This window comes from Flavobacterium frigidimaris (assembly GCF_002217275.1).
In the GTDB taxonomy this organism is placed as follows: Bacteria; Bacteroidota; Bacteroidia; order Flavobacteriales; family Flavobacteriaceae; genus Flavobacterium; species Flavobacterium aquidurense.
Genome location: NZ_MUGV01000007.1, coordinates 1 through 230,686 on the forward strand (window position 1 = coordinate 1; position 230,686 = coordinate 230,686).

At 34.4% G+C, this 230,686-nt stretch carries 186 protein-coding genes and 1 tRNA gene (1 of these 187 cut by a window edge); 142 read left to right on the forward strand and 45 right to left on the reverse strand.

The annotated features are described in order from the left end of the window. The first annotated feature begins 387 nt into the window (after positions 1-387). The 34 genes from B0A65_RS03095 (at position 388) to B0A65_RS03260 (ending at position 72,864) form a co-directional block, all read left to right on the forward strand. A complete protein-coding gene (locus B0A65_RS03095) occupies positions 388-2,895 on the forward strand; it encodes an L-rhamnose mutarotase (RefSeq protein WP_074659248.1) in 2,508 nt (835 codons plus the stop codon). A 148-nt stretch (positions 2,896-3,043) separates the two neighbouring features. After that, positions 3,044-4,108 (forward strand): Gfo/Idh/MocA family protein, encoded by a 1,065-nt coding sequence (locus B0A65_RS03100; protein ID WP_074659249.1) that lies wholly within the window; start codon positions 3,044-3,046, stop codon positions 4,106-4,108. Continuing rightward, positions 4,105-5,685: a sodium:solute symporter gene (locus B0A65_RS03105; protein ID WP_074659250.1), complete on the forward strand. Its 1,581-nt coding sequence runs from the start codon at positions 4,105-4,107 to the stop codon at positions 5,683-5,685. Before B0A65_RS03100 ends, B0A65_RS03105 begins: the two co-directional genes overlap by 4 nt. Positions 5,686-5,893: 208 nt before the next feature. After that, complete coding sequence (locus B0A65_RS03110; RefSeq protein WP_074659251.1) at positions 5,894-6,235, forward strand: type II toxin-antitoxin system HigB family toxin; 342 nt, start codon at positions 5,894-5,896, stop codon at positions 6,233-6,235. Beyond that, a complete protein-coding gene (locus B0A65_RS03115) occupies positions 6,235-6,795 on the forward strand; it encodes a transcriptional regulator (RefSeq protein WP_074659668.1) in 561 nt (186 codons plus the stop codon). The genes B0A65_RS03110 and B0A65_RS03115 overlap by 1 nt, the downstream gene beginning before the upstream one ends. 295 nt (positions 6,796-7,090) lie before the next feature. Next, a complete protein-coding gene (locus tag B0A65_RS03120; protein WP_074659252.1) occupies positions 7,091-9,274 on the forward strand; it encodes an alpha-L-rhamnosidase-related protein in 2,184 nt (727 codons plus the stop codon). A 192-nt stretch (positions 9,275-9,466) separates the two neighbouring features. Then, the gene (locus B0A65_RS03125) at positions 9,467-11,146 is read left to right on the forward strand and encodes a glycoside hydrolase family protein (RefSeq protein ID WP_074659253.1); all 1,680 of its coding nucleotides are present in this window, start codon (positions 9,467-9,469) and stop codon (positions 11,144-11,146) included. Positions 11,147-11,314: 168 nt separating this feature from the next. Further along, positions 11,315-12,436, forward strand: coding sequence for a glycoside hydrolase family protein (locus B0A65_RS03130; protein ID WP_074659254.1), 1,122 nt, complete (start codon positions 11,315-11,317; stop codon positions 12,434-12,436). Positions 12,437-13,025: 589 nt separating this feature from the next. Continuing rightward, complete coding sequence (locus B0A65_RS03135) at positions 13,026-16,352, forward strand: glycoside hydrolase family 2 TIM barrel-domain containing protein (protein ID WP_074659669.1); 3,327 nt, start codon at positions 13,026-13,028, stop codon at positions 16,350-16,352. A 115-nt stretch (positions 16,353-16,467) separates the two neighbouring features. Then, on the forward strand, positions 16,468-19,920 hold the full coding sequence (locus B0A65_RS03140) for a glycosyl hydrolase (protein ID WP_242670212.1): 3,453 nt from the start codon (positions 16,468-16,470) through the stop codon (positions 19,918-19,920). An 88-nt stretch (positions 19,921-20,008) separates the two neighbouring features. After that, positions 20,009-21,442, forward strand: coding sequence for a sialate O-acetylesterase (locus B0A65_RS03145; protein WP_242670214.1), 1,434 nt, complete (start codon positions 20,009-20,011; stop codon positions 21,440-21,442). Positions 21,443-21,637: 195 nt separating this feature from the next. Continuing rightward, entirely contained in the window at positions 21,638-23,968 is a 2,331-nt protein-coding gene (locus B0A65_RS03150) for a DUF5703 domain-containing protein (protein WP_242670215.1), read from the forward strand. Positions 23,969-23,987: 19 nt separating this feature from the next. After that, on the forward strand, positions 23,988-26,447 hold the full coding sequence (locus B0A65_RS03155; protein ID WP_074659258.1) for a pectate lyase family protein: 2,460 nt from the start codon (positions 23,988-23,990) through the stop codon (positions 26,445-26,447). 240 nt (positions 26,448-26,687) lie between these two features. Next, entirely contained in the window at positions 26,688-28,709 is a 2,022-nt protein-coding gene (locus B0A65_RS03160; RefSeq protein ID WP_074659259.1) for an aceric acid hydrolase, read from the forward strand. 581 nt (positions 28,710-29,290) lie between these two features. Then, positions 29,291-32,644, forward strand: coding sequence for a SusC/RagA family TonB-linked outer membrane protein (locus tag B0A65_RS03165; RefSeq protein ID WP_074659670.1), 3,354 nt, complete (start codon positions 29,291-29,293; stop codon positions 32,642-32,644). A 19-nt stretch (positions 32,645-32,663) separates the two neighbouring features. Further along, a complete protein-coding gene (locus tag B0A65_RS03170; protein WP_074659260.1) occupies positions 32,664-34,646 on the forward strand; it encodes a RagB/SusD family nutrient uptake outer membrane protein in 1,983 nt (660 codons plus the stop codon). Between the two features lie 102 nt (positions 34,647-34,748). Beyond that, complete coding sequence (locus B0A65_RS03175) at positions 34,749-36,452, forward strand: polysaccharide lyase (protein ID WP_074659261.1); 1,704 nt, start codon at positions 34,749-34,751, stop codon at positions 36,450-36,452. An 82-nt stretch (positions 36,453-36,534) separates the two neighbouring features. Beyond that, positions 36,535-37,209 carry a DUF3826 domain-containing protein gene (locus B0A65_RS03180; RefSeq protein WP_074659262.1) on the forward strand — a complete coding sequence of 225 codons (675 nt, stop codon included), beginning with the start codon at positions 36,535-36,537 and terminating at the stop codon, positions 37,207-37,209. Between the two features lie 100 nt (positions 37,210-37,309). Further along, entirely contained in the window at positions 37,310-39,010 is a 1,701-nt protein-coding gene (locus tag B0A65_RS03185) for a pectate lyase family protein (RefSeq protein WP_074659263.1), read from the forward strand. 239 nt (positions 39,011-39,249) lie between these two features. Next, the gene (locus B0A65_RS03190; RefSeq protein ID WP_083370419.1) at positions 39,250-42,330 is read left to right on the forward strand and encodes a DUF6298 domain-containing protein; all 3,081 of its coding nucleotides are present in this window, start codon (positions 39,250-39,252) and stop codon (positions 42,328-42,330) included. A gap of 110 nt (positions 42,331-42,440) precedes the next feature. Continuing rightward, entirely contained in the window at positions 42,441-43,859 is a 1,419-nt protein-coding gene (locus B0A65_RS03195; RefSeq protein ID WP_074659671.1) for a glycoside hydrolase family 140 protein, read from the forward strand. A 165-nt stretch (positions 43,860-44,024) separates the two neighbouring features. After that, positions 44,025-45,593, forward strand: coding sequence for a glycoside hydrolase family 28 protein (locus tag B0A65_RS03200; protein ID WP_074659265.1), 1,569 nt, complete (start codon positions 44,025-44,027; stop codon positions 45,591-45,593). Positions 45,594-45,676: 83 nt separating this feature from the next. Continuing rightward, positions 45,677-46,594: a glycoside hydrolase family 43 protein gene (locus tag B0A65_RS03205; protein WP_074659266.1), complete on the forward strand. Its 918-nt coding sequence runs from the start codon at positions 45,677-45,679 to the stop codon at positions 46,592-46,594. A gap of 290 nt (positions 46,595-46,884) precedes the next feature. Continuing rightward, positions 46,885-48,753, forward strand: a complete 1,869-nt coding sequence (locus tag B0A65_RS03210; protein WP_074659672.1) for a six-hairpin glycosidase — start codon at positions 46,885-46,887, stop codon at positions 48,751-48,753. A gap of 152 nt (positions 48,754-48,905) precedes the next feature. Beyond that, complete coding sequence (locus B0A65_RS03215) at positions 48,906-51,656, forward strand: glycoside hydrolase family 78 protein (RefSeq protein ID WP_074659267.1); 2,751 nt, start codon at positions 48,906-48,908, stop codon at positions 51,654-51,656. A gap of 532 nt (positions 51,657-52,188) precedes the next feature. After that, positions 52,189-53,604 carry an alpha/beta hydrolase family protein gene (locus B0A65_RS03220; protein ID WP_074659268.1) on the forward strand — a complete coding sequence of 472 codons (1,416 nt, stop codon included), beginning with the start codon at positions 52,189-52,191 and terminating at the stop codon, positions 53,602-53,604. A 125-nt stretch (positions 53,605-53,729) separates the two neighbouring features. Further along, the gene (locus B0A65_RS03225) at positions 53,730-56,195 is read left to right on the forward strand and encodes a glycoside hydrolase family 95 protein (protein ID WP_074659269.1); all 2,466 of its coding nucleotides are present in this window, start codon (positions 53,730-53,732) and stop codon (positions 56,193-56,195) included. 232 nt (positions 56,196-56,427) lie between these two features. Beyond that, a complete protein-coding gene (locus B0A65_RS03230) occupies positions 56,428-57,990 on the forward strand; it encodes an MGH1-like glycoside hydrolase domain-containing protein (protein ID WP_074659270.1) in 1,563 nt (520 codons plus the stop codon). A 172-nt stretch (positions 57,991-58,162) separates the two neighbouring features. After that, entirely contained in the window at positions 58,163-60,910 is a 2,748-nt protein-coding gene (locus tag B0A65_RS03235; protein WP_074659673.1) for a glycoside hydrolase family 78 protein, read from the forward strand. A gap of 137 nt (positions 60,911-61,047) precedes the next feature. After that, positions 61,048-62,193: a sialidase family protein gene (locus tag B0A65_RS03240; protein WP_074659271.1), complete on the forward strand. Its 1,146-nt coding sequence runs from the start codon at positions 61,048-61,050 to the stop codon at positions 62,191-62,193. A gap of 158 nt (positions 62,194-62,351) precedes the next feature. Continuing rightward, entirely contained in the window at positions 62,352-63,242 is an 891-nt protein-coding gene (locus B0A65_RS03245) for a sugar phosphate isomerase/epimerase family protein (RefSeq protein ID WP_083370420.1), read from the forward strand. A 258-nt stretch (positions 63,243-63,500) separates the two neighbouring features. Continuing rightward, positions 63,501-66,233, forward strand: a complete 2,733-nt coding sequence (locus tag B0A65_RS03250) for an alpha-d-galacturonidase (protein WP_074659273.1) — start codon at positions 63,501-63,503, stop codon at positions 66,231-66,233. 351 nt (positions 66,234-66,584) lie between these two features. Next, on the forward strand, positions 66,585-70,118 hold the full coding sequence (locus tag B0A65_RS03255; RefSeq protein ID WP_074659274.1) for a malectin domain-containing carbohydrate-binding protein: 3,534 nt from the start codon (positions 66,585-66,587) through the stop codon (positions 70,116-70,118). A gap of 319 nt (positions 70,119-70,437) precedes the next feature. Next, positions 70,438-72,864 carry a sugar-binding domain-containing protein gene (locus B0A65_RS03260; RefSeq protein ID WP_074659674.1) on the forward strand — a complete coding sequence of 809 codons (2,427 nt, stop codon included), beginning with the start codon at positions 70,438-70,440 and terminating at the stop codon, positions 72,862-72,864. A gap of 308 nt (positions 72,865-73,172) precedes the next feature. Here B0A65_RS03260 and B0A65_RS03265 read toward each other — a convergent pair whose 3' ends face one another. Beyond that, positions 73,173-73,784, reverse strand: coding sequence for a hypothetical protein (locus B0A65_RS03265; protein WP_074659275.1), 612 nt, complete (start codon positions 73,782-73,784; stop codon positions 73,173-73,175). 287 nt (positions 73,785-74,071) lie between these two features. Beyond that, positions 74,072-75,334, reverse strand: coding sequence for an MFS transporter (locus B0A65_RS03270; protein ID WP_074659276.1), 1,263 nt, complete (start codon positions 75,332-75,334; stop codon positions 74,072-74,074). 224 nt (positions 75,335-75,558) lie between these two features. On the opposite strand from B0A65_RS03270, the gene B0A65_RS03275 reads away from it, so the two are divergent. Next, the gene (locus tag B0A65_RS03275; protein ID WP_074659277.1) at positions 75,559-75,921 is read left to right on the forward strand and encodes a DUF2200 domain-containing protein; all 363 of its coding nucleotides are present in this window, start codon (positions 75,559-75,561) and stop codon (positions 75,919-75,921) included. 114 nt (positions 75,922-76,035) lie between these two features. On the opposite strand, the gene B0A65_RS03280 is transcribed toward B0A65_RS03275, so the two are convergent. From B0A65_RS03280 to B0A65_RS03295, 4 genes are read right to left on the reverse strand one after another with little or no spacing between them, the layout of a single operon-like run. Next, positions 76,036-78,453, reverse strand: a complete 2,418-nt coding sequence (locus B0A65_RS03280) for an ABC transporter permease (protein WP_074659278.1) — start codon at positions 78,451-78,453, stop codon at positions 76,036-76,038. 42 nt (positions 78,454-78,495) lie between these two features. Further along, on the reverse strand, positions 78,496-80,919 hold the full coding sequence (locus B0A65_RS03285) for an ABC transporter permease (protein ID WP_074659279.1): 2,424 nt from the start codon (positions 80,917-80,919) through the stop codon (positions 78,496-78,498). Between the two features lies 1 nt (position 80,920). Continuing rightward, on the reverse strand, positions 80,921-83,332 hold the full coding sequence (locus tag B0A65_RS03290; protein WP_074659280.1) for an ABC transporter permease: 2,412 nt from the start codon (positions 83,330-83,332) through the stop codon (positions 80,921-80,923). Between the two features lie 4 nt (positions 83,333-83,336). Beyond that, positions 83,337-84,050 carry an ABC transporter ATP-binding protein gene (locus B0A65_RS03295; RefSeq protein WP_083370421.1) on the reverse strand — a complete coding sequence of 238 codons (714 nt, stop codon included), beginning with the start codon at positions 84,048-84,050 and terminating at the stop codon, positions 83,337-83,339. A 276-nt stretch (positions 84,051-84,326) separates the two neighbouring features. Here B0A65_RS03295 and B0A65_RS03300 point away from each other — a divergent pair, with 276 nt between their 5' ends. Together B0A65_RS03300 and B0A65_RS03305 are read left to right on the forward strand one after the other, a co-directional pair. Continuing rightward, on the forward strand, positions 84,327-85,691 hold the full coding sequence (locus tag B0A65_RS03300) for a sigma-54-dependent transcriptional regulator (RefSeq protein ID WP_074659282.1): 1,365 nt from the start codon (positions 84,327-84,329) through the stop codon (positions 85,689-85,691). A gap of 49 nt (positions 85,692-85,740) precedes the next feature. Then, positions 85,741-87,075: a sensor histidine kinase gene (locus tag B0A65_RS03305; protein WP_074659283.1), complete on the forward strand. Its 1,335-nt coding sequence runs from the start codon at positions 85,741-85,743 to the stop codon at positions 87,073-87,075. A gap of 17 nt (positions 87,076-87,092) precedes the next feature. Here B0A65_RS03305 and B0A65_RS03310 read toward each other — a convergent pair whose 3' ends face one another. Continuing rightward, complete coding sequence (locus tag B0A65_RS03310; RefSeq protein WP_207556404.1) at positions 87,093-87,554, reverse strand: response regulator; 462 nt, start codon at positions 87,552-87,554, stop codon at positions 87,093-87,095. A 396-nt stretch (positions 87,555-87,950) separates the two neighbouring features. Between B0A65_RS03310 and B0A65_RS03315 the strand changes: the two genes are divergently transcribed. From B0A65_RS03315 to B0A65_RS03325, 3 genes are all read left to right on the forward strand, one after another. Beyond that, positions 87,951-88,826, forward strand: a complete 876-nt coding sequence (locus B0A65_RS03315; protein WP_242670216.1) for a helix-turn-helix domain-containing protein — start codon at positions 87,951-87,953, stop codon at positions 88,824-88,826. A 77-nt stretch (positions 88,827-88,903) separates the two neighbouring features. Further along, positions 88,904-90,088 carry an FAD-dependent oxidoreductase gene (locus B0A65_RS03320; RefSeq protein WP_074659286.1) on the forward strand — a complete coding sequence of 395 codons (1,185 nt, stop codon included), beginning with the start codon at positions 88,904-88,906 and terminating at the stop codon, positions 90,086-90,088. A 114-nt stretch (positions 90,089-90,202) separates the two neighbouring features. Continuing rightward, the gene (locus B0A65_RS03325) at positions 90,203-90,619 is read left to right on the forward strand and encodes a VOC family protein (RefSeq protein ID WP_074659287.1); all 417 of its coding nucleotides are present in this window, start codon (positions 90,203-90,205) and stop codon (positions 90,617-90,619) included. Between the two features lie 71 nt (positions 90,620-90,690). On the opposite strand, the gene B0A65_RS03330 is transcribed toward B0A65_RS03325, so the two are convergent. Continuing rightward, a complete protein-coding gene (locus B0A65_RS03330; RefSeq protein ID WP_074659288.1) occupies positions 90,691-91,233 on the reverse strand; it encodes a DUF3575 domain-containing protein in 543 nt (180 codons plus the stop codon). A 255-nt stretch (positions 91,234-91,488) separates the two neighbouring features. On the opposite strand from B0A65_RS03330, the gene B0A65_RS03335 reads away from it, so the two are divergent. From B0A65_RS03335 to B0A65_RS03350, 4 genes are all read left to right on the forward strand, one after another. Next, positions 91,489-92,859 carry a hypothetical protein gene (locus tag B0A65_RS03335; protein ID WP_074659289.1) on the forward strand — a complete coding sequence of 457 codons (1,371 nt, stop codon included), beginning with the start codon at positions 91,489-91,491 and terminating at the stop codon, positions 92,857-92,859. 116 nt (positions 92,860-92,975) lie between these two features. Beyond that, positions 92,976-94,112, forward strand: coding sequence for a helix-turn-helix domain-containing protein (locus tag B0A65_RS03340; protein WP_074659290.1), 1,137 nt, complete (start codon positions 92,976-92,978; stop codon positions 94,110-94,112). Positions 94,113-94,265: 153 nt separating this feature from the next. Continuing rightward, positions 94,266-95,351, forward strand: a complete 1,086-nt coding sequence (locus B0A65_RS03345) for a serine hydrolase domain-containing protein (protein ID WP_074659291.1) — start codon at positions 94,266-94,268, stop codon at positions 95,349-95,351. Positions 95,352-95,672: 321 nt separating this feature from the next. Then, positions 95,673-96,518, forward strand: a complete 846-nt coding sequence (locus tag B0A65_RS03350; RefSeq protein ID WP_074659292.1) for a class I SAM-dependent methyltransferase — start codon at positions 95,673-95,675, stop codon at positions 96,516-96,518. Between the two features lie 76 nt (positions 96,519-96,594). Here B0A65_RS03350 and lepB read toward each other — a convergent pair whose 3' ends face one another. Continuing rightward, positions 96,595-98,202, reverse strand: coding sequence for a signal peptidase I (lepB, locus tag B0A65_RS03355; protein WP_074659293.1), 1,608 nt, complete (start codon positions 98,200-98,202; stop codon positions 96,595-96,597). A 309-nt stretch (positions 98,203-98,511) separates the two neighbouring features. Here lepB and B0A65_RS03360 point away from each other — a divergent pair, with 309 nt between their 5' ends. Both B0A65_RS03360 and B0A65_RS03365 read left to right on the forward strand, forming a co-directional pair. Then, a complete protein-coding gene (locus B0A65_RS03360; protein ID WP_074659294.1) occupies positions 98,512-98,763 on the forward strand; it encodes a hypothetical protein in 252 nt (83 codons plus the stop codon). 284 nt (positions 98,764-99,047) lie between these two features. After that, positions 99,048-99,611, forward strand: coding sequence for an adenylate kinase family protein (locus B0A65_RS03365; protein WP_074659295.1), 564 nt, complete (start codon positions 99,048-99,050; stop codon positions 99,609-99,611). Positions 99,612-99,704: 93 nt separating this feature from the next. On the opposite strand, the gene B0A65_RS03370 is transcribed toward B0A65_RS03365, so the two are convergent. Next, positions 99,705-100,898 (reverse strand): PQQ-binding-like beta-propeller repeat protein, encoded by a 1,194-nt coding sequence (locus B0A65_RS03370; RefSeq protein WP_074659296.1) that lies wholly within the window; start codon positions 100,896-100,898, stop codon positions 99,705-99,707. A gap of 296 nt (positions 100,899-101,194) precedes the next feature. Here B0A65_RS03370 and B0A65_RS03375 point away from each other — a divergent pair, with 296 nt between their 5' ends. The 8 genes from B0A65_RS03375 (at position 101,195) to B0A65_RS03410 (ending at position 110,942) form a co-directional block, all read left to right on the forward strand. Then, complete coding sequence (locus B0A65_RS03375) at positions 101,195-101,860, forward strand: TlpA family protein disulfide reductase (protein ID WP_074659297.1); 666 nt, start codon at positions 101,195-101,197, stop codon at positions 101,858-101,860. A gap of 219 nt (positions 101,861-102,079) precedes the next feature. Then, positions 102,080-103,489, forward strand: a complete 1,410-nt coding sequence (locus tag B0A65_RS03380; RefSeq protein WP_083370422.1) for a serine hydrolase domain-containing protein — start codon at positions 102,080-102,082, stop codon at positions 103,487-103,489. A gap of 278 nt (positions 103,490-103,767) precedes the next feature. Then, positions 103,768-104,910 (forward strand): helix-turn-helix domain-containing protein, encoded by a 1,143-nt coding sequence (locus tag B0A65_RS03385; RefSeq protein WP_074659299.1) that lies wholly within the window; start codon positions 103,768-103,770, stop codon positions 104,908-104,910. Between the two features lie 152 nt (positions 104,911-105,062). After that, a complete protein-coding gene (locus tag B0A65_RS03390) occupies positions 105,063-106,535 on the forward strand; it encodes a serine hydrolase domain-containing protein (protein WP_074659300.1) in 1,473 nt (490 codons plus the stop codon). Between the two features lie 413 nt (positions 106,536-106,948). Next, entirely contained in the window at positions 106,949-107,899 is a 951-nt protein-coding gene (locus B0A65_RS03395; RefSeq protein ID WP_089069605.1) for a serine hydrolase domain-containing protein, read from the forward strand. 35 nt (positions 107,900-107,934) lie between these two features. Further along, on the forward strand, positions 107,935-108,474 hold the full coding sequence (locus B0A65_RS03400) for a GNAT family N-acetyltransferase (protein WP_074659302.1): 540 nt from the start codon (positions 107,935-107,937) through the stop codon (positions 108,472-108,474). Positions 108,475-109,236: 762 nt separating this feature from the next. Continuing rightward, on the forward strand, positions 109,237-109,989 hold the full coding sequence (locus B0A65_RS23440) for a helix-turn-helix domain-containing protein (RefSeq protein ID WP_242670217.1): 753 nt from the start codon (positions 109,237-109,239) through the stop codon (positions 109,987-109,989). Between the two features lie 245 nt (positions 109,990-110,234). Beyond that, positions 110,235-110,942: an aspartyl protease family protein gene (locus tag B0A65_RS03410; RefSeq protein WP_207556405.1), complete on the forward strand. Its 708-nt coding sequence runs from the start codon at positions 110,235-110,237 to the stop codon at positions 110,940-110,942. A gap of 141 nt (positions 110,943-111,083) precedes the next feature. Here B0A65_RS03410 and B0A65_RS03415 read toward each other — a convergent pair. The 3 genes from B0A65_RS03415 to B0A65_RS03425 form a co-directional block, all read right to left on the reverse strand. Continuing rightward, a tRNA-Val gene (locus tag B0A65_RS03415) sits at positions 111,084-111,161 on the reverse strand. Between the two features lie 161 nt (positions 111,162-111,322). After that, positions 111,323-112,129 carry a hypothetical protein gene (locus tag B0A65_RS03420; RefSeq protein ID WP_074659305.1) on the reverse strand — a complete coding sequence of 269 codons (807 nt, stop codon included), beginning with the start codon at positions 112,127-112,129 and terminating at the stop codon, positions 111,323-111,325. Between the two features lie 116 nt (positions 112,130-112,245). Next, complete coding sequence (locus B0A65_RS03425) at positions 112,246-113,472, reverse strand: bifunctional folylpolyglutamate synthase/dihydrofolate synthase (RefSeq protein ID WP_074659306.1); 1,227 nt, start codon at positions 113,470-113,472, stop codon at positions 112,246-112,248. Positions 113,473-113,603: 131 nt separating this feature from the next. Here B0A65_RS03425 and B0A65_RS03430 point away from each other — a divergent pair, with 131 nt between their 5' ends. Together B0A65_RS03430 and B0A65_RS03435 are read left to right on the forward strand one after the other, a co-directional pair. Beyond that, positions 113,604-114,299, forward strand: coding sequence for a MotA/TolQ/ExbB proton channel family protein (locus tag B0A65_RS03430; RefSeq protein WP_074659307.1), 696 nt, complete (start codon positions 113,604-113,606; stop codon positions 114,297-114,299). 3 nt (positions 114,300-114,302) lie between these two features. After that, a complete protein-coding gene (locus B0A65_RS03435) occupies positions 114,303-114,698 on the forward strand; it encodes an ExbD/TolR family protein (RefSeq protein ID WP_056189070.1) in 396 nt (131 codons plus the stop codon). Positions 114,699-115,716: 1,018 nt separating this feature from the next. Here the strand turns inward: B0A65_RS03435 and B0A65_RS03440 are convergent. From B0A65_RS03440 to B0A65_RS03450, 3 genes are all read right to left on the reverse strand, one after another. Further along, positions 115,717-116,619: an energy transducer TonB family protein gene (locus tag B0A65_RS03440; protein WP_074659308.1), complete on the reverse strand. Its 903-nt coding sequence runs from the start codon at positions 116,617-116,619 to the stop codon at positions 115,717-115,719. 293 nt (positions 116,620-116,912) lie between these two features. Continuing rightward, a complete protein-coding gene (locus tag B0A65_RS03445; protein WP_074659309.1) occupies positions 116,913-118,139 on the reverse strand; it encodes a Glu/Leu/Phe/Val dehydrogenase dimerization domain-containing protein in 1,227 nt (408 codons plus the stop codon). Between the two features lie 142 nt (positions 118,140-118,281). Continuing rightward, positions 118,282-118,857 carry a chalcone isomerase family protein gene (locus B0A65_RS03450; protein ID WP_074659310.1) on the reverse strand — a complete coding sequence of 192 codons (576 nt, stop codon included), beginning with the start codon at positions 118,855-118,857 and terminating at the stop codon, positions 118,282-118,284. A gap of 486 nt (positions 118,858-119,343) precedes the next feature. Between B0A65_RS03450 and B0A65_RS03455 the strand changes: the two genes are divergently transcribed. The 13 genes from B0A65_RS03455 (at position 119,344) to B0A65_RS03515 (ending at position 129,142) form a co-directional block, all read left to right on the forward strand. After that, the gene (locus B0A65_RS03455; RefSeq protein ID WP_074659311.1) at positions 119,344-120,486 is read left to right on the forward strand and encodes an acyl-CoA dehydrogenase; all 1,143 of its coding nucleotides are present in this window, start codon (positions 119,344-119,346) and stop codon (positions 120,484-120,486) included. A 110-nt stretch (positions 120,487-120,596) separates the two neighbouring features. Further along, the gene (locus B0A65_RS03460; RefSeq protein WP_074659312.1) at positions 120,597-121,274 is read left to right on the forward strand and encodes a Crp/Fnr family transcriptional regulator; all 678 of its coding nucleotides are present in this window, start codon (positions 120,597-120,599) and stop codon (positions 121,272-121,274) included. Between the two features lie 89 nt (positions 121,275-121,363). Then, positions 121,364-121,960, forward strand: coding sequence for a peroxiredoxin-like family protein (locus B0A65_RS03465; protein ID WP_074659313.1), 597 nt, complete (start codon positions 121,364-121,366; stop codon positions 121,958-121,960). Between the two features lie 6 nt (positions 121,961-121,966). Continuing rightward, a complete protein-coding gene (locus tag B0A65_RS03470) occupies positions 121,967-122,425 on the forward strand; it encodes a YHS domain-containing (seleno)protein (RefSeq protein ID WP_074659314.1) in 459 nt (152 codons plus the stop codon). A 6-nt stretch (positions 122,426-122,431) separates the two neighbouring features. Beyond that, entirely contained in the window at positions 122,432-122,818 is a 387-nt protein-coding gene (locus B0A65_RS03475) for a DoxX family protein (RefSeq protein ID WP_074659315.1), read from the forward strand. 2 nt (positions 122,819-122,820) lie between these two features. Next, on the forward strand, positions 122,821-123,309 hold the full coding sequence (locus tag B0A65_RS03480) for a hypothetical protein (RefSeq protein WP_074659316.1): 489 nt from the start codon (positions 122,821-122,823) through the stop codon (positions 123,307-123,309). After that, complete coding sequence (locus B0A65_RS03485) at positions 123,297-124,007, forward strand: NRDE family protein (protein WP_074659317.1); 711 nt, start codon at positions 123,297-123,299, stop codon at positions 124,005-124,007. Before B0A65_RS03480 ends, B0A65_RS03485 begins: the two co-directional genes overlap by 13 nt. Positions 124,008-124,017: 10 nt before the next feature. Beyond that, entirely contained in the window at positions 124,018-125,052 is a 1,035-nt protein-coding gene (locus tag B0A65_RS03490; RefSeq protein ID WP_074659318.1) for an ATP-grasp domain-containing protein, read from the forward strand. Further along, entirely contained in the window at positions 125,053-125,709 is a 657-nt protein-coding gene (locus B0A65_RS03495; protein ID WP_074659319.1) for a hypothetical protein, read from the forward strand. Positions 125,710-125,735: 26 nt separating this feature from the next. After that, positions 125,736-126,713 (forward strand): M28 family peptidase, encoded by a 978-nt coding sequence (locus tag B0A65_RS03500; protein WP_074659320.1) that lies wholly within the window; start codon positions 125,736-125,738, stop codon positions 126,711-126,713. A gap of 122 nt (positions 126,714-126,835) precedes the next feature. Continuing rightward, positions 126,836-127,513, forward strand: a complete 678-nt coding sequence (locus tag B0A65_RS03505) for an SDR family NAD(P)-dependent oxidoreductase (protein ID WP_074659321.1) — start codon at positions 126,836-126,838, stop codon at positions 127,511-127,513. A gap of 70 nt (positions 127,514-127,583) precedes the next feature. Further along, positions 127,584-128,195: a SprT-like domain-containing protein gene (locus B0A65_RS03510; protein WP_074659322.1), complete on the forward strand. Its 612-nt coding sequence runs from the start codon at positions 127,584-127,586 to the stop codon at positions 128,193-128,195. Positions 128,196-128,422: 227 nt separating this feature from the next. Further along, positions 128,423-129,142, forward strand: a complete 720-nt coding sequence (locus B0A65_RS03515; RefSeq protein WP_123890270.1) for a peptidase associated/transthyretin-like domain-containing protein — start codon at positions 128,423-128,425, stop codon at positions 129,140-129,142. A 132-nt stretch (positions 129,143-129,274) separates the two neighbouring features. Here B0A65_RS03515 and B0A65_RS03520 read toward each other — a convergent pair whose 3' ends face one another. The 6 genes from B0A65_RS03520 to gcvP all read right to left on the reverse strand — a co-directional run bounded on the left by B0A65_RS03520 (position 129,275) and on the right by gcvP (position 137,314). Next, positions 129,275-130,036, reverse strand: a complete 762-nt coding sequence (locus B0A65_RS03520; RefSeq protein WP_074659324.1) for an ABC transporter ATP-binding protein — start codon at positions 130,034-130,036, stop codon at positions 129,275-129,277. Next, positions 130,036-130,782: an MlaE family ABC transporter permease gene (locus B0A65_RS03525; RefSeq protein ID WP_074659325.1), complete on the reverse strand. Its 747-nt coding sequence runs from the start codon at positions 130,780-130,782 to the stop codon at positions 130,036-130,038. The genes B0A65_RS03520 and B0A65_RS03525 overlap by 1 nt, the downstream gene beginning before the upstream one ends. Before the next feature lie 80 nt (positions 130,783-130,862). Continuing rightward, complete coding sequence (locus B0A65_RS03530) at positions 130,863-131,711, reverse strand: glycosyltransferase (protein WP_074659326.1); 849 nt, start codon at positions 131,709-131,711, stop codon at positions 130,863-130,865. Between the two features lie 100 nt (positions 131,712-131,811). Beyond that, a complete protein-coding gene (locus B0A65_RS03535; protein WP_074659327.1) occupies positions 131,812-132,333 on the reverse strand; it encodes a methyltransferase in 522 nt (173 codons plus the stop codon). Positions 132,334-132,513: 180 nt separating this feature from the next. After that, positions 132,514-133,572, reverse strand: coding sequence for a 3-oxoacyl-ACP synthase III family protein (locus B0A65_RS03540; RefSeq protein WP_074659328.1), 1,059 nt, complete (start codon positions 133,570-133,572; stop codon positions 132,514-132,516). Positions 133,573-134,464: 892 nt separating this feature from the next. After that, complete coding sequence (gene gcvP / locus B0A65_RS03545; protein ID WP_074659329.1) at positions 134,465-137,314, reverse strand: aminomethyl-transferring glycine dehydrogenase; 2,850 nt, start codon at positions 137,312-137,314, stop codon at positions 134,465-134,467. 218 nt (positions 137,315-137,532) lie between these two features. Between gcvP and B0A65_RS03550 the strand changes: the two genes are divergently transcribed. Then, a complete protein-coding gene (locus B0A65_RS03550) occupies positions 137,533-138,339 on the forward strand; it encodes a UbiA prenyltransferase family protein (RefSeq protein ID WP_074659330.1) in 807 nt (268 codons plus the stop codon). A gap of 160 nt (positions 138,340-138,499) precedes the next feature. Here B0A65_RS03550 and B0A65_RS03555 read toward each other — a convergent pair whose 3' ends face one another. From B0A65_RS03555 to B0A65_RS03580, 5 genes are all read right to left on the reverse strand, one after another. Next, positions 138,500-138,958 carry an SRPBCC family protein gene (locus B0A65_RS03555; RefSeq protein ID WP_074659331.1) on the reverse strand — a complete coding sequence of 153 codons (459 nt, stop codon included), beginning with the start codon at positions 138,956-138,958 and terminating at the stop codon, positions 138,500-138,502. Positions 138,959-139,151: 193 nt separating this feature from the next. Continuing rightward, on the reverse strand, positions 139,152-140,087 hold the full coding sequence (locus B0A65_RS03560) for a TIGR01777 family oxidoreductase (protein WP_074659332.1): 936 nt from the start codon (positions 140,085-140,087) through the stop codon (positions 139,152-139,154). Positions 140,088-140,187: 100 nt separating this feature from the next. Then, positions 140,188-141,009, reverse strand: coding sequence for a thiol-disulfide oxidoreductase DCC family protein (locus tag B0A65_RS03565; RefSeq protein WP_074659333.1), 822 nt, complete (start codon positions 141,007-141,009; stop codon positions 140,188-140,190). 32 nt (positions 141,010-141,041) lie between these two features. Beyond that, positions 141,042-141,782 carry a YqjF family protein gene (locus B0A65_RS03570; protein WP_074659334.1) on the reverse strand — a complete coding sequence of 247 codons (741 nt, stop codon included), beginning with the start codon at positions 141,780-141,782 and terminating at the stop codon, positions 141,042-141,044. A gap of 411 nt (positions 141,783-142,193) precedes the next feature. Continuing rightward, the gene (locus tag B0A65_RS03580) at positions 142,194-142,700 is read right to left on the reverse strand and encodes a GbsR/MarR family transcriptional regulator (RefSeq protein ID WP_074659336.1); all 507 of its coding nucleotides are present in this window, start codon (positions 142,698-142,700) and stop codon (positions 142,194-142,196) included. Between the two features lie 173 nt (positions 142,701-142,873). Between B0A65_RS03580 and B0A65_RS03585 the strand changes: the two genes are divergently transcribed. Continuing rightward, positions 142,874-143,056: a hypothetical protein gene (locus B0A65_RS03585; RefSeq protein WP_074659337.1), complete on the forward strand. Its 183-nt coding sequence runs from the start codon at positions 142,874-142,876 to the stop codon at positions 143,054-143,056. A gap of 35 nt (positions 143,057-143,091) precedes the next feature. Here the strand turns inward: B0A65_RS03585 and B0A65_RS03590 are convergent, their stop codons facing one another. Both B0A65_RS03590 and B0A65_RS03595 read right to left on the reverse strand, forming a co-directional pair. Then, the gene (locus B0A65_RS03590; protein ID WP_074659675.1) at positions 143,092-143,751 is read right to left on the reverse strand and encodes a SanA/YdcF family protein; all 660 of its coding nucleotides are present in this window, start codon (positions 143,749-143,751) and stop codon (positions 143,092-143,094) included. Between the two features lie 147 nt (positions 143,752-143,898). Beyond that, a complete protein-coding gene (locus tag B0A65_RS03595) occupies positions 143,899-145,926 on the reverse strand; it encodes a M3 family metallopeptidase (RefSeq protein WP_074659338.1) in 2,028 nt (675 codons plus the stop codon). A 219-nt stretch (positions 145,927-146,145) separates the two neighbouring features. Here B0A65_RS03595 and B0A65_RS03600 point away from each other — a divergent pair, with 219 nt between their 5' ends. Continuing rightward, positions 146,146-146,814, forward strand: coding sequence for a hypothetical protein (locus B0A65_RS03600; RefSeq protein WP_074659339.1), 669 nt, complete (start codon positions 146,146-146,148; stop codon positions 146,812-146,814). 65 nt (positions 146,815-146,879) lie between these two features. Here B0A65_RS03600 and purE read toward each other — a convergent pair whose 3' ends face one another. From purE to B0A65_RS03635, 7 genes are all read right to left on the reverse strand, one after another. Then, entirely contained in the window at positions 146,880-147,362 is a 483-nt protein-coding gene (purE, locus tag B0A65_RS03605) for a 5-(carboxyamino)imidazole ribonucleotide mutase (protein WP_074659340.1), read from the reverse strand. 121 nt (positions 147,363-147,483) lie between these two features. After that, the gene (locus B0A65_RS03610; RefSeq protein WP_074659341.1) at positions 147,484-148,635 is read right to left on the reverse strand and encodes a 5-(carboxyamino)imidazole ribonucleotide synthase; all 1,152 of its coding nucleotides are present in this window, start codon (positions 148,633-148,635) and stop codon (positions 147,484-147,486) included. A 41-nt stretch (positions 148,636-148,676) separates the two neighbouring features. Beyond that, the gene (locus B0A65_RS03615) at positions 148,677-149,093 is read right to left on the reverse strand and encodes a type II toxin-antitoxin system VapC family toxin (RefSeq protein ID WP_074659342.1); all 417 of its coding nucleotides are present in this window, start codon (positions 149,091-149,093) and stop codon (positions 148,677-148,679) included. After that, on the reverse strand, positions 149,090-149,338 hold the full coding sequence (locus B0A65_RS03620; RefSeq protein WP_074659676.1) for a DUF6364 family protein: 249 nt from the start codon (positions 149,336-149,338) through the stop codon (positions 149,090-149,092). The genes B0A65_RS03615 and B0A65_RS03620 overlap by 4 nt, the downstream gene beginning before the upstream one ends. A gap of 163 nt (positions 149,339-149,501) precedes the next feature. Beyond that, positions 149,502-150,053, reverse strand: a complete 552-nt coding sequence (locus B0A65_RS03625) for a hypothetical protein (RefSeq protein ID WP_074659343.1) — start codon at positions 150,051-150,053, stop codon at positions 149,502-149,504. Positions 150,054-150,076: 23 nt separating this feature from the next. Continuing rightward, positions 150,077-152,173 carry a TonB-dependent receptor gene (locus B0A65_RS03630; RefSeq protein ID WP_074659344.1) on the reverse strand — a complete coding sequence of 699 codons (2,097 nt, stop codon included), beginning with the start codon at positions 152,171-152,173 and terminating at the stop codon, positions 150,077-150,079. Positions 152,174-152,408: 235 nt separating this feature from the next. Then, positions 152,409-153,683 carry a PQQ-dependent sugar dehydrogenase gene (locus B0A65_RS03635; protein WP_074659345.1) on the reverse strand — a complete coding sequence of 425 codons (1,275 nt, stop codon included), beginning with the start codon at positions 153,681-153,683 and terminating at the stop codon, positions 152,409-152,411. Between the two features lie 185 nt (positions 153,684-153,868). Between B0A65_RS03635 and hpt the strand changes: the two genes are divergently transcribed. From hpt to B0A65_RS03665, 5 genes are all read left to right on the forward strand, one after another. Next, the gene (gene hpt / locus B0A65_RS03640; protein ID WP_074659346.1) at positions 153,869-154,399 is read left to right on the forward strand and encodes a hypoxanthine phosphoribosyltransferase; all 531 of its coding nucleotides are present in this window, start codon (positions 153,869-153,871) and stop codon (positions 154,397-154,399) included. Positions 154,400-154,530: 131 nt separating this feature from the next. Beyond that, positions 154,531-155,103, forward strand: a complete 573-nt coding sequence (locus B0A65_RS03645; RefSeq protein WP_074659347.1) for an adenylate kinase — start codon at positions 154,531-154,533, stop codon at positions 155,101-155,103. A 95-nt stretch (positions 155,104-155,198) separates the two neighbouring features. Continuing rightward, the gene (locus tag B0A65_RS03650) at positions 155,199-156,473 is read left to right on the forward strand and encodes a hemolysin family protein (RefSeq protein ID WP_074659348.1); all 1,275 of its coding nucleotides are present in this window, start codon (positions 155,199-155,201) and stop codon (positions 156,471-156,473) included. Positions 156,474-156,623: 150 nt separating this feature from the next. Next, a complete protein-coding gene (obgE, locus tag B0A65_RS03655; protein ID WP_074659349.1) occupies positions 156,624-157,625 on the forward strand; it encodes a GTPase ObgE in 1,002 nt (333 codons plus the stop codon). Between the two features lie 175 nt (positions 157,626-157,800). Next, positions 157,801-159,945 (forward strand): S46 family peptidase, encoded by a 2,145-nt coding sequence (locus B0A65_RS03665; RefSeq protein WP_074659351.1) that lies wholly within the window; start codon positions 157,801-157,803, stop codon positions 159,943-159,945. 141 nt (positions 159,946-160,086) lie between these two features. Here B0A65_RS03665 and B0A65_RS03670 read toward each other — a convergent pair whose 3' ends face one another. Next, complete coding sequence (locus B0A65_RS03670; RefSeq protein WP_074659352.1) at positions 160,087-166,377, reverse strand: alpha-2-macroglobulin family protein; 6,291 nt, start codon at positions 166,375-166,377, stop codon at positions 160,087-160,089. 130 nt (positions 166,378-166,507) lie between these two features. On the opposite strand from B0A65_RS03670, the gene B0A65_RS03675 reads away from it, so the two are divergent. Beyond that, positions 166,508-167,194: a tetratricopeptide repeat protein gene (locus B0A65_RS03675; RefSeq protein ID WP_074659353.1), complete on the forward strand. Its 687-nt coding sequence runs from the start codon at positions 166,508-166,510 to the stop codon at positions 167,192-167,194. A 66-nt stretch (positions 167,195-167,260) separates the two neighbouring features. Next, positions 167,261-168,616 carry a UDP-N-acetylmuramate--L-alanine ligase gene (locus B0A65_RS03680; protein ID WP_074659354.1) on the forward strand — a complete coding sequence of 452 codons (1,356 nt, stop codon included), beginning with the start codon at positions 167,261-167,263 and terminating at the stop codon, positions 168,614-168,616. 135 nt (positions 168,617-168,751) lie between these two features. On the opposite strand, the gene B0A65_RS03685 is transcribed toward B0A65_RS03680, so the two are convergent. Then, positions 168,752-169,378, reverse strand: coding sequence for a DUF1287 domain-containing protein (locus tag B0A65_RS03685; RefSeq protein ID WP_074659355.1), 627 nt, complete (start codon positions 169,376-169,378; stop codon positions 168,752-168,754). Between the two features lie 111 nt (positions 169,379-169,489). Here B0A65_RS03685 and B0A65_RS03690 point away from each other — a divergent pair, with 111 nt between their 5' ends. From B0A65_RS03690 to B0A65_RS03705, 4 genes are read left to right on the forward strand one after another with little or no spacing between them, the layout of a single operon-like run. Further along, on the forward strand, positions 169,490-169,951 hold the full coding sequence (locus tag B0A65_RS03690) for a GNAT family N-acetyltransferase (protein WP_074659356.1): 462 nt from the start codon (positions 169,490-169,492) through the stop codon (positions 169,949-169,951). Next, entirely contained in the window at positions 169,951-170,640 is a 690-nt protein-coding gene (gene radC, locus B0A65_RS03695; RefSeq protein WP_074659357.1) for a RadC family protein, read from the forward strand. Before B0A65_RS03690 ends, radC begins: the two co-directional genes overlap by 1 nt. Positions 170,641-170,643: 3 nt before the next feature. After that, positions 170,644-171,330 carry a YjjG family noncanonical pyrimidine nucleotidase gene (locus B0A65_RS03700; protein WP_074659358.1) on the forward strand — a complete coding sequence of 229 codons (687 nt, stop codon included), beginning with the start codon at positions 170,644-170,646 and terminating at the stop codon, positions 171,328-171,330. Between the two features lie 2 nt (positions 171,331-171,332). Continuing rightward, on the forward strand, positions 171,333-172,115 hold the full coding sequence (locus B0A65_RS03705; RefSeq protein WP_074659359.1) for a hypothetical protein: 783 nt from the start codon (positions 171,333-171,335) through the stop codon (positions 172,113-172,115). Between the two features lie 16 nt (positions 172,116-172,131). Here B0A65_RS03705 and B0A65_RS03710 read toward each other — a convergent pair whose 3' ends face one another. Beyond that, positions 172,132-173,409 carry a replication-associated recombination protein A gene (locus tag B0A65_RS03710; protein WP_074659360.1) on the reverse strand — a complete coding sequence of 426 codons (1,278 nt, stop codon included), beginning with the start codon at positions 173,407-173,409 and terminating at the stop codon, positions 172,132-172,134. A 158-nt stretch (positions 173,410-173,567) separates the two neighbouring features. Between B0A65_RS03710 and B0A65_RS03715 the strand changes: the two genes are divergently transcribed. Both B0A65_RS03715 and B0A65_RS03720 read left to right on the forward strand, forming a co-directional pair. Further along, positions 173,568-174,332 carry a rhomboid family intramembrane serine protease gene (locus tag B0A65_RS03715; protein ID WP_074659361.1) on the forward strand — a complete coding sequence of 255 codons (765 nt, stop codon included), beginning with the start codon at positions 173,568-173,570 and terminating at the stop codon, positions 174,330-174,332. 65 nt (positions 174,333-174,397) lie between these two features. After that, positions 174,398-174,904 (forward strand): hypothetical protein, encoded by a 507-nt coding sequence (locus tag B0A65_RS03720; protein ID WP_074659362.1) that lies wholly within the window; start codon positions 174,398-174,400, stop codon positions 174,902-174,904. A 4-nt stretch (positions 174,905-174,908) separates the two neighbouring features. On the opposite strand, the gene B0A65_RS03725 is transcribed toward B0A65_RS03720, so the two are convergent. The 5 genes from B0A65_RS03725 to B0A65_RS03745 all read right to left on the reverse strand — a co-directional run bounded on the left by B0A65_RS03725 (position 174,909) and on the right by B0A65_RS03745 (position 183,063). Then, a complete protein-coding gene (locus B0A65_RS03725; RefSeq protein ID WP_074659363.1) occupies positions 174,909-175,715 on the reverse strand; it encodes a DUF2490 domain-containing protein in 807 nt (268 codons plus the stop codon). A 41-nt stretch (positions 175,716-175,756) separates the two neighbouring features. Further along, on the reverse strand, positions 175,757-176,491 hold the full coding sequence (rlmB, locus tag B0A65_RS03730; RefSeq protein WP_074659364.1) for a 23S rRNA (guanosine(2251)-2'-O)-methyltransferase RlmB: 735 nt from the start codon (positions 176,489-176,491) through the stop codon (positions 175,757-175,759). A gap of 85 nt (positions 176,492-176,576) precedes the next feature. Next, positions 176,577-178,022: a SusD/RagB family nutrient-binding outer membrane lipoprotein gene (locus B0A65_RS03735; RefSeq protein WP_074659365.1), complete on the reverse strand. Its 1,446-nt coding sequence runs from the start codon at positions 178,020-178,022 to the stop codon at positions 176,577-176,579. Positions 178,023-178,028: 6 nt separating this feature from the next. Beyond that, a complete protein-coding gene (locus B0A65_RS03740; protein ID WP_074659366.1) occupies positions 178,029-181,277 on the reverse strand; it encodes a SusC/RagA family TonB-linked outer membrane protein in 3,249 nt (1,082 codons plus the stop codon). 85 nt (positions 181,278-181,362) lie between these two features. Continuing rightward, on the reverse strand, positions 181,363-183,063 hold the full coding sequence (locus B0A65_RS03745; protein WP_242670218.1) for a BamA/TamA family outer membrane protein: 1,701 nt from the start codon (positions 183,061-183,063) through the stop codon (positions 181,363-181,365). Positions 183,064-183,246: 183 nt separating this feature from the next. Here B0A65_RS03745 and rpsL point away from each other — a divergent pair, with 183 nt between their 5' ends. The 37 genes from rpsL (at position 183,247) to ctlX (ending at position 206,969) form a co-directional block, all read left to right on the forward strand. Continuing rightward, complete coding sequence (rpsL, locus tag B0A65_RS03750) at positions 183,247-183,630, forward strand: 30S ribosomal protein S12 (RefSeq protein WP_007136570.1); 384 nt, start codon at positions 183,247-183,249, stop codon at positions 183,628-183,630. Positions 183,631-183,744: 114 nt separating this feature from the next. Continuing rightward, positions 183,745-184,221, forward strand: a complete 477-nt coding sequence (rpsG, locus tag B0A65_RS03755) for a 30S ribosomal protein S7 (RefSeq protein ID WP_007803600.1) — start codon at positions 183,745-183,747, stop codon at positions 184,219-184,221. 10 nt (positions 184,222-184,231) lie between these two features. Next, complete coding sequence (gene fusA / locus B0A65_RS03760; RefSeq protein ID WP_074659368.1) at positions 184,232-186,388, forward strand: elongation factor G; 2,157 nt, start codon at positions 184,232-184,234, stop codon at positions 186,386-186,388. An 11-nt stretch (positions 186,389-186,399) separates the two neighbouring features. Continuing rightward, positions 186,400-186,705: a 30S ribosomal protein S10 gene (gene rpsJ, locus B0A65_RS03765; protein WP_007803605.1), complete on the forward strand. Its 306-nt coding sequence runs from the start codon at positions 186,400-186,402 to the stop codon at positions 186,703-186,705. Between the two features lie 402 nt (positions 186,706-187,107). After that, positions 187,108-187,725, forward strand: coding sequence for a 50S ribosomal protein L3 (gene rplC / locus B0A65_RS03770; protein WP_007803612.1), 618 nt, complete (start codon positions 187,108-187,110; stop codon positions 187,723-187,725). Continuing rightward, positions 187,725-188,354 (forward strand): 50S ribosomal protein L4, encoded by a 630-nt coding sequence (rplD, locus tag B0A65_RS03775; RefSeq protein ID WP_026982957.1) that lies wholly within the window; start codon positions 187,725-187,727, stop codon positions 188,352-188,354. The genes rplC and rplD overlap by 1 nt, the downstream gene beginning before the upstream one ends. Before the next feature lie 7 nt (positions 188,355-188,361). Beyond that, entirely contained in the window at positions 188,362-188,652 is a 291-nt protein-coding gene (gene rplW / locus B0A65_RS03780) for a 50S ribosomal protein L23 (protein ID WP_017495018.1), read from the forward strand. A gap of 9 nt (positions 188,653-188,661) precedes the next feature. Next, positions 188,662-189,486, forward strand: coding sequence for a 50S ribosomal protein L2 (gene rplB / locus B0A65_RS03785; RefSeq protein ID WP_007803623.1), 825 nt, complete (start codon positions 188,662-188,664; stop codon positions 189,484-189,486). 6 nt (positions 189,487-189,492) lie between these two features. Next, the gene (gene rpsS, locus B0A65_RS03790; protein WP_012022488.1) at positions 189,493-189,771 is read left to right on the forward strand and encodes a 30S ribosomal protein S19; all 279 of its coding nucleotides are present in this window, start codon (positions 189,493-189,495) and stop codon (positions 189,769-189,771) included. 6 nt (positions 189,772-189,777) lie between these two features. Further along, positions 189,778-190,191 carry a 50S ribosomal protein L22 gene (gene rplV / locus B0A65_RS03795; protein ID WP_007803631.1) on the forward strand — a complete coding sequence of 138 codons (414 nt, stop codon included), beginning with the start codon at positions 189,778-189,780 and terminating at the stop codon, positions 190,189-190,191. A gap of 5 nt (positions 190,192-190,196) precedes the next feature. Beyond that, a complete protein-coding gene (rpsC, locus tag B0A65_RS03800) occupies positions 190,197-190,958 on the forward strand; it encodes a 30S ribosomal protein S3 (RefSeq protein ID WP_007803635.1) in 762 nt (253 codons plus the stop codon). Positions 190,959-190,977: 19 nt separating this feature from the next. Next, complete coding sequence (gene rplP, locus B0A65_RS03805; protein WP_007803637.1) at positions 190,978-191,403, forward strand: 50S ribosomal protein L16; 426 nt, start codon at positions 190,978-190,980, stop codon at positions 191,401-191,403. A gap of 13 nt (positions 191,404-191,416) precedes the next feature. After that, positions 191,417-191,608: a 50S ribosomal protein L29 gene (rpmC, locus tag B0A65_RS03810; protein WP_007803639.1), complete on the forward strand. Its 192-nt coding sequence runs from the start codon at positions 191,417-191,419 to the stop codon at positions 191,606-191,608. A 17-nt stretch (positions 191,609-191,625) separates the two neighbouring features. Then, entirely contained in the window at positions 191,626-191,886 is a 261-nt protein-coding gene (gene rpsQ / locus B0A65_RS03815; protein ID WP_007803646.1) for a 30S ribosomal protein S17, read from the forward strand. A gap of 2 nt (positions 191,887-191,888) precedes the next feature. Continuing rightward, a complete protein-coding gene (rplN, locus tag B0A65_RS03820; RefSeq protein ID WP_007803649.1) occupies positions 191,889-192,257 on the forward strand; it encodes a 50S ribosomal protein L14 in 369 nt (122 codons plus the stop codon). A gap of 11 nt (positions 192,258-192,268) precedes the next feature. Continuing rightward, positions 192,269-192,583 (forward strand): 50S ribosomal protein L24, encoded by a 315-nt coding sequence (gene rplX, locus B0A65_RS03825; protein ID WP_007803650.1) that lies wholly within the window; start codon positions 192,269-192,271, stop codon positions 192,581-192,583. Between the two features lie 2 nt (positions 192,584-192,585). Next, the gene (gene rplE, locus B0A65_RS03830) at positions 192,586-193,137 is read left to right on the forward strand and encodes a 50S ribosomal protein L5 (RefSeq protein ID WP_007803652.1); all 552 of its coding nucleotides are present in this window, start codon (positions 192,586-192,588) and stop codon (positions 193,135-193,137) included. Positions 193,138-193,140: 3 nt separating this feature from the next. Next, positions 193,141-193,410, forward strand: coding sequence for a 30S ribosomal protein S14 (gene rpsN / locus B0A65_RS03835; protein WP_007803655.1), 270 nt, complete (start codon positions 193,141-193,143; stop codon positions 193,408-193,410). A 104-nt stretch (positions 193,411-193,514) separates the two neighbouring features. Further along, positions 193,515-193,913 (forward strand): 30S ribosomal protein S8, encoded by a 399-nt coding sequence (gene rpsH, locus B0A65_RS03840; RefSeq protein ID WP_017495014.1) that lies wholly within the window; start codon positions 193,515-193,517, stop codon positions 193,911-193,913. A gap of 18 nt (positions 193,914-193,931) precedes the next feature. Then, positions 193,932-194,474 (forward strand): 50S ribosomal protein L6, encoded by a 543-nt coding sequence (rplF, locus tag B0A65_RS03845; protein ID WP_055093060.1) that lies wholly within the window; start codon positions 193,932-193,934, stop codon positions 194,472-194,474. An 11-nt stretch (positions 194,475-194,485) separates the two neighbouring features. Next, positions 194,486-194,836 (forward strand): 50S ribosomal protein L18, encoded by a 351-nt coding sequence (gene rplR / locus B0A65_RS03850; protein ID WP_074659369.1) that lies wholly within the window; start codon positions 194,486-194,488, stop codon positions 194,834-194,836. A 3-nt stretch (positions 194,837-194,839) separates the two neighbouring features. Continuing rightward, positions 194,840-195,364, forward strand: a complete 525-nt coding sequence (rpsE, locus tag B0A65_RS03855) for a 30S ribosomal protein S5 (RefSeq protein WP_085950926.1) — start codon at positions 194,840-194,842, stop codon at positions 195,362-195,364. Positions 195,365-195,376: 12 nt separating this feature from the next. Continuing rightward, on the forward strand, positions 195,377-195,559 hold the full coding sequence (gene rpmD, locus B0A65_RS03860) for a 50S ribosomal protein L30 (RefSeq protein WP_017495010.1): 183 nt from the start codon (positions 195,377-195,379) through the stop codon (positions 195,557-195,559). 11 nt (positions 195,560-195,570) lie between these two features. Beyond that, a complete protein-coding gene (gene rplO, locus B0A65_RS03865; protein WP_026982954.1) occupies positions 195,571-196,023 on the forward strand; it encodes a 50S ribosomal protein L15 in 453 nt (150 codons plus the stop codon). A gap of 13 nt (positions 196,024-196,036) precedes the next feature. Next, positions 196,037-197,383, forward strand: coding sequence for a preprotein translocase subunit SecY (gene secY, locus B0A65_RS03870; RefSeq protein ID WP_017495008.1), 1,347 nt, complete (start codon positions 196,037-196,039; stop codon positions 197,381-197,383). Positions 197,384-197,390: 7 nt separating this feature from the next. Next, positions 197,391-197,606, forward strand: coding sequence for a translation initiation factor IF-1 (infA, locus tag B0A65_RS03875; protein ID WP_007136545.1), 216 nt, complete (start codon positions 197,391-197,393; stop codon positions 197,604-197,606). A gap of 12 nt (positions 197,607-197,618) precedes the next feature. Continuing rightward, entirely contained in the window at positions 197,619-197,735 is a 117-nt protein-coding gene (ykgO, locus tag B0A65_RS03880; protein WP_072945378.1) for a type B 50S ribosomal protein L36, read from the forward strand. Between the two features lie 2 nt (positions 197,736-197,737). Next, a complete protein-coding gene (gene rpsM / locus B0A65_RS03885) occupies positions 197,738-198,112 on the forward strand; it encodes a 30S ribosomal protein S13 (RefSeq protein ID WP_007803675.1) in 375 nt (124 codons plus the stop codon). Positions 198,113-198,120: 8 nt separating this feature from the next. Further along, complete coding sequence (rpsK, locus tag B0A65_RS03890) at positions 198,121-198,504, forward strand: 30S ribosomal protein S11 (protein ID WP_007803677.1); 384 nt, start codon at positions 198,121-198,123, stop codon at positions 198,502-198,504. Positions 198,505-198,599: 95 nt separating this feature from the next. After that, on the forward strand, positions 198,600-199,205 hold the full coding sequence (rpsD, locus tag B0A65_RS03895) for a 30S ribosomal protein S4 (protein ID WP_026982953.1): 606 nt from the start codon (positions 198,600-198,602) through the stop codon (positions 199,203-199,205). 21 nt (positions 199,206-199,226) lie between these two features. Then, entirely contained in the window at positions 199,227-200,219 is a 993-nt protein-coding gene (locus B0A65_RS03900; protein WP_026109818.1) for a DNA-directed RNA polymerase subunit alpha, read from the forward strand. Between the two features lie 36 nt (positions 200,220-200,255). Then, entirely contained in the window at positions 200,256-200,744 is a 489-nt protein-coding gene (gene rplQ / locus B0A65_RS03905) for a 50S ribosomal protein L17 (protein WP_074659370.1), read from the forward strand. 247 nt (positions 200,745-200,991) lie between these two features. Next, positions 200,992-202,110, forward strand: coding sequence for a glutamine-hydrolyzing carbamoyl-phosphate synthase small subunit (gene carA, locus B0A65_RS03910; protein WP_074659371.1), 1,119 nt, complete (start codon positions 200,992-200,994; stop codon positions 202,108-202,110). Positions 202,111-202,212: 102 nt separating this feature from the next. Next, on the forward strand, positions 202,213-203,505 hold the full coding sequence (gene eno / locus B0A65_RS03915) for a phosphopyruvate hydratase (protein WP_074659372.1): 1,293 nt from the start codon (positions 202,213-202,215) through the stop codon (positions 203,503-203,505). Positions 203,506-203,659: 154 nt separating this feature from the next. Next, positions 203,660-204,937 (forward strand): citrate synthase, encoded by a 1,278-nt coding sequence (locus tag B0A65_RS03920; protein ID WP_074659373.1) that lies wholly within the window; start codon positions 203,660-203,662, stop codon positions 204,935-204,937. Positions 204,938-205,002: 65 nt separating this feature from the next. Further along, the gene (locus B0A65_RS03925; RefSeq protein WP_074659374.1) at positions 205,003-205,917 is read left to right on the forward strand and encodes a dimethylarginine dimethylaminohydrolase family protein; all 915 of its coding nucleotides are present in this window, start codon (positions 205,003-205,005) and stop codon (positions 205,915-205,917) included. A gap of 116 nt (positions 205,918-206,033) precedes the next feature. Further along, positions 206,034-206,969 carry a citrulline utilization hydrolase CtlX gene (gene ctlX / locus B0A65_RS03930; RefSeq protein WP_074659375.1) on the forward strand — a complete coding sequence of 312 codons (936 nt, stop codon included), beginning with the start codon at positions 206,034-206,036 and terminating at the stop codon, positions 206,967-206,969. 76 nt (positions 206,970-207,045) lie between these two features. Here the strand turns inward: ctlX and B0A65_RS03935 are convergent, their stop codons facing one another. Then, complete coding sequence (locus B0A65_RS03935; RefSeq protein WP_074659376.1) at positions 207,046-207,675, reverse strand: MarC family NAAT transporter; 630 nt, start codon at positions 207,673-207,675, stop codon at positions 207,046-207,048. 403 nt (positions 207,676-208,078) lie between these two features. On the opposite strand from B0A65_RS03935, the gene B0A65_RS03940 reads away from it, so the two are divergent. From B0A65_RS03940 to B0A65_RS04035, 20 genes are all read left to right on the forward strand, one after another. Beyond that, positions 208,079-208,444 carry a CoA-binding protein gene (locus B0A65_RS03940; protein WP_074659377.1) on the forward strand — a complete coding sequence of 122 codons (366 nt, stop codon included), beginning with the start codon at positions 208,079-208,081 and terminating at the stop codon, positions 208,442-208,444. 177 nt (positions 208,445-208,621) lie between these two features. Continuing rightward, complete coding sequence (gene recR / locus B0A65_RS03945; RefSeq protein ID WP_074659378.1) at positions 208,622-209,242, forward strand: recombination mediator RecR; 621 nt, start codon at positions 208,622-208,624, stop codon at positions 209,240-209,242. Positions 209,243-209,312: 70 nt separating this feature from the next. Beyond that, complete coding sequence (locus B0A65_RS03950) at positions 209,313-210,101, forward strand: polysaccharide biosynthesis/export family protein (RefSeq protein ID WP_074659379.1); 789 nt, start codon at positions 209,313-209,315, stop codon at positions 210,099-210,101. A 9-nt stretch (positions 210,102-210,110) separates the two neighbouring features. After that, complete coding sequence (locus B0A65_RS03955; RefSeq protein WP_074659380.1) at positions 210,111-212,552, forward strand: polysaccharide biosynthesis tyrosine autokinase; 2,442 nt, start codon at positions 210,111-210,113, stop codon at positions 212,550-212,552. Positions 212,553-212,562: 10 nt separating this feature from the next. Beyond that, entirely contained in the window at positions 212,563-213,546 is a 984-nt protein-coding gene (locus tag B0A65_RS03960; protein ID WP_074659381.1) for an SDR family oxidoreductase, read from the forward strand. A 29-nt stretch (positions 213,547-213,575) separates the two neighbouring features. Beyond that, positions 213,576-214,967 carry a UDP-glucose 6-dehydrogenase gene (locus tag B0A65_RS03965; protein WP_074659382.1) on the forward strand — a complete coding sequence of 464 codons (1,392 nt, stop codon included), beginning with the start codon at positions 213,576-213,578 and terminating at the stop codon, positions 214,965-214,967. 85 nt (positions 214,968-215,052) lie between these two features. Further along, positions 215,053-215,517 carry a UpxY family transcription antiterminator gene (locus B0A65_RS03970; RefSeq protein ID WP_074659383.1) on the forward strand — a complete coding sequence of 155 codons (465 nt, stop codon included), beginning with the start codon at positions 215,053-215,055 and terminating at the stop codon, positions 215,515-215,517. A gap of 296 nt (positions 215,518-215,813) precedes the next feature. Continuing rightward, complete coding sequence (locus tag B0A65_RS03975; protein WP_074659384.1) at positions 215,814-217,097, forward strand: nucleotide sugar dehydrogenase; 1,284 nt, start codon at positions 215,814-215,816, stop codon at positions 217,095-217,097. A 36-nt stretch (positions 217,098-217,133) separates the two neighbouring features. Continuing rightward, positions 217,134-218,141 carry a mannose-1-phosphate guanylyltransferase gene (locus tag B0A65_RS03980; protein WP_074659385.1) on the forward strand — a complete coding sequence of 336 codons (1,008 nt, stop codon included), beginning with the start codon at positions 217,134-217,136 and terminating at the stop codon, positions 218,139-218,141. Between the two features lie 9 nt (positions 218,142-218,150). Then, a complete protein-coding gene (gene rfbB / locus B0A65_RS03985) occupies positions 218,151-219,200 on the forward strand; it encodes a dTDP-glucose 4,6-dehydratase (protein ID WP_074659386.1) in 1,050 nt (349 codons plus the stop codon). A 46-nt stretch (positions 219,201-219,246) separates the two neighbouring features. Then, positions 219,247-221,682: an SLBB domain-containing protein gene (locus tag B0A65_RS03990; protein WP_074659677.1), complete on the forward strand. Its 2,436-nt coding sequence runs from the start codon at positions 219,247-219,249 to the stop codon at positions 221,680-221,682. A gap of 9 nt (positions 221,683-221,691) precedes the next feature. Then, positions 221,692-222,762: a Wzz/FepE/Etk N-terminal domain-containing protein gene (locus tag B0A65_RS03995; RefSeq protein WP_074659387.1), complete on the forward strand. Its 1,071-nt coding sequence runs from the start codon at positions 221,692-221,694 to the stop codon at positions 222,760-222,762. A 27-nt stretch (positions 222,763-222,789) separates the two neighbouring features. Further along, positions 222,790-223,818 (forward strand): ferredoxin--NADP reductase, encoded by a 1,029-nt coding sequence (locus B0A65_RS04000; RefSeq protein ID WP_074659388.1) that lies wholly within the window; start codon positions 222,790-222,792, stop codon positions 223,816-223,818. Positions 223,819-223,843: 25 nt separating this feature from the next. Further along, positions 223,844-224,620, forward strand: coding sequence for a glucose-1-phosphate cytidylyltransferase (gene rfbF, locus B0A65_RS04005; RefSeq protein ID WP_074659389.1), 777 nt, complete (start codon positions 223,844-223,846; stop codon positions 224,618-224,620). Next, complete coding sequence (rfbG, locus tag B0A65_RS04010; RefSeq protein ID WP_083370437.1) at positions 224,614-225,705, forward strand: CDP-glucose 4,6-dehydratase; 1,092 nt, start codon at positions 224,614-224,616, stop codon at positions 225,703-225,705. The genes rfbF and rfbG overlap by 7 nt, the downstream gene beginning before the upstream one ends. Before the next feature lie 3 nt (positions 225,706-225,708). After that, positions 225,709-226,764, forward strand: a complete 1,056-nt coding sequence (locus tag B0A65_RS04015) for an NAD-dependent epimerase/dehydratase family protein (RefSeq protein WP_074659391.1) — start codon at positions 225,709-225,711, stop codon at positions 226,762-226,764. Positions 226,765-226,768: 4 nt separating this feature from the next. Beyond that, the gene (locus tag B0A65_RS04020; protein WP_074659392.1) at positions 226,769-228,598 is read left to right on the forward strand and encodes a thiamine pyrophosphate-binding protein; all 1,830 of its coding nucleotides are present in this window, start codon (positions 226,769-226,771) and stop codon (positions 228,596-228,598) included. Positions 228,599-228,601: 3 nt separating this feature from the next. Continuing rightward, positions 228,602-229,477 carry an acetaldehyde dehydrogenase (acetylating) gene (locus B0A65_RS04025; RefSeq protein WP_074659393.1) on the forward strand — a complete coding sequence of 292 codons (876 nt, stop codon included), beginning with the start codon at positions 228,602-228,604 and terminating at the stop codon, positions 229,475-229,477. 6 nt (positions 229,478-229,483) lie between these two features. Beyond that, complete coding sequence (dmpG, locus tag B0A65_RS04030; protein WP_074659394.1) at positions 229,484-230,494, forward strand: 4-hydroxy-2-oxovalerate aldolase; 1,011 nt, start codon at positions 229,484-229,486, stop codon at positions 230,492-230,494. Next, a protein-coding gene (locus B0A65_RS04035; protein ID WP_074659395.1) for an NAD-dependent epimerase/dehydratase family protein crosses the window boundary here: on the forward strand, positions 230,494-230,686 show its 5' portion. Its footprint extends 860 nt past the window's final position; 193 of the gene's 1,053 nt are visible here — the first part of the coding sequence; it begins with the start codon at positions 230,494-230,496; the stop codon falls past the right edge of the window. The genes dmpG and B0A65_RS04035 overlap by 1 nt, the downstream gene beginning before the upstream one ends.

A 230,686-nucleotide genomic window follows, 5' to 3' on the forward strand; every position in this document is an offset into this window, starting at 1 on the left:
TTGTGAAATTAACGTCCGACAGCCCTCGGACGTTATTTTTTTGTAATTATTTACCACAGAGAGCACAAAGATTTTTTTCTTCTTAACTTAAAAAAAACACTGAGTTCACAAAGCTAAATCAAACATAGCTTTGTGAACTTTGTGTTTTTTACAAGTAATCCTAGATAAAAATCCTTGTGCTCGCTGTGGTAAAAAACTATAATGTGTAAAAAATACACTTATTTTAACAGATAACAGGAGGGTACAGGATACTTATATTTTAGGGTTACTTTAAATTGGTGCCTAATATTTCGATAAAATGTTAAAATTATTTAGAATATCAGTTTTTTACTGATAAAATTTACATTCTAAATTATATTTAAGCATTATTAAAATTAAAAATATAAAATGCGTTTACACACTGTCAATAAGCTACTTGTCCTTTTTTTAATCATCTGTTCTGTTTTTTCAGCAACTGCAGCTGAGATTTGGGTTTCAACTTCTGGAAAAGATACTAATCCCGGAACAAAAGAAAGTCCGTTAGCGACTGTACAAATGGCAATGCGAAAAGCCAGAGAATTGCGTCGTCTAAAAGATTCCTCCATTAAAGACGGAATTCATATTATAGTTTCAGATGGAACGTATTACTTAAACGAACCTTTATTCGTAAGACCTGAAGATTCAGGAACTCCTGAAAGTCCAACCACAATTGAAGCTGCTGTAAATGCAAAACCAATTATAAGCGGCGGACTGGAAATTAAGAATTGGAAAAAAGGCGCAACGATAAACGGAGTAAAAAAAGCAAACATATGGGTAGCCGATGCACCTCAAAAAGCAGGTGAAATAATCAATTACCGACAACTTTGGGTGAACGGAAAAAAAGCCGTTAGGGCAAAAAGTACTTCCGGAAACCAAATGGATCGCATATTATCATGGGATGCAAAAACAGAAACGTGCTGGATTCCTTTTAAAGATAAATCCATAAAGTACGAGCCTGGAATGGAAATGTTTATCATTCAATGGTGGTCAACGGCTAATCTTCGTATCAAAAATATTGAAGTACAAAAAGACAGCGCCCGACTTTCTTTTGAACAACCTGAAAGTCGCATTGAAAGCGAGCATCCGTGGCCAGCGCCGTGGATTTCAAAAAATAATGGAAATTCAGCATTTTATCTGAGCAACGGAATCGCTATGCTGAACGAACCTGGAGAATGGTTTTTGGATAAAAAAAATGCTAAGATCTATTATATTCCGAGAACAGGTGAGGATTTAACTTCGGCTAAAATCACTGTTCCCGTTCTGGAAAATTTAGTGGAGATGAAAGGAACAATTGATTCACCGGTTCATAATTTTAATTTCAAAGGAATCTCCTTTCAATACAGCAACTGGCTTCGTCCTTCGCAACAAGGTCACGTTCCGTTGCAGGCTGGGATGTATTTATTGGATGCTTATAAACTGCAAATTCCCGGAACTCCAAATCAGGCGAATCTGGAAAATCAGGGTTGGGTTGGGAGACCGAGAGCAGCTGTTGAGGTGAATTATGCGCATCATAATCAATTCGAATCTTGTCGTTTTGAACATTTATCTTCAACCGGATTAGATTTTAATAAAGGCACAAATCACAATACCATCAAAGGAAATTTATTCAAAGATATTGGCGGAAATGCTATGAGTATTGGTGTTTTTTCTGAAGAAGCTTTTGAAGCACATTTGCCTTTAGTTATAAAAGATGAAAGAGAAATTTGTTCAGATGAAGTAATTGCAGACAATTTAATTACCAATGTTGCCAACGAAGATTGGGGATGTTTGGGAATTGCAGCTGGTTTTGTAAAAAACCTTACCATTGAACACAACGAAATTTCGGATGTGGCCTATAGCGGAATTTCAATGGGCTGGGGTTGGACACACACTAAAAATGTGATGGAAAATAATAAAATTTTAGCCAATAAAATTCATCATTATGCCAAACATCTTCATGATGTTTCCGGAATTTACACACTTTCATCACAGCCCAATAGCCGGATTGAGGAAAATTATATCGACAAAGTGTATTTCAGTCCCTACGCACACGATCCTTTTTTATGGTTGTACTTGTATACCGATGAAGGAAGTCAGGGATTTACCATAAAAAACAACTGGATTGCAACAGAGAAAATCTTAAAAAATAATAACGGTCCGGAAGGAAATGTTTGGGAAAATAATAATCCATACGTAAGCACAAAAATAAAAGAGGCGGCCGGAATCAGAGCACCTTATACTGCTTTAACAAAAGAAGTACTTGTTGATGAAGCTTCAAGTTTACAAGAATTACCAAAATCGGTAGCGATCGAAATGGTAGGTTCTGATTTTGATATTGAAAAAGTAAAATCAACTATAAAAGGTTTCCGAATTGTGGGTGAATCTTTGTACCAATGGAAAAATCATTTGGTGATTTACGGAAAAATGAATCAGCCGGAAAGAACGAAAAAGAAGTTGGCGCTCGCATATCCATCGGCAGAAATAAAAATTTACGAAAAGCCTATTTACGATTTTCAGAATTTTGAAAGATGTAAAGATTCTAAACCGGCATCAGAATGGGAAAATATCGTTCTAACAGCGAATTTGGTAAATGACGAAAAATTGCAAAAAGAGTATGTCGATTATCACACCACTCAATTTGAAAAATGGCCGGAAATCGCAAAAGGATTCTGCAACGCCGATTTTCAGCAATTGCAGGTTTTCAAAAACGGAAGACAATTAATGTTGGTCATCAGTATTCCGAAAGGCGAAAGTCTGGATAAACTGAATCCAAAAACAACAGAAAATAATCCACGTGTAGACGATTGGAACGCCCTAATGAAAAAATACCAAACCGGTATAGAAGGCGCAAAACCTGATGAAACTTGGATTTTCTTAAACAAAGTAGAAACAAAATAAGAGATAGCCACGAATTCACGAATTATTCTTTTACTAATCTAACTAATTATTAATTCGAATTATTCGAAAAATATAAAAAGTAGTATTAAAATAATAATTCGTGAATTCGTGGCTATAAAAATAACTATCAAAAACTAAAATAAAACCAATGTTAAAAATCGCCATTTTAGGACTTGGAGAAGGTCGCAGCACAATGTCGGCAGCTTTAAAAAGCGCGAAATTGGAGCTCGTAAAAGTATGTGACCGAAATGAAGAATTGTGTAAACAAAGAGCAAAGGAATTTGATTTTCATTCGTACACCACAAATTATGATGATTTATTAAATGATTCTGCAATTGATATTATTGCTATTTATACACCGGATCATCTTCATGCCGATCATGTTAAACAAGCTTTATTGCACGGAAAACACGTCGTTTGTACCAAGCCTTTTATTGATAATCTAGCCGATGCAAAAGAATTATTAGCCTTGAGCGAGAAAACCGGAAAGAAAGTTTTCATAGGTCAAAGTTCAAGATTTTTTGAACCTGCAAAAAGACAAAGAAATGATTTTGAAGCGGGATTAATTGGTGATTTAATTACAATCGAAGCGCATTATCACGCCGATCACAGATGGTTTTTAGAAAAAGAATGGTCGTTATTGCAATCTTTCAAATGGCTTTATGGAGGCTTAAGTCACCCTGTCGATTTCATCAGATGGTATTTACCCAATATTGAAGAAGTAATGGGTTACGGAATGATCAGCAGTAATGGAAGTGTGGCAGGTTTAAAAAATGAAGATACGATGCACTTCATCTTCAAAGCAACTGACGGAAGAATTGCCAGAGTTAGCGGAGTTTACACTTCACCTACACAACCGGCCCAAAGAGATAGCGGAATGAGTACCATTCTAAGAGCGACCGAAGGTGCAAGCCAGGCCGATTATCACGAATTGCGTTATGCTATTACAGACAAAACTGGTGAAGAAAAAGTAATAACCTGGGGCGATGCGACTTTAAAACATTATTTCCGTTTTGAAGGCCAAAGCCATCATGCGGGAGAATATCAAAATTATCTGGAGTATTTTGTAGACAGTATCGAGCTAAATTTTACAGCTTATCCGGACATGAAAGAAGGTATCGGAACCGTGGCTTTATTACAGGCGATGGACAAATCTTTACAAACCGGAATGCCAGTTAAAATAGCTGATGTTTTAAAAGAATATGAGCTATGAACAGTATCTACGATAAGTTAACCACCTTAGATTTTATCATTGTTGCCGTTTATTTAGTAGCCTTATTAATTATTGGTTACGTAGTAAGTGTGAAACAAAGCAAGAAAAACGAAACACTTTTTCTGGCCGGAAATTCACTAAAATGGTACAGCATCGGGTTTAATATGTGGGGTACCAATGTTGGTCCATCCTCCTTATTGGCTTTTGCGAGTATTGGTTATGCAACCGGAATTGTAGCCGGAAATTTTGAGTGGTACGCCTTTGTTTTTTTACTGCTTTTGGCCATGGTTTTTGCACCGCGTTATATTGCGAGCAAAGTCAGTACGATGCCGGAATATATGGGAAAACGTTACGGCGACAGCACACAAAATATTTTGGCCTGGTACGCTTTGGTGAAAATTTTGGTAAGTTGGTTATCGTTAGGATTATTTAGTGGAGGAGTTTTGGTACGTCAGATTCTCGGAATTCCGATGTGGCAGAGTGTTACTGTTTTAGTTATTTTTTCCGGAATTTTTACTTTCGCAGGAGGATTGAAAGCCATTGCAAAAGTGAATGTTTTTCAGATGATTTTATTAATTGTCGTTTCCTTGACCTTATCTTATTTAGGATTGCAAAAAGTGGGAGGCATCAGTGCTTTAATAGCTAAAACACCTTCTAATTTTTGGAATTTAGTGCAGCCTGCAAGCGACGCACATTATCCGTGGCCGGCTATTTTGTTGGGATATCCGGTTGCGGCGGTTGCTTTTTTCTGTACCGATCAATCGATGGTGCAGAGTGTTTTGGGCGCAAAGAATTTAGAGCACGGACAATTGGGCGTAAATTTCATTGGCTGGCTAAAAGTATTGGCGTTGCCTTTGTTTATTTTACCCGGAATTCTGTGTTATGTTTTATATCCGGAATTGGGCAAAAATTCTGATTTGGCCTATATGACCATGGTGACTAATTTATTCCCAAGTGGAATGAACGGTTTGGTGATTTGTGTGATGATTGCGGTTTTGGTAGGAACAATTGGTTCATCCTTAAACGCCTTAAGCACCGTTTTTACCAATGATATTTATGTAAAGAAAATCAACCCGACGGCTACTATTAAAGAACAAATTAAAATTGGTCGTATCACAATTGCAGCCGGATGTTTATTCGCCATTTTGATTGCCGTTGCCATTGACAATATAAAAGGACAAAATTTATTTAATATTTTTCAGGCCGTTTTAGGATTTTTAGCACCTTCCTTATCTGTTGTTTTCCTGTTGAGTATCTTCTGGAAACGCACTACAAAGAAAGCAGTAAACGCAACATTATCCTGGGGATCTGCTTTTAGTTTATTTGTTGGAGTTTTATATTTATGGATTTTTCCTGCGGATAAATATCCTGTTTGGCCTCACTTTTTATTGATCTCTTTTTACATTTTCGCGACATTATTAGTATCGGCAATTATTATTTCGTTAGCAGATAAAACTCCGGAAACTAATTTTGTGAGTGAAACTGATGTTCCTAAAACTAGTAAAAAAGTCAAGTTATTGTTTGCGCTTCTTGGGGTTGTAATTTTGAGTTTGTATTTTATTTTTAATGGGAATTAGATTTTTTCTTTAGTATATCATATGCCAAGAACGCTTTCTTTTTTAGGGAAGCGTTTTTTATTTACTACTAAATTGAAAAGGGAAACTATTTTTAATTTGTAAGTTAATTTTTATAAATCTGGCTATTAAGTTTTGAGTTGATGGAAGATCGAAATAATTAAAGTTCGGTTTTTATCAGAACTTTAATTATATTTGCAAAGTCATTGTTATGAGAATTATTGGGAAGAAGACCATTTTAAAGATTAAAAAGAAAAACATCGGGAATAAAAAATTATGTACTGAAATTGATAAACTAATTACAGATTTAGAAAACTTTGATTCTCGCGAAGAAAGTATTAATAATATTAGAAACGATGCCGACTGTGTTCATTGTGATGGTTTCTATTTCTTTGATATTAATATCCATAGAACGCTAATTTTGATTGAGTTTGATGATGATGGACAAGCTACAATTGTTTGGGCTGGCACTCATCAGGAATATGAATCAACATTTAAAAATAATAAATTAACTATTGAGAAGTGGTTAAGAAAAAACAGTTATATAGAATAATGAAAACACAATTTGACATAGAAAAAGTAATAGAAAAGGGAGTAATTACAAATGAATTAGATTATGAAAGAGCCCTTATTTCTGATAGGAAACTCAGACTTCTTGCAAAGGAAAATATTCATTTTAAAAACCTAAGAGTCAAATTACGTGATATAATTGAAAAATATGAAAATTCTGAATGGAGTGATGTTGACGAAATTGACGACTATAAACTTATAGAAAACGACAAAGCTGAACAGATAGCAGAATTGGAAAGATTGTTTCTGGAGAATAGAAAACAAACAATAAGAAAAAAACTGAAAGAATTTGAATTAACCCAGGAAAATTTGGGTTCTATCTTGGGACATAAAAGCAAGACCCACATGTCAGAGCTTATGAATGGTATTAAACCATTTACTTTAAAAGATTTAGTAATTATAAATCGGTTATTAAAAATTGAGATAGGACAATTGATACCTTTATTCCTTTCTAAAGAAGATCAAACTAAGATAAAGGAAGCTGTGATTAAATTGGGGAAGCCAAAAATTAAGTTAACAAGTAGTGATTTGGTTGTATGCTAATCATGAAAGTAGATACTAGAGTTCTCTCTTATAATTATTTATAAAAATTCGAATGCTTCAAATTTTTTTGAGGCATTTTTTTATGCGCAGACTTTCCCAAACCAATGAATGATAAATCTGACAACAAATTACGACTTCAATCAAAAATCAATTAAAATTTAATAAATTGTATAAAAAAATACGCATTAAATTATCTTCAATACAGATTTTAAGTTAAATCAGGTTGTTAAACATGACACTACAGGTTGTGAAATGTAAAAATAACACTTATCTTTAGTCCCAAAATAAACTAACTATGCTAAACCGCTTTTTAACTTTTAAAATTTTCCTTGTCTTTAGTGTTTTATTTTCTTCTTTTCTATTTGCACAAGAAAAACCAAAGGAAGCGACATGGATCTGGTATCCAGGTGATTTTGAAGTTTGGTTAAGCAATAAAATGCAGGTAAGGCGTACAGAACGCGAAGCAGTATTTCCACCGCTTTGGCAATATTACAGTCCTTATGCCCTTGTAACTTTTCAAACAGATGTAGATATTCCGGAACCAGATGAGGTAAAAATCTACTCAGAAGGACCTTTTCAATTACTCTTAGATGGCGTACAGGTTTACGGTCAGCCAAAATCATTAAAAGTTCCTGCCGGGAAACACAAAATTTCATTTAAAGTATACAATCAGGAAGTGTTGCCAGCCATTTATATAGATGGTAAATATGTTAAATCGGATCCATCCTGGAAGGTGACCAATGAAGATAAACTTTGGATTGATGAAAATGGAAAAGCACAGCAGTCAGGCACACCATGGGTACCTGTTGGTACCTGGAATTTTTATTCACCAGAGAATAAACCTTCGGGATTTAAACTAACAACCAAATCTTTAAGCGCAAAAAAAACAGAAAAAACAGGAGCAGGTGAGTTAGTAGATTTTGGTAAAGAAACTTTTGGTTATATTAAAATTCACGGTTTAAAAGGAAAAGGCAAAGTAGCGCTTTATTATGGTGAATCTCGTGAGGAAGCGCTGGATACTGCCAAATGTGAAACACTGGACCATTTATCTTTTGATGGAAAACAATCTGAAACCTATACTCATAATGGATCAAAAGCATTTCGCTATGTTCAGGTACAAGCAGATGCAACAGTAAAATACGATTCTATTTCGATGCTTTATGAATATTTGCCATTGGATTATCGTGGTGCATTCAAATCTTCAGATCAGGAATTGAATCAAATTTGGGATGTGTCGGCTTACACAATGCATTTAACAACCCGCGAATTTTTTATAGACGGGATAAAGCGCGACCGTTGGGTTTGGTCCGGCGACGCTTATCAAAGTTATTTGATGAATTATTATCTATTCTTTGATTCGGCTTCGGTAGAGCGAACGCTGTTGGCGCTGCGTGGTAAAGAACCGGTGACGGCTCATATTAATATCATCATGGATTATTCGCTGTATTGGTTTGTGGGAGTTTACGATTACTACTTACACACGGGCGATACGAAATTCATCAAGACTTTTTATCCAAGAATGAAATCACTTATGGAATTCTGTTTAAAAAGAAGAAACGCAAACGGATTCCTGGAACCCTTAGAAGGCGATTGGGTTTTTATTGACTGGGCGAACGGATTACCAAAAACCGGTGAGGTTAGTTTTGAGCAAATGCTTTTAGCAAGAAGTTTAGAAGCCATGGCGGTTAGTGCTAAAATTGCAGGTGAAAAGGAGGACCAAAAACAATATGAAACATTAGCAGATGATTTAAAAACAAAATTATTTGATGTGTTTTGGGATAAGAAAGAAAACGTAATGAAGCACCAGCGTATTGATGGTAAAATGCAGGATATTGTAACCAGATACGCTAATATGTTCGGTATTTTTTTCAATTATTTTAATGAAGAACAAAAACAAAGTATAAAAAAGAAGGTGTTGCTGAATGATAATGTTCTTAAAATCACAACACCCTACATGCGTTTTTACGAGTTAGAAGCACTGTGTGCGATGGGCGAACAAGATTATGTGTTGAAAGAAATGAAAAATTATTGGGGCGGAATGCTAAAAGAAGGCGCAACTTCTTTTTGGGAAGAATACAATCCAAGCAAAAAAGGAACAGAACATTTAGCGATGTACGGACGCCCTTATGGAAAAAGTCTTTGCCATGCCTGGGGTTCTAGTCCAATTTATCTGCTAGGAAAATATTATTTGGGTGTAAAACCAACTGCTCCGGGTTATACTGAATATGAAATTAAACCCAATCTAGGCGGATTACAATGGATGCAGGGAAAAGTGCCAACACCAAATGGTGAAGTAGAATTGTACTGCAGCACCAAAGAAATTAAAGTAAAAGCAGCGGAAGGCGAAGGAAAATTGATTTTCGAAAGTGCGAGCAAACCAAAAACAAATTCAGGAACGATTACGACTTTGGCTAAAAATAAATATCAATTGATTGTGAAGCCGAATGTGGAATATAAAGTGAGTTATAAGGCGATTTGAGTTTTAGTTCTTAGTGATTAGCTCTTAGTGATTAGTCCTTAGTAATGAGCACATAGTTTGTAACGTCCAGTTTGTCATTTCGAGGAACGAAGCAACCTCACTAATAATAAGCAAAGTTTGATATTGTAAATGTGATTACTTCGTTCCTCGCAATGACAAGATTGAGTTTAAGTTTAAAAAAAAGAAAAAATAATGTTTTCAAAAAATACAAAATACAATTTCAAAGTAAAAACAGTTTTTCTACTAATGTTTTTAGTATGCTTTCAATTTTCAGTAATTGCACAAAACCCAACCTGGAAACCAGCCTCTTTTGAAGTAGTAAACAAATACAAAACTTTCAAAACTACTCAATACGCACACGTATTCTCAGGAAGCAAACATAATATTGTCAGATTAGCACCTGATTTACAAGGATTAACAGGCGTAGAACTTCCTTTAGATCAATATAAAAAAGGATCAAACGCTCCACTGCAATTAAAATTCAAAGAAAATGTTCAGGTATTAATTGGCGTTTTCCAGGAAAAAGAAAACCCAGAATATCTTCAATTTAATAATTCGGCGAAAGCCAAATTAATCTTAGAAAATGGAATAACAATAACAGGTTTGCCTCCCGTAAATGTGTATGCGATTTCCTATTCAAAAGGAACTCAAACTATAAATCCCGGAAAAGGTTTATTTGCCGTTTTAGGAGTTGTAAAAGAGAATCAGCAATTGACTTTTAGAAACGCAGAACTTCCAGACGGAAAACTATGGAATCCAACTTTTATAATCGAAGGATTTTCAGATGAAAAACCACTTTTCGAAATCATCGGCGGAGAAAATAAACCCGTTGTGGATGAAGGAATGTCCGGAACAGGAGGAATTCAGGGAGGTTTTGAAGGTGGTCGCGTCGTAAAAGTGGGCGATACCTATCATATGTTTCCAACAGAAAGAGCGGGAGAAAAAGGAGTGGATTATTATTACGACCGTGTAAAAACCAAAATCGGACATTGGACCAGTAAAGACGCCATTCACTGGAAAAGAGAATCAACGATTTATCAGGCAAGCGGAACCTACGCCATAACCGAAGATGATAACCCAATGAATGATCGCCGTGCTGCCATTTGGTCGTATATGCCGGTTTTTAACGAAAAGGCAAACAAATGGTACGGCTATTATTTAGCATACACAGTTAGTAAAACTATAGAGCCAAATCATTCTTTCGGAAGAATCTGGAGATGTGAATCAACCGTAGAAGGAATCGACGGAATTGGCGGCCCATACAAAGATATGGGAATCATCATGGAACCGGGATTAGACTCAGAACCGTGGGAAGGACGTCAGGGTGTGGCTTCATTTTTTCCATATAAAGTAGGTGATAAATATTTTGGTTTTTACAGCGGCGCTTACCCTTTTAATTCATGGGCAGATTATCCGAAGAAAACCGGAAAAGGCTGGTCTGTGGCTTTGGCCGAATCGAATAGTTTAGAAGGTCCATGGAGTAGGATAAAAGATGGCAGCAATCCAATTAAAACCATGCATCCGTTTTTTGTAGAAAATCCAATTGTGAGTCAGTTACCAAACGGTTTATACATCGCTTTTTTTGATGGAGGTCCGGACGGTTGGGGACATCATTTACCTAATATGATGGCGTATTCATTATCAAAAGATGGGAAAAACTGGTCAGAAGCAAGATATCTTCCAATTGAAACAAAAGTCGATAAATGGTGGGACATTATGAGAACGCCACTTTGCTTAATTCCAGAAGGAAACGACGTTTATACAATCGTATACAACGCCATCGATCTGAAAAGAAGATTTCACCCAACAGGAATGGTAAAAGTAAAACTGAACAAAGAAGTAATGGAATCCAGATTGAAAGAACTAAAATAAATTTCACGCAGATTTGGCAGATTAAAGCAGATTGACGCAGATTTTTAAATTAAATAATCTGCGTCAATCTGCCAAAATCCTTTTAAATCTGCGTGAAACAAAAAAATAAAACCCGCGAAAATCGGCTTAAATCCGTGTCATACGCTTGCCATAAATTACATATAGAAAATGAAAATCAAATACCTACTTATTGCCATTACAGCACTTTTCGTCGCCAGCTGTGCAACGACAAAATACAAGAAAAGAGAAATCAACGAAACCGTAATGCAGGAGATTTACAACGAAATCAAAACGCCTTATAAATATGGTTTGGTGATGGTGCCAACAGACAACTCCTATAAAATGGATTGTCCGAGTGTGTTTAGAAAAGACGGAAAATGGTTTATGACCTATTTGATTTACGATGGAAGAGGTTACGAAACCTGGCTTGCTGAAAGCAATGATTTATTACACTGGAAACATTTAGGAAAAGTAATGTCTTTTTCAGAAAACGAGCAACATTGGGATGTTAACCAAAAAGCGGGATATATTTCGTTACAAGACCCAACATGGGGCGGAAGCTACGAATGGGAAAAATATGATGACAAATATTGGATGAGTTATTTTGGCGGAAATACTAAAGGTTACGAAGCCGGAGTATTGTCAATTGGTATGGCTTATACGAAAGAATCGCCAACAAAACCGCACGAATTCGAAAGATTAGAAAATCCGGTTTTAACTCCAAAAGACAGAGATGCCAGATGGTGGGATAATAGTACGATGTATAAAAATAGTGTGATTCGTGATAAGGACAAAGTTACAGGACACGATTTTATCATGTATTACAATGCGCGAGGTGATAGCTTAAATCCTGCGAAAGGCGCAGAGCGTATTGCTATGGCTGTGTCAAACGATATGAAACATTGGGAACGTTATGGCAATAAACCATTAATCAATCATCATAAAGGAATTTCAGGAGATGCCTATATTCAGCGCATTAATGATACGTGGGTGATGTTCTATTTTGGCGCTTTTTGGACAGGTTGGAATCAAGGTGCATTTAACCGCTTTGCCGTTTCAAATGATTTAGTAAACTGGACCGACTGGAAAGGCGAAGATCTTGTCAAATCATCTGAACCTTATGATAATATGTTTGCGCACAAATCATTTGTAGTAAAATACAATGGAGTAGTGTATCATTTTTATTGCGCTGTAAATAAAGCAGAACAAAGAGGAATTGCCATCGCAACTTCGAAGGATTTAGGTAAAAGTGAAATGAATTTTGTGGCGCCGCCGGAGAAGAAGAAATAGTTTTCAGTCGCAGTCGCAGTTTGAATTGTCAATAGGTATAGTCCCTATGGGACATTTAGATAGACGGTTGCTTTTTGTTACCAACATTTAATCTCTACGAGATATTGTGTTAGGAGCTAAATTTCGGTAGGTACCAATATTTAATATCTGCGAAATATTCCGTTAGGAATTAAATGTGGGTAGCAAAAATAATATTCGCAAAATGAATTTTGTCCCGTAGGGACTACATATACAATCAGGCAATAATGAATAATATAAAATCAATGTCAATTCAGATTCATCAATTTTTGAGGTTTCGATTTTCGAATCTCATTTTACTTTCAGTCGCAGTCGCAGTTTTCAGTGGTGGTGATTAAAGATGTAGTCCCTACGGGACATTTTGCATGGTGTGTTGATATTGTTACCAACATTTAATCTCTGCGAAATATTCCGTTACGAGTTAATATAGGTATGAGTAACCATTTAATCTCTGCGAAATATTCCGTTAGGAATTAAATGTTGGTAGCAAAGAATAATATCCACAAATGATTTTTGTCCCGTAGGGACTACACAATATAAGTAGGCAATAATGAATCATAATATAAAAATAATGTCAATTCATACAAGTAGATTTTTTAAACTTCGACTTTCAACTTTCAACTTTTTGATTGTAATTTTCTTTTTTGGAATTTGCGTTGCTAAGGCACAATCCGTTACCGGCGAACCAGCCGGAATTCCTGAAGTCCCAAAAAAATACGAATTTGCTCCGTGGGAAGATCCAACGGTAACGAGCATTAACAGACAGCCTTCAAGAGCAACGGCCTATTCGTATGCAAATGTTGAAGATGCCTTAAAAGGAGACAGAACCAAAAGCCGAATGAAAATGCTTACCGGCGATTGGGATTTTAAATATGCATCGAACTTAAAAGAAGCTTCAAAAGATTTTTATAAAGGAAGAGTTGCCGGTTGGGACAAAATCGAAGTGCCTTCCAACTGGGAATTAAAAGGCTATGATATCCCGATTTACAAAAGTGCCGTTTATCCTTTCAGACCCATAAATCCACCTTTTATTCCTAAAGATTATAATGGAGTGGGTTCGTATCAACGCACTTTTACGGTTCCGGACAACTGGAAAGACATGACAGTTACTTTGCACTTTGGTGGGGTAAGTTCTGGTTTTCAGGTTTGGCTGAACGGAGAGTTTTTGGGTTATGGAGAAGATAGCTGTCTGCCATCAGAATTTGATATTACACCTTATTTGAAAGAAGGAGAAAATGTGGTTTCGGTACAGGTAATTCGCTGGACAGACGGTTCGTATCTGGAAGATCAGGATCACTGGCGCGTAAGCGGAATCCAGCGTGAAGTTTTCATCATGGCGGAACCAAAACTGCGTATTCAGGATTTCTTTTATCAAACCAAATTAGACAAAGAATATAAAGACGCTTCTTTTCAACTGAGACCAAAAGTTGAAAATCTTACTGGAGAAAAAATAAAAGATTATACTTTTCAGGCACAATTATATGATGCCAATAATGTGGCTTTATTTAAAGAACCGCTTCAAAAACCGGTGATCGATATGATCAACGAAAGTTATCCTCGTCTGGATAATGTGCGTTTCGGAATGTTTAAGGAAAACATCACTAATCCAAAAAAATGGAGTTCTGAGGAACCGAATTTGTACACTTTGGTAATGTCTATAAAAGATGCTAATGGAAATATTACAGAAGCGAAAAGCTGTAAAGTTGGTTTCCGATCCATTGAATTTTCCAAAGAGAATGGTAAGATGCTTATCAACGGAAAAGAAACTTATGTGTATGGCGTAAACCGTCACGACCAGCACCCTACAAAAGGAAAAGCCGTAAATCGGGACGATATTAAACAAGATATTACGACGATTAAAAAATTCAATTTCAATTTTATCAGAACCAGTCATTATCCAAATGATCCTTATTTCTATGAATTATGCGATCAGTACGGAATCATGGTAATGGACGAAGCGAATCAGGAAACTCATGGTATAGGCGGAAAATTAGCCAATGATCCAAAATGGACGAATGCCTATTTAGAGCGCATGACCAGAATGGTAGAAAGAGATAAAAATCATCCATCAGTAGTTTTCTGGAGTTTAGGAAACGAAGGCGGAAAAGGACCAAACCATGCAGCAATGTCGGGTTGGGTTCATGATTTTGATATTACACGCCCGGTGCATTACGAACCAGCACAGGGAAATCCGAGATTAGACGGCTATATCGATCCGCTTGATCCGAGATATCCTAAAACAATCGATCACGCATATCGATTCGAAAATCCACAGGATGAACCGTATGTTGATATGGTGAGCCGTTTTTATCCAGGCGTTTTCACACCTAAATTTTTGGTAGATCAAAAGAAGGATACACGACCAATTATTTTTGTGGAATATTCTCATGCCATGGGAAATTCGGTTGGAAATTTAAAAGAATTATGGGATGAATTCCGTTCGCTTCCAAGAGTTATTGGTGGTTGTATTTGGGAATTTAAAGATCAGGGATTGGTGAAAAAAGATCCGGCAACGGGTCAGGAATTTTTTGCTCACGGAGGAGATTTTGGTGAAAAATACCACGATGGAAATTTCAATACAAAAGGAATTGTGGATTCTAACGGAAAACCAAAAGGTTCGATTTATGAAAATAAATGGATTTATCAGCCAGCAACAAGCACGTTAAAAGACAATTTTCAATTAGAAATAAAAAACCGTCAGGCGGTAAAATCTTTGGGAGATTATATTCCGGTTTTAAAAATATTAGAAAACGGAAATATTATCAAAACTCAAATTTTAAAACCATTCAATTTAGAGGCAGGACAATCTACCGTTTTAGATGTAAAACAATATTTACCAAAATTGAAAAAGGATACCGAATATTTTCTGAATATCGAATTCCAACTTTCAAAGGATGAATTGTGGGCTTTTAAAGGTTACGCTGTCGCGGAAGATCAATTTCTGTTGAAAAAATCAGATGTTGTATTGGATTTTAAAAATGAAAAAGATTCAAAATTTAAAACCACCGAAACCGATTCAGATTTTAAAATCAAAGGAAAAAATTTCGACATCAACATCAGTAAAACAAACGGCGCTTTGAATTCGTATGTTTTCAATGGCGAAGAACAGGTTTTTGCTCCGTTGTTGCCTAATTTTGTCAGACCACTTACGGATAATGACAAAAGAGGATGGAAATCGAATAAGGTTTTAAAACCGTGGTACCAGGCAAAACCGAAATTGGTCAATACAAAAATGGCGATCGCAATTGATGGAACGATCATTACAAGTGATTATGAAGTTATAAAAGATAGCGCGCAAGTTCAGGTCGTTTATAAAATAAATGAAAACGGAATTATAAAAGTAGACTACAGTTTGAAAGCGACGAATAAATTGCCAAACATTCCAAAAATCGGAATGCAAATGGGAGTTCTGAGAAAGTTTGATCAGATTTCGTGGTATGGAAAAGGTGAATTGGAAAACTATATCGACAGAAGTTTTGGATCTTTTGTTGGGAAATATTCTTTGCCAATAAATGATTTTCTGGAGCATTACCCAAAACCTCAGGAAAATGCCAACAGAACCGAAGTAAGATGGATGGCATTTACAACACCTCAAAAAAATAAAGGTTTACTGGTTGTTGATGATGCAAAAGTGTTAAGCATGAGTGCATGGCCGTATACACAAGAAAATTTAAGTGCCGCCAAACATACTTTCGATTTAAAAGATCCGGGATTTTTGACGGTAAATATCGATTTGATTCAGATGGGAGTAGGAGGAAATGACAGCTGGACAGCAGTTGCGCAACCTCTGGAGAAATATCAAATTAAATCAGGAGATTATCAATATAGTTTTTATCTGGTTCCTTTTTCAGCAACAAAAAATGGATTGGAAGAAAGTTTGAAGAGATTTAAATATTAATTTATGGCATATCCTAACAGGTTTCCAAAACCTGTTAGGTATTTTGCTTTAAAGATTAAAGATATAGTTTGTCATTCCGACGGAATGACAAAACAACCGAATAAAAACAGTAAGCATGTTTCAAAAAAAACAATTTTTTCTTTTTAAAATGGACTTTCGACCTTCGGCTCTCCGACTTTCGACTGCCTTTTTGTTACTCTTTGTGGGATTCCTTTCCGCACAGGAAGTTCATAAAAAAGAAACAACAGAATTTCAGCCCACCATCGAGTCCTCAAAACCCTGGGTGTATTGGTATTGGATGAAATCGGCCTATTCTAAAGCCGGAATCACAGCCGATTTAGAAGCCATGAAACAAGCCGGAATTGCGGGCGCGTATTTAATGACAATTAAAGGACCGGCAAATCCGCCATTAATTGATCCGCCGGTTTTGCAGTTAACACCGGAATTTTGGGACATGATCCATTGGGCTTTTCAAGAAGCAAATAGGTTAGGATTAAAAATGGCTTTTCATGGCGCTGATGGTTTTGCCGTTGCTGGTGGCCCATGGATTACACCGGAAATGTCCATGCAAAAAATCGTTTGGTCGACAACTGAAATTGCCGGAGGAAAAACGATTACGGCAAAATTATCCGTTCCGGAACATTACAAAGACTATTACAAAGACATTGCGACTTTTGCAATTCCCGTAAAAGAATATCAAACCAATTCGCAATTACAATTACCAAAAGTTACGACTTCAAATAATACCGATGCTTCCTTTTTGGCAGATCCTAAAAAAGATGAGAATTTTAAATTTGCTGAAAAAGGATGGATTCAATATGAATTTGAAAAACCGTTCACCTGCAAATCTATTGTAATTGAAACCAAAGGAAGAGATTTTCAACCACAACGTTTAATTGTTGCCGTAAGCGATGACGGAGTAAATTTTAAATTCCACGAAAGATTGATCGCGCCTCGTCACGGCTGGCAGGATATGGACTATGCGCACACGCATGTTATTAGGCCGGTAACGGCAAAATATTTCAGATTCGTTTATGATCCTGTTGGTACAGAGCCAGGTGCTGAAGATTTGGATTTTGCTAAATGGAAACAGAATTTAAAAGTGAGTAAAATTACGCTTTCGAATCAGGCCTTAATTGATAATTACGAAGGAAAATCGGGAGCGATCTGGCGTTTGAGTCCGGAAACTTCTTCAAAACAAATTCCGAATTCAGAGTCTTTCAAAAAATCTGAAATCATTACTATTTCGAATTTAGTAGATGCCAATGGAAATTTAAACTGGAAAGTACCCAAAGGAAAATGGAAAATTATCCGAATGGGACATACTTCGACCGGACATGAAAATGCAACAGGCGGAGCAGGAAAAGGCTTAGAAGTCGACAAATTTAATCCCGAATTAATTCGCTTTCAGCTTGATCATTGGTTTGGTGAAATGGTTCGCACTATCGGACCTGATTTGGCTGCAAAAACGTTGGAAATTTTACATTTTGATAGTTGGGAATGCGGAAGTCAAAACTGGTCTTCGGTTTTTCAGGCTGAATTTCAAAAAAGACGCGGTTATAATTTGGTTGATTATTTGCCCGTAATGGCCGGAATTCCAATAGAAAGTGCTGATGTCTCAGAGAAAGTTTTATACGATGTTCGAAAAACGATTGCCGAATTAGTGGCCGATAATTTCTACGGAACCGTTGCTCAAATTGCAAAAGAAAATAACGTAAAATTAAGTTCAGAAAACGTTGCACCAGTAGTAACGAGTGATGCCTTATTGCATTTTAAATATGTAGATTATCCAAGTGGGGAGTTTTGGTTAAAAAGTCCAACGCACGATAAACCTTTTGATATGATGGATGCCATTTCAGGTGGACATATTTATGGAAAAGATATTATTCAGGCCGAATCTTTCACGGCTTTAAGAATGGATTGGGACGAGCATCCGGGAAATTTAAAAACAACCGCTGATCGTAATTACGCTTTAGGAATCAACCGATTATTTTACCATGTTTTTGTACATAATCCCTGGACGAATAGAAAACCCGGAATGACTCTGGATGATATCGGAAGTTTTTTCCAAAGAGACCAAACCTGGTGGAAACCAGGAAAAGCATGGTTTGATTATTGCCAAAGAGTACAATTGCAATTGCAAAAAGGAAAACCGGTTATTGATCTGGCAGTTTTTATTGGCGAAGATTTTCCATCACGTTCTTTTGTTCCGGATCGTTTAGTGCCATTTATTCCGAATGTATTTGGAAAGGAAAGACTGGAAAGCGAGAAAATACGTTTGGAAAATGAGGGACAGCCAACGACAAAAATGCCAAAGGAAGTTACCTATTCTAAAAACAATACCGATTTATCGCAATGGATAAATGCATTAAACGGTTATCAATACGATTCATTTAATGCTGATGTTTTAATCAACAATGCCAAAGTTGAAAACGGAAAAATATCCTTTGGTGGCGGAATTGAATACGGCGCTTTATTGTTTCCGGGAAGTCATAAAATGGCTCCGAATAAAATGATTTCTTTGGCTGCAGCCGAAAAAATACTGCAATTGGTAAAAGACGGAGCAACTATTTTTGTGGATGAAAAACCAGATTTACAACCGGGAATGCAATCAGAAGCAGATCATACAAAATGGCAGAATGTGATTGATGAAATCTGGAGTTATAATGCTACTTCATCTACCTGGAAAATCGGAAAAGGAACTATTATTAAATTGCCGTATTTAGGAAATGATTTTGCTTCAATTGGAATTGAACAAGATGTTTATTTTCCGAAATTAAAGAGAACCGATTCAGAAACAATTGCGTGGACACACAGAAAATCGAATGAAGAAGAAATCTATTTTTTATCCAATCAAAAAGAAGAAAAAAGAAATTTTGAAGCTTCCTTTCGCGTAAGCGGAAAAATACCAGAATTGTATAATCCGGTAACGGATAAAACAATTGTTCTGTCAGACTGGAAAATAGAAAACGGAAGAACAATTATTCCAATTGTATTAGATGCAAATGAATCTTGTTTTGTCATTTTCAAAGAAAGTACAAAAGAAACACTTTCTAATAAAAAGCAAAATTATGCTGTTTTAGAAACAGTTCAAACGTTAGATGAAAACTGGGAAATACAATTCGATCCAGAATTTCACGGACCAAAAGAAATTGTAAAAACAAATAAACTATTTGACTGGAGTACTTCAACAAAGGATGAAATTAAATATTATTCGGGAACAGCTGTTTATAAAAAAGAGTTTGTCTGGAAAGGAAACAATAAAGAAAAATTCTGGCTTGATTTAGGAACAATTGCCAACATTGCCGAGGTAACCGTAAACGGAATCAACTGCGGAACAATCTGGACATTTCCGTACAAAGCAGATATTTCTGAAGCTTTGAAAAAAGGAAAAAACACGATAGAAATTAAAATCACCAACACTTGGGCAAACCGATTAATTGGTGATGAAAAATTACCCAAAGAAGAAAGACTAACCTGGACAACGGCGCCTTTTAGATTACAAGAAGGAATATTATTAAAAGCGGGATTGTTAGGGCCGGTTACGATTGAAAAAGAAAAAAAATAAAAGAAAAAAATAGCCACGAATTCACGAATTATTTTAATAATTATTCACAATCATTCGTGAATTCGTGGCGGAAAAAAAATATTAAAAAATGAAGAATATTAAATGCACATTTATAATAATTGTAATGCTTTTTTGCAATTTCCAAATCAATGCAAAAATCAAATTACCTGCCTTATTTTCAGACAATATGATGCTGCAGCAAAAGTCGAATGCGCCAATGTGGGGCTGGGCAGAAAAAAACGGAAATCTGACTATAAAAACGTCATGGAATTCTAAGATCTATAAAGCAAAAGCCGACAATCAGGGAAAATGGAAAGTAGATTTACAAACTCCGGTTGCCGGAGGACCATTCACTATTGAAGTTACGGAAGGAACTGAAAAAGTAACGGTAAAAAATGTTTTAATTGGTGAAGTTTGGTTGTGTTCAGGGCAATCTAATATGGAAATGCCTTTGAAAGGTTTTCAGGGACAACCCGTAACAAATGGTAATGATATTATTGTAAGATCAACCAATAAAAACATTCGTTTAATTACAGTTCCGAGAGCTACGGTTTTAGAACCTTTAACTGATTTTGAAGGAAAATGGGAAGTTGCTTCTCCAAAGTCGACTTCAAACTTTAGTGCGACAGCCTGGTACTTCGGATCACTTTTGCAGCAAGTTTTAGATGTTCCGGTGGGATTAATTCATGTTTCCTACGGAGGTTCAAGCATGGAAGCGTGGATGAATCAGGAAATGCTGAAAGATTTTAAAAGTGCTAAAATTCCAACTACAAAAGAAGAATTGGCAAAAGATCCCAATCGTGTACCGACCACTTTATTTAACGGAATGTTGTCACCGGTTATTGGTTACGGAATTAAGGGTTGTATTTGGTACCAGGGAGAATCAAATTACGAAAGAGCTGCCGAATACAAGGACTTAATGAAAAAAATGGTAAGCAGCTGGAGAACGTTATGGAAACAAGGAGATTTCCCTTTTTATTACGCGCAGATCGCCCCATTTAATTACGCCTCATTTCATCCACAAGATTATGTAGACAAATACAATTCTGCTTATTTGAGAGAAGCACAATTGAAGGCTTCAAAAGAAATTCCGAATTCGGCAATGGTGGTTTTAATGGATATTGGAGAAGAAAATAGTATTCATCCAATGGATAAAGAAAAGGGTGGAAGCCGTCTGGCGTATCAGGCTTTGGCAAGAACGTATGGTATTGAAGGTTTCGAATTCGAGAGCCCGAAATATAAATCAATGGAAATAAAAGATAATTCGGTAACCGTTTCTTTTGATGATGTTGCAAACGGAATTACGTCTTATGAGAAAGAAGTAACTGGTTTTGAATTGGCCGGAGAAGATAAAGTTTTTTATCCTGCAAAAACGGTAGTTCGCAGAAAATCAGTAGTTTTGACTTCAGTTAAAGTGGCGAAACCAGTAGCGGTTCGTTACTTGTTTAAAGACTTTGCAAAATCAGAATTATTTAGTGCCGGAGGTTTGCCGGTTTCGTCTTTTCGAACAGATGAGTGGTAGTCGATTAAACCTTTTATAATTTATAAAGTCTAATCAATTCATTTAAGTTATTACTTGATTAGTTACTGATTATTTAAACCTAACAGGTTTTTAAAACTTGTTAGGTTTGTTTTAAAACAAAAGAGAAATAGTTTAAAAATAACAATATAAAATGGCGTTCCATTTTTAAGTAATTTTACGTCTAAAAAAATAAGTGTGAAAAATACAATAATTCTATTTTTTCTCTTTTCAATGCTTTTAGCTAAGGCACAAACTCCTGTGCTCGAAAATTACAATCCGGTTTGGAATACGCAAAGTACTAATTCGGCAGAATCGATGCCTTTAGGTGGAGGTGATATTGGTTTGAATGTTTGGGTAGAAAAAGGAGATTTATATTTCTACTTTTCACGCAGCGGTACTTTTGACGAACATAATACATTATTGAAATTAGGTCGTGTAAAAGTTACTTTAACACCAAATCCGTTTAAGGATAATGAAGGTTTTAAACAGGAACTAGTTTTAAAAGAAGGTTATATTTCAATTGCTCAAAATAATACTAAAATCAAGCTTTGGGTTGATGTTTTTAAACCCGTAATTCATTTAGATTTAGAAAGTAAAACGCCATTGAAAATGACAGCTTCTTATGAAACCTGGCGTCATTTTAATCGTCCATCCAAAGGAAAAGCAAATAATGCCAATTCTTATAAATGGGCTCCTCAGGGAGAAATTTTCACCTTTAAAGATTCCGTTTCAGTTGAAAATAGTGGCATCCAATTTTATCATAGAAACAGAGAACAAACCGTTTTTGATGTTGCCGTAAAACAACAAAAAATGGAATCGGTAAAAGAGCAGATGCTAAATCCTTTGGCGAACCTTACTTTTGGTGGATTCATGTCGGGATCCAACTTACAATCAGACGGAACCTATCTAGGAAAATATCAGGATACCGATTTTAAAGGTTATGCACTTTCAAGTATAAAACCATCCAAAAAACAGGAACTTCAAATTCATTTATATACCAGTCAATCTGCTCAACAATCTTCTTGGAAAAACGGTTTGAAGAATCAAATTTCAGATTATAAAATCAATTCTAAAAAGGCAGAAAAAAATACCATGAAGTGGTGGAATAATTTCTGGAACCGTAGTTTTATTTATACTCAAAAAAATAATTCTGAAACAGATTCTGTTTATCAAATCGGAAAAAATTATCAATTGTTCCGATACATGTTGGGCTGCAATGCTTACGGAAAATATCCAACAAAATTCAACGGCGGATTGTTTACGGTTGATCCTGTTTTTACCAATCCCGATTTAAATTTTACTCCTGATTTTAGAAATTGGGGCGGAGGAACCATGACCGCTCAAAATCAGCGATTGGTTTATTTTCCGATGTTTAAAAGTGGCGATTTTGATATGATGAAATCGCAATTGGATTATTATCTGAGTTTGCAAAAGAATGCCGAATTGCGTTCTCAGGTCTATTGGAAACACGGCGGTGCAGCATTTACAGAACAATTGGAAAATTTCGGTTTACCAAATCCGGCCGAATACGAATGGAAACGTCCTGCAGATTACGATCCGGGAATGGAATATAACGCGTGGCTGGAATATGAGTGGGACACTGTTTTTGAATTCTGCCAAATGATGTTACAGCAAAAGGAATTTGCAAAAGAAGACATTCAGAAGTACAATTCATTCATTATAAGTTGTCTTCGTTTTTTTGATGAACATTATCAATATTTGGCCAAACAAAGAGGCAGAAAAGCATTGGACGGAAATGGAAAATTAATTTTATTTCCGGGTTCAGGTGCCGAAACCTATAAAATGGCCAATAATTCTAATAGCACGATTGCCGCTTTGCAGGTAATTACAGAAAAACTATTAAATCTTTCTTCGGAACAATTGTCTAAAGATGAAATAGACTATTTAAAAGGTTTTCAAACCCGAATTCCGCCTTTAAATTTTGGAACAATCGAAAGTCATAAAGTACTGGTTCCGGCAAAATCGTGGGAAAGAGTGAATAATTCTGAAGTGCCACAATTGTATCCGGTTTATCCCTGGGGAATTTACGGCATTGGAAAGCCAGATTTAGAAACCGCTTTGAATACCTGGAACTACGATCCGGATGCCATTAAATTCAGAAGTCATGTTGGCTGGAAACAAGATAATATTTTTGCCGCAAGATTAGGTTTAACCGAAGAAGCTGCAAAATACAATTTATTAAAAATGAGTGATTCCGGAAGGCGATTTCCGGCATTTTGGGGACCAGGTTTTGACTGGGTTCCGGATCATAATTGGGGAGGTACCGGGATGATTGGCATGCAGGAAATGCTGCTACAGGAAGCAAACGGGAAAATTTATCTTTTTCCTGCCTGGCCAAAAGACTGGAACGTTCATTTTAAATTGCATGCAACTCAAAATACTACTATAGAAGCCGAGCTTCAAAACGGGATTACGAAAATTATAAAAGTAGTTCCTCAGGAAAGAGAAAAAGACATTATAAATCTGCTAGGGATTTCAATAGAAGAAAAGAAAAAATTAGACTAACTAACTATTACCAATTACAATGATAAAGAAATTATTAAGTGCTGCTGTCTTGTCAATGCTTTTGACAACAAACGGACACGCACAATCCGCAGGAAAAACAGCTGAAAAACAAATCGTAAAAGTCGATTTCGATTTTTCGGGAAGAAGAGCAGAAGAAGTAAGTGACCCAAATTATAGTTCATGGCCGATTACGGAGCAAACGGAAGCGGAAAAATCTTTTAATGGTGCAAGCTTTAAATTAAAAGGAAATTTTTCATCTAAATGGTTTAAAACGGGAATGAGTGCGCCATTTTACAGCCGATTGACAAGTGATGGTTTGGTTACCGATAAAAATTTAGAACTTACCATTAGCGGATTAAAAACAGGAAAGCATTCCCTGCTTACTTTTCATAATACTTTTGATAAGATCGAGGGAAAATCATTTGCTCCGGTAAAAATATATGTCAACAATAAATTGGTTGAGACCGTGACTTCAAGCAATAGAGCGACTTCGACAATTGAAACAGCTACGGCTTACATTGAATTTAATGCGCAGGCTGGTAAAAATGTTGTTATACGTTTTGAATTAGATGCGAAAAATGCCAATTTAATTCAGCAACTAGTCCTTAACGGATTTGAAATCGATACACCAAATCTTAAAAAACAATCACATACTCCAAAACCAGAAAACGGAGATGAACATGTTGTTTTGGGAGATAAATTTATAATGAATTGGGAAGCTTCAAAAGATGCTGTAGCCCATAAATTGTACTTCGGAACAGATAAAAATGCGGTTACCGCTGCGACTGATAAAGCACCGGAATTCAAAGGAAAACAAACCGATACTAAATTTGCAGTTTCTGATTTATACAGCCTGACAACGTATTACTGGCGTGTTGATGAAATTGATGCAAAAGGAAATACCACTTTAGGTACTGTTTGGTCGTTTAGACCGGCACAATTGGCTTTTCCGGGAGCTGAAGGATACGGACGTTTTGCCGTAGGAGGAAGAGGCGGAAGAGTAGTGGAAGTTACGAATTTGGATGACAACGGTCCGGGAAGTTTTCGTGCTGCTGTAAACGATGGGCCAGGTCCTAAAACCATTGTTTTCAATGTTTCAGGAAATATAAAATTAACAGATCGTTTGGTCGTTAATAATCCATACATCACGATTGCAGGTCAGACTGCCCCAGGTGAAGGAATAACGATTAGCAGAGCGCCAGTTGGGTTAACAGGAAATGATGGTGTTATCCGATTTTTAAAAGTGAGAATTGGCGGTGGAAAAACTTATGATGGTATGGGTTTAACGGGTGCTAATCATAGTATTATTGATCACTGTTCTATCAGTTGGACCATTGATGAATCTTTTAGTTCACGTGGCGCGCACAATATTACTTTACAGCGAACTTTAATTTCTGAAGCTTTAAATGTAGCAGGACATGATAAATATCCGGCTGGAAAAATGCACGGTTATGCAGCTACTATTGGCGGTGATGTTGGAAGTTTTCATCATAATTTATTAGCACATAATGAAGGGCGAAACTGGAGTATTGGTGGCGGATTAAATGGTGATGGTTATTATGGCGGAAAAATAGATATCAGAAATAATGTGGTTTACAATTGGGGAAATCGTGCTACAGATGGTGGAGCCAGTGAAGTGAATTTCGTAAATAATTATTACAAGCCAGGCGTTTCTACTTCAATATTTGTGGCGCTGAATGCTCAAATTGAGGGTGTTGGTAAAGGAAAACAACAATACTATTTTGATGGAAATATAATGCCGGGTTATTTTGATGAAAAAAATCAGGATAAAGGAAGAAAATTTACAATATCTAATAAGGCAATTGTAGATTATGACGTGTTTTTACCAAAACCATTTTTTGAATCTTTCGTAAATACACAATCGGCGGGAGCAGCTTATAAAAATGTCCTTTCAGATGTGGGAGCAAATGAGCCATTTTTTGATAAACATGATAATCGAATTATTGGTGAAACGCTTAAAGGAACTTTTACTTTCAAAGGTAGTAAAAGCGGTTTAGGTGGATTAATAGATAATGAGCAAGACACTGGAGGATGGCCCAATTTTGTTACTGAGGCTCGTCCTGCAGATTGGGATACAGATCACGATGGATTACCAAATTGGTGGGAAGCCGCAAGAGGATTGAATGAAAATTCGAAGGCAGGAGATTTTGCCGATACTAATTTAGATGCTGACAAAGATGGTTTCACGCAATTGGACGAATATTTAGACTGGATGGCACAGCCCCACTTTTTTATTAATTCTGGTGAAACGGCAGCACTTTCGGCTGCGGATTATTTTAAAGGATATGAAAAAACACCTGTTTACACTTTCTCAGATCTTAAAAATGGAAAAGTGGTTTTAAAAGGAAAAGACATTCAGTTTACAGCTATCGAAAAAGGATTTGCAGCTGTGGTTATCACAGTAAAAGATGCGGACGGAGATTCTATGAGCCGTACCATCAATTTCTTTGTAAAATAAGATTTCACGCAGATTTGGCAGATTTTAGCAGATCCACGCAGATTTTTTTTTAATTTAAAATAAATCTGCTAAAATCTTTTTAAATCTGCATGGAAAAATAGTTCGCCCGCAGATTTGCTTCGCCTGTTCGCTGTCGCTCGGGTTGCAGATAAAGCAGATAAAAAATCCGTGATAATCCGCGTTTTGCTTTAGCAATCCGTTTCACCCGCGTTCAAATCATCACAATACAAACTTATTATAATGAAAAAGAGCATCACCATAGTATCAACTTTTTTAATTTCAATATCATTTTTTGCCCAGAATAAAGGTTTAGTGGCAAATTCAAACAGCCCCTATTCTAAATTACAAAGCGTAAGTTTAGAAGATGTAAAATGGACAGACGGTTTTTGGAAAGAGCAATTTGATGTTGAAACCAAAAGTACATTACCTTATATGTGGGATTTGTATCATAACGATTCGATTTCGCATGCTTATAAAAACTTTGAAATAGCAGCTGGAGAAAGCAAAGGAACTTTTAAAGGACCTTCATTTCATGATGGTGATTTTTATAAAATTTTTGAAGGAATGGCCGCAACTTATGCGGTAACAAAAGACAAAAAGTTAGATGCAGAAATGGATCAGGCTATTGCCTTGTTTGCAAAAGTGCAACGCAAAGACGGTTACATTCATACTCCGGTTTTAATTGATGAACGCTGGGGAACTTTAGGCCCGGAGGAAGTTAAAAAACAGTTGGGTTTTGAAAAATACAATATGGGGCATTTGATGACGGCCGCCTGTGTACATTACCGCGCCACCGGAAAAACCAATTTTCTGGATATTGCAAAAGGTGTAGCGGATTATTTATATGATTTCTACAAAAAAGCTTCACCTGAATTGGCCCGAAATGCTATTTGCCCATCACATTATATGGGAATTGTAGAGATGTATCGTACGACTAAAAATCCGAAATATTTAGAATTGGCGAATAATCTTATTGACATCAGAGGAACCACAAATGACGGGACCGATGATAATCAGGACCGTATTCCGTTTAGGCAACAAACCACTGCAATGGGTCACGCTGTAAGAGCTAATTATCTTTATGCCGGAGTAGCCGATTTATATGCAGAAACCGGAGAAAAGAAATTATTAGACAATCTGGAATCGATTTGGAATGATGTAACGTATCGTAAAATGTACATTACCGGTGCTTGCGGCGCTTTGTACGATGGAGTTTCTCCAGACGGAACTTCTTATAATCCGACAGATGTACAAAAAATTCATCAGGCTTACGGAAGGCCTTTTCAATTACCAAATGCTACTGCTCACACCGAAACCTGCGCCAATATTGGAAATGTTTTGTGGAATTGGCGAATGTTGCAAATTACGGGCGATGCCAAATATGCTGATATTGTGGAATTAGCACTTTATAACAGCGTTTTGTCCGGAATGAGTTTAGAAGGAACGAAATTCTGCTATAATAATCCGTTGAATGTTTCAAAAGATTTGCCTTTCAAACAAAGATGGAGCAAACAGCGCGAAGGTTATATTGCATTATCCAATTGCTGTGCACCGAATGTAACTCGTACAATTGCTGAGGTTAATAATTATGCTTACAGTATTTCGAAAGAAGGTTTGTATGTTAATTTATATGGAAGTAATTCTTTAAAAACGATCCTGCCTAATGGTGAGAAAATTGAAATTGAACAACAAACCAATTATCCATGGGACGGAAAAATTACACTAAAAATTGTAAAAGCGCCAAAAGAAGCGCAATCTTTTTTATTGCGAATTCCGGGATGGAGCCAGGGTGCTACAATTTCAGTTAATGGTAAAAAATCAGGTGTTGAGGTTACTTCAGGAACGTATTCAAAAGTAATTCAGAAATGGAAAAAAGGAGATGTTGTAGAATTGAATATTCCGATGCCGGTCGAATTAATGGAGGCAAATCCGTTGGTCGAAGAAGTTAAAAATCAGGTTGCCGTTAAACGAGGACCAATCGTTTATTGTTTAGAATCAGATCAGCTACCTGCAAATACGAATATTAATGAAGTTCTGTTAAACGCCAATTCGACTTTTACAACCAGTTTTGATGAAATAAACCATAGAAAATTACTTACTATAAATGCAACTTCATTCTTGAATCAGGACGGATCATGGGACAAAAAACTGTATCAGCCTTTAGCTGCTAGAAAAGGCGCAGCATATAACTTAAAACTAATTCCATACTTCGCCTGGGGAAATCATGGTGCAGAAGAAATGACGGTTTGGATGTCGCACTAAGGATTTTTTAGGTGGCTGCAAATAAAAAAACTTTGTAGGATTTCACTTTGATTGGTCAGAAAAAATGTTAAATTTTTATGCGTATTTAACAGCTAAATTCAAAAAAAAATCCTTTTTAGTCTGTAAGTTTTTTATTCGGATAAACGTTGTTTTTTAATTTTTACAAGAATTATATTTGTAAAAAATAAGGCTAAACGCTTCAAATACAGAACTAAATCCTGTTGCATTTTGCGAATTAATCACGTTATAAATGTTTTTATTATAAATTTTTCGGCTTTTTCCTCAAAAGTGGTTAAGTTATTCCCGAATATTCAAACTATTTCCTTATTTTTTGATTTCCGTATATTTTTTCTTTCTTTTTTTTGCCGATATGGTTTTTTTTATAACCTTTTTTTAGAATAATAGAATTAATACAGGATAGTGCAGGACGGTTGAACTCCGCAATCGTTTTATTTTTGGATCACAAATAAATAAATGTATTTTTAACATTTAAAAAAAACAAGTGTTAATTTAAAGTTGAACTTCATTTTTTTATAAAAAAAACTAACTAACTAATAATGACTAACCAAAACAAAACATTTATGAAACAAACGTTTATAAAGAGATGTAGTTTTCTTTTGTTTATGCTAATGAGTATTGTGGCTTCAGCTCAAAGCTCAAGTGATGTAACAATTACAGGAACTGTAACAGATGATCTAGGAGGCTTGCTTCCGGGAGTTAACGTAACCGAAAAATCATCAAAGAATACTGTTACCACAGGTTTTGACGGACAGTATAAAATAAAAGTAAAAGCTGGTGCAACATTAGTTTTCTCTTACATTGGAATGAAGAAAGCTGAAATTCCTTTGGGAGGACGAACTAAAGTTGATTTTAGAATGGAATCAGATTCTAATCAATTAGAAAACATAGTAGTTGTAGGTTATGGTACGCAGAGAAAAAAAGAACTTACTGGTGCTATTGCAACGATTAAGACGGATGATTTAATGGATTTGCCTGTGCCTAACTTATCTGACGCTTTAAAAGGATTAGTTCCTGGTGTTAGTGTTTCGAGTGGTTCACGCCCGGGAGACGCTTCAAGTATTCAGATTCGTCAGTCATTTGGTTTCTCAAAAGATGGAAATTCAACTATACCATTAGTAATTATCGATGATATGATTCAGGTTGATCCACTTACAGGTAAACCTACATTAGATACCTTTAACAGACTAGACGCTTCAGAGGTTGAAAGTATTACAGTTTTAAAAGATGCATCTGCTGCAATTTATGGAGCTCGTGCTTCGCAAGGTGCAATTGTTGTGAAAACGAAAAGAGGAAAGATTGGTAAAGCTAAATTTACTTACAACAGCCAGTTTGCAGTTAACGACGCTATCAGCCATAGTAAAGTAATGAACGCTTATGAGTTTGGTGTTTATAATAACAGATACTTAACTTCTTCAGGAAATGTTAGTGGTGCAACGGTTAATTCTAATCTTTTTTCTCCAGCAGAATTAGAGCAAATGAAAGGTTTGGATTATGACTGGTTAAAAGAAGCATGGAAACCGGCAATTCAACAAAAACATTCCTTCAATGTAAGCGGAGGTAGTGAAGATATTACGTATTTCGCGGGAGCAACTTATTTCACGCAAGATGCTAATATGGGGTATCAAAAATATGACAAATGGAATTTCCGTACAGGGATTAATGCAAAAATTGCCAAGAACTTAGATTTCTCTGCGTCCGTTTCAGGAAATACAGGAAGTATTGATAAAACGTTTACTAAAGCATCGGCTAATATTAGTGACGGAAGTTTTGCTTCTGCTGCTGGTGGCGAACAAGCTGATTACGGATTCTTATTGCACATGCCGAAATATGTGCCATGGCAAACGACGGTTGGTGGTCAACAATATTATATGTCTCCATTTCCACGTACAGACAGAAACTTAGGAAGTGCAAATGCTAATACGACAATTGCAGGTTGGAATTATTTTGCAAATTTAGATAACGGTTCACACCAATTAAGTGATGATTACTCTTATAATGTGAATGCATCGTTGAATTACAAAATGGAAGCTGTAAAAGGTTTGTCTTTCAAAGGAACTTTTTCAAGAACACAAAGTTCTAATTATACAGAACAAATTCAATTGCCATACGATCTTGCGAGAATTAAAAGTTATACTTTGCAAGACCACCACTTAGCCAGCGAAGCGCCTGATAGCGACTACGTAATTGAAACAAATGTTAGAAACTCAAGAGTTTATTATAATAATAGTGATAGTAAAAGTACTCAGGGCGACTTCCTGATCAATTACGACAGAACTTTTGGAGATCACCAGATTGGTGCGATGATCGGTGGTGAAGCATCAGAGCAATATACTACAAGTACCCGTTTGGCTTATGAGAGTACTGGTAAGGATTATTTAGGAACTTATGCAACAGCGGGAAAATTAAGTGAGTCTAATAGTACGGCAACGAAGGTAGAGGGAGGAACACTTTCTTACTTTGGACGTATTAATTATAGTTACAAACAAAAATATTTGGCGCAATTTCTTTTCCGTAGCGATGCTTCTACGAAGTTTGCGCCGGAACACTATTGGGGATATTTTCCATCAATGCAAGTGGGTTGGGTAATCTCTAAAGAAGATTGGTTTTCACAAAATGTATCATGGGTTGATTTCTTCAAGGTTCGTTATTCAATTGGTAAAACAGGAAAAGATAACCTTCAAGCTTGGAAATGGGTTCAATTATATGACGTGATTGTTGATAAAGGAACTCAATTTGGTCAAGCAAATGGAGGAAATAATGCGACAGGTTTAACACCTAGAGTAAATCCAAACAGAGATGCAGTATGGGATACAACAATCAAAAATAACCTTGGTTTTGATATCAATGTTTTGAAAAACAGATTGCAGTTTACAGCAGATTTCTACTATGACAAAACCAGCAATATGTTAACTGATATGAGTAGTGCTGCAGGAGTGCCAATTTCAGTTGGAGGTGCCTTTGCCGAACAAAACTACGGCGCTGTTGACGCTTGGGGATCTGAGTTTAGTCTTAACTGGCATGATAAAATAAAAGACAATGTTAGTTATGATATTGGAGTGAACTTTAGCTATGCGAATAATGAAGTTAAAAAATATCCTGACCAGGGAAATGTACTTCCGTCTAATAACGCAACAAGAGAAGGACAATCTGTTGGATTCAACCCAGTTTGGGGATTCAAAACATGGAAAGGAACTTCTACAGGTGACGGTATTTTACGTACAGATGAAGATATTGCAAATTACTGGCAATATTTAACAGATCACGCAACTGCAGTTGGAGGTGCTCCAAACTATTTGGGAATAAATTCTGTTACAGGAATGAGAAAAGGTTCATTGGCTTATCAGGATTTTGCAGGACAACTTAATCCTGATGGAACATTAGCTCCTGCTGACGGTCAGATTGCGACAGGTAATGATTATGTGAAATTGGCGAACAGCAGCAGAACATACGGATTTACTACAAATTTAGGATTGAAAGCAAAAGGATTTTATTTCAGAACTCAAATCTCAACTTCATGGGGAGGTGCTACTTTTGTAGATCTTGTAAATCAGGGAACTTCATCAGCTGCTAACATGTGGGCGCACGAAAGTTTCTGGAATGACATGTACGGAGCAGATAACCCGAACGGAAAATATCCTAATATGGCACAATGGGCTTATATGTCAAGTCCATCAGATTTTTGGCAACTAAACACTTTCCGTTGTTTTGTTAGAAACTTATCTGTAGGGTATGATATTCCTAAACAAGTTTTTGCTAACACTAAAATTCAAAATATAACTTTAGGAATAACTGGTAATAATCTTTGGGATTTATACAACCCTTATCCGGATCATTATCGTAATATGTATGATAATTCTTCTGTGGGCTATCCTACACTTAGAACATGGACATTAAATTTCAACATATCATTCTAATTTAAATTTGATAGCAATTATGAAAACAAAATTCAATATATATATAACTTTATCACTTGTACTTGCTTTGAGCAGTTCATGTAGTGATAGTTTTCTGGAAGACAAGAAACAATACGGTGCTTATGACGATAGTTTTTACCAAAGTCAGGAGCGTGTACAAAACTACGTAGACAACCAATACTACGATTTTTATAACGCATACAAATCTCCTACAGCTGCTGTAGTTGGATCTTTTACGGATACGTATACCAAAATGACGGAAGAGTTGGGAGGTACACAGGATCTTATTAATCCAAACAAAACGTTCTTTAACTCGGTAGATGCTAGTGGATATTACGGTCTTAAAATTGGTACTGGTATTAACAACACTCCCTATAACAGAATCAGAGAATGTAATAATTTACTGGAAGATATTGATGTAAAAGGAGCTCAACTTGATAAAACATTTCGTGATCAGGCAAAGGGACAAATGTATTATATGCGCGCTATGCAATATTACGACCTAATGCGTACTTACGGTCCCGTGCCTTTGGCAATCACTGTTCAGGATGCTGCAGCAGATAATCCTGCAATTCAGCTTCCAAGAGCAAAAGTTTCTGAAGTAGTGGCTCAAATCGTAAAAGATTTAGATTTGGCGGCAAGTTTATTGCCTGCAAACTGGAATGCAACATCAAGCTACGGACGTTTTACAAGAGGTGCTGCTTTGGCACAAAAATCTCGTGTACTATTAACCTATGCAAGTCCTTTGTTTAATAAAAACTGGGATGGTTCTAACGAGCGTTGGGATGCTGCTTTGAAAGCCGGATTGGCAGCAGAAGCGCAGTTAACAGCAGATGGTTACGGATTGTACGGAGCTTCAATTAAAGATTGGGATGCTATGTTCTTAATTGATAATGCACCTTGCAGAGAAGCCATCGCAGTACAGCTTTGTGGAAATGGTACTTTAGCGACAGCAGTAAACAATTCCTGGGAAAAAGGAATGCGTTTAGCAAGTCAGGGTGGAGTTGGCGGAGGTACAACGGCTCCTAAAGAAATGATTGATTTGTTTCCAATGGCAAATGGTTCAAGACCTACAACAGCAAATGGATATAATGATTTTACTTTCTTTTTGAACAGAGACCCAAGATTTTACAGAACATTTGCTTTTTCTGGAGTAAAATGGGGTTACAAAGAAAGTGCTAATGCGGCTGTTTGGGCATACCGTTGGGTAGATGCTGCTAAAAAAGTTGGTTTTGCCGATGGAAATAGTGCTGTATCAAGTCCTGCGTTTATTAGAAAAATGTCAAATCAAACTGCTAGTAATGCGACCAATTACCAATACTCAGGAACTGATATTTTTGAATATCGTTATGCTGAATTATTGTTGAATATTGCGGAATGTTATGCAGCTCTTGGGCAAACAAGTAATACTGTTGCTTATTTAGGAAGAATTAGAGCCCGCGTTGGTATTCCGTCTGCAAATAATTACGGAATTGGAACATTGGCAGATAAATATGCCGGGATCGAAGCTTGTTTATACGAGCGTAGAGTGGAGTTAGCATACGAAGGAAAACGTTACTGGGATGTTCAACGCTGGATGTTGTATGACAATGCTGCACTTCCTGGAGTTACAGCTGGTACAGTTAGTAAATTAGGTTTAGCGCCTCTTAACGGAACACAACGTACTGGAAATTATTTACAGTTCAAAAATACTGCTGCATCTTCAACAACAGATCCAATTACTACGGCTGCACGTGCTGCTGTTGTAGCTGATCCGGATGCTGCGAATTTCCAAACACAATTAACAGCTTTGGCTAATTTCTATAACACAAACTTTGTCCGTACAGACTTAGTTACGCCTTTAGATAATTTTAATGGAGTTGCGGTTAAAATCAAATTTAACCCAAATTATTACATAATGGGGCTTAATACTACAGCATTAACGCAAAACCCTTGGTTGTTACAAACTTTAGGTTGGAATGATGTGTCTGGTGCTCCTGGAACTTTAAATTTCCAAGAATAATTTTTGCCCAATAAAAATTATTAAAAACATAAAAACGATCACCTGTATTCTAAAAAATACAGGTGATTTGTTTAAAAATGATTACCATAATTAAAAATTAGTATGAAAAATTTCACTTTATCGGCTGCTTTCTTATTGTTTTTAGGAAGTTTCCAATGTTTCGCACAGTATCCCAAAATCAGTCCGGAAGTTCAGGCACAATCCAAAGTTATTATGGATGAAGCTGAAAAACGTTCTGACGAAGCCTGGGAAAAAGCACTTGTAGTAATCGAGGAAGAAGCCAAACATGGCAAACCTTACATTCCGTGGGCATCAAGACCAAATGATTTACCTCAGGCAGAAATTCCTTCTTTCCCTGGTGCGGAAGGTGGAGGAATGTACACTTTTGGTGGACGTGGCGGAAATGTTTATACGGTTACAAGTTTAGAAGACAGCGGACCTGGAACTTTACGTGAAGCGTGCGAAAAAGGTGGAGCAAGAACTATTGTTTTTAATGTTTCTGGTATTATCAGAATCAAAAGTCCATTGATTATTCGTGCACCTTACATCACGATTGCAGGACAAACTGCTCCCGGAGATGGTATTTGCGTAGCAGGAGAATCAGTTTGGATCAATACACATGACGTAATTATCAGACACATGCGTTTCCGTAGAGGAGAAACTTTCGTGGGTCGTCGTGACGATGCTATTGGAGGAAATCCTGTTGGAAATATTATGATTGACCACGTTTCTGCAACTTGGGGATTAGATGAAAACATGTCTATGTACAGACATATTTACAGCCCGGGTCCAGGTTATCCGGATGTAAAAGTGGGTACTGTCAATATTACAATTCAAAACAGTTTATTCGGAGAAGCATTAGATACTTACAACCATGCTTTCGGAAGTACTTTAGGTGGAGAAAACTGCGCTTTTATCAGAAATATGTGGGCGAACAATGCAGGAAGAAACCCTTCTATTGGATGGAATGGTATTTTCAATTTTGCAAACAATGTAGTTTTCAACTGGTACAACAGATCTACAGACGGTGGTGATTATACCGCTATCTACAACATTATGAACAACTATTACAAACCAGGACCAGTAACAGATTTGAATGAGCCAATTAGCTATAGAATCTTAAAACCGGAAGCGGGAAGAAGCAAATTACCTTATATGGTTTTTGGTAGAGCTTTTGTAAGCGGAAATATAGTTGCTGGTAACGATAAAGTTTCAAAAGACAACTGGGATGGTGGCGTACAGATTGAAAATAAAAAAGGAGAATTGATGGCTTATGATGAGGCCAAAACTTATTTCGATAAAATGAAAGCAGACAAACCTTTTCCAATGCCTTGGTTTCATCCATTATTGAAAGCTGAAGATGCTTATGAATTTGTCTTGAAAAATGTTGGAGCTACTTTACCTTTAAGAGATAAAGTAGACGAAAGAATCGTAAGAACGGTTAAAACCGGAGTGCCTGAATATGCAAAAGGATTGGAGAAAAAACAATTCTATCAATTTGAGCACAGACGTTTACCAATGGACTCTTATAAACAAGGTATCATTACTGATATTTCGCAAGTAGGCGGATATCCTGAATACAAAGGAAAACCTTATGTAGATACAGACAAAGATGGTATTCCCGACAAATGGGAGAAAAAACATGGTTTAAATCCTAATGATCCTGCTGATGCTAAATTGGATTCAAACAACGACGGTTATACTAATATAGAAAAATATATCAACGGTATCGATCCGACGAAAAAAGTAGACTGGAAAGATTTAAGTAACAATCAGGAAACTTTAGTTAAACCATTACAAGAATAGTTTTAAATGACATTCTTATTTCACAATTAAAGCTGTGAAATAAGAATGTTTTTTTCAAACACAAATTTCAAATTTTAAAATCATGTCAAAGAGTAAATTAAATATAAGTATTCTGATGTTGCTATTGGTATTCTTCAACGGAATCGCACAACAACATTTAGATCCGGAATATATCAAAGTGACCAACGAAAGAGCGACTAAAATTGTAGCGAAATTAGAGTTGGCAAATCCTGCAAAAGAAAAAGCAGTAACTGATATTATTGCGCAACAATTTAGAGATTTAAGCGAAATTCAGGATGGAAGAGATGCTGAGATCAAAAAAATAAAGGAAGACACTACTTTAGCAAAAGAAAAGCAAAACGAGAAAATTGATAAGTTAAAATCAAAAGCAGATACTGCTATTGAAAAACTACACAAATCGTATTTGAAGAAGTTAGGAACGCAATTGTCAGAAGATAAGATTGTTGAAGTAAAAGACGGAATGACCTATGGTGTTTTGCCAATTACCTATGCCGGATATCAGGACATGCTGCCAGCTTTAACCGCAGCACAAAAAGATTATATTTATAAGGCTTTAGTTGAAGCCAGAGAACATGCAATGGACGGAGGATCCTCTAAAGAAAAACACGCCTGGTTTGGTAAATACAAAGGAAGAATCAACAATTATTTATCAAAACAAGGTTACGATTTAAACAAAGAAAGTGCTGACTGGCACAAACGTGTTGAAGAAAGAGAAAAAGCCAAATCAGGTAAATAATTTATTAGTCCTTAGTGATGAGTCCTTAGTGATTAGTTTTTACAAACTCACTATTCTAAGGACTAATTACTAGGTACTAAGAACTAAAATAAAGATTCTCATGAAGAATAATTTCCAAAAGACCACCTTGAAAAGAGCCATGATGATGCTATCATTTTGTTCTTTCTTTTCCTCTGCCTATGCGCAATATCCAGAAATTCCAAAACCTCTTCAAGATAAAACCGATGCAGTTTTAGCAGATGAAGAAAAAAGACTGGCCGAAATCTGGACAGCTAATTACAGTACGATCCAGGCGGAAACCAAATTAGGCCGCCCGTATTTACCGTGGGCTTCTTATCCTAAAGATTTTGTTCATGCCGATATTCCTGCTTTTCCGGGAGCGGAAGGTGGTGGAGCGTTTACGCCAGGAGGAAGAGGCGGAAAAATATTCGTTGTAACCAGTTTGGAAGACAGCGGAAAGGGAACTTTCAGAGAGGGTTGTGAAGCGGTTGGAGCAAGAACAATTGTATTCAACGTTTCCGGAATTATCCGTTTAAAAAAGCGCATCAGCATGCGTGCGCCTTACGTAACCATTGCCGGACAAACTGCTCCTGGTGACGGAATTTGTATTGCCGGAGAAACGTTGGAAATCGATACACACGACGTAATCATCAGACACATGCGTTTCCGCAGAGGTGAAACGGATGTTACCCGCAGAGATGATGCATTGGGTGGAAACCCAATTGGTAATATTATTGTAGATCACTGTTCTGTAAGCTGGGGATTAGATGAAAACATCTCCTTGTACCGACACCAATTTGCGGCAAATGATAAATCAAAACTGGAAAAATTGCCTGCTTGTAATATTACAATTCAAAATACGATCTCTTCTGAAGGTTTAGATACTTACAATCATGCTTTCGGAAGTACGATTGGTGGATTAAATAGTACTTTTATGCGTAACTTATGGGCCGATAATATTTCAAGAAATGCTTCTATCGGAATGTATGGTGATTTTAATTTTGTGAATAATGTGATTTTCAACTGGTGGAATCGTTCGTTGGATGGAGGTGATTATCGTTCGATGTTCAACATCATCAATAATTATTTCAAACCGGGACCAATAACACCAACAGATCAGCCAATTCGTTACAGAATTCTAAAACCGGAATCAGGTTATATGAAGCCTAAAACATACGGAAGAGCTTATGTTGACGGAAATTATATAGTGGGTTCTCCAGAAGTTACAGCTGATAACTGGAATGGTGGTATTCAATTAGAAGATCAGTCAGAAGCAGAAACTAAAGAATATTTAGAATTAATTAAACAGCCAAAACCGTTTTCAATGCCAAACATAACCATTATGAAGGCTGAAGAAGCCTATGAATTTGTATTGAAAAATGTTGGAGCAAATCTCCCAAAAAGAGATGCTGTTGATGAAAGAATATTGAAACAGGTTCGTACTGGAAAAATTGAAGTTAAAGACGGTTTAGAAAATTCTATTGGTAAGGAATTTATTAAAAGAAGATTGCCTGCTGACTCTTATAAAAAAGGAATTATCACGAATCCAAATCAGGTGGGCGGATATCCGGAGTACAAAGGAAAGGCTTATAAAGATTCTGATAATGACGGAATTCCGGATGCCTGGGAAAAGAAATTTGGTCTAAATACAAACGATGCTTCAGATGCAAATAAGGATTCAAATGGCGATGGTTATACCAATCTTGAAAAATATTTTAACGGAATCGATCCGACTAAAAAAGTAGATTGGACAAAATTTGAAAATAATACGGATACATTGTCGAAAGTATTATTGCAGTAAATTTAGAGAATAGAATAAAGAGAATAGAATAAAGAGAATAGAATAAAGAGAATAGAATAAAGAGAATAGAATAAAGAGGAAAGAAGAAAGATTCTTAAAAATGAGAAATTAGCTTCAAAAAAATCTAAAATCTAAATTCAGAAATCTAAAATAAAATTAAAGTGAATTTTATCCAACTAAAAAATATAATTTCTCTTCAAAAGAACAAGCTGTTTTTGCTGTGTTCCGCATTGTTTTTAATGACAAACAGCGCAATAGCACAAACCACTTTCCCTGACATTGTAAAAACAAAAGAAGGAAAGCTTTCTTTTACTGCGGATGCTAAAGGAAATCAAATTCCTGACTTTTCGTATGCGGGGTATAGGACTTCTGAAAAAGCAATTCCGAATGTAGAGAATAAAATTTTTGTTCCAAAACAAGAAGAAGATGCTACTGAAAGAATTCAGGCTGCAATTGATTACGTGAGTAATTTGAAACCCAATAAGTCAGGTTTTCGTGGTGCTGTTCTTTTAGATAAAGGAACTTTCAAAATTGGTGGAACTTTATTCATTAAAAAATCAGGCGTGGTTTTACGCGGAAGCGGAAATACAGAAGGAGGAACCATTTTATTAGGAACCGGATTAAAGCGTGAAGCTGTAATTAGAATTTTAGGAGTTGATGATAAAAAATTAGGAGATACTTTTGAATTCAATACTGCTTATACACCTCTTGGAACAAAAACAATTCAATTAAAAAATGTTTCTAAATTAAAACCAACTGACGAAATCATCATTAGCAAACCTTTAACTGATAATTGGATTAAAGAGTTAAAAATGGATGATTTTGGAGCAGAAACCGGTTGGGTGGGATGGAAAAAAAATGATTGGGATATTAGCTGGAACAGAGTTGTAACTAAAATCAATGGCAATGAAGTGACACTAAACGCTCCGTTGACCATGACTTTAGATGATACTTTCGGAACTGCAAAAGTAACAGCGTATAGCTGGTCAGGAAGAATTGAGCATATCGGAATCGAAAATATTTTGGTGAAATCAACTTATGATCAGTCAAAACCAAAAGACGAAGAACACAGATGGTTAGGAATTAGCATTGAAAATACAAGAAATGCCTGGGTGAAACAAGTAAGTTTTAAACATTTTGCTGGTGGTGCTGTAGCTTTACTAAAATCGGCTCAACAAATTACCGTTGAAGATTGTATCGCAACTGAACCCGTTTCTGAAATCGGTGGTTTTAGACGCCATACTTTTTATACTGAAGGACAACAAACCTTGTTTCAACGTTGTTACTCTGAATACGGTTACCATGATTTTGCTGTGGGCGGATTTGGAACAACGGGTCCAAATGTATTTATACAATGTGAATCTCATTTACCTTTCAACAATAGCGGAGCCATCGGCAGTTGGGCAACCGGAGTATTATTTGACATTGCTTACGTAGACGGACATGCTTTAAGTTATAACAACAGAGAACAAAATGGCAGAGGTGCAGGATGGACTGCTGCGAACAGTGTAATCTGGGAAACTTCAGCTTCTAAAATAGAATGTTATAGTCCGCCAACAGCGCAAAACTGGGCTTTTGGAACCTGGGGCGGAATTATGGCTGGTGATGGACATTGGAAAGATGTAAACGGTCATATCAGTCCGAGAAGTTTGTTTTATGCACAATTAGAAACTCGTTTGGGTCAACTTCCTGTAAAATCCTTTATTTATGATTTAGGTTCAGAACCTTCATCAAGTCCAGAGGTTGCAGTGGCTCAGGAATTAACTAAAAATTCAGTTGAGCGAAAAGAGAATTTAGTAGAATGGATTGCTGAAGTTTCAAAAGCAAATCCAATTGATACCAATACTTCAGGTCTTAAAAATGCCAATGATTTAAAAATTAATTCGGCACAAAATAATAGTTCTGCTACTAAAGTAGTAGTACAAAACGGCTGGCTGACGTATGACGGAAAAGTAATTGCCGGAAACAGATTAAGCGTGCCATGGTGGAGAGGAAGTTTGAGAGATAGTGATATTTCAAAATCATTGCCGGATGTTACCAGATTTGTTCCGGGAAGAACAGGAACCGGATTTACAGATAACATTAATGATGTTTCAGATTATTTAAGCAGCAATAATATGGTTGCTTTAGAACATAATTACGGATTATGGTACGAGCGCAGAATGGACGATCACGAAAGAGTTCGTCGTTTTGATGCTGATGTTTGGCCACCATTTTACGAACAGCCTTTTGCAAGAAGCGGTCAGGATTATGCCTGGGATCAATTAAGTAAATACGATTTGACAAAATTCAATGATTGGTATTGGGATCGTTTATCACTTTTTGCTGATTTGGCAGAAACCAAAGGACAATTGCTAGTCAATCAACAATATTTTCAACATAATATTATTGAGGCTGGTGCGCACTGGGCGAGTTCTCCGTGGCGTTCAGCAAACAATATTAATAGTACCGGTTTTCCGGAACCGCCACCGTATGCAGGTGACAAACGTATTTTCATGGCAGAACAGTTTTATGATATTACCAATCCTGTTAGAAGAAAATTACACCAGGGATTTATTCGTAAATCATTAGAAAATTTTCAGGACAACAGTAACGTAATTCAGTTGACCAGTGCCGAATATACAGGACCGCTTCATTTTATGCAATTTTGGATGGATGAAGTTCAAAAATGGAAAGACGAAACCGGTAAAAAAGGAATCATTGGTTTAAGTGCTACAAAAGATGTTCAGGATGCCATTTTGAATGATGCCCAAAGAGCCAAAACAGTAGATGCAATTGACATTCGGTATTGGTATTACAAAGAAGACGGATCTGCGTATGCGCCACAAGGAGGTTTAAATTTAGCACCAAGACAACATGCCAGAAAATTAAAAGTCGGAAAAGAAACAGACGATCAGGTGTATCGTGCCGTTCGTGAATACCGTGAAAAATATCGGGATAAAGTAATTTTATATTCTACGGATGGTTCATCAAGATTTGGTTGGCCAGCATTAATGGCAGGAGCTTCATTACCTAACATTCCGAAAATAGCACTTCCGGAATTTTATTCGGCTTTAAGCCAAATGAAATTAGTTGAAGGAAATACGTTCTCAGACAACATCTGGACATTAGAAAATAAAGGAAACAGTTATCTTTTTTACATCAAAAATGAAAAAGAAGTTTCAATTGATCTGTCAGCTTACAAAGGAGATTTTCAAGTATACGCGATCAACGCTGTAACCGGAGCTTTCACTAAAAAAGCAAACATTAAAGGAGGAAAAAATGTTACCATTCCAGCTTCTGAAATAAAAGAAAAAGTACTTTTTGTAGTAAAAAAATAAAATAGTGGTTCGCCACGAATTCACGAATTATTTCTAATCATACTGAAATTAAAAAATTCGTGAATTCGTGGCGAACAAACACCAAAAAACGCAATAAAAAACTAACCAAAATGAATCTGAAAATTAAATATCTATATGCCCTCGGTCTAAGCTTGGTGTTAACTGCACAAAGCGGATATTCTCAATCTGCCGAAAAAGGCGCTTTGCCAAAAATTAAAGTTTCAAAAAACCAGCATTATTTCGTAACCGAAAACGAGAAACCATTTTTCTGGTTAGGCGATACCGGTTGGCTGACATTCGGGAAATTAGACAGAGCAGGAGTAGATAAATATTTTAAAGACAGAAAAGCAAAAGGATTTAATGTGGTTCAGGTGATGGTTTTGCATAACCTGAATGCAGTAAATGTTTATGGAAGTGCCGCTTTGATTAACGAAGATGTTTCTAAACCTTTCATTACGGCCGGAAATAATTTCAATAGCAAAAAAGAATACGACTATTGGGATCACGTAGATTATACTTTAGAGGTAGCCCGCAAAAACGGAATCTATTTAGCAATGGTCCCAGTTTGGGGAACAAATGTTTCAAAAGGAAATAAAGTAAGCAAGGAACAGGCAATTGAATATGCAACGTTTTTAGCCAACCGTTATAAAAACAAAACCAATGTAATCTGGTTAAATGGTGGAGACACGCACGGAAATGAATTTAAAGATATCTGGAACGCTATCGGAAGTACATTAAAAACTAATAATCCAGAGCAATTGGTGACTTTTCACCCTTTCGGAAGAACCGATTCTTCTGATGATTACCATACGGCAACCTGGTTAGATTTCAATATGTTCCAGTCAGGACATAGAAGATATGATCAGGATTCAATAAAAACGAATTTCAAAGAAGACAATTACAAATTCGTTCTAAGAGATTTCGAATTAAAACCAACAAAACCTACTCTTGATGGAGAACCATCTTACGAAGGAATTCCACATGGTTTGCATGATACTTTACAACCAAAATGGAAAGCAAGTGACGTACGCCGTTATGGATATTGGTCGGTTCTCTCTGGTGCTGCAGGTTATACTTATGGTCATAATGCAGTAATGCAAATGTTCAGAAAAGGCGATAAACCAGCGTACGGAAACAAAGAATTATGGACGTCAGCAATTAATGCGGAAGGTGCCGGACAAATGGTTTATATTAAGAAACTGATGGAAGAAGTTCCATTTTTAGAAGGAATTCCAGATGCTTCTTTAGTTGTTAATCAAGGAGAAAAATACGATTATATTCCAGCAATAAGAGGAGAAAAATACGCTTTACTATACACCTACAACGGAAGAATAATAGAAGTAAAATCAGGAAAAATTTCCGGTGATAAATTCGAAGCAATTTGGTACAATCCAAGAAATGGAAAGAAAACTAAAATTGGGACATTTGATAATAAAGGAACTCAAAATTTTCAACCAGCAGGAAAAAAAGAAGAAGGTAATGACTGGGTTTTGATTTTGAAATCGAATAAAGTTATTAGTGAAAAGTAAAAAGTAAAATGTTAGTGCAATAACCACAATCTTGCCATCCCGAGGAACGAGGGATCACACTAGTAATTCGACAACGATTAGCGACAATGTAATAACCACAATCTTGTCATTTCGACGGAGGAGNNTCCTCCGTCGAAATGACAAAAATGACCAAAAACAAAAAGTATGAAAAATATATTATTTATTCTCTTCTTCATCACAGGATTCAACACCGCTTTCGCAAACGACGGCTGGCTGAATATCCTAAATGAAGGAGGAAATAACAAAGGAATAAAATGTACCGAAGCCATTCAGAATGCCATTGAAAAAGCTTCTAAAAACGGTGGCGGAACAATTTTTTTCCCTGCCGGGGAATATTTAACCGGTGCTTTAAAACTCAAAAGTAACATCACGATTCATTTGGATTCAGGTGCACTTTTGAAATTTTCAGACAATTTTGACGATTACTTGCCCTATGTAGAAATGCGTTACGAAGGTTTGGTGATGAAAAGTTTCTCTCCATTATTTTATGCCAAAGATGCCGAAAATATTACCATTACCGGAAGAGGTGTAATCGACGGTCAGGGAAAAGCATGGTGGAATGAAGTGTACCGAATTGAAACCGCAAAAGGACCAATTCCTGAAACCAAATACCAAAAAATGTGGACCGAGCAAAACAAAGGAATTGTGTATGAGCCTTACTATAAAAGAACGATTGACAAACACTTTTTCCGTCCTTCTTTCTTCCAGGCTTATGGCTGTAAAAATATTTTAATTGAAGGCGTAACGTTTCAAAACTCACCTTTCTGGACGATCAATCCTGAATTTTGTGATAATGTAACGGTTACCGGAATTTCAATTTTTAATCCACATTCACCAAATACAGACGGAATCAATCCTTCATCGTGTACCAATGTTCATATTTCGAATTGTCACATTAGTGTTGGAGACGATTGTATTACCATTAAATCAGGCAGAGATGCGGATGGCCGTAAATACGGAAAAGCTACGGAAAATGTAACCATCACCAATTGTACGATGTTAAGTGGTCACGGTGGCGTTGTTATTGGAAGCGAAATGTCGGGCGGAATCAAGAAAGTTACCATTTCAAATTGTGTTTTTGACGGAACAGATCGCGGAATCCGTATTAAATCGGCGCGTGGTCGTGGCGGTGTTGTAGAAGATATTCGCGTAGATAATATTGTGATGAAAAACATCAAAGAAGAAGCCATTATTTTGGACTTGTTCTATGATAAAGATAATGCTGCAGAACCGGTTACAGAACGTACGCCAACTTTTAGAAACATTCACATCAGTAATGTTACGGGTGGAAATGTAAACAAAGCAGGAGTTGTCCGCGGAATTTCTGAAATGCCAATTCAAAACATTTCTTTCTCCAATATTAATATGGATGGCAAAGAAGGTTTCACGGTAATTACAGCAACCGATATTGAATTCCATGATGTAAAAGTAAACGCATCAGTAGGTTCTTCTTTCAAAATAGCAGATGCTAAAAACCTTATTTTAGATAATGTGGGTTCATCAACACCAATAAAAGGAGTTCCAGTTATCAAGATTGATAATGCGTCGAATATTATGATCAACAATAATTTTCCATTTAATGCAACCGATGTTTTCATCGAAGCAGACGGAAAAGAAACAAAAAATATTTTCCTAAAAAACAATGTATTTAATAATGTAAATACGGTTTTGAAAAAAGGAAAAGACCTGGATAAAAAAGCAATTACAGAATAGCATAATAATAGAACACTAATTTCACAGATTTACACCAATTCAATTTGTGTTAATTAGTGAAATTAGTGTTTAATTTCAAAAGCATGAAGAAAATATTCATCATAATAATCCTGTTCCTTTCTACGATAAGTTATTCGCAGAAAAAGAAAGAAATTTATCTTTTTACGTCGTTTCGGGAACCGGCTATAGAAGGTTTGTACTTAGCCTACAGCGAAGACGGTTACAACTGGAAAGGTCTTGAAGGATCGTTTTTAAAACCGGATATCGGAGCCAGCAAAATCATGCGTGATCCCTCGATTACAAAAGGGGCTGACGGAACCTATCATTTAGTGTGGACAACTGACTGGAAAGGCGGAAACGGTTTTGGATATGCCAGTTCAAAAGATTTGATTCATTGGTCCAAACAAGAATACATTCCGGTAATGAAAAACGAACCGGAAGTGGTAAACGTTTGGGCTCCGGAAATTTTTTATGATGATGTCAAAAAAGAATATATCATTATTTGGGCGTCTACAATTCCGTTTAGATTTGAAAAAGGACAGGAAGAAGAAAAGAATAATCATAGAATGTATTACGTAACAACGAAAGATTTCAAAACTTTCTCTGATGCGAAATTATATTACGAACCAGGCTTTAGCGTGATCGATTGTGTGATTGTCAAAAAAGCTAAGAAAGATTATGTTTTGGTTTTGAAAGACAACACCAGACCCATGCGAAATATAAAAGTGGCTTTCGGAAAATCACCTTTAGGACCTTTCGGAAAAAGTTCTGAACCTTTTACAGCACATTTATCAGAAGGACCAACGGTGGTGAAAGTTGGCAAAGAATGGCTGATTTATTATGACAACTATGGTGAGAAAAACTATAAAGCTTCAAGTACAAAAGATTTTGTTCATTTTGAAGATGTGTCTTCAAAAATAAGTCTTCCGGAAGGACATAAACACGGAACGATTACGACAATTTCTGGAGAAGTTTTAAAAGGATTAAAAGAAAAGAAATAAATTATATAGCCACAGATTTCACAGATTCTCACAGATTAAAATTTTAAAAAAAAATCATTTAAATCTGTGTAATCTGTGGCAAAAAGTAAAAATAAAAAATCTGCTTGATCTGCTAAATCTGCGAGAGTAATTTTTTCACGCAGATTTGGCAGATTAAGCAGATAAAAGAAATAGTTAGAAAAATTTCACGCAGATTTAAATTGATTGAAGCAGATCAAAGCAGATTTTTAATATTATCTGCAAAATCAGCTAAAATCTGCCAAATCTGCGTGAAACAAAAAACATATACAATGATTACTTTCCAAAACATAAAAACCAACATCATAACTACAGCTGCAATTCTATTGAGTTGTACAGCTGTAAATGCTCAAAACGATACAATACGTTATGTTGGCAAAACACTTTCAAATGTCGATTATCATCACGGGCAATTGAGTCCGGCGGTGGGCGTTCATGCAACGCAGATCATGCGTGCCAGCAGAGAACATCCTGAAAAAGCAGATGGTTTTGGCTGGACGTACAACCACCAACCAATGATGGCGTATTGGAATAATACTTTCTATTTACATTATTTAAGCGATCCATCCGGAGAACATATTCCGCCAGGGCAGACCTTTATGATGACTTCCAAAGACGGAGTGACATGGACAAAACCTCAGATTCTTTTCCCGATTTACCATGTTCCTGACGGATTTAAAAAAGAAGGTGTTGAAGGTGTGGCTAAAAATTTAGATGCAGTAATGCACCAGCGTATGGGCTTTTATGTTTCATCAGATAACCGATTGCTTGCGGTGGGTTATTATGGAGTGGCACTAGACAAAAAAGACGATCCAAATGACGGAAAAGGAATTGGTCGTGTAGTAAGAGAAATTTACAAAGACGGAAGTTATGGTCCGGTTTATTTTGTTCGTTATAATAAAAACGGAAATCCGTTGCCGACAACATTTCCATTTTATACCAAAAGCAAAGACAAGAAATTTATCAAAGCTTGCGATGAAATGATGTCTAAACCTTTATTAATGCAACAATGGGTGGAAGAAGCGGACAGAGATGACGCTTTGATTCCGTTAAAAAAACAATACAAAGCCTTCAATTATTACCATTTACCAAACGGAAACGTAGTTGGTTTATGGAAATTTGCCCTGACTTCGATCAGTGAAGACGATGGAAAAACATGGCAGTATACGCCAACAAGAGCGCCGGGCTTTGTAAACAGCAATGCTAAAATATGGGGACAAAAAACATCTGATAATCGTTATGCAACCGTTTATAATCCATCAGAATATCGTTGGCCATTGGCAATTTCTACCAGCGATGACGGACTGAATTACAAAGATTTATTGTTGGTTCACGGAGAAATTACACCAATGCGTTATGGTGGAAACTATAAATCTGCGGGTCCGCAATACGTTCGTGGAATTTTGGAAGGAAATGGAACTCCGCCTGACGGAAAACTTTGGGTAGGTTATAGTGTAAACAAAGAAGATATTTGGGTGGCTTCGATTCCGGTTCCGGTAACCAGCGAAGTGAAAGAAAATGTGAATGATGTTTTTAATGATTTACCTAATGGTGAAGAATTGAAATTATGGAATACTTATGATTTATCATGGGCCTCTACGAAAATAGAAAAGAAAACAGATGGCGTAAAATGGTTAACGTTAAGGGATCAGGATTATTTTGATTATTCGCGTGCCGAGCGTGTAATTCCGTTTGCACAAAAAATGGAAGCAACTTTTACAGTTAAGCCGGAACAAAATAATCATGGTTTACTGCAAATCGAATTTCAAAACAAACAGGGTTTACCGGCAATTCGTTTGGAGTTTGATTCGGATGGAGAATTAAAAGCGAAAAATGGTGCCCGTTTTGGCGGACTTACAAAATACGAAGCTGGAAAAGAGTATACGATAACAGTTAAATTAGATGTTACTTCTCGTTCGTATACGGTAAAAGTAAATGACGGTAAAGAAACCAATAAAATATTTTATGCGCCGGTTGATGGTATTTCGCGCATTATGTTTCGCACAGGAGATCAGCGTTACACACCAAATGCCGATACAGAACCAGATACGCCAGATTTTACTGATTTACCGGATACAGGAAAATTAATTCCGGAAGCGGTATTTAATATTAAATCATTGGTGACAAAAAGTTATAAATAGAACACGGATGACACGGATTTACTTCGTAAAAACGCGGATAAAAACCGATTTTTTAAATATTAATTAGCAAAGTGAATAAAAAATCCGCGTTAATCTGCGTCTTCGCGAAAGCGAATCCGTTTCATCCGCGTTCTAATTCTCAACAATAATAAATGAAGAATTTAAAAAACATATTATTCCTCTTTTCTCTTCTAGTGACGTTCATTTCAAATGGACAAATTGCTACTGTACATTTGACTTGTGAAATGACAGAAAACCCATTGGCTGTTATTCAAAAACAACCCAGATTAAGCTGGCAATTGGTTTCAAAAGAATATAGTTCATCACAAATCGGGTATCAGATTTTAGTGGCTTCTTCTGAAGAAAAACTGAAAAATGACTATGGTGATATCTGGAACAGCGGAAGAGTAAATTCCAGCAAAAATTTGCAGATTGCTTATGGCGGAAGTCCTTTAAAAACCGAAACCAAATATTTCTGGAAAGTGAAAGTATGGAATCAAACAGGTAAACTTTCTAAATGGAGTAAAACTGCTTTTTTCAGAATTGCACCAGATGAATCCGACTTAAATCCAACCTGGATTGGGGCGATTACAAAAGCCGATAGTCATTTGCCAGAAGGCAGAAATTTTCATTCTGCAACGTATAAAAGAGAGAAAAAAGATGCCATAATCAATGCCTCAGATTCACTTTCACGCAGAAGTATCATGCTTCGAAAATCATTTACTGTTGCTAAAGAAATTAAGGAAGCTATAGTTTATATTTCGGGATTAGGGCATTATGAATTGACGCTTAACGGAAAGAAAATCGGCAATAGTGAATTTGCTCCTTTATGGACAGATTACGACAAAACCGTAAATTATAATACCTACGAATTATCGGCAGCCGAATTGCAAAAGGACGAAAATGTAATTGGCGTGCTGCTAGGAAACGGAATGTACAACACACTGGCAGAAAGATATACCAAGTTTTTTGTAAGTTTTGGTCCACCGACTTTATTCTTCAAAATGAAAGTGACGTATAAAGACGGTTCCGAAGAAATCATCAAATCAGATCAAAGCTGGAAATACAGCAAAAGTCCGATTACATACAACAGTATTTTTGGAGGTGAAGATTACAACGCCAACTTAGAACAAAAAGGCTGGAATTTGAAAGGATTTAACGATGCAAACTGGAAACCAATTATGGTTCAGGAAGCGCCAAAGGGAGTTTTAAGAGCACAGACTGCACCGCCAATTACGATTCAGAAACGCTATGACATAAAAGAAGTAAAAGAGTTGAAACCTAACTTTTATGTTTTTAATATGGGACAAAATCTATCCGGATTTCCAACCATAAAAGTAAAAGGAAAAAAAGGGCAAACCGTTCGCGTTTGGGTCGGTGAAGGATTGAACGACGACGGAACAATTGGTCAGGGAAGATCCGGCAAACCATACTATTACGATTATACTTTAAAAGGCAAAGGCGTAGAAGAATGGCAGCCGAAATTCAGTTATTACGGTTTTCAATATGTTCAGATTGAAAATATCAATTATGAGAAAAGCGAAGATAAAAATCTGCCGACGCTGGTAGATTTAAAATCGAATTTTATTTACAATTCGGCAGGAGAAGCGGGAACTTTTGAGTCTTCAAACGTAATTTTCAATAAAGCACACGAACTGATTAATAACTCCATAAAAAGTAATTTTCAGAGTGTTTTTACTGATTGTCCGCAACGCGAAAAATTAGGTTGGTTAGAAGAAATTCACTTAAACGGACCCGGATTAATGTTCAATTATAATCTGGAAAGTTATATTCCGGCGATCATGCAAAACATCGCAGATGGACAAAGAGAGGATGGTTTAATTCCGACTATAGTTCCTGAGTATGTAGTTTTTGGAGGCGATTTTACCGATTCTCCGGAATGGGGCGTAACCGGAGTAATTTTGCCATGGATGTATTATGAATATTACGGCGATGCTTCCTTATTAGAGAAATATTATCCGGTAATGAAAAAGTATGTTGATTATTTAGGGACAAAAGCGACGAATCATATTTTGTCGTACGGTTTAGGAGACTGGTACGATTACGGGACGCACGCAGCAGGATATTCAAAAAATAGTCCGATTGCACTTTCAGCCACTTCGCATTATTTTTATGGAGCGAGTTTGGTGGCAAAAGCAGCAAAGTTGTTGAGTAAAACAGAAGATATTTCGAAATATGAAACTTTAACTTCTGATATAAAAACGGCTTTCAACGCGGCATTCTTCAATCCGGAAACAAAACAATATGGCACCAACAGCCAGTTTAGTAATGCTGTTCCGGTTTATATGGATATTGTAGAACCGCAGTATAAAGCGGCTGTAATGCAAAATTTAATGGCAGATATAAAAGCAAAAGGCGACCGATTAACCACAGGTGATGTTGGAAATCGTTATTTGTTTCAGGCTTTGGCTCAAAATGGCGAAAACGAAATGATGTACAAAATGAACAATCATTACGATGCGCCGGGTTATGGTTTTCAGATAAAATTTGGATTAACGACTCTAACGGAACAATGGGATCCGCGAAAAGGAAATTCATGGAATCATTTTATGATGGGACAAATTGAAGAATGGTTTTATCAAAGTTTGGCCGGAATTGTTCCGGACAATAAAAAACCAGGTTTCAAACATTTCTTTATTCAACCGGAAGTGGTGGGTGATATGACTTTTGTGAAAGCAACTTACCAATCGATTTATGGAGATATTGCTTCGGCATGGGAAAAGAAAGAGGGAAAATTGATTTTGAAAGTGGAGATCCCGGTGAATACATCAGCCACAATAAAATTGCCTGTTTCGAAAAATACAGAAATAAAAATCAACGGAAAAGTTGCTAAAAATTTAGAATTAGGTTCTGGGAAATATACAATTGAATGTAAAATATAGAACGCTGATGACACGGATTTACTTCGTAAAAATGCGGATTTAAACGGATTTTTAAATTTTTTATCCCGTAGGGATTTAATGTTGGTAGAGAAAAATTGTCTGAGTTATTTTGTCCCGTTAGGGACTTAACAAAAGATCGAAATTTATATAGTCCCTAACGGGACAAATGAAAGGTAGGGGTTATTGGTCTACCGATATAAGATCCCTACGGGATAAAAAACGGATTTTTAAATTTTAGTACCCCGTAGGGATTTAATGTTGGTAGAAAAAAAGTTGTCGGAGTTATTTTGTCCCGTTAGGGACTTAACAAAAGATCGAAATTTATATAGTCCCTAACGGGACAAATGAAAGGTAGGGAATTATTAGTACTACCAATATGAAATCCCTACGGGATAAAAAAAATGCTTTTAGAATAATAGAATAAAGTAATAATACATTTAAAAAAATAAAAAAAATCCGCGCAAATCCGCGTCTTCGCTTTAGCGAATCCGTGTTATCCGCGTTCAATCTAAGCTTGTTAATACACAATAAAATGATGAAAATTAAAATATACCTATTATTATTCTTTACTGCGACATTTGCAAATGCGCAGGTAACATCTGATGAAAACTTTAGAAAACCAGTTTCAGAAACCCTGAAAAAGATCGAAACTATTTTTCATGTTACCATTAATGACGACAGAGGTTTATTAAAAGGAAAAGAATTAGATTATGCAGATTGGAGAATTGAGCCGGGTAATTTGGCGATTTCCTTAACGAACATTTTAGCGCCTTTTGAGTTGATGTATTTCAAACAACCCGACGGAACTTATATTATCAGAAAATATGAAAACCATAAAGTTTCGGTTGATAAGGGAAGAGAGCGTTTAGATTATTTGACTACTTTATATTCGAATGTATCCGAATGGGAAAAGCGTAAAAAAGAAATTAAAGCGTGTATGATTACGTCTTTTGGTTTGGATAAAGCACCACCAATGCCGAAATCAAAACCAACTTTAACACCAAAAAGAATTTACAAAGATTACAGTGTCGAAAATATAGGTTTGGAAATTTTGCCAGGCGTTTATGCAACGGGTTCGATTTACAAACCCTATCCTTTAAATAAAAAAGCGCCGGTAATCTTAACGCCTGACGGACATTTTGGAGACGGAAGATATAGAAAAGACGAACAATACCGTTGTGCGATGATGGCCAAAATGGGAGCAATTGTAGTGAGTTATGACTTATTTGCCTGGGGAGAATCATTATTGCAATTCCCGGAACAAACTCACAGAAATAGTATTGCATCGACGGTTCAGGTTCTAACCGGAATCCGTTTATTGGATTATTTGTCAACTCAAAAAAATGTTGACATGACGCGCGTTGGTGTAACCGGAGGTTCTGGCGGAGGATCGCACACGATGTTTTTAGCCGCTTTGGATGATAGGATTACAGTTTCTGCTCCGGTGGTAATGGTTTCTTCTCATTTTTCGGGAGGTTGTCCTTGCGAGAGCGGTCGTGGAATTCATCTGTGTGGAAACGGAACCAACAATGCTGAAATCTCAGCGATGATGGCGCCAAAACCACAATTAATTGTTTCGGATGGAAAAGACTGGACATTGGCAGTTCCGGAATTGGAATTCCCTTTTATTCAAAGAACCTATGAATTGTATGGTAAAAAAGATATGGTAGAAAATGCTCATTTTGCTAATGAAGGGCATGATTTTGGAGTTTCAAAACGTATGGCTTTGTATCCGTTTATGGCGAAATATTTAGGTTTGGATTTGAACAAAGTTAAAAATGCAAAAGGCGAAATCGACGAATCGACTTGTGTGATTGAACCGTATGACAAATTATATGTTTTTGGAAATAAAACCGAAAATTTACCTAAAAATGCTTTGAAAGATATCGACAAATTATATGAAATGTTTGGCGAGAAGAATAACAAGATTTATGAAGTTAAAAAGTAAGATAAAAAAAGATAGCCACGAATTCACGAATTATTTTTTAATCTGTGGCTATAGTAATTTGAGAAATTAAACGCAAAGAATAATTAGAGTCAATTCGTGAATTCGTGGCGAAAGAAAAATATATTATGAAGTTAAGAAATAAAATAACTGCGATTTGTTTTGGAATTTTTTCGTTTGCAGCAACGGCGCAAACCAACAACGAATTAAAACTTTGGTACGATAAACCTGCTGCGATCTGGAATGAAGCATTGCCTTTGGGAAATGGTCGTTTGGGAGCAATGGTTTTTGGAGATCCTGCGGTGGAGCGTTTGCAATTGAACGAAGAAACCATTTGGGCGGGTTCACCAAACAGCAATGCGCACAATAAATCCATAAAAGCTTTGCCCATTGTTCGTCAGTTGATTTTTGATGGAAAATTTGATGAAGCACAGGAATTGGCGACGCAGGATATTATGTCGCAAACCAATGACGGAATGCCGTATCAAACTTTTGGGAGCGTTTATATTTCGTTTCCGGGACATCAAAAATATACCAATTATTACAGAGATTTAGATATTTCAAATGCTACGGCAAAAGTAAAATACAGCGTAAATGGCGTTGAATTTACAAGAGAAATTTTGACTGCGTTTTCAGACCAAGTCATTGCGGTGAAATTATCAGCCAATAAACCGGGACAAATTACATGTAACGTTTTCATGAACAGTCCTATTGATAAAACCGTTTCTGCGTCAGAGGGAGATCAAATTTTGCTTTCGGGAATCGGAACTAATTTCGAGAATCAAAAGGGTAAAGTTAAGTTTCAGGGAAGATTAGTTGCGAAAAATAAAGGTGGAGAAGTTTCTTCAAGCAACGGAGTTTTAAGCATTAATAAAGCGGATGAAGTAACACTTTATATTTCGATCGCGACCAATTTCAAAAATTATCAGGATATTTCAGAAGATGAAGTGGCGAAGAGCCAAGGGTATTTGGCGAAAGCCGAAACCAAAGATTTTGAAACCATCAAAAAAGATCATATTGCCTATTATCAAAAATTCTTCAACAGAGTTTCTTTTGATTTAGGAACAAACGATGCGGCGAAGAAACCAACAAACGAAAGAATCAGGGATTTCTCAAAACAATTCGATCCGCAATTGGCTTCGTTATATTTTCAATTTGGACGTTATCTTTTAATTTCAAGTTCACAACCGGGTGGTCAGCCTGCGAATTTACAGGGAATTTGGAACGATATGGTAACGCCGCCGTGGGACAGTAAATACACCACAAATATTAATGCCGAGATGAATTATTGGCCGGCAGAAGTAACCAATCTTTCAGAAATGCACGAGCCTTTTATTCAAATGGCAAAAGAGTTGAGCGTTACCGGTCATGAAACAGCAAAAATGATGTACAATGCAAACGGTTGGGTTTTGCATCACAACACTGATATTTGGCGTGTAACCGCTCCGGTAGATTCTGCCGCGTCTGGAATGTGGCCAACTGGTGGCGCCTGGGTGAGTCAGGATTTATGGGAAAGATATTTATACTCAGGAGATAAAAAATATCTGGAAGAAATCTATCCGATCATGAAAGGTGCAGCCGAGTTCTTTTTAGATTTTATGATTATCGATCCGAATACAGGATATTTGGTGGTTGTTCCTTCAAGTTCTCCGGAAAATACACATGCGGGTGGAACTGGAAAAGCAACCATTGCTTCGGGAACAACCATGGACAATCAACTGGTTTTTGATTTGTTTACGCATGTAATCGAAGCTTCAAAATTGGTTGCTCCGGATGAGAATTTCAATAAAAAGCTAACAGAAGCTTTGGCAAAAATGCCACCAATGAAAATTGGAAAATACAGTCAGTTGCAGGAATGGCAAACCGATTGGGATAATCCGGAAGACAAACACAGACACGTTTCACATTTATACGGTTTGTTTCCGAGTAACCAGATTTCGGCAACCAAAACACCTGAATTATTTGAAGCTGCCAAGAACTCATTAAATTACAGAGGTGACGAATCTACAGGTTGGTCAATGGGTTGGAAAGTGTGTTGGTGGTCGAGATTATTAGACGGAAATCACGCGTATAAATTGTTACAGGACCAAATGCATTTGGTTACAGCAGAACAAAGAAAAGGAGGAGGAACGTATCCGAATATGTTAGATGCGCACCAACCGTTTCAGATTGATGGAAATTTTGGATGTACGGCCGGAATTGCCGAAATGTTGATGCAAAGTCAGGAAGATGCGATTCATTTATTGCCTGCTTTACCAAGTGTATGGAAAGATGGAAGCATTAAAGGCTTAATATCACGAGGTGGTTTTGTAATTGATATGACCTGGAAAAACAATAAAGTTTCTGAGCTAAAAATTTATTCTAAAATAGGAGGAAACTGTCGCTTGAAAGTAGAAAATACTTTAACTGCCGGAAAAGGAACATCCATTAAAAAAGCAAAAGGGAAAAATCCGAATCCGTTGTTTTATGATGTAGAAGTGAAAAAACCGATTATTTCAGATAAAGCAAATTTGAAGAAAGTGGTGTTGCCAAATTATAATGAATATGATGTTCAGATGAAGGCGGGACAGACTTATATTTTTAAAGGGAATTAGAGAGGTTTCCTGCAAGGTTTTCAAAACCTTGTAGGTATCTCTATAGATAAAGAATGTCTGAATTGCCTCCTGCTTTAGCTGGAGGAATAAAATTTAGACAAAAGTTTTTGGCTTTAGCCGAACTACGCATTTTGGCTAAAGCCATTTAAGATCATTTATTTTGACCTCCAGCTAAAGCAGGAGGCAATTCAAAACAGAGTAGAAAAATAAAATTTGAATAATAATTCAGAATATGTTACAAAATTTCAAATACAAAATAATAGCTTTCGTAATCCTGATTGCAACTTTAAGCAGTTGCAAGTCCGGAGCAGGCCATTCAAAAAGCACTGCTGCAATTTTAAAACAGGAAAACTTCAAACATTATGTTGATTATTTCAACACGATGGAAGATGAAAATTTAAAATTTGCTATTCCGAATGATTCTGCGTGGACGTGGATAGAAAAGAATATTCCGTTGTTTGAATGTCCGCAGCAAAATTTTGAGGAAATTTATTATTTCCGTTGGTGGAGCGCGAGAAAACACATCAAAAAAACACCACAGGGATATGCGATCACAGAATTTTTGGTAGACCGTTCTTATGCTGATAAATACAATATGATCAGTTGTGCTTTGGGACATCACATTAATGAATTTCGATGGTTACACAATCCGCAATATTTAGAAGAAGATGTTCATTTATGGTTCAGAGGAAATGATGGCAAACCAATGAAAAAGCTTCGTACTTTTAGTAGTTGGACGGCTGATGCTTTGTACAATAGCTATTTGGTAAATAAAGATGATAAATTTTTATTAGACATGTATCCGGATTTAGTGGCAGAATATGCAGCATGGGAAGGTGACAGAAAACGCAAGGATGGTTTGTTCTGGCAGTTTGATGTAAAAGACGGAATGGAAGAATCCTTAAGCGGGGCCAGGAAATTCAGAAATGCTCGCCCAACGATCAACAGTTATATGTTTGGAAACGCAACCGCTTTGGCTAAAATAGCAAAGTTGAAAGGTGACACCAAACAGGAAAGTTATTTTGAAGCGAAAGCCGATACACTCCAGAGATTGGTTGAAACAAAATTATGGAATCCTAAAAGTGAATTCTTTGAAACGTTTACAGAGAAAGATACTTTAGCGCAAGTAAGAGAAGCGATTGGATTTATTCCGTGGTATTTTAATCTTCCTGAAAAAGGAAAAGGTTTTGAAAAAGCGTGGGAGCAAATTAAGGATGAAAAAGGATTTTCAGCGCCATTCGGATTAACAACGGCAGAAAGAAGAAGTCCGCGTTTTAGAACACACGGATCCGGAACCTGTGAATGGGACGGTGCAATTTGGCCGTTTGCGAGTTCACAAACCTTAACCGCTTTGGCCAATGTATTGAATAATTACGATCAAAATTTTGTGGGTAAACCAGATTATTTCAAACAAATGAATTTGTATGTAGAATCACAATATTTCCACGGAAGACCTTATTTGGGAGAATATCTGGATGAGACGACAGGATATTGGTTAATGGGCGAAAGAGAACGCAGCCGTTATTATAATCATTCGACTTTTAATGATTTAATGATTACGGGATTGGTAGGTCTACGACCAAGAGCAGATGAAAAGATAGAAGTGAATCCGTTAATTCCACAAGAAAAATGGGATTGGTTTTGTCTGGATAATGTTTTGTATCACGGCAATATCATCACGATTCTTTGGGATAAAACCGGAGAAAAATATCATAAAGGAAAAGGATTTAGAATTTTGAAAAACGGTAAGGAAATTGCGGTTTCTGAGAAATTGGAGAAGTTGGTTTCGGAGTAAATCTTAAATTATTTCACGCAGATTTTGCAGATTTCGGCAGATTTAATTTGATTTTTTTAATCTTGAATTCTATCGAAATGACAAAAGAAAAATTAAATCTGCGTTTATCTGCTCAAATCTTTTTTAAATCTGCGTGAAACAAAAATCACCGCAAAGCATTAAAAATAAAATTATGAAAAAGTTTCTTTTACATCTAACAATAATCATTTCACTTTTCACACTTTCGGCGAAAGCCCAAAATAAAATCAGCGTTACCAATTTGCAAAGCGAAATGCTGAACAATCCGGAAGGAATCGATGTTTTGCAACCAAGATTGAGCTGGCAAATTAATGCAGAGGTGAACGATGTAAAACAAACCGCTTATCAAATTTTAGTGGCTTCCACCTTAGAAAAATTAAATGCTAATAACGCCGATTTATGGGATAGCGGAAAAGTAGAAAGTAATGAAGCGGTCAATATTATTTATAAAGGAAAAAAATTAGAAAACAGACAAGATGTTTTTTGGAAAGTAGCGATCTGGACCAATAAAGGCGAGGTAAAATCAAATAATAACGCCCATTTCAGCATCGGAATTTTAACTTATGCGGACTGGAAATCGACCCGTTGGATTGGATATGAAAAATTATCGAAGGATGACAGCGTTTCTCAGTACGCGAGATTATCTGCCCGTTATTTAAGAAAAGAAATAAACCTTAAAAAACAGGTTAAAAATGCCAAGGTTTATATCATGGGAATGGGTTTGTATGAGCTGTACATTAACGGAAATAAAATTGGCGATCAGGTTTTGGCGCCCGTTCCTACAGATTATACAAAAAACGTAAAATACAATGTTTTTGATGTGACTTCGCAATTGAAAGAAGGCAAAAATATGTTGGGAACCATTTTAGGAAACGGACGTTTTTTCGCCATGCGTCAGGACTATAAACCGTATAAAATAAAATCATTTGGCTTGCCAAAAATGGCGTTGCAATTGTTTGTTGAATATACAGATGGCAGCACAGTCATAATTAGAACAGATGACAGCTGGAAAGTAACGACTGACGGACCTATTTTGTCCAACAATGAATATGATGGTGAAGAATATGATGCCCGTAAGGAAATGAAAGGCTGGAATACAACCAACTTTGATGATAAAAGCTGGGTAAATGCGAGATATGTGCAGGAACCAGGTGGTTTTTATGAAGGGCAAATGACGCCGAACATGAAAATTATGGGCGAGGTAAAACCAATTTCTATAAAAGCGACTGCGAAAGGAACTTATATTTTAGACATGGGTCAGAACATGGTAGGCTGGCTGCAACTGAGAGTCAAAGGAAAAAGCGGTGATCAGGTTACGATGAAATTTGCAGAATCTTTACAAGCTGATGGCGCTTTGTATATTGCCAATTTGCGTGATGCAAAAACCACCGATGTTTATACTTTAAAAGGAGAGGGCGAAGAAATCTGGGAGCCTCGATTTATATTTCACGGATTCCGTTTTGTTGAGGTTTCGGGATTTCCAACAAAACCAACTGTAGATAATTTTGTCGGAAAAGTGGTTTACGATGACATTAAAACAACCGGAACTTTCGAATCGTCGGATGCTATAATGAACCAGATTTTCAAAAATGCCTATTGGGGAATCAGAGGAAATTACAAAGGAATGCCAATCGATTGCCCGCAACGTAACGAGCGTCAGCCTTGGTTGGGAGACAGAACAACGGGTGCTTATGGCGAAAGTTTTCTATTCGATAATCAGACTCTATATGCTAAATGGCTGGATGATATAAAAAATGCTCAAACCCAGGATGGAGGCTTACCTGATGTTGCGCCGGCATTTTGGCGTTATTACGGTGATAATGTGACATGGCCTGGAACTTATATTACGGTTGCTGATATGTTGTACCAACAATTTGCAGATCAGGAAGTGATTAAAAAACAATATCCATACATGAAAAAATGGATGTTGTACATGGAAGAAAATTATCTGTTAAACGATTTAATGGATAAGGATAAATATGGCGATTGGTGTGTGCCGCCGGAATCCTTAGAATTAATTCGTTCAAAAGATCCGGCTCGTTTAACAGATGGCGGATTAATATCGAGCGCGTTTTATTATCAGTTGTTGGGAATCATGAAAAAGTTTGCCAAAATCTCAAACGCAGATGCGGATATTGAATATTACAATAATTTATCAGAAAGAATTAGTAAAGCATTCAATGCAAAATATTTGAATGCAGCAACGAATACCTATGCCAATAATACGGTTACAGCAAATGTATTGCCTTTGGCTTTCGGACTGGTTCCTGAAAATATAAAAGAGAAGGTTTTTCAAAATATGGTGCACGAAGTTGAGGTAACGAAAATGGGTCACATTAGTACGGGCGTAATCGGAACGCAATTTTTGATGCGAACTTTGACCAATTTTGGAAGAGGAGATTTGGCTTTCAAACTAGCCTCTAATAAAACCTACCCAAGTTGGGGATTTATGGTAGAAAATGGTGCAACAACCATTTGGGAATTATGGAACGGAAACACTGCAGATCCTAGTATGAATTCTCAAAATCATGTGATGTTGTTGGGCGATTTACTGATTTGGTATTACGAAAATATGGCCGGAATCAAGAGTAATCCTGAAACTCCGGGTTTCAAACAAATTATCATGAAACCTGATTTTGCTGCGGGACTGACTTATGTAAACGCTTCGTACGAATCCATTCACGGACTGATAAAAAGCAACTGGAAGAAAAGCAAAAACAATTTACAGTGGGATATTACTGTTCCTGCGAACACTTCAGCTTTGGTTTATTTACCAACAACAACTAGTTCAAATGTTATTTTGAATGGTAAAAAGATAATTGCTGAAACGTATAAAATCGACGGTAATAATTTGATGTTAACATTACCTTCAGGTACCTATAATGTGAGTGTCAAGCGTTAATTTTACTAATTCGGGACAGTACAGGATACATCTCTAATTTTTTAGTGTCATTTTTACACTTAATAAATATTTTTGCACGAAAAATTATGAGTAGTGCATAAAAAATCAAAAAAATTAATTCAAAAATAAAATTAAGAATGAAGATTATAAAGATAACTTTTGTCTTATTTGGTTTATTGCTTTTAGGAAGTTGTAAATCTGCATTGGAAAAAAAGACCTGGAAAGAAGGAATTTTAGTTGATGAATTTATCTATGATAAAGCGCCGTATCCATCTTGCCACGCAGTTACAATTGTCGAAGCAACAAACGGCGATTTAGTTTCATCCTGGTTTGGAGGAACGCACGAAAGACATCCTGATGTTTGTATCTATGTAAGCATCAAGCCGAAAGGAAGTGATAAATGGGGTGAAGGCGTTAAAGTTGCCGATGGCGTTATGAAAGAAGGTCCGAGATTACCAACATGGAATCCGGTTCTGTATCAAATTCCGGGTGGCGATTTAATGCTTTTCTACAAAATTGGACCAAAACCATCGGAATGGTGGGGCGTAATCAGAACTTCATCTGATGGCGGAAAAACATGGTCTGAGGCTAAAAAAATGCCAGATGGTTTCTTAGGACCAATCAAAAATAAACCTGTTTTATTAAGCAACGGAACTTTATTATGTCCGTCAAGTATCGAAGGTGATGGATGGAGACTTCGTATGGAATCGACTCCTGATTTTGGAAAAACGTGGGTAATGGGCGATACGCTTCCGAGAGGAAAGCAAAAAATAAATGCTATTCAGCCCAGTATATTATTCCACAAAGATGGCAGTATTCAGGCTATTGGAAGAACCAGAAACAGAGCGATCTTCAGTACGTTCTCAAAAGATAACGGAAAAACATGGTCTGATGTAGAATTGATCGGACTTCCAAATAACAACTCAGGAACCGACGCAGTAACGCTTAAAAACGGAAAACACTTATTGGTTTACAATCACGTATTGCCTCCGGGAACGGAAGCAAAAGGGCCAAGAACACCTTTGAATGTTTCGATTTCGGATGACGGAATTAATTGGAAGGCGGCTTTGGTTTTAGAAGATTCAAAAATCAGTCAATATTCCTATCCATCGATAATTCAGAGTTCTGACGGAATGGTGCATATTGTTTATACGTGGAGAAGAGAAAAATTAAAATATGTAAAAATCGATCCAAGTAAATTAAAAGCACTTCCAATCAAAAACGGAATCTGGCCTGGAGACGAAAACAAAACCGTAACAGCAGTTAAGGCTGAAGAGGAATAAATAAAATTTTGCCACAGATTAAAAGATTAAAATGATTTTTTTATTCTAGTTAATCTCCGAAATCTCCGAGAAAAAATTTACTCTCGCAGATTTAGCAGATTTAGCAGATTTTTTTAATCATTAAAATCCTTTAATCTGTGGCAATAAAAAAAATAAGCATGAAGTCATTTTTAAAACAATTGTTCGTTGTAATGTTTGTTGCTTTGTCGACAACATTTACTAGCTGCGCCACAGCTCAATCATCAAAAAATAAACAGCAATATAAAGTTGCGGTTTGTGACTGGATGATTTTAAAAAGACAAAAATTAGGTGCTTTTGGTTTGGCTAGTGAAATCAAAGCCGACGGAATAGAACTGGATATGGGAGGTTTAGGAAAAAGACCAACTTTTGACAGCAAATTGGGCGATCCGGTGGAAAGACAAAAGTTCTTGGATAAATCTAAAGAATTGGGAGTGGGAATCAGTTCTATCGCCATGTCCGGATTCTATGCACAGTCTTTTGCGAAAAGAGAAACCATCGAACCCATGATCAATGATTGCGTGAAAGCAATGAAAGACATGAAAGTAAAAGTGGCTTATCTTCCGTTGGGAACAGAAAGTGATTTGGTTAAAAATCCGGAATTGCGTCCGATTGTTATTGAAAGACTAAAATGGGCAGGCAAACAAGTAGGGAAAATTGGAGGCGTAATTGCTATTGAAACTTCACTGAATGCTACCGAAGAGAAAAAACTTTTAGAAGAAATTGGTTCGAAACACATTAAAAGCTCTTTCAATTTTGCGAATGCAGCAGATAACGGAAGAGACATTGCATCGGAACTAAAAATATTAGGCAAAAAACATTTGGCACAAATTCACGCTTCAAACACCGATAAAGTTTGGTTAGAAAATGATACGATGATCAACATGCCGGAAATTAAAAAAACGCTGGATGAAATGAAGTGGAGCGGGTGGTTAATTGTAGAGCGTTCAAGAGATGTAACACAAGTGCATAATGTAAAAGTCAATTACGGTGGAAACGTAGCGTACCTAAAAAACATTTTTCAGAATTAAAAGTTATTTAGCCACAGATTACAGGATTAAAAGGATTTTATAATCTGTGTAAATCTTTTAATCTGTGGCAAGAATAATTTCAGGAATAAATCAAAATACAGTGCTGAATATGTAAAAGTTAAACAGTACCGTTCACACTTTTTAATCTGCGTTTATCTGCTTAAATCTGCCCAATCTGCGTGAAATAATTGCACGCAGATTTACACAGATTTAAGCAGATTTGGCAGATTTAATATTTAAGAATAAAATTACAATACCATGAAATACTTCAGCTTACTTTTTTTATGTTTTTACGCCACTTTCGCAACAGCGCAAAATATCACTATTGTTAGTGATCCAAAATCGCCAAGAGCTCAGTTTGGAGTTGAAAAATTATCTGAAATAGCATCAACTAAAGGATTCAAAGTAATTGTTACAGATAAAATAACTAAAAACTCAAAAGACAAAGTCATTGTTATTGGCGAAAAAGGAACGGAGTTTTGGAAGCAAAATTCAAAAGCTGCCAAAATCGACGATAGTCAATTAATCAAGAAAGAGGGCTTTCAAATCCGTACGCAAAAAAACATCATTTATATCGAAGGAACAGATGCAAGCGGAACTTTGTACGGCGCAATGGAATTGGCAGACCGAATTAAAAGTGCAGGACAACTTCCGTCAGAAATTAATATTGACGACAGTCCGGAAATGGTATTAAGAGGTGCCTGTATCGGAATGCAGAAACCAGTTTACCTTCCCGGACGTGATGTTTACGAATATCCGTATACACCTGAAACTTTTCCGTGGTTTTACGATAAAAAGCTATGGATAAAATATCTGGACATGCTGGTAGAGAACAGAATGAATTCCTTGTATTTATGGAACGGACATCCATTCGCCTCTTTGGTTAAATTGAAAGAGTATCCGTTTGCCGTTGAAGTAAGCGACGAAGATTTCAAAAAGAACGAAGAAGTTTATAAATTTCTTACCGTAGAAGCCAATAAAAGAGGAATCTGGGTCATTCAGATGTTTTATAATATTATTGTTTCCAAGCCTTTTGCGGAGCATTATAATATGAAAACGCAGGATCGTTCGCGTCCAATTACACCTTTACTTTCAGATTATACCCGAAAATCAATTGCTGCATTTATCGAAAAATATCCAAATGTGGGCTTAATGGTTTGTTTGGGAGAAGCCATAAATACGGTCGATGATGATGTCGAATGGTTTACCAAAACGATTATTCCGGGTGTTCAGGATGGTATGAAAGCATTAGGAAGAACAGACGAACCGCCAATTATTTTACGTTCGCATGATACTGATGGACCTTTGGTGATGGAAAAATCGCTTCCATTATATAAAAACTTATACACAGAAAGTAAATATACTGGAGAATCTTTAACGACTTATACGCCAGGCGGACCCTGGGGTGAAACGCACAGACAGTTAAGTGCCTTAAAATCGATTCATATTGAGAATGTGCACATTCTGGCAAACTTAGAACCTTTTAGATATGGTTCGCCAGACTTTATCCAAAAAACGGTAAAAGCAATGCACAGCGCGCACGGAGCGAATGCATTACACTTATATCCGCAGGCGTCGTATTGGGATTGGCCATATTCTGCCGATAAAACCAAAACCGGCGAACGCTTACTCGAAATGGATCGTGACTGGATTTGGTACAAAGCCTGGGCAAGATATGCCTGGGATAGCAAAAGAGACCGAAACGAAGAGATTAAATTTTGGGATAAAGATTTAGCGGCTAAATACGGTACAGATACTGAAGCAGCAAATAACATTCAAAAAGCATACGATGAATCGGGAGAAATTGCTCCAAAAACATTAAGACGTTTCGGAATTACAGAAGGAAATCGTCAGACTTTGCTTTTAGGAATGTTCGAAAGCCAATTGGTAAATCCGGCAAAATGGCGTGTTTATCCTGGTTTCCATGAATCTTGTGGACCGGTTGGTGAATTGCTATTGGAATATTCTAAAAAAGAATGGAATCACGAACCGCATGTTGGTGAACTTCCAACTCAGATTATTGCTGAAATCACAGAACACGGAAGGCTGGCTGTTGAAGCAATCGACAAAGCAGAACCAAGCGTAACCAAAGACAAAGACGAGTTTTTACGTCTTAAAAACGATATGCATTGTTATAAGGCTTTCGCCGATTTCTTTTCAGAAAAGGTAAAAGCGGCCTTACTGGTTTTACGTTACAGCTATTCAAATGATATTTCAGATCTTGATAAAGCGCTTCCGCATTTAGAGAAAAGCATCGAATATTATGAGCTTTTAGTAAATTTAACGAAAGATCATTATTGGTACGCGAACAGCATGCAAACCGCACAACGCCGTATTCCGATTGGTGGTGATGACGGAAACAATAAAACATGGGCAGAGTTATTGCCACACTACGAAAGAGAATTGGTAAATTTCAAGAGAAATCTGGATTTGTTGAAAACATCAAAAGATGGAAAAATTGCAACCAAAGAAGGAAAACCATGGCAAACTGCAGATGTAACTTTACTAAGTGAAAGCAAAGGAACTTATGCTGTAAAAATGGGTACAAAAGTTTACGGAACACCAATTTCAGAATTGATAAAAATAGCACCTGAATTGCAAAACCTAAAAGGAATTGCTTTTGAGGAAACAGCACAAAACGAAAATGGGTCACATTTAAAATTCAAAAACACCAAAGCTGTAAAACTGGTTGTTGGGTATTTCAATTCAGATCAAAAGCGATTTTTATTTCCGCCAAGTTTAGAAACAGACGCCGCCGGAAATGCTTACGGTCAGGCCGAAGTAATTTTGGCAAGTGCCATGAATCTTAAAGAATTGCCGCGTGTAAACATTCACACCTACACCTTTCAGCCGGGAGAAAATGAATTGAATTTAGGAAAAGGAAGAGTGTTGATTTTAGGATTTATAGATGCAAACCAAACCATAACGCCACGCGATGTCGGCTATATTGATGCAGGAGAAAAAGGAGCAATTGATTGGTTGTTCTATTAAGAATAAAATTTTTAATTTGGGCGTGTCCCTCCGGGTCGGGCTTTCGGCTATATCTTTTGCTCCGTTCCACTTCGCAAAAGGATACCGCCTCAATCCCTCACGCAACTCGTTGTTAATTTAGACGTGACAGGTTTCAAAACCTGCTACGTCTTAAAAATAAAACACACAATCTTGTCATCCCGAGGAACGAGGGATCTCCGCAAGAAGCGTTACAAAGATTGATCACATATCTCTGCGGAGTTATTTGCGAGGATTTGCTTCGCCAGTCGCTAGCGCTCGAGTCTCCTCCGTCGAAATGACAAAGGCGATAAATTAAATGACCTTATATAACTTATATGGTGTAAAAATAACATGAAGAAAATAGTTTTTTTTATTTGCATTTTTTTAGTTTTCAGCTCAGCCAGGAGCCAGAAGAACAGTGACTCAGCGAAATTGCGTAAAGAAATTTCACTGAATTCATCTTGGGAAACTATTATCATTAGCGATCCTTTAAAACAGGAAGAAACTTTTGTGAGCAATCCTAAAATTGATGCAAATTGGGAAAGAACAGACGTACCGCATAACTGGGATCAATATTACGGTTACCGCAGAATGAAACACGGCAATTTGCACGGAACTGCCTGGTATCACAAAACATTTAGTGTCGATAAAAAAGATAAAGGCAAACGCCTTTTTTTGTATTTTGAAGGAGTTAGTTCCTATGCCACAGTTTGGGTAAACGGAAAAAAAGTAGGCGGGCACAAAGGCGGCCGCACGACTTTTACAATCGATATTACAGATGCCGTTTCTTTTGATAGTCAAAATAATATGATGGTCAAAGCAGAACATCCTTCGTTTATTGCAGATCTTCCGTGGGTTTGTGGTGGATGTTCCGGCGAATGGGGATTTTCAGAAGGTTCTCAGCCAATGGGAATTTTCAGACCCGTTTCTTTAGTGGTTACAAATGAGGTTCGTATCGAACCTTTTGGTGTTCATATCTGGAATGACAAATCGATTTCGAAAGAAAAATCGATTCTTCATACGACAACTGAAATCAAAAATTACGGAAAAGCAAATCGCGATGTAACGATTGAAAATATACTCTTTGATGCTGCCGGAAAGAAGGTTGCTATAAGTAAAAGCGATATCAAAAACATTTCAGGAGAAACAAAAGAAATAGCACAAACACTTCCGGAAATTGTAAACCCGAAATTATGGTCGCCGGCAAGTCCCTATTTATATGAGTTGGTGACTACTATTTATGAAAAAGGAAAAAAAATAGACGAGCTAAAAACGCCATATGGAATCCGTTGGGTGAGTTGGCCAGTGAGTCGTGACGGAAAAGACAATCGTTTTTATATTAACAACGAACCTTTGTTTGTAAACGGAACCTGCGAATACGAACATTTGATCGGAAAAAGTCATTCGTTTTCAGATGAAGAAATTCATGCGAGAATCGAGCAAATAAAAGCGGCCGGATTTAATGCTTTCAGAGAAGCACATCAGCCTCATAATTTAGTATATCAAAAAGAATTAGACGAAAACGGCATCCTGTTTTGGAGTCAGTTTTCGGCACATATTTGGTACGACACGCCAGAATTTAAAGAGAATTTCAAAACCTTATTGCGAGAATGGATTAAGGAACGCAGAAACAGTCCGTCAGTTGTACTTTGGGGATTGCAGAATGAAAGCACGATTCCGAAGGAATTTGCAGAAGAATGCACGAAGATTATCCGTGAAATGGATCCGCTATCCGCTTCTCAAAGAATCGTAACCACTTGTAACGGAGGTGAAGGAACAGACTGGAATGTCGTTCAAAACTGGTCTGGAACTTACGGAGGCGATCCTTCAAAATACCATCTCGAAATGAGTACGCAACTCTTAAACGGAGAATATGGCGCCTGGCGAACAGCAGATTTACACACGGAAGGTGAATTTGATCAAAAAGGAATTTTGAGTGAAAACCGATTTTCGCAATTGATGGAAATCAAAGTCCGTGAAGCCGAATCGGTGAAAGATAAAATTGCGGGACAATTTAACTGGCTTTTTGCTTCGCACGAAAATCCGGGGCGTTCTCAAAACGGAGAAGGTTTCAGAGATATTGATAAAGTTGGACCGATAAATTACAAAGGACTTTTTACCGTTTGGGGTGAACCTTTGGATGCGTATTATATGTACCGCGCCAATTATGTTTCGAACAAAACAAATCCGATGGTTTATATTGTTTCGCATTCGTGGTCAAACCGTTGGGAATCGGCAGGAATAAAAAGCGGAATTGATATTTATTCGAATTGTGATGAAATAGAATTGTTCAACGATGTTAATAAATCATCTTTAGGCAAATTGAAAAATCCGGGGTTAGGACAACACTTTCAGTTTAATAATGTCAATATTCAATACAATGTTTTATATGCGGTCGGTTACGTAAACGGAAAAGCGGTTGCCAAGGATTATGTGGTTTTGAATACACTTCCAAAAGCACCCAATTTAAAAGCATTATATGCAGATCAGGCGGATATTACAAAAGCGAAAAAAGGATACAATTATATTTACCGAGTGAACTGTGGAGGTTCTGAATGCACAGATGTTGATGGAAATACCTGGCTGACCGATACACACAAAAGCGGACAAAATACCTGGGGATCTTTATCGTGGACAGATAAATTTGAAAAACTACCTGTTTTTTATGCCAGTCAAAGAAGTACTTTCGACCCCATTTCGGGAACAAAAGATCAGGCTTTATTTCAAAGTTTCAGATACGGAGCAGATAAATTGAGTTATGAATTTCCTGCGCCTGATGGAGAATATGTAGTCGAATTGTATTTTACAGAGCCGTGGTACGGAACCGGTGGCGGCTTAGATTGCAAAGGCTGGCGTTTGTTTGATGTGGCGATTAATGACAATGTAGTTTTAAAAGATTTTGATATCTGGTCAGAAGTCGGTCACGACAAAGCTTTGAAGAAAACATTCGTAATAAAAAGTATAGGAGGAAAAATTAGAATTTCTTTCCCAAATGCAAAAGCGGGAGAAGCCATTATCTCAGCAATTGCGATTGCTACCAAAGATATTCACGCAAGACCAGCAGACGAATCTCCTAAAAACATTCAAAATTTTGTTTTAAAAACGTTTGATAAAAGTACAAGAGGAATAGGTTCCTGGTTGGATATCAATTCAAAACAATATTTATATTCGGAAATTGTTTTTACACAATTACCTTCTGAAGTTTTTGGAGCAGATTATGTGCAGTTTTCAACCAATTCCAAAAATAAAGGTTCGTTTACAGTCAAAGAAGATTCGGATGTTTATATGCTGATTGATAATAAAGTAAAAACACAATTTGCCTGGTTATCGGATTATAAAAAAATAGAAGAAACGGCTAAAAATAGTATTGGTGTCGAGTTTTCTATCTTTAGAAAAAAAGTAAAAAAGGGAGAACAAGTATTTTTTGATAATTCAGAAGTTGTGAATTCAATTATTGTGGTTCCAAATTACGATATGGGCGAAAAAGATGATTCGCGTCAGACTTTAGTTTTAGAAGCTGAAAATGCCAAAACAACCGGAACTGATATCGTAAAAGGAAATTTCAAAAAAGCCGATTATATTGAGTTCACCAAAAAGACCAATAACAGCATTGAATTTGAAGTAAAACCCGGTGTTGCCGGAATTTATTTAATGCGTTTCAAATTCATGAACAGAAACGAAACGCCATTAAAAGTAAAATTCAAAATGGAAGATGCGTACGGAATTTTGATGCGAAATGATACGATAGAATTTTTTCCATCACCAGAAAAATGGAAAGTTTTAAATACGACTTCGGGAGGATATATCAATGCGGGAACGTATAAAATTACGTTGGAAGGGGATGATTTGAAAGGATTGATGTTGGATTCTTTTGAGTTTCAGTAAGGAGAGAAAAGAGTAAAGAATAAAGAGCAAAGAATAAGGAGAAAAGAATCAAGAGTAAAGAGTTGTAGAGGCGCACAGCAGTGCGTCTGCGTTCCAATTGGACATACTGTGTGTTAGACGCACTGCTGTGCGCCTCTACAAAAATGCTGGTGTGATAGAATTAACAAAACGTAACCACAATCTTGTCATCCCGACGGAGGAGGGATCCCCACAAGAAGCTCGACAAAGATTGGCCGTTTTTCTGTGCGGAGTTACTTGCGGGGATTCCTCGTTCCTCGGAATGACAAACTACACGAAAGTGGATTATAAAAATAAATTTATGAATAAAAACATTCTACAAAAAATAACAATAATACTAGCATTATTACTACTCGCAGCCTGCGCCACAAAAAGTAAAAATGCCAGAATAATCGAAGATTTCAATAAAGACTGGAATTTCAAAATAGGCGATTATCCAACGGCTATTCAATCTGATTTTAATAGTTCAGACTGGAGAGCGCTTCAATTGCCACACGATTGGAGTATTGAAGGCGCTTTTGACAAAGACAGTAAAACAAAACAAGCACAGGGATTTTTGCCTGCAGGAATGGGCTGGTATCGTAAAACATTTACAATTCCGCAGGATTGGAAAAATAAAACGGTTGCTGTAGAATTTGATGGTGTTTTTAAAAATAGCGAAGTGTTTATAAACAGGCATTCTTTAGGAATTCGTCCGAATGGTTATATTTCCTTTTCTTATGAATTATCAAAATATTTGAAATTTGGAGGACAGAATGTCATCGCCGTAAAAGTGGATAATTCGGCTCAACCCAATTCTCGATGGTATACCGGTTCCGGAATTTACAGAAATGTGCGATTGGTGGCCAGCGACAAATTGCACGTGGCAGAATGGGGAACTTTTGTAACGACACCTGAAATTTCAAAAGAAAAAGCTTCGGTTCATTTAGAAGTTGAGGTAAAGAATGCTGCGGAAACGGAAAAGGAATTCAAAATAGTTTCTTCTATTTTAAATCAGAATAATGTTGAAGTAACGCAAACGGAATCAACAGAGAAAATTTCGCCAAATGCCACTTTAAAAAAGACTCAAAATTTCACTTTAAAGAATCCGATCCTTTGGGATACAGAGAATCCGTATTTGTATAAAATTGTCACTAGAATTTATGAGAAATCAACTTTGGTTGATAGTTACGAAACACCACTTGGCGTTCGTTATTTTAATTTTGATGCCGAAAAAGGCTTTTCATTAAATGGAAAACCGATGAAAATTTTGGGTGTTTGCCTGCATCACGATAACGGTGCTTTGGGTGCTGTAGAAAACATTCATGCAGTGAGAAGAAAACTGACTTTACTGAAAGAAATGGGAACCAACGCCATCAGAATGTCGCACAATCCGCATTCTTTAGAGATGATGCAATTGTGTGACGAAATGGGCTTCATTGTTCAGGACGAAGCTTTTGATGTTTGGAAAAAGAAAAAAGTAACCAACGATTACCACAAAGACTGGGATGCATGGCATAAAAAAGATTTAGAAGATTTTATCAAAAGAGATCGTAATCATCCGTCTGTAATGATGTGGAGTATTGGTAACGAAATCAGGGAACAATTTGACAGTACCGGAATTGCCATTACCAGAGAATTGGCACAAATTGTAAAATCATTAGATACAACACGTCCGGTAACTTCTGCTTTGACAGAAAATGTTATCGAGAAAAATTTCATTTATCAATCGGGAGCTTTGGATTTGTTGGGATTCAATTACAAACACGAAGATTACAAAGATTTTCCAACGCGTTTTAAAGGACAAAAAATCATTGCTTCTGAAAGTGTTTCGGCTTTGGAAACTCGTGGCCATTATGATTTTCCTGCGGATGGCGTTAAAGCGTGGCCAACAAAATATGGTGCTGCTTTTGACGGAAATGCAGATTGGACCGTTTCGGCTTTTGATCAGGTAAAATCATATTGGGGTGCAACTCACGAAGAGAATTGGAAAACGATCAAGAAACAGGATTTCATGGCAGGAACTTTTATCTGGACCGGTTTCGATTATATCGGTGAACCAGATCCATATCCGTATCCGGCAAGAAGTTCTTATTTCGGAATTATTGATCTGGCCGGACTTCCAAAAGATGTGTATTATATGTACCAAAGTGAATGGACCACTAAACCAGTTTTGCATATTTTTCCGCATTGGAACTGGAAGGAAGGACAAGAAGTTGATGTTTGGGCGTACTACAATAATGCCGATGAAGTGGAACTATTCTTAAACGGAAAATCTCTCGGAAAAAAAACAAAACAAAATGATGATTTGCATATTTCATGGCATGTAAAATTTGAACCGGGAACACTAAAAGCGATTTCCAGAAAAGACGGAAAAGTAGTTTTAGAGGCAGCAATTAACACCGCGGGAGTAGCTTCCAAAATAGATTTAAAAGTAGATAAACCAACTATTAAAAATGATAATTATGATTTGGTTTATGTAACGGTTTCTATTGTTGATAAAGATGGAAATCTTCTGCCAAATGCAAATGATTTAATCAATTTTGAAGTTTCGGGCGGAGGAAAATTAGTGGGTGTTGATAACGGTTATCAGGCCAATTTGGATTCTTTTAAAGCCAGCTCTTGTAAATTGTTTAATGGAAAATGTATTGCGATTATTCAGTCGAATGGGAAGAAAGAAAATATTCAGTTGAAGGCTACGACACGAAATGGTATTCCGGTTTCTGTTCTGGATGTAAAAGTAAATTAAAATTGTCAACTCATATGTCGCCCCTCTGGGGCTTTGATCCTAATCTTTATTATTTTCTATAAACATTAAACTCCTCTGGAGTTTTCAAAATATACAATAAAAAGATTTTCAGCTCTGGAAGAGCGAAATATTTATAGAAGAGAATTGAGCAATTTATTAAAAGCTCCAGAGGAGCGAAATGTTTAAATCTCAAAATAAAATATCAAAAACTCCATCAGCCGCGGCTGATGGAGTTTTTCAATTCTATAGGTGGAACCAAGTCCTTTTTTAATTGGGATTTATGTAACTTGGATACCTTATTTTTATGGTTAACTTATCCAAGTTTCCCGTTTTTCAATTATTTTCCATTTTCCATTTAGCTTTTTCAGATATATAGCTTTACCACTTCCACAAAGACCAGTGCAATAATAATCTAACTTGACATAAGCATTCTTTCTGTCAAGAGAAAAAACAGGAATTGTCATTTCGTAAAATCTAAACATTTTAGTGTTTTTTCTTCTCTTTAATGCTTTTTCAACTGTGGTCGTTTTCAACTTATGAATAAGACTGTTTTCAATTTTTAGTTTTTCAGGATTTGAATTTTGTTGTAGTAAACCTAAAGAATCTTGAGTTGAAAATTTTTCGCCTATTATTTTATCGCTTAATAATGAAGTGATGTAAATACCTCGCGGAGGAGCTGGAGGAGTTAATCCATCATGCCTTTTTTCGGGAATATATATGTTTAGTCTTCTAAGTTGGCTACAAAACATTATAGAATCCGGACTCTTAGAAAATACATTCAAACTATCCTGAATTATTATTGCTTCAACAATTTCATTGATATTCTTAATTTCTTCAGAAGCAATATTGGTTTCTTCTTTTTTGTTTTGACAATTAGAAAAAGCAAAAATGATAACGATATAAAGAATTATTTTTTTCATCTACTTTACTGAGATTATGTTTGGATTAAGGTAAAAGTAAATTAAAATTGTCAAATCATATGTCGCCCCTCTGGGGCTTTGATCCTTATTTTTATTATTTTCTATAAACATTACACTCCTCTGGAGTTTTCAAAATATACAATAGAAGATTTTTAGCTCTGGAAGAGCGAAATATTTATAGAAAAGAATTAACCAATTTATTAAAAGCTCTATAGGAGCGAAATGTTTAAATCTCAAAATAAAATATCAAAACTCCATTAGCAATAATAGAGTTTTTTGTTTATATCTCACAACTCATTCCCCTCAGTCATATCTATCGTTTTTGGATGCAGGCTAACCAGTTGTAAAATAATAGCAGAAACAACTACAAATAATAGCAGTACAAAAACGTGTCTCATTCCGCCATTATCAGCGGCTTTTCCTAAAAATTCGGTGATAACAGCCCCGGCCGAAATACCTACAAAATTCATAATTCCATATCCGGTAGCCCTGTAACGAGGCGCAACAAACTGACAAAGAATAGGCATATTGTTGGTGTCGTATATTCCAAATCCAAGTCCAAAAAGGATAGCGCCAAAAATAATAGCTTCGATGTCGCAGCAGTAGCCAAATAAAAACAATGCCGGAATGGTAAGAGACAATCCAATAGCGCTGGTGTAAATTCTTCCTTTAAGATGTTTCATCACCCATTTATCTGAAATGGCACCACCAATTAAAACGCCAAAAAAGGAAGACATCGAAATGGTTACTGTTGCAATTGGTCCCGCCAGAGACATGTCTAAATGTAAAGTTTCAGTAAATAAGGTGGGTAACCAGTTTTTGGCCGCCCAACCCGGTAAACTTGGTGCAGAGAAATAAAAGAGTAAAACCCAAAAGGAGATATTACCGAATAATATTCCCAATCCTTTGAACATTTGCCTGAATTCATAGGTAACAGATGACTTTTTTGTAGGGTCAAAAAAGTAAGTTTTCTTTTCCTGTAGAAAAAATAGCAGTATTATACTGTAAAGCACACCTAACAAACCTACGGAGTGAAAACTGAAATGCCAGGAAAAATGTTTGGAAATAGTGGCTCCAAAACCACCCAGCGCCTGTCCTAAATAAATTCCGGTCGTATGAATAGCAATGGCAAAAGAGCGTGTTTTTTCCTGATGGTAATCTGCAATTAAGGATAATGCAGCCGGAATATAAAAAGCTTCGCTAAAACCCATAATGCCGCGCAAAACATAAACCTGATCGAAAGTTGTGGCATAACCCATCGCCATAGTAACACCGGACCAAATAAAAAGACTTGCTATGATTATTCTTTTTCGGTTAAATCGATCGGCAATAATTCCGGAAACAGGGCTCATCAGCGCATATATCCAAAGAAAAATAGCCATTAAGAGACCGAAATTTTCAGCTTTAGCCAATTCAGGAATGTCCGCCATCATCGCTGCTTTCATAGTAGAAAGCATTTGTCTGTCTAAATAATTCAATAAAGCTACAAACCACAACAAGCCAACAACAATCCATGGATAGGATTTTTTTTCATTCAATTTTGCAATCATTTTCTTTTCTCAAAATAAGGGCCGAATATACGAATTCAAACGCAACGGGAATAATTGTTTTTTCTATCTACTTGTTTGTAATGTGTGCTATATAAAGTACAGTTAAGAATAGTAACATCTTTACTTTGTTAACAACACAAAAAGAAATATTCTTAGAATAAATATTTATATGGAAACTACTATATTCGTATTGTAATCAGATTAATTTGTAATCCAAAGAGCCCATGACACCTAACGACAAACAAAATGAACGCGTAGCCCAAATGACATTTGCTTCGGTTTATCCGCATTATGTAGCTAAAGTGGAGAGAAAAGGCAGAACAATTGCTGAATTGCATCAGGTAATTGAATGGCTGACGGGATATGACGAAAAGAAATTACAAAAACTGATTGATGAAAAAATAACCTTTAAAGACTTTTTTGAAAAAGCCAATCTCAATCCGAATGCCTCGCTCATTACGGGCGTAATTTGCGGATACCGCATTGAAGAAATCGAGAATCCGTTGATGCGTCAGGTGCGTTACTTAGATAAGTTGGTAGATGAACTGGCAAAAGGCAAAAAAATGGAAAAGATTTTACGGGTTTAACAGGTTTTTCATAAAAGCAGAACACTTGCTCCCTCCATAAAAAAAACTCCATCAGCCGCGGCTGATGGAGTTTTCTGTTTTTAATGAATTAAGATTATAAATAGTAAGATGATTTTATTCATATTTCAAATACTTTAAGATGTCTGTTTTCGTAGCGGAATAAGCTCTTGAAAGGACTATTAATAAAGTAAGAATTAATAAAATGACGAATCCGAAAAGGAATGGAAAAATGCTAATATCTATTCTAAAAGCAAAATTTTCCAGCCATTTGTTCAATAAATAATAAACCGGAAACAATGCGATTATGAAACCAATGACGCAATACAAAATATATTGTTTGGATAATTCTTTCAATAAAACATTCGTGTCGGCGCCAAGTGTTTTTCTGATGGCGATTTCTTTCATTCGTCTTTGTATCGAATACGATGCTAAGGCGAATAAACCAAAAAGCGCAATTAGAATTACTACAATGTTTAACAGTGAAAACAAGTTTTTTTGCTTTACATACGATTCATAGGTTCTCGCATATTCTTTATCTACGAAATCATATTGAAACGGATATTCGGTATCAACTTTCGACCATAATTTTTCGATATTGGCAATCGTATTTTCCAGATCATCCGGCTTTAGTTTTGCATAAACTTTGTTAATGTTCTGTGTCATACCAAACATTTTGATATTGTAAAAAGCAATTGGCGGCACTTTTAATTCAGGACTTAATAAATTGAAATCCTGAACGATACCGATTATTTTTAATTTCTGTTCCCGAATTAAAAGTTCCTTGCCAATGGGATCTTTAAGATTCATTAATTTTAATGCGCTTTCGTTTATGATCACTGAGTTTATAGTGTCTGAGGCTAGTTTGCTATCAAAATTTCTTCCCTTAATTATTTTGATGTTCAACATTTCAAACATACCGAAATCTAAAGCAATAGTGCGTTCTTTAAAAAGTTCATTATTGTATAAAACCGCCGATATAGAATTGTCTGAACCATCAAACGCAATAAGGCCCGTAGAGATTTGTTGGACGCCTTTAATTTTGCTGAGCTGCTGTTTTATGGTGTTGTATCTGTTGTAAATATTTTGGGCTGCATTTTCTCCCTGGTAGTCAACCGATGGAAAATTTAAACAAACCGAAATTACCTGATCGCCCTTAAAACCCATATCTTTATTCTGTAAATATTTAATTTGCTGGTATACGATATTTGAGCCAATAATAAAAAAGGCAGCAATTGCAAACTGAAAAATAAGCATTCCGTTACGCAGCCAGATACCGTTTTTGCTTCTTCCGAAATTTCCTTTCAAAACTTTAAAAGTTTCGAAATTAGATATATAAATGGCCGGAAATAATCCTGCTGCCAAAATTGTAATGATAAAAATCAATAACAATTGTATGTAAAACTGACTGGCAAGAAGTACAAGATTTTTGTTTAAAAAGTTGTTGTAGTACGGCAAAGTCAGTTCTACAATTACCAAGGCCAGTAAAATAGAAAAACTCGTGGTTAAAACCGTTTCAAAAAGAAACTGACTAACAATATCGCCTTTTGATGCACCAGAAATTTTACGTACTCCAACTTCTTTCGCCCGCTTTACAGCATTAGCAGTTGCGAGATTGATGTAATTAACAATCGACAAAACGAGAATCAAAACAGATAAACCCATCATGATCATTAAAAACTGATAATTTCCTCGTGCTTCCGGATAACCATCTGCTATCGAATGTAATCTGGCTTTTGATAAAGGTTCAAGAATAACCGTAAAATAACCTACTTTTTTAGCCATATCTTCGGGTGTAAAGCCGGCTTCTTTGGCAAGTCTCGTAATAAAATCGTGGTTGTAAATTCTTTCGAGTTTCTTTCTTGTAAGATCAACTTTTGACGGGTCTTTTACTTTTAATAATAGCTTTAAAATAAACGGATTTGTCATTCCGGAAGTTGTCAGTTCCTTCATTTTATTGATAATCATATTTGGCGCAATCGAAGAATTTCCGGGAATATGATATACGGCACGGACAGAAAAAAGTTGGTCAAAACATTTTATTTGTTTTCCAATGGGATTTTCATTTCCAAAAATCCTTTTAGCCGTACTATCTGAAATTGCAATGCTCGAATCATCTTTTATAGCAGAAATAGCATCTCCCTGAATAATCTTGAAAGGAAAAAAAGAAAAGAAATTTTGTTCGACATTGATAATTTTATCTACAAATTCCTTTTTTCCTTTGTAAATAATTTTATCCTTTTGATACCAGGAATCAGCATATAGTATAGATTTGACATTTGGATCTTGGTCTAAAGCCGGTTTCAGGAATAAGGCGCAATCTGACCAGGCGGGCATATCGGTTACCTGAACCAAAACCTGATAAACATTGTCTTTTTCAGGATTCCAATCGTTGTAACTTTGTTCGTCGTTCCAATAAAGTAATGCGAATATTAATCCTGCGATTCCTATTGATAATCCCAGAATATTAAGGAATGAAAATAGTTTATTGTGCTTTAACTGGTAAATAAATATGTTGATATAGTTGAGTATCATAGTTTTGGTTGAGGTTAGTTCTAAAAGAAGTAAAGACTTAGTTTATTCATATTTCAAATACTGCAAAACATCTGTTTTTGTAGCGGAATAAGCTCTTGAAAGCACAATTATTAAGGTCAGAATTAGTAAAATGACGAATCCGAGAATAAATGGAAATACGCTAATGGTAATTCTAAAAGCAAAATTCTCCAGCCATTTGTTCAATAAATAATAAACGGGAAACAATGCTATTAGAAAGCCAATGATACAATACAAAATATATTGCTTCGATAATTCTTTCAATAAAACATTGGTATCAGCACCAAGGGTTTTTCTAATGGCGATTTCTTTCATACGTCTTTGTATCGAATAAGAAGCCAAAGAAAATAATCCGAAAAGGGCGATAAGAATCACGATTACATTTAACAGCGAAAAAAGGTTTTTTTGTTTGATGTATGCTTCATACGTTCTCGCATATTGTTTATCGACAAAATCATATTTAAAAGGATATTCCTGATCCACATTTGCGGTCCAGAACTTCTCAATGTCTGCCAGCGTATTTTCAGTACTTTGAGATTTTAATTTTACGTAAATGGCACTCATGTTTTCCGCCATATGCAAGGTTTCAATATGATAAAACGTCATTGGAGGAACTTTGACTTCAGGACTCAATAAATTAAAATCTTTAACGACGCCAACAATTTTTAAATTTTGATTCCGAATCAGAATTTCCTCCCCAATCGGGTTTTTCATGTTCATCAGTTTAGCAGCGGTTTCATTTATCATAATAGAATTTACAGTATCTGAGGCAAGTTTTCTGTCTAGTCCTCTACCTTTTACCATCTTGATTTTCATCATTTCAAGCATTCCAAAATCGATCCCAATATGTTTTGCTTTGAAAAGCACATCGTGATATAAAAGTGGTGCTAAAGAATTGTCTGCGCCATCAAAAGATACAAGTCCGGTTGAAACGTTTTCAACTCCGTCAATCTTGCTAAGCTCCTGCTTTATTGTATTGTATTTGTTGAAAATGGTCTTATCAATATTTTCTCCTGCATAGTAAGAAGGCGGAAGGTGTAAGTCGATTGCAATCAACTGATCTCCTTTAAAACCAAGATCTTTTTCGTTTAAATATTTTACTTGCTGGTATACAATGCCTGAACCAATAATAAAGAAGGTTGCAATAGCAAATTGAAATATCAGCATTCCGTTGCGGAGCCACACGCCGTTTTTACTTCTTGAAAAATTACCTTTCAGGACTTTCAAGGTTTCAAAATTAGAAACATAAACAGCCGGAAATATTCCTGCAACCAAAATAGTAATGATAAAAATTAGAATTAGTTGTAAATAGAACTGTCCTCCAATAATCATTAAATTTTTGTTTAGAAAATTATTGTAATAAGGCAAAGTCAATTCGACAATAACCAAAGCAATAAAGATGGAAAACAAACTGATCAAAGTTGTTTCAAATATAAACTGAAAAATAATATTGCTTTTTGATGCACCAACAATCTTGCGGATTCCTACTTCTTTAGCGCGTTTTATGGCAGTAGCCGTAGCCAAATTGATATAGTTGACGATAGATAAAATGAGAATCAAAATCGACAACCCCACCATGATTAACAAAAACTGATAATTGCCACGGCCTTCAGGATATCCATCTGTGACAGACTGTAATCTGGCTTTTGAAAGAGGCTCCATGAAAACGCTAAAATGACCGACTTTTTTTGTCATTTCTTCCGGAGTAAAACCAGCTTGTTTGGCTTCTCTTACAATGACTTCGTCATAATAGGCTTTTTCAAGCATCTTTCGGGTTTGCTCCACTTTTGAAGGATCTTTTAGTTTCAAAAGTATTTTTAAAGCAAACAAACTTCTGCTTTGCGCCGGATCTGCAAGATCTTTCATTCGGTTTACTACAACATTTGGAGCAATCGAAGAATTACCCGGAATGTGGTATACCGCACGAACGACAAACAAATTGTCAAGACAATTAATTTGTTTGCCAATGGGGTTTACATTGCCAAAAATACGTTTTGCAAGAACATCAGAAATAGCAATACTTGCTCCGTCTTTTATGGCACTTCCGCTATTTCCCTGAACAATTTTAAAAGGAAACAGAGAAAAGAAATCACTTTCGACATTGATTATTTTATCAACGAATTCTTTCTTGCCCTTATAAATTATTTTACTTTTTTGATACCAGCTATCCGCAAAAACAATGTTTTCGACATTGGAATCTTTTTGTAAATAGGCTTTTAATCGCACGGTGTTATCAGTGCCAACAGGCGTATCTGTTAATTGAACCAAAACCTGATAAACATTGTCTTTTTCAGGATTCCAGGCATTGTAGCTTTGTTCGTCGTTCCAGTAAAGTAAGGCGAAAATTAACCCCGCGATTCCTATCGCTAATCCTAAAACATTTAAAGCCGAAAAGAACTTGTTGTTTTTAAGGTGATAGATAAATATATTGATCCAGTTTTTTAGCATTTTACTCGTATTTTAAGTATTTTAAAACATCAATTTTGGTTACCTGATACGCTTTTGCCAACACAATTGTCAAGGTCAAAAACATCAAAGAAACAAGTGCGACAAAAAAGGGAACTACAGGAATGTCAATTCTAAAAGCAAAATTTTCAAGCCATTTTCGCAATAAAAGATAGGCGGGAATTATTCCGATCACAAAACCAATCAAACAGAAAATCACATATTGTTTTGATAATTCCTTCAGTAAAATATTGGTTTCAGCGCCCAATGTTTTTCTGATCGCGATTTCTCTCAATCTTCTTTCCATAGAAAAAGAAGCTAAGGCAAACAATCCGAAAACGGCAATCAGAATTACAATTCCGTTTAAGAGTGAAAATAACTCACTTTGATTTTGATATTTTTTATAGGTTCTGGCAAAATTTCTGTCAACGAAATTAAATTCGAAAGGATATTCTGTATCCACTTTTGTTGTCCAGAATTTTTCCAGAGACCCAATTGTTTCAGGCATTTCTTGTGGTGCAATCTTTACGGAAATATTGATTAAATCTTCTTGCATCCAATCGATAGCAGTGATATGTAAAAAGAACATGGGCGAAATTTGGTTTTCGAGCCCAAAATAATGGAAGTCTTTTACTATTCCAACGATTTTGAATTTTTTACCTTCCCAAACAACTTCCTTATTAATAGGATCTTTTTCCAGCAATGTTTTAGCTGCAGCTTCATTTAATAACGCACTGCTTACACTGTCTGAAGCAAGTTTACTTGATAAGTCTCTTCCTTTTATTACTGGAATTCCTAAAACATCGAGCATTCCAAAATCAATCGCCATCTGTTGCGTTATAACTTCCTTATTGGTTTTATAATGCAAACCAGACCACGAATTGGTACTGGTTCCAATAGAAAATACACCTGCAGACACAGCCTGAACGCCTTTTATTTTTAGAAGTTCCTGTTTGATTGTTTTGTATCTCTCAAACTGCTTTTGACCTTTTTTAGGTCTAAAAGAAATATCCATGACTTGTGCGCCTTTAAAACCTAAATTTTTCTGCGCCATAAAGTGCACTTGTTGATACACTATAAAAGAACCAATAATAAAGAAGGTAGCAATGGCAAATTGCAAAACGAGCATTCCGTTTCTCAGCCAGATACCGTTTTTACTGCGCGAAAAATTTCCTTTTAAAACCTTCAAGGGCTCAAAATTCGAAATATAAATAGCCGGTAAAACACCCGAAACTAAAATGACAATTATAAAAATGAATATCAGTTGCAAATAAAACTGAGAACCTTCAAGAATTAAATTTTTGCTTAAAAGGGCATTGTAAAAAGGCAGTGAAAGCTCAACAATTACCAATGCCAATAAAAGTGAAAACAACGTAATTAAGGTAGTTTCAAATACAAATTGGGCAATAATTTGTGGTTTGGTAGCACCCACAATTTTTCTCACGCCAACTTCTTTTGCTCGTTTTATGGCATTTGCAGTAGCGAGATTAATATAATTTACAATCGATAACAATAAAATAAGAATAGATAATCCCATTAGTATTCTTAAAAATTGGAGATTTCCATTTCCGTCAGGAAAAGGATAATTTCCCTGAAAAAGCCTTGAGCCACGAAGCGGAAGTAATTTCGCCGTGGTAACTTCTCCATACTTTTTTAAATAGGCTTCATATGAAATACCTTCTTCCTTTGCCTGTTTTTTATAGTTATGCTCGACATAGATATCATTTAGACTCTTAACAATAGCAGTCGTATCGCTTTGCTTTTTTAATTTTAGCATTAGGCCATAGTTAAAACCCCAGCTTTCTTTATTTTTTTTCAGTTCTTCCTCAATTATAGTGGTAACAGCAGCAGGCATAACCGAAGATTTTCCAGATAAACGATATACGCCACGAACAACGAAATATTTCTCTGCGTATTTAACCTGTTTTCCCATTGGGTTTTCATCCTTAAACAAACGCGAAGCCGTTTCTTCAGATAGCGCAATACTATTACGATCATGAATGGCACTTTTTCCGCTACCCTGAATAAATTCAAAAGGAAAAAAAGAAAAGAAATTGCCTTGTGCCGAGAAAATCTTATCGATTAACTCTATTTTGCCATTATATTGAACCGTTTCTTTAGTGTAAAAAGTATTGAAATAACAATAATCTTTTAAATCTGAAGAAGTTGATTTTAATATTGGACCTGGTACTGCTGAGTTTACCGCCCAAATATTACCACCACCAAGATTATTTAAAACAGCGTAAATTTTATCTTTTTCAGGATTCCATTCATCATAAGAATGTTCCTCATTCCAATATAAAATCGCAAAAATCAATCCTGCAATTCCAATACCCAAACCCAAAACATTCAAAGCCGTAAAAAGCTTGTTGTTTTTGATGTGGTATATAAATATGTTAATCCAGTTTTTTAGCACGACTTTAGTTGTTTAAAGTGGCTGCAAAAACATCAACATTTCTGTTGTTTACCTTTTCAGAAAGAATAATTCCATCTTTCATTAAAATTGTTTTTTGAGAAAAAGAAGCATCATAATCGGAGTGTGTAACCATTAAAATTGTGGCTCCGTTGGCGTGTAAGTCAGTTAGTAATTCCATTACTTCATTTCCGTTTTTACTGTCCAAATTTCCGGTTGGCTCATCGGCTAAAATAATTTTCGGATCATTAATTAATGCTCTGGCAACTGCCACACGTTGTTGCTGACCTCCTGAAAGTTGCTGTGGATAATGTTTCAATCGATGTGAAATGTTTAATTTAGTAGCGATATCCTGTACTTTTTTCTTTCTTTCAGATGCTGGAACGTTGTTGTAAATAAGAGGCAATTCGATATTATCAAAAACGGATAATTCATCAATTAGATTAAAATTTTGAAAGATGAAGCCAATGTTTTCTTTTCTGGCTTTTGATTTTTCTTTTTCTTTAGTGCCAATCATTTCCTGACCTAACAATTGATAACTTCCGGATGAAGCGCTGTCCAGTAATCCGATAATATTTAGCAAAGTTGATTTTCCGCTTCCCGATGGTCCCATGATCGAAACAAAATCACCCTGATTGATTGTTAATGAAATTTCATTCAATGCATTAGTTTCTATTTCTTCGGTTCTGAAAATTTTTGAAAGTTTTTTAATGTTGATCATAATTGTTGTTTTAGATTGATGTTTTTTAATAATTTTTATTGCCGAAGTAACAGAAACGCACCTAAATTAAGATAATTAACAATATAGTTGTTAGCTGCCTATTTTTGTTACTTTTACCAACAATAATGTTGCACATATTTGATGATTTGTTAGTCTTAATGTGATTTTCATGCCAAAAATTTAAAGATTGTAACTGCCTTATTTTTAAAATTTTATTTTTTAAAAGAAATTAAAACTGTCCATTTTTGGACAGCTTGCGTCCAAAACTGAACAAAAATGAAAAAGACAAATGCCTCAATATTAATCATCGACGATCAGGAAGACATCCTTTTTGCGTCGAAAGTGTTTCTGAAAAAGTATTTTGAAGACATTTATACGCTCAATAATCCGAAAAATGTTGTCGAATTATTGTCGAAAAAAACTATTGATGTCGTTTTGTTGGACATGAATTATAGAATAGGTTTTGAAGATGGAAGGGAAGGATTGTATTTGCTGAAAGAGATAAAAACACTTTCGCCAAAAACAGTCGTGATTTTAATGACGGCATTCGGAAAAGTAGAAACTGCGGTTGAAGGCTTAAAAAACGGTGCTTTTGATTATATTTTGAAACCCTGGGAAAACAAGAAACTACTTGAATCGGTAAAACAGGCTGTCGATAAAGCCCGAAAAGACCAGAAGAAAACTAAGAATATCGAAACCGAAAATGACTTTTTTATCGGCACTTCTGAGATTATAAAAAAGGCGTATTCTCTGGCTGATAAGGTAGCAAAAACAGCTGCTAATGTTTTAATCCTTGGTGAAAACGGAACCGGAAAATTTGTTTTGGCACATCATATTTACAGTCAGTCTGAAAGAAAAAATAATCCTTTTATAGCGGTCGATTTAGGTTCGTTGAATTCGAACATTTTCGAAAGTGAATTATTTGGTTATGCCAAAGGCGCTTTTACAGATGCCAAACTGGATACTCCCGGACGTTTTGAAATGGCGCAAAACGGAACTATTTTTTTAGATGAAATAGGAAATGTTCCATTGCATTTACAATCTAAATTGTTACAGGTTATTCAAACCAAAACCGTTACCAGATTGGGCGAGACAAAACCAAGACCATTAAATGTGCGCATTATTACGGCAACCAATTTAAACTTGAAACATGAAGTTGCCGACAAAAATTTCAGGGAAGATTTGTATTACCGAATCAATACAATGGAAATTGTTTTGCCTCCGTTACGTGAACGAAATGAAGATAAAATTCCGTTAGCAGAATATCTTCTCGAAAAAATGATAGCCAAATACGGAAGAGACGAAATCACTTTCGATAAAAAAGTGTTGGAACAAATTGAAAAACATGCCTGGAACGGGAACATCCGTGAAATGGAAAATAAAATTGAACGTGCTGTTATTCTCTGCGAAAATAATAAGATTACCGTTTCTGACCTGGATTTAGAAATCATTACGGCTTATGAAGAAAATCCGGATGACATTCAGCTTTCTTCTGTAGAGAAAGCGGCTGTAGAGAAAGCGCTATTAAAAAACAACAACAATGTCAGTAAAACGGCCGAAGAATTGGGTTTGTCAAGAGGTGCTTTGTACCGTCGTTTAGAGAAGTATAACATCAATATCAAAACTGATGGATATAATTAAGGTTTCAAAAATTTTTAATTTTTAATTCTCAATTTTTAATTCTTAAAATATGTTTAAAACATTTCAAACTTATAAATTGCTGTTTTTGCGATTGATCCTGATTGTGGTGATGATTGAGATTTCGATTTACTTTTTTAAAAAAGAGCTATTGTTTACAGGCGTTTTCGGACTCTTTATTGTTTTTTTGCTGGTGCGTGAAATGTATTTTTATGTGCGGAATTTTGTTTTGCTTTACGATAAAACGATTGCTTCAATCCTGCAGAATGATTTTACTTCAGATTTTTCAAATCATAAATTCAATAAAAGTTACAATGATTTATTTCAACTGTATGATGTGTTGAAGAACAAACAAAACGAACAGGTTTCAAAAGACATTATTTACCGTTCGATTTTGAATAATATTGAAACCGGAATCATCATTTTGCAAAAGCAGGATTCAGATTGGGATATCTTTTTAATGAATGACTATTTTTCGAAACAGTTTAATGTTCCGAAAGTTTCAAAATGGAAATACCTGAAAAATCAATTGCCATCACTGTGTGAAATTATCGAAGAAGATGATTTTCACGAAATAAAAACGTCAGTAGAAATCAGCATTAACGAACAGAATAAACAAACTTTTGTTTTGCAGGCTTCGAGAACTGAGATTTTCGAAAAGGATTATTTTATTGTTTTACTGGATTCGATTCAGAATGTAGTCGAGAAAAAAGAGAAAGATGCGTGGGTAAATCTGATGAAAGTGATTTCGCATGAACTTTTGAATTCGATAACACCCATTCGGTCGATTTGCCAGAATTTGCAGGATTTGGTCGAACAGGATTCTTTATCTGCAGAAGATTTGGAAGATGTGAAAAACAGTGTTGAAACGATGTTGAGACGAAGCGATCATTTGCAAAAATTTGTTGAAGGGTATCGAAAATTGGCCATGCTGCCTTCTCCAAAAAAAGAAAAAATAGAGTTACATCATTTGATCGATAATGGCATTCAGGTTATGAATCCGTTATTTAAAGAAAACGGAATCGAAGTTACAAACGAAATTACTTTTAAACGTTGGGTTGAGGTGGATTCACAGCAGATCGAACAGGTTTTAATTAATCTTTTGACTAATTGTATTCATGCTTTAAAAAATGTTTCTCAAAAAAAGATTTTCATTTCGGCGGAAGCCAGAGAAAACCGAATATATATTAGAATAACGGATAACGGAAACGGAATAGAAAAAGAAATTGAAGACAAAATATTTCTCCCGTTTTTCACGACGCGAAATGAGGGTGCAGGAATTGGACTGACTTTGTCAAAGAATATTATTGAAGCACACGGTGGCTATATTTCGTATAAAAGTGAGGTTGGAAACACTATTTTTGAGATTTGTCTGGTGGAGAATTAGCCAACAGAAAACAGCCCTTAAGTTTTATTTTTCAATTTTGCTTTAGCGGTTTCTTTTTCGCCGTGGTGTGCCATCTTTTTCGCCTTGTACCAATATGTTACAATTGATTTAATGACTTTTTTAAATTTTTCATACTCGTACGGTTTTATAAAATAACTTTTCGTAGGGTTTGAATAGGCATCAATAATAAAACATTGTTCCAGCTTGGTTGTGAAAAACAAGTAGGGGCAATTGAGTTCTTTGCTTACATTTTTGTAAGTTCTATTAATTAATTTATAGTCTTCCATATGCATTAAAACAATGTCCGAAAAAATTAGGAATGGCTTTATTTGCTGTACAATTATATAATTGTAGGCATCTTTTCCAGAGGTAAAATAAACGACTTTATTTGAGAAATTCAGTTGTGCAAAAACTTCTTCAAATAATTTTCGGTCCTGAGGATTATTTTCTATTACGATAATGTGTCCTTCGTTATTCATGATGTTAATTAATACAATTAGCCAAAATGTTTGTTTTAATGATTGATTAAGATTATAATGCAAACGCTTCATAAATAAAGGACAAATATTCTAAAATGTTTTTAATTGCTTTTTATAAAATATTTCTAAAAATTATCAAAATTTTCAGTTTTCAAAAGCAATAATTGTGTTTAAATGATTTTTAATTCGAAAGAAGAAATAATACGGTAGTCCAAATTCAATTGCATGACACTTTCCAAAAAACGGAAAGTAGGACAGGGGAATTTAGAATGCCAACTTTGCTGAGAGAAATGAAGTGGCTGACAAAGGAAATAGAATTCACTTTGTGATAAAAGAAGTCATAAAAACTTTGATTTGTCCTATTTAGAACATCCTCACAATTAAAATTAAATATCTTTGTACAGAAGAAAATATGCGATGCCAAAGAAACCTAAAAATATCCCGATAATTGCAAAATCCAAAGACGGAGAGGGCATTTTTATTTCAACAATGTCAGTCGAAGATACAGATCTGTTTGAAGATGTAAAACATTCTCATCGTGATGATTATCATTTGTTTTCGTTACAATTAAAAGGCACAACTTCTCTTGAAATTGATTTTCAAAAATATACAATTGAATCCTCTTCCATTTTTTATATTAACCCAAATCAGGTGCATCGGGTAGTGTCTTTTCAAAATGTTAGTTTCAGTAGTTTGGCTATTACTAATGCGAGTCTGAGTCAGGAGAATCTGAAATTATTAGAAGAAATTACACCCGTAAAACCACTATTTTTATCTGCAGAAAAGCTTTCTATGGTTTCAGAAGTAGTTTCGTTATGTCTGAAATTTTTTGAAAGAAAAGACGAAAAATTATATCATTCTTTGCTAAAAGACAGTTGCAACGTATTAGTCTCTTTGATAGCTTCCTATTATTTGGAAGAAACGCATTCAGCTGATAAACTTTCCAGATTTGAGACGATTACTAAATCCTTCAAAACAGTATTGGAACATAATTTTAGAACGATTAAAAAGCCGACAGCATATGCTCAGCTTCTTACTATTTCGACTCCGTATTTGAATGAATGTATCAAGAACACCACAGGTTATTCGGTGACGCATCATATTCAACAGCGTATTGTCTTAGAAGCAAAACGTTTATTATATCATTCTGGTATTTCGGTAAAAGAAATAGCAGCCGAATTGGGTTATGATGATTATCCTTATTTTTCACGTCTTTTTACCAAAGTAGCCGGAATTTCACCATTAGCTTTTAGGAAAAAAAACCTCGAATAGGCCAAGACTTACGCTGTTTCTGCCTATTTTAAACTGATACTGGTTCGTTCCTTTGCAGTGATAAAAATCAGATAAAGATGGAAACGAAAAACAAAATAAATCTATTGCAAAATAAAAAGATAGCAATCATTGGCGGAGGCCCTGGCGGATTGACACTTGCGCGCCTTTTGCAACGAAGAGGATTAGAGGTAAAAGTATACGAACGAGACGAAAATAGAAATGTAAGATTACAAGGTGCAACACTTGATCTGCATTTTGAATCAGGATTAAAGGCACTTGAAAGCGCCGGTTTAATGGAGGTGTTTAAAGAAAACTACAGGCCTGACAATGATCGATATAGAATTGTTGACAAAAATGGCGTTCTTTTTATTGATGATCATGACAAAGAATCAACCGGTGCTTTTGGCGATGAAGCATTCAGGCCTGAAATTGACCGTGGTCCGTTACGAGATATTCTATTAGACTCGCTACAACCGGACACCGTTGTTTGGGACAGCCATATTGTTTCTCTTGAAAATAAGGATGATCAGTGGGAAATTATTTTTAAAAACGGCAAAACGGCAAAAGCTGATCTTGTGATTGGTGCCGATGGGGCAAACTCTAAAATTCGCCCTGTTGTAACTCCCATAAAACCTGTTTACTCGGGAGTTATTTATTTAGTAAGCAACATTTTGGAAGCTGAAAAGAATACGCCAAAATTGTATGAATTCGTAAAAGGCGGAAAAATTCTGGCGATGGACGATTCGAAAACCTTGTTTTTAAGTGAAAAAGGTGATGGTAGTCTGGATGTTTATATTGGTTTTAAAGCGTCGGATAAGTGGGCACTGGAAAGTGGTATTGATTTAAAAAATGTAAAAGAAGTTGCGGATTGGTTTAAAAAAGAATTTATCGGTTGGGACAATAGTTGGCTTGAATTGTTTGAGCCCGAAGAAACGGAATTTGTAGACAGACCATTATACGGTATGCCATTAGATCAAAGTTGGGAAACACAAAACAATATAACATTACTGGGTGATGCTGCACATTTATTGCCTCCAAATGGAGAAGGAGTGAATTCGGCCATGCTTGATGCTTTAATACTGAGTGAAAATTTGACAAGTGGGGAATTCAAAGAGCTAAAATCGGCCCTGGTGGATTATGAAAAACAAATGTTTGCCAGATTTGCCGAAGAAGGAAAAGAAACGGGCGTAATGATGGAGCAGATGTATTCGCCAGATGGATTAAAAATAATGATAGAACTGTTTAATGAGTTGCCGAACTAGATGTAGAATGGGATTATTTTTTTTGTTTAATGGTTTGTTAGAAAAGACTTTACGTACTACTAATATCAATTGTATTCGTTAAATTTGTAACGCTACACCCAAAATACAAATAGTATGGAAGACTCAAAAAAACAATCAGACTCAGGTTCTGATAAAACACCAAAAGTGACAGGAATAGGCGGAATTTTCTTTTTTTCAGATAACCCAAAAGATACAAAAGACTGGTATGCGAAAAATTTAGGACTTGATGTAAACGATTGGGGTTCGACTTTTGAATCCAGAAACATCAATAATCCAGAGGAAATCGAAGCGCTTCAATGGAGTACTTTCAAAAAAGGAGATGACTATTTTTCGCCATCCAAAAAAGAGTTTATGATTAATTACAGAGTTCAGAATCTTGACGGACTTTTGGAAAAATTGAAACAAAATGGTGTTGCTATTTTAGATGAAGTTGCCGCTTTCGACTACGGAAAATTTGTCCATATTATGGATGCCGACGGTAATAAAATTGAACTTTGGGAACCGATGTAAAAAGAATAAATTGATATATTTTATAAAAAAAACTCCATTCGCCGCGGCTAATGGAGTTTTTTATGCATACCTTAAAATCGATAACCAACATTTAAACCAATTTTATTAACGATGTTATGATTCGTTTTGTTTGCATTAAATAGCAAAAAACCATAACCTGCATTAATTTCAAATACAAAACCACTTTTGGTAAGCCATTTTCCACCTAAACCTACACCAATTGCACCATCAGTAACATCAGGATTTTCGGTGAATTTAGAATGATCTTCTGAATCATATATTTTTTTTCCATCAATTGAAGTCAACATTCCAAATCCTTCAGCAAAAAAACCGGAAGCATATTTCTTTCCAAAATATCTTCTGTAATAGGGAGATATATAATAATTTAAATCATCATTAATCGTGTCATCGTATACAGTCAAAAAAGAAATTCCCAATGATGATTTTTTGTTTAAAAGCCGCTCATACGTTGCCTCGATTGATCCGGACAAAGGAGAAATTACATTTAATTTTAATTCATTGTTTTTCTGATACGGATCTACAATAGTTTCATTTTGAGCTTTAACAGAAAAAAATGAAAACAAAATAACAGCTACCAATAAAGTTTTTTTCATATATAGTTTTGATTATAAATTGATTGGGTAAACTTATATCAATTAATTTTCGAAGCTGTTAAATTGTGTTAATAGACTTGTTAAAGTATATGCAAATTAAATCAAAGACAGAGCGAAAAATAAAATGGTAGCAAAAGTGCTGTAATATCCAGATGTATTTTTTAATAGAAAAAATACTTATATTGGCTGGAACAATAAGAATGTTTTAGTTAGAATTAAAGATGTGTCAGAGGACCAAAAAACGAAACGCATAATATGAAGAAAAGACTTTTGCTAGCATTTTTACTTTTGACATCTTTGGCATTTGCACAAAAAACAACCTTCAAAATTAAATATTCTGAACAATTGGCTGTTTTAATTTTTTTGCAAAATCTATCTGAAAATTATCCTGAGAATGTTTTCAAGACTGAATTTCAAAAATCAAAATACAATACGGATTATTATAAAAGTATAATTTCAAAATTTGATAAATTAACGATTGACTACAGTTATCGTTTTGAAGAATTTCCATACGGCTCAAAAAAGAGTGTACAAACGGAGGATATTTTGAAAAAAAATCTAATTGAAACAGAAAATATAAAGGAATTTAAACTTCGTTCGAATGGAATTATTCCGAACAAAATTTTAAGTGATTTAGCGCAATGTATATCTGAGTTTATACCTATTTACAACGAACTAATTTACAATCCGAACAAAGAAAAATTTGAAAAGCAACTTGAAGAAATTACAAAATATTCGAACGAACACCAGATAGAAAATTATTTCGAAATGGGATTGTTGTTTTACAATTCAAGTTGGGATAATGCAATTCCTTTCAATATCGCTTTCTATCCGTTACCCAATTCTAAAGGATTCACGGCGCAAGCGTTTTGCAATAATTTTATAAGTGCCATTCAAACCGATTTAATATCATATAAAGTTTTGTTTAGTGTAATGTTGCACGAAACTTTTCATATCATTTATGATGAGGAATCACTTGAAGTAAAAACAGAAATGGATACCTATTTCAGGGAAAATAAATCGAAATGTAGCAATTATGCGTATCAAATTATGAATGAAGCTCTGGCAACGGCACTTGGCAATGGCTATGTTTATGAGCAATTAGATGGAAAATTGGAAACACAGGATTGGTACAACAAAAAATATATTAATGGGATCGCAAAGCAAATTTATCCGTTAGTTAAGGAGTATATTAATCAGAAGAAAGCAATTGATAAAAATTTTATTGATAATTACATCAGTATTTATGAAACGAATTTTCCGAATTGGGTAAATGAACTTGATAATATAATGACGTACCGATATGTAATTTCTGAAAATGAAAAAGATTTTACTACAATAAAACAACTGTTTCGTTATCGTTCCAGAACAGAATATGAAGACCAAATCACGGAAAGCAGTATTGAAAAAATGCAGAAGATACCATTGACTAAAGTGATTATCATTTCAAAAAACAATGCTGAAAAACTAAAACTGGTTAAAAGTAAATTTGCGGCATTAAAAAATTGGCACTTTAATTCGGACAAAGAGTTTGCAGAGAGAATATTTTTGGAAGATAAAAGCCAATTGATACTAGTGAATCAAAAGAATTCGACACTTGAAACCTTATTCAGGTCTATTAAGTAGAAATACTTGCCTTAATATGGGATAACAACTGAAAGTGTTACTTATTTGCAGTAAAAAAAATTCCTATATTCGCCGGAAGACTTTCCTGAAAACAACAATGAAAAATAAAATGATTAATGGATAAAATTAATTTATTGGTTACGATCTCTATAATAATAATTTTCATTGCATTATTCTTATCCTTGTTTTTACTGACCGTGAAAACAGCACACAAATTAAGTAATCGTCTTTTTGCTTTTTTTCTGGTTTTGACTGCAATTGATATTAGCGCTAATCTTGGCGATTTATTGGCGATTTCATTAAATATGAGAATTTTTATAAGCTCCTTTTTTTTCTTGCAGCTTCCCACTTTTTATTTATATGTATTATCTGTCTGCTATTCTGATTTTAAGTTAAAACGAAAGCATTTAATTCATGGTGTTACCTTTTTAATAGCAAATTTAGTTTTGTTGCCCCGCTTTTATGCAGTCGACGAGGATTCTAAAATCAGTTTTCTGGCAAATATAAAAAGTATGCCAGAAATACAGTTCAATCATGTTTTGATGCACATTCAAATGTTATTTTACCTTGTAGCCGCTTTTATGATCTTGAGAAAAGCGAGAAAAATATATCTTGAAAATTATGCAGGAGCAAGTATTGAATCCCTTAATTGGTTGTTTCAGTTTACGGTAGCTCTTTCGGCTTTTTATTTTATTGCACTAGTAAAAAACATCTTTAAATTTACCGAATATCCTAACATTTCAGCAGGATTAAAAATTGGATTAGTCTTATTTGAACTGATCATTATTTTTTGGTATTTGTATAAAGCGTTAAATAATCCAGGTCTTTTTAGAACTATTGATTCAAAATTAAAACTGGTACAGGATATAATTTTAGAAGAAAAAAATAGTAATCAATTTACCATAAATGAAAAAGAGCATAGTGAAGAGTTGTTGAAATTGCAGCACTATATGATGGAAGAAAAACCATTTCTTAGTTCTTCTTTAACCATTCAGGATATTTCTGTCGCTATTGAAATTCCTGTGCGAGACTTGTCTCTTTTAATTAACCATACTTTAGAACAGCATTTTTACGATTTTGTTAATGCTTATCGTATAGAAAGTGCGATGGATATTTTAAAAGATAGTACAAAAAGTAAGCTGACTATTTTAGAAATTTTATATGATGTAGGTTTTAATTCAAAATCTTCTTTTAATACTGCTTTCAAAAAACACACAGGTTATACGCCTACTTATTATCGTAAAATGCTGTAAAACAATATTTTGTAATTACTCGTACTTCTGTTTTAAACTATTCGTACGTATTTATCAAAACAAATGCGTTCGAGTATTTTTATTCGGTCGCGTAGCGATAATTTCTCCCACATCTTTGTATCGAAATAAATCATTAACCTAAACCATGATACAATGAAAACTTCATTAAAATTTTTAGCAGCCTTATTAATAACAAGTACATTTTCTTTTGCACAAGACTTTAACAGAAAGATTGATTCCATAATAAAGGATAATTATCAAAAAAATCCTAATGTAGGGATCAGTGTTGGTTTTATTCAAAATGATAAAGAGTATTTTACAGCATATGGTAATTTGAGTAAAGACAGTCAAATTAAAATTGATAAAAATTCCCTATTCGAAATTGCTTCTATAACTAAAATTTTAACTTCAAATTTAATTGCACAAGCAGTTTTAGATAAGAAAATAAAAACAGATGATTATATAGACAGTGTCCTTCCAAAAGGATATGTTTTGCAGGAAAAACTTAAAAACAAAATAAAAATTTCAGACCTGGCATCACATCAATCTGGTTTGCCAGACATCGATTTTGGAAAGCTTATTGAACTAAATCCGCAACAACCTGTAAGTACTGTAACTGAAAAAACATTGATTGATCTAGTCAATAATTGCAGTGAACTAAAGGATTATGGTAAGTATCGTTATTCTACGATTGGATATACCTTACTAGGTCAAATTTTAGAAAATGTGTATGGTAAAAGTTATAATGAGATTATTAGAAATAAGATCATAAAGCCTTTAAAAATGACAAATACATTGACTAAGGACTTTAATGTAAAAAACAGAACAGTGGGGCATAATCCAGAAGGAGGTGTTCAGGAATTCTTCAATTGGAATGTTACAGCTCCGGCTGGGTTAGTAAAATCTAATGCTGCTGATATGGTAACCTATTTAAAAGCGCTTTTGAATCAAGAAACAGAAATAAGCAAAGCGGCTATTATTACAGAAAAAATATTCTACAAGGCAGAAAATAGAGAATTGGGATTGGGAGTAAATATAATGACAGATGATAAAAACACAATCTATCAAAAATCTGGAGATTCTATGGGACAATCTTCTATCATATGTTATAACAGAGTTAAAAATTGGGGTATTATAATATTGCTGGATCAAAGAAATTCAAAAATGAGACAGAACCTGTTGAATGAGATTTATGATACTGTTTTGACAGATACACAATCAAATAAAGCGAATTTGTAATCTTATTTTTCAAACGAATTAATTATGTAAAACTCCATTAGAAATAATGGAGTTTTTGTTGTTTTACAAAGTTATTAAGGAACCGGTTTTAAATACGATATTAAAAAACTATTAAGATTTCTTTGAAATACGATAAGAATTAACAAGCTGATAATCAGTATCTTTAATTTTAATATTTTGTATCTTTGTTTATTGAGTACTATCTTCTTCCATAATATACTTCCTTTCATTTGAACAGTTTATTGTTGTTACTAATTAGTTGCACGCCATCCTCACTTTGGAAGAAAAAGAATTCGTAGTAAACTTCAAAAATTTAAGAAAATGGAACAGCACCTTGAACAAATTCGTGAGCAGCAAAAACAATCCTGGAACAAATTTTCCGGAGGCTGGAAGAAATGGGATGAACTCGTAATGGATTTTTTAAAACCAATGGGAGATGAAATAATTAGATCGTTAAACCCGCAGCATAATGATCTTATCCTCGATGTTGCTTCGGGTACAGGAGAACCTGCCTTGAGCATTGCTGAAAAATTGTCGGGAGGAAAGGTAATTATGACCGATCTTGCCCATGATATGTTGGTAATAGCCCAGGAAAATGCAGCTGCGAGAGGTATCAAAAATATTGAAACAGTTACCAGCGATGTGTGTGATCTTCCTTTTCATGACAATACATTTGATGCCATAAGTTGCCGTTTCGGATTTATGTTTTTTCCGGACATGTTACTCGCCGCAAAAGAAATGGTTCGTGTTCTTAAACCCGGAGGAAGAATGGCGACAGCGGTCTGGAATGTTCCCGAAAAGAATTTTTGGGTCACCGCTACTATGGGAACAATAAGTAGAAATATGGAACTTCCGGTTCCGCCGCCGGGTTCTCCCGGAATGTTTCGTTGTGCGAAGGACGGATTTATTTCTGACCTATTTTTGCAGGCAGGACTGAAAAATATTTCTCAGGTCGAAGTAGCAGGAAAGTTGAACTGCAAAACAGTTGATACTTATTGGGGTATGCAAACAGAAGTTGCCGCTCCTATAGTTGCCGCTCTCGCAAATGCGAGCGATGTTATGAAAGAGAAAATAAAAACCGAAACGTATGCCGTAGTTAATGAAAAGTTTCCTGACGGGAATATTATAATTGATTCTAGTGCTTTGGTGATATATGGAGAGAAATAAGAGTAATAACGTAGTATTTAAACGCAAAAACTCCTTAATTTTCTTAAGGAGTTTTTTTGTGTTTTCACAGAATTGATTATTCTTTTGCCTTTTTCGCTATTATTTTTTTACCGACAATATAGCAAAACAGTATTACTATAAAATGAATTAAATAAGACTTAGGTTCGTTATTTCCATTTACCACAGAGAAAATACGATTCCATCTTACTTTTTTGATCCCTTTTGCATTCTTATCCCAGCTAAACCATATAAACACAGGTTTGCCTATTACGTGATCAAAGGGAACATAGCCCCAAAAACGTGCATCTAAAGAGTTTTGACGGTTGTCTCCCATCATCCAATAGTAATCCTGTTTAAAGGTATAGCTTGTACTTACTTTTCCATTAATGATAATCTGTTGGTCTTTAACATCTAAATCATTCTTTTCGTATTCTTGTATAATTCGTTTATAAAAAGGGAGTGTTTTTATATCTAATTGAATAGTTGCTCCTTTTTTAGGAATGTATATTGGGCCAAAATTGTCGACATTCCATCCTAAAGAAGCAACATGCGGAAACACACCTTCATCTTTTCCCTTGGGAGATAAATATTTTTTAACACTTTTTACTACTGGATTCCTGGCTATGGCAGCTGCTTCTTTCTCGGTCAGGGTCAAAAAATATTCGCCATTGCTGGTTAGGGCAAAATCTCCACCTGGATACTTCATGCCTTCTTTGGCACCATAAAAATTGAACAGTATTTCCTGATCAATCGCTTGCCCTTTGGTGTCTACAAAAAAGTTAAATTGAGGTTTTGCACTCTCTGGCATTTTGCTTAATTTTCCGTTAATGTAGATGTCTCCATTCCTGATTTCGAGAGAATCTCCGGGAATACCAACGCATCGCTTTACCAAATTTGTTTTCTTATCAATTGGCTTATAGTAGTTTCTGTCCGGATGAAAATTATCCATGTCACGCAAAGTATCTGCCGGCTGATTAAATACTACAATTTCGTTGCGTTTAATTTTTTCTATTGAAGGAAATCTAAAATAAGGTAGTTGGAACTTGTTTAATACTGCTGTTTCTTTTTTTGTAACATCATCATTAAACAAATATGATTTTGTACCTAATAACGGAATAGAATCATGAACCATAGGCAAAGCAACTGCGGTCATGGGAGTTCTTGCTCCAAAGTTAATTTTGCTTACAAACAAATAGTCTCCGGTTAATAAAGTTTTTTCTAATGATGAAGACGGAATCATGAAAGGCTGTATAATATATGTATGCACTAATGTCGCAACAATGACAGCAAATAAAAGAGAACTAACGGTATCACTTGCTTTTGTCTGAGAGGCTAAATCCCGGTTCGCAATGTAGCTTAGTTTTCCGGAGTTATAATTTAAATAGGTAATATAAAATCCAAATGTTACCAAAACCAGCAGGGTATCAAATCGGGAGTTTTTTCCAAAGCTTCTGATGGTTTCTACCCAAATTACAGGAATCATGATCAGATTAATTATCGGAATAAACAATAAAATAACCCACCATCCAGGTCGATTTATAATTTTCATAAGGATTACTAAATTATAAATCGGTATAAATGATTCTAACGGTTTTCTTCCCGCTTTTAAATAAAGTTTCCAGGTAGATAAACCATGAATAATGAGCATAATTAAAATAAAAATGAGCCATTCTGATAAATTCATATTTTAGGTTTTAATGATTTTTGTAAAATAAGCTTAGGTAAAAATATATTCTCCTTCTATATGTAGCTTTTTTATTTATATGTTACAGAATAGTTTTATAGCGTACGGTTATTTGTAAATTAAGCTTCTATTTTTTGTTAAATACTTGTGGATTAAATTATCGTTAATACAATTCTTTTTCAAAAAAAAGTTAATAAATTGCATTAAAAACATTCTTACACCGATTGAAAAATAGCGCCTTATGGTGCTTAAATAACCAGAGTTAACAGAAATTTTAAACCAAATTCAAAAATAAAATAAACCAGTATTATGAAGAAAAGCATTTATCGAGAGTTGACAAATGAAGAGTTGTTAAAAAAGAGAGATTTATTTAAAGGTGTTTCGATTGGATTCGGCGTTATTTTTATGCTAGCTATTACTGTTATGATTTATCTTTTTACTGTAAAAGGATCAAACGTTGCTATCGCACTTATTCCTGTTTTTATATTGCCGGTTACTTTTGTTCCTTTATTATTAAATTTTACCCTGGTGAATAAAGAAATTAAATTGAGAAATTTGTAAAATTTGGTAATCTATTTTTTTAGATTGGTGTACACAATTGAAAAAGAATTAGAGATTTACACCGTAGACAAACTCCTTACATTTTTAAGGAGTTTTTTTATGCAGAGCCTGGAAAAATTTGAATAGACACAGCCAATTAGGTTCTGTTTTTCTTTAAGGAAATCAATTAATTATCGTGTAGATATTCCTTATCTTCGCTTGAATAGAATCTAGGCAAAGGAGATTCTATTCTGCATTAAAAAAGAGATTAAAATTTAGAGGAAAGTGTAAAACAATTAACTTAAATGGAAATATTAATAATAACCGGGCCACCTTACTCAGGAAAAGGAACGCAATGTGAGGTATTAAAAGAACTTCTTGGTTTTGAGCACATTTCTACCGGTGACAAGTGCAGGCAGGAAAAGCAAAAGGAAACTGAAATAGGAAAAATAATGTCTTCATACGAAGAGAAAGGAAATTTAGTTCCAGACGCTATAATGAAAGATCTTTTTGGTGAAATATTGGATAAAAACATATCAAAAGCCGGAATAATTTTAGATGGCTATCCAAGAACGAAAGCTCAGGTTGAAGATTTAATTGAATTGGTTAATTTAAGAAACCTGAAAATCGGAAAAGTTTTAAATATTGAGGTTCCAAAATCTGAATTATTGATCAGGGCCAAAAAAAGAGCTGAAACTTCTAACAGGAAAGACGACAAAGATCCTCAAATTCATATAAAAAGAATAGAAGTTTTTGAGGAATCTACCCGACCTGCAATTGAATACATGAAATCGAAAATCGCAGTAATTACGTTTGATGGCCTCGGAACAATTAATGAAATTACCGAGCGAATAAAAGAAAGTTTGTAAAATGGCAAAGCAAAAGAAAACTCCTTAAACAATTAAGGAGTTTTTTTTGTAAGCTTGTTTAAGAATACGGGTCTTGAAGAATAGGATCTTCTTTTATTGTCTAATTATTTTTAGATAAGCGCTGTAAGCATTATCCTTAATAGAAGTTCGCAGATAAACTTCGTTTTCGTCTTTTGTTTTTAAGTCAAATTGAATTAAGGCAGCATCTGAATAATAAAATAAGGACTCATCAACAGGAAATTCAAAATTTGAAATAGGTTGGGTTGTCAATTTTGTTTCGGCTGCTATTTCACCATTCGTTATGTCTAATTGAAAAAGTTTTGCTTTACGGGTATATCCCCATATATTATCACTTTCCTCGATAATATATTCTATGGTATCACCTTTAAAATCGGTTTTCCATAGCTGAGTTCCCGTTTTTGAGTCAACGGCGTATACAGAAGAAACTTCTGGTCCTTGTGCTGCAAAATATATTTTTTTGTCTTTACAAAGTATGCGCTCCTTAACATTATGCTGATTTTCATCAAATTTAAATTGCCACAAAATGTCTGGGTTATTAGGGCTTAAGGCAAAAAGTACATTTTTTTCATTTGTTACAAATACATTTTCACCATCTGTTACAGGTTTTCCGTGCATTGTTTCTGCAAAGTCTTTTTGGTAAATAAGTTTTCCTGTATTGGCTTCAAAACTATATAAAAAGTTTCCGCTTTGAGTAAAAACTTTGTTGTCAAAAACGAGAACCGGTATATCATTATTGGTAGTATCAAGCTTATACTTCCATAGTAAGCTTCCGTCTTTTGTATTAAGAGCGTATATAGTACCATTTTGACTGGTAATAAACAGTTTGCCATCCTTTATAATTGGAATTTGATCTTTTAGTACGATTTGATCAGTACTATTACCTATTCTTGATTTCCAAAAAATACTACCGGTTTGGTTGTCAATGGCAAAAATTTCACCATTAATAAACGAAGCATATATTACGCCATCAATTAGTGTTACTCCATTGGCGCACATTTCGGTATGCGAATCTGTAGCTTTTACCGTCCAGGCAATTGTTTCCGATTCGAGATCAAAGGTAAAAAGGGTGCCGTCATAATCATAAATCAGAATCAAGGCTTCATCTAGTGGCACTTTTTTAACCGGACTTATGGTTTTAGTAGTTAATGCGTCACTAATAGCAAGGGTTGCATTATTAGTTTCGACAGGTGTAGGAAGGGTTGGTGTTTGCCCGAAGATATTTATAACAGTAAATGCAAATAAAAGAGCGAGTAGGTTTTTTTTCATTTTTAAAATTTGGGGTTTATAAAATGGGGTATAATATAGTGTTTTAAGACATTGTCAATTAATCGGTTGAATTTTTAAACAAGCCAACGACGAGGCCAAATATAGTGAAAAATTATTATAGCATTTTGGAGATTATGGGGTTTTAGAAGGCTGTTTAGGAATCATTTTTTGCTGTATTTGGAGAAAATTGCGATAAAATAATTTCAAATTACTGCTGCTAAATTTTTTCCTACATTAGCTAATAGAATAAGAGCATTTTTTCTAAGGATAATTTTAATAGAATTAAAACCAAATCAATGAGTAAAATTAAATCCATGCTGTTTTTGTTGTTATTTGTTAATTCGAATGCCTTATTAGCGCAAACGAATTACTACAAAATGCCTGATGGTATAATCTTAAATGAAGATGCTTTTAACAGGCAAAAAACGGATATGATTGAAACAGGAAATATAAATGTTGATGTAGAAGCGACTAGCATTACAAGAAATGATTCTGTAATAAAAGAGGTGAAAGTAACTTTTTTAAATCCATTTACGAAACATAAAAAGAAGATTGGGACTGTATTTGAAATTCAAAAGTTTAAAAACAAGGAAGGCAAAAATTATGATGAAAATTATCTAAAAGGAAAACCAACATTGATTAATTTTTGGGGAATAAATTGTGCACCTTGTATTACGGAACTTCCTGATTTAGATAGCATAAAACAACAATTTAAAGGTTCAGTGAATTTTGTAGCGATGACAACTGATAGTGCTGCAGATGTTGAAATTTTTCTCAAAAAATATAAATTTGAATTTGAACAGATCATAGATTCAGATTTTGTGCTTCTTAAAGAATTAAAAATAAATGCTTTGCCAATGACTATGATTTTAGATAAAAACGGTAAAATTTTAGATATCTATGGCGGATTAATTACAAAAAACGAAAAGGAAGTTATTGCAACATTGCAAACGGCATTGTGAAAATTTTTTACAGCCCCGAATTAGAATATCAACAATTATAATTTATTTAAAATAATGATAGACTCCAATCAGTTGCTTTTCTTTTTTAGTGCAACAGGTGATTCTGTTAATTCCACGTCCGATAAAAAATCAATCAATCAATCAATCGAATGAACAAACAGTTTTTTTTCATCTTTATAGCGTCAATTGTGGCGAGCGCTGCTTCTGGACAAGAAATAAATGATTTCTTTACAACAGTCAATAAAAACAGTCTTTTTTAATTGTAGTGTGTTAATTTCAAAATCAGGAGAGAAGACTTTTTCTAATTTTTATGGATTTTCTAATATCGAAAAGAAAGAAAAAATCAATGAAAAATCTCAGTTTCCAATTGCATCTGTGTCAAAAACTTTTACGGCCACAGCAATACTACAGCTTAAACAACAAGGAAAATTAAAGCTTGATGATCCTGTTCAAAAATATCTTCCGGATTTTCCATATCCAAATGTTACCATTAGGCATCTGCTCAGTAATACTTCCGGATTGGCGGAATATTATCATCTATTTGATAATGTAATAAAAGAACAACCTGAAAAAATTATCTCTAACGGAGATATTATACCTACATTACTTCAGAATAATACACCTCTTTCATTTTCGCCCGGTGATAAATGGGAATATAACAATCTTAATTTCTGTCTTGCAGCATTAATAGTGGAAAAAATATCTGGAATTGCTTTCAGAGCGTATTTGGAAAAGAATATTTTCAAACCTGCCGACATGAGAGATTCATTTCTTCCGGAGAATAGAAAACTGAAGAAACCGAATCAGGTAGAGTTGTACGCTTATCCAAACTTTTATTCGACGAGCTTAGTTAATATTACAAATTTAAAAGATCCTTTTTTAATATCGGAGAAAAGCAATTTTTATGGAAATGGCGGTATTGTAAGTACAGCTTTAGATTTGCAGAAGTATCAAAATGCATTATTTAAGTACCAGCTTTTGGGCAAGAAAGAATTAGAAGAAGCTTTAACACCAGCTAAGCTCAATAATGGAAAAATTGCCTCTTATCGTTTTGAAGAAAAAGAGATCGCCTACGGTTTGGGTTGGGAAATGTATACTGATGAAAGTAACGGAAAAATCATTTTTCACGATGGCTCTATTACCGGGCTTACCTCTATTTTGATGCATAATATTGATAAAAACCAAACTGTGATACTTCTGTCTAATAATGCAGCTCCAATGTTTGTCTTATCCAATGCAATTTCACAATTAATAAATAATAAGCCTTATGTAATCCCTGTGCAAAATCTTTCAAGAATGTATGGTAGTTTACTTGAAAGCGGAAGTGAGGAAAAAGCAAATCAGCTGATTGAAGAATATTTAAAAAATCCAAAGAGTTATAACGCATCAGAAAGAGATTTTAACAGCTTAGGTTATCAATTTCTTAGACTTCAAAAAAACGAAAATGCTTTACAAACATTTGCTGCAGCGACATTGATTTTTCCAAAGAGTGCCAATATATATGATAGTTACGGAGAGGCGTTACTCCAATGTGGTAAAAAAGAAGAAGCTATTAAGATGTATCAAAAATCTGTCGAATTAAATCCGGATAATGAAAATGGTAAAAAAGTATTAAAGGGACTGCTTTAATATTTTTAGGAATATTTAATTGCAATCTAGTAAAGAGTCAGTTGAGTTCTTTGAGAAAAATAAAGCGTTAAAAAAACTCCTTAAGAAATTAAGGAGTTTTTTGTGGTTCTTATAGAACTATTTATGAACCCTTTCATGCAGGCTTTAGAAAAATTTTAAAAGAAATAACACTGAGAACCCATTTCTAACTCAATTTCAAAAAGTTATTAAATTGTAGTAATAATATTCTTATATTCGCCTTTAAAACACTATTTACCCTAACTATACCACAAAAAATAATGAACGATAAGATTAATGTATTGCTTATTATAACTGTAATTTCTTTATTCATTTCGTTATTATTTGCCTTTTTTCTGGTGACAGTTAAAACAAAATATAAAATAAGCAATTATCTTTTTGCTGCTTTTTTATGCATCACAGCTATAGATGTCAGTGGGCCTTTATTCGAAATAATATCGGATGGTCCTTCAAATTTTGGAATGTTAAGAAACACACTTTCTTTTTTGCAAATTCCTGTTTTTTATCTTTATGTTTTATCGGTTTGTTATTCTGATTTTAAGTTTAAAGTCAAATACATCCTGCATTTGCTTCCCTATATAATTGTAAACATTATTTTATTACCTCGTTTTTATACGGTAGATCTCGCTTCTAAAATTAAATTTATTTTAAACCGTCAAAATATGATAGAACTGCAGTTCACTCATATTTTGTTTCATCTTCAGACAATTGTATATCTTGTTGCCGTTTTTATGCTTTTGCGAAAAGCAAAAAAACTATATCTTGAAAATAATGCCGGTACGAGCATTAATTCGTATAACTGGCTTTTTCAGTTTACAAGTGTACTGTCTGTTTTGTATTTGATTGTCATGTTTAAAAATATTTTTAAATTTTCTGATTACCCCTACATCTCTGAATGGATCAAAATTGTCATTTTAGTATTAGAGCTGTTTATTATTTGTTGGTATTTATATAAGGCATTAAATCATCCTGATTTATTTAGAAATATCGACTCAAAACTAAAACTCGTTTCGGATATGGTTTTAGAAGAAAAAAATAATGAACCAGCAGTCGCAAACGAAAAAGAATATAATGCATCATTATCAAAATTGAAGCAGTACATGGTTCAAGAAAAACCATTTTTAAATCCTTCGTTGACAATTCAGGATGTTGCTGTGGCTATTGAAATTCCTGTTCGGGATTTATCTCTTTTAATCAATCATAAATTAGAACAGCATTTTTACGATTTTGTTAATACGTATCGAATCGAATATGCGATGGATATTTTAAAAGATGGTACAAAAAATCAAGTAACCGTTCTTGAAATCTTGTATGAAGTTGGATTTAATTCAAAATCTTCTTTTAATACCGCTTTTAAAAAATATACAGGAGATACGCCAACTTCTTATCGTAAGCAATTGTAATTCATTGTTTTGTAATTATTCGTACTTGTTGTTGAAACGATTCGTACTTATTTTTTCAGGCAAATGCGTTCGAATCTTTTCTTTCGGTCGCGCAGGAATGGCTTCTTCCACATCTTTGTATCGAAATAAACGTTTAACCAAAAATCGATACCATGAAAAATCTTATTTATTTACTAGTACTTCTTATAGTAACAAGTTCAAGTAGTCAGACAAGCCATAAAGCATTGCCGAAAATTAAGAACTATAGCTTCTTGACAGATAGTTTAAAGATTGACGAACAATTAGAAAAATACAAACTTGCCGGATTCAGTCTTGTAGTTTTTGAAAATTACCAAATCGTATATTCAAACCAATTTGGTGTAAAATCAATAGACTCTAAAGAAAAAATAGACCAGAATACTGCTTTTTCTACAGCCTCAATTTCAAAACCAATTACGGCACTTCTTTGTTTTATGCTTGAAGAAAAAGGACTAATTAATTTAGATGATCCAATAGATCCTTTTTTAAAACGCTGGCATTTACCAAAAAGTAAGTTTACCGAAAATAACAGTCCAACATGGAGACAATTTCTAAATCATACCGCGGGTACGACCCAGGAAGGTTTTGAAGATCATTATGAGGGCGAAGTAATCCCAACGATAAAACAAAGTCTTTTAGGACAGATACCGAGATATGATAAAGAGATAGAATTTTTGTTTACACCGGGAACTAGCTGGCAATACAGTGGAGGCGGTTATACCATTATTCAAATGGCATTAGAAGACACGTTTAATAAATCTATGGCAGAGCTTGCTGCAGCATATATTTTTTCACCTCTTGGCTTGAAAAACACTACAATGATTCAGCCAAACGAAAGTGGCTTTCCAACAAATGTAGCTCTGGTTCATGATAAAGACGGAAAAGTGATTAAAACAGGTTTGCCAATTACACCACAAGTTGGACCATCAGGCATGTGGTCTACGCCAACTGATTTAGCTACACTGGCTATCGAAATGCAAAATGCCTTACGCAATAAAAACAACAAAGTGATTTCTCATGATGTGGCAAAAAAAGTAACAGCAGTAACCGCTCTAAAAAATGCTGTTGGAGGCTGGAGCTACGGATGGCAAAAGTCTTTTGGTTACAATAACTATGAGTGGTTTTGGTGTAATGGTTCCAATACCGGAGTCGGGGGTACTGTTGCTGCTACCATGACAGATGGGAATGGCTTTGTATTTTTTGCCAATGGAGAAAAACCCAATCGTTTTCCTGTAATGGGGCAAACTCAAAAAACGATTCTGAAGTTGATGAATTGGAACAATGAAACAATTACTGAAAGCATTCAGGAAATGCCTTTAGCTGTAAAAGAAAAACTAATTGGAACTTATGACGATTTCCTTTATGGGCAGGGGGTAGAAACCAAAATAGTAGAAAAAAATAACCGCCTTTATGTTGAGTCAGCATTATTGGAGCATTTTAAAGGAAAAAATGATAATGAGTTGGTGTATTTGAAAAATGGTTTATTTAAAATTATTGATTATCCTAACTTGTTGCAATTTGAATTTAATGATGGAAAAGCAACTGCTGTAAATTTAATAAGAGGGAATCTGAATACTAAAGTTGAAGGTATTCGTAAAGAAAAATAAATGATTCGGAAATCAGGATTTATAAGCAACTCTGGTGGCAAGAGTATATCTGGAAAATAGACAATAAAAAACTCCTTAATTTCTTAAGGAGTTTTTTGGGTGATCCATACGGACTTGTTTATGAACCATTTTCTAAATCATTTAAAGAAAATTTCAATAAAAAAATTATCAGAATCTTTAAAAAAGTATTCCAAAAAAAGGTTAATGAATTGTAGTAAAAGTATTTCGTATATTCGCCTTAATTAGGTGTTAAACATAAGGTATAAAACGGCAGTTGACCAAATTTTATAAAGAAAGCAAGAAATTAAACGATGCGCTATAACAAACAATTATTCTCAATTTTCACTGTTGTATTACTTCTCACAAATAACATATTTGCTCAAACTAAGCAAATAAAACAAATTGACTCTTTAATGAAATGGTCAAGCCAAATTGGAGTTTTTAATGGAAATGTACTTGTTTCAAAAAATAATAAAATAATATACAACACTTCATTTGGATTTACTGACGCAACAAAAACAAATAAATTAACTTCTGACTACAGATTTAATATTGGTTCTATTACCAAAGAATTTAGTGCGGTTGCTTTACTCCAATTGCAAGAACAAGGAAAACTCAAATTGGAGGATAAGGTTTCTAAATTTATTCCCGAATTACCAAAATGGGCAAATGAGGTTAGGATTGAAGATTTATTGCAATACACAAGCGGAATACCTAATGTAAATTGGAAAATCATTAAAAATGACAAAGATCTTTTTGATGGTTTAATGGGCATTGACACACTCGATTTTAAACCTGGTACAAATTACGATTATAACAATAATAATATTTTTTTAAGACAGTTTGTCGTTGGACGAATAACAGGGATATCTTTTAAAACCTATGCAGAAACATTCATCTTTGAACCTTGCAAAATGTATACCGCTAAATTGACTCCTTTAGAAGAGCAAGAAAACATAGCTAAAGGATTTAATAATAATTTAGTTCCGGACAAAAATGATTTACCAATAACGGGAGGAACTTATCTCACAACGATTGATTTATTAAAATGGGCAAATTGTCTTCACAACAATAAAGTAATTACTAAAAAATCACTTTACAAATTAGGTCAGCAGTTTGATTTGCCCGATACTCAATCGGCATTGGGACAGGCAAAATATAAAAATGGAAAGTTAATTGAACATCTACACGACGGAAGAGCTGGAAATTATGAAGCAATTTTAGTTTCCGATATTGAAGAAAAATTTACAATAATTCTATTAGATAACAATTATAACGGAAAAGTTTTTGAAATCTCAGATGCGATTATAGCAATATTGAAAGATCAAAATTTTAACCTTCCAAAGAAAATAATTGAAAAATAATGATCACCTGGCAAAAACGGATATTTAAATAACAAATGAACAACATAAATTTAAAAACGGAAAGGTTGAATTTAAGACCAGTTTCGGAAGAAGATATTAGTAATATTCATAAATTACATAGTTTGGGGGAAACGGACAAGTTTAATACTTTAGGAATTCCAAATAACATAACTGAAACAAGAATTATTGTAGAGAAATGGATTTCTGATAATAATTTAGAAAATAACAAAAGCTACACATTTGTGGTTGAGTTAAGTGAAGGAAAAGAATTTATAGGATTAATTGCAATTAACTTAGGGAAAGAGAAATACAAAAATGCAGAAGTTTGGTTTAAGTTCGATTTCAAATTTTGGAACAAAGGTTTTGCAACAGAGAGTCTGAGAAAAATTATTGATTTTGGTTTCCAAAATTTAAAACTTCATAGAATTGAAGCAGGTTGTGCAATTGAAAATATTGGTTCATTAAGTGTTTTAGAGAAAGTTGGAATGATTCGAGAAGCACATACAAGGCAATTATTGCCACTAAAATCAGGATGGTCTGATCATTACGGTTATGCCATTTTATCAACTGATTAAGAAATGAATTTTTGCTGCTCCACAGCTTTTCGTCTTGATTCCTAACTAACATTTATGCGTAATATTTGATAATCCACAGGTTTTCGTATTGATCCCGGATTTGCAATCCGTGCCCGCAACAGCGAGTCACAAGAAAATATAGCATAAAAAAAAACTCCTTAATTTCTTAAGGAGTTTTTTGGTGGCCCTTACGAACCTGTTTACGAACCATTTTATGCAGGATTTGAAGAAGCTTTCAAGCAAGTAGTTTTAAGTAAAACTGATTAGGAGATATTTCATATCTTAGCCTGTCAGAAAAGACTATTTTTAGTCATAATATAAAAATTAAGAGAGTAAAAAAATAAAATTGCTTAAATGGATAGTTTCAATTTTCTAAAAACCATCGCAATAATTTCTGTATTTATTTTATTTCTTCTTGTTGTTTTTTTATTGACAGCCGAATCCAATAAAAAACTATCAAATCGACTTTTTGCAGGCTACCTCATTCTTACTGCTGTTGATGCCAGCGGGGCTTTTATTTCCAACACTATTATTTCCATTCACACAAGTATAGAAGTTTTTAGATGGACCATGATTTTATTGAATATCCCTCTCTTTTATGTATATGTGTTGTCCCTTTGTTATGAAGATTTTCAATTGAAAACAAAATATTTACTGCACTGCATTCCATTTGTGGTCCTTAACTTAATTTTAGTTTTTAGAATCTATTCAAATGAATTCGATCAAAGATTTTTTTTCAGACATCATTCCGAAACTGCTGAAATGATAATTTTTCAAATTATGATTGAAGTGCAATATTTTTTATACGTTATAATGATCGTTTCGTTATTGAAAAAGTATAAAAAAATCTATCTCGAAAATAATTCGTTTTCTACTAATTTCATTTATAAATGGCTATTTCAAATAACAATTGTATTTGCAATAGTTCACTATTTTGGGACTTTTAAAAATATTCTAAGATATACAGATTATCATCAACTTTTGATATTTGTTAACGGCTTTTTAGAAATCATTGCATTGATAGCAATAAGTTGGTTTGTTTTACAATCGCTTAAATATTCAGAATTTTTTAAAGGAATAACTTCTGAATTAAAATTAGTAAAAGGCTTTACCAAAACACATATTCAGAAAACCTTAATTCAGGAAGAAAAGAATAATCATAATATTATCAATTTTCAAGTTGAAATGCTAAAGAAATATATGATTGAAAAAAAACCTTATTTAGATCCATCACTTTCATTGCAAAATTTGGCTTCACAAATAAATATGCCAGCCCGTGAATTATCGATTTTGGTTAATTCAAATATGAATATGCGCTTTTTTGATTTTGTAAATCAATATCGTATTGAAAATGCAATGGAATTATTACAAAATCATTCTAAAAGCGATTTAACGGCTTTAGAAATTCTGTACAAAGTAGGTTTTAATTCAAAATCATCATTTAATACTGCTTTTAAAAAACATACTTCTTTGACACCTAGTGAATATAGAAAAACTCATTCTAAAATTGATTAGATAAAATTATTGATTATTTGGTTCGACTTCATGAAATCGGTCGTTTTGCAACAAATAATAAATCAAATTTGCTCCCTATTAACAAAGATAATATTGTCTAAACGGGATAATGCTGAAAACCAAATTTAGAGTAAGCAAAAAGAATTATGAAAACAAAAAAAACAGTATTTAGTCTGCTGTTCGCGTGCATTGCCATTTCCAGTTTTGCGCAAGACACCATTCAACTTAAAGCGTATGTTGAAAACATGAAAACAATAGATGTTTTTATTGATGGGAAAAAATATAATTTTCTCTTTGATACTGGTGGGGCTGATACGTTCATTTCTCCGGAGATTGCAAAATCTTTAAATAAAGAAATATATGGTTGTATAACAGGGTTTAGGATGAGCGGAGAGATAATTAAGGCAAAAAAAGCAAATGATATTGCACTCACAATAGGTAAAACAAATTTATTTCATAAAACAGTGAGTGTTTGGGATTTGATGACTATTCTTCCTAAAGATTTTCCAAGAATTGACGGCATTATATCTCTTAAATCCTTTGAGAGAAATGTTCTGACAATTGATCTTTCTAAAAGTATTGTAATTGTCGAAAATAAAAATTCTGCTAAAAAAAAGGTAAAAGGAAAATTGCCTATAAAAACGAGATTTGCAAACGGTCTGGAAGGATCAGAGCTGAATATATTTTTTGGAATACCAAAGGATAAAAATCTTTATTGGTTTCTTTTTGATTCAGGAAACAGCGGTCCGCTACTTATTTCACAAGAAAGTGCTGAAATTTGGAAAGTGCAAAATGAAAAAAATCAGGAATCAGAATTTATTATTGGCGAAAAAAAGCTTAGAATAAAACCTTTCGTCAGAGACATAATTTATGATGGGGTTCTCAATTTCGAAGCAATTAGTAATTATGTTTTTACAATTGATTTAAAAAACAAAGAAGTTTGGGTTAATTAAAAATCGATTGTTTAAAACCTTAAGTTCTTCGAATCACTAATCCATGCGGATTTAGGCACTGATGAATATTCTAAAAGTTCTAAGGTAACTTTCGAACCAAAAAAAACTCCAAAATCAAATGACTTTGGAGTTTTTAGAAATTGGTGGGCGATGAGGGGTTCGAACCCCCGACCCCCTCGGTGTAAACGAGGTGCTCTGAACCAGCTGAGCTAATCGCCCTATTTTACTAGGTTGCTATCATTTCGTGATTGCGAGTGCAAATATACGCTAGTTTTCGAGTTCTGCAAAGAAAACACACTAAAAATTTAAAGTTTTTTTAATGTGTTTTCTATCTTGTTGGGGTAGAATTTGTTATGATCGTAATTTTTTAGGTTAAATTTCTATTTTGATAGCGACGGAATGTTCCTGTAGATATAATCGCTGTGTTTTCCGGTAAAAGATTTTTCTAATTCATCAAAAAAGGCATCAGCATCTTTCTCATTTGGCCAGGTCGATTTGATCAATTCATCTATTTTTTCGCCTGATTTTTCTAAATCGGCCATTGAATCAAAGAAAAAAGCCTCCATGAAATCAGTACTGTTGGCGCCCCAGGAATGGCGAAACGGATAATAGGCTTTTATGTAAGGATCTTTGAAAGTTATTTTTTCATTGAATTCTTTTACGTTTTTTCCTTTTCCCGCCATGTTCATCTGAGATTTTCGGATGTAAACAATCATAGGTTTTTTGGTTTGGTCTTTATAAGGGATTTCACCAATAGAAGTAATACTTTGGTAGATTTCGTCTGAATGAACCGGAGTGTAGAATTTATCATATTTTTCAAAAAAGGCAGTTCTGGCTTTTTCGTCCGGCCATGCTTTTTTGATTAGTTCATCGCTTACCGCATTTGCTTTTTCAATGTCTTCCCAGGTTTTGTAAACGTTAACCAAGATAACTTCGGTATTGTCGTCTGTGTAATAATGGGTCATTAGTTCTGAACCAATGATGAGGTCGTTTTTGCTGGTTACTTTATCAAAGTATTCCTGTTCAGCTGCTTTCCAGTCTTTTGCTTTGGCATCCATGCTTCGATGCTGAGTGGTCATCGTAATAAAAACCGGTTTTGGTTTTTCTTGTTTTTCTTGTGCGTGTCCAATGACGCACGCCAGGGTCATCCATAGAACGAGCCCCAGAAGTGTACTTCTTGTTTTCATGATTAAATTTGTATTGGTTATTAAAAAAACTAAACAAATTTAATGTATTAAAAATCAGGTGGTTATGATTTTGTTCGGAATTTTTAAACGCCAATTTCTCAAAAAAACAAATCTTCTTATTTTAAAGGGAGTTCCGCCACAACAAAGGTGCTTCCGCCTACATAAATGAAATCATCTTTCGTAGCATTTTTCTTAGCATTAAAAAATGCAGTTTTAACCGAATCGTATTCTTCACCCACTAAATCATACTTTTTGGCTGTATCTTGCAGAATTTCAGTGCTTAATCCCCTTAAAGAATCGGGTCTGCAGAAATAATAACGCGCTTTTTTCGGGAAGAGTGGTAAAATAGAAGCCAGGTCCTTATCATTCACAACACCCAAAACAATATGTAAATTTTCAAAAGTCTCTTTCTGAATCTGATTCATCACAACCGCCAATCCGTGTTTGTTGTGTGCCGTGTCGCAAATGATTTTCGGATTTTCGCCAAGCTGTTGCCATCTGCCCTGCAAACCAGTATTTTTAACGACATTCAGTAAACCCGTTTTTAGAGCTGTATCTAAAACTTTAAAACTAGTTGTAGCGTTCAAAATAGCGATTGTCTGTTGAACGGTTTTCTTATTCTGAAATTGATAATCTCCAATTAAATCTGACGGAAAAACTTCTGAAATTAAATCAGATGCAAAATAAATAGGTGTTTTGTTTTCTTCGGCTTTAGCCAAAAATACAGGCTGCGTTTCCGGAGTATATTCTCCAATAACAACCGGAACATTTGGTTTTATAATTCCGGCTTTTTCTCCTGCAATTAATGCCGGAGTATGGCCTAAAAACTGCGTATGATCTAAATCGATGTTGGTAATGACTGAAATCAAAGGTGTGATAATATTCGTCGCATCAAGTCTTCCGCCCAAACCAACTTCAATAATCGCGATATCTGTTTTTTCTGAGGCAAAATAATCAAACGCCAAACCAACCGACATTTCAAAGAAACTCATATCATTGGCTTCAAAAAAGTTTTTGTGCTTTTCGATAAATTCAATCACAAAATCTTCTGAAATATCCTCACCGTTGATTTTGATTCTTTCCCTAAAATCTTTTAGATGAGGTGATGTGTACAAGCCTACTTTATATCCCGCTTCCTGCAATACAGAAGCCAGCATATGCGAAGTCGATCCTTTACCATTGGTTCCGGCAACGTGAATACATTTTAGCTGATTTTGTGGATTATCAAGATGTGCCGCCAATAGTTTAATATTGGTTAAATCTTCTTTGTATGCCGAAGCGCCTTGAAGTTGATACATCGGAAGTTGATTAAACATCCAGTTTGTGGTCTCTTGATAGTTCATTTATTTTGGATAAAATGGTTGCAAATTGAAATAATTTTCGATTTTTTTAGTTTTATAAGGGAGTGAAAATTATCTTTATTGCAAATTTCAAATATTTTTTACAATTAATTATTAAAAACCAGAATTAATATATGTTTAGTTTTATTCAACAACAAACAGATACCATTGCAAACGCCGCATCTAACGTAGTTATCGAAAAAATTGCACCAAATACCGAGATCTCAGTTTTAGGATTTATCTTAAAAGGAGGTTTTTTCCTGATTCCAATCGCTATCTTATTGTTTTACACTATATATGTCATTTTTGAGCGCTATTTGTACATCAGCAAAGCATCTAGAATTGACAGCCGATTAATGCAGGATGTGGGTGATAAACTAAACGCAGGAAATATTGAACTGGCCCGTACAATTGTAGAAAGAAGTGATACTGCTGCAGCAAATATTCTGAAAGAAGGTGTTTTAGTAATCGGAAGACCAATTGCTGAAATTGAATCCAACATGGACCGCGCTGCCGATATTGAAATTGGCGAAATGGAAAGACGTTTAGGGCATCTTGGACTTATTGCCGGTATCGCACCAACCTTAGGTTTCATCGGAACAATTTCCGGAGTTATCAAGATTTTCTACAGCATCTCCGTTACAGAAAATATTAGTATCGGAAACATTTCAGGTGGTTTATATGAAAAAATGATCAGTTCAGGTTCAGGATTAATTGTGGGTATTATCGCGTATAGCGCGTACCACTTATTGAACGGAAAAATTGATGATTTTGCTTTAAAAATTCAGAAACAGATTTTAGAATTTGTCAATATAATTCAAAGAGCATAAGCTATGTCTATTAAGAGAAAAAGAAGATTTCATGCCGAAGTGGCGACGTCATCCTTAAGTGATATTATGTTTTTCCTGCTGTTGTTTTTTCTTATTATTTCAACGCTTGCAAACCCTAATGTTATTAAAATGACTTTGCCAAAAGCGAAATCAAATGAAAAAACAAACAAACAGCTGATCAGCTTATCCGTTACCGAAGATAAAAAATTCTACATCGACAAAGAACCCGTTGATTTCGAAAATCTGGAAACCAGTTTAATGACTAAAATTGGAGCAGACAAGGATCAGACGGTTGTCGTTCGTATTCCGTTTAACCTTCAGGTACAAGATTTAGTTGATGTATTGCAGATAGGAGTAAAGAACAATTTGAAGTTTGTAATTGCTACAAGTCCGAAGTAAAATAAGCATTAGGGCGTGACCACAATAAAAAAATGGGCCAATCAGCATAAAGTTGATTCGCCCATTTTTTTATTGCGGTCGGGCTTTCGCTGCTACTGCGGTAGCTTAGCTCTATCCCTCACGCGGAGAAAAGAGAGTATAGAGTGTAGAGTATAGAGTATAGAGTATAGAAGAAAGAGTATAGAAGAAAGAGTATAGAAGATAGAGTATAGAAGAAAGAGTATAGAAGCAAGAAGCAAGAGGAAAGAAGCAAGAGGAAAGATTAATGTAGAAGTAACCACAAAGTATGTCATTGCGAGGAACGAAGCAACCTCACTACAATTGTAACGCAATCTTGTCATTTCTGCCGAAGGGAGAAATCACACAAGAAACTCCTCAAAGAGAAGTAGCCACAAAGTATGTCATTGCGAGGAACGAAGCAACCTCACTACAATTGTAACGCAATCTTGTCATTTCTGCCGAAGGGAGAAATCACACAAGCAACTCCTCAAAGAGAAGTAACCACAAAGCATGTCATTGCGAGGAACGAAGCAACCTCACTACAATTGTAACACAATCTTGTCATTTCTGCCGAAGGGAGAAATCACACAAGCAACTCCTCAAAGAGAAGTAACCACAAAGCATGTCATTGCGAGGAACGAAGCAACCTCACTAGGATTGTAACACAATCTTGTCATTCCGAGGAAAGAGGAATCCCCGCAATTAACTCCTCAAAGAGAAGTAACCACAAAGTATGTCATTGCGAGGAACGAAGCAACCTCACTATAATTGTAACGCAATCTTGTCATTCCGAGGAACGAGGAATCCCCGCAAGTAACTCCGCAAAGAGAAGTAACCACAAAGTATGTCATTGCGAGGAACGAAGCAACCTCACTAGAATTGTAACGCAATCTTGTCATTCCGAGGAACGAGGAATGACAAACTAAACGAATATACATAAAAAAGGCTTTCTGAAATATTCAGAAAGCCTTTTTTATGTGTAATTATAATTCGTGTAAATCCGTGAAATCCGTGTTTTTTAATTTAAACTAAAATTATAAATAATCTTACCCGTTTGTTTTACCGGAGCATTATCATCCGGCGCCCATTTGGTATTCATCGCTGCGATTCTGGCCTGATCTAATAAACAACTTGCTGTATTCGTTGTTCCTTTAATTCCGGCAGTCGCACTTATTGTTTTTCCGTTTTGGTCAACAGTAACTTCAACGACTACTTTTCCTTCTTCGTTACAAGTATATTTTGGTGCAGGTTTCGATAAAGCTTTTCTGTTTCCAAGAGAATATCCCGATCCTCCGCCAGAACCTCCGCCGCTTCCGGCTCCGTAACCGCTTCCGGTACCAATACCATTTCCGGTTCCGTTTCCACCGCCTGTGCCGCCACCGGAACCACCGCTACCGTAATAACCGTTAGAACCCAAACTTCCGTTTGCTTTTCCTTTGTTTCCTGCCACTTTATCATCACCGTCTCCACCTTTGTTGGATCCTTTCATAATGCTTGATAGAGCATCGTTGGTAGAATTTGAAACTTTAGGTTTCTCAGGAACTGGTTTTGTTACCGGTTTTTCAACAGGAGTTGGTTTTTTAGGTTTTTCCTTTACGGGAATAACGACGTCATTAACATCGTCTGCTGTGTTTTCTTGTGTAATAATTGCTTCGTCCGGAGTTGCTTTTGCAGGAGTCGCTTTTGCCTGGTTTTTTACATCTAAAACTTCGCTTTTGTAATTGGCTCCAGAACCTAAATCGCTGTCGCCAAAATTCACGGTCACGCCACCGCCGCCACCACCTTCAGCAAGTGCTACGTTGTTTTCCGGGTTGTATGGAGGCCAAAAGCGTATAAAAAACAGCAATATTAAAATGACTGCATATATCGCTGTGGTGAGTAGTAGAGATTTCTTTTGATCTGAAGAAATAGTGGAACTCATTATGATTCTGAATTTTGTATTGTATCGTATTAAAAACGTTTAAAAGTACTAAAAATTGTTTAGAATGAAAGGGCTTGAATAATTTTATGAAAAGCAGTTTTAGCTCGCAGATTTGGCAGATTGAGCAGATTTTTTAATTTTATATGAATCTGCGCAAATCTGCTTAAATCTATTTTTAATCTGCGTGAAATTCTAACCACAAGCCAAAATCTGCTCAATCTGCCAAATCTGCGAGAAACAAAAAAAACGAGTCAAAGATTATTTGACTCGTTTAGGATAAAAGCATAAATAAATTATACTAATTGTTTCAATGCAATTTCAAAAGCTGTTGCACTGATATTTGTTTTTGATGGATTCAAAGCATGAGCTTTTACAATCGCATTTTTTATAATTTCTGAAGTATCATTAAAAATTGCCTCATCCGTCATTTGCACTTTTTTCTCCATGAAATAAGCAAAAACTCTTGCCATTCCACAGTTTGAGATAAAATCAGGAATCAAACTTACTTTATGATCTACTTCTTCCATGATCGATCCGAAGAAAATTTCCTTGTCAGCAAAAGGAACATTTGCACCACATGAAATAACCTCTAATCCGTTTGCGATTAAGCTGTCAATTTGAGTTTGTTGTACCAATCTTGAAGCTGCACAAGGTGTGAAAATTTCAGCACCAATAGTCCAGATTTTAGAATTGATTTCTTCAAACGGAATCATATTCTCAGAAACTAATTTATTTCCGTCTTTATTTAAAAACAACGTTCTGATTTCTTCAAAAGAAAAACCTTCTTCGTTGATTAATCCTCCGTCACGATCAATAATTCCGATTACTTTGGCTCCCATTTCAGCTAAATAAAAAGCAGCAGCAGATCCAACATTTCCGAATCCCTGAACAATTGCTTTTTTACCTTTAATATCTCCACCATAAGTATTGTAGAAATGACGAACCGCCTCGGCCACGCCATAACCTGTAATCATATCAGCAACAGTATATTTTCTTGTTACATCTGGTGAAAATTTTGGGTTTTCGATAACCTTGATAACACCCTGACGCAATTGACCAATTCTATTGATTTTATCCGCTTCGGTTGGTTTGAAATGTCCGTTAAAAACACCTTCCTGCGGATGCCAGACACCACATTCTTCTGTCATCGGAATAACTTCATGAATTTCATCAACATTCAAATCACCACCAGTTCCGTAATAACTTTTTAACAAAGGCGAAACCGCTTTATACCAACGTTGCAAAACACCTTTTTTACGAGGATCGTTCGGGTCAAAATTAATTCCGGATTTAGCGCCTCCAATTGCAGGTCCGGAAACAGAAAATTTAACTTCCATTGTTTTAGCCAAAGAAAGAACTTCATTCATATCCAGGCCTTTTCTCATTCTTGTTCCACCTCCTGCGGCTCCTCCACGAAGTGAATTAATTACTGTCCAACCTTCTGCTTCTGTTTCAGAATCTTTCCAGTTAAAAACAATTTCAGGTTCTTTATTTTCAAATTGCTGTAATAAATCTTTCATTTTGTTGTGATATGTTTATTTTGCGTAAAAGTATAAAATAGAATAATGCGAATAATGTATTTTGTATCAATTTTATTTAAAGAAAAAAAGAAAGCCGAAAACATAACGCTTTCGGCTTTAAAATTTTATGAATGTTAGGAGATTATATTCCTAATAAATGCTTTTTTAAAGTTTCGTCAACTGGTTTGTCAGATAACCAGATTCCGAATAATGCTTTTTTGAAATCAAATCCTGTCACTTTTCCTTTTACAACATCATTTTTAATAACGTTGATGGTTTGGTCAAGTGGATTGTAAGCTAAAATAAAAACATCTTTTTCCGTGATAGCATCACTTAACATCGTTTTGAACTGCTCAATTCTCGGTCTTAATTCTTCCAGATTACTTCCTGCAGATTTTTCAAAACCAGTATTCATTGCTTTGGTCAATTTGTTTGAAGAAACCATAGAGGATGTAATCTCAATTCTGATCGCCATTTCAGTATCACTATCAATGATAAATTTTGGATCTTGGCTTAATTGTGATAAATACAAGGCCTGAACGTAAACTTCCAACCACATTTTTGATCTTCCGCCAGCACCATTTAATTGTAAAGTTTTGTTTTGGAAGTCAATTTTCCTGGGAACCGTTACGCCGTTAACTTCTAGTTGAGTTTGCGCGGAAACGGTTGAAAATTGTAAACTTAAAAGGAATGTAAGAACAAGTAAAATCTTTTTCATAAGCTGTCGATATAATAATTTTTAGGCAAAAATAATGTTAATTTCTTAATTTAGACTGGTTGTTGTCTATGTTTTTTCATGCCAATTTTTATTTTTTTTGAACGTATCAGATTAATAATCAAATTAGTAAGAGTAGTTTTACGTACAATTACCTGTTTTATGAACTGTTTAATCTTTTTTGGCCAAATAATTTACTAAAACTTTTTAGTAAAGCTGTTTTTATACGCAATTATATTCTTAAATTTTAAAGAAAAGATTGCAGGATTGATGCCTCTGCGTCTAAATTTCAGAATAATTACGAAAACGTTATCGTAATTGTTGCTGATCTATTAATTTTATATGCATGCATTGTTAATTTGAGTTTTAAAAATTATCTTTGGAAGCCCTTTAAAGGCAGAAATATCAAAAACCACAAAAACCAAATCATCTCTATTAACGAAGTTTTTTTGATTTTGGTTTCAAAAAACAATAAAATAAATTAAGACTATGGATTTCAATCTTACCGAAGAGCATTTAATGATTCAACAAGCCGCGAGAGACTTTGCTCAAAACGAATTGTTACCTGGAGTTATTGAACGCGATGAAAAACAAATTTTTCCAACAGAACAAGTGAAAAAAATGGGGCAATTAGGCTTCATGGGAATGATGGTTGATCCGAAATACGGAGGGAGCGGACTTGATGCTATTTCATATGTAATTGCAATGGAAGAAATTTCAAAAGTTGATGCTTCTGCTTCTGTTGTAATGTCAGTAAATAACTCTTTAGTTTGTTGGGGTTTACAAGAATTTGGAACGGAAGAACAAAAACAAAAATATTTACCAGGTCTTGCCTCGGGAGAAATTCACGGTGCCTTTTGCTTAAGTGAACCAGAAGCAGGAAGTGATGCCACTTCTCAAAAAACAACTGCTATTGATATGGGGGACCATTATTTAGTAAATGGAACAAAAAACTGGATTACAAACGGAAACACAGCTTCTGTTTATTTGGTAATTGCGCAAACGCATCCGGAGAAAAAACATAAAGGAATCAATGCTTTGATCATGACCAAAGATATGCCGGGTTTCTCAATTGGACCAAAAGAACAAAAAATGGGAATCCGTGGTTCTGATACACACTCTTTAATGTTTAGTGATGTAAAAGTTCCAAAAGAAAACAGAATTGGAGAAGACGGTTTCGGATTTAAATTCGCAATGAAAACGTTGGCTGGAGGTCGTATTGGAATTGCGTCTCAGGCGTTAGGAATTGCTTCTGGAGCATATGAATTGGCTTTGAATTATTCAAAAGTTCGTAAAGCTTTCGGAACAGAAATCTGCAATCATCAGGCAATTGCTTTCAAATTGGCCGACATGGCGGTTAATATCGAAGCGGCGCGTCATTTGTGTATGAAAGCAGCTTGGGATAAAGATCAGGGTAAAAACTACGACGTAAGTGGAGCCATGGCTAAATTATTCGCTTCGCAAGTAGCAATGGATACAGCTGTTGAAGCAGTTCAGATTCATGGTGGAAACGGTTACGTAAAAGAATATCACGTTGAACGTTTCATGCGTGATGCTAAAATTACTCAGATTTACGAAGGAACTTCTGAAATTCAAAAAATAGTAATTTCAAGATCAGTTATCGCAGGATAATTTTCTTCAAAAAAAAATAAATTAGCAAAACCCTTTTAGACTTTTCTGTCTGAAAGGGTTTTTTTGTTTGCTTCTAAATTTGGCTACCTTTACATAAAGAAAATTGTTTTATGTACGAAGAATTGAAGTATTGGTATTTGCGCGATCATAAGCTGTTCAGGACTTTGAGTTTTTCTCAAATCAAACAATTGTGTATCATTACAGGTTTTAAAAAAGCATCAAAAGGCGAAATTATTTATTTTTCTTCGTCAGATGTGCCACGCATATTTTTACTTAAAAAAGGAAATATCAAAATTGTTGCCGTTGATGACAATGGAAATGAAACCATAAAAGACATTATTCAAAAAGGAGATTTGTTTGGCGAATTGACTTTAGAAACAGATAATAAAAATGAAGAATATGCAAAAGTCCTTTCTGATGATGTTGCGATCTGTAGTTTTTTAATGTCTGATTTTGAAGATTTATTATTGCGAAATCCCACTCTGGCAATTTCGTACACCAAATTTGTGGGTTTAAAAATGAAACGCATCAAAAACAGTTATTCTAATTTAATTTCTAAGGATGCTAAAACCCGATTGTATCAGTTTCTTAAAGACTGGGCAGAGAAAGAAGGAACAGTAAATGGAAATTCGGTAACCATCGAAAATTATTTGACCCAGAATGATATTGCCCAGATTATTTGTACTTCCAGACAAACCGCTACGCAATTGCTCAATGAAATGGAAACGAACCATCTTTTAAGTTACAACCGAAAAGAAATTGTTATTCAGGATATTACCAAATTATAATTATTTTGGTTCAATTGTAAATTAGCTGACATTTTGCTTTTTCATAGTGAAGTAGTTTTACATCATCAAAAGATGTAAATCCTTAAATTATGAAAAAATTACTTTTTATTTTTTTAGTAACCATTACTACGGTTGCTAATGCACAAACCGCAATTCCCAAATCTGCGACTGATATTGCTCCTTTATTAATAGGAGAGAAAATTCCAGGCATTACTTTAAAATCAGCTGAGAATACAGCTGTTCAACTTTCAGATTTACTTAAAGAGAAAAAGACCGTTTTAGTTTTTTATCGCGGTGGCTGGTGTCCGTATTGCAATTTACATTTGCAGGCTTTGGCTGAAGCCGAAAAACAAATTCTGGCTGAGGGATTTCAAATTATTGCCATAAGTCCTGATGCTCCTGCAAATTTGAAAATGACTGAAGAGAAGGATAAAGTGAAATACACCTTACTTTCTGACTCAAAAGGGGAATTAATTAAAGCAATTGGAATTGCTTATGAAGCTCCGGAAAACTATAAATCAGTAATTAACGTACATTCTAATGGAGTCAATACCAACTTTTTGCCAGTACCTTCTGTTTTTGTTGTAAATACGGAAAATGAGATTCTATTCGAATATATTTCACCTGATTTCAAGCATCGTATTTCAGAGGAATTGTTGGTTTCGGTATTAAAAAACTTAAAATAAATTAAGATGAAAAAGTTAGTTGTTTTAGTATTAATTCTGGCTTCAGCGATTTCATTTGCTCAAAATGATGCAAAAAGAATCAGTCAGTATAATTTAGAAAACAAAGTGGCTATTCTGGGTTATGATCCGGTTGGTTATTTTGTTCAGGGAAAAGCGATGAGAGGGAAAAAAGAGATTTCAACAGCCTATCAAGGTGTAATTTATATATTCTCTTCAAATGAAAATAAAGAAACGTTCTTGAAAAATCCTTCAAAATATGAACCTCAATATGGTGGATGGTGCGCTTATGCGATGGGAAGTGCCGGAGAAAAAGTCGAAATAAATCCGGAAACTTTTAAGATTATTGATGGAAAACTATATCTGTTCTACAATGCTTATTTTAATAATACTTTGAAAAGCTGGAACAAAGACGAGGCTAATTTAAAAGTTAAGGCAGACAATAATTGGAAGAAAATATATAAATAAGGCACCATGAAAACGGAAATTGTAAAATGGATTTTCAGGCTGGTGGCTTCGGGAATTTTACTGCAAACGTTGTTCTTTAAATTCAGCGGAGCAGAAGAAAGTATCTATATATTTTCAACCTTAGGAATAGAACCTTACGGTAGAATTGGCTCCGGAATTGCAGAGTTGCTTGTCGCGATTTTAATTTTAATTCCGGCGACAACCTGGATCGGGGCTTTGGGTGGAATCGGAATAATGACAGGGGCTATTGCATCGCATTTATTTGTATTAGGAATTGAAGTAAAAAATGATGGCGGATTGCTTTTTAGCCTGGCCGTGATCACTTTATCGTGCTGTTTAGTGTTACTTTATTTTGATAGAAAGAAATTGTTTAATCTTCTAAATTTAAGATAGTTATGTTGTTAAAATCCATACGCCACAGTTTAGATGAATTAATTTATCTATTAGATCAATTGTCTGATCAGGATTATGCAAGATCTTGTCCAGCTTTGAGTAATGCCACAATTGGTGAGCATATCCGACATATTTTAGAGATGTTTCAATGTCTTGAAAATAGTTACGATTTCGGAATTTTAAATTACGACAATCGGGAACGAAACACTCTCATTCAAACAGAGACTGAATTTGCAAAACAATCTATTGTTGCCATAAAAATGGGGTTGAAAAGTGAGAATAAAATAATCTATCTCGAGCAAGTTATTGACGGTATCAACATTAGAATTCAAAGTAATTATTACAGAGAGCTGCTTTATAATCTGGAACATTGTATTCATCATCAGGCGTTAATAAAAGTGGCAGTGCTACAGGTTGAGAATGTTTTAGTTGATGAAAATTTTGGCGTTGCCCGTTCCACTATTGAATATAGAAAACAATGTGTACAGTAAGTTTTGTAAATAATAACGGAAGTATCATTATTACTTCAAACCGAGATGAAAAGGTGATTCGTCCGAGTGCTGTTGCACCTAAAAATTATTGCCAAAATGGCAAAAATATCCTGTATCCCAAAGATGCTAAAGCGGGTGGAACCTGGTTTGTGATTGATGAAAACGGAACTGTTTTAGTGCTTTTGAACGGAGGAAAAATCAAACATGTACCGGAGCTTTTTTATAGAAGAAGCAGAGGATTAATTGCTTTGGATATTATTTCAAATGATTCGCCAAAGGATTGTTGGGATCAGATTAATCTGGAAGACATTGAGCCTTTTACTTTGGTTTTGTATCAGCAGGAAGAATTATATGAATTGATTTGGGATGGTTTTAGTAAAATCAAAACTTTATTAAATGCAAGTCAAAATCATATTTGGTCTTCCGTTACTTTATATCCGAAGGAAGTCAGACAAAAAAGAGCAAATTGGTTTTTTAATTTCCTAAAAAATCAAAAGGAAATTTCGGCTTCAGAAATACTCGATTTTCATCGAAATACCGAACGTGGTGATTCAGAAAATGGCCTTATTATCAATAGAGAAAATGTATTGCAAACTTTAAGTATAACCCAGGCCGTAATCGAAAAAAATAAGTGCGTGCTGCGTTATTATGATCTGGTTAAAACAAAAAATTTTATATCCACTTTTATAAGTATTTAAATTTCTGCCAATGAAACTATTTATCCATAAAATTAGCAATTGGGAGTATTGGCCTTTTCAGGTTTTGTATGTTCCTATTTATTTTCTTTGGGCTTATTATGCTATCAAAGCAAGATCCATTTTCTTCTTTAATGCCTCAAATCCAAAAATAAAAAATGGCGGATTTATGATGGAAAGCAAAAAACAGATTTATGATTTACTTCCCAAAAAATATTATCCAAAAACGATCTTAATTAAGGAAAATACCACTTTAAAGAAAATCGTGGATTTGGTCGTAGAAAAGGGAATTTATTTTCCTTTAATAGCAAAACCAGATATTGGTTTGCGTGGATCTGGTGTAAAAAAAATCAAAACAGTTTCAGAATTGAAAGAGTACGCCGAAAAAGCAAATTTCGATTTTCTTCTACAGGATTTAATTCCTTTTCAAAATGAAGTGGGTATTTTTTATGTGCGTCATCCACTTCAAAAAACAGGAAAAATTACAGGAATAGTTTCTAAAGAATTTTTGATTGTTAAGGGCGATGGAAAATCGACCATTGAAGAATTAATCAAACAAACGCCCAGATTTAAATTGCAATTTGATGTTTTAAAAGAAGAATACGGTGATCAGTTGTCCCATATTTTGTATAAAGACGAAACATTCAATCTGGTTCCGTTTGGAAATCATTCCCGCGGGGCAAAATTTCTTGACGGAAGTAATTTGATTACGCCAAAATTAACCGCAATGATGAATGAGATTGCCACTCAAATTCCCGAATTCTATTTTGGACGTTTTGATATTATGTACAACACTTTTGAAGAATTAGAACGCGGAGAAAACTTTCAAATTGTAGAACTCAACGGAGCGGCGAGCGAGCCAACACACATTTACGATCCTAAACATTCGGTTTGGTTTGCCTGGAGAGAATTGGCCAGACATATCACGTATATGTATGAAATAAGCGTTGAAAATCATAAAATGGGTGTGCCGTATTTAGATTATAAGGTGGGTATGCGGGAATATCGTCTGCATTTGACACAGAATAATAAAATCATGAATTTTTAAATGAAAAGAGTAAAAAATATTGCAGTAGGATTTGTGGTAAGTTTTTTAGGATCAATTCCGCTGGGATATTTAAACCTGGCTGGATTAGAAATTTACTCCAAATCAGGGCTCCATAATCTGATTTTCTATTTGTGTGGAGTCATTTTTGTGGAGACTTTTGTGATTTATTTTACATTACTTTTTGCAAAACAGCTAGTTAGTAACAAAAAATTAATGAAGATCATAGATTTATTTTCGGTTGGATTTATGTTTCTTTTGGCTTTTGTTTTTTATTCGAGTTTTAATCAGTCAGCTAAATCTGATTCTAACTTTCGGGATTATTTAATGTATTCTCCATTTGTAATTGGTATCGTTTTGAATTGTTTCAATTTTTTGCAACTGCCTTTTTGGACCAGCTGGAATTTATATTTGCTTAATGGAAAGTATATTGCAATTGAAAGAAAGTTAAAATATTATTATATTGCAGGAACTTTGATTGGTGTTTTTTTAGGAATGTTTAGTTTGATTGTTTTATTGCAGACCATTTTTCAAAAAGTAAATCAGTTTTCAAAGTATGGGATGCCTGTTTTTATTCCGCTATTTTTTGTTGTTTTAGGAAGTATTCAGGTATTTAAAGTGTATAAAAAATATTTTAAACCTGCGACTTTAGAAATATAGCTTTCTGGAGTCTAAAAACTTCAGTTATGAAAAAACTTTACTTTCTGCTTTTTCCATTGGTTTTATTAAGTTGTAAATCGAACCCATCTGCAACAACTGAAAAAGCATCTCAATCAGAGTCAGAACCTTTAGCCATTTCATACAAAGTCAAAGAATCCGACGTTTCAGATTTCTTAAAATACCTTTCTTCCGATGAATTAGAAGGGCGTGAAACCGGAACAAAAGGAATTGATAAAGCAGCAATTTTCTTAGAAGACTTCTTTAAGAAGAATAATATAAAACCCTATTTTAAAACCTATCGCGATACTTTAACCAACTTTAAATCTCCTGCTTACAATATTGTTGGAGTTTTAGAAGGAACGGACCCGGTTTTAAAAAAGGAATTTGTTGTGTTAAGTGCGCATTACGACCATATTGGAATGGAGAAAAAACAACAGGCTGATGTAATTAACAATGGAGCAAATGACGATGCTTCCGGTGTGACGGTTGTGGCAGAAATGGCAAAATATTTTGCAGAGACAAAATCAAATAAACGCAGTATTCTTTTTGTATTTTTTGCCGGAGAAGAAAAAGGATTGTTAGGTTCTAAAAGTTTAGCTCCGAAACTTCAAAAGCTTAATTTTAATTTATATACCCAATTGAATATTGAAATGGTTGGTGTGCCAATGAAAAGAGATTTTCTGGCTTACGTAACGGGTTTTGATAAGTCAAATATGGCAGAGAAAATTAATGAATATACCGGGAAAAATACTATTGGTTTTTTGCCAAAAGAAGCAGAGTATAAGTTGTTCTACAGATCTGATAATTACTCTTTTTACGAAGCGTTTAAGAAACCTTGCCAGTCAATAAGTACTTTTGATTTCGAAAATTTTGATTTTTATCACCATGTTTCAGACGAATTTAAAGTGATGGATATTCCGCATATGACTTCTCTTATTCAGGAATTATTGCCAGCAGTAACTCAAATTTCATCAACTGCAACGGAAGAAATTACGATGAAATAATACTCCTTCTTTTTATTTTGATTTGCTTATTTTTGCTTCATGAAATCGCCATGATTCCAAATATAAAACGGGATTAAGAATGGCGATTGCATATTCCATTAAAAAAGACATAGTATCTCCATATGAAAAATATTATCATTACCGGAACAAGCAGAGGAATTGGATATGAATTGGCTTTGCAGTTTGCGAACGCCGGTCATCAGGTTTTGGCTATTTCCAGAAAAATACCTCAGACGCTTTTAGCACATCAAAATGTTACCTGTCTTTCAATTGATTTGGCTGACGAAAGCACTTTGCAGGAAGTAGAAGGTTTCCTTTCTTCAACCTGGAAAAAAGTAGATGCCGTTGTGCATAATGCAGGCGCTTTATTATTGAAGCCTTTTGCAGAAACAACGCAGGCTGATTTTGAAAGTATTTATAAAGTGAATGTTTTTGCTGTAGCCAATCTTACCAGAATCTGTTTGCCTTATCTTCAAAAAGGAAGTCATGTCGTAACAATCAGTTCAATTGGTGGTGTACGTGGCAGTTTGAAATTTGCTGGTTTGGCGGCGTATAGTTCAAGTAAAGGTGCCGTTATTACGTTAACTGAATTATTAGCCGAAGAATATAAAGAGAAAGGAATCTCCTTCAATGTTCTGGCTTTAGGCTCTGTTCAGACAGAAATGCTAAACGAAGCTTTTCCTGGTTACCAGGCACCAATTTCAGCAGAAGGAATGGCAACTTATATTTATGATTTTACATTGAATGGGAATAAATATTTTAATGGAAAGGTTTTAGAAGTTTCTTCAACCAACCCGTAAGTTAAATTCCAAAAAGCAAATTCCAATTTTGAACTTTTTACTTTTAACAAATAACATTTTTACTTAAAAATTGAACGAAACTTTAGCAAGATATATACCCGAACACGCTGTAAAGCCTGTTTTTGAATTGATTGTTGCCAATCAGGTTCATCTGAAAATCGTAAATGAGCGACAGACGCGTCATGGTGATTACAGACGTGGACTTAGTGGTAAACATGAAATCACGGTAAATGCAAGTTTAAATAAATATCGTTTTTTGATGACGTTAATTCATGAGATTGCACATTTGGTTGCTTTTGAAAAGTTTGGACGAAACATAAAACCACATGGAGATGAATGGAAATTTACTTTTCAACGTTTGATGGTTCCGTTTATCAGACCTGAGATTTTTCCCGGGCAGTTACTTCCATTATTAGCGAGGCATTTTAAGAATCCATCAGCAAGTAGTGATACCGATACTACTTTGTCTTTGGCCTTGAAGCAATACGATGCGCAGAATGATAAAAATTACATTTTTGAAATTCCTTACGGAAGTGTTTTTAGAATAAAGAATGGTAAAATTTTCAAGAAATTAGCAGTTCGAACCAAACGTTTCGAGTGTATTGAAATCAGCTCCGGTAAAACCTATCTTTTTAATCCAAATGCTGAAGTGGAATTGATTAATATTAATGAGAAATTCTAATAAAAGGAAATTCCAATCATAAAAGGAAATTCCAATCATAAAAGGAAATTCCAATCTTTTAAAATTACAAATTCCAACTTAAAAAAAACATAAAAATAAAATCCAAATACCAACCTTTGCAGTTTGGAATTTGGATTTTTTTTATTGGAATTTAGATTTATGTAACCTTAATATCTAGATTGTCTTATGTTTATAAAATTATTGTATTTTTAGCAAAACTGTTTTTTATGAGAAATACACTACTTCTATTTGTTTTAATGGTTTCAATGGCAGGATGCAGAAAGGATCCTGTATTAATTAAATCAGGAATTGAAACCAGGGTTTTTGGTAAACTTACAGATTATCGTGATAAACCAATTTCTAATTTAAAAGTTAAAGTTGGTGAATTTAAAGTAACAAGTAACTCAGTTTTTGATATTAGTCTGGATTATGAATTTATACAAGATGTTGATTCTACCTATACAGACGATAAAGGAAATTACAATTTTACTTTTAAAACGAGCGGCAAGGGAAATTTTTATAGCCTTTACTTCGGCGAATACACCAAAAAAAACGAACCACAAGTTATATGGGAGCCTTTTTTAATTGACATTACAGATAGTTCAAATGATATGAAATATATTGGTAAAGAATTTGAATTTAATACCATTAATTTAATTGAATTATATCCTTGCCAAATAACGTTTAAAACCAATAATCTGTCAACGTTTCCTTTGACTCCAATTCATAATTTGACCTATTCATTCAATCTGGATCAGATAACGGCTAATGGTACGTCTGTACAAACTATCTATATTCAAAAATATCTAAAGGAAACTGTTAATCTAAGCAGGTTTAAAGATGGAGTTATACAGCGTGCAACATATGAGTTTCCGGCAAGTAATTTCGAAGGAATAACATACCAGACGATAATAGTTGAAGAAAATGATTTTAAAGATGTAAAATAATAAAATTACAGTTAGAAATTCCAACACGAAAATCCCAAATTCCAACGGCCCAAAAAAGAACAATAAAAAAATTCCAAATTCCAATTATAAGTTTGGAATTTGGAATTTTTTTATTGGAATTTAAAAAGGTTTTTAACCTTTTAAATAAGCTTCTCTCACTTTCTTAAACAAGTTTGAAGAGTATACAAATTTCACGATATCCTTATTATCGGTTCTAAAGATTTCTTCTTTAGTTCCCTGCCAGGCTTTTACACCTTTTTTCAGAAATACTATATTCTCCCCAATTTCCATAACGGAGTTCATATCGTGCGTATTAATTACGGTAGTGATGTTATATTCCTCTGTAATTTCCTTAATCAAATTATCAATCAATGTAGAAGTGTTTGGATCTAAACCTGAGTTCGGTTCATCACAAAACAAATACTTCGGATTATTTACAATTGCGCGGGCAATCGCCACACGTTTTTGCATTCCTCCTGAGATTTCAGAAGGCAATTTTTTATGTGCGTCAACTAAATTTACTCTTTCCAGAACAAAGTCAACGCGTTCTTTAATTTTTGTCTTATTGTCGCTTGTGAACATTCTTAACGGAAAAGCGACATTTTCTTCAACAGTCATAGAATCAAATAAGGCACTTCCCTGAAAAACCATTCCAATTTCTGTTCTCAATTCTCTTTTTTCATCTGGATTTAGATCAGAATAAACACGTCCGTCAAACTCAATTGTGCCGGAATCCGGTGTATGAATTCCCAACAAAGTTTTTAGTAAAACTGTTTTTCCGGATCCACTTTGTCCAATAATCAAATTGGTTTTTCCAGTTTCAAAAACAGTCGAAACTCCTTTTAAAACTTTACTGTCGCCGAATGATTTTTCTATGTTTTTTACTTCGATCATTATCCTAATAATAATTGAGTTAATATATAATTGAAAAGAATAATACAAACAGATGTCCATACAAATGATACGGTACTAGCCTTACCCACTTCAAGTGCGCCACCTTTCATGTAATAACCGTGAAAAGAGGGAATTGTCGCTAATAACATTGCGAAAATTAAAGTTTTAATGAAAGCATATGTAATATGAAATGGATTAAAATCCATTTGAGCACCCTGAATAAAGTCCTGACTAGTTGAAAAACCTCCATAGGCACAAGCAAGCCATCCTCCAAAAATACCCAGAAACATACTGATACCAATTACGAAAGGATACATTAATAAGGCTACTATTTTTGGAAAAACAAGATAGTTTAAAGAATTAACACCCATAACCTCTAAAGCATCAATTTGTTCTGTAACACGCATTGTTCCAATACTTGAAGTGATGTAAGATCCCATTTTTCCGGCCATAATTACCGAAATAAAAGTAGGGGCAAACTCCAAAATTACAGATTGACGTGTAGCAAAACCAATTAAATATTTTGGGATTAATGGGTTCGTTAAGTTTAATGCCGTTTGAATAGCTACAACTCCTCCGATAAAAAAGGAGATAAAGCAAACGATGCCTAGAGAGTCGATTATTAAATCATCGATTTCTTTGAAAATCAATTTTTTCATAACAGACCATTTTGTCTGTTTATTGAAAATTTCTTTTAACATTAAAAAATATCTTCCTATTTGAGATAAATAACGAATTAGCATCATAGTTTTTGAAATATTGGCTAAATTAAGGATTAGTTTACAGTTTACAGTTTCAGTTTACAGTTTTTTAATTTTTTTTAAGATTAAAAAAGCTTTTGTTTCATTTTCTGAAAACGATAATTTCTAATAAACTTAGCTTGTTCCGGAGTAACTAATAAAGGTGTTTTTGCTTTTTTTGCTTTCAAAAATCCTTTTATATAATCTAAAAAGAGTAATGGTTTTTTCTTCATCATCGCCAGTTTGGCCGATGCGATTCCTGTAATCCAAAAGCCGTATCCTAAAGTATAAAAAGCTTCTCCTTGTTTGTAACGAGCTGTTTTGTTGTAGTTTGCGCCTGTTGGTTTAAGGTGTTTTACGTGCAAAGATTCATCTGTGACTACTTTCCAATCATAATATTTGCAAAGCAATTCGTCAACAGTATCCCAACCCATTGCAGGTTTTAAACCTCCAATTTGCTGAAACGTTGCTTTTCTATACGCTTTCAAAGCACCACGAATATGATCTTTATCGGTTAGGTTTTCTAAAACCCAATCCCCATTTTTGTCAATATAACAAAATCCACCCGCCATTCCAATTTTTGGATCGGACTCAAAGTGTTTAATAATAGTTTCGAAATAGTTAGGAGGAAAAATTAAATCGCCGTCAATTTTCACTATAATGTCGTAATCAGCATCCAAAGTTTCAAAACCTTTTTGAAAAGCCTGAATAACTTTACTTCCCGGCATATGAATCGCATCTGAAGTTTTGTTTACTACAGAAATATACGGATTATCTTTAGCAAAACCCAAGACAACTTCTTCTGTTTTATCTGTAGAATTGTCGTTTACCACTACAATTTTTGAAGGCAAAACGGTTTGTGAAACCAAAGATTGTAAAGTCAGGCCAATTAAATCCTGTTCGTTGTGAGCCGGTATAACAATATAGTACTTCATATAAAAATTTTAGATTTTAGATTTTAGATCTTAGATTAGTTTTACTTTATCTAAAAATCAGAAATCAGAAATCGTTACTCTAAAATCTACAATCTGAAATCTAAATTTTTTCAGCGTAAACGATATAATATCTATTTGTAAAGCTTCGTAAAAAAGGTCTTAAACCAAACTTCTTAACCGGGTTTGTCCATTTTTGTCTGTCGATGATTTTCCAGCCTGTTTTTTCTAAAAGCCAGTCCAATTGCCAATCTTCAAATTCATGGTAATGTCTGTCCCACATATCCGTTTTAGAACGATATGCCGGTGAAAACCATAAACGCATTGGGATCGAAATCAAAAGTTTATCTGATTTAATTTCACTTAAAATCGTAAACGGATTTAATAAATGTTCGAAGATTTCGAAAGCAGTTACTACGTTTTGGTTGTCTGTTTTTAAAACATTTTGGTCCAAATCTAAATCTTCGCCAGTGGTGTTTTTTACAGTATAACCAGCTTCTTTCATGATTTTCGAAAACGGGTTTTCAACTCCTAAATCAAGGATTGTTTCAGAAGTTTTGATATGCTTTTGTAAAAATTCTAAAGTAAGTTTGAATCTTTTATTTGGAAACGTTTTTTCGTACATAGTCTTTGCGAGGAACGAAGCAAGCGATCGTTCTTGATTTTATATTAGGTCGCAAATATACTAAAAAGTCCGCATTTTAAGATGCGGACTTTTTTTAGTTTTCAGTTTACAGTCGCAGTACTCAGTTTTGCAGATTGTGAATACCGCGACTGTAAACTGTGACTGAATACTGCGATTTTTTTAATGACGGTATACAAAAGCATTAACATTCATTCCTGCTCCAACAGAAGCAAAAATGATAACGTCGCCTTTGTTGATTTCATGGCCTTCTATTTTTCCTTTTAGGATTAGGTCGTATAAAGTTGGAACTGTTGCCACACTGCTATTTCCTAAATCATGAATGCTCATTGGCATAATGTCCTTCGGTGCAGTTTTGTCGTATAATTTGTAGAAGCGTTCGATAATTGCTTCGTCCATTTTTTCGTTTGCCTGGTGAATTAAGATTTTCTTCACTTCGTCAATTCCAATACCGCTTTTGTCTAAACAGCTTTTCATCGCACACGGAACCTGGCTTAATGCAAATTCGTAAATTTTACGACCATACATTTTGATGTATTTAATGTCCGGATCTAAGTCTGGATTGTATGATTTCCCGAAGTAAAGGAAGTTGGCTTCATCATTTGCAAAAGTTGCGCTTTCGTAAGATAACAATCCTGATTCGCCTTCAGTACCTTCTAGGATTGAAGCTCCGGCTCCATCAGAATAAATCATGGAGTCACGATCGTGATCGTCAACCACTCTTGATAAAGTTTCAGCTCCAATAACTAAAACTCTTTTGGCCATTCCGGATTTGATGAATGCGTTGGCTTGTAAAACACCTTCAATCCATCCCGGGCATCCGAAGAGAATATCGTAAGCTACACATTTTGGATTTTTGATGTCCAATTTATTTTTTACACGAGTTGCTAAACTCGGTAAAATATCCGTTTGATGCGTTCCGGATTTTACATCTCCAAAATTGTGTGCGAAAATGATATAATCTAAAGTTTCGCGATCAATTCCTGCGTTTTCGATTGCTTTTTCAGCAGCAAAAAAAGCTAAATCTGATGCGTTATGTTGAGTTTCGGCATAGCGACGGTTTTCGATTCCGGTAATGCCTTTGAATTTTTTAATTACAACTTCATTTGGGTAGCCAAAAGGAGTTCCATCTTCATTTAAAAAAACATGCTTGTCAAAGTCAGTATTGCTTACTTCTTTATTCGGAATGTAACTTCCGATACCAATTATTTTTATTTTCATTATTCCTTAATTATCCAATAAATTTATTGCTAAATTATATAAAAAATTATGATAACTATCACAAAAAATACTATGCATGCATATAATTATGAAATAATAAATTTTTAGGGGATATATTGTTTATTTTTTAATGAAAATTCAGTTTTCCCGAGATTTCAAACGTTTGAGATATTGCGTGGTGTGGATTTTTTTTGTTTCAGGTTTGCTTCGCCTGTTCGAGCAAAGCTCTCGAGTCAGGTTTCAAGTTTCTCTGTTGCGGGAATTTCACAAAGTATGTCATTCCGAGGAACGAGGAATCCCCGTGAGAAGCTCGACAAAGATTGGCGAATTACTGAGCTTAGAATGGATTGATCCCAAAGCTTCGGGACATCCCTGCAATATCTTTTGTTCCTCCGGAACAGCCCCAAAAAAACTTAAGGATGATTTTACAAGTAAGGTATGTTATTCCGACGGAGGAGGAATCTCCGCAAGAAACTCGACAAAGATTGGCTATTAGCAACGGAGCTACTTGCGGGGATTCCTCCTCCGTCGGAATGACAAACTTACTGTTTTCTTTGATTAGACCATTTGAGTATTTGATGAAAATATAAACGGTATTCTTCTTCAAAACCTGTCGTTTCTTCCGCGTGAGGGATAGGAACGAACTGCCGAAGCAGTGTGGATAGCCCGACACTATTTAAGAAAAGGCCTCATAAGCGCAAAGCTGATTAGGCCTTTTTTTAAATACTGGCACGCCCAGATTATAAATGTTTCAAGTTTCAAGTTTCAAGTTTCAGGTTTCACGTTGCAGTCGAACTTGAAACATGAAACCTGAAACAAAAGAAACCAAAACGAAAAACCCGACAGGTCTTAAAATCTGTCGGGTTTTGATATAATTAGAAAAACTTATTTCTTAGTTTTCCATGTAAGCTTCGATTGGTGCACAGCTACAAACTAAATTTCTGTCACCGTATGCGTCATCTACACGACGTACCGATGGCCAGAATTTATTATCAGCGATGTACTCTAATGGATAAGCTGCTTTTTCTCTAGTGTAAGGGAAAACCCAGTTATCAGTAGTTAACATTGCCAATGTGTGAGGTGCATTTTTCAATACGTTGTTTTTATCATCGGCTGTTGCAGCTTCAATCTCTTTTCTGATTGAAATAAGAGCATCACAAAAACGATCTAATTCTGCTAAATCTTCAGATTCAGTAGGCTCGATCATTAAAGTTCCGGCAACCGGGAAAGAAACAGTAGGAGCGTGGAAACCGTAATCCATTAAACGTTTCGCGATATCACCAACTTCAATTCCGTTTTCTTTAAATGAACGACAATCTAAAATCATTTCGTGAGCTGCTCTTCCACATTCTCCGGTATAAAGAATTGGGTAGTGCCCTTCGAAACGCGCTTTCATGTAATTAGCATTCAAAATTGCATGCTCTGTAGCGCTTTTTAATCCTTCAGCACCCATCATTGTGATGTAACCGTAAGAAATTAAACATACTAAAGCTGATCCGTAAGGTGCAGATGAAATTGCTGTAATCGCTTGTTCTCCACCTACTTTTAAGATTGGGTTTGTTGGTAAAAACGGAACTAGTTTTTCGTTTACACAGATTGGTCCAACTCCAGGTCCACCGCCACCGTGAGGAATAGCGAATGTTTTGTGTAAGTTTAAGTGACAAACGTCAGCGCCAATTGTAGCAGGATTTGTTAATCCAACTTGCGCGTTCATGTTTGCACCATCCATATATACTAATCCACCGTTGTCGTGGATTAATTTAGTGATTTCAATAATGGAAGATTCAAAAACTCCGTGAGTAGAAGGATACGTTACCATTAAACAAGATAAATCATCTTTGTGTTCAATCGCTTTTTCTCTTAAATCCTCTACATCAATGTTTCCTTCCGGAGTCGTTTTTGTAACGATGATTTTCATTCCGGCCATCGCTGCAGAAGCAGGATTGGTTCCGTGAGCTGAAGAAGGAATTAAACATACATTACGGTGACTATCGCCTCTTGATAAATGGTAAGCACGAATCGCCATTAAACCAGCGTACTCTCCCTGAGCTCCTGAGTTAGGCTGTAATGTTGTTCCGGCAAAACCAGTAATTACATTTAGTTGCTCCTCTAACTTTTTAAGCATCGTGATATAACCTTCTGCTTGTTCTACTGGTGCAAACGGGTGAATGCTGTTCCAGTTTGGCATTGATAAAGGCAACATTTCTGAAGCTGCGTTTAATTTCATCGTACAAGAACCTAGTGAAATCATGGAATGATTCAATGATAAATCTTTACGCTCTAACTTTTTGATGTAACGCATTAACTGACTTTCTGAATGATGATTGTTGAATACATCATGTGTTAAGAAAGAAGATGTTCTTTCTAAAGAAGCAGGTAATTGGCTTGCAGTAGTTAATTCAGAAACGGTAAAAGTTTCTTTTCCTAATGCTTCAGCAAAAATCGCAATAATTTGATTGACATCAGTAATTGAAGTTGTTTCGTTGAATGAGATCGAAATGGTATCAGCATCAACATAGAAGAAGTTTACTTCGTTTTTCTCCGCTACGGCTTTTACTTTTTGAGCATCTGCTTTTACTAAAATAGTATCAAAATAAGCTGTGTTGGTTTGATAAACGCCTAATTTATTTAAAGCTTCAGCAGCAGTAACCGCTGATGCATGAACTTTACCTGCAATATATTGTAAGCCTTTTGGTCCGTGGTAAACGGCATACATTCCGGCCATAACCGCTAGTAAAACCTGAGCTGTACAAATATTTGAAGTCGCTTTTTCACGTTTAATGTGCTGCTCACGAGTTCCTAAGGCCATACGTAAAGCGCGATTTCCATTTACATCAATAGAAACTCCGATAATACGACCTGGCATAGATCGTTTGTATTCGTCTTTAGTTGCAAAAAAAGCAGCGTGAGGACCACCATAACCCATTGGTACACCAAAACGCTGAGTTGTTCCAACAACAACAGCTGCTCCCATTTCTCCCGGAGAAGTTAAGGTAGCTAATGATAAAATATCAGCAGCAAAGGCAACTTTAATTTCATTTTCTTTTGCTTTAGCAACAAAAGCAGTATAATCGTTTACCTGACCATACTTTCCAGGGTATTGTAAAATGGCTCCGAAGAATTCATTTGAAAAATCAAAAGTTTCGTGGTTTCCAACAACTAATTCAATTCCAACCGGAGTTGAACGTGTTTGCAGGATTGATAAAGTTTGTGGTAAAATTTCTTCAGAAACGAAGAATTTGTTTGTATTGTTTTTCTTTTGATCACGTGTACGAACGTCAAAAAGTAAAGCCATAGCTTCTGCTGCAGCTGTACCTTCATCTAATAGAGAGGCATTGGCAATTTCCATTCCTGATAATTCAATAACGGTAGTCTGGAAATTTAAAATAGCTTCAAGACGACCTTGAGCAATTTCTGCCTGGTAAGGCGTGTAAGCTGTATACCATCCTGGATTTTCGAAGATGTTTCTTTGAATTGGAGCCGGAACGATAGTTGGATGATACCCCAAACCAATATACGATTTGAATACTTTATTTTTCTTTCCCAGTTCCTGAATATGATTTGCGAATTCGTACTCCGTCATTGCAGGATCTAAATTCAAAGGTGCTTTTAAACGAATATCGTCCGGAAGGGTTTCATAAACAAGTTGTTCAATCGATTCCACTCCAATGGTTTTTAACATGTGTGGAAGATCTGTTTCTCTTGGGCCAATGTGTCTTAAAGCAAAAGCATCTGTTCTCATTTGTAGCTATCTAGTTTTTTAAAGTGAATGTAATTAGCTCGGTAAATTCCCAATTAATCACGAATTACAAAGGTTTATTACATTTTATAGTAAATGTGTTGTTTTTTTGTCGCGCAAAATTAAGTATTATTAATAATTTAATGGGTATTTTTAACTTCAATTTTTATGAAATTTATAACCAAAGAGTTGATTTGTTACTAATTGATTAGATTTGAGATATGAAATTTTTAAAACGAATATTAGATTTTTACCTAAATAGCAGCATTCATGTGGCTTTGTCATGTTATGCCTTAGTCAGGGTAACGTTTCATATGTTTCATATTCAGTATGATGAAGCGATGGCCTTGTTTGTTTTTTTTGGAACAATTGTAGGATATAATTTTGTTAAATACGATGCTTTGGTTCGGGTGAAGAAAAAACCTATCGGAATTCAGCTGAAAATTATTGCCGTTTTAAGCTTTATTTCACTCGTTTTAGTGGGCTATTATTTTTTCCATTTAAAGCGAATCACGCAAATCGTTTCTGTTGGAATATTTTTAATAACGGCGCTTTATACTTTACCGTTTTTCCCAAATAGAAAAAATGCCCGAAACTGGGCCGGCGTAAAAATATATATTGTAGCACTTTGTTGGGTAGGGGCAACGCTGGTTTTACCTTTAATAAATGCCGAAATTCCTTTTACGGCGAACTTTTTTATCAAATGTATTCAGCGTTTTGTATTGGTTTTTGTGCTGATTTTGGTTTTTGAAATTTTAGATCTGGCCAATGATGATCCACATTTGCAAACGGTTCCGCAAACTATTGGAGTGAAGAAAACTAAAATTTTGGGTTTTTCGCTTTTGGTTCCGTTTTGGGTGGTAGGAATATTATCTTTTGATCTTCATGATCTTATCATCAATCTGATAATGGTTGTCATGTTGATGTTGTTTATTCTGTTTGCAAACCCAAACCGGTCTAAATATTATACTTCTTTCTGGGTTGAAAGTGTTCCGATTTTTTGGTGGCTGATGATTGAATTTTTATAAATAAAAGGCATCAAAGTTTCTAAATGATTTGGGCGTGTCCCTCCGGGCCGGGCTATCCGTTGCAAGTCCTCGCTCTTCCTTCATCAGGCTGTGGGCTTTCCACTTCTATCCCTCACGCAAGCGTAAAGCGAGAAAATTCATTTTCAAAAGAAATATTGATTTAAAATGTGCTTTGTTCTGAGACCTTTTTTAAGATTTTGTTTCTCTCTAAAAGAAATTTATTAAGATGTTTTTCCAGAAATAAAATATCAAATAATTCTCCGAAAATTCCAAACGGAGTTTCATATTGCAATTTATCTTTCATAGTTGTAAATCCATTTTCTTCTTCAAAAAAATGTTCATGTTTGAAAGATTTAAATTTTCCGTGTTCCATTTCATCCACAAAATAATCATGCAAATTCATTTTGGTAATTCGGCTTTTGTGAGTCAAATAAAAACCGAAATGTTTCCCGCACCAGGTTACCGTTTCATTTAAATTGATTAATCCGGATGTTACGCCTGCAATTGCTTTTTCATTTGATTTACTGGCCGATTGTTGGTGAATATCTATATTTCTTGAAGCATCGAAAACGGTTTGTTTTGGTGCTTTTATTTTGGTTGTTAGGTTTATGGTTGTCATTGATTTTGGAATTTATTTCAAGTCCCGGAGGGACGGCATATTTATAGAAAACAAAAAGATATTGTTGTAAAACCCCATCGGGGTGATATGTTTAATAATTAAGGCTGTGAAATATGTCGCTCCGCTGGAGCTTATTATAGGGGCGATTCTAAATTTCTATAAACATCTCGCTCCGCTGGAGCTAATAAAATTATCACGATTTAAACCTGTCAGGTTTACTCTTGCGTAGTAGATTTTCAAAAGCCTCATCAATATCCCCAAACTTAAATTGAAATCCATTGTCTAAAAGTCGTTTCGGAACTACGTTTCTGCTTTTTAAAACCAATTCCGTTTCTGTACGAATGAAAAAAGATCCAATTTCTAATAAGAATGTGTTCATCGGAATTCCGAAAGGAAAGCCAACCGCTTTTCGAAGTTTTTGCATAAAATCAGCATTGCGAATCGGTTTTGGAGAAACCACATTTATCAATCCGGTCATTTCTTTTTCAATAATAAAATCAATTGCATTTGCAAAATCTTGTTCGTGGATCCAGCTTATAAATTGATTTCCTTTTCCCTGTTTTCCGCCAAAACCAATTTTTGCTAAAGTCTTTAACGGAATAAAAGCTCCACCATTTTTTCCTAAAACAATTGATGTTCGCAAAGCGGTTTTTAAAGTATTGGGAGTTTCAGTTTTAAAGAATGCTTTTTCCCAGGAAAGGGCGACGTTTATAGAAAAGTCATTTCCTATTTCTCCATCGACTTCGTCCATTTGTTTATCCAGAGAAAAACGATAAATAGTTGAAGTTGATGAATTCAACCAGTGTTTCGGTGGGTTTTGACAGTTTAAAACAGCTTTATTTAAAATCTTTGTGCTTTCAATTCGGGATAACAGAATCTCTTTTTTGTTTTCTTTGGTATATCGGCAATCCACAGATTTTCCGGTAAGATTGATTAAAACGGTGGCATTTTCTAATTCTTTTTCCCATCCAGAAAAAGTTCTGGCATTCCAGTTTACGTATTTAATTTTGTCAATTGTTTGAGATTTTCCACGCGTCAGAATTACAATCTCTTCAAATTTATCTTTGAAATGATGAACTAAAACCTGTCCTAAAAATCCTGTTCCGGCTGCTATGATGAGTTTTTTCATGTTTTTAATTTATAGGATATTCCGCCACGAATTCACGAATTTTTTTAGAGTTATTGTAATGGCAAATTCGTGAATTCGTGGCTATCTATTGTATGGTTGGTTAATCTAAGATAAATACTAAAGCAATAATTCGATAAAGAACCCAGGTAAAACATAAATAAAAAGGAAGGTTTAGCACTTTCACTCTTCTAAAATGTTCTGCAAACATGATGAAAACAGTTATTCCAAACCAACCTAAAATTAAAAACTGCGGAAGATTAACAAATTGATTTAGAATTAAAATGGGAACTAAAATCAAAGAGCCCATTAAAGAGATCGTCATTAAGTTTCCGGCATAATTGAGTATTGTTTTTTTATCCATTTTTAAAAGAAATAAACTTTGGAAAATAATCTGTCCAATAGCTAAAATGAATTCTCTTAAAATATTGGTTTTTGGTAGATTCGGAATCAAATTAGAAAAACCAAATAAAACCAAAGTGGTTATAGTTACCGCAAAGCCGATGAAAATAAAACGGTATTTGTAATTAAAATCAGGCGTACATCGTAGTTTATTTTCTTCTTTACTATTTCCACCAGGAATAATTACTTTTCGATTGTAAGAAACAAAAGAATACATTTTGGTCAGGATGAAATGAACGGGTTTAATCGTAGCCATTTTTTCAATTAGTGGAAATGAAAAACCGATAACTTTTATTAAACTGTCAATTCCGTAAGTAACGGTTTTAGTTTTATTATCAACCAAAGCAATTTCGTTTGGCGCACGTTTTAAATCCACAAAACTTTGTTCTTCCTCAGATAACTGGCAATATGACTTTCTTCCATTTTCATCTAACATACCGCTTTTTACGAAGCCAGTGGTGTATAAACTGCAAAGCGGACAATCTTCATCGTAAAGTAAAGTTTGGTTCTCGAGCGTTTTCATAATTCCTGATTTTATAGATTAATAATAAAATTCTAATGGTAAGCTTCTTCAAGAGCAAAGACAGTTTCGAGTTTTCGTTTGTTTTTAACTTTAATATCAGATCCTTTTGCAAGGAAAACTGAAGTTGGATTTGTGTCTTGTAAAAACTCGAAATCGTTGCCATACGTTTTTCTGAAATCGATAGCAACGTTATAATTCAAAACCTCAAATTGTTCCCATCTTGGATGTTGCACTTCATATTCAAAAGTGGTTTCCAGATCAATTTTGGTGTAACCGAAATAATGTTCAGTAATAAACTCAGCTTCAGAATCAACTTTAATTTCTGTCGGATTTTTTTCAGTTTCTAATTGAATAATATTCCAGTTTTCATCCTTTTTCCATTGGTAAATAAAAGTGTTGCTGTTTTCATTTTCAATGATTTCATGTCTCATTTTTTGCGTTTCGTAATTTTCCTGATACAAAGTATTTGCAATAAAAGTGATGGCTTTTTTAGGAACAATTTCTTTAATGAAAACAACGCCGCGTTTCCATTCGCCATTTTCAAAACGTTTTACATAAAATCTTAAATTCACTTCTTCAAAATCAATGTGAAAAGGAACTTTCAATCCTAAGACTTTGGTATTTTTAAACATAAAACCAACCAGGCTCACGTAACATTTGTTGTTCCATAAATCTATTTCGGTGCCGCTCGGAACATATTTTTCTAAGATTTTAGCATCAACTTCATAATTGAAAAGTGCTAAGTTTTTCCATTCTGCTTTTAAGAAGTTCATTTTCTTGAATATTGGTTAAGTATATAAGTAAAATAGATTGCAAGTATTATAGGGATTGTCGGAAATAGAATTGTTGAGATTTGTTCAGAAATTTTCTGATTTCCAATTTTATGAAAACCGGAGTTACATAATTCGAGGAAGAAAAAGATAAAAACACCTTTGAAATAAAGACTAATTCTTTCGTCTCTGTTTGATGTCATAAACCAAATAAACCCTGCTAACAACTGATATATTGGCATTATGAAAAGACCAAATATGAATGCTATGCCCAGAAAATAAGAATAAAATTGACCCAAAATATTGCTGGTAATTAGGATAAAAACAATTGCTAAATTTCCGTAGTTCAATATTTTCATAGTTATTGTTTGTTTTAAACTTTCAGAAAAAAATGAAAGTTTTAATTAAATTTTTTTACTTCATAATTTTTAGAACCAAACGTCCTAGCCAGTTTTCGTTGAATTCGGTCATTTTATCTAACATATTATCCGCTTTTAAAACAAAGTCATATAATTTAGAAGTCTGATCCACAAAGTGTTTTTCTTCTGCAGAAGATTCAGTTACTTCAATAGTCGAAACTTCTTTCAAGATTTTAAGAGCAGGTTTAATTTCTCTTTTGCTTCTTTCTCGCGCGATTTTGGAAGCTAATTCATCTAAATCTTTTTCGGCTGTAAAAAACTCTCTTCTTTCGCCGGCTTTGTATTCTTTATAGACAATTCCCCAATCCATTAAAGCTCTTAGGTTCATGCTGGCATTTCCACGGGAAATTTGCAATTCGTCCATAATGTCTTCCATCGAAACGGCTTCGTTCGATACCATTAATAAAGCATGGATTTGCGCCATGGTTTTATTAATTCCCCATTGAGAACCTAATGCTCCCCAGGTTTGTACGAACTTATTTTTTGCTTCTTTGAATTTCATTTGTCGATTTTATTGTTTTTCAAACGGTCAAATGCAAATCGCATAAATGCTCATTGTCATAGAACAAATGTAAACAAAAGTTTTTAAACTTTCAAAAATAAATGAAAGTTTGTTTTGCAAGTATTTTAATTAGATGTATTTTCTTATATTTGCATGTGCATTAAAATATAAAAATGGAAAATTATTTTGAATTTAAAGGATATAAGGGAAGTATAGAATTTTCAGAAGAAGATAAGGTCTTTTTTGGAAAAATTCAGGGAATTAATGATGTAGTCACTTTTGAGGCCGCTTCGATAATTGAACTGAAAGAAGCTTTTCAAGAATCTGTCTTAGATTATTTGGAAGTTTTAAATTAAAAAAAAGTCCGAAGTAATTTTACTTCGGACTTTTTTTACCGTTTATCCTCTTTAGAATAATTAGAAACCCCATTAATATCAATCGGATTTCCTAAAAAATGTGGTTCGCGATTTCTAAAAACATCCAAAAACGATTTAAAAATAGAACCATATTCTCTAAAGCAAACATATTTGTATCCTGAATACTCTCCTTTATTAGCCGAATATCCAACTGATTTAATTCCGAGTTTTTGTCCAATATAAATCGCTCGGTTCAAATGATATTCCTGAGAGATTAAAGTTGCTTTTTTGATATTGAAAATATGTTTTGCACGATATATAGTAGAGTAGGTGTCGAAACCAGCATAATCAATAAATATTTTAGTTGTATCCACTCCATGAGTGTAACAGTACTTTTTCATTACGGTTAATTCATCATATTCTTCGCGACCATTATCTCCGGAAAGTAAAATTTTATTGATGCGTTTTGCTTTCCATAGTAAAATCCCGGCATCAAGTCTGTCTTTTAAATATTTACTCGGCTGATCTCCTCTAATTCCCGCACCAAAAATAATCCCGACATCGTTTTTTGGAAATCTTTTAAGAGAGTGATGAATGTTCTTTTTGGTCGATGACTTTACGTAGTAATTTACAGAAACAACAGCAACTAATCCAATAATTGCAAGGTAAAGGGTAATTTTAAAATATTTTTTCAATTTATTTTTTGTAAGATTAAGTTTAAAAATAAGGCGAAGGTAATTAATTTTATTTTCAGACAAAATCAAATTAAAAATCCGAAGTATTTCTACTCCGGATATAATCTAAAATCTGATATCTATCGCGATAGCTATCGGGACTAAAATTTACAATAGTCCTGCACGTTTCAACAAAGCTTCCGGTTTTGGTTCCTGACCTCTGAAACGTTTGTACAAAGTCATGGGGTGTTCTGTTCCTCCTTTTGAAAGTACATTGTCTTTGAATTTTGTTGCTACTTCTTTATTGAAAATGCCTTTTTCCTGGAAATATTCAAAAGCATCTGCATCCAGAACTTCCGCCCATTTGTAGCTGTAATATCCGGAAGAATATCCACCCTGAAAAATATGTGAAAAAGCGGTGCTCATAGCATTTTCTTTTACATCGGGATACAATTGTGTATTAGCAAATTGTTCGGTTTCGAAAGTTTTTAGATCTGTAATGTTTGTTGGGTCTTGTCCGTGCCATGCCATATCTAAAAGTCCAAAACTTAATTGGCGCATAGTCGCCAAACCTTCCTGGAAACTCGCACTTTCTTTAATTTTCTGAACGTATTCAATCGGAATAATTTCTCCGGTTTCGTAATGATTGGCAAATAAAGCCAAAGCTTCTGGTTCGTAACACCAGTTTTCCATAATCTGACTTGGTAATTCTACAAAATCCCAGAAAACAGAAGTTCCTGATAAACTTGGATACGTTGTGTTGGCTAACATTCCATGTAAACCATGACCAAATTCGTGGAATAAAGTCGTCACTTCATTAAAAGTCAACAACGAAGGTTTCGTTTCTGTTGGTTTTGTAAAGTTGCAAACGTTCGAAATATGTGGTCTTTCATTAACGCCGTCTTTTATAGATTGTGATTTGAATGAAGTCATCCAGGCTCCATTTCTTTTTCCTTTTCTAGGGAAGAAATCGGCATAGAAAATAGAAACTAAATTGTTATTTGCATCTTTAACTTCATAAGTCGTAACTTCTTCATGGTATTTATCGATGTCAAAAACTTCGGTAAAGGTCAATCCGTATAATTTTTGGGCAACCGTAAAGGCCCCGTCTAAAACTTTTTCTAATTGAAAATAAGGTTTCAGTTTTTCATCATCTAAATTAAAAAGCTGTTGTTTTAATTTTTCAGAATAATAAGCGCCGTCCCATTTTTCTAATTGTTCGATTCCGTCTAGGGCTGTAGCGAAAGCAGTCAATTCTGCAAATTCTTTTTGGGCCGCAGGTTTTGCTTTTGCCAATAAATCATTTAAGAAAGAGAAAACTTTTTCCGGACTTTCGGCCATTCTTTCTTCCAATACAAAATGAGCGTGTGTTTTATAACCTAATAAATTGGCTCTTTCAAATCGTAGTTTAGCAATTTTAAGGACATTTTCCTGATTGTCAAATTCGTTATTCTGAAACGCTTTTGCACCAAAAGCAATTGCCATTTTTTTACGCAATTCACGATTGTCCGCATAAGTCAAAAACGGAACGTAACTTGGATGATCTAAAGTGAAAATCCAGCCTTCTTTTTCCTGGCTTTTTGCCAATAATTTTGCGGCTTCAATTGTTCCTTCCGGTAATCCTGCCAAATCACTTTCGTTAGTTAGATGCAATTCGAAAGCATTCGTTTCGGCCAAAACATTTTCGCCAAATTGTAAACTCAACTTCGATAATTCTTTGTCGATTTCGCGCAATTGATCTTTTTTGTCTTCCGGTAAATTAGCCCCGTTTCTGGAGAAACTTTTATACTTTTTATCTAAAAGTGTTGTCTGTTCCGGATTTAAATTTAGTTTTTCTTTTTGCTCGTAAACGGCTTTTATTTTGGCAAATAAAGCAGCATTCAAAGTAATATCATTCCCAAATTCCGAAAGTAAAGGCGAAACTTCCTGAGCGATTTTTTGCATCTCGTCATTGGTTTCAGCCGAATTCAGATTGAAGAAAATGCTGGAAAGACGATCTAAAACATCTCCTGCAAAATCCATTGCAACAACGGTATTTTCAAAAGTCGGTGCTTGAGGATTGTTTACGATCGCATCAATTTCGGCTTTAGCCAAAATAATTCCTTCCTGAAAAGCAGGAACGTAATCTTCGATTTTAATTTGCGAAAAAGGGGCCGTGTTATGTTTGGTATTGAATTTTGAAAGTAAAACACTCATTATGATATATTATTTTTTATTAATTGAAGTCAAATTTTTGAATTCCAAAGATAACAATTTATAAAAATCTAATGGGCTATTTGAAATTGATTCCAGGCATAAAATCCTCTTAAATTGTGTTAGAGTTATGTTATTTATTGCTGTGGCAGATATTAAAAGCGTAAATTGAAAAAATACGATTAGAATTATAAGACACTAATCATAATTAAATAAAACACTATGAATTATCAAATTGTAATAAAGAATATTGACACGGTTAACGAAGTTGAAGGATATTGGTCAGATGAAGATTTGGTTGTATTATTACAAAAATTCAATTATCCCGATGGAGCGACAGCGGAGAAAAGTAGTTTGCCGGAGTTATTAGAGATGGCTATTTCGGATTACGAGCCTAATGAAGCCGCACAGATTGTTTTAGAATATAAACTGGGAGATGAATTAAGCGCAGGACAAATTGAACAGATATCCAACAATATGTTGATAGATAAAGTATGTGAGGAATATCCGGAAATACACATGCAAGGCAGATTATTTCATGTCAATCAATTGCTTTTTAAGGCTTACAATGGGAAATTTCCAAATGCAAAAGCTTCTGTTGTTCATTTTTCTATGACGCCTACTGATGGCGAAGTACAAAAACTGACGGCGGAAAATATACTGAAATTGTTGAATAATGGTTTATCTGACAGAAACCTGATTAAAAGATTGTTTGAAGATCAAATGTCTAAAAATATTCCGTTTCCTGAAGCAGAAAGTATTATCTGGGAATTGACAACGGAAGATGATATAAGTTATAACCTGGTTACGTCAGAAAATTGGATAAATAAGGATGATGTAACAGCTTCTGAATTTGAATCTGTTTTGGAGGAAGTTGAAGATGAAGCTTAATTTCAGTTTTTAGTCACAGTTTTCAGTCACAGTTTACACTGAAAACTGTGACTGAAAACTGAAAACTATTTCAATCCTTCAGCCGCTTTATTAACCGCTGCTTTCAATTCTTCTTTATAAGCGATAATGGTTTCAAGGACTTTTTTATCGTGACTTCCGATAATTTGCGCAGCTAAAATTCCCGCATTTTTTGCTCCGTTCAAAGCAACTGTTGCAACAGGAACTCCGCCTGGCATTTGCAAAATCGATAAAACTGAATCCCAACCATCAATTGAATTACTTGATTTTACCGGAACTCCAATTACAGGAAGCGGCGACATTGAAGCTACCATTCCCGGTAAATGCGCTGCACCTCCAGCTCCGGCAATAATTACCGAAATCCCACGAGTGTGTGCGTTTTTACTGAAATCGAATAATTTTTCCGGCGTTCTGTGTGCTGAAACGATATCTACTTCAACTTCAATATTAAATTGTTTTAAAATGTCGATGGCATCCTGCATGACTGGCATGTCTGAGATACTTCCCATTATAATGGCTACTTTGCTCATGTTTTTGTTTTATTTGTTTCAAGTTTCAGGTTTCAGGTTTTTCACTGTGACGGAAAAACGAAACTGAAAAAACTGTTTATTTTGTTCAAGTTTCAAGTTGTAAACTGCGACTGAAAACTAATTACTGACCACTGATCACTCTAATAGTATTCTTAACTTCCTCTGCAATTCGTCTGGCTTCAGCCATATTCTCATTTACAATTGTTACGTGCCCCATTTTTCTAAACGGTCTTGTTTGTTTTTTACCGTAAATATGTGGCGTAACGCCGTTCCATCCTAAAATGGTTTCGATATTTTCATAAACTACATCTCCTGAAAAACCTTCGGCACCAACCAAATTTACCATAATACCGGCAACTTTGCTGTCTGTGTTTCCTAACGGAAGATCCAGAATCGCGCGTAAATGATTTTCGAATTGTGAAGTGTAACTTGCTTCAATAGAATAATGTCCTGAATTGTGTGGGCGAGGAGCGACTTCATTTACTAAAATTTCATCATCGTTAGTTTGAAACATTTCAACTGCTAAAAGTCCAACGTGATTGAATTTCTCAGAAACATTCAAAGCAATTGCTCTGGCTTTTTCAGCTACCTTTTCGTCGATTCTTGCCGGACAAATTACATATTCTACCTGGTTGGCTTCTGGATGGAATTCCATTTCAACCACCGGATAGGTTTTAATTTCTCCTGATGGATTTCTGCAAACAATAACAGCCAATTCATTTTTGAACGGAATCATTGTTTCTGCAATACATTCCACATTGGGTAAACTGTCTAAATCAGAAACCTGACGAATTACTTTTACACCATTTCCGTCGTAACCAAATTCGGTGCATTTCCACACGAAAGGCAATTGTAAATCATTGATTTTAGATTTTAGATTGTCTAAATTTTCAAATCTTTCAAAAGGTGCAGTTGGAATATTGTTATCCGAGTAAAATTGTTTTTGGATTCCTTTATTCTGAATTCCTTTTAAGGTTTTTGGAGACGGATATACTTTTAGGCCTTCGTTTTCTAATTGCGTTAAAGCTTCAAGATTAACCAATTCGATTTCGAAAGTTAAAACATCAACCTGTTTTCCAAAATTATAAACCGTTTCATAATCCATCAAATCGCCCTGAAAGAATTTATTACAGGCAATTTTGCTCGGAGCTTCGTCACTCGGATCTAAAACATAAGTTTGTATGTCAAATTTTCGCGTGTCAAACAAAAGCATTTTGCCTAATTGTCCACCGCCTAATATTCCTAATTTAAAATCAGAAGAAAAATAATTCATTGTTTATTAATTTGAATTGTTCAAATTCACTTAGTTATTGTTTATTTTATTTTGGATAAAAATTCGTCTGGAGTAAAAACCTTAATTTCTGAATTTTTATAATCTTTTAAATCTCTTGTGATAATACAATCCATGTTGTGAATTGATTGTGCCGAAATAATCTGAATAGCGTCTTCAAAATCTTTATGATTTGACTTTAAACTTTTCCGAATAATATTAGCGTCAACAGGAATTATCTGAATGTTTTCTAAAACTTGTTCTAAAGCCATTCTTATTTTTTCTTCGTCTATATATTTTTTAAGTAAATAATGTAGCGTTGTAATCGTATTTGAAGAAGTATAAAGCTGAATTTGTTTTTGATTTCCTAATATGTAAATTTTTAAAGACATTTTTACAAATGGCTCTCTATTTGAAAAAATATCCATTAGAATATTGGTGTCAATAAATACATTTTTCATAGTTTATATTTGTCATCGTAATATTCTTGTAATGCTTTTTTTTCGTCAAAATCTGGTGGTAACTGTACAATCCCAATTAATTTTTTAATTTCCGGATCAATTTCTTCTTCATTATTCGAATTCTTAGTTAAGTTTTCAAAATAACTTTCTACCAGTTCAGATAAACTTCTGCCTGTTTTTTTTGCATACGATTTTGCTCTTTCGATGACTTCTTTTTCTAACGATAAAGTGAGTTTGGTATTCATATACGTAAAGTTTTTACAAATGTACGTAAAATAATTATTTTGATCGAATTGCAAATTTAATTTTTCCGCCACGAATTCACGAATTTCTAATTTATAACTTCAAAAATTAGTGAATTCGTGGCGAAAAAAAATCTTTTAAATCGATTTAATCTGTGGCAAAAAACTATTTTATTTTCTTCAAAACTTCCCGTGCAACCGCTTTATAAGCGGCAGAATGATCGCCATAATCTTTGTCCAGAATAATTTTTAGCTCTGGATGAATCCAGTCGTAATAATTTCCCAAAACATATAAAGTTCTTATCGAATACGCTTTTGTAGCCACTTTTACATCATTAATAAGCCAGTCAAAAGAAGCTTCAATGCAATCCTGAATATTAGTTTCAGAAAGAACAATGCCGTTCTCCTCTTTTTTATAATGCGATTTTACTAAAAGCTGCGTCACTTTTGCAATTGGACGAATAGCACTTTCATCTTTTAAATTCTTCAAATTAGAGAAGAAAAAATCAAGATGAGGCTGAAGCCAAATCAATTCTTCATAAGAGACAAATTCTAAAATCCAACAAGCTTTGTGGTTGTTTTTGTCAGATGGAGAAAAACAAATCGAAACTAATTCATCAAAGAAACGGGGATTTTCTAAAATTTCCTGCGCCACTTTCAGACGGTTTTCCCGGTAAGCACTAACGTAATCCAATTTCTTTTGTAGTTCAGATGGCATCTTTAATCGATTTAATTCTGTAACTAAAATAAGTAATTTAAAGAGATGTTTCCGTAGTAATTTACAGGAAGCCCTGGGTAATAAAATCTTGGAGAAGAAGTCCCGACAGGAAGTGCATTTGGCAAAATTAAAGATGCATATTTTTCGTTGGTCACATTATTGATTCCAAAAGCTAAATTGGTGTTTAGATTATGAAGAATTTCAAAACGATAACCTGTTTTTAAATTGATGATATTATAGGAATCCGAGAAAGCCGAATTCGCATCGTTCATCGGAATTTCATCTACAAATTGATAATCAGCATTCACATAAATTCCAAAACGGGTATTTAAAATTAATCCGGCATTTATTTTATTGGCAGGAACTCCGGTTAATTTATTTCCCGAATAATCATTTCCATTATCAACGAATTCTTTAAACTCATATTTTCCGATAGATGTTCCAACATAAGAATTCAGATTAAAAAACCGATTAATTTGCCAATTATGTTTCAGCGTAATTTCAATTCCTTCATGCAATGTTTTTCCGGCATTTACACCTTCGTATTGATCATCGCCAATTCTTTTGGCAACCAATAAATCTTTAATTTCCATTCGGTAAACCGCAATTTCGGAATAAAGATTTTTGTTGAAGAAATAGAATTTCCCCCCCAATTCAAAATTATAACCGTTTTCAGGTTTAATATCCGGATTGATAGTTCCGTTGCTGGTTAAAGTTTCTTCTGTTGCCGGTAATGAAAATCCGCGACTCGCTGAAAAATAAATCGTTTGTTGTTGATTTGGTTTGAACAATAAAGAAAGTTGTGGCGAAAAAATCCCGTCATAACTGTATTTTTCAGTTGCCGTTTTTTGCGGAAGAAAGTTAGTCAGTTCAAAATGCGTTTCATTATAATTTAAACCCAATTGAAGCTCGAGTTTTTCCGAAAGCAACGATCTGATTTGCGAAAAAATATTGTAAAAATGTCTTTTCTGATCGCTTTCTGTCAATTGATTTCCTTGCAAACTGCCTTGTCCGTTGTTTTGTTTGTACAAATTTTCAAATGTATTTCCGTTGTAATTATCGGTAAAATATTCCATTCCGAAAATGAATTGATTTTTCAGTTTTCCAATTTCGAAATTCCCTGAAAATTGCGTTCTTGCTCCGGTTGCAAAAGTATATTGACGCAAAATATCGAAAGGTCGAGGTTCGTTGCTGTCCTTGTAATTAATGAAAACCGAAGTTGAATTATTGAGATTATCAGTAATCTTAAAATCATAAGCCAATCCCGCCAAAGTCGATTTGTATTCTTTAAATCCTTTTGAAGCTACCCAGGTTGGTGCACCCAATTGTGGATTTGTATCGTAAACTTCTTTACTGATCGAACTCGGAATAAAAGCTTTTAAATAAGTGTAATTGGTAAAGTAAGTCAGTTTGCTGTTTTGTTTTCTGAATAATTCTCCGGCAAGCGTAATTCCTTCTCGTTTATAAGAACTGTTTTCACGCCAGCCATCTGATTTTAGATTGTGATAACTTAAATTCAGGCTGGAACTTTTCTCCTCTAAACTATAATTCAAAGTATTCTTCAATAATCCAAAAGAACCAAAAGTGGAACTTATTCCGGCAGTCTGTCCTTTTGTTTTAGAAAGTTGAGGCGAGATCAAAATCGCTCCGCCCAAACCGGCACCATAAATACTTGAAAGCGGTCCTTTAATTATTTCAATTTGGTTGAGGTTTTCCAGATCAATATCGTCAATAACAGTCTCACTATTTCCGGAAGTCAGCGGAATACTGCCATAAAAAGCCCTTATTTTATTTGTTCCATAGGGTGTTCTTGCACCAATTCCCCGAATCGAAATTCTAGTAGTCGTAAAGTTAGACGACTGCATAAAAACGCCCGGAATTGTATTTACAACAGTCGTGATATCAGTAGCATTGTTTTGCGTCAGCTCTTTTTTGGATAAAATGCCAATCGAAGCCGGTGCATTCTGCAAACTATCATTAATGTGAAAAGAACTGATAATAACTTCTTTGAGTTTTTCTGTTTTCACAGTATCAATAGATTTGCTTTTTTCTTCCTGTGCAAAAGTGTTTTGAAAAACAATTGTGAGAAGAAGGAGAAAACAATATTTTTTTAAAAGCATAAAAATAGTTTAGTTTTTGAGCTTAAAATTTAAACACATAGAAACATAGTTTTGGTTTGCGTATAAAGGCGTTTCACTTGTTTTAAAACACATAGCTATGTGTCTTTTTGCAAGTGAAACGCCTTTTTTTAAGTTCCCATGAATACTATGTTTCTATGTGTTTAAATTATTGCCAAAGAGTTGGAATTTGGACTCGAGCGATAGCGAACTGGCGAAGCAATTTAAAAATTGGAATTTATTTATTAGCCGTAACTTTCCAAATCGTATTTCCACTATCGTCATTTACCAAAAGCGATCCGTCATTCATAACCGTAACAGCAACCGGGCGCCCGTAAACTTCAGCTTTGTCATTGTCAGATATAAAACCTGTCAAAAAATCCTCTGGTTTTCCGGAAGGTTTTCCATCTTTAAAAGGAACAAATAAAACTTTATAACCCGAGATTTTAGAACGATTCCAGGAACCGTGTTGCCCTACGAATGCTCCGTTTTTATATTTAGCCGGAAATTTATCTTTAGTATAAAAAGCCAATCCCAACGAAGCCGTGTGAGCACCAACCGGAACATCAGGAATGATTGCTTTTTCGACTAAATCTTTTCTTTCACCTTTCATTCTTGGGTCAGGAATATTGCCGAAATAAGAATACGGCCATCCATAAAAACCATCCTTTTTTACACTCGTAATATAATCCGGAACTAAATCATCTCCCAATTCATCACGCTCATTTACGGCGGTCCAAAGTTCTTTATTTACCGGATTCCAATCCATTCCAACAGGATTTCTAAGTCCTGACGCATAGACTTTTTCGCCAGTTCCATCAGGATTAATCTCAAGAATATCGGCACGGCGAACTTCTTTGTCAATTCCGTGTTCTGCAACATTACTTCCAGAGCCTACAGAAACATAAATTTTTGATCCGTCAGTGTTTGAAATTATATTTCTTGTCCAGTGATTGTTGTAACCTCCGGCTGGAAGTTCAAGGATTTTTACGCCTTTCGTTTCTAATTTCAGGGGATTGTTTTTATACGGATATTTATATAAACCATCGGTATTGGCTATGTAGAAAAAGTCTTTTAGAACCAACATTCCAAAAGGTTTGTTTAGGTCTTTTATAAAAACTTCACGTGTTTCAAATTTTCCATCTTTGTCTTTGTCTCGAAGTACGGTAATTTGGTTTTTACTCGTTCTTGTTCCACTTTCGACAACAAAAATATCATTGTTTGGTGCGATATAGGTCCAACGCGGGTTTTCAAATCCATCAGCAAATTTTGTAACTGTGAAACCTTCCGGCGCTGTTGGCGTTTTTCCTTCCGGCCACCCTATTACTTTACTGTTTTTTGATGTAGATTCGGTTGCAAAAGGCGGAGGCAATGTCAGGTCTCCAATGGCAGTTTTTACAACAGTTGGTGGTTGTTTTGCCAGGGCTTCTTTTTCTTCTTTTTTTACTTGTCCTTGACAGGCCGTCATTACGGTTAATAACGACAGAGAAAATAATTGTATCGTAGTTTTCATTATGTTTTTGAGTTAAAATTTTAATAGACAACAATTTAATAAAATTAAAAATGACCTTAACAAAAGATTTGTAAATATTAAGTGATATTTAACATTCTTAAAAAAGTCATCGTATCCATATAATTTGATACGAACAATTTGGTTGTAATTCTGTATCTTTGCGCATTATTTTAAAATCAAAAATAATGATACAACTTCACGATAAACAATTTGTTCCGTTTATTTCGGCTAAGGAAATTGATTTTGCTTTAACCAAAATAGTTGCACAGGTGGAAGATGACTTTGGAGACGATACTCCAATTTTTATTGGCGTTTTGAATGGTGCATTTATGGTTGTAAGCGATTTTTTGAAAAAATACAAAAGACCTTGCGAAGTTTCATTCATCAAAATGGCCTCTTACGAAGGTACTGAAACGACTAATGTTGTTAAGGAATTAATCGGAATCAATCAGGATCTTTCAGGCAGAACTGTTGTAATAATTGAAGATATTATTGACACCGGAAATACAATCGAAGAATTAAAACATTTGTTTAAGCAACAAAACGTAAAGCATTTTAAAATTGCGACCTTGTTTTTTAAACCTGAAGCATACAAAAAAGATATTAAAATTGATTACATCGGAATCAGAATTCCGGATAAATTCATCGTGGGTTACGGTCTGGATTACGATGGTCTAGGAAGAAATTTAACAGAAGTCTATAAGTTAGCAGAATAAATTTAAGCATTTAAAGATTAAAAAATTTAAAAATAACATAACTACATTAACAACACGATTAGAGAAATTTAAATTATTTAAGATTATAAAAATCTTTCAATTTTAGATCTTTCAATCATTAAATTACTTTTATGATTAACATTGTTTTATTTGGAAAGCCAGGAGCAGGAAAAGGAACTCAGGCAGAATTTTTAAAAGAGAAATACAAATTAACACATCTTTCTACAGGAGATATTTTTCGTTTTAATTTAAAAAATGATACAGATTTAGGTAAAAGAGCAAGAGTTTTTATGGACAATGGAGAATTGGTTCCTTGCGAAGTTACAACTGCAATGTTAATTGATGAAGTGAACAAACATTTGGATTCAAACGGATTTTTGTTCGACGGTTATCCAAGAACTTTAGATCAGGCTGAGGCTTTAGATAAATTTTTACCAACAATTGGGTCAAGCGTTACAGCAACTATTGCACTAGAAGCTGATGATGAGATTTTGGTAGCACGTTTGCTTGAAAGAGGAAAAACAAGCGGAAGAGTGGATGATCAGGACGAAGAAAAAATTCGTGTAAGATATCAGGAATACAACGAAAAAACAGCTCCATTAATTGGATATTATAAAGCACAAAATAAGTTTCATGCCGTAGATGGTATCGGAACTGTTGAACAAATTACAGAGCGATTAACGTCAGTTATAGATAATTTGTAAAAACTCGTTTGAAGTTAAAAGTTAAATGTTAGAAGGAAATTTGAAATAAGTTCTGAAAAACATTTAACTTTTGACTTTTAACTTTAAACTTAAAAATGGAAATACTAATAATATTTTTTCTAATACTATTAAACGGAGTTTTCTCGATGTCAGAAATCGCATTGATTTCGGCTAGAAAAAACAGATTGGAGACTGCTGCAAAAAAAGGGAATAAAAGTGCCAAAATTGCACTGGATTTAGCCAATTCGCCAAATAAGTTTTTATCAACAGTACAAATCGGAATTACCTTAATAGGAATTTTGACCGGTATTTATAGTGGAGATAAAATCACTATGGATGTTGAGGCGTTTGTTGCCGGATTTGCCATTTTAAAACCCTATGCACATTCAGTTGCAGTTGGAATTGTGGTGGTGGTTTTAACGTTTTTCTCTTTGGTTTTAGGAGAGCTATTGCCAAAACGTATTGGCTTAAATTATCCGGAATCCATTGCGAAAATGGTAGCAATGCCAATGAAGATAGTTTCAATTATTACCGCTCCATTTATTTGGTTGCTAACATCGTCAACCGATTTTTTATTGAATGTTTTGCAGATAAAACCTTCAGCCGACGGAAAAGTAACCGAAGAAGAAATTAAAGCCATTATAAAAGAAGGAACCGAAGGTGGAGAAGTTCAGGAAATTGAACAGGATATTGTGGAACGTGTTTTTCATATTGGCGACAGAAAAGTAAATTCGTTGATGACACATCGTAAATCGGTAGATATGTTACCTTTGAACGCTGATAAAGCTAAAATCAAAGAGTTAGTATTGCTGGATTTACATACTGTTTATCCTGTATATAGTGATAATTACGATGATATAGTAGGAATTGTAACGTTGAAAAATATATTCGCCAACATCGAAAGCGATCATTTTGATTTATCAGCAATAATGACAGATCCTCCTTATTTAATGGAGCAGACGACGGCTTACAAAGCGTTGGAAAATTTCAAAAGAACAGGAGTGCATTATGCTTTAGTCTCTGATGAATATGGCGTTTTTCAGGGAATTATTACGTTGAATGATATTCTGGAAGCTTTAGTTGGAGATGCATCTGATTTTTATAAAGATGAATTTCAGCTAATCGAAAGGGAAGATGGTTCATGGCTGGTTGACGGACATTATTCATTACACGATTTCCTAACCTATTTTGAGTTAGACGAATTAACAAACGATTACGAAGTAAACACCGTAAGCGGAATGATTATGACCGAACTTTCGCATATTCCAAAAGAAGGAGAAAAATTAGTTTGGCAAAAATTTGTGCTTGAAGTAATAGACATGGATGGCGTAAAGATTGATAAAGTGTTGGTAAAAGCACTTAAAGAATAAATAAAAAAGTTTTCAGTCGCAGTTTTCAGTCGCAGTTTGTGCTGAAAACTGCGACTGTGACTGGAATACTAAAAATAAAATAGTTTCCAGTCACAATTTTCAGTCGCGGTTTGCACTGAAAACTGTGACTGCGACTGAATACTAAAAACAATGACAGAAGGAAATTTTGTAGATTACGTTAAGATATATGTTTCATCCGGAAAAGGTGGAAAAGGATCTACGCATTTACATAGAGAGAAATTTATTGAAAAAGGAGGCCCGGACGGTGGTGATGGTGGTCGCGGTGGACACGTATATTTAGTGGGGAATAAAGGTTTGTGGACATTATTTCACTTAAAATTTGCGCGTCACATTAAAGCTGGTCACGGTGGAGATGGAGGAGGAGACCGTAGTACTGGTGCCGATGGAGATGATAAATTTATCGAAGTGCCTTTAGGAACTGTAGTAAAAGATAAAGAAACCGGAGAAACCTTATTCGAAATTACCGAAGACGGCGAAAAACAAATTCTTTCAAGAGGAGGAAAAGGTGGTTTAGGAAACTGGCATTTTAGAAGTTCAACAAACCAAACGCCACGTTATGCACAGCCAGGTTTACCAGGTGTAGAAATGGATGTAATTCTGGAACTTAAAGTTTTGGCTGATGTTGGATTGGTAGGTTTTCCAAATGCTGGAAAATCAACTTTATTGTCTGTATTGACTTCTGCAAAACCAAAAATTGCCGATTATCCGTTTACAACTTTAAAACCAAACTTAGGAATTGTAGCTTACAGAGATTATCAATCTTTTGTAATTGCCGATATTCCTGGAATTATTGAAGGTGCCGCTGAAGGAAAAGGTTTAGGACATTATTTCTTGCGTCATATTGAGCGTAATTCAACTTTGCTATTTTTAGTACCGGTTGATACTCCGGATATTAAAGGAGAATATGATATTTTGGTTAATGAATTGACTAAATACAATCCGGAGATGTTAGATAAAGAACGTCTTTTGGTTATATCAAAATGTGATATGCTGGATGATGAATTGAAAGCAGAATTGAAAGTGGAACTTGATGTTGCTTTTAAAGACATTCCATACATGTTTATTTCATCTGTTGCTCAACAAGGTTTGACTGATTTAAAAGACAAGCTTTGGAAAATGCTTAACGAGTAAAAAGTTTAAAAATATTTTTAAAAGGCGTTCTGTTTTCAGAGCGCCTTTTTTATTTCTGATAATGTTAAATTCGTAAAAAAAAGATAAAAATGGACAGGTATATTTTATTTTAGGAATTGATAGAATGAAATAATTGCGAAAATGAGCTATATTCGCATCACTTAAATAAAATAACATGAAAAAAATAATTTTATTCTTTACCATGTGCCTTATGGCTTTTCCTGCAAGAGCTGACGAAGGAATGTGGTTTTTGATGTTTATCGAAAGATTGAACCATAGAGATATGGAAAAAATGGGCTTGCAATTAACAGCCGAAGAAATTTACAGTATTAATCATCATAGTTTAAAAGATGCTGTTGTACAGTTTAATGGAGGTTGTACTGCAGAAATTGTTTCTAAGGACGGATTAGTTTTAACCAATCACCACTGTGGTTACAATGCCATTGCTGAACTTTCTACTGCAGAACAAAATTATTTAAAAGATGGTTTTTGGGCAAAAGAAAGAAGTGCCGAAATGAAACCAAAATCTTTATACGTTCGTTTCTTCGTTCGCATGGACGATGTTTCTAAAAGAATTTTATCAAAAGTAAATGATACAATGACAGAAACAGAAAGAAACAAAATCATTCAACAAGAAATTGCTTTGATTGAAAAGGAAAACAACGAAGGTGGAAAATATACTGTTTCTGTTCGTCCTTTCTTTCAGGGAAATGAATATTACTATTTCGTTTACCAGGATTACACAGACGTTCGTTTAGTAGGAACACCACCGGAAAGTGTTGGTAAATTTGGTGGAGATACTGATAACTGGGAATGGCCTCGTCAAACGGGAGATTTCTCTATGTTTAGAGTGTATGCTGATAAAGCTGGAAACCCTGCAACCTATTCAAAAGAAAATGTGCCTTTACAGCCAAAACATTATTTACCTGTAAGTATCAAAGGTGTAAAAGAAAATGATTTCGCCATGATTTTGGGTTATCCAGGAAGAACAAATCGTTGGATGCCGGCTGGCGGAATTGAGCAAAACGTAAAATTTGCTTATCCTGCTTGGGTTGAAGGTGCAAAAACCGGAATGGACCAAATGAAAAAGTATATGGATAAAGATGCAACAGTTCGTTTGCAATATGCGTCTAAATATGCTTCGACAGCAAATTACTGGAAAAACCGTCAGGGTATGATTGATGCTTTGACTAAAGCCGGAACTGCGGAGGCAAAATCAGCTCAGGAAGATAAATTTTACGAATGGGCAGCTAAACCAGCTAACAAAGATAAGTACGAAAATGTAATTCCGACAATTAACGATTATTACAAGGAAACAAATTTAAAAGCACGCCACGATAATTACTTATCTCAGGTTTTGCGTACTTCAAGTTATGCAACCGGACCAGCAAATTTAGGAAACGCATTGATTGCTTACTATAATGAAAACGATGCTAAAAAAGCGGAGATGTTGCCAAAGATCAATGCCATGATTGATAACATTTACGGTGAATTTTATGCACCTCTTGAAAAAGATGTGTTAACGGCGCAATTGAATTTATACGCTTCAAAAGCTGCTGAATATGGTTTAGCGCCGCAAATTGCTAAAATGAAAACAGCAAATAATGGTGATTTTAGTGCTGATGTTACAAAAGCGGCTGAAATAAGTTATTTCACGTCTAAAGATAAAGTGTTGGCATTTATGGCTGATCCAAAACCATTAGCTATTGTACACGATCCTTTGTATATTATTTCTAATGATTTGACAACAAAATACCGTGCTAAAACAGATGATCAGGCAAAAGCTGATGATGGTTTTGCCATTGCTTACCGTAATTTGGTTGAGGGTTTAAGAGAGTCAAAATTGAATGCAATAAAATATCCTGATGCAAACTCTACTTTGAGATTGACTTACGGAAAAGTTCGTGCTTTGCCAGCTGATCCGCGTAACGATGCTACAATCAACAACTATACTACTATGGAAAGTATGGTTAAAAAGTATAAAGTAGGAGATCAGGAATTTGATTTACCATCTCGTTTGTTAGAATTAAACAAAGCAAAAGATTACGGTCAATATGCTGATAAAGCAGGATACATGCCGGTAAACTTCTTAACGGATAATGATATTACTGGAGGAAATTCAGGTTCTCCGGTATTAAACGGAAAAGGAGAATTAATCGGAATCGCTTTTGACGGAAATATCGAAGCGATGGCTGGTGATGTTATTTTTGATCCAAAATTACAAAGAACAATCAACGTAGATATTCGTTACGTACTTTGGATTATCGACAAATACGCCGGAGCAAAAAATATTATTGATGAAATGACGATTATTAAATAATCTCAATTTTTAGAATTTTTTTCCGCCACGAATTCACGAATTTCATTTAATTATAATTCGTGAATTCGTGGCGGATTTTTTTATGGAAGAAATTCTGCAAAAGCTTATTTTGGAATTTATTTATTGGGATTTATATATAGTTTATTGAACTTTCACGCGAATTCCTTTCGTATGACTTGAAAACTCCGGAGCGTACATACTTTCAATTGTGGTAATTCCGTTTGAGAATTCGCCGCTGTTGTTTACTCTAATATCATACTCTAGTACATAAGTTCCTTTGTTGATTCTGTCAAAAAAGAAATGTGTTGCAGCATCTTTTGTACTCATATAATATCCTAATCCATCTTTGTATTGGTATTCTGAAAGCACATTTACCGGTTCAAAACAAGAAGCTCTCATATCTTTTAAGTGTACGTATTCTGTGTCTTCTTTAGAAGTAATAATTAATCTTACAGTAACTAAGTCTCCCGTTTTTAAAGGGTTTTTAGATGTAATTCTTTGTAATTCGTCTCCTTTTATAGAATTCTTTTTCAGATATAATTCTTTAGAAACAAATAAAACAGCACCTGAATTCGTTTTGATTTTATCTAAATCTTCAAAATACTGCCAATAAACGCCACCAAAACCTGGAACTTTTGATTTGTTCTGAACAGTTATTGATGCCATCTCTTTTTTTACTTCATCGGCTTTCCAGTTCATTTTGATGTATCCGGTTTCAGCTTCTTTTTCGTTTTCAGATAATTTTTTGGTCAGGATTTTTTGATCTCCAATTTTTATAATGGTATTATCTTTTACCGAAAGCCAATCATTTCCTTGCATTAATAAAGCGTATACGGCTTCTGTCGTTGATTTTGTAGTAGGCCAATTTTTAGTCTGTTTGTTTTTTAATAACCAAACTTTCATAGCATCTACTGATTTGGTGTCGTGATTCACTTCGGCGAAAGCCTCAATCAATAAAGCCTGAGTTTCAATTGGAGCCTGATACCAATACCATCCTGATTTGTTGGCAATCCAATACATTCCCCAATCTTCATTATTAGAAGATGTTTCTTTTAAACTTTCAATGATTTTTTTAGCCGAATCACTTTCTCCAAAACGATTTAAAGCCAATGCAGCCAAACCTTTTTCGTAAAGAGAATACGATAACCAATCTTTTTTAGCCGTTTCCAGATATAATTTAGTTGCCTTTTTTAAAGTGTCTGAAAGCGGATATTTGTCTAGATAGAAACTTCTGGTATACAAATAATGCAAATCAGAATAAGGGTTTGTCCAGATTAGTTTAGCTGTTGTTTTTAAGTTTTTTGTCTGACTTTTATAATATTCCAGAAATTTATTATCGATAAACGGAATTCCCGTTTTGGCAATTGCATCAATTTTGGTGTTAGTATCTTCTGTTTTATTCAGTTTAGATAGGTGACCTAAGCCAGCCAGAATATGTCTGGTAATGTATTCGCTTTCGTCGCCCCCGCTAAACCACGCAAAACCTCCGGATGATTTTTGTTTTTGTTTTAATTTGTCAAAAGTAGCTTCTTGTGAAGTTTTCATTTTCTCCAAATCAAATAAAAGTGCCAGATTCTTTTTCTTTTCATCTTCACTTTGAGCATCATTTAGCCAAGGTGTCTCGGTCAGAATAATTGATTTTAGTTCTTCGCTTTCTTCTAATTTCGAATTCAGTTTTCCGTTTTTTCTCCAGTCTTCAAAAACAGTTGCAATTTTCGGATTGCTTGAAATAATTTCTGAAGCCAAAGCATTGGAATAGAAACGGGCAAAAGTCTGTTCTGCACATTCATGTTCATATTCCATTAAATAAGGCAAAGACTGAATCGCAATCCAAGTGGGATTTGAAGTATATTCCAATGTAAATTGATGGTTTCTCAAAGTCGAAGAAATATTGTTTTTTAGATTCTCAAACGTATATTCTTTCGTTGAATTTTCACGAACCCAAATCGGGATACTTTCTGTAACCAGCATATTATTTGTTAAAACGGGAAGTATGTTTTCTTCTCCATCAGAGAAATTGCCAGATTTTGCCAGAATTTTATATTGAACACCTTGCAAACCTTCCGGAATTGAAATCGTCCAGGTTGCAGTTGTGTTTCCAAAAGCTCCAACGTTGAAATTTCGAATATTTTTTGTGTTCAACATTTTAGCATCAATTGGCTGCATAGTTGTGGCATCAAAGAATTGTAAAATAGCTATTCCTGTTTTTGCTTTATCCTTAACATTCGAAATTTTCGCAGAAATAACAATCGTGTCTTTTTCTCTAAAGAAACGAGGGAAATTCGGAAGAACCATTAATTCTTTTTGAGTTTCTACACTTTTTTCTAAATAACCTGAAACAGCATCTTTGTTATGTGCCAATAAACGAAGTTTCCACGCCGTTAAAGCTTCTGGGGAAGTGAAATTAAAACTTACTTTTCCGTTGGCATCGGTTTTTAGATTCGGCAAAAAGAACGCAGTTTCAGATAAATTTTTTCTGGCTTTTACCTGTGTTAATTCTTCTAAGGCTTTTTTGGTTGTAATGATTATTACTCCGTTTGCAGCTTTACTTCCATAAAGGGCTGTTGCTTTTTCATCTTTTAAAACATCCATTGAAAGAATGTCTGCGGGATTTATGTTTTTAATGTCCACAACAATTTCTCCATCTACAATATAAAGTGGGTCTTGACCACCTATGCTTGCCTTACCTCTGATTTGAATTCCTGCAGCTCGTCCAGCTAAATAAGCTGGTGCTGCTGCCGTATTATAAACTTGATTATCTTCCTGAACTACTGCAGACGCAGCGCCAACTCCAACAGACTCATCAACAGTTACGACAGCATCAGGATCTCCTTTAATAGTTTCACTGCCTACTTTTTTATCTTTAATTTCAGTTATTGTTAAACCAAGTGAATCTCCATATCGGCTATTGTAAAAGTCAAAACCAAACCAATTTAATTTTATTTCTTCTTTAAAGAATTTACTAATTGTTAGATCTTCATCCAGATTTTCTAATGATGTGTTTATTTTTTCAAAACCTAAACCAGATTTAAGATTGGAAGAATTGTAGCGGGACTTATTGATATTTAGAATATTCCAATCTCTTTTTGCAAACTGATCTAAAGAACTATCATACATAGATGCTAAAACTTCTGCTTCATTTTTAGCGTTGGTTGATTTTAATTTAAAAGACCACTTTTCGACACTTCCTGGTTCGATCTTATTTCTAAAACTTTCAACAATTAATTCGAATTTAGATTCTGCTGTTTTTAATGGAACGTCTATTTCTTCATCAAAAATTTCGTTCTCAAAAATGCTTTGAAATCCCAAACGTACCGATTTTTCAAATTCGTTTTTTAACGGAACTTTAATTGTTACTTCATTGTTTTGTAAATGATACGTATTTTCAAAATAGATCTGATTCCCGTAGTTACCGTTTGATGTGATATAAAGATCTGAAAGTACAGAAGAAAGTTTGACTACGACAAAACCGTCTTTTTTAGGGTCATCATTAATTTGTTCTGCAGTAAATAATTTACCGGGATTAAACTTGTCTTTACTTTGTTTGATTTCAAAAGTCGAAACAGATTCTATAGGATTATTAAAAGTGTCTTTTGCAGAAAATACAATTTTATAATTTCCGGATTTATAATTTGAAATAAAATCGAGCGCTATTTTTTTGTCTTTTTCGGTATCAATTTTCTTTGAAAATAATAAAGTTTCGCTTGCTTTTTTGCTTTTAATTTCACGAATCTCATAAGGAAATAATCTTTCAAAATCAGAAGCTGAAATAGTTTCGATTTCTGGTTCTGGCCAAACTTGTTCTTTGAATTTATTTCTAAATGGAGCGACGAAATACAATTTAACTTCGCCTTTAGCAGCTAAAAATTCTCCGTTTAAGTTGGAACTTGTGAGGGTGATCTCATTTTTGTTTTTAGTTTCAATACGATTTGGAATACTCGCATTGATAATCAAATCATGATAACCTACTTTTACTATGGTTTCTGATGTGTGGGTTTCTCCATTAATATCAGTAACATCAGCCGTTATTCTGTAATTAAAGACTGGTAATTGCTCTTTTATTGCATTTTTTGAAGGTTGGGCTATAAATTCAACTACAAATTTCCCCGAGGCATCTGTTTTGGTTTCGCCCGTTGCAATAGTTTCATTTTGTTCCTGTCCGTAATAATTTCTAAAATAACTTGTAAATCGATTAACGGTATAAGTCACTTTTGCATCAGAAATATTACTTCCGGCAAATGCTTTTGCAGTTCCGTTTACTTTAATCGATTGATTAACCTGAAAACTTTCTTTTTTAGGATCAAAATCTACTTTAAATTTTGGACGTTTGTATTCCTCAACCCTAAAATAAGTTTCAGAAAATTCAAGTATTGCAGCTTTCCAGAATGATTCATTTGGTTTGTTTTTTATGTAAATATCTCCTTTTGCATAATCTTCGGGTTTACCTGCAAAAATATAGAAAGTGCCAGTTACGCCATTTTTTGGCAAAACGAATTCTCCTGAAAAGGAGCCAAATTCATTTGAGGTAACTTGTAATTCTTTGAAATTTTGATAATTAGCATTTTTTACTATTATTTTGAAAGAAGTATTGGCAATAATGCTTGTTTTATTTTCTTGCTTTTGAAATGCAATTCCTTTGTAATAAACAGTTTGTCCCGGACGATATATAGCCCGATCCAAGTAAAATTCGACTTTAGCGTTTAAGGTTTTGTTTTCTTTGGCAGTATATGGCTGAGTATAACGAATATAATTTCGGTTTGGCGAAATAGTATCATTCTCTAAAGAAAACTCAATGTGATCATTGTAAGAATGGTTGTTGCTTCCAACATAGGAGGCTACTCCGTTTGAATCTGTTTTAAGTGTATAATAAGATGATTTTATAGATACGTTTTCCAGAGGTTTTCCTGTTTTTCGATCTATAACCTGAAAGTTTTCTTTGTTGTCGCCTTGAGACGCCAGAATACTTAAGTTTGAAACTGTCAAAGTTTCATATGCAATAGCTTTTTTGTCTTTTAATCCGGAATTGCTTTCAAAATAAACTAAATAGCTTCCTGTTTCTAATTGGGGTAGGAGAACTTCTGTGGTATATTCAAAATAATCTTTTTTGTTAAGAAGTTGATAATCTTGGGTAGCAATTTTACTTTGGGTTTTTATAATTACCTCCGTTAAACTATCCTGTTTATAGATTAATTCTGAGGCTGAAAATTTTTTCAGTGTTTTTTGATTTATTTTGTAAAATGATATTTTTAAGTTATCAATGTTTTTATAATTGATATAAGCTCTGGTGTTTTCTTTATGATAATTGTATTTTTGAAGGCGGACATCCAATGATTTATCAATAACGTTTTGTTTTTGCTGTAAAGCACTTTGAGCTGCGTTAGTTTTATCATTGATTTTTATAATATTGTCATATATTTTGACAGCTTCAATTTTGTAATCAGGATGTAATTCTTTTGATGCTTGAGAAATTAAAAGTTCAGCCTTTTTTAGAAAAATTTTCTGCGTAAGAATTGTGTCATTGGTCTGTTGTTGAAGATCATTTAAGTACTTGGTTAAATTTTCAGTAGGTTCTGTTATAAAATCACTGCAAAATATAATTCGGTTAAATTGATTTTCTAAAGAAGGGTTGCTTGTCTCTAATTTCTGGTATAAAGCTATAACTTTTCGTAGGTTCTCATCTTTTATAAAATTTAGGTCAAGTTTTGAAAATGCTTCTGAACTTCCTAATAGTTCGTTTTTATATACTGTTATTTCACTATTTTGAATTTGCCATCTCTGTATCTTTTGGGCAAAAAAATCGATATTTTCTTTTAGCAGATAATCATATAAGTTTTCGGTTTTTAATTTTTCTATAGTTAAAAATTCGAATATAGATTGATAGTTTGTTAAAGGTGTTGCTTTTAGAATTGAGTCATTTTCTAATGTTTTATTAAAAGCGGCAATGACTTCCTCCTCATGTGTAATTTCACTCGGGAGATTAATTTTAAAATCCTCAGACGAAGGAACTTCAACACTATCCGACGCCATATACGCAGCTTCGTCCACAACTGCAACTGCACTATCTACAGCCACAACAGCGTAATCATAATCATAATTAGCATAATTATTCAGGCATTTTGCATAAACTAAATTCAAAATTGCTTTTGACGGAATTGAAACTCGATGAATATCTGTTTTAAGATTGTTTATGATTTTCCTCTTTGCATTTTCATCAACCACCTGTAAGTATTTAGATTGATAAAAAAAGCATTTTATCATCTGCGCTTCGTCTTTCTTTGATACTGCTTTTTTGTAAATTTGATCAACGATTTTGCTTGCTGATTTTATTTTGCCATCATTTTCATAGGATGCAACTTTAGCCCATTTCTTGTCCGTTTGTTGCGCAAATAAGGCTGTGGTGAACAATAAGAAAACAAATAAGATATTTTTCATAAGTCAGTTTTGGTATATAGAGTATTGTTTTATAGTAAAGGTTGGATTCGTTTAAAAATAATTTTCGTACAAATTACTAATTTATCTCCAAAAGCAAATAATACATTCTATATTTCCCTATTTTTGAAATATGAAAAAGCTGCTATTTCTTTTTTTATTCTTGCCAATTTTAATTTGGTCACAATCGAATTTTGACAAAGGCGAAAGGTTGTTTCATGCCAAAAAATATGACGAGGCTCAGGTTATTTTGGAAGGAGTTTTAAAAACAAAGCCTTCAGATATAAAAACGCTGGAATATTTGGGAGATATAGCTGCGCATCAGAAAGAATGGGTAAAAGGAGCAGAATATTATAAAAAACTAAAAGAACTAAAACCCACAGAAGCAGAGTATTTTTATAAATACGGCGGGTGCTTGGCGATGCGGGCCATGGAAGTAAATAAGTTAAAAGCTTTAGGAATGGTAGGAGACATGAAAGAAGCTTTCGAAAAAGCAATAATTCTGAACCCAAAACACATTCCGGCCAGATGGGCTTTGATTGAAATCTATCTGCAATTACCTGGATTTTTAGGAGGGAGTGAATCTAAAGCATTGGAATATTCGAGTGAATTAATGCAGATTTCATCAGTCGATGGTTATTTGTCAAGAGGAAGAATAGACGAATATTTTAAACGATATCCATCCGCAGAAAAAAATTATTTGAGGGCAAATGAAATTGGCAAATCAAAAGTCACTTTTCAAAAATTATATAATTTATATTTGAACAAATTAAAAGACCCTAAAAAGGCACAGGAATTAAAGAGAAAATTTGAAGCATAATTGACAACTTCAAAATTAAATTCCATTAAGAATTTGGAATTTGGAACTTAAAAATTGGAATTTTAAATGAAAACACATTTTATCGCAATTGGCGGGAGCGCTATGCACAACTTAGCATTAGCATTGCATAACAAAGGATATAAAGTTACAGGAAGTGATGACGCTATTTTTGAACCATCAAAATCAAGATTAGAGAAAAAAGGAATTTTACCTGCCGAATTGGGTTGGTTTCCTGAGAAAATAACTTCGGATATTGAAGCTGTAATTCTTGGAATGCACGCAAAAGCAGATAATCCGGAATTATTAAAAGCACAAGAATTGGGATTGAAAATTTATTCGTATCCGGAATTTTTGTACGAACAGTCTAAAAATAAAACACGTGTTGTGATTGGCGGATCACACGGAAAAACGACTATTACTTCGATGATTTTGCACGTTATGCATTATCACAATATTGAAGTTGATTATATGGTTGGAGCACAATTGGAAGGTTTTGATACCATGGTGCATCTTACGGAGGAAAATGATTTTATGGTTTTAGAAGGCGATGAGTATTTGTCTTCTCCAATTGACAGACGTCCAAAATTTCATTTGTATCAACCAAATATTGCTTTGATTTCAGGAATTGCATGGGATCATATAAATGTTTTTCCAACGTATGAAAATTATGTAGAGCAATTTGAAATTTTTATTCAAAAAATTACGAACGGTGGTATTTTAGTTTACAACGAAAATGATCCTGAAGTGAAACGTGTTGCTGAAGCAGCAACAAATCCGATTCGTAAATTATCTTATCATACACCTGAATATACAGTAAGTGATGGTGTGACTTTATTAAAGACTCCGGAAGGCGATATGCCAATTGAGGTTTTTGGAGCGCACAACCTAAATAATTTGGCCGGAGCTAAATGGATCTGTCAAAATATGGGAGTTGACGAAGCTGATTTTTATGAAGCAATCGCTAGTTTTAAAGGAGCGTCAAAAAGATTAGAAAAAATTGCGGAAGGAGAAGGTAAAGTGGCTTATAAAGACTTTGCGCATTCGCCAAGTAAAGTGGCAGCAACAACTAAAGCGGTAAAAGAACAATATCCAAACAGAACCTTAGTCGCTTGTTTAGAATTGCATACCTATAGCAGTTTAAATGCTGAATTCTTAAAAGAATATGAAGGTGCGTTAGAATATGCTGATGTGGCTGTAGTTTTCTATTCTCCGGATGCTGTTAAAATTAAGCAATTAGAAGAAGTGACTTATGAGCAAATCGCCAGTTCTTTTAATAGAAAAGATTTAATTATTTACACAAACCCAGCTGAATTTAAAGAATATTTGTTCAATTTAAATCTTGAAAACTCGGCGCTTTTATTGATGAGTTCAGGAAATTATGGAGGTTTGAATTTTGACGAAGTAAAAGGCTTGATTAATTAGAGAATTAGTCAATTAGAGAATTAGTCAATTAGAGAATTAGCCAATTAGATAATTAGATAATGTGTCAATTACGAAACTGTAGTTGGCACATTTTTTTTAGAATTATCTAATTGGCACATTATCTAATTATCTAATTTAATTTGAATAACTATAATGTCCGACGATCTTATATTCAAACAAACAATCTTCCAGAACTTGGCCTCCACCAACATTATGCACTATTAAATTTCGTTGTCCGTCTGCTGATTTTTTGCTGGTTATGATTCCTATGTGAGGTAATTTATCATTAATCATCCAGGTTACCATTTCTCCTGTTTTATAATCTTTTGCATTTTGAGTTACTGCTAGCTTTGCTCCTTTTCTTTCAAAAAATACTTCTAAATTCGGAACTCTTCTGTGATCGATATTAGTGTCTGTTTTTGTCATTCCCCATTTTTCTAAATTTGGATATTGAGAGAAGTTTTTGAGCATATCTTCGTGAACTTCTTTCTGTAAATCAATGCCTAATTTTCGATAGGAACGAATGATTACATCAGTACAAACACCTTTGTTTTTTGGAACATCGCCGTTAGGGTATTTAATTGGAAAATAAGCAGGATCATAATCTATTGAGGAATCAATGATAGAAATAGCCGCATCTGACAATTGTTGCCCAAAGGTTTGTTTTGTTTCCAGATTGGTCTGAGCATAAAGGGGACTTTTCTCTTTTTGATTACAAGACAAGAACAAAACGCAAATTGTTAAAAGGTATATTAATTTCATTCTTCGGAAGTTTATGTTGTTTATTTGCTTTAAATTTAATCATTTTAGAATTGTCTTTTATGAATGATTTTTCTTATTTTTTAATATATTAGCCGTTTAAGATTATAATAGATGAACTTATTTACTAAAGTTGTTAAGACAACAAGCGAGAGCCCAGATTTTATTAATTTAATAGAGACTTTTGATGCGTTTTTATGGGAACGTTATCCGGAATTAAAAAACGATTACTGGGGCAATAATTTAATCGAATTTAATCCCAATGTTATTCTTATTTATTTGAACGAAAAAGCTGTTGCTTGCGGTTGTTTTAAAAAATATAAGGCAGGCACAGTTGAATTGAAACGCATGTTTGTTTTGCCAGAAGCACGAGGTTTAGGTTTGGCTCAGAAAATAATTAGAGAATTAGAAGAGGAAGCAAGAATTCAGGGTTTTGAAACTATGGTTTTAGAAACATTATACAAACAAATCGAAGCCATTAGTCTTTACCAAAAAGTAGGTTTTGAAATTGTAGAAAATTATGAACCTTATGTAGGTTTGGCAAATAGTGTTTGTATGAGTAAATCAATTGTTTAATGGAGAACACTCATTTTCCTATTACAAATTGGTCTGAAGACGATCGTCCGCGCGAAAAATTAATGCTTAAAGGTAAAAGCGCTTTAAGCGATGCAGAATTGATAGCGATATTAATTGGATCTGGAAGTCGGAATGAATCTGCTGTAGATTTAAGCAAAAGAATTTTGGCCAACGCAGATAATCTAAATGTATTAGGAAAAATGTCTATTTCGCAATTAATGAATTTTAAAGGAATAGGAGAGGCTAAGGCCATTACCATTATTGCAGCATTAGAACTTGGACGCCGCCGAAGAGCCGAAGATGCTGTTGAATTGGTTAAGATTACCTCAAGCAAAAGAGTCTTTGAAATTATGCAGCCTGTTATTGGAGAACTACCCCATGAAGAATTTTGGGTGCTTTTTCTGAATAATTCTAATAAGGTAATTTCTAAATCGCAGTTAAGCAAAGGAGGTATTTCAGGTACAATTGTCGATGTTCGGTTAGTTTTTAAACTAGCCCTCGAAAATGGAGCTACTGGTTTGATTTTGTGTCACAATCATCCTTCGGGAAATATGCTGCCAAGTGATGCTGACCGACAAATTACTAAAAAAATTAAACAGGCGGGAGATAGTTTAGATGTTAAAGTTTTGGATCATTTGATTATTACTGAAACAAAATATTATAGTTTTGTAGATGAAGGAATTTTTTAGATTATGAATACCACAATTACAGATGTTTTTTTCGATTTAGATCATACACTTTGGGATTTTGATAAAAATTCAGAAATGGCTTTTGATCGCATTTTCAAAAGTAAATTTCCAGAAATTAAAATCAAAGATTTCATTGAGAAATATGCTCCTATTAATCAGGCATGTTGGAAACTTTATCAAAATGATCAGATAACCCATGTTGAACTTCGTTATAACAGGTTAAAGTTTTCTTTTGATGCTTTAAATATTGATATTGCTGATGAAGATATCAATACAATTGCCAGTGATTATATTGAATACTTAACAGATAATAATCACCTTTTTGATGGTGCAATTGAGATTTTAAAATATTTAAAGCCAAAATATAAATTGCATATTATCACCAACGGTTTCGCAAATGTTCAGGAGAAAAAGATCAATAATGCTTTACTTTCTGAGTATTTCAATACGATAACAAATTCAGAATTAGCTGGTGTGAAAAAGCCAAATAGTATTATCTTTGATTATGCTGTTAATTCGGCCAGGGCTTCAAAGGAAAATAGTATTATGATTGGAGACTGTCTTGATGCTGACGTTAATGGCGCATTGAATGCAGGTTTGGACGCTATTTTTTTTAATGAAAAGAAAATTGAAGCTCCGGAAAATATTAAACAGATAAACCATTTATTAGAACTTAAAAAATATTTATAAAGATGAGAATTAAATTTTTGTTGGTTGCGCTTTTTTGCGTAGTTATAGGATTTGCACAATCTATTAATGATTATAAAGCTGTAATTGTTCCTTTGAAATACGATTTCATGAAATCTGATAATCAGTATAGAATGGCTACAATGACTAAGTCTAATTTGATTAAAGCTGGTTTTCAGGCTTTTTATGCAAACGAAGATATTCCTGCCGAATTTAGCGATCGTTGTCAGCTTTTGTACATTGATGTAAAAAAAGACAATGCTTTTTTAATGACAAAACTTTTTATAGAATTTAAAGATTGCTATGGAAAAGTGGTTTATACATCTGAAGTTGGAAAAAGCAAAGAGAAAGATTATGAAACAGCATATAGAGAGTGTCTTGAAATGGCCTTTGTATCTGTAACAGGCTTGCATTACAAATACAGTGGTAAAATGGTTGCCCCAACTGGTAACAAAGTTGGAACTGTAGCTTTGAATCCAGCAGCAGTTGCAGTTATGACTCCGGCAGCAACAGCAGCAGTCGCTACACCTGCAGCAGTAGTTGTTACACCAGTTTCAGATGTTTCTGATCCAAACTTGTTATATGCTCAACCAACAGAGAATGGATATCAGTTGATTGATAAAACACCAAAAGTGGTAATGAAATTACTTAAAACATCTCGTCCTGATTCTTTTATAGCTATAAAAGATGGTGTGCAGGGTACATTAAATGCAAAAGACAATCAATGGTTTTTTGAATATTATCAAAACGATAAATTAGTATCTGAAAAAGTTTCAGTTAAATTCTAAAATATAAAATGTGGTTTTAATAACCATATTTATCTTTCCAACGGTTTTTTAAAAATTCGCGGTTACTATTCTCTCTTGAATTGTTTCCCGGATTGTAAAGAACCGTTTTTTTTATGGCATCCGGCAAAAATTCCTGTTCGGCAAAATTATTGGCATAATCGTGCGAATATTTATAATCGTCACCATAACCCAACTCTTTCATAAGTTTAGTTGGGGCATTTCTTAAATGTATTGGTACTGGTAAATCTCCTGTTTGTTTTACTAATTGTTGTGCATTACCTATTGCCATATAAGAAGCATTGCTTTTTGGTGAAGTGGCAAGGTAAATGGCGCATTGGCTCAGAATAATTCGACTTTCAGGATAGCCAATAGTGATTACAGCCTGAAAAGTGTTGTTTGCCATAATAAATGCTGTTGGATTTGCATTCCCAATATCTTCACTTGATAATATAAGCATTCTGCGGGCAATAAATTTCACATCTTCTCCGCCTTCAATCATTCTGGCCAGCCAGTAAACAGCTCCGTTTGGGTCACTTCCACGAATAGATTTTATGAAGGCTGAAACAATATCATAATGTTGCTCGCCACTTTTGTCGTAGAGAACAGTGTTTTGTTGAACCAGTTCAAAAACACGATTGTTTGTAATAATGATTTCATCTTCTGCCGAAGCATTTACTACTAATTCAAATATGTTTAGTAGTTTTCTTCCGTCTCCGCCTGAAAGACGCAATAAGGCTTCGGTTTCTTTTAAAATGATATTTTTAGAAGCCAGTTCAGTATCCGTTTTCATTGCGCGATGCAATAGAGCTTCCAGATCAGCTTTTGTAAAAGCATTTAAGATGTAAACCTGGCAACGCGACAATAATGCAGGAATGACTTCAAAACTTGGGTTCTCGGTCGTTGCGCCAATTAAGGTAATCCAGCCTTTTTCTACCGCTGCCAAAAGTGAATCTTGCTGCGATTTGCTAAAACGATGAATCTCATCTATAAACAAAATTGGATTTTTAGCTGTAAATAATCCACCGCTTTGTTTGGCTTTGTCAATCACATCGCGAATATCTTTTACACCTGAATTTATCGCACTTAAAATATAAAATGGACGTTTTGATTCTTGTGCAATGATTTGTGCCAAGGTTGTTTTTCCGGTTCCCGGAGGTCCCCAGAATATTAGAGACGGAATGATTCCTTTCGAAATTTGTTGTGTCAAAGATCCATTTGGACCAACCAAATGATTTTGACTAATATAATCTTCTAATTTCTGTGGGCGAATACGCTCGGCTAAAGGTGCTTCCATTTTGTAAAATTACTATTTTCAATTTTAATTATAAATTTTTAAAAGTTAATTAGTAATGAAAGTGACTTGGGTAGGAAAATTTATTTAGCTGACAAATTATCAGTAAATAGGTTTTGGATAGTTTTTTGATGTTCATCTATTTATTATTCCTAAAAAAAATGAACGACAACCAATTTAAATTTTCAAATGCTGTTTTGGGTCTTCCCATATTTTTTGTCCTTTTTTTATGGATCATATATTGGTTTCAGATTAGGTTTGATTTTGATTTTTATCAAAACGGTATCTATCCTCGGGAATTTTCTGGTTTACAAGGTGTTTTATTTAGTCCTTTTATCCATGAAAATTTAGGCCATTTATATAATAATTCGATACCACTTTTGGTTTTACTTGCTGCATTGCAATATTTCTACCCAAAGCAATCTGTTCCGGTTATTTTATATGGAATTATTTTTTCAGGTTTTATAACCTGGATAATTGGTCGGGAAAATTATCATATTGGTGCAAGTGGTTTGATTTATGTTTTGGTCAGTTTTATTTTTTTTAAAGGAATTCAAACAGGTTATTACAGGTTAGTTGCTCTTTCATTATCTGTAATATTACTTTACGGTGGAATGATCTGGTATGTATTTCCTGATGTAGATGCCACAATTTCCTGGGAAGGTCATTTAGCCGGTTTTATAACAGGTTTTGTGCTGACACTGTTTTATAAAACTCCGGAGTATAAAAAAGCCATAGTTTATGATTGGCAGAAACCGGATTTTAATCCAGAAAATGATGCTTTTATGAAGCATTTTGATGAAAACGGTAATTTTGTTCCCGTTGAGAAATCAGAGGAAGAAACCGACTTTGTCTCACTTTATTTTAGTTCTGATAAATTGGTTAATTACTCTGTAACGAAATCAGAATCAGATGATAAAACATAGAGGTCGATATTTGATATGAGTTAAAAAGACTATTTTTGTTTTAGATATCCTAATTACATCTTACTATGAAAAATATAAGCTTTTTGATTTTTTTACTTTTATTAGCTGTTAGTCCGAAGTTATTAGCCCAATGTGATATAAAGAACAAATTATTGGCTGATGGTACAATGGTGTATTACTTTGATCCGGCTGTTTTTTATACAACAAAATCAAAATCACTAAAAATTAATATAGTTACAGATAAAGAGCATTATTTTATTGCTTTGCAGCCTACACCATTTCCTTCTAAGAAAGTCGGAAAGGAAATCAAAGATGATTTAGTAGTTCATTTGGCAGATCAGAAAGCGTATACATTATCGCATTATGATACGCAATACATGCGCAATGATTCGATCATGCAGGTATTGTATTTAATGGATGCTAAAGATGTAGAGGCTTTTTCGAAGTTTGAAGCTATCGTTGCCGAGATTAATATGAAGGGAACCGAATTTATTCGTGATTATAATTTTAAATTGCATAAAGATGCAATAATGGAGCAGTTAAACTGCTTCCTTAAAAAGGGCGACGAATAAAAGTTTAATCTTCATTTATGTTTGTTTCTTCTGTTTTGTGTATTAAACTTTTGGCGAGTTTTTTGAAAACATTGTTAAAAGTAATAGTCAATGACGCTGCATTTACGGTTTGATTTCCGTCATTTCTTGGCAAAAATTCATTGGCATATGTTAACTCTACCTGAATGTCGTCTGTAAATAAATAACCTGCACCAGCGTTAAATCTGTTTCGATCAAAAAAACTTTCTCCTGTTACCTTAGTTCCGGATTTGAAATAAACTTCATCTGAAGTTATAGCATAAACAACTCCCGCTCGCAAAACTTTGCTATTAATAGGTTTTATATACTTGATTTGTTGGCGATAGCGAAAAACATTTTCATAAGTATCATCCTGGTTTTTCATATGTCTTAGTTCCATTCTCATTCTGGTACTTAAAGTATAACCAGTTTTATGAAAATAGTATATTCCCTGCAATGCAAATCTCCATTCTGGCGATTCAAATTGGCCAATTTCAGGAACATCTTTATTATTAAAGTACGCGAGAAAAGTTGAGAATTTCCAACGAGGAGAAAAGTAATAATGTCCCCATCCTCTTAAGGATCTTTGAATATTTTGTTGAAAAATATTTGGGGATGATTCAGTACTGCTATAAGCAGCCGCTATATTCAGTTCGGTAGACCACTTTTTATTGATAGTTGTGTTGAATTGAATTTCATTCCAAAACTGACCGTAGTTGGTGGTTTGTGCATAGTTAATACTTGTAATTAAAAAAATTACAAGTATTAGACTATATTTTTTAATTGATATGTTATGAGTATTTTTTGAAGACATTCATTATGGTATTTATGAGTCATCTTACTTCTCAACACTATTTAGTTTCTTTGACGAACCGCTTCGTATAAAAACGCACCACAGGCTACAGAAACATTTAAGGATCCTATTGATCCAAACATTGGTAATTTTGCTTTTTCATCAACAATTTTAAGAACTGAAGGGTTGATACCTCTGTCTTCAGATCCCATGATAATGGCAACAGGCTCATTTAAAGCTATGTCGTAAATGTTTTGATCTGTTTTTTCAGTTGCAGCAACAGTTTTTATTCCTGATCCTTGCAGGTAAAAGATTGCATCCTTAATATGCTCCACTTTACAGATAGGAACATTAAATACAGCTCCGGCAGAAGTTTTTACGGTATCACCATTTACAGGAGCAGAACCTGCTTTCTGAACAATAATTCCGTTTACACCCGTGCATTCTGCAGTTCTGATAATGGCTCCAAAGTTTCTGGCATCAGAAATTTGATCTAATATTAAAAATAGGGGTTTCGATCCAGATGCTATAGTTGATTCAACCAAATGTTCAAGGTCGATAAAGCCAATAGGGGAGATTGTTGCAACTGCACCCTGGTGGTTATTCGGCGTTAAACGATTTAATTTTTCAACAGGTACGTATGAAAAGTTTATGTTGGCGCGTTTCATCACCTTCATTAAATCTTTCATTAATTCGCCAGAAATCTCTTTTTGTATAAATACTTTGTCAACTTCTTTTCCTGCCTGTATTGCTTCAATAATGGCTCTAATTCCAAATATTTGATGTTCTTTTTCCATATGGCAAATATAGGTATAATGTTTATATAAAAAAAAGCCACTCTGAATGAACAGAGTGGCTTTAGTATTATTTTTCAGTTATAAATTAGAATTTATCCCAGAAAAGTTTTGTTGTTAATAAATCTCCACCGATAGCATCTGAAGCAGCTTTCCAGTTTGTATTATTTACTTGTTGTTCAAGAACTGGGTAAGCCATTCTTACAGGAACTTTACCACCTGCATTTGAAATTGCAGAAGCAGGAGCTAATAAAACAGGGAAATCTAATCTTCTCCAGAAATTCCAAGAAGTTAATGCCTGATTGTACATAGCTACCCAAGCTTGCTCTCCAATTGATTTTTTCCAATTAGCTGCGTTATATGGATGTGCCGCAAGGTAAGTAGCAGCTTCTGTTGCCGTACCACCCCATTCTACGATTGAAGCAGTAACTGCAGTTCCGTAAGCAGTTGCTGCTGCTGCTGTATTCCAACGTGCATTGGCTTCAGCAATATAAAAAGCAACCTCAGTATAGTTTAATAAAACTCCTGGTGTCTCTGGATCATAAGCGTAATTTGCTATACGAGAAAAAACACGGTAACTACCTGGTAAACCAATTACCTGACCTTTGTATACACCTGAACCATCTGCAGCTAACTTATAGTACTTACTGATCCTTGGATCAGCATTTGTATTCATGTTATCAACTAATGTTTTTCCTCCAATAAAATCATTTCTTGTAGATAAGTTTTCATACAAAGGGTTGAAGTTTGGTGAGTCTGGTAAGTAATTGAATTGTGCATTCTCTTCAGGAGATGTCATTACTCCGGCAGCGATAGCTGAAAGTGCTGTACTTTGTGCTAATGCAGGGTTTGAGTCTGCAATTCCTATTCCAAGTTTCAATTTTAAAGAATTAGCAAATATGATCCACGATGGAATATCTCCATGGTAAACTTTTTCACCTTCATCAAAACTATCGAAACCAGCTGCATGAGTATCTAAATTAGCAATATCTGCATTTATTCTTTTGATTAAATCTACGTAGATAGTAGCTGCATCATCATACGCAGGCAATGGGTATTTATCAAGATCTGCACCTTGAGTATAAGGAACATTTCCAAAAGTATCTACCAAAAGTTGGTAAGTATATACCTGCATGATATCGATTATTGCCAGTTGGTTCTTTTTATTAAGTTCCCAATCTGGAGCTTCAACTACTGACGGTACATAGGTATTAATTATACCTTTAGCCTTACCCAAGTTGTTTAATACATTTGAATAATTATCTCTATAGATTTGGTTAGAAACATTTCTGTTAGTGAAGTCGTAATTACTCTCATTAACATAAATTGTTTCTTGCCAATACTGCATCGTTAATCTGAAATTGTTTTCATTTACGTTAGGTGTATTGACATAGTCACTTAGCTCTTTTTGAGCGTAATTGACTAATGATCCAGGCACGGCTGAATATGCGCTGTTTGGATCTGAGTTTATATCCTCACTAACACAGGCAGTCATTGACAAACCAACTGTTAGTATTGCTATTATCTTTTTCATTTTTTTTTAGAAATTAAGTTTGACGTTAAAAGAAATGTTTCTTGTAGTCGGCATAGGACCTGATTGGTATCCTTGAGTGTTTCCTGAAGATAATCCTGCTTCTGGATCAGAGTAAGGTACGCTTTTGTCAATTATCCATACATTGTTTCCAATTACGCTAAATGATCCACTTTTAATTGATTTTCCTAACAAACTTGAAGGCAAGTTATAAGTTAAAGCAACCTCTCTTAATTTTACAAAACCAGCGTCATAAACGTATGCTGCTGCAGGAGGGTCTGTTACTAAAACTTGACTTGACTGATCTCTTCTTAATCTTGTTGTGTTTGTAATGTATTGTGGTTGAGTACCTCCTGGTGTATATGCTGGATTGGCCATTACTCCTTGTAAAAGTTCTCCACCACCATTTGCGATAGTGTTTCTTATTGGGTTTCCTAAGTCATTATTTCCAACAGAATTTGCGTAGATACCTGTTCCATAACCATAGTATTGATCAAGTGAGAATACACTTCCTCCTTTTTTGATATCAATTAAGAAGCTTAAAGAGATGTTTTTGTAAGTAACTTTATTGTTAATTCCACCTGTCCAATCTGCTTGGTATGTTCCTAATTTGTTATCAGTAGTAGTAGATACTACGTACTCACCTTTAGATCCGATAATTCTGTTTCCAGAACCATCTGTTACATATGTAGTTCCCCAAATTGTTCCATAATCCTGATTAAGTGGAGCATTGATACTAATACCACCTTGAAGTGAATTGATATTGATGTTTTCAATACCAGGAGCTAATTCTGTAACTTTAGTGTTAGGATTTGCCCAGTTTACAGCAATATCCCAAGAGAAATTTTCTGTTTTAACAGGAGTTGCATTAAATGTAACCTCGAATCCTTTTGTTGTTAAAGTACCAGCATTGATATTGTTGAAGCTTGATCCAGTAGCTGTTGATACAGGTAATGGTAAAATTTGATCGTATGCTTTGTTTTGGAACCAAGCTACGTCAAAACCAACTCTGTTGTTTAAAAATTGCATGTTAACCCCTAACTCGACGTTGTCTAATTGTTGTGGTTTTAAGTTGTAATTTTTAGCAGTTGTGTTATATGAATATGATGGAGTCCCAAAAGGTGTTTGAGCATTATACGTATTCAAAAGTTGATTAGCTTGAGTGTCAGAACCAACCTGAGCGTAAGCAGCTCTTAATTTACCAAAACTGATAAATTCAACTTCTTTTAACCAGTTTGAGAAAACAACACTTCCAGATATTGCAGAATACCAGTAAGCGTTATTGTCTTCAGGTAAAGCTGATGACTCGTCTCTTCTTACAGATCCTTCAAGATAGTAAGTTCCTTTATAACCTAAAGTTGCTTGTCCAAATAATCCAAGAACTTCTTTTCTTGTGTTAACAGTTCTAGGTAATGTAGGAGCAGATACTGAATTAGAAATGGTGTACAATCCAGGAATATATAATCCTCCTGAAGTTGTTTGTTGCTCAGAAAAATTGTTTTGTACGTTTAAATTGGTACCTAATATGAAGTTAAGATTTAAATCCTCAGCTAAGTCTTTTTTGAAAGTTGCTAAGAAATCATAATTTTGTTCGCTATAATCATAAAGATCTAAAGCGTAACCAGAAGGTTGTGGTGGTTGATTTGCAAGATTAGGATTAGATCCAATAGCATTCGGGTATGATCCTACAGCAATTCTGCTTTCAGTAGTCATGTTGAATCCGTCTGTACCCATTCTAGCCATTAAGTTAATGCTTTTAGATACGTCATAGCTGATGCTTGCATTAGCTGCAAATCTTTTTCTGCTATCATTGTTGTAGTTTTCATATCTCTGGAAATATGCATTATCCCAGAAAGCTGGTGTCAAATCATCTGGACCATTAATATTCCATGTGTAGTTTTGTCTACTCATAAAATAAAGCTTTTCTTGTTCTTTAATGTCAACATTCGTTGGCCACCATTGTCTAAATCCAGCTATTTGGTTACCACCGTATCCAGTAGAGTTTCTGTTTCTTGTATTTTGAGAAACATAAGTTGCATTAACTGTTGAGCTTAACTTATCATTAAATTTATAAGTAGCTGTTGCGTTAAAGTTGTTTTTGCTTAATAAAGAATTAGGTAATACGTCTGTACTATTTGTATTAGCGTAAGTTAATCTGTAAGTAGCTTTATCTGAACCTCCGCTTATTGCGATATTGTTTACTGTAGATACACCTGTTTTGAAAAATTCAACAGGACCATTTTTAGCAGCAACCCATGGCGTTTTTTTACCAAAATTTGGAGAACCAGGAATGAAAGCATCATATTGCCAAACAGCTTCACCTGTATATTTTGGACCGTAAGAAGCGTCATCACCAGTTGAAGCAGCAAGCTCTCCATTGTAATCACCCCAGCTACCTTCACCAACATATCCTTCACCATATTGAGTTTGGTATTTAGGGAATGTTGTTTTGTCAATATTAGACATTGTGTAAGAAGAAGAGATCTCTACAGACATATCATTTCTTGCCTTACCTTTTTTAGTAGTAATAATGATAGCTCCATTTTGAGCTCTTGATCCGTAAAGTGCAGTTGCAGCAGCACCTTTTAACACGTTGATATCTGCGATGTTATTAGGGTTGATATCAGATGCGGCATTTCCGTAATCGTAACCACCTCTACCACTTTTTTGGTCAAGACTATTTACGTTACTGTTCAAAATTGGCACACCATCAACTACGAATAAAGCCTGGTTGTCTCCTAAAAGAGATTTGTAACCTCTAAGAACTACGTTTGTAGATCCTCCAAAGTTAGTACCTTGAGTTACTGTAAGACCAGCAACTTTACCTGATAAGTTGTTTACAAAGTTTCCTGTAGGAACTGTAGATACTTGCTCAGCTGTTACTTGTTGAGCAGAATACCCAAGAGATTTTTTCTCTCTTTTAATACCTAAAGCTGTTGTCACGACAACACTTTCAAGTTGTTGTGCATCTCCAGCTAATTTTACGTCAATTGTAGATGAACTTGCAGCTATCTCCTGAGATTTCATCCCAATGTAGCTAAATACCAAAACTTGGCTTGTTGATGCTTTGATAGAAAATTTACCATCAAAATCAGTTTGTGTCCCAGATTTTGTTCCTTTCACTAATACACTTACACCTGGCAAAGGCATACCTGCATTATCGGTAACAATTCCTGAAACAGCTCTTTCTTGCGCAAAAGTAAGTTGCGCCACTAGTACTAATAAAAGCACTAAGAATCCATTGAACTTTAGTTTCATTTTTAAATATTTTGAATTAGTATCGCAAAACTCTTAATAATTTGTTAACTATCCTAATATTAATTTAAACTTTTTTCGGTTACTGCTAAAATTTAACATTATAACATATGTTTATGATAGTGTTATATAATTGTATTTCTTGTACGTTTGCGCCTCCATTTGTGAGGTTAATCTTAAGTAATCCGTTTGGCGTTTGTATAACTGATCCAATTCCAAGTCCTATTAATTTTTTTATTTTGTTTGGATTAATTACGCTTGTTAAGTCTTGATACAGGCCGTAATCGGTAATTGTGTTAACATAAATGGTTTTTGAAAATTTATACCGATACTCTGTAAGAATTAAAGAATTGAAGTTACATTGCAGGCTGTTTTCTAAAAAGCCTCTAATGGAATTTATACCTCCAAAACGAAATAATTCATTTGAAATAAAGTTTTTACTATTCAAATAAAAATTCTGTGAATTTATGTTAATGAAATTCTTTTCATTTAACTCAAAATTATAGGAAGCATTTAGATTGGTGTAAAATTGTTTACTGTTTCCGGCTGTTATCGGATCATTGTTGGTGCTTCTCTCTCCATAACCAATAACCCAGTTCAGATTTGCTTTTTTTGGAATAAGGTTGTTGACATTATCTGCTTTTTTGAATTCGTAGGTTGTTGTGATGTATGAATTTTTGAAGTCACTAATTGTTGAATTGTTTATGTTTTGGATATCACTCGATTCGGTTGTTTGGTATCCAAGATAAATTTTTGAATTATAGTTGATGTAATAGCCCAGATCGATTGAAGTTTTTGTGTTTTGAAAAGTACTGTCTTGTTTAAAAATATTCAGTTGCGCTTTTAATCCTAATGAAGATTTAAAAATGTATGGAATTTCTAATTTTGTATTGAAGGTTTTTTGTTGGTTGCCGTCACTTTTCCAGTATAATGAAAATTGTTCGCCAGCATGTAAGGTGTTTGATAGTAATATATCGAGGTATCCATTAAGATTTGCTTTTTTTTCTTTATCATTTGAAAATCCTATGTAACCGTCAAAACTGTTCGCTTTTCTTTTTTCAAGATAAAGGTAGATTTTGGTTGAGTCGTTTGTGAATAATATTTCTGGATATTTTGTTTGGTTTACAAATTCGTAACTGTTGATTTCGTCATAAAGTTGCTTGGTGATTTCCTGATTGAAAGTTTTGCGTAAATATTTTTTGTTGAGTTGTTTTAGATGTCCTTTTGGGAAATTGGCTTTGTCTTTGCTATTTGTATAATTTAGGATAATTGAATTTACCTGTCGTTTTTTTTCGGATTTAAAATTTAGACTCGCAAAAATTATCAAATTCTCTCTGTGAATATTTTCAAGTTTTATTTTGCTTAATGCAAATCCTTGCTTTTCTGCTTCGATTATCTTTTGATTTAAATAGTTTTCAGTCTCTTCATAAGGTAAAATTAGGGTATCATTTTTGGTTTCGTTGGGATCAAAAAAAAAATTATTTCTACCTATATATATATGCGTATATTTTACTCGTGTTTTCAGTTCTATAAAAGAGACATAAGTGCTGTCATTTAATTTGTTTGTTTGCAGTATTTTATTGTCTAAATATCCCTTTTTTGCGAGCTTGTTAGAGGTGCTGTTTATTTCGTCATAAAGAGATTTTATATTTGCATGTTTGGTAAAATAATTTATGGAGTCAATAATTTTTGTTTCATTTGAGTTCGACCCATTTATTTTTAAATGAAAATTTTGTGCGTAACCTGAAATGCCTATGCAGGAAATGAGTATGTATAGAAGTTGTTTCAAAGGGAATAATTTGATTTGTTAAAAGTATTAAAAATATATGCCGATTGTTTCTAAAAAGATAAGCTTAAATAATGTTATTGAAAATTAATGGATTAACGTTTGTATAGTGAAAAATATTTTATACATTTGCAACCCCGTAAAAAGCGGGAATTTAATATACATAATAAATTTTTAGTATTAATTATGCCAACAATTCAACAATTAGTAAGAACAGGAAGAACTCAGATAACTAAGAAGAGTAAATCGGTTGCTTTAGATTCTTGTCCTCAAAGAAGAGGGGTTTGTACGCGTGTTTACACTACTACACCAAAAAAACCAAACTCTGCAATGCGTAAAGTTGCGCGTGTACGTTTGACAAATGGTAATGAGGTGAATGCTTACATCCCTGGAGAAGGACACAATTTACAAGAGCACTCGATAGTATTAGTTAGAGGTGGAAGGGTAAAAGATTTACCAGGTGTTAGATATCATATCGTTCGTGGAGCGCTTGACACGTCAGGAGTTGCAGGAAGAACGCAAAGAAGATCTAAGTACGGTGCTAAACGCCCAAAAGAAGCAAAAAAGTAATTTAAAACGTTAAGAGTTGGAGGTTAGGAGTTGAGGGTTAGATTGAGGCGAAAGTTTTAATTCTATAACAAAACATTTAACGGATAACCTATAACTTTTTATTAAAAAAAAGACATGAGAAAAAGAGCGGCAAAGAAAAGACCACTTTTACCAGATCCAAGGTTTAACGACCAATTGGTAACACGTTTTGTGAACAACTTAATGTGGGATGGTAAGAAATCTACAGCTTTCAAAGTATTTTATGATGCTATTGACATCATTGAGTCTAAAAAGCAAGATTCAGAAAAATCTTCATTAGAAATTTGGAAAGATGCTTTAACAAACGTTATGCCTCACGTAGAAGTACGTAGTCGTAGAGTAGGTGGAGCTACATTTCAAATTCCAATGCAAATTAGACCAGACAGAAAAATTTCTATGGCAATGAAGTGGTTAATACTTTATTCTAGAAGAAGAAATGAAAAATCTATGGCACAACGTTTAGCGTCAGAATGTTTAGCTGCTGCTAAAGAAGAAGGTGCTGCGGTTAAGAAAAGAATGGATACTCACAAGATGGCAGAAGCTAATAAAGCTTTCTCTCACTTTAGATTTTAATTCGTAAGAAATGGCTAGAGATTTAAAATATACAAGAAATATCGGAATTGCTGCTCACATTGATGCTGGTAAAACAACAACAACTGAGCGTATCCTTTTTTATACTGGAAAGTCACACAAAATTGGTGAAGTGCACGATGGTGCTGCAACAATGGACTGGATGGCTCAAGAGCAAGAAAGAGGTATTACAATTACTTCGGCTGCGACAACTTGTGAGTGGAACTTTCCAACTGAGCAAGGTAAGATTTTGCCTGAGTCTTTGCCGTACCACTTTAATATTATTGATACTCCTGGACACGTTGACTTTACTGTAGAGGTAAATCGTTCTTTACGTGTACTTGATGGATTGGTTTTCTTGTTTAGTGCTGTTGATGGTGTTGAGCCTCAATCAGAAACTAACTGGAGACTAGCTGATCAATATAGAGTTCCACGTATGGGATTCGTAAACAAAATGGACCGTCAAGGATCTAACTTTTTGGCAGTTTGTCAACAAGTTCGTGATATGTTGAAATCAAATGCTGTTGCGATCACTTTGCCAATTGGTGAAGAGAATGATTTCAAAGGTGTTGTAGATTTAGTAAAAAACCAAGCTATCATTTGGCATGATGCTACTCAGGGGGCGACTTTTGATATTGTGCCAATTCCTGAGGATATGATTGCAGAGGTTAAAGAATACAGATCTATTCTTATTGAAGCTGTTGCTGACTATGATGAAAATCTTTTAGAGAAATTCATGGAAGATGAAAACTCTATTACAGAGGAAGAAATCAACAACGCTTTAAGAGCTGCTACTATGGATATGGCTATCATCCCGATGATTGCTGGTTCTTCTTTCAAAAACAAAGGAGTTCAATTCATGTTAGATGCGGTTTGTAAATATTTGCCTTCTCCAATGGATAAGGAAGGTATCGAAGGGATTCATCCTGATGATGCTGAATTATTAGAAGAAGATCAAACTAAAATCTTGCGTAAGCCAGATGTAAAAGAGCCGTTCGCTGCTTTGGCATTTAAAATTGCTACTGACCCATTCGTAGGTCGTTTAGCTTTCTTCCGTGCTTACTCTGGTCGTTTAGATGCTGGTTCTTATGTTTTGAACACGCGTTCAGGAAATAAAGAAAGAATTTCTCGTATCTACCAAATGCACGCTAATAAACAAAATCCAATCGAATTTATTGAGGCTGGAGATATTGGAGCTGCTGTTGGATTTAAAGATATCAAAACTGGAGATACATTGTGTGATGAAAAACACCCAATTATTCTTGAGTCTATGAAATTCCCTGCGCCGGTAATTGGTATTGCAATTGAACCTAAAACTAAAGCTGACGTTGATAAAATGGGTATGGCTTTGGCTAAATTAGCTGAAGAGGATCCAACATTTACTGTTAGAACAGATGAGGCTTCTGGGCAAACTATTATCTCAGGTATGGGTGAGCTTCACTTAGATATTTTGGTTGATCGTATGAAACGTGAATTTAAAGTTGAAGTGAACCAAGGTGAGCCTCAAGTTGAATATAAAGAAGCGTTTACAAGAACTGCAACTCATAGAGAGACTTACAAGAAACAATCAGGAGGTCGTGGTAAATTCGGTGATATCGTATTTACACTTGAGCCAGCTGACGAAGTTGATGGTAAAGTTCCTGTAGGATTACAGTTTATTAATGCAGTAAAAGGTGGTAACGTTCCTAAGGAATATATTCCATCTGTAGAAAAAGGTTTCCGTGAAGCTATGAAAACTGGTCCTTTGGCTGGTTATCAAGTGGATAGTTTGAAAGTAACTTTGACAGACGGATCTTTTCACCCTGTCGATTCCGATGCACTTTCTTTTGAATTGGCAGCAAGAATGGGTTATAGAGAAGTAGCGAAAGCTGCTGGAGCTATTATTCTTGAGCCTATCATGAAAATGGAGGTTATTACTCCTGAAGAAAACATGGGGGATATCGTAGGTGATATCAACCGTCGTAGAGGTCAGGTTAATGATATGGGTGACAGAAATGGTGCTAAAACTATTAAGGCTGATGTGCCTTTGTCAGAGATGTTTGGATATGTAACAACATTAAGAACATTATCTTCTGGTAGAGCTACTTCAACTATGGAGTTTTCACATTATGCAGAGACACCTTCTAATATTTCAGAAGCTGTAATTAAAAAAGCAAAAGGTAACGCTTAATTCTTAAGAAAATGAGTCAAAAAATCAGAATAAAACTAAAATCTTACGATCACATGTTGGTAGATAAATCTGCTGAAAAGATCGTAAAAACAGTAAAAACTACTGGAGCAGTTGTAACAGGTCCAATTCCGTTACCAACTCACAAAAAACTTTTCACTGTGTTACGTTCTCCGCACGTTAACAAAAAAGCGAGAGAGCAATTTGAAGTAATGTCATACAAGAGATTGATTGATATTTATTCATCTTCATCTAAAACTATTGATGCATTAATGAAACTTGAATTGCCAAGTGGAGTTGAAGTAGAAATAAAAGTATAATTTTTTATTATATTTTATAAAAAAAAGCGAGACAGAAATGTTTCGCTTTTTTACTTTTATTTAAATTTTGTTTTTTCTTTTTTAAGGTCTTTCGTTTTTAATATTTATTGCTTGTTTTGATCGAGATGTCTTTTGTTTAGGCTGTTGCCGGTGTTTTTTCTTTTGTGGGTTATCTAAATGTTAAGAAAAATATCATTAGAGATTAAGAAAGAAAAAATTATTTTTTGGTTTAAATTTTCACCTCCTCTTGCTTGTTGTGATCCTTGGATTTTGATAATGAGCGATTTAATTTTTGTAACTGTTTGGTATATTCAATTTTAATGTCTACTTTTGCACTCCCTGTTTGGAAATTTCTGTTATTTTCAAATTGAAGGGAATTTTAGTAATTAATAATTAATATTTATGTCTGGGTTAATTGGTAAAAAAATCGGCATGACTAGTATTTTCGACGAAAACGGGAAAAACATTCCTTGTACAGTAATCGAAGCTGGGCCGTGTGTTGTTACCCAAGTCAGAACCAAAGGTGTTGACGGGTACGAAGCGTTGCAACTAGGTTTCGATGACAAAAACGAGAAACATTCTACTAAAGCGGCTTTAGGTCACTTTAAAAAAGCTGGAACTGTTGCTAAGAAAAAAGTCGTTGAATTCCAAGATTTCGCAACTGAACAAAAATTAGGGGATCTTATTGATGTTTCTATTTTTGCTGAAGGAGAATTTGTAGATGTACAAGGTGTATCTAAAGGTAAAGGTTTTCAAGGTGTTGTAAAACGTCACGGATTTGGTGGTGTTGGTCAGGCAACTCATGGTCAACATAACCGTTTAAGAGCGCCAGGTTCTGTGGGAGCTTCTTCTTATCCATCTAGAGTATTCAAAGGAATGCGTATGGCTGGAAGAATGGGAGGAGATAATGTAAAAGTACAAAACCTTAGAGTTTTAAAAGTAGTTGCTGAAAAGAACCTACTTGTTATTAAAGGATGTGTTCCTGGACATAAAAACTCTTATGTAATCATTCAGAAGTAATGGAAGTAAAAGTATTAGATTTCAACGGAAAAGATACTGGAAGAAAAGTTCAACTTTCTGATTCAGTATTCGCAATTGAACCAAACAATCACGCTGTATACCTTGATGTTAAGCAATATCTTGCTAATCAAAGACAAGGTACTCACAAAGCTAAAGAAAGAGCTGAAGTGACAGGAAGTACACGTAAGATTAAAAAACAAAAAGGAACAGGTACAGCTCGTGCGGGAAGTATTAAGAATCCATTGTTTAAAGGTGGTGGAACAGTTTTCGGACCAAGACCAAGAAGTTATTCATTTAAATTGAATAAATCTTTGAAAAGATTGGCTAGAAAATCAGCTTTCTCAATCAAAGCAAAAGAGGCGAATATCATCGTTCTTGAAGACTTTAATTTTGAAGCGCCAAACACTAAAAATTTCATTAACGTTTTGAAAGCTTTAGGGTTAGAAAATAAAAAATCTCTATTTGTGTTGGGAGAGTCGAATAAAAATGTATATTTGTCCTCACGCAATTTAAAGGCTTCTAATGTCGTAACTAGCTCAGAATTAAGCACTTACGCTATTTTAAACACTAATAATTTAGTGCTTTTAGAAGGTTCTTTGGAGTTAATTGAAGAAAATTTAAGCAAATAATAGGAATATGAGTATCATAATTAGACCTATAGTAACAGAAAAAGTAACCAAAGAAAGTGAAGTTTTAAACCGCTTCGGATTCGTTGTTGACAAAAAAGCAAACAAAGTGCAAATTAAGAAAGCTGTTGAAGCTGCTTATGGAGTGACTATTGTTTCAGTTAACACGATGAACGTAAGACCGGATAGAACTACGAAATACACTAAAAGTGGTTTGATCAGTGGAAAGACAAATGCAATTAAGAAAGCGATTGTTCAAGTACAAGAAGGAGAAACAATTGATTTTTACAACAATATCTAAGATAGAAAAATGTCAGTAAGAAAATTAAAACCTATTACCCCAGGTCAGCGATTTAGAGTTGTGAATGGTTATGACGCCATTACAACTGATAAGCCGGAACGCTCTTTGATAGCGCCGATAAAAAACTCTGGAGGTAGAAATAGTCAAGGAAAGATGACCATGCGTTATACGGGTGGTGGTCACAAGCAGAGATATCGTATTATTGATTTCAAAAGAACTAAAGACGGAATTCCGGCTACTGTGAAATCAATCGAATACGATCCAAATCGTACTGCATTTATCGCTTTGTTAGCTTATGCTGATGGAGAGAAAACGTATGTAATTGCTCAAAACGGATTGAAAGTTGGTCAGAAATTAGTTTCTGGTCCAGAATCTCAACCGGAAATTGGTAATACATTGCCTTTAAGCAGAATTCCTTTAGGAACTGTAATCTCTTGTATTGAGTTACGTCCAGGTCAAGGTGCGGTAATCGCTCGTTCAGCTGGTACATTTGCTCAATTAATGGCAAGAGATGGAAAATATGCTACAATTAAAATGCCATCTGGTGAAACAAGATTAATCTTGTTAACTTGTTCGGCTACAATTGGAGCTGTTTCTAATTCAGACCACCAATTAGTTGTATCTGGTAAAGCAGGTAGAACAAGATGGTTAGGAAGAAGACCTAGAACAAGACCTGTTGCAATGAACCCTGTTGATCACCCAATGGGTGGTGGAGAAGGACGTTCTTCTGGTGGACATCCACGTTCAAGAAATGGAATACCAGCAAAAGGTTATAGAACTCGTTCTAAGAAAAACCCGAGTAACAAGTATATCGTAGAACGTAGAAAGAAATAATAAGATATGGCACGTTCATTAAAAAAAGGACCTTTCGTTCATTATAAGTTAGACAAGAAAGTTCAGGAAAACGTAGAAAGTGGTAAAAATAGTGTAGTAAAGACTTGGTCTAGAGCTTCTATGATTACTCCAGATTTCGTTGGACAAACTATCGCAGTTCATAACGGTCGTCAATTTGTACCAGTTTACGTAACAGAAAACATGGTAGGTCACAAATTAGGAGAATTTTCACCAACTAGATCTTTTAGAGGTCATGCTGGAGCAAAAAATAAAGGTAAAAAATAAGAAGCAATGGGAGTTCGTAAAAGAGAAACAGCAGATGCGAGAAAAGAGGCTAATAAGTCTATTGCTTTCGCAAAATTGAATAACTGCCCTACTTCACCTAGAAAAATGCGCTTAGTAGCGGACTTGGTAAGAGGTCAGAAGGTAGAAAGAGCACTTAACATATTAAGATTTAGTTCTAAAGAAGCTTCAAGAAAATTAGAAAAACTATTATTATCTGCAATCAACAACTGGGAGCAAAAAAATAGTGAAGGTAATTTAGAAGAAGCTGGATTATTTGTTAAGGAGATCAGAGTAGATGGTGGAATGATGTTGAAAAGACTTCGTCCAGCTCCACAAGGTCGTGCACACAGAATAAGAAAACGTTCTAATCACGTTACAATCGTGCTTGGAGCTATCAATAACACACAAAGCAATTCTTAAGCAGCATGGGACAAAAGACAAATCCAATTGGAAATAGACTTGGTATCATCAGAGGGTGGGACTCAAACTGGTATGGTGGAAATGATTACGGTGATAAACTTGCCGAAGATCACAAAATCAGAAAGTATATCCACGCTCGTTTATCAAAAGCTAGTGTATCTAAAGTAATCATCGAGAGAACTTTAAAACTTGTAACCGTTACTATCACTACTGCTAGACCTGGTATCATTATCGGAAAAGGTGGACAAGAGGTAGACAAGTTAAAAGAAGAACTTAAGAAAGTTACTGACAAAGAGGTTCAAATCAACATCTTTGAAATTAAAAGACCTGAATTAGATGCTTATCTTGTGGCGACAAGCATCGCTCGTCAAATCGAAAGCCGTATCTCTTACAGACGTGCAATCAAAATGGCTATTGCTGCTTCTATGCGTATGAATGCTGAAGGTATCAAAGTTTTGATTTCTGGTCGTTTGAATGGTGCTGAGATGGCGCGTTCAGAAGGTTTCAAAGAAGGTAGAATTCCTCTATCAACTTTCAGAGCTGATATTGATTATGCTTTGGCTGAAGCTCACACTACTTACGGTAGAATGGGTATCAAAGTATGGATCATGAAAGGTGAAGTTTATGGAAAGAGAGATCTTTCTCCACTTGCAGGAATGGATAAAAAACAATCTGGAACTGGTGGTGGTAAAGGTGGAGATTCTCCGAGAGGAGACAGAAAACCTTTTAATAAAGGTGGTAAACCAGACGCTCGTAAAAGAAAGTAAATTTTTAAACTAAAGAAAAATGTTACAGCCTAAAAGAACAAAATACCGTAAGGTACAAAAAGGTAAAATGAAAGGTAACTCTCAAAGAGGGCATGAACTTTCTAATGGAATGTTTGGTATTAAATCTGTACATGAAGATGGAATGTTCTTAACTTCTCGTCAAATCGAAGCTGCGCGTATTGCTGCAACTCGTTTTATGAAGAGAGAGGGACAATTATGGATTAAAATATTTCCAGACAAACCAATTACTAAGAAACCTCTTGAGGTACGTATGGGTAAAGGTAAAGGTGCCGTTGAATATTGGGCTGCCGTTGTTAAACCCGGAAGAATTATGTTTGAAGTTGGAGGAGTTCCTTTATCAGTTGCAAAAGAGGCTTTACGTCTTGCAGCTCAAAAGCTTCCAGTAAAAACTAAGTTCGTCGTTGCTAGAGATTTCGAAGCATAATTTATATTATATTATGAAACAATCAGAAATAAAAGATCTTTCTGCAGCGGAGTTGCAAGAAAAACTTAGTCAAACTAAGAAGATATATGCTGACCTAAAAATGGCCCACGCTATTTCTCCAATTGAGAACCCACTTCAAATTAGAAGTGTAAGAAGAACAGTTGCAAGATTGGCTACAGAGCTAACTAAAAGAGAGTTACAATAATTGTATTCTGCTGAAAGATGGAAGAAAAAAGAAATTTAAGAAAAGAAAGAATAGGTGTTGTTACTTCAAATAAAATGGATAAATCTATTGTTATTGCTGAAGTAAGAAAAGTAAAACACCCATTATACGGTAAGTTCGTGTTGAAAACAAAGAAATACGTTGCACACGACGAAACAAACGACTGTAACATTGGAGATACTGTAAGAATTAGCGAAACGCGTCCTTTAAGTAAAACAAAATGTTGGAGATTAGTTGAAATCTTAGAAAGAGCTAAATAATTATGGTACAACAGGAATCAAGACTAAAAGTAGCAGATAACACGGGAGCAAAAGAAGTTTTAACTATCCGTGTTTTAGGAGGTACCAAAAGAAGGTATGCCTCTGTTGGTGACAAGATTGTAGTATCTATTAAAGATGCAACTCCTAACGGTAACGTTAAAAAAGGAGCTGTTTCAACTGCAGTTGTTGTACGTACCAAAAAAGAAGTGAGAAGAGCTGATGGTTCTTATATCCGTTTCGATGATAATGCATGTGTTCTTTTGAACGCTGCAGGGGAAATGAGAGGAACTCGTGTTTTTGGTCCGGTAGCAAGAGAACTTCGTGAAAAACAATTCATGAAAATTGTATCATTAGCACCAGAAGTGCTTTAATTCGTTTTAAGATGATAAAGCTAAAAATAAAATCAGGAGATATCGTAAGAGTTATTGCTGGAGACCATAAAGGTGCTGAAGGTAAAGTTTTACGTGTTTACCGTGAGAAAAATAAAGCGATAGTTGAAGGTGTAAACATGGTTTCGAAACATACAAAACCAAGTGCTAAAAACCCTCAAGGTGGTATCGTTAAGAAAGAAGCTTCTATACAAATATCTAACATTTCACTAATTGATCCTAAAACTAAGGAAACAACTAGAGTTGGTATTAGAGTAGAGGGAGATAAGAAAGTAAGATTTTCAAAAAAATCTAATCAAGTACTATAGTAATGGCATATACACCTAGACTAAAAGAAGAATATAAGAGTAGAGTAATCTCTGCTCTTAAAGAGGAATTCGGATATACAAACGTGATGCAAGTTCCAAAACTTGAAAAAATCGTTTTGAGCCGTGGAGTTGGTGCAGCTGTATCTGATAAAAAACTTATTGACTATGCGGTTGATGAGTTAACAAAGATCACTGGACAAAAAGCAGTATCTACAATTTCAAAGAAAGACGTTGCGTCTTTTAAATTGAGAAAAGGGATGCCTATTGGAGCAAAAGTTACTTTACGTGGAGAAAGAATGTATGAGTTTTTAGATAGACTTGTTACTTCTGCTTTGCCACGTGTTAGAGATTTTAGTGGTATTAAAGCTACTGGTTTCGACGGAAGAGGTAACTACAATCTTGGAGTTTTGGAGCAAATCATTTTCCCTGAAATTGATATTGATAAAGTAAACAAAATTTCAGGAATGGATATTACTTTTGTTACTACTGCAAAAACAGACAAGGAAGCAAAGTCATTATTGGCTGAATTAGGATTACCTTTTAAAAAGAATTAAGACATGGCTAAAGAATCAATGAAAGCCCGCGAGGTTAAAAGAGAGAAAACGGTAGCAAAGTATGCTGAGAAAAGAAAAGCTTTGAAAGAAGCTGGAGATTTTGAAGGTCTACAAAAATTACCTAAAAATGCTTCACCAGTTCGTTTGCACAATCGTTGTAAATTAACAGGTAGACCAAGAGGGTATATCCGTCAATTCGGTATTTCACGTGTAACTTTCCGTGAAATGGCTAATAATGGATTAATTCCTGGAGTTAAAAAGGCTTCTTGGTAATCTCGCAATAAGTTACTACTTTTGCAAACCAAAAAATAATTTTAATTGATTAAAGGTTCGGGAGGCGGGTGCCTCCCGAAAACCATAGTCGCAATCAAATACATATGTATACAGATCCTATTGCAGATTATTTGACTAGAGTTCGTAACGCTGTGGCTGCAAACCACAAAGTTGTTGAAATTCCAGCTTCTAATCTAAAAAAAGAAATAACTAAGATCTTATTTGATCAAGGTTATATCTTGAGTTACAAATTTGAAGACAACTCTGTTCAGGGTTCAATCAAAATTGCTTTAAAGTATGATAAAGATACTAAAGAGCCTGTAATTAAAGATATCCAAAGAATTAGTAAACCTGGTTTACGTAAATATGCAGGTGCTGCCAAATTACCAAGAATCCTTAATGGATTAGGAATTGCAATTGTTTCTACATCAAAAGGTCTAATGACTGGAAAACAAGCGAAACAATTAAATGTAGGTGGTGAAGTAATTTGTTACGTATACTAATTTTAAAGACTAGATAAGATGTCAAGAATAGGTAAAAGCCCAATTGTAATTGCTGCTGGAGTAACTGTAGAAGTTAAAGACGGTATCATTACAGTAAAAGGAAAAAAAGGTCAACTAACTCAGGAGTTTTCGGACATTACTGTAAAAGTTGAAGGCGATCAGGTTTTATTAGAAAGATCGTCTGATCATAAAGACCAAAGAGCAAAACACGGATTATACAGATCATTAATCAACAACATGATTATTGGTGTATCTGAAGGTTTTACAAAAGAACTTGAATTAGTTGGAGTTGGTTATAGAGCTTCAAACCAAGGTCAAAAGCTAGATTTAGCTCTTGGATATTCTCACAATATTGTTTTAGAAATTGCTCCAGAAGTAGCTTTAGAAACAATATCTGAAAAAGGTAAAAACCCTATCGTAAAATTAACATCATTTGATAAACAACTTTTAGGTCAGGTTGCTGCGAAAATCAGAGGTTTCCGTAAGCCTGAGCCATACAAAGGAAAAGGTGTTAAATTTGTGGGTGAAGTATTAAGAAGAAAAGCAGGTAAATCAGCTTAAAAAATAAGATTATGTCATTAACAAAATCTGATAGAAGACAGAGAATTAGATTCAGAATTAGAAAATCGATTAGTGGTACTACTACTAACCCTAGACTATCTGTATTTAGAAGTAACAAAGAAATTTACGCTCAACTTATTGATGATGTAAACGGAGTTACTATATTAGCTGCATCTTCAAGAGAAAAAGAAATAGGAAAAGGTACTAACGTTGAAATCGCTGCTGCTGTTGGAAAATTAGTTGCAGAGAAAGCGTTAAAAGCTGGGATTGATACCATCACTTTTGATAGAGGTGGATATTTATATCACGGTCGTATTAAATCATTAGCAGAAGGCGCAAGAGCGGCTGGACTTAAATTCTAATATATTATGTCTAAATACAAAAATGTAGAATTGGTAAAACCAAGTGGTCTTGAACTTAAAGATCGTCTGGTAAGTGTTAATCGTGTTACTAAAGTTACAAAAGGTGGTAGAGCTTTCGGTTTTTCTGCTATTGTAGTTGTAGGTGATGAAAACGGAGTAGTTGGTCATGGATTAGGAAAATCTAAAGACGTTTCTGAAGCAATTGCGAAAGCAGTAGAAGATGCTAAGAAAAATCTAGTAAAAATTCCTTTGAATGGACAATCTGTTCCTCACGAACAAAAAGGTAAATTTGGTGGTGCACGTGTATTTTTAATTCCTGCTTCTCATGGTACAGGAGTTATTGCTGGTGGAGCTGTTCGTTCAGTTCTTGAATCAGTAGGTATTCACGATGTATTATCTAAATCTCAAGGATCATCAAATCCTCATAACGTAGTGAAAGCAACTTTTGATGCTTTATTACAAATGAGAAGCGCTCATACTGTTGCAAAACAAAGAGGTGTTTCTTTAGAAAAAGTTTTTAAAGGTTAATTCAAGGAAATTATGGCTAAATTATTAGTAAAACAAGTAAGAAGCAAAATCAACTGTCCTCTTTCTCAAAAGAGAGGTTTGGAAGCTTTGGGTCTACGTAAAATGGGACAAGTTGTAGAGCATGATTCAAACCCTGCTATCCTTGGGATGATAAACAAAGTTAAACACTTAGTTTCTGTCGAAGAAGCTAAATAACAAATACTGTTATGAATTTAAGTAACTTACAACCAGCTGAAGGATCAACGCACAATCAAAATAAAAGATTAGGTAGAGGAGAAGGTTCTGGAAAAGGTGGCACTGCTGCAAGAGGTCACAAAGGAGCAAAATCTCGTTCTGGTTATTCTAAAAAGATTGGTTTTGAAGGAGGGCAAATGCCACTTCAAAGACGTGTGCCTAAGTTTGGTTTCACAAACATCAATCGTAAAGAATACGAAGGTGTTAATTTAGATACGCTTCAATTATTAGTAGACAATGGTGTGATTACTGATTCTGTTTCTATGACAGATTTCGTAGCAAATCGTCTAGCTACCAAAAATGAAATCGTTAAGATTTTAGGTAGAGGAGAATTGAAAGCAAAATTAAAAGTAACTGCCCACAAATTTACTGCTACTGCAAAAGCTGCTATTGAAGCTGCTGGAGGAGAAGCTGTAACTATATAACTTATCTATTAAGATGAAGAAATTTATTGAATCAATAAGTAATGTTTGGAAAATCGAAGAACTGAAAAACAGAATCTTAATTACATTAGGATTGCTTTTAGTATATCGTTTTGGTGCACACGTTACGCTTCCTGGAATTGATGCAACTCAATTAACTGGTTTAGCGGGACAAACTAAAAATGGTTTAGGATCTATCCTAGACATGTTTACTGGGGGTGCTTTCTCTAAAGCTTCAGTTTTTGCTTTAGGTATTATGCCTTATATTTCTGCGTCTATTGTGGTTCAGTTGATGGGAATAGCTATTCCTTATTTACAAAAACTTCAAAACGATGGGGAAAGTGGTAGAAAAAAGATTAATCAAATCACTCGTTGGTTGACTATAGCTATTACACTGGTTCAAGGTCCGACTTATATCTATAATTTATACAGAACATTGCCTGGTAGTGCATTCTTACTAGGCTTTAATTCTCCTGAATTTTTGTTCTCATCTGTTATTATCTTAGTGACAGGTACAATCTTTGCTATGTGGCTTGGAGAGAAAATTACTGATAAAGGTATTGGAAATGGAATTTCATTATTAATTATGGTTGGTATCTTAGCTCGTTTACCGCAAGCTTTTATTCAAGAGTTTACAACGAGAGTTACCAATAACAATGGAGGTCCAATGTTATTAGTTATTGAAATTATTGTGTGGTTATTAGTGATTATTTCTTGTGTATTGCTTACAATGGCAGTACGCAGAATCCCGGTTCAATACGCTCGTCGTACAACAACTGGTGATTATGAGCAAGATTTAGCAGGTGGTAATAGACAATGGATTCCTCTTAAGCTTAATGCTTCTGGAGTTATGCCAATTATTTTTGCTCAGGCAATTATGTTTATACCTGCAGCTGTAGCTGGATTGTCTAAATCAGACACATCACAATCTATTGTTGGAGCATTTAGTAATATGTTCGGTTTTTGGTATAATTTTGTATTTGCAACTTTAATTATTGTATTTACATTTTTCTACACTGCAATTACGGTTCCTACTAACAAAATGGCTGATGATTTAAAAAGAAGCGGTGGTTTTATCCCAGGAGTTCGTCCAGGTGCTGAAACTTCAGATTTCTTAGATAAAGTGATGTCTTTAATAACTTTCCCAGGATCTTTATTCCTTGCTTTGATTGCTGTGTTCCCAGCTATTGTTGTAAGTATTATGGATGTACAACAATCTTGGGCAATGTTTTTTGGAGGTACCTCATTAATAATTATGGTTGGAGTTGCAATAGATACTATTCAGCAAATCAATTCATACTTGTTAAACAAACATTATGATGGTTTAATGAAGACTGGTAAAAATAGAAAAGCGGTAGCTTAATATATTTATGGCAAAACAATCAGCAATAGAACAAGACGGATCAATCATCGAAGCATTATCAAATGCGATGTTCCGTGTAGAGTTAGAAAATGGACATATTGTAATTGCTCATATTTCTGGTAAGATGCGTATGCATTACATCAAATTATTACCTGGTGATAAAGTGAAACTAGAAATGAGTCCTTATGATTTGTCAAAAGCAAGAATTACTTATCGATATTAAAGGATATTCACTATGAAAGTTAGAGCATCAGTAAAAAAGAGAAGTCCCGAGTGCATCATTGTGCGTAGAAAAGGGAGATTGTACGTAATAAACAAAAAGAATCCTAGATTTAAACAAAGACAAGGATAATTATGGCAAGAATAGCAGGGGTAGATATCCCAAAAAATAAAAGAGGTGTTATAGCACTTACCTATATCTTTGGATTAGGAAGAAGTAGAGCTATTGAGATTTTAGAAAAAGCTCAAGTTAGCCAAGACAAAAAAGTTCAAGATTGGAATGATGACGAGATCGGAGCAATTCGTGATGCAGTTTCATTTTACAAAATTGAAGGAGAATTACGTTCTGAGGTTTCTTTGAACATCAAACGTTTAATGGATATTGGTTGTTACAGAGGTATCCGTCATAGATCTGGTCTTCCTTTAAGAGGACAAAGAACTAAAAACAACTCTAGAACAAGAAAAGGTAAAAGAAAAACTGTTGCTAACAAGAAAAAAGCAACTAAATAATAAGTAATATGGCTAAAGCAACTGCAAAAAAACGTAAAGTTATTGTTGAATCAACGGGAGAAGCTCATATTTCTGCTACCTTCAATAACATCATCATTTCTTTGACAAACAAAAAAGGTGAAGTTATTTCTTGGTCTTCAGCTGGTAAAATGGGTTTTAGAGGTTCTAAAAAGAATACTCCATACGCAGCCCAAATGGCAGCAGAAGATTGTAGTAAAGTAGCTCTTGAGGCAGGACTTAAAAAAGTAAAAGTTTATGTAAAAGGACCAGGAAACGGACGTGAGTCTGCTATTCGTTCTATTCATAACGGTGGAATTGAAGTTACAGAGATTATCGATGTTACTCCAATGCCGCACAACGGATGTCGTCCTCCAAAAAGACGTAGAGTTTAATTTTATTTATTTATAGTATAAACAAGGTAGGATATAGATTATCGAAGGATTTGACCTGAATTCATAATCTCTACCTTAAATTTAATTTTTTAGAAATGGCAAGATATACTGGTCCTAAAACTAGAATTGCTCGTAAATTTGGCGAAGCAATCTTCGGAGATGATAAATCTTTCGAAAAAAGAAATTACCCACCTGGACAACACGGGATGGCTAAAAAAAGAGGTAAAAAATCTGAGTATGCTGTTCAGTTAATGGAAAAGCAAAAAGCTAAATATTCTTACGGAATTTTAGAAAAACAATTCAGAAATTTATTCAAAAAAGCATCAGCTACTAAAGGTGTTACTGGTGAAGTTCTTTTACAATTATGTGAAGCAAGATTAGATAACGTTGTTTTTAGAATGGGTATCGCTCCTTCTAGAAGAGGTGCTAGACAATTAGTTTCTCACAGACACGTTACTGTTAATGGTGAAGTTGTAAATATCGCTTCTTACCACCTTAAACCTGGTGATAAAGTTGCAGTTCGTGAAAAATCTAAATCTTTAGAAGCTATCGAACGTTCTTTGTCAAATTCAAGTCATGTTTATGAATGGATTACTTGGAATAATGATCTTAAAGAAGGAACTTTTGTTTCTGTACCTGCAAGACTTCAGATTCCAGAAAACATTAAAGAACAATTAATCGTAGAGTTGTACAACAAATAATAATTGACTTAGTCGAAATTTATGGCAATATTTAATTTTCAAAAGCCCGATAAAGTTATCATGATCGATTCAACCGATTTTGAAGGTAAATTCGAATTTAGACCTTTAGAACCTGGTTATGGATTGACAGTTGGTAATGCACTTAGAAGAGTTTTGCTTTCAGCATTAGAAGGTTATGCAATTACATCTGTTCGTATCGAAGGTGTAGATCATGAGTTTTCTACTATTTCAGGTGTTGTTGAAGATGTTACCGAAATTATCCTTAATCTAAAACAAGTACGTTTCAAACGTCAGATTGAAGATATCGATAATGAAGCAGTTACAATTTCTGTTTCTGGTAAAGATCAATTGACAGCAGGTGATTTTCAAAAATTTATTTCAGGTTTTCAAGTTTTGAATCCAGACCTTGTTATCTGTAATTTAGATTCTAAAATCAAATTGAACTTCGATTTAACAATCGAAAAAGGTAGAGGATATGTTCCTGCTGAGGAGAACAAAAAACAGAATGCTGCAATTGGAACCATTTTTACAGACTCAATTTTTACTCCGGTAAAGAATGTAAAGTATGCAATTGAAAACTTCCGTGTAGAACAAAAGACAGATTATGAAAAATTAGTTTTTGAAATTAAAACTGATGGATCTATTAATCCGAAAGATGCTCTTACTGAAGCTGCTAAGGTTTTAATTCACCACTTCATGTTGTTTTCTGATGAAAGAATTACACTCGAGGCTGACGAAATTGCACAAACAGAATCGTATGATGAAGAGTCATTGCATATGAGACAATTGCTTAAAACTAAGCTTGTTGATATGGATTTATCTGTGAGAGCATTAAATTGCTTGAAAGCGGCTGAAGTTGATACACTTGGTGATTTAGTATCGTTCAATAAAAATGACCTAATGAAATTCCGTAATTTTGGTAAAAAATCTTTAACAGAGCTAGATGAACTTGTAGCAGTTAAGAATTTAACTTTCGGAATGGATTTAGCTAAATACAAATTAGATAAAGAATAATTCAATCCGCCATGGCGGATTAAATTTAAAATAGCAATGAGACACGGAAAAAAATTCAATCACTTAAGCAGACAGACTGGACATAGAAAAGCTATGTTAGCTAATATGGCTTGTTCTCTTATTGAGCACAAACGTATTAACACTACTGTTGCTAAGGCTAAAGCGCTTAAACAATTCGTTGAGCCTTTAATCACAAAATCAAAAGAAGATACGACTCACAATCGTCGTATTGTTTTTGCTTACTTACGTAGCAAATATGCGGTAACTGACTTGTTCAGAGACGTAGCTGCTAAAGTTGGAGACCGTCCAGGTGGATACACTCGTATCATTAAAGTTGGAAATCGTTTGGGAGATAATGCTGATATGGCAATGATCGAACTTGTAGATTTCAATGAACTTTACAATGGAGGTAAAAAAGAAGTTAAAAAAGCAAAAAGCCGTCGTGGTGGTAAAGCAAAAAAAGCTGAGGAAACTACTGATGCTCCAGCTGCTGAGTCAGAAACGACTACTGAAGCTTCTGAATAATTATGAAAGTAATGATTCTATAAAAATCAAGGATAAGCTAATTTTTAGTTTATCCTTTTTTTTTGATTTTTTTTAAAAGAATTCAAAATATAACTTATTTCGGTACTTAGGTTTTATTTTTATGAATGAAATTTTTAAAAAATCTTGGAAGCACTCTTTTAAAGAAGTAAATTTGCAAAATATCTAATTACAAGTAAAACTAGCTTAGTTGGTTTTATGACGATTAAAAAACAATACAAATTAAAGAATGAAATACACAACACGACAAAGCGCCATTTTATTACTAAGTGATGGGACTATTTTTCATGGAAAATCTATCGGGATTAGCGGTAAGACTTTTGGTGAAGTTTGTTTTAATACTGGAATGACCGGATATCAGGAAATTTTTACTGATCCTTCTTATTTTGGTCAAATATTAGTTGCTACTAATGCGCATATTGGAAATTATGGCGTTAATGATCTAGAAATAGAATCTGATAGTGTCAAAATTGCTGGTTTAGTTTGTAAAAACTTCAGTTTTAATTATTCACGTGAAGATGCGTCAGGGAGTTTAGAAGATTATTTTACTAAACAGAATTTAATCTGTATTTCTGATGTAGATACTCGTGCATTAGTAAGTTATATCCGTGATAACGGAGCTATGAATGCCGTTATCTGTACTGATGGAACTTCAGTTGAAGATTTGAAAAAAGAATTGGCAAATGTGCCAAACATGGAAGGTTTAGAGTTGGCTTCAAAAGTATCGACTACTGAGCCTTATTTTTTTGGAGATGAAAATGCTACCTATAAAATATCAGCTTTAGACCTAGGGATTAAAAAGAATATCTTAAGAAATCTGGCTAAGAGAGATTGCTATATTAAAGTTTTTCCATATAATTCAACCTATAAAGATTTGACAGAGTTTAATCCTGATGGATATTTCTTGTCAAATGGCCCTGGAGATCCGGATCCATTATTCGGCGCTATACAAGTTGCTAAAGAAATTATAGCTGACGATAAACCGTTATTTGGAATTTGTTTGGGTCATCAGGTCATAGCTTTGGCAAACGGCGTTAAAACTTATAAAATGTTTGGTGGTCATCGCGGAATTAATCACCCTGTAAAGAATTTAATTACAGGTAAAGGTGAGATTACTTCTCAAAATCATGGTTTTGCTGTGAAAAGAGAAGCTTTGGAAGGGCATCCTGAATTAGAAATCACGCATGTACATTTAAATGATGATACAGTTGCAGGAATGCGAATGAAAAATAAAAATTGTTTTTCAGTACAATATCATCCGGAAGCAAGTCCTGGACCACATGATTCATCTTATTTATTTGATCAGTTTGTTGAGAATATAAAACATGCTGCTGCTAAAACGATGTAGTTAATAAATAAAGAGGTTTATTAGTAAGAATGCGTTTTTACTATTAAATATTTTTATAATTTCGAAAAAAAAATATAATTTATTAATAAAAAAACAGAAATAATGAGTATTATAATTAAAGTTCACGCAAGACAAATTTTTGATTCTAGAGGTAATCCTACTATTGAAGTTGATGTAGTAACTGAAAATGGAGTTTTAGGAAGAGCTGCTGTTCCATCTGGAGCATCTACTGGAGAGCACGAAGCTGTTGAATTACGTGATGGAGGGAAAGCTTATCTAGGAAAAGGAGTTTTGAACGCAGTGAATAATGTAAATACCGTTATTGCTGAGGAGTTAGTTGGTACTTCTGTTTTCGAGCAAAACACTATCGATCAATTAATGATTGATTTAGATGGAACACCAAATAAATCTAAATTAGGAGCTAATGCTATTTTAGGAGTTTCTTTAGCTGCTGCAAAAGCTGCTGCAAATGAACTTGGATTGCCATTATACAGGTATGTTGGCGGAGTTTCTGCTAATACATTACCAGTTCCAATGATGAATATCATCAATGGTGGGTCTCACTCTGATGCGCCTATTGCATTCCAGGAGTTTATGATTTTCCCTGTTAAGGCAACTTCATTTACACATGCAATGCAAATGGGAACTGAAATTTTCCATAGCTTGAAAAAAGTATTACATGACAGAGGTCTAAGTACTGCTGTAGGTGATGAAGGTGGTTTTGCACCAAATTTAGCAGGTGGTACAGAAGATGCTTTGGATACTATCAAATTGGCAGTTGAGAAAGCTGGTTATTCTTTTGGAGATGAAATTATGATTGCTCTTGATTGTGCAGCTTCTGAATTTTATGTAAATGGTAAATACGATTATACTAAATTTGAAGGTGAAACTGGAAAAATCAGAACTTCTGAAGAGCAGGCTGATTATTTAGCTGAACTTGCTGCTAAATATCCAATTATTTCTATAGAAGACGGTATGTATGAAGATGACTGGAATGGATGGAAATATTTAACTGAAAAAATTGGACATAAAGTGCAATTAGTTGGTGATGATTTATTTGTAACTAATGTTGAGCGTTTGTCAACTGGTATTGAAAAAGGAATTGCAAATTCAATTTTAGTAAAGGTAAACCAAATTGGAACTTTGACTGAAACTATCGCTGCTGTAAATATGGCTAAAAATGCTGGTTATACTTCTGTTATGTCTCACCGTTCTGGAGAAACAGAAGATAATACTATTGCTGATTTAGCTGTAGCTTTAAACTGTGGACAAATAAAAACAGGTTCTGCTTCTCGTTCTGATCGTATGGCAAAATACAATCAATTATTAAGAATTGAAGAAGAATTAGGAAGTACTGCATATTTTCCGGGATTAAACGCTTTTAAGATTAAATAATTGTAAGAGTTATATATTAAAAAGAACCATTCGTATTAACGAATGGTTTTTTTTTGGAGTTTTAACAAATTCATAGCAGGATTCTTTTTTTAATTAGTCTTAAATTCCTTAGATTTGATAAATTATTATTTTAAAGAATTATTTCCGATATATTATGTCAAAAATAGCTACATTAGAAGTAGATGGTCAAAAAATTGAACTTCCGGTTATTACAGGGAGTGAAAATGAATCAGCTATCGATATTAACAAATTACGTGATTTAACTGGTATTATCACAATTGATCCAGGATATAAAAATTCTGGTTCATGTAAAAGTGAGATCACTTTCTTAGACGGAGAATTAGGAATTTTGCGTTACAGAGGATACTCAATCGAAGATTTAGCCGAGAAAGCTAGTTTTCTGGAAGTATCATATCTTTTAATTTTTGGTGAATTGCCAACTGCTAAAGAACTAGAGCAGTTTGAAAATGGTATCAAAAAACATACTTTGGTAAACGAAGAAATGAAAAACATCATTGATGGTTTTCCAAAAACAGCGCACCCAATGGGCGTTTTATCTGCTTTGACAAGTGCATTAACTGCATTTAATCCAAAAGCTGTAAATGTTGATAATGAAAAAGAGATGTATGAAGCCATCTGTAAAACGATGGGTAAATTTCTTGTAATTGCTACGTGGACTTACAGAAAATCTATGGGTTATCCATTGAATTATTATGACAACACAACTGGTTACGTAGATAATTTTATGCAATTAATGTTTAAATTGCCTACAGGGCCTTATTCAGCAAATCCAATCATTGTGGATGCATTGGATAAATTATTTATTCTTCATGCAGATCATGAACAAAACTGTTCTACATCAACGGTAAGAATGGTTGGTTCATCTCATGCAGGTTTGTTTGCGTCAATTTCTGCTGGAGTTTCTGCACTTTGGGGACCACTTCATGGTGGAGCAAATCAGGCAGTTCTAGAAATGTTAGAAGAAATTAACAAAGACGGGGGTGATACAGATAAGTTTTTGGCGAAAGCTAAAGACAAAAATGATCCTTTCCGTTTAATGGGATTCGGTCACAGAGTTTATAAAAACTTTGATCCGAGAGCAAAAATCATCAAAAAAGCAGCTAAGGAAGTTTTAGAAACTTTAGGGGTAAATGATCCTATTTTAGAAATTGCTAAAAAACTAGAATCTGCAGCTCTTGAAGACGATTATTTCAAATCAAGAAACTTATATCCTAATGTTGATTTCTATTCTGGAATTATTTACAGAGCATTAGGTATTCCAACTGATATGTTTACAGTAATGTTTGCTATTGGAAGGTTGCCAGGTTGGATTGCACAATGGAAAGAAATGCGTGAAAACAAAGAACCAATTGGAAGACCTAGACAAATTTATACAGGGCATCCCTTGAGAGAGTTTAAGTCTAACAAATAAAATAACTTCAAAGCTTCACTTAACTGTGAAGCTTTTTTTATATTTGCTCAAAATATAATAGAGTTATGTTGCAATTAAATATAAAGAACGAAACGTCAAGACTTCGTGCCGTAGTTTTGGGTTCTGCCGTTCATAATGGGCCAACTCCAACTTTGGATGAAGCTTATGATCCTAAATCTTTGGAACATATTAAGGCTGGGACTTATCCAGTAGAAAAAGACATGGTTGCCGAAATGGAAGCATTTAATGCAGTATTTCAAAAATATGATGTAACTGTTTATCGTCCGGAAATGATTGAAAATTACAATCAGATTTTTGCACGAGATATAGGTTTTGTAATTGATGATACATTTGTAAAATCTAATATATTACCGGATAGAGAACGTGAGTTAGATGCAATTCAACATGTAATCGATCAAATGGATTCTCTAAAAGTAGTCCGTCCTCCTGAAGAAGTTCATATTGAAGGTGGTGATGTGATGCTTTGGAATGACCATATTTTTATTGGTACGTATAAAGGGAGCGATTATAAAGATTATATCACCGCTCGTACTAACATGGAAGGTGTAAATTATATAAAAGAGTTGTTTCCAAATAAAATTGTAAAGGAATTTGATCTGGTAAAATCTAAATTAGAAGCGCGAGATAATGCTTTGCACTTGGATTGCTGTTTTCAGCCAGTAGGAAAAAATAAAGGAATTATTTATAAAAGAGGTTTCCGCGAAGAAGCTGATTATTTGTATTTAGTTACTCTTTTTGGAATGGAAAATCTATTCCATATTGAAAGAAACGAAATGTATAATATGTTTTCAAATGTCTTTTCTATAGATGAAAATGTAGTGGTTTCTGAGAAAAACTTTACCCGATTAAATAACTGGCTTCGTTCAAATGGATTTACTGTTGAAGAAATTCCATATGCCGAAATTGCCAAACAAGAAGGTTTGTTGAGATGTTCAACTTTGCCATTAATTAGAGACTAGAAGAACAAAGTTTGAAGTTTGCTTCGCCTGTTTTGGCAAAGCTGTAGAGTCAGGTTTCAAGTTTCACATTGGTTGCGAAACTTGAAACCTGAAACTTCATATAAAAAATAAAGAAAATGAGACAAACTACAAATGCAATTGTTATGATTCGGCCAGTTGCTTTCAGAATGAATGAGCAAACAGCTGTAAATAATTATTACCAAAAAGTACTAGACGGACTTTTACCAAGTACGGTAAATGCTAAAGCACAACAAGAATTTGATGCTTTTGTTGAAAAACTAAGAACAGTTGGAGTTGATGTTACCGTTATTGATGATACTTTAGAAACCGATACTCCAGATAGTATTTTTCCAAATAATTGGGTTTCTTTTCATGAAAATGGAGATGTAGCTTTGTATCCAATGTTTGCTGAGAATCGTCGTCAGGAACGTCGTGAAGATATTTTGGACACTCTTGAAGAAAAAGGTTTTGAGATTTCTAATATAATGGATTACACATCTGCTGAAGAAGATGGGTTTTTCTTAGAGGGAACAGGAAGTTTACTTTTAGATCGCGCAAATGCAAAGGCATATTGTGCCTTGTCTCCACGTGCCGATGAAGAATTGTTTATCGAATTTTGTGAAGATTTTGATTATGCGCCTGTAATTTTTGAAGCTTTTCAAACGGTTGATGGAGAACGCAAATTGATTTACCATACAAACGTAATGATGTGCTTGGGAGAAACTTTCGCCGTTATCTGTGCAGATTGTATTGATGATAAAAAAGAACGTAAAATGGTTCTTGACAATCTAAAAGCAGATAAAAAAGAAATTATTTTAATCACAGAAGCGCAGGTAAATAATTTCGCAGGAAATATGTTAGAAGTTCGAGGAACAAATGACAAGAAGTATATTGTCATGAGTGCATCGGCACACCAGAGTTTAACTCCAAAGCAAATTGCACAACTAGAAAATCACGCTGAAATTTTGAGTTCAAGTTTAGATACAATCGAAGCTTGCGGTGGCGGAAGTGCAAGATGCATGATGGCTGAAGTATTTTTGCCAAGAAATTAAATAGTAATTATAAAATATAAAAAAGGGATAAAACATACGTTTTATCCCTTTTTGTTTATATTAAAGTTAAAAAGATTTACATGAGATTTCCTTTTACAATATTGATAATTGAACTGACTATATATTGAATTCCGATTGAAATTACAATAAAACCAACTATTCTTGATATCGCAACAATACCTGAAGCTCCAAGTATTCTTGCCAGATAATGTGCGCTTTTCAAAATAACAAAAATGGCAACTGCGATCGCTAAAATGGCAAGAGATGAAATTATTATTTCTTCCATACCGTGATGCTCCTGATAAAATGCAATCAATAAAGAAATGGATCCTGGTCCAGCAAGCATAGGAATCGCTAATGGAGTAAGAGCGATGTCATTTCGTTGTTGTGCCTCGTTTTCAATTTTTTTGTTGATTCCTCGCTTTTTATTGAATTTTCCCGATAGCAAAGAGAAACCTGAGTTTACAATTACAATTCCGCCTGCAATTCGTAACGCGTCGATACTAATTCCGAAAAAACTCAGAACATATTGACCAATAAAAAAAGATACAATCAGAATAATAAAAACATTTATGGCGGTCCATAATGAAATTCGAGAACGTTCTTTCTGAGAATCGTGTTGTGTTAATCCCACAAAAATAGGAACAGTACCTATTGGATTTAAAACTGAAAAAAGAGCAGCAAATAAATAAATGAAAAGATCCATAAAGTTTTGATTGGTTGTGTAAAAATAGATATTTTTTTTAGGATTTAAAGGTTATTTTAAATTCCCTCCTTTAAGAAAAAAACAAGTTTATAAAAATGTTTTTACTTTTAAAACAGTAACATATATTCAATGGAACGAAAAATATAAAGATATTTTACAATCGACCTTTGGTACTAATCATTGTTATACAGGGGTTAATCAGGTCTGGCTTAACGGTAAATTGATATTGGAAAACTGTTACAGCAAAAATGTTTATACAATTATAAAATAAAAATATATTTTATAAAGAACCAAACCTAAAAAGTTTGGTTTTTTTGTTAATGCTTTATCCTGAATCTTTTCAGTATGAATCTTCTAATTTAGCTCATGTTTTTTAACTACTTTTGCACTTTAAATTAAAATGATGAAAAACAAGAAAACTTTAGTTCTGGGAGCTACTACAAAACCAGATCGATACGCATATAGAGCTATAAACATGTTGGTTGAAAAAGGACACACTGTATTAGCAATTGGACAAAATAGTGGTGAAGTGGCGGGAGTAAAAATTCAAACGAAAGCAATTCCTGTCAAAAATATAGATACTGTAACTTTGTATTTAAATCCTGCTCGTCAACGAGATTATTACAATTATATTATCGAAGCACAGCCAAAAAGAGTTGTTTTTAATCCCGGAACCGAAAATCCGGAATTATATCAATTATTAGAGCTAAATAATATCAAGGCTGAAGTGGCTTGTACTTTGGTTTTATTGGCTACGAATCAGTATTAATTTTCTTAAGAGCTAGTCCCGTTATCCGTTTCAAACGAGGTTCACTGAACTCCCAATTAAATGAAAAGAAGAGGGAAGTAATCTTTTTATTTTGGGAGCAAAATCAAAAAGAATTTCTTCCAAAACTTCGGTACTATCGGGGATAAAAAGAAACATTAAAACATTACTTTTGGCGTCATGGAATTCTCATCAAAATTAATAGAAAAAGCAGTTAACGAAATGTCTCAATTACCAGGAATTGGTAAGCGTACGGCATTGCGATTAGTTCTTCATTTACTGAAACAGCCTAGAGAACAAACTGGTTTTTTATCTCAGGCATTATTGAATATGCGTGAAGATATTAAGTTCTGTGAAAGTTGCCATAATATTTCGGATACAAAAGTCTGTGAGATTTGTGCAAATACAGCTAGAAATCATCAGACTATTTGTGTAGTCGAAGATATTCGTGATGTAATGGCTATTGAAAATACAGGGCAATTTAAAGGGATTTATCATGTTTTAGGTGGTAAAATTTCGCCAATTGAAGGTTTGGGGCCAAGTCAGTTAAATATTGCAAGTTTAGTCGAAAAGGTTAAATCCGGAAAAGTAGTTGAAATTATTTTTGCATTAAGTTCTACTATGGAAGGAGATACCACAAATTTTTATATTTACAAACAAATTATAGCATCAGATATTGTAATCTCAACAATTGCGCGCGGAATCGCGGTGGGTGACGAATTAGAATATGCCGACGAAATTACTCTTGGAAGAAGCATTTTACATCGTATTCCGTTTGAAAAAACTTTTAAAAACAACTAAAAAGAATCAAATAAAAGTTAGATTTCCTGAAGATTAAAGGAAAAGCTATATTTGCGATAAATTTTTAATAATGACAAAAAAAAGCTTTTATATATTACTATTTATTAGTACACTATTTACATCTTGTATTCCTGTAAAAGACCTATGGTATTTGCAAGATAAAAATAATACAGGTGAACAAAATACAGTTTCTGCTGTTGAATCTAAGCCTTACAGATTGCAGGTTAATGATGTTTTAAGTATTAATATAAAAGCAATTGATCCTAAACTGGTTTCGATTTTTAATACAACAGAAAGCACAACATTAGGAAAATCAGAATCAGCCTTGTATTTTGATGGATTTACGGTTGATGATCATGGTAATATTAGAATGCCAATTCTAGGCGAAATAAATGTTATAGGATATACGCTGGAAGAAGTAAGACTTATGATCGAGAAAAAATTACTCGAAGAGTATTTTAAAAGTGAAGCTAATGTTTTTGTTACTGTAAAATTAGCTGGTTTTAGATATACGATAAATGGAGAGGTAGGAAGCACAGGAACAAAAACATTGTTTCAATCGCATGTAAACATTATGGAAGCAGTGGCGAATGCTGGAGACATAACTACTGTAGGTAATAGAAAAGCTGTAATGATTATTCGCCAAACACCAACCGGTGTTCAAATGAATGAAATTGATCTTACGGACGCTAACGTAATGAAATCGCCCTATTATTATTTACAACCTAACGACTATGTGTATGTGAAACCTCTTAGACAGAAAACATGGGGAACAGGTCAAACTGGTATACAGTCAATAGGTACTATAATTACCCTATTATCTTTGGCAACAACTGTGTATTTAATTATCAAAAACTAAAATTAAATAATGTTAGATATAAAAGATTTTTCCATTTTTGAGAATCATTCAAATTTTGATTTTAAAGGATTTTTGCTAAAAATCTTAAGTTATTGGAAATGGTTTTTAATTAGTTTGATAATTGCGTTTACAATTGCTTATCAGGTAAATATCCGAAAAGAGAAAATTTACGGAATGCAAACTATGATTTCTATTAAGGAAGAAAGTAATCCGTTTTTTACATCTAATACAAGTCTGGTTTTTAATTGGGGAGGAATTTCAGATCAGGTAAATGGTATATCAACAATATTGCAATCAAGATCTCATAATGAATTGGTTGTTAATAAATTGCAATTTTATATAGAGTATCTAACACAAGGTAAATACAACCTGGTAGACTCTTATGGCGCAACTCCTTTTTATGTAGATATTGATAAATCGAAGGGACAAATTGCTAATGTTTTAATAGGTATTAAATTTTTAAGTCCAAATGAGTATGAAATCAGAATTCCATTTGAAAGCAATTCAGTTTCACTCATTAATTATTCTGACAATTCGTATTCTAATACAGCTGTCCAGCCTACAGAGTTTGTGAAAAAGTATAAAGTTGGAGAACAAGTTTTATTGCCGTTTCTAAACTGGAAACTGCAGATATATGATAATCCAGGGCTTTATAACGGGAACGAATACTTTGTGCGATTTAATGATTTTGATGGTACAGTTTCTCGTTATAAAGGAATAAATGTTGATTCTGATGATAAGGGAGGTTCGATATTAACATTAGGCATGCAAGGAACAAACAAAGCCAGGATGGTCGAATATTTGAATTCAACAGTAAAAATGTTGATTAAAATTCAGCTTGACGGAAAAAATCAATTTGCAACGAATACAATACGATTTATTGATAGTACCCTTGTTGCGATGGAATCGCAATTGAAACAAACAGGTAATGAGTTAAAATCTTTTAGAAAGGATAAAAATATCTACGAAATAGAAGGAGGCGGAGCTAAATTTTCTGATAAAATAATGGATTTTGATCTACAGAAAGATCAGGTTTCCAGAAAAATTGCGTACTACAATTCGTTGAAAATGTATCTGAATAATAGTGTCGATTATTCAAGATTACCTGCTCCGTCTGTTGCAGGAATTGAAGATCCAAATATTGTTGCAAGTGTGTCAAAACTTATCGCGCTTTCAACCCAAAGATCAGAAATGGCTTATGCGGTAAAAAGTGAGAAAATATTCAAAGATTTTGACAATCAAATGCAGGCCGTTAAAAGTGTTTTGTTAGAGAATATCGCTTCTGCAAAAACTTCATTGTTGTATGATTTGTCTCTTGTAAATGCCAAAATTGGTGAAGCAGAAAGCACTGTCAAAAGGCTTCCTGAAGAGCAACAGGAATTATTAAAGATTAAGAGAAAGTATGATTTAAACGATAATATCTATACTGAATTTCTTCAGAAGCGGAATGAGGCGGAAATTGTAAAAGCCTCTAATTTATCAGATATTCATTTTATAGATCCGGCTAAAGATATTGGAGGTGGATTAATTGGGCCTAAAACTTCTGTAAATTATATTCTTGCGCTATTTTTAGGTTTGTTGATTCCATTGTTATTTGTTTTAGGTATTTTCTTTATTAATAATTCGATTCAGAATGCTGATGATATTAGTAAGTTGACGCAAATTCCGTTAATAGGTGTAATAGGCGTTACTAAAGACAATTTGAGCCTGGCCGTATTTGATAAACCAAAATCGGCATTATCCGAAGCCTTTAGAACAATTCGTTCATCTTTGCAGTTTTTATATAAAAAACAGCAGGTTAGCGGTTCTAAAACATTGATGATTACATCTTCAATAAGTGGGGAAGGAAAAACATTTTGTTCCATTAATATCGCAACTGTTTTTGCCTTAAGTGAAAAGAAAACAGTTATTATTGGTTTGGATTTAAGAAAACCAAGATTGGCAGATGAATTTAATTTAAATAGCCAGCTAGGTGTTGTCAATTATTTGATTAAACACAATAGTTTAGTTGAAATCACTAATTCTACTCAAATTCCAAATCTTGATGTGATCCTTTCAGGGCCTATACCTCCAAATCCTTCTGAGCTTATTTTGAGTGATGCAATGAAGGAATTAATAGATGAATTAAAGCAGAAGTACGATTATATAATTCTGGATACACCCCCAGTGGGCTTAGTTTCTGACGCTTTGGAGTTGGCTCAATATGCAGATGTTACCTTATATATTGTGAGGCAGAATTATACTAAAAAAGATATGATTACGTTGTTGAACACTAGAATTAAAAGAGGTGAACTTAACAATGCCAGTATTGTTTTGAACGGATATGAAAATAAAGCAAAGTATGGATCTGGATATGGGTACGGCTATGGATCGTATTCAAACGGATATCATGAAGAAGAAGTTAAGTTAAGTTTGTGGAAAAGTCTTTTAACAAAATTCATTAAAAAATAATTTGTAATAAATGAAAACTTCAACTCAAAATACGATTCTAATTACTGGAGGAGCCGGTTTTATTGGCTCAAATTTATGTGAGTATTTTTTAGGATTAGGTCATAAAGTAATTTGTCTTGATAATTTTTCAACAGGTCATCGTCATAATTTAAAAGACTTTATAAGTAATTCAAATTTTAAATTAATTGAAGGAGATATTAGAAATAGTAGTGATTGTGCTTTAGCTGTTGAAGGAGTTGATTATGTTTTGCATCAGGCCGCGCTTGGTTCTGTTCCAAGATCTATTAATGATCCCATAACCACAAATGATGTCAATGTTACTGGTTTTTTAAATATGCTTGTTGCTTGTCGCGATGCAAAAGTGAAGCGTTTTGTTTATGCTGCGAGTTCTTCGACATATGGAGATTCTCAAGGATTACCAAAAGTTGAAGATGTTATCGGAAAGCCATTGTCTCCTTATGCTATTACAAAATACGTAAATGAATTGTATGCGGAGATTTTTAGCAAAACATATGGTTTAGAAACTATCGGATTGCGTTATTTTAATGTTTTCGGAAGAAAGCAGGATCCAAAAGGTGCTTATGCAGCTGTGATTCCGAAATTTGTTATGCAGTTAATGAATTATGAAAGCCCTGTTATTAATGGTGACGGAAATTATTCAAGAGATTTTACTTATATCGATAATGTAATTCAGATGAATGAATTGGCGATCACAACTCAAAAGCCAGAGGCAATAAATACTGTTTATAATACCGCATTTGGTGATCGAAATACATTAAATAATTTGGTTGAGTATTTGAAAAAATATTTATCAGAATTTGATCCTAAAATTGCAGACGTAGAAATTGTTTATGGAGCTAATAGAGCTGGTGACATTCCGCATTCACTGGCAAGTATAGAAAAGGCAAAAACAATACTCGGTTATAATCCAAAATATTCTTTACAAGAAGGATTAAAAGTGGCAGTAAGTTGGTATTGGGATAATTTAAAATAAAAAAGAAGATCAAGATAATAGTAAAGTAGATGAAAATTACAAAAATTTGTTGCATTGGTGCAGGTTATGTCGGAGGTCCGACAATGGCAGTAATTGCTCAAAAATGTCCACATATTCAAGTCACTGTTGTTGATTTGAACGAACAAAGAATTAAAGATTGGAATGATCCAAATACCGAAAATATTCCAATTTATGAGCCAGGTCTTTCAGAAATTGTAGCTGAAGCAAGAGGACGAAATCTCTTCTTTTCAACAGAAGTAGAAAAAGCAATCGATGAAGCTCAGGTAATTTTTATATCAGTAAATACACCAACTAAAACCTACGGGAAAGGAAAAGGGATGGCTGCTGATTTGAAATATATAGAGTTGTGTGCCAGGCAAATTGCAAAAGTAGCAAAGCAAAATAAAATTGTAGTAGAGAAATCTACTTTACCAGTTCGAACAGCTGAAGCTATTAAAAGTATCTTAGATAATACAGGGAATGGTGTTCAATTTCAAATATTATCAAATCCTGAATTCTTAGCTGAAGGAACTGCAGTAACAGATTTATTAAATCCGGATCGAATTTTGATTGGTGGAGATGCAACTCCTGAAGGTGAAGCTGCAATTAATGCCTTAGTTGATGTTTATGCAAATTGGGTTGATAAAGATAAAATTTTAACCACCAATGTTTGGTCTTCAGAATTGTCTAAGCTTACCGCAAATGCTTTTTTAGCGCAGCGAATTTCTTCGATAAATGCGATGTCTGAATTATGTGAAAAAACGGGTGCTGATGTTAATGAAGTTGCAAAAGCAATCGGAATGGATAGTAGAATCGGGTCAAAATTTCTAAAGGCTTCAGTAGGTTTTGGAGGTTCTTGTTTTCAAAAGGATATTTTAAATTTAGTATATATAGCAAAATCATACGGATTAAACGAAGTAGCAGATTATTGGGAGCAAGTAATTATTATGAATGATCATCAAAAAAGAAGATTTTCTAATAAGATTGTTCAGACTTTGTATAATACAGTTGCTGGAAAAAAAATTACGTTTTTAGGTTGGGCTTTCAAGAAAGACACAAATGATACACGCGAATCTGCAGCTATTTATGTTGCCGATGACTTGATAAATGAACAGGCCGAAGTTTCAGTTTATGATCCAAAAGTGTCAAGAACGAAAATGTTAAGTGATTTAGATTATTTAGAAACCAGAACTAGTGAGGAGAATAATAGCTCACTAGCGATATTTAATAATGCTTATGAGGCTTGTAAAGGAGCACATGCCGTTGCTGTTTTAACAGAATGGGATGAATTTACTACTTATGATTGGCAAAAAATTTACGATTCAATGCATAAACCAGCATTCCTTTTTGATGGAAGAAATATATTGAATGCAAAAGAACTTGAAGGTATTGGATTTATTTATAAAGGAATTGGTTCGTAAAAGATAATGTAATATTGAAGTGAAATTTAATAGAAAAGAAGAGTAAAGAGGGTGATTTTGAATATTTATTTCAATAAAAGAAATTATGAATTGGTATGTAGTTTATACGAAACCCAAATGGGAGAAAAAAGTTGCGGAGAAACTTACACAAGCTGGAATTGAATGTTATTGTCCAATAATTACACAAGTCAAACAATGGTCGGATAGGAAAAAAAAGATTGAAGTTCCGCTTTTTAATTCTTATGTATTTGTTCAATTGCCAGAATCTGATAGGAATAGTGTTTTTGCTATTCCAGGCGTAGTACGCTATTTATTTTGGTTAGGTAAGCCTGCTATTGTTCGTGACGAGGAAATTAGTATTATAAAGAAAAGCCTGAATGCGTCTAATATAGCTGATGTTTCTGTATCTTCAATTCAGGTGGGTGACCGAATAAAATTAGATTCAGGAGCTTTTAGTAATCAGGATGCCATTGTGCAGGAAATATCAAAAACGCATTATATTTTGGTACTGGAGTCCTTAGGATGTGTTCTGAAAATAAAATATAAGTAAATCGTGTGTTTTGCTTTTTTTAAATGAAAAACAGAAGATAAAATCTCTCTAATTTTGGATTTTTTTCTCTGTTTTTTTTTATTATGTAATTTTTTAAAAGCTGATTAGTAATACTTTGGTTTTTTTTACGTTTTTTTAATCATTTGTTTTTATTGTATTACGGGAAACCGTATTGAATAAATTGACTTAATATGTTATATTTGCCGAGAATATACTTTTTGGTAGCCAGGTAAATAAATGGGACTTGGAAGGGCGAAGCCATGTGTTGTTATGAATAAAGCTAATATTTTTACTAAATGAACGGAAACATAAAAATAGCTGTTATAGGTTTAGGTTATGTTGGTCTGCCTTTGGCAAGATTATTTGCTACAAAGTATCCAGTTGTGGGATTTGATATTAATGAATCAAGAGTTGCCAGTTTAAAATCGGGAACAGATTCTACATTGGAAGTTGAAGATAGTGAATTGCAGAAAGTACTAGTTGACGAGCCTAATACTGAAATTGGATTGTTTTGCACTACTGCTTTAAATGATATTGCAGATTGCACTTATTTTGTAATAACAGTCCCGACTCCTGTTGATAAAAATAATCGTCCAGATTTGACTCCATTATATAAATCAAGTGAATCTGTTGGTAAGATATTAAAAAAAGGAGATATCGTAATTTATGAATCCACTGTTTATCCTGGTGTTACAGAAGAACAGTGTGTTCCTGTTTTAGAGAAAATTTCCGGTTTAAAATTTAATGTTGATTTTTTTGCAGGATATTCACCAGAAAGAATCAATCCTGGAGATAAAGAACATACGGTTGAGAAAATTTTAAAAGTAACTTCGGGATCAACTCCTGAAATTGGTTTAAAAGTTGATTCACTATATAAGTCTGTTATTACTGCAGGGACTCATTTAGCACCTTCAATAAAAGTAGCAGAAGCCGCTAAAGTTATCGAAAATTCTCAAAGAGATATTAATATTGCTTTTGTAAATGAACTAGCTAAAATATTCAATCTAATGAATATTGATACGCAGGAAGTATTAGCCGCTGCTGCTACAAAATGGAATTTTTTACCGTTCAAACCAGGACTAGTTGGCGGACATTGTATTGGGGTTGATCCTTACTATTTAGCACAAAGAGCACAAGAATTTGGCTATCATCCCGAAATAATTTTGGCAGGACGCCGTTTGAATGATAGCATGGGAGAATATATCGCCTCGCAGGTCGTTAAATTAATGATTAAAAAAGGAATTTCTGTTAATGGAGCTAGCCTTTTAATGCTAGGAATTACCTTTAAAGAAAACTGTCCTGATGTTAGAAATACTAAAATTGTTGATGTAATAACAGCATTGACGGAATATGGAATATCAGTGACCACTTATGATCCTCTTGCTAATGCAAAAGATGTAAAAAAAGAATATAATTTAGTAACTGTTGACGCTGTACCAACTGATAAATTTGACGCTATTATTTTAGGAGTTTCACATGCTGAATTTTTAAAATTAAATTTTTCAGACTTGCAAAAAGAAAACAGTTTATTATACGATGTAAAAGGAGTTTTAGGGGCTTTAGCTGATAATAGGTTATAAGTATACTAAGATTCTTTTTTTTTATTCAAAACAAATATGAGCACACATAAATCAATTACACACGTAATTTTAACTGGCGGAGTAGGGAGCAGATTATGGCCACTTTCTCGTAAGAGCCAACCGAAACAATATTTAGAGATATTTGAAGGCAGATCCCTATTTGAGATAACAGTTGATCGTAATAGTCATTTGGCTAATAAAGTTATGGTTGTAGGAAATGTTGATAATCATCATTTAAGTGGAAAGGTGATGGATAAGACTAATACTTCATATATCAACATTGTTGAAGCAACTCCTAGAAATACAGCTGCTGCAATTGCATTCGCTGCATTTGCTTCAGATGCTAATGATATATTAATTGTTACCCCATCAGATCATATTATTGATTTAATGGATAACTACAATCAAGCTATAAATGAAGCGGTTTCAAAAGCTGAAGAAGGTTTTATTGTTACATTCGGAGTTGTTCCTACTAAACCTGAAACAGGTTATGGATATATAGAAGCAAAAGGAGATAAGGTAATTTCTTTTCGTGAAAAGCCAAATGAAACAACAGCAAAAGATTTTATTTCGAAAGGTAATTTTCTATGGAATAGTGGAATGTTTTGTTTCAAAGCTGGAGTTCTTTTAGAAGAATTGAAACAATTTCAACCAGACGTTTATGAAAAATCTAAAGCCGTATGGGAATCCAGTAAGGAAGGTTTTTTAGATTTTGATTTGTCATTAGAAATTCCATCAATTAGTATTGATTATGCTGTGATGGAACGCAGTAAAAAAATAAAAGTAGTTCCAGCTTCCTTTTCATGGTCGGACTTAGGCTCATTTGAATCAGTTTATGATTATTTGGTACTAAAAGGTCATCCAGTTGATCAAAATGGTAATATGGTTATAGGGTGCGAAAAGCATACTACTTTTTTAGGATTAAAAAATACTATTTTTGTTTATACAGATTCAGCTAATCTAATTTTGCAGAAAGAAAATTCACAAGATGTAAAAGATATATATAGTGAATTAGAAAGACAAAATTCAGATTTGTTAAACTAAAAGAAAAAAATGAAAAAGATACTTATAACAGGAGGTGCCGGTTTTATTGGATCGCACGTGATAAGACGATTTGTGACTAAATATCCAGAATATCAGATTTTTAATTTAGATGCATTGACTTATGCAGGTAATTTAGAGAATATTAAAGATATTGAAAATCAACCTAATTATAGTTTTGTAAAAGGAGATATCGTTGACGAGGCTTTTATTAATGAACTTTTTTCACTTCACAATTTTGACGGAGTCGTGCATTTAGCTGCTGAGTCTCATGTTGATCGTTCTATTGAAGATCCATTAGCATTTGTAAAGACAAATGTTATTGGTACCATGAATTTGCTTAATGCGGCAAAAAATCAATGGAAAAATAATTTTGAAGGTAAGCGTTTTTATCATATCAGTACAGATGAAGTTTATGGTTCACTAGGACCAGAAGGGCTTTTTACAGAAACGACCTCCTATGATCCTAATTCACCTTATTCAGCTTCAAAAGCAAGTTCGGATCATTTTGTTAGGGCTTATGGTGAAACATATGGTTTTCCATATGTACTAACTAATTGTTCTAATAATTATGGTTCATACCATTTTCCGGAGAAACTAATTCCTCTTTTTATCAATAATATTATTAATAATAAGCCATTGCCTGTTTATGGTGATGGAAATTATACACGTGATTGGCTATTTGTGGAAGATCATGCCATTGCGATAGATTTAGTTTTTCATGAAGGAAAAAACCACGAAACCTATAATATTGGTGGTTTTAATGAATGGAAGAATATTGACTTAGTTAAATTGCTTTGCCAAATTATGGATCAAAAATTAGGAAGACAAGAAGGTACTTCTCAAGAGTTGATCACATATGTAAAAGACAGACCTGGTCATGATTTACGTTATGCTATTGACGCTTCAAAAATTAATAAAGAATTGGGTTGGAAGCCTTCTGTAACATTTGAAGAAGGTCTGGAGAAAACCATTAATTGGTATTTGAATAATGAAGACTGGCTTCAAAATGTTACCTCTGGTTCTTATAAAGATTATTATCAAAAACAATATTCAGTATAAAATTATTCTATTTGAACCCAATATTAAGGTTAAATTATTACTCTATATGAAAAAAATACCATACGTTCTTACGCTTTTTTTTATTTTATTAATGTGTTTTAATGCGAAGGCACAAGATATACTTAAATCTAAAGATTTAAGTACAATACAAGTTGATTATTTGTCTGATGACGATTTGGCTAAGATTAGTGCTCAGTTAAAGAGTAATAATACTACTATTGATCAGGCTGAGCCAATGGCCTTGTCAAAGGGTATGAGTTCAGCTGAATTTAATAAATTAAGGTTGAAGCTTGCTCAATATGAGAAAAAAAACACTAAAAACACTGATGCGGAAAAAGAGACAGTGAAAACTCCCGAGAAAGATACAGAATTTGGTAGAAAACAAGAGAAAATAAAAAATGAGAAGATTAAAGATTCTGTTAATGCATTGATTTTTGGTTCCGAATTGTTTGATAATCCTACGTTAAATTTTGAGCCAGATTTGAAATTGGCAACGCCTATGAACTATATATTAGGGCCTGGTGACGAATTGCAGGTTAGTGTTTATGGTGTTCAGGAATATAATGAAAGTATTCCTGTTAGTGTTGAGGGAAAAATTACAATTCAATATGTCGGTCAAATTGCTGTTTCAGGTATGTCTATAGAAGCAGCTACTCAAAAAATAAAAGCAGCTATTGCTCGAGTATATAGTACTGTTCGATCGGGTCAGTCGCAAGTTAGTGTTAGTTTAGGACGTATTCGTACTATTAAAGTCACAGTCGTTGGAGGCAAGCAGCCAGGTAATTATTCGATTTCTTCCCTAGCTACGGTGTATAATGCTTTGCATCTGGCAGGTGGTCCAGGTAAAAATGGAAGTTACAGGAATATTGAACTAATTCGAAACAATAAAGTTTATAAAAATATTGATATTTATAGATTTTTGGTAAAAGGAGATCAATCTGATAATTTTAGTTTGAAAGACAATGATGTAATTAGAATCCCTGCTTACAGCCAAAGAGTTACGGTTGAAGGAGAAGTAAAACGCCCAGGGATTTTCGAAATGAAACAGGGTGAAAAATTTTCGGATTTATTAAATTTTGCTTCAGGATTTAATGAATTTGCTTATACAGCTTCTGTAAATGTAATGCAAAAAACTGGTAAAGAATTTAAAGTCCATGATATCAACGAAAGCGAATACAATTCTTATTTACCTCAATCTGGAGATGTATTCCGAATTACTAAAATTTTAAATCGATTTGAGAATCGTATTAAAATTGAAGGGGCAGTTTTTAGACCAGATTATTATTCTTATAGTGAAGGAATGAGAATTTCTGATCTTATTACAAGGGCTGAAGGGCTTAAAGAAGATGCCTATACAAAACGAGCAAGAATTATTCGTTTAAAAACAGATTTGACAACAGAAATTGTAAATGTTGATTTGAGTGCAGCGCTGTCAGGAGATTTAAATGCTGATATAGAATTGAAAAGAGAAGATATTATTACTGTATATTCAATTTTAGATTTTAGAGAAGAATATAAAGTTACAATAGATGGTGAAGTAAAAAATCCAGGCGAATACGAGTATTTTGAAAATCTCACTTTAAATGATTTAGTTGTACAAGTTGGAGGCTTAACAGGGTCAGCTTCAAAAAGAGTTGAAATCGCAAGAATGATTAAATCTGATGTAATTGATGATGCTGATCCAAAGCGTATTGAATTAGTGGAATTTGAAATTACAGCAGATAATAATGAACAAATTAAAAATTTTGTTTTAAAACCATTTGATGTTATTAATATTCGGAGAATGGCAGTTTATGAGAAACCACAAATGGTTATCGTTAGTGGAGCAGTGGGTTATCCTGGTAAATATGTTTTAGCGAACAAAAAGGAAACCGTTTATAATGTTGTCATGAGAGCGGGAGGGCTAACTTCGATTGCTAATTTGGACGGGATGAAAATTAAAAGACCAATCAAACAGGAGCAAATTGATCAATTAGAGAGTATTGATTTGAATTTATCAAAAAACGATACATTAAAAGAAAAATTAACCAAAAAATTAAAAGAAGAATTAAAATATGCTACTATTCCGGTAAATTGGGAAAAAATTGTAAAAGATAAAAATCATTATTCTAATGTAACTTTGTTTCCAGGAGATGAAATTGAAGTTGCAGTTTATAATGAAGGAGTTAAAGTTACAGGTAATGTGTTATTAACTTCTGAAATACCATATAGAATTGGAAAAGGGTTTCGATATTATATAGATGCAGTAGGAGGTGTAGATAGTAAAGGCTGGAAGAAAAAAGCGTATATTATTTACCCAAATGGGAAAGCTGATGTAACAAAATCATTTTTATTCTTTAGATCATATCCAAATGTGGAACCAGATTCTCAAATTGTGATTCCTGAAAAACCTGAAACTAAGAAAATGAGTACTGGAGAATGGGTAAGTATTGGTAGTGTTCTTACTAGTTTAGCATTATTAATTGTTACAGCTTTTAAATAGAAGACTTACATGGAAAAAAAGGCAACCGAAAACGATGAAATTTCGTTAAATGAATTAATACAAAAAGTAAAAGAATGGTATTTGTATTTGCTTTTAAAATGGAAAATGATTTTTTTAGCTGGGATAGTTGGGGCAGGGTGTGGTGTAATTTATTCACTTATTACAAAACCAATCTATACTGCTACATTAACATTTGCTTTAGAGGATGATAAGGGAGGGGGTGGAATTGGTGGAGCTTTGGGTTTAGCAAGTTCATTTGGATTAGATTTAGGAGGAAGTGGAGGAGGAATTTTTACTGGTTCTAATTTGACTGAATTGTTCAAGTCAAGATCAATGGTGGAGAAAACCCTACTGATGCCAGTTAATGTAAATGGAAAGTTAATTTCCTTAGCAGAAATGTATATTCAGGAAAATAAATGGAGAAAAAATTGGTCTGAAGAACCAAAATTTGCTGCAATTAAATTTTTGCCTAACGCCAATCGCGAAAAGTTTACACGTGCAGAAGATAGCATAATGGGAATTATGTATTCGAATTTATCTAAGGGAGGTCTTGCAGTGGGACAGAAAGATAAAAAAATTGCGATAATTAGTATAGATGTTTCTTCCACAAATGAGTTGTTTTCAAAGTACTTTTGTGAGGCTTTAGCCAGACAGGTTGGAACATTTTATGTTACAACAAAAAGTAAAAAAGCAAGAATTAATATGAATATTTTGGAGCGACAAGTTGATTCGATTAGAAGAGAACTTAACGGTGCTATAACCGGTGTTGCTGTAGCGAATGATAATGCTTTTAATTTAAATCCTGCAATGAATGTTCGTAGGGCACCATCCGCTCGAAGACAAGTTGATGTTCAGGCTAATACAGCGATTTTAACAGAGTTAGTAAAGCAGGCAGAATTAGCGAAAGTAACATTGCGAAAAGAAACTCCATTAATTCAGGTGATTGATAGACCAATTTTACCTTTAGCTAAAGAAAGATTTGGTAAGGCAAAAGGAATTTTGATTGGGGGATTTTTAGCTGGTTTTTTAATGATATTCTATTTAATCTTTAGAAAGATTTTAAAAACCTTAGTTATATAATTAATTGCTTTTGTCGTAAAAAACACAATGAAAAATTATACTTTAAAAGTTCAGCAAATCATAAAAGAGACTGAAGATACTATTACGTTGTGTTTTAAGCAACCTGGGTTAAAAAAGGTTAAATATCTCGCAGGTCAATATTTAACATTACAATTTAGAATTAATGGTAGAAGATATATTAGACCTTATTCTTTCTCATCAACTCCCACAATTGATTCAACTCTTAATGTTACAGTAAAACGTGTACCAGGTGGAATTGTTTCTAATTATATTAATGACAATGTAAAAGTTGATGATGTAATTGAAGTGCAAGAGCCATTAGGGGATTTTATTTTTGAAGAAGAAGAGTCAGTGAAATCTGTTGTTTTTTGGGGGGTTGGAAGTGGTATAACACCTCTTTTTTCTATGATAAAATTTTTATTAACTGGCCAGCCACTAGTTAATATTCATCTAGTTTATGGAAATAAATCTAAAGCATCAATAATTTTTCAGGATGAATTAGAGAAATTTAAGCAAACTTATCCAAATCGTTTTAAAATTTATTATTTCTACTCAAAAGAAGAATTTTTTAATAATGACTCGCATAATTTTCATGGAAGGATTAATTCAAATTTTATAAGAGAGTTACTTACAAAGATAGATGAGCCAACAAGACATTATGTTTGCGGGCCTATTGGACTAAAAGACACAATTAAAGATTCATTGATTAGTATTTCAGGGAATTTAGATAATTTATTTTCCGAAGATTTTGAGATTGTTAAAAATCCCGAAGATTTTAAAGAAATAAGTAAGCAAGATATCAAATTGAATTTTAAAGGTATTGAAAATATGGTTACTATTAATAAAGGAAATTCAATACTTGAGGAAGCATTAGAAATTGGAATTGAATTGCCTTATTCATGTCAAACGGGAAACTGTAGTACTTGTAAAGCAACTCTTAAATCAGGAGAAATAAAAATGATTGGCTTAAGTAAGCCTAGGACTGATTTAAACGATAATGAATATTTATTATGTTGTAGCTACCCGCTAACAAATAATGTTTATGTTGAGATATAATAACCATTAATAACAAAATAAAATAATGAAAGTAGTAATTTTTGCAGGTGGTTTTGGAACTCGCCTTATGGAAGAAACTGAGGCAAGGCCTAAACCAATGGTGGAAATTGGAGGTAAACCCATTTTGTGGCATATTTTGAAAATGTACGAGCAACATGGTTACAATGAGTTTGTTATCTGTTTAGGATATAAAGCGACTTTTATTAAAGAATACTTTTATAATTATTATTTGCATAATTCTGATGTAACAATTGAATTGGCCAATAATAATATTAATGTCCATTATTCCGAAACTGAATCTTTCAAAGTCACATTGATCGATACTGGTCTTCATACAAATACAGCGGGAAGGTTGAAACGTATTAAAAAATATGTAAAAGATGAAACTTTTATGCTTACCTATGGAGATGGTGTTGCGGATGTGAATTTGTCTGAATTACTTGAATTTCATAAGTCACATGGTAGATTGGCTACACTAACAAGTGTTCAGGTCCCAGGGCGTTTTGGGAATTTGGAAATAGGTAATGAAGGTGAGGTCGATAGTTTTGTGGAAAAACCAGCTGGTGATGGAATGTGGATTAATGGAGGTTTTTTTGTTTTAGAACCAGGAATTTTTGAATATCTTGAATATGATGTTGAGGATGTTCAATGGGAAAAAGAGCCTTTAGGAGCTATTGCTAAGGATCAACAATTAGCTGCTTACAGACACAACGGATTTTGGAAGTGTATGGATGCTTTAAGGGATAGGGTTGAATTGGAAGCAATGTGGAATTCTGGAAATGCAAAATGGAAAACATGGTAGTTTCATTATTTGAAAAATTAAAAGCATCTTATAATGGAAAAAAAGTCTTTTTAACTGGTCATACTGGTTTTAAAGGCTCTTGGATGTTAAAAACTTTGTCTTTGTTAGGTGCCGAAGTAAAAGGCTATGCTTTAGAACCACAAACTAAAGATGATTTGTTTGTTCTTATAGAGGGACAGAAAATATGTGATTCTGTAATCGCAGATTTAAGAGATAAAAAACGCTTAGAAAAAGAGATTCTTGATTTTCAACCTGATTTTGTTTTTCATCTAGCAGCACAGCCATTGGTTCGCTTATCTTATGCTATACCGGCAGAAACTTTTGAAGTAAATGTTATTGGTACTGCTAATGTATTAGACGCAGTTCGTTTATTAGCAAAAAAATGTGATGTGGTATTAATTACAACAGATAAAGTATACCACAATAATGAGTGGATTTATCCATACCGTGAAAACGATAGACTAGGAGGTTATGATCCATACAGTGCAAGTAAAGCATGTGCCGAGCTTGTTATAGATTCCTACAGAAATTCGTTTTTTAATAATAAAACATATAATATTCACAAAAAAGGAATTGCTGTTGGAAGAGCAGGAAATGTTATTGGAGGAGGAGATTGGTCAAAGGATCGATTGATTCCGGATATAGCAAAAGCTTTAGCCTCTGATATAGCAGTTGTAATAAGAAATCCCAAATCAGTTAGACCATGGCAACATGTTTTAGAGCCTATTATGGGTTATTTATTATTAGGTGCTAATCTTGAAGTAAATTCACTTCAATTCAATCAGTCTTATAATTTTGGGCCACATATATCAGATGCATTGCCAGTTGAAGAAATGCTAAATCTGGCAATTCAAAGTTGGGGAAAAGGTAAATATAAAGTGGAGTTTGATGAAAATCAACCTCATGAAGCTGGATTGCTAAAATTAGATATTAGTAAAGCTATTACTGAGCTGAATTGGGAACCAAAATTAGATGCTGAGAAAGCTGTTAGTATGACTATCGATTGGTATAAAGCTTTTTATGATGATAGTAAAAGCATTTCAAGTTTCACAGCGCAACAAATCATTTATTTTTTAAATAAATAATAAATGCTAGATTATTTTGATGATGATTTGGATTTAGTATTTGAAAATACTAAAAATCTTTGGCTAGATAGTGAAAATAAAACAATATTCCTTACAGGAGGTACTGGTTTTTTTGGAATTTGGTTATTAATGAGTTTTATCTTTATTAATAGAAAATTAAAATTAAAAGCAAAAATAATTGTTCTAACACGTGACGTAAATAAATTTCTAGATAAAAATAAGTGGATTAAAGAGTATAATGAAATTACTTTTTTAGAGGGCGATGTTCTCAATTTTGATTTTATAGAGGATGATATTGATTATATTATTCATGCAGCTACTGAGGCTAGTGTCAAGCTGAATGATGAACAACCGTTAGTTATGTTTGAAACTGTTGTAAACGGAACTAAAAGAGTTTTAGAATTTGCAGAGTTAAAGAAAGTAAAGTCATTTTTGCTTACCAGTAGCGGAGCAGTATATGGAAAGCAACCCTCAGACATTGAGAATATTTCAGAAAATTTTATAGGAGCTCCAATCCCATCAGATGCTGCATCTATGTATGGAGAAGGAAAAAGAATGGCGGAACTCTTATGCGCTGCTCACTATAAATTATTTGATTTACCGGTTAAAATTGCTAGATGTTATGCTTTTCTGGGGCCGTTTTTAGAATTAAATTCTCATTTTGCAGCTGGCAATTTTATTAAAAATTTCCTAAATGAAAATGATATAATTATCGAAGGCGACGGAACACCTTACAGATCCTACATGTATCCTGCCGATTTGGCAGTATGGTTATGGACAATATTATTTAAGGGAGAGAATAATAGTCCTTATAATGTTGGATCAGATAGAAGTATTACGATATCAGACCTTGCAACTCTTATTTCAAAGCAAGACAGTTTAAATCATATAAAAGTGATTGTAAAAACAAAACCATCCAATAATCCTCCATTAAGATACGTTCCGAACATTGATAAAGCCGTACAAGGTTTAAATCTAGGAGTTTATACAAGTTTAGAAACAAGCTTAGCTAAGACAATTTTTTTTAATAAAAATATTTTAAACCTTTCGAATAAATAAGATTATGAAAATATCAGATTTAATAGCCGATTTTTTAATAAAAAAGGAAATAAAGCATGTTTTTGGAATTATAGGGGCTGGAAATGCACATATTTTTGATTCAATTCAGCAAAAAGGATATACTGAAATCATTTGTGTTCACCATGAACAGGCAGCTTGTATGGCAATGCAAACATATTATAGAACCAACGGAAAAGTCACAGCAGCAATTCTAACAACTGGTGCTGGCTCAACAAATGGAATTACTGGAGTGGTAAGTGCATGGGCTGATTCAATACCAGGAATTATTATATCTGGAAATGAGCATTCTAAATTCGTTGATTTACATAAAGACGTTAGAATGTGGGGTGTACAAGGTTACGATAGTCCTGCGATGGTTGAAAAGGTAACAAAGTATGCAACGAAAGTATCTGAAGCTAATCTAGTTGTTTATGAGTTAGAGAAAGCATATTCAATTGCAACGCATGGGCGCCCTGGTCCATGTTGGATTGACGTACCTATGAATTTGCAATCAAGTAATATCGAAGAAAAAGATATCATTCATTTTAAATCATCTGAATTACCAAATTTAAATCTGGATGTTGATAGTAACTTACGACAAAATGTTGATTTAATTACAGAATCTATAAAAAAATCTAAACGTCCTTTGTTTTGGTTTGGTAACGGTATTCGATTGGCAAATGCTGAATCATTGTTGGAACCATTGTTAGAAAAATATAATATACCAGCTTTAGTAACTTGGGCAGGTATAGACTCAATAGACTCAAATCACCCGTTAGTATATGGCAGAGCTGGTACATACGGACAGAGGAGTGCTAATTTTATCCTTCAAAATTGTGATTTACTAATTTGCATAGGAACTAGGATGGCAATTTCACAGGTTGGGTATGATATTAATGAGTTGGCTAGAGAGGCAGAAATAGCTGTTGTAGATATAGACAAGTTTGAATTGGATAAATATAAAGAAAGATATAAATATTCGATAAATGCTGATGCTGGTGTTTTTATTAAAAAAATGCTTGATAAAGAACTAATTGATTCGTTAGATTTTTCAAATTGGATTCAAACTTGTAATTATTATAGAGAACAATATCCTTGGTTTAATTCAGATGATCATCCTGATAAAGATGGGTTTATCAATTCTTACCAGTTTATGGAAAAATTAAACTCCCATTTAAAGCCAGATCAGCATATCACAACCGATATGGGGACGGCACTTCTTAGCGGTCACCAGGTTTTAAGAATAGGGAAAGAACAGAGATTAATGACTTCCACTGGATTAGGCGAAATGGGTTATGGTCTACCGGCAGCAATTGGAGCCTCTGTCGCAAGAGGAAAAGGAGAGGTATTGTGCCTAAATTGCGATGGTGGAATGATGATGAACTTGCAAGAACTGCAAACCATCGTTCACTATAAATTACCAATAAAACTCTTTATCTTTAATAATGATGGTTATTTAATGATAAAACATACGCAAAATGCTCTCTTTAATGGAAGAAGAGCAGGTGTAGATAGTAATTCAGGAGTGACTTGTCCCAATTTTAGTGCATTGGCTACAGCCTTTGGAATACCTTCATTCCAAATTAAAACTTGGGAAGATTTTGAAAATGTAATTCCTCAGGTACAAGAAATCGACGGTCCTGTAATTTGTGAAGTATTTATGCATCCATATCAATTATTTGTTCCAAAACTAGGATTAGCAATCCAAAGTGATGGTAGCTTAATATCACCACCTTTGGAGGATTTATCTCCATTTATTTCTCGAGAAGAATTGAGTAAGAATATGTTAAATGGTTTGCATCCTAAATCGTCTAATATTGAAGTTAAAAAATAACAAATGAAAAAATTAAGAGTAGCAATATTAGGAAGTGGAAATATAGGTACTGATTTATTAATTAAAATTCAGCGCTCTGAATTTTTAGAATGTGTTTTATTTATTGGTAGAAATTTATCATCACCAGGGATGGCTAGGGCCATAGCAATGGGAGTAAAAGTTTCGGATGAAAGTATAAACGCAATTGTTAAAAATTCAGATTTAGTTGATTTAGTTTTTGATGCAACCTCTGCTAAAGATGCTAAAATGCATTGGGATATTTTAGATAAATTAGGCAAAATTGTTGTTGATATGACTCCTGCAAAACTGGGAGTGTTTTGTATACCAGCTGTAAATTTACATGAAGTTATTGAACACAGAAATGTAAATATGATAACTTGTGGCGGTCAGGCTTCAATTCCCATTGCCCACGTAATAGGTAAGACACAGGAGAACGTCGAATATATTGAAGTAGTTTCTAGTATTGCTTCAAGAAGTGCCGGTCCAGCAACTAGATTAAATTTAGACGAATATGTTGATACAACTGAAAATGGTATAAAACATTTTTCTAATGTCCCTAGAACAAAAGCAATTTTAAATTTGAATCCTGCAGATCCCTGTATTGATATGCAAACTACTATCTTTGCGCAAGTTGAAAATCCAAATATGGAGTATTTGCAAAAAGAGATTGATATAATGATAGAAAAAATACAGGCTTATGTACCAGGATATAGTTTATTGGTTCCTCCTGTTTTTGAAAATGGAAGAATAGTAATTATGGTCAAAGCGCAAGGACTGGGAGATTATTTGCCTAAGTATGCTGGTAATTTAGATATTATCAATTGCGCAGCGATTGCTGTTGCTGAACAGTATTCTAGAAGTTTTAATAATATCAAATAAATTTTCATGATTAAACAAATATTAATTAGCGACCCTACATTACGAGATGGAAATCATGCCTGCGCTCATCAATTAAGTGCTGAACAAATTGCAATTTATTCTGAAGCTGCTGATAAAGCGGGAGTGCCTATTGTAGAAGTAGGTCACGGTAATGGACTGGGGGCGTCTTCGTTACAAGTAGGATTAAGTAAAGAAGATGATAAAACTATTTTAGAGACAGCTAGAAAACATCTTAATAAAAGTAAATTAGGAATACATGTTATACCTGGTTTTGCCACTATAAAACGAGATTTAGTTAACGCTATAGATATTGGCGTTGAGGTTATTAGAGTAGCATCCCATTGTACCGAAGCTGATATTACACAACGTCACCTTGGTTATGTAAGAGAAAGAGGAAAGGAAGCATATGGGGTCTTAATGATGAGCCATATGGCTTCAGCATCTGTTTTGGTTGAAGAAGCTCAGAAAATGGAATTATATGGAGCAGAAGGAATTATAATTATGGATTCAGCTGGTGCTTATTTGCCATCGGATGTCCAAGAAAAGATTTCAGCATTAGTTAATGGATTAAAAGTACCGGTAGGTTTTCATGCACATAATAATCTTGGAATGGCGGTAGCAAATTCTATTACAGCTATTGAGTCGGGAGCAAAAATTCTCGATGGAACTGCGAGAGGTTTTGGTGCTGGTGCTGGAAACGCACAATTAGAAGTTTTGGTAGCTGTTTTAGAAAAAATGGGATATGTAACCGGAATAGATTTGTACAAAATTCTTGACGCATCTGATATAGCGGAGAAAAAAATAATGAGCACTGTTCCAACTATTAAATCAGACAGTATTGTTAGTGGTTTGTCAGGAGTTTTTTCAGGTTTTGCAAAGCATGTTACCAGGATTTCAAATGAATATGAAGTGGATCCGAGAGATGTATACCGTGAATTAGGAAAAAGAAAAATTGTTGGAGGTCAGGAAGATATTATTATTGAAGTCGTGATGGATTTAATTAGAAATCGAAAATAATGAGTTTAGCTAAAAATAAAATTGTATTTGAGGATTGTAAAGCTTCATGTGTAGAAATTGAGAGTTTTTCAATTTTAGATAATCAATCAATCCTAGTCACAGGCGGAACAGGTTTTGTTGGTAAATGGATTGCTGAAATGGTATCTTATATAAATTTTACCAGCAACTTAAACATTAAATTATATTTGTTGG

Excerpts from the sequence above, each read along its gene's own strand:
- rplQ (WP_074659370.1), top strand. The coding sequence starts at position 200,256 with ATGAGACACGGAAAAAAATTCAATCACTTAAGCAGACAGACTGGACAT.
- B0A65_RS03950 (WP_074659379.1), top strand. The coding sequence starts at position 209,313 with ATGACAAAAAAAAGCTTTTATATATTACTATTTATTAGTACACTATTT.
- B0A65_RS03480 (WP_074659316.1), top strand. The coding sequence starts at position 122,821 with ATGTTGTTAAAATCCATACGCCACAGTTTAGATGAATTAATTTATCTA.
- B0A65_RS03435 (WP_056189070.1), top strand. The coding sequence starts at position 114,303 with ATGTCTATTAAGAGAAAAAGAAGATTTCATGCCGAAGTGGCGACGTCA.
- B0A65_RS03200 (WP_074659265.1), top strand. The coding sequence starts at position 44,025 with ATGAAAAATATATTATTTATTCTCTTCTTCATCACAGGATTCAACACC.
- B0A65_RS03555 (WP_074659331.1), bottom strand. The coding sequence starts at position 138,958 with ATGACAACCATAAACCTAACAACCAAAATAAAAGCACCAAAACAAACC.
- rfbB (WP_074659386.1), top strand. The coding sequence starts at position 218,151 with ATGAAAAAGATACTTATAACAGGAGGTGCCGGTTTTATTGGATCGCAC.
- rplP (WP_007803637.1), top strand. The coding sequence starts at position 190,978 with ATGTTACAGCCTAAAAGAACAAAATACCGTAAGGTACAAAAAGGTAAA.
- B0A65_RS03625 (WP_074659343.1), bottom strand. The coding sequence starts at position 150,053 with ATGCCATCTGAACTACAAAAGAAATTGGATTACGTTAGTGCTTACCGG.
- B0A65_RS03145 (WP_242670214.1), top strand. The coding sequence starts at position 20,009 with ATGAAGAATATTAAATGCACATTTATAATAATTGTAATGCTTTTTTGC.
- B0A65_RS03245 (WP_083370420.1), top strand. The coding sequence starts at position 62,352 with ATGAAGTCATTTTTAAAACAATTGTTCGTTGTAATGTTTGTTGCTTTG.
- rpsC (WP_007803635.1), top strand. The coding sequence starts at position 190,197 with ATGGGACAAAAGACAAATCCAATTGGAAATAGACTTGGTATCATCAGA.
- B0A65_RS03385 (WP_074659299.1), top strand. The coding sequence starts at position 103,768 with ATGAACGATAAGATTAATGTATTGCTTATTATAACTGTAATTTCTTTA.
- secY (WP_017495008.1), top strand. The coding sequence starts at position 196,037 with ATGAAGAAATTTATTGAATCAATAAGTAATGTTTGGAAAATCGAAGAA.
- B0A65_RS03455 (WP_074659311.1), top strand. The coding sequence starts at position 119,344 with ATGGATTTCAATCTTACCGAAGAGCATTTAATGATTCAACAAGCCGCG.
- rplD (WP_026982957.1), top strand. The coding sequence starts at position 187,725 with ATGGAAGTAAAAGTATTAGATTTCAACGGAAAAGATACTGGAAGAAAA.
- rfbG (WP_083370437.1), top strand. The coding sequence starts at position 224,614 with ATGGTAGTTTCATTATTTGAAAAATTAAAAGCATCTTATAATGGAAAA.
- obgE (WP_074659349.1), top strand. The coding sequence starts at position 156,624 with ATGACAGAAGGAAATTTTGTAGATTACGTTAAGATATATGTTTCATCC.
- B0A65_RS03235 (WP_074659673.1), top strand. The coding sequence starts at position 58,163 with ATGAAAAAGTTTCTTTTACATCTAACAATAATCATTTCACTTTTCACA.
- B0A65_RS03155 (WP_074659258.1), top strand. The coding sequence starts at position 23,988 with ATGATAAAGAAATTATTAAGTGCTGCTGTCTTGTCAATGCTTTTGACA.
- rfbF (WP_074659389.1), top strand. The coding sequence starts at position 223,844 with ATGAAAGTAGTAATTTTTGCAGGTGGTTTTGGAACTCGCCTTATGGAA.
- fusA (WP_074659368.1), top strand. The coding sequence starts at position 184,232 with ATGGCTAGAGATTTAAAATATACAAGAAATATCGGAATTGCTGCTCAC.
- B0A65_RS03215 (WP_074659267.1), top strand. The coding sequence starts at position 48,906 with ATGAAGAATTTAAAAAACATATTATTCCTCTTTTCTCTTCTAGTGACG.
- B0A65_RS03600 (WP_074659339.1), top strand. The coding sequence starts at position 146,146 with ATGAATTATCAAATTGTAATAAAGAATATTGACACGGTTAACGAAGTT.
- B0A65_RS03320 (WP_074659286.1), top strand. The coding sequence starts at position 88,904 with ATGGAAACGAAAAACAAAATAAATCTATTGCAAAATAAAAAGATAGCA.
- B0A65_RS03185 (WP_074659263.1), top strand. The coding sequence starts at position 37,310 with ATGAAGAATAATTTCCAAAAGACCACCTTGAAAAGAGCCATGATGATG.
- B0A65_RS03650 (WP_074659348.1), top strand. The coding sequence starts at position 155,199 with ATGGAAATACTAATAATATTTTTTCTAATACTATTAAACGGAGTTTTC.
- B0A65_RS03450 (WP_074659310.1), bottom strand. The coding sequence starts at position 118,857 with ATGAAAAAGATTTTACTTGTTCTTACATTCCTTTTAAGTTTACAATTT.
- B0A65_RS03515 (WP_123890270.1), top strand. The coding sequence starts at position 128,423 with ATGAGAAATACACTACTTCTATTTGTTTTAATGGTTTCAATGGCAGGA.
- B0A65_RS03620 (WP_074659676.1), bottom strand. The coding sequence starts at position 149,338 with ATGAATACCAAACTCACTTTATCGTTAGAAAAAGAAGTCATCGAAAGA.
- B0A65_RS03540 (WP_074659328.1), bottom strand. The coding sequence starts at position 133,572 with ATGAAAATAAAAATAATTGGTATCGGAAGTTACATTCCGAATAAAGAA.
- B0A65_RS03990 (WP_074659677.1), top strand. The coding sequence starts at position 219,247 with ATGAAAAAAATACCATACGTTCTTACGCTTTTTTTTATTTTATTAATG.
- B0A65_RS03165 (WP_074659670.1), top strand. The coding sequence starts at position 29,291 with ATGAAACAAACGTTTATAAAGAGATGTAGTTTTCTTTTGTTTATGCTA.
- B0A65_RS03305 (WP_074659283.1), top strand. The coding sequence starts at position 85,741 with ATGTTTAAAACATTTCAAACTTATAAATTGCTGTTTTTGCGATTGATC.
- rlmB (WP_074659364.1), bottom strand. The coding sequence starts at position 176,491 with ATGGAAAAAGAACATCAAATATTTGGAATTAGAGCCATTATTGAAGCA.
- B0A65_RS03460 (WP_074659312.1), top strand. The coding sequence starts at position 120,597 with ATGTACGAAGAATTGAAGTATTGGTATTTGCGCGATCATAAGCTGTTC.
- radC (WP_074659357.1), top strand. The coding sequence starts at position 169,951 with ATGGAGAACACTCATTTTCCTATTACAAATTGGTCTGAAGACGATCGT.
- B0A65_RS03670 (WP_074659352.1), bottom strand. The coding sequence starts at position 166,377 with ATGAAAAATATCTTATTTGTTTTCTTATTGTTCACCACAGCCTTATTT.
- B0A65_RS03610 (WP_074659341.1), bottom strand. The coding sequence starts at position 148,635 with ATGAATTATTTTTCTTCTGATTTTAAATTAGGAATATTAGGCGGTGGA.
- rpsH (WP_017495014.1), top strand. The coding sequence starts at position 193,515 with ATGTATACAGATCCTATTGCAGATTATTTGACTAGAGTTCGTAACGCT.
- B0A65_RS03960 (WP_074659381.1), top strand. The coding sequence starts at position 212,563 with ATGAAAACTTCAACTCAAAATACGATTCTAATTACTGGAGGAGCCGGT.
- B0A65_RS03940 (WP_074659377.1), top strand. The coding sequence starts at position 208,079 with ATGAAAAACAAGAAAACTTTAGTTCTGGGAGCTACTACAAAACCAGAT.
- B0A65_RS03265 (WP_074659275.1), bottom strand. The coding sequence starts at position 73,784 with ATGAAAAAAATAATTCTTTATATCGTTATCATTTTTGCTTTTTCTAAT.
- B0A65_RS03495 (WP_074659319.1), top strand. The coding sequence starts at position 125,053 with ATGAAAAGAGTAAAAAATATTGCAGTAGGATTTGTGGTAAGTTTTTTA.
- B0A65_RS03680 (WP_074659354.1), top strand. The coding sequence starts at position 167,261 with ATGAAAACACATTTTATCGCAATTGGCGGGAGCGCTATGCACAACTTA.
- B0A65_RS03920 (WP_074659373.1), top strand. The coding sequence starts at position 203,660 with ATGTCAAAAATAGCTACATTAGAAGTAGATGGTCAAAAAATTGAACTT.
- B0A65_RS03500 (WP_074659320.1), top strand. The coding sequence starts at position 125,736 with ATGAAAAAACTTTACTTTCTGCTTTTTCCATTGGTTTTATTAAGTTGT.
- B0A65_RS03470 (WP_074659314.1), top strand. The coding sequence starts at position 121,967 with ATGAAAAAGTTAGTTGTTTTAGTATTAATTCTGGCTTCAGCGATTTCA.
- B0A65_RS03350 (WP_074659292.1), top strand. The coding sequence starts at position 95,673 with ATGGAACAGCACCTTGAACAAATTCGTGAGCAGCAAAAACAATCCTGG.
- dmpG (WP_074659394.1), top strand. The coding sequence starts at position 229,484 with ATGATTAAACAAATATTAATTAGCGACCCTACATTACGAGATGGAAAT.
- rpsK (WP_007803677.1), top strand. The coding sequence starts at position 198,121 with ATGGCTAAAGCAACTGCAAAAAAACGTAAAGTTATTGTTGAATCAACG.
- rplR (WP_074659369.1), top strand. The coding sequence starts at position 194,486 with ATGTCATTAACAAAATCTGATAGAAGACAGAGAATTAGATTCAGAATT.
- B0A65_RS03690 (WP_074659356.1), top strand. The coding sequence starts at position 169,490 with ATGAACTTATTTACTAAAGTTGTTAAGACAACAAGCGAGAGCCCAGAT.
- B0A65_RS03180 (WP_074659262.1), top strand. The coding sequence starts at position 36,535 with ATGTCAAAGAGTAAATTAAATATAAGTATTCTGATGTTGCTATTGGTA.
- B0A65_RS03595 (WP_074659338.1), bottom strand. The coding sequence starts at position 145,926 with ATGAGTGTTTTACTTTCAAAATTCAATACCAAACATAACACGGCCCCT.
- B0A65_RS03280 (WP_074659278.1), bottom strand. The coding sequence starts at position 78,453 with ATGATACTCAACTATATCAACATATTTATTTACCAGTTAAAGCACAAT.
- B0A65_RS03100 (WP_074659249.1), top strand. The coding sequence starts at position 3,044 with ATGTTAAAAATCGCCATTTTAGGACTTGGAGAAGGTCGCAGCACAATG.
- B0A65_RS03390 (WP_074659300.1), top strand. The coding sequence starts at position 105,063 with ATGAAAAATCTTATTTATTTACTAGTACTTCTTATAGTAACAAGTTCA.
- B0A65_RS03740 (WP_074659366.1), bottom strand. The coding sequence starts at position 181,277 with ATGAAACTAAAGTTCAATGGATTCTTAGTGCTTTTATTAGTACTAGTG.
- B0A65_RS03705 (WP_074659359.1), top strand. The coding sequence starts at position 171,333 with ATGAGAATTAAATTTTTGTTGGTTGCGCTTTTTTGCGTAGTTATAGGA.
- rplX (WP_007803650.1), top strand. The coding sequence starts at position 192,269 with ATGATAAAGCTAAAAATAAAATCAGGAGATATCGTAAGAGTTATTGCT.
- B0A65_RS03735 (WP_074659365.1), bottom strand. The coding sequence starts at position 178,022 with ATGAAAAAGATAATAGCAATACTAACAGTTGGTTTGTCAATGACTGCC.
- B0A65_RS03925 (WP_074659374.1), top strand. The coding sequence starts at position 205,003 with ATGTTGCAATTAAATATAAAGAACGAAACGTCAAGACTTCGTGCCGTA.
- B0A65_RS03955 (WP_074659380.1), top strand. The coding sequence starts at position 210,111 with ATGTTAGATATAAAAGATTTTTCCATTTTTGAGAATCATTCAAATTTT.
- B0A65_RS03635 (WP_074659345.1), bottom strand. The coding sequence starts at position 153,683 with ATGAAAACTACGATACAATTATTTTCTCTGTCGTTATTAACCGTAATG.
- B0A65_RS03270 (WP_074659276.1), bottom strand. The coding sequence starts at position 75,334 with ATGATTGCAAAATTGAATGAAAAAAAATCCTATCCATGGATTGTTGTT.
- B0A65_RS03175 (WP_074659261.1), top strand. The coding sequence starts at position 34,749 with ATGAAAAATTTCACTTTATCGGCTGCTTTCTTATTGTTTTTAGGAAGT.
- B0A65_RS04015 (WP_074659391.1), top strand. The coding sequence starts at position 225,709 with ATGCTAGATTATTTTGATGATGATTTGGATTTAGTATTTGAAAATACT.
- B0A65_RS03190 (WP_083370419.1), top strand. The coding sequence starts at position 39,250 with ATGACAAACAGCGCAATAGCACAAACCACTTTCCCTGACATTGTAAAA.
- rpmC (WP_007803639.1), top strand. The coding sequence starts at position 191,417 with ATGAAACAATCAGAAATAAAAGATCTTTCTGCAGCGGAGTTGCAAGAA.
- B0A65_RS03465 (WP_074659313.1), top strand. The coding sequence starts at position 121,364 with ATGAAAAAATTACTTTTTATTTTTTTAGTAACCATTACTACGGTTGCT.
- B0A65_RS03395 (WP_089069605.1), top strand. The coding sequence starts at position 106,949 with ATGAAATGGTCAAGCCAAATTGGAGTTTTTAATGGAAATGTACTTGTT.
- B0A65_RS03965 (WP_074659382.1), top strand. The coding sequence starts at position 213,576 with ATGAAAATTACAAAAATTTGTTGCATTGGTGCAGGTTATGTCGGAGGT.
- rpsQ (WP_007803646.1), top strand. The coding sequence starts at position 191,626 with ATGGAAGAAAAAAGAAATTTAAGAAAAGAAAGAATAGGTGTTGTTACT.
- B0A65_RS03240 (WP_074659271.1), top strand. The coding sequence starts at position 61,048 with ATGAAGATTATAAAGATAACTTTTGTCTTATTTGGTTTATTGCTTTTA.
- B0A65_RS03980 (WP_074659385.1), top strand. The coding sequence starts at position 217,134 with ATGAGCACACATAAATCAATTACACACGTAATTTTAACTGGCGGAGTA.
- B0A65_RS03935 (WP_074659376.1), bottom strand. The coding sequence starts at position 207,675 with ATGGATCTTTTCATTTATTTATTTGCTGCTCTTTTTTCAGTTTTAAAT.
- B0A65_RS03900 (WP_026109818.1), top strand. The coding sequence starts at position 199,227 with ATGGCAATATTTAATTTTCAAAAGCCCGATAAAGTTATCATGATCGAT.
- B0A65_RS03425 (WP_074659306.1), bottom strand. The coding sequence starts at position 113,472 with ATGAACTATCAAGAGACCACAAACTGGATGTTTAATCAACTTCCGATG.
- gcvP (WP_074659329.1), bottom strand. The coding sequence starts at position 137,314 with ATGAGAACAGATGCTTTTGCTTTAAGACACATTGGCCCAAGAGAAACA.
- B0A65_RS03645 (WP_074659347.1), top strand. The coding sequence starts at position 154,531 with ATGATTAACATTGTTTTATTTGGAAAGCCAGGAGCAGGAAAAGGAACT.
- rpsM (WP_007803675.1), top strand. The coding sequence starts at position 197,738 with ATGGCAAGAATAGCAGGGGTAGATATCCCAAAAAATAAAAGAGGTGTT.
- B0A65_RS03110 (WP_074659251.1), top strand. The coding sequence starts at position 5,894 with ATGAGAATTATTGGGAAGAAGACCATTTTAAAGATTAAAAAGAAAAAC.
- B0A65_RS03720 (WP_074659362.1), top strand. The coding sequence starts at position 174,398 with ATGAAAAATATAAGCTTTTTGATTTTTTTACTTTTATTAGCTGTTAGT.
- B0A65_RS03195 (WP_074659671.1), top strand. The coding sequence starts at position 42,441 with ATGAATCTGAAAATTAAATATCTATATGCCCTCGGTCTAAGCTTGGTG.
- B0A65_RS03125 (WP_074659253.1), top strand. The coding sequence starts at position 9,467 with ATGTTTTCAAAAAATACAAAATACAATTTCAAAGTAAAAACAGTTTTT.
- carA (WP_074659371.1), top strand. The coding sequence starts at position 200,992 with ATGAAATACACAACACGACAAAGCGCCATTTTATTACTAAGTGATGGG.
- rplF (WP_055093060.1), top strand. The coding sequence starts at position 193,932 with ATGTCAAGAATAGGTAAAAGCCCAATTGTAATTGCTGCTGGAGTAACT.
- B0A65_RS03160 (WP_074659259.1), top strand. The coding sequence starts at position 26,688 with ATGAAAAAGAGCATCACCATAGTATCAACTTTTTTAATTTCAATATCA.
- B0A65_RS03580 (WP_074659336.1), bottom strand. The coding sequence starts at position 142,700 with ATGAAATTCAAAGAAGCAAAAAATAAGTTCGTACAAACCTGGGGAGCA.
- rplC (WP_007803612.1), top strand. The coding sequence starts at position 187,108 with ATGTCTGGGTTAATTGGTAAAAAAATCGGCATGACTAGTATTTTCGAC.
- B0A65_RS03550 (WP_074659330.1), top strand. The coding sequence starts at position 137,533 with ATGAAATTTTTAAAACGAATATTAGATTTTTACCTAAATAGCAGCATT.
- B0A65_RS03560 (WP_074659332.1), bottom strand. The coding sequence starts at position 140,087 with ATGAAAAAACTCATCATAGCAGCCGGAACAGGATTTTTAGGACAGGTT.
- B0A65_RS03585 (WP_074659337.1), top strand. The coding sequence starts at position 142,874 with ATGGAAAATTATTTTGAATTTAAAGGATATAAGGGAAGTATAGAATTT.
- B0A65_RS03685 (WP_074659355.1), bottom strand. The coding sequence starts at position 169,378 with ATGAAATTAATATACCTTTTAACAATTTGCGTTTTGTTCTTGTCTTGT.
- B0A65_RS03505 (WP_074659321.1), top strand. The coding sequence starts at position 126,836 with ATGAAAAATATTATCATTACCGGAACAAGCAGAGGAATTGGATATGAA.
- B0A65_RS03140 (WP_242670212.1), top strand. The coding sequence starts at position 16,468 with ATGTTTCAAAAAAAACAATTTTTTCTTTTTAAAATGGACTTTCGACCT.
- B0A65_RS03565 (WP_074659333.1), bottom strand. The coding sequence starts at position 141,009 with ATGAAAACGCTCGAGAACCAAACTTTACTTTACGATGAAGATTGTCCG.
- B0A65_RS03170 (WP_074659260.1), top strand. The coding sequence starts at position 32,664 with ATGAAAACAAAATTCAATATATATATAACTTTATCACTTGTACTTGCT.
- B0A65_RS04000 (WP_074659388.1), top strand. The coding sequence starts at position 222,790 with ATGAAAAATTATACTTTAAAAGTTCAGCAAATCATAAAAGAGACTGAA.
- B0A65_RS03525 (WP_074659325.1), bottom strand. The coding sequence starts at position 130,782 with ATGATGCTAATTCGTTATTTATCTCAAATAGGAAGATATTTTTTAATG.
- B0A65_RS03675 (WP_074659353.1), top strand. The coding sequence starts at position 166,508 with ATGAAAAAGCTGCTATTTCTTTTTTTATTCTTGCCAATTTTAATTTGG.
- B0A65_RS03485 (WP_074659317.1), top strand. The coding sequence starts at position 123,297 with ATGTGTACAGTAAGTTTTGTAAATAATAACGGAAGTATCATTATTACT.
- B0A65_RS03665 (WP_074659351.1), top strand. The coding sequence starts at position 157,801 with ATGAAAAAAATAATTTTATTCTTTACCATGTGCCTTATGGCTTTTCCT.
- B0A65_RS03295 (WP_083370421.1), bottom strand. The coding sequence starts at position 84,050 with ATGATCAACATTAAAAAACTTTCAAAAATTTTCAGAACCGAAGAAATA.
- rpsS (WP_012022488.1), top strand. The coding sequence starts at position 189,493 with ATGGCACGTTCATTAAAAAAAGGACCTTTCGTTCATTATAAGTTAGAC.
- rplV (WP_007803631.1), top strand. The coding sequence starts at position 189,778 with ATGGGAGTTCGTAAAAGAGAAACAGCAGATGCGAGAAAAGAGGCTAAT.
- B0A65_RS03130 (WP_074659254.1), top strand. The coding sequence starts at position 11,315 with ATGAAAATCAAATACCTACTTATTGCCATTACAGCACTTTTCGTCGCC.
- B0A65_RS03995 (WP_074659387.1), top strand. The coding sequence starts at position 221,692 with ATGGAAAAAAAGGCAACCGAAAACGATGAAATTTCGTTAAATGAATTA.
- B0A65_RS03615 (WP_074659342.1), bottom strand. The coding sequence starts at position 149,093 with ATGAAAAATGTATTTATTGACACCAATATTCTAATGGATATTTTTTCA.
- B0A65_RS03345 (WP_074659291.1), top strand. The coding sequence starts at position 94,266 with ATGAAAACTTCATTAAAATTTTTAGCAGCCTTATTAATAACAAGTACA.
- B0A65_RS03255 (WP_074659274.1), top strand. The coding sequence starts at position 66,585 with ATGAAGAAAATAGTTTTTTTTATTTGCATTTTTTTAGTTTTCAGCTCA.
- rpsL (WP_007136570.1), top strand. The coding sequence starts at position 183,247 with ATGCCAACAATTCAACAATTAGTAAGAACAGGAAGAACTCAGATAACT.
- B0A65_RS03285 (WP_074659279.1), bottom strand. The coding sequence starts at position 80,919 with ATGCTAAAAAACTGGATCAATATATTTATCTATCACCTTAAAAACAAC.
- B0A65_RS03715 (WP_074659361.1), top strand. The coding sequence starts at position 173,568 with ATGAACGACAACCAATTTAAATTTTCAAATGCTGTTTTGGGTCTTCCC.
- B0A65_RS04025 (WP_074659393.1), top strand. The coding sequence starts at position 228,602 with ATGAAAAAATTAAGAGTAGCAATATTAGGAAGTGGAAATATAGGTACT.
- B0A65_RS03380 (WP_083370422.1), top strand. The coding sequence starts at position 102,080 with ATGATTTCTTTACAACAGTCAATAAAAACAGTCTTTTTTAATTGTAGT.
- B0A65_RS03360 (WP_074659294.1), top strand. The coding sequence starts at position 98,512 with ATGAAGAAAAGCATTTATCGAGAGTTGACAAATGAAGAGTTGTTAAAA.
- rplN (WP_007803649.1), top strand. The coding sequence starts at position 191,889 with ATGGTACAACAGGAATCAAGACTAAAAGTAGCAGATAACACGGGAGCA.
- B0A65_RS03700 (WP_074659358.1), top strand. The coding sequence starts at position 170,644 with ATGAATACCACAATTACAGATGTTTTTTTCGATTTAGATCATACACTT.
- B0A65_RS03530 (WP_074659326.1), bottom strand. The coding sequence starts at position 131,711 with ATGAAGTACTATATTGTTATACCGGCTCACAACGAACAGGATTTAATT.
- rpsJ (WP_007803605.1), top strand. The coding sequence starts at position 186,400 with ATGAGTCAAAAAATCAGAATAAAACTAAAATCTTACGATCACATGTTG.
- B0A65_RS03105 (WP_074659250.1), top strand. The coding sequence starts at position 4,105 with ATGAACAGTATCTACGATAAGTTAACCACCTTAGATTTTATCATTGTT.
- B0A65_RS03475 (WP_074659315.1), top strand. The coding sequence starts at position 122,432 with ATGAAAACGGAAATTGTAAAATGGATTTTCAGGCTGGTGGCTTCGGGA.
- B0A65_RS03220 (WP_074659268.1), top strand. The coding sequence starts at position 52,189 with ATGATGAAAATTAAAATATACCTATTATTATTCTTTACTGCGACATTT.
- B0A65_RS03490 (WP_074659318.1), top strand. The coding sequence starts at position 124,018 with ATGAAACTATTTATCCATAAAATTAGCAATTGGGAGTATTGGCCTTTT.
- rplO (WP_026982954.1), top strand. The coding sequence starts at position 195,571 with ATGAATTTAAGTAACTTACAACCAGCTGAAGGATCAACGCACAATCAA.
- B0A65_RS03420 (WP_074659305.1), bottom strand. The coding sequence starts at position 112,129 with ATGAAAACAAGAAGTACACTTCTGGGGCTCGTTCTATGGATGACCCTG.
- B0A65_RS03520 (WP_074659324.1), bottom strand. The coding sequence starts at position 130,036 with ATGATCGAAGTAAAAAACATAGAAAAATCATTCGGCGACAGTAAAGTT.
- rplW (WP_017495018.1), top strand. The coding sequence starts at position 188,362 with ATGAGTATCATAATTAGACCTATAGTAACAGAAAAAGTAACCAAAGAA.
- eno (WP_074659372.1), top strand. The coding sequence starts at position 202,213 with ATGAGTATTATAATTAAAGTTCACGCAAGACAAATTTTTGATTCTAGA.
- B0A65_RS03230 (WP_074659270.1), top strand. The coding sequence starts at position 56,428 with ATGTTACAAAATTTCAAATACAAAATAATAGCTTTCGTAATCCTGATT.
- B0A65_RS03445 (WP_074659309.1), bottom strand. The coding sequence starts at position 118,139 with ATGAAAGATTTATTACAGCAATTTGAAAATAAAGAACCTGAAATTGTT.
- B0A65_RS03375 (WP_074659297.1), top strand. The coding sequence starts at position 101,195 with ATGAGTAAAATTAAATCCATGCTGTTTTTGTTGTTATTTGTTAATTCG.
- rplE (WP_007803652.1), top strand. The coding sequence starts at position 192,586 with ATGGCATATACACCTAGACTAAAAGAAGAATATAAGAGTAGAGTAATC.
- B0A65_RS03535 (WP_074659327.1), bottom strand. The coding sequence starts at position 132,333 with ATGTACGAAAAAACGTTTCCAAATAAAAGATTCAAACTTACTTTAGAA.
- B0A65_RS03975 (WP_074659384.1), top strand. The coding sequence starts at position 215,814 with ATGAACGGAAACATAAAAATAGCTGTTATAGGTTTAGGTTATGTTGGT.
- ykgO (WP_072945378.1), top strand. The coding sequence starts at position 197,619 with ATGAAAGTTAGAGCATCAGTAAAAAAGAGAAGTCCCGAGTGCATCATT.
- B0A65_RS03135 (WP_074659669.1), top strand. The coding sequence starts at position 13,026 with ATGTCAATTCATACAAGTAGATTTTTTAAACTTCGACTTTCAACTTTC.
- B0A65_RS03370 (WP_074659296.1), bottom strand. The coding sequence starts at position 100,898 with ATGAAAAAAAACCTACTCGCTCTTTTATTTGCATTTACTGTTATAAAT.
- B0A65_RS03970 (WP_074659383.1), top strand. The coding sequence starts at position 215,053 with ATGAATTGGTATGTAGTTTATACGAAACCCAAATGGGAGAAAAAAGTT.
- B0A65_RS03570 (WP_074659334.1), bottom strand. The coding sequence starts at position 141,782 with ATGAACTTCTTAAAAGCAGAATGGAAAAACTTAGCACTTTTCAATTAT.
- B0A65_RS03310 (WP_207556404.1), bottom strand. The coding sequence starts at position 87,554 with ATGAATAACGAAGGACACATTATCGTAATAGAAAATAATCCTCAGGAC.
- B0A65_RS03410 (WP_207556405.1), top strand. The coding sequence starts at position 110,235 with ATGAAAACAATAGATGTTTTTATTGATGGGAAAAAATATAATTTTCTC.
- B0A65_RS04020 (WP_074659392.1), top strand. The coding sequence starts at position 226,769 with ATGAAAATATCAGATTTAATAGCCGATTTTTTAATAAAAAAGGAAATA.
- infA (WP_007136545.1), top strand. The coding sequence starts at position 197,391 with ATGGCAAAACAATCAGCAATAGAACAAGACGGATCAATCATCGAAGCA.
- B0A65_RS03120 (WP_074659252.1), top strand. The coding sequence starts at position 7,091 with ATGCTAAACCGCTTTTTAACTTTTAAAATTTTCCTTGTCTTTAGTGTT.
- B0A65_RS03630 (WP_074659344.1), bottom strand. The coding sequence starts at position 152,173 with ATGCTTTTAAAAAAATATTGTTTTCTCCTTCTTCTCACAATTGTTTTT.
- purE (WP_074659340.1), bottom strand. The coding sequence starts at position 147,362 with ATGAGCAAAGTAGCCATTATAATGGGAAGTATCTCAGACATGCCAGTC.
- rpsD (WP_026982953.1), top strand. The coding sequence starts at position 198,600 with ATGGCAAGATATACTGGTCCTAAAACTAGAATTGCTCGTAAATTTGGC.
- B0A65_RS03095 (WP_074659248.1), top strand. The coding sequence starts at position 388 with ATGCGTTTACACACTGTCAATAAGCTACTTGTCCTTTTTTTAATCATC.
- rplB (WP_007803623.1), top strand. The coding sequence starts at position 188,662 with ATGTCAGTAAGAAAATTAAAACCTATTACCCCAGGTCAGCGATTTAGA.
- B0A65_RS03275 (WP_074659277.1), top strand. The coding sequence starts at position 75,559 with ATGACACCTAACGACAAACAAAATGAACGCGTAGCCCAAATGACATTT.
- B0A65_RS03225 (WP_074659269.1), top strand. The coding sequence starts at position 53,730 with ATGAAGTTAAGAAATAAAATAACTGCGATTTGTTTTGGAATTTTTTCG.
- B0A65_RS03250 (WP_074659273.1), top strand. The coding sequence starts at position 63,501 with ATGAAATACTTCAGCTTACTTTTTTTATGTTTTTACGCCACTTTCGCA.
- B0A65_RS03300 (WP_074659282.1), top strand. The coding sequence starts at position 84,327 with ATGAAAAAGACAAATGCCTCAATATTAATCATCGACGATCAGGAAGAC.
- B0A65_RS03430 (WP_074659307.1), top strand. The coding sequence starts at position 113,604 with ATGTTTAGTTTTATTCAACAACAAACAGATACCATTGCAAACGCCGCA.
- rpmD (WP_017495010.1), top strand. The coding sequence starts at position 195,377 with ATGGCTAAATTATTAGTAAAACAAGTAAGAAGCAAAATCAACTGTCCT.
- B0A65_RS03725 (WP_074659363.1), bottom strand. The coding sequence starts at position 175,715 with ATGTCTTCAAAAAATACTCATAACATATCAATTAAAAAATATAGTCTA.
- B0A65_RS03210 (WP_074659672.1), top strand. The coding sequence starts at position 46,885 with ATGATTACTTTCCAAAACATAAAAACCAACATCATAACTACAGCTGCA.
- B0A65_RS23440 (WP_242670217.1), top strand. The coding sequence starts at position 109,237 with ATGATAATTTTTCAAATTATGATTGAAGTGCAATATTTTTTATACGTT.
- ctlX (WP_074659375.1), top strand. The coding sequence starts at position 206,034 with ATGAGACAAACTACAAATGCAATTGTTATGATTCGGCCAGTTGCTTTC.
- B0A65_RS03340 (WP_074659290.1), top strand. The coding sequence starts at position 92,976 with ATGGATAAAATTAATTTATTGGTTACGATCTCTATAATAATAATTTTC.
- B0A65_RS03115 (WP_074659668.1), top strand. The coding sequence starts at position 6,235 with ATGAAAACACAATTTGACATAGAAAAAGTAATAGAAAAGGGAGTAATT.
- lepB (WP_074659293.1), bottom strand. The coding sequence starts at position 98,202 with ATGAATTTATCAGAATGGCTCATTTTTATTTTAATTATGCTCATTATT.
- rpsN (WP_007803655.1), top strand. The coding sequence starts at position 193,141 with ATGGCTAAAGAATCAATGAAAGCCCGCGAGGTTAAAAGAGAGAAAACG.
- B0A65_RS03400 (WP_074659302.1), top strand. The coding sequence starts at position 107,935 with ATGAACAACATAAATTTAAAAACGGAAAGGTTGAATTTAAGACCAGTT.
- B0A65_RS03325 (WP_074659287.1), top strand. The coding sequence starts at position 90,203 with ATGGAAGACTCAAAAAAACAATCAGACTCAGGTTCTGATAAAACACCA.
- recR (WP_074659378.1), top strand. The coding sequence starts at position 208,622 with ATGGAATTCTCATCAAAATTAATAGAAAAAGCAGTTAACGAAATGTCT.
- B0A65_RS03365 (WP_074659295.1), top strand. The coding sequence starts at position 99,048 with ATGGAAATATTAATAATAACCGGGCCACCTTACTCAGGAAAAGGAACG.
- hpt (WP_074659346.1), top strand. The coding sequence starts at position 153,869 with ATGATACAACTTCACGATAAACAATTTGTTCCGTTTATTTCGGCTAAG.
- B0A65_RS03710 (WP_074659360.1), bottom strand. The coding sequence starts at position 173,409 with ATGGAAGCACCTTTAGCCGAGCGTATTCGCCCACAGAAATTAGAAGAT.
- B0A65_RS03440 (WP_074659308.1), bottom strand. The coding sequence starts at position 116,619 with ATGAGTTCCACTATTTCTTCAGATCAAAAGAAATCTCTACTACTCACC.
- B0A65_RS03260 (WP_074659674.1), top strand. The coding sequence starts at position 70,438 with ATGAATAAAAACATTCTACAAAAAATAACAATAATACTAGCATTATTA.
- rpsG (WP_007803600.1), top strand. The coding sequence starts at position 183,745 with ATGAGAAAAAGAGCGGCAAAGAAAAGACCACTTTTACCAGATCCAAGG.
- B0A65_RS03330 (WP_074659288.1), bottom strand. The coding sequence starts at position 91,233 with ATGAAAAAAACTTTATTGGTAGCTGTTATTTTGTTTTCATTTTTTTCT.
- B0A65_RS03335 (WP_074659289.1), top strand. The coding sequence starts at position 91,489 with ATGAAGAAAAGACTTTTGCTAGCATTTTTACTTTTGACATCTTTGGCA.
- B0A65_RS03205 (WP_074659266.1), top strand. The coding sequence starts at position 45,677 with ATGAAGAAAATATTCATCATAATAATCCTGTTCCTTTCTACGATAAGT.